Source organism: Streptomyces sp. NBC_00005, from assembly GCF_045160215.1.
Lineage (GTDB): Bacteria > Actinomycetota > Actinomycetes > Streptomycetales > Streptomycetaceae > Streptomyces.
Window position 1 is genome coordinate 225,761 of record NZ_CP108316.1, and the last position, 225,194, is coordinate 450,954.

208 protein-coding genes and 22 pseudogenes (1 of these 230 cut by a window edge) are annotated in these 225,194 nt (G+C 68.4%); 110 read left to right on the forward strand and 120 right to left on the reverse strand.

Annotated features, from left to right (window positions below; translation table 11 throughout):
* The first annotated feature begins 6 nt into the window (after positions 1-6).
* Positions 7-177, forward strand: a complete 171-nt coding sequence (locus tag OG303_RS01145; protein ID WP_405863784.1) for a hypothetical protein — start codon at positions 7-9, stop codon at positions 175-177.
* Positions 178-272: 95 nt separating this feature from the next.
* On the opposite strand, the gene OG303_RS01150 is transcribed toward OG303_RS01145, so the two are convergent.
* Positions 273-611, reverse strand: a complete 339-nt coding sequence (locus OG303_RS01150) for a thioredoxin family protein (RefSeq protein WP_405863786.1) — start codon at positions 609-611, stop codon at positions 273-275.
* 388 nt (positions 612-999) lie between these two features.
* The gene (locus OG303_RS01155; protein ID WP_405863788.1) at positions 1,000-2,139 is read right to left on the reverse strand and encodes a PucR family transcriptional regulator; all 1,140 of its coding nucleotides are present in this window, start codon (positions 2,137-2,139) and stop codon (positions 1,000-1,002) included.
* Positions 2,140-2,226: 87 nt separating this feature from the next.
* On the opposite strand from OG303_RS01155, the gene OG303_RS01160 reads away from it, so the two are divergent.
* On the forward strand, positions 2,227-3,282 hold the full coding sequence (locus tag OG303_RS01160; RefSeq protein WP_405863790.1) for a ferredoxin reductase: 1,056 nt from the start codon (positions 2,227-2,229) through the stop codon (positions 3,280-3,282).
* Between the two features lie 7 nt (positions 3,283-3,289).
* The gene (locus OG303_RS01165) at positions 3,290-4,408 is read left to right on the forward strand and encodes a fatty acid desaturase family protein (protein WP_405863792.1); all 1,119 of its coding nucleotides are present in this window, start codon (positions 3,290-3,292) and stop codon (positions 4,406-4,408) included.
* A gap of 364 nt (positions 4,409-4,772) precedes the next feature.
* Here the strand turns inward: OG303_RS01165 and OG303_RS01170 are convergent, their stop codons facing one another.
* On the reverse strand, positions 4,773-5,981 hold the full coding sequence (locus tag OG303_RS01170; RefSeq protein ID WP_405863794.1) for an ROK family protein: 1,209 nt from the start codon (positions 5,979-5,981) through the stop codon (positions 4,773-4,775).
* 96 nt (positions 5,982-6,077) lie between these two features.
* On the opposite strand from OG303_RS01170, the gene OG303_RS01175 reads away from it, so the two are divergent.
* Genes OG303_RS01175 through OG303_RS01190 form a run of 4 tightly spaced genes read left to right on the forward strand, consistent with a single transcriptional unit; the run spans position 6,078 to position 10,529 of the window.
* On the forward strand, positions 6,078-7,370 hold the full coding sequence (locus OG303_RS01175) for an ABC transporter substrate-binding protein (RefSeq protein WP_405863796.1): 1,293 nt from the start codon (positions 6,078-6,080) through the stop codon (positions 7,368-7,370).
* Between the two features lies 1 nt (position 7,371).
* On the forward strand, positions 7,372-8,319 hold the full coding sequence (locus OG303_RS01180; RefSeq protein WP_405863797.1) for a carbohydrate ABC transporter permease: 948 nt from the start codon (positions 7,372-7,374) through the stop codon (positions 8,317-8,319).
* Entirely contained in the window at positions 8,309-9,220 is a 912-nt protein-coding gene (locus OG303_RS01185) for a carbohydrate ABC transporter permease (RefSeq protein WP_405863799.1), read from the forward strand. Before OG303_RS01180 ends, OG303_RS01185 begins: the two co-directional genes overlap by 11 nt.
* A 22-nt stretch (positions 9,221-9,242) precedes the next feature.
* Positions 9,243-10,529 carry an alpha-L-fucosidase gene (locus OG303_RS01190; RefSeq protein WP_405863801.1) on the forward strand — a complete coding sequence of 429 codons (1,287 nt, stop codon included), beginning with the start codon at positions 9,243-9,245 and terminating at the stop codon, positions 10,527-10,529.
* 96 nt (positions 10,530-10,625) lie between these two features.
* Here the strand turns inward: OG303_RS01190 and OG303_RS01195 are convergent, their stop codons facing one another.
* Positions 10,626-11,795: an RNA-guided endonuclease InsQ/TnpB family protein gene (locus OG303_RS01195; RefSeq protein ID WP_405863803.1), complete on the reverse strand. Its 1,170-nt coding sequence runs from the start codon at positions 11,793-11,795 to the stop codon at positions 10,626-10,628.
* An 11-nt stretch (positions 11,796-11,806) separates the two neighbouring features.
* On the opposite strand from OG303_RS01195, the gene tnpA reads away from it, so the two are divergent.
* On the forward strand, positions 11,807-12,235 hold the full coding sequence (gene tnpA / locus OG303_RS01200) for an IS200/IS605 family transposase (protein ID WP_405863805.1): 429 nt from the start codon (positions 11,807-11,809) through the stop codon (positions 12,233-12,235).
* A 104-nt stretch (positions 12,236-12,339) separates the two neighbouring features.
* Here the strand turns inward: tnpA and OG303_RS01205 are convergent.
* A pseudogene (locus OG303_RS01205) lies at positions 12,340-12,492 on the reverse strand (IS630 family transposase); the annotation flags it as partial.
* A 341-nt stretch (positions 12,493-12,833) separates the two neighbouring features.
* Positions 12,834-13,394: pseudogene (locus OG303_RS01210) on the reverse strand (transposase); the annotation flags it as partial.
* Between OG303_RS01210 and OG303_RS01215 the strand changes: the two are divergent.
* Positions 13,394-13,669 (forward strand): annotated as a pseudogene (locus OG303_RS01215) (RHS repeat-associated core domain-containing protein); the annotation flags it as partial. The pseudogenes OG303_RS01210 and OG303_RS01215 overlap by 1 nt on opposite strands.
* 57 nt (positions 13,670-13,726) lie before the next feature.
* Here the strand turns inward: OG303_RS01215 and OG303_RS01220 are convergent.
* Positions 13,727-14,536: a transposase family protein gene (locus tag OG303_RS01220; protein ID WP_405863807.1), complete on the reverse strand. Its 810-nt coding sequence runs from the start codon at positions 14,534-14,536 to the stop codon at positions 13,727-13,729.
* A 386-nt stretch (positions 14,537-14,922) separates the two neighbouring features.
* Here OG303_RS01220 and OG303_RS01225 point away from each other — a divergent pair, with 386 nt between their 5' ends.
* Together OG303_RS01225 and OG303_RS01230 are read left to right on the forward strand one after the other, a co-directional pair.
* A complete protein-coding gene (locus OG303_RS01225; RefSeq protein ID WP_405863809.1) occupies positions 14,923-16,191 on the forward strand; it encodes an MFS transporter in 1,269 nt (422 codons plus the stop codon).
* A gap of 54 nt (positions 16,192-16,245) precedes the next feature.
* On the forward strand, positions 16,246-16,704 hold the full coding sequence (locus tag OG303_RS01230) for a hypothetical protein (RefSeq protein ID WP_405863811.1): 459 nt from the start codon (positions 16,246-16,248) through the stop codon (positions 16,702-16,704).
* Positions 16,705-16,845: 141 nt separating this feature from the next.
* On the opposite strand, the gene OG303_RS01235 is transcribed toward OG303_RS01230, so the two are convergent.
* Positions 16,846-16,998, reverse strand: coding sequence for a hypothetical protein (locus tag OG303_RS01235; protein ID WP_405863813.1), 153 nt, complete (start codon positions 16,996-16,998; stop codon positions 16,846-16,848).
* A 303-nt stretch (positions 16,999-17,301) separates the two neighbouring features.
* Here OG303_RS01235 and OG303_RS01240 point away from each other — a divergent pair, with 303 nt between their 5' ends.
* The 6 genes and pseudogenes from OG303_RS01240 (at position 17,302) to OG303_RS01265 (ending at position 21,127) form a co-directional block, all read left to right on the forward strand.
* Positions 17,302-17,772 carry a DUF4291 family protein gene (locus OG303_RS01240; protein ID WP_405877036.1) on the forward strand — a complete coding sequence of 157 codons (471 nt, stop codon included), beginning with the start codon at positions 17,302-17,304 and terminating at the stop codon, positions 17,770-17,772.
* A gap of 14 nt (positions 17,773-17,786) precedes the next feature.
* Entirely contained in the window at positions 17,787-18,521 is a 735-nt protein-coding gene (locus OG303_RS01245; RefSeq protein ID WP_405863815.1) for an NAD(P)-dependent oxidoreductase, read from the forward strand.
* The gene (locus tag OG303_RS01250; protein ID WP_405863817.1) at positions 18,514-18,843 is read left to right on the forward strand and encodes a hypothetical protein; all 330 of its coding nucleotides are present in this window, start codon (positions 18,514-18,516) and stop codon (positions 18,841-18,843) included. Before OG303_RS01245 ends, OG303_RS01250 begins: the two co-directional genes overlap by 8 nt.
* 296 nt (positions 18,844-19,139) lie before the next feature.
* Positions 19,140-19,751 (forward strand): hypothetical protein, encoded by a 612-nt coding sequence (locus OG303_RS01255; protein WP_405863819.1) that lies wholly within the window; start codon positions 19,140-19,142, stop codon positions 19,749-19,751.
* A 76-nt stretch (positions 19,752-19,827) separates the two neighbouring features.
* Positions 19,828-20,645 (forward strand): annotated as a pseudogene (locus tag OG303_RS01260) (IS5 family transposase).
* Positions 20,646-20,896: 251 nt separating this feature from the next.
* A complete protein-coding gene (locus OG303_RS01265) occupies positions 20,897-21,127 on the forward strand; it encodes a hypothetical protein (protein WP_405863821.1) in 231 nt (76 codons plus the stop codon).
* Positions 21,128-21,364: 237 nt separating this feature from the next.
* Here OG303_RS01265 and OG303_RS01270 read toward each other — a convergent pair whose 3' ends face one another.
* Entirely contained in the window at positions 21,365-21,745 is a 381-nt protein-coding gene (locus tag OG303_RS01270) for an antibiotic biosynthesis monooxygenase family protein (protein WP_405877038.1), read from the reverse strand.
* Positions 21,746-21,784: 39 nt separating this feature from the next.
* Positions 21,785-22,147: pseudogene (locus OG303_RS01275) on the reverse strand (RidA family protein); the annotation flags it as partial.
* A gap of 72 nt (positions 22,148-22,219) precedes the next feature.
* Here OG303_RS01275 and OG303_RS01280 point away from each other — a divergent pair.
* From OG303_RS01280 to OG303_RS01290, 3 genes and pseudogenes are all read left to right on the forward strand, one after another.
* Positions 22,220-23,128: a LysR family transcriptional regulator gene (locus OG303_RS01280; RefSeq protein WP_405863823.1), complete on the forward strand. Its 909-nt coding sequence runs from the start codon at positions 22,220-22,222 to the stop codon at positions 23,126-23,128.
* Between the two features lie 219 nt (positions 23,129-23,347).
* Positions 23,348-23,763 (forward strand): annotated as a pseudogene (locus tag OG303_RS01285) (transposase); the annotation flags it as partial.
* Between the two features lie 75 nt (positions 23,764-23,838).
* Positions 23,839-24,150 carry a putative quinol monooxygenase gene (locus OG303_RS01290; RefSeq protein WP_405863824.1) on the forward strand — a complete coding sequence of 104 codons (312 nt, stop codon included), beginning with the start codon at positions 23,839-23,841 and terminating at the stop codon, positions 24,148-24,150.
* A 414-nt stretch (positions 24,151-24,564) separates the two neighbouring features.
* Here the strand turns inward: OG303_RS01290 and OG303_RS01295 are convergent, their stop codons facing one another.
* Genes OG303_RS01295 through OG303_RS01305 form a run of 3 tightly spaced genes read right to left on the reverse strand, consistent with a single transcriptional unit; the run spans position 24,565 to position 29,227 of the window.
* Positions 24,565-26,580: an acetoacetate--CoA ligase gene (locus OG303_RS01295; RefSeq protein ID WP_405863826.1), complete on the reverse strand. Its 2,016-nt coding sequence runs from the start codon at positions 26,578-26,580 to the stop codon at positions 24,565-24,567.
* Positions 26,577-27,869, reverse strand: a complete 1,293-nt coding sequence (locus tag OG303_RS01300) for an aspartate aminotransferase family protein (RefSeq protein WP_405863828.1) — start codon at positions 27,867-27,869, stop codon at positions 26,577-26,579. The genes OG303_RS01295 and OG303_RS01300 overlap by 4 nt, the downstream gene beginning before the upstream one ends.
* Positions 27,866-29,227, reverse strand: coding sequence for an aminotransferase class III-fold pyridoxal phosphate-dependent enzyme (locus OG303_RS01305; RefSeq protein ID WP_405863829.1), 1,362 nt, complete (start codon positions 29,225-29,227; stop codon positions 27,866-27,868). The genes OG303_RS01300 and OG303_RS01305 overlap by 4 nt, the downstream gene beginning before the upstream one ends.
* A gap of 282 nt (positions 29,228-29,509) precedes the next feature.
* Here OG303_RS01305 and OG303_RS01310 point away from each other — a divergent pair, with 282 nt between their 5' ends.
* From OG303_RS01310 to OG303_RS01325, 4 genes are read left to right on the forward strand one after another with little or no spacing between them, the layout of a single operon-like run.
* Positions 29,510-30,826 (forward strand): MFS transporter, encoded by a 1,317-nt coding sequence (locus tag OG303_RS01310; protein ID WP_405863831.1) that lies wholly within the window; start codon positions 29,510-29,512, stop codon positions 30,824-30,826.
* A complete protein-coding gene (locus OG303_RS01315) occupies positions 30,823-31,869 on the forward strand; it encodes a phosphotriesterase (RefSeq protein WP_405863833.1) in 1,047 nt (348 codons plus the stop codon). The genes OG303_RS01310 and OG303_RS01315 overlap by 4 nt, the downstream gene beginning before the upstream one ends.
* Positions 31,866-32,843: a phosphotriesterase gene (locus tag OG303_RS01320; RefSeq protein WP_405863835.1), complete on the forward strand. Its 978-nt coding sequence runs from the start codon at positions 31,866-31,868 to the stop codon at positions 32,841-32,843. The genes OG303_RS01315 and OG303_RS01320 overlap by 4 nt, the downstream gene beginning before the upstream one ends.
* 59 nt (positions 32,844-32,902) lie before the next feature.
* Positions 32,903-33,619 carry a TetR/AcrR family transcriptional regulator C-terminal domain-containing protein gene (locus OG303_RS01325; protein ID WP_405863837.1) on the forward strand — a complete coding sequence of 239 codons (717 nt, stop codon included), beginning with the start codon at positions 32,903-32,905 and terminating at the stop codon, positions 33,617-33,619.
* A 117-nt stretch (positions 33,620-33,736) separates the two neighbouring features.
* Here OG303_RS01325 and OG303_RS01330 read toward each other — a convergent pair.
* From OG303_RS01330 to OG303_RS01340, 3 genes and pseudogenes are all read right to left on the reverse strand, one after another.
* A pseudogene (locus tag OG303_RS01330) lies at positions 33,737-33,871 on the reverse strand (RICIN domain-containing protein); the annotation flags it as partial.
* A 58-nt stretch (positions 33,872-33,929) separates the two neighbouring features.
* Positions 33,930-34,183: pseudogene (locus OG303_RS01335) on the reverse strand (IS5/IS1182 family transposase); the annotation flags it as partial.
* 341 nt (positions 34,184-34,524) lie between these two features.
* Positions 34,525-35,121, reverse strand: a complete 597-nt coding sequence (locus OG303_RS01340; RefSeq protein ID WP_405863839.1) for a DUF308 domain-containing protein — start codon at positions 35,119-35,121, stop codon at positions 34,525-34,527.
* A 194-nt stretch (positions 35,122-35,315) separates the two neighbouring features.
* Between OG303_RS01340 and OG303_RS01345 the strand changes: the two genes are divergently transcribed.
* Complete coding sequence (locus OG303_RS01345) at positions 35,316-36,518, forward strand: sensor histidine kinase (protein WP_405863841.1); 1,203 nt, start codon at positions 35,316-35,318, stop codon at positions 36,516-36,518.
* Positions 36,515-37,174, forward strand: a complete 660-nt coding sequence (locus tag OG303_RS01350; RefSeq protein ID WP_405863843.1) for a response regulator — start codon at positions 36,515-36,517, stop codon at positions 37,172-37,174. Before OG303_RS01345 ends, OG303_RS01350 begins: the two co-directional genes overlap by 4 nt.
* Positions 37,175-37,515: 341 nt before the next feature.
* On the opposite strand, the gene OG303_RS01355 is transcribed toward OG303_RS01350, so the two are convergent.
* On the reverse strand, positions 37,516-38,385 hold the full coding sequence (locus tag OG303_RS01355; protein ID WP_405863845.1) for a helix-turn-helix domain-containing protein: 870 nt from the start codon (positions 38,383-38,385) through the stop codon (positions 37,516-37,518).
* 225 nt (positions 38,386-38,610) lie between these two features.
* Here OG303_RS01355 and OG303_RS01360 point away from each other — a divergent pair, with 225 nt between their 5' ends.
* Complete coding sequence (locus OG303_RS01360; protein ID WP_405863847.1) at positions 38,611-39,528, forward strand: alpha/beta hydrolase; 918 nt, start codon at positions 38,611-38,613, stop codon at positions 39,526-39,528.
* Positions 39,529-39,637: 109 nt separating this feature from the next.
* On the opposite strand, the gene OG303_RS01365 is transcribed toward OG303_RS01360, so the two are convergent.
* From OG303_RS01365 to OG303_RS01375, 3 genes are read right to left on the reverse strand one after another with little or no spacing between them, the layout of a single operon-like run.
* Positions 39,638-39,760 (reverse strand): hypothetical protein, encoded by a 123-nt coding sequence (locus tag OG303_RS01365; RefSeq protein ID WP_405877889.1) that lies wholly within the window; start codon positions 39,758-39,760, stop codon positions 39,638-39,640.
* A gap of 7 nt (positions 39,761-39,767) precedes the next feature.
* Positions 39,768-40,235: an ArsI/CadI family heavy metal resistance metalloenzyme gene (locus tag OG303_RS01370; protein WP_405863849.1), complete on the reverse strand. Its 468-nt coding sequence runs from the start codon at positions 40,233-40,235 to the stop codon at positions 39,768-39,770.
* 28 nt (positions 40,236-40,263) lie between these two features.
* The gene (locus tag OG303_RS01375; RefSeq protein WP_405863851.1) at positions 40,264-41,628 is read right to left on the reverse strand and encodes an NAD(P)-binding domain-containing protein; all 1,365 of its coding nucleotides are present in this window, start codon (positions 41,626-41,628) and stop codon (positions 40,264-40,266) included.
* Positions 41,629-41,733: 105 nt separating this feature from the next.
* On the opposite strand from OG303_RS01375, the gene OG303_RS01380 reads away from it, so the two are divergent.
* Entirely contained in the window at positions 41,734-41,967 is a 234-nt protein-coding gene (locus tag OG303_RS01380) for an FAD-dependent oxidoreductase (RefSeq protein WP_405863853.1), read from the forward strand.
* Positions 41,919-42,809, forward strand: coding sequence for a flavin-containing monooxygenase (locus OG303_RS01385; RefSeq protein WP_405863855.1), 891 nt, complete (start codon positions 41,919-41,921; stop codon positions 42,807-42,809). Before OG303_RS01380 ends, OG303_RS01385 begins: the two co-directional genes overlap by 49 nt.
* Positions 42,810-42,868: 59 nt before the next feature.
* Here the strand turns inward: OG303_RS01385 and OG303_RS01390 are convergent, their stop codons facing one another.
* Both OG303_RS01390 and OG303_RS01395 read right to left on the reverse strand, forming a co-directional pair.
* Positions 42,869-44,002 carry an MFS transporter gene (locus OG303_RS01390; RefSeq protein ID WP_405863857.1) on the reverse strand — a complete coding sequence of 378 codons (1,134 nt, stop codon included), beginning with the start codon at positions 44,000-44,002 and terminating at the stop codon, positions 42,869-42,871.
* A complete protein-coding gene (locus OG303_RS01395; RefSeq protein WP_405863859.1) occupies positions 43,999-44,355 on the reverse strand; it encodes an ArsR/SmtB family transcription factor in 357 nt (118 codons plus the stop codon). The genes OG303_RS01390 and OG303_RS01395 overlap by 4 nt, the downstream gene beginning before the upstream one ends.
* Before the next feature lie 86 nt (positions 44,356-44,441).
* Between OG303_RS01395 and OG303_RS01400 the strand changes: the two genes are divergently transcribed.
* Positions 44,442-44,810, forward strand: coding sequence for an ArsR/SmtB family transcription factor (locus OG303_RS01400; protein ID WP_405863861.1), 369 nt, complete (start codon positions 44,442-44,444; stop codon positions 44,808-44,810).
* A 29-nt stretch (positions 44,811-44,839) separates the two neighbouring features.
* A complete protein-coding gene (locus OG303_RS01405) occupies positions 44,840-45,388 on the forward strand; it encodes a DinB family protein (protein WP_405863863.1) in 549 nt (182 codons plus the stop codon).
* Here the strand turns inward: OG303_RS01405 and OG303_RS01410 are convergent.
* From OG303_RS01410 to OG303_RS01420, 3 genes are read right to left on the reverse strand one after another with little or no spacing between them, the layout of a single operon-like run.
* Positions 45,354-46,424 (reverse strand): ArsO family NAD(P)H-dependent flavin-containing monooxygenase, encoded by a 1,071-nt coding sequence (locus OG303_RS01410; protein ID WP_405863864.1) that lies wholly within the window; start codon positions 46,422-46,424, stop codon positions 45,354-45,356. The genes OG303_RS01405 and OG303_RS01410 overlap by 35 nt on opposite strands.
* Positions 46,421-47,212, reverse strand: a complete 792-nt coding sequence (locus OG303_RS01415; protein ID WP_405863866.1) for an aquaporin — start codon at positions 47,210-47,212, stop codon at positions 46,421-46,423. Before OG303_RS01415 ends, OG303_RS01410 begins: the two co-directional genes overlap by 4 nt.
* 36 nt (positions 47,213-47,248) lie before the next feature.
* Positions 47,249-47,563, reverse strand: coding sequence for an ArsR/SmtB family transcription factor (locus tag OG303_RS01420; protein ID WP_405863868.1), 315 nt, complete (start codon positions 47,561-47,563; stop codon positions 47,249-47,251).
* A 102-nt stretch (positions 47,564-47,665) separates the two neighbouring features.
* On the opposite strand from OG303_RS01420, the gene OG303_RS01425 reads away from it, so the two are divergent.
* From OG303_RS01425 to OG303_RS01435, 3 genes and pseudogenes are all read left to right on the forward strand, one after another.
* Positions 47,666-47,983 carry a hypothetical protein gene (locus OG303_RS01425; RefSeq protein WP_405863870.1) on the forward strand — a complete coding sequence of 106 codons (318 nt, stop codon included), beginning with the start codon at positions 47,666-47,668 and terminating at the stop codon, positions 47,981-47,983.
* A 40-nt stretch (positions 47,984-48,023) separates the two neighbouring features.
* Positions 48,024-48,443: an arsenate reductase ArsC gene (locus OG303_RS01430; RefSeq protein WP_405863872.1), complete on the forward strand. Its 420-nt coding sequence runs from the start codon at positions 48,024-48,026 to the stop codon at positions 48,441-48,443.
* A pseudogene (locus OG303_RS01435) lies at positions 48,440-48,574 on the forward strand (FAD-binding protein); the annotation flags it as partial. The gene OG303_RS01430 and the pseudogene OG303_RS01435, both read left to right, overlap by 4 nt.
* A gap of 284 nt (positions 48,575-48,858) precedes the next feature.
* Here the strand turns inward: OG303_RS01435 and OG303_RS01440 are convergent.
* Together OG303_RS01440 and OG303_RS01445 are read right to left on the reverse strand one after the other, a co-directional pair.
* Positions 48,859-49,479: a hypothetical protein gene (locus OG303_RS01440; protein WP_405863874.1), complete on the reverse strand. Its 621-nt coding sequence runs from the start codon at positions 49,477-49,479 to the stop codon at positions 48,859-48,861.
* Between the two features lie 152 nt (positions 49,480-49,631).
* Positions 49,632-50,075, reverse strand: a complete 444-nt coding sequence (locus tag OG303_RS01445) for a nuclear transport factor 2 family protein (protein WP_405863876.1) — start codon at positions 50,073-50,075, stop codon at positions 49,632-49,634.
* Between the two features lie 363 nt (positions 50,076-50,438).
* On the opposite strand from OG303_RS01445, the gene OG303_RS01450 reads away from it, so the two are divergent.
* Positions 50,439-50,873, forward strand: a complete 435-nt coding sequence (locus tag OG303_RS01450; RefSeq protein WP_405863878.1) for a hypothetical protein — start codon at positions 50,439-50,441, stop codon at positions 50,871-50,873.
* A gap of 168 nt (positions 50,874-51,041) precedes the next feature.
* On the opposite strand, the gene OG303_RS01455 is transcribed toward OG303_RS01450, so the two are convergent.
* From OG303_RS01455 to OG303_RS01490, 8 genes and pseudogenes are all read right to left on the reverse strand, one after another.
* Entirely contained in the window at positions 51,042-51,557 is a 516-nt protein-coding gene (locus OG303_RS01455) for a hypothetical protein (RefSeq protein ID WP_405863880.1), read from the reverse strand.
* Between the two features lie 109 nt (positions 51,558-51,666).
* On the reverse strand, positions 51,667-52,548 hold the full coding sequence (locus tag OG303_RS01460; protein WP_405863882.1) for a transposase: 882 nt from the start codon (positions 52,546-52,548) through the stop codon (positions 51,667-51,669).
* A 62-nt stretch (positions 52,549-52,610) separates the two neighbouring features.
* On the reverse strand, positions 52,611-53,054 hold the full coding sequence (locus tag OG303_RS01465; protein ID WP_405863884.1) for an HIT family protein: 444 nt from the start codon (positions 53,052-53,054) through the stop codon (positions 52,611-52,613).
* 74 nt (positions 53,055-53,128) lie between these two features.
* A pseudogene (locus OG303_RS01470) lies at positions 53,129-53,332 on the reverse strand (ATP-binding protein); the annotation flags it as partial.
* A gap of 194 nt (positions 53,333-53,526) precedes the next feature.
* Positions 53,527-53,901 (reverse strand): fic family toxin-antitoxin system, toxin component, encoded by a 375-nt coding sequence (locus OG303_RS01475; RefSeq protein ID WP_405863886.1) that lies wholly within the window; start codon positions 53,899-53,901, stop codon positions 53,527-53,529.
* A 4-nt stretch (positions 53,902-53,905) separates the two neighbouring features.
* Positions 53,906-54,130 carry a hypothetical protein gene (locus OG303_RS01480; RefSeq protein WP_405863888.1) on the reverse strand — a complete coding sequence of 75 codons (225 nt, stop codon included), beginning with the start codon at positions 54,128-54,130 and terminating at the stop codon, positions 53,906-53,908.
* A gap of 114 nt (positions 54,131-54,244) precedes the next feature.
* On the reverse strand, positions 54,245-55,144 hold the full coding sequence (locus tag OG303_RS01485; RefSeq protein WP_405863890.1) for an aminoglycoside phosphotransferase family protein: 900 nt from the start codon (positions 55,142-55,144) through the stop codon (positions 54,245-54,247).
* 181 nt (positions 55,145-55,325) lie between these two features.
* On the reverse strand, positions 55,326-55,661 hold the full coding sequence (locus tag OG303_RS01490) for a suppressor of fused domain protein (protein WP_405863892.1): 336 nt from the start codon (positions 55,659-55,661) through the stop codon (positions 55,326-55,328).
* Between the two features lie 22 nt (positions 55,662-55,683).
* Between OG303_RS01490 and OG303_RS01495 the strand changes: the two genes are divergently transcribed.
* On the forward strand, positions 55,684-56,067 hold the full coding sequence (locus OG303_RS01495) for an integrase core domain-containing protein (protein ID WP_405863893.1): 384 nt from the start codon (positions 55,684-55,686) through the stop codon (positions 56,065-56,067).
* A gap of 150 nt (positions 56,068-56,217) precedes the next feature.
* A complete protein-coding gene (locus OG303_RS01500; protein ID WP_405863895.1) occupies positions 56,218-56,364 on the forward strand; it encodes a hypothetical protein in 147 nt (48 codons plus the stop codon).
* A gap of 30 nt (positions 56,365-56,394) precedes the next feature.
* Here OG303_RS01500 and OG303_RS01505 read toward each other — a convergent pair whose 3' ends face one another.
* A complete protein-coding gene (locus OG303_RS01505) occupies positions 56,395-58,653 on the reverse strand; it encodes a hypothetical protein (RefSeq protein ID WP_405863897.1) in 2,259 nt (752 codons plus the stop codon).
* 494 nt (positions 58,654-59,147) lie between these two features.
* Here OG303_RS01505 and OG303_RS01510 point away from each other — a divergent pair, with 494 nt between their 5' ends.
* From OG303_RS01510 to OG303_RS01520, 3 genes and pseudogenes are all read left to right on the forward strand, one after another.
* A complete protein-coding gene (locus OG303_RS01510; RefSeq protein ID WP_405877040.1) occupies positions 59,148-59,852 on the forward strand; it encodes a transposase in 705 nt (234 codons plus the stop codon).
* A gap of 310 nt (positions 59,853-60,162) precedes the next feature.
* Complete coding sequence (locus tag OG303_RS01515) at positions 60,163-60,825, forward strand: response regulator transcription factor (RefSeq protein ID WP_405863899.1); 663 nt, start codon at positions 60,163-60,165, stop codon at positions 60,823-60,825.
* A pseudogene (locus tag OG303_RS01520) lies at positions 60,822-62,201 on the forward strand (sensor histidine kinase). The gene OG303_RS01515 and the pseudogene OG303_RS01520 overlap by 4 nt, the downstream one beginning before the upstream one ends.
* Before the next feature lie 6 nt (positions 62,202-62,207).
* Here OG303_RS01520 and OG303_RS01525 read toward each other — a convergent pair.
* On the reverse strand, positions 62,208-63,098 hold the full coding sequence (locus OG303_RS01525; RefSeq protein ID WP_405863901.1) for a hypothetical protein: 891 nt from the start codon (positions 63,096-63,098) through the stop codon (positions 62,208-62,210).
* A 153-nt stretch (positions 63,099-63,251) separates the two neighbouring features.
* A complete protein-coding gene (locus OG303_RS01530) occupies positions 63,252-64,091 on the reverse strand; it encodes a hypothetical protein (protein ID WP_405863902.1) in 840 nt (279 codons plus the stop codon).
* A 169-nt stretch (positions 64,092-64,260) separates the two neighbouring features.
* On the opposite strand from OG303_RS01530, the pseudogene OG303_RS01535 reads away from it, so the two are divergent.
* Positions 64,261-65,312: pseudogene (locus tag OG303_RS01535) on the forward strand (sodium-dependent transporter).
* Between the two features lie 4 nt (positions 65,313-65,316).
* Here OG303_RS01535 and OG303_RS01540 read toward each other — a convergent pair.
* From OG303_RS01540 to OG303_RS01550, 3 genes are all read right to left on the reverse strand, one after another.
* Positions 65,317-66,099 carry an ABC transporter permease gene (locus tag OG303_RS01540; RefSeq protein ID WP_405863904.1) on the reverse strand — a complete coding sequence of 261 codons (783 nt, stop codon included), beginning with the start codon at positions 66,097-66,099 and terminating at the stop codon, positions 65,317-65,319.
* 232 nt (positions 66,100-66,331) lie between these two features.
* Positions 66,332-67,021 (reverse strand): response regulator, encoded by a 690-nt coding sequence (locus OG303_RS01545; RefSeq protein ID WP_405863906.1) that lies wholly within the window; start codon positions 67,019-67,021, stop codon positions 66,332-66,334.
* On the reverse strand, positions 67,018-68,682 hold the full coding sequence (locus OG303_RS01550; RefSeq protein WP_405863908.1) for an ATP-binding protein: 1,665 nt from the start codon (positions 68,680-68,682) through the stop codon (positions 67,018-67,020). The genes OG303_RS01545 and OG303_RS01550 overlap by 4 nt, the downstream gene beginning before the upstream one ends.
* A 236-nt stretch (positions 68,683-68,918) precedes the next feature.
* Between OG303_RS01550 and OG303_RS01555 the strand changes: the two genes are divergently transcribed.
* Genes OG303_RS01555 through OG303_RS01565 form a run of 3 tightly spaced genes read left to right on the forward strand, consistent with a single transcriptional unit; the run spans position 68,919 to position 71,804 of the window.
* Positions 68,919-69,779, forward strand: a complete 861-nt coding sequence (locus OG303_RS01555; protein WP_266531865.1) for an ABC transporter ATP-binding protein — start codon at positions 68,919-68,921, stop codon at positions 69,777-69,779.
* Complete coding sequence (locus tag OG303_RS01560) at positions 69,776-70,657, forward strand: ABC transporter permease (protein WP_405863910.1); 882 nt, start codon at positions 69,776-69,778, stop codon at positions 70,655-70,657. Before OG303_RS01555 ends, OG303_RS01560 begins: the two co-directional genes overlap by 4 nt.
* Before the next feature lie 58 nt (positions 70,658-70,715).
* Positions 70,716-71,804 carry an ABC transporter substrate-binding protein gene (locus OG303_RS01565; protein WP_405863912.1) on the forward strand — a complete coding sequence of 363 codons (1,089 nt, stop codon included), beginning with the start codon at positions 70,716-70,718 and terminating at the stop codon, positions 71,802-71,804.
* 320 nt (positions 71,805-72,124) lie between these two features.
* Here the strand turns inward: OG303_RS01565 and OG303_RS01570 are convergent, their stop codons facing one another.
* Positions 72,125-73,714, reverse strand: a complete 1,590-nt coding sequence (locus OG303_RS01570) for an alkaline phosphatase family protein (RefSeq protein WP_405863914.1) — start codon at positions 73,712-73,714, stop codon at positions 72,125-72,127.
* Between the two features lie 307 nt (positions 73,715-74,021).
* Between OG303_RS01570 and OG303_RS01575 the strand changes: the two are divergent.
* A pseudogene (locus OG303_RS01575) lies at positions 74,022-74,135 on the forward strand (sodium-dependent transporter); the annotation flags it as partial.
* Between the two features lie 59 nt (positions 74,136-74,194).
* Here OG303_RS01575 and rfbC read toward each other — a convergent pair.
* On the reverse strand, positions 74,195-74,791 hold the full coding sequence (rfbC, locus tag OG303_RS01580; RefSeq protein ID WP_405863916.1) for a dTDP-4-dehydrorhamnose 3,5-epimerase: 597 nt from the start codon (positions 74,789-74,791) through the stop codon (positions 74,195-74,197).
* 164 nt (positions 74,792-74,955) lie between these two features.
* Positions 74,956-75,246: a hypothetical protein gene (locus OG303_RS01585; RefSeq protein ID WP_405863918.1), complete on the reverse strand. Its 291-nt coding sequence runs from the start codon at positions 75,244-75,246 to the stop codon at positions 74,956-74,958.
* Positions 75,247-75,636: 390 nt separating this feature from the next.
* On the opposite strand from OG303_RS01585, the gene OG303_RS01590 reads away from it, so the two are divergent.
* Complete coding sequence (locus tag OG303_RS01590; protein ID WP_405863920.1) at positions 75,637-76,095, forward strand: transposase; 459 nt, start codon at positions 75,637-75,639, stop codon at positions 76,093-76,095.
* Positions 76,096-76,219: 124 nt separating this feature from the next.
* Here OG303_RS01590 and OG303_RS01595 read toward each other — a convergent pair whose 3' ends face one another.
* Positions 76,220-77,059, reverse strand: coding sequence for an alpha/beta fold hydrolase (locus tag OG303_RS01595; protein ID WP_405863922.1), 840 nt, complete (start codon positions 77,057-77,059; stop codon positions 76,220-76,222).
* Between the two features lie 69 nt (positions 77,060-77,128).
* On the opposite strand from OG303_RS01595, the gene OG303_RS01600 reads away from it, so the two are divergent.
* Positions 77,129-77,812, forward strand: coding sequence for a TetR/AcrR family transcriptional regulator (locus tag OG303_RS01600; protein WP_405863924.1), 684 nt, complete (start codon positions 77,129-77,131; stop codon positions 77,810-77,812).
* Between the two features lie 7 nt (positions 77,813-77,819).
* On the opposite strand, the pseudogene OG303_RS01605 reads toward OG303_RS01600, so the two are convergent.
* The 4 genes and pseudogenes from OG303_RS01605 to OG303_RS01620 all read right to left on the reverse strand — a co-directional run.
* Positions 77,820-77,894 (reverse strand): annotated as a pseudogene (locus OG303_RS01605) (short-chain dehydrogenase); the annotation flags it as partial.
* Between the two features lies 1 nt (position 77,895).
* Positions 77,896-78,621 carry an alpha/beta fold hydrolase gene (locus OG303_RS01610; protein WP_405863926.1) on the reverse strand — a complete coding sequence of 242 codons (726 nt, stop codon included), beginning with the start codon at positions 78,619-78,621 and terminating at the stop codon, positions 77,896-77,898.
* 405 nt (positions 78,622-79,026) lie between these two features.
* Positions 79,027-79,746: an SDR family oxidoreductase gene (locus OG303_RS01615; protein ID WP_405863928.1), complete on the reverse strand. Its 720-nt coding sequence runs from the start codon at positions 79,744-79,746 to the stop codon at positions 79,027-79,029.
* Positions 79,747-79,927: 181 nt separating this feature from the next.
* Complete coding sequence (locus OG303_RS01620; RefSeq protein ID WP_405863930.1) at positions 79,928-80,113, reverse strand: hypothetical protein; 186 nt, start codon at positions 80,111-80,113, stop codon at positions 79,928-79,930.
* A 147-nt stretch (positions 80,114-80,260) separates the two neighbouring features.
* Here OG303_RS01620 and OG303_RS01625 point away from each other — a divergent pair, with 147 nt between their 5' ends.
* On the forward strand, positions 80,261-80,527 hold the full coding sequence (locus OG303_RS01625; protein WP_405877042.1) for a winged helix-turn-helix domain-containing protein: 267 nt from the start codon (positions 80,261-80,263) through the stop codon (positions 80,525-80,527).
* Positions 80,528-80,635: 108 nt separating this feature from the next.
* Here OG303_RS01625 and OG303_RS01630 read toward each other — a convergent pair whose 3' ends face one another.
* On the reverse strand, positions 80,636-81,244 hold the full coding sequence (locus OG303_RS01630; protein ID WP_405863932.1) for a TetR/AcrR family transcriptional regulator: 609 nt from the start codon (positions 81,242-81,244) through the stop codon (positions 80,636-80,638).
* Positions 81,245-81,489: 245 nt separating this feature from the next.
* Between OG303_RS01630 and OG303_RS01635 the strand changes: the two genes are divergently transcribed.
* Together OG303_RS01635 and OG303_RS01640 are read left to right on the forward strand one after the other, a co-directional pair.
* A complete protein-coding gene (locus tag OG303_RS01635; RefSeq protein WP_405863934.1) occupies positions 81,490-82,545 on the forward strand; it encodes an aldo/keto reductase in 1,056 nt (351 codons plus the stop codon).
* A gap of 235 nt (positions 82,546-82,780) precedes the next feature.
* On the forward strand, positions 82,781-83,155 hold the full coding sequence (locus tag OG303_RS01640) for a winged helix-turn-helix transcriptional regulator (RefSeq protein ID WP_405863936.1): 375 nt from the start codon (positions 82,781-82,783) through the stop codon (positions 83,153-83,155).
* Positions 83,156-83,348: 193 nt separating this feature from the next.
* Here the strand turns inward: OG303_RS01640 and OG303_RS01645 are convergent, their stop codons facing one another.
* From OG303_RS01645 to OG303_RS01660, 4 genes are all read right to left on the reverse strand, one after another.
* Entirely contained in the window at positions 83,349-84,164 is an 816-nt protein-coding gene (locus OG303_RS01645; protein ID WP_405863938.1) for an oxidoreductase, read from the reverse strand.
* A 293-nt stretch (positions 84,165-84,457) separates the two neighbouring features.
* Positions 84,458-85,240, reverse strand: a complete 783-nt coding sequence (locus tag OG303_RS01650; RefSeq protein ID WP_405863940.1) for an oxidoreductase — start codon at positions 85,238-85,240, stop codon at positions 84,458-84,460.
* A gap of 77 nt (positions 85,241-85,317) precedes the next feature.
* Positions 85,318-85,896 carry a TetR/AcrR family transcriptional regulator gene (locus OG303_RS01655; RefSeq protein ID WP_405863942.1) on the reverse strand — a complete coding sequence of 193 codons (579 nt, stop codon included), beginning with the start codon at positions 85,894-85,896 and terminating at the stop codon, positions 85,318-85,320.
* A 96-nt stretch (positions 85,897-85,992) separates the two neighbouring features.
* A complete protein-coding gene (locus OG303_RS01660; RefSeq protein WP_405863944.1) occupies positions 85,993-86,265 on the reverse strand; it encodes a hypothetical protein in 273 nt (90 codons plus the stop codon).
* A 132-nt stretch (positions 86,266-86,397) separates the two neighbouring features.
* Between OG303_RS01660 and OG303_RS01665 the strand changes: the two are divergent.
* A pseudogene (locus OG303_RS01665) lies at positions 86,398-87,170 on the forward strand (NAD(P)-dependent oxidoreductase).
* 286 nt (positions 87,171-87,456) lie between these two features.
* Positions 87,457-88,035, forward strand: a complete 579-nt coding sequence (locus tag OG303_RS01670) for a TetR/AcrR family transcriptional regulator (RefSeq protein ID WP_405863946.1) — start codon at positions 87,457-87,459, stop codon at positions 88,033-88,035.
* Between the two features lie 78 nt (positions 88,036-88,113).
* Here the strand turns inward: OG303_RS01670 and lpdA are convergent, their stop codons facing one another.
* Complete coding sequence (lpdA, locus tag OG303_RS01675; protein WP_405863948.1) at positions 88,114-89,526, reverse strand: dihydrolipoyl dehydrogenase; 1,413 nt, start codon at positions 89,524-89,526, stop codon at positions 88,114-88,116.
* Positions 89,527-89,710: 184 nt separating this feature from the next.
* Entirely contained in the window at positions 89,711-90,922 is a 1,212-nt protein-coding gene (locus tag OG303_RS01680; protein ID WP_405863950.1) for a saccharopine dehydrogenase NADP-binding domain-containing protein, read from the reverse strand.
* Positions 90,923-90,986: 64 nt separating this feature from the next.
* Here OG303_RS01680 and OG303_RS01685 point away from each other — a divergent pair, with 64 nt between their 5' ends.
* Entirely contained in the window at positions 90,987-91,616 is a 630-nt protein-coding gene (locus OG303_RS01685; protein ID WP_405863952.1) for a TetR/AcrR family transcriptional regulator, read from the forward strand.
* 68 nt (positions 91,617-91,684) lie between these two features.
* Here OG303_RS01685 and OG303_RS01690 read toward each other — a convergent pair whose 3' ends face one another.
* The 3 genes from OG303_RS01690 to OG303_RS01700 all read right to left on the reverse strand — a co-directional run bounded on the left by OG303_RS01690 (position 91,685) and on the right by OG303_RS01700 (position 93,891).
* The gene (locus OG303_RS01690; protein ID WP_405863954.1) at positions 91,685-92,746 is read right to left on the reverse strand and encodes an LLM class flavin-dependent oxidoreductase; all 1,062 of its coding nucleotides are present in this window, start codon (positions 92,744-92,746) and stop codon (positions 91,685-91,687) included.
* A complete protein-coding gene (locus OG303_RS01695; RefSeq protein ID WP_405863956.1) occupies positions 92,746-93,279 on the reverse strand; it encodes an SRPBCC family protein in 534 nt (177 codons plus the stop codon). Before OG303_RS01695 ends, OG303_RS01690 begins: the two co-directional genes overlap by 1 nt.
* A gap of 114 nt (positions 93,280-93,393) precedes the next feature.
* The gene (locus OG303_RS01700) at positions 93,394-93,891 is read right to left on the reverse strand and encodes a winged helix-turn-helix transcriptional regulator (protein WP_405863958.1); all 498 of its coding nucleotides are present in this window, start codon (positions 93,889-93,891) and stop codon (positions 93,394-93,396) included.
* 107 nt (positions 93,892-93,998) lie between these two features.
* Here OG303_RS01700 and OG303_RS01705 point away from each other — a divergent pair, with 107 nt between their 5' ends.
* The gene (locus OG303_RS01705) at positions 93,999-94,895 is read left to right on the forward strand and encodes an SDR family oxidoreductase (RefSeq protein WP_405863959.1); all 897 of its coding nucleotides are present in this window, start codon (positions 93,999-94,001) and stop codon (positions 94,893-94,895) included.
* A gap of 34 nt (positions 94,896-94,929) precedes the next feature.
* Here OG303_RS01705 and OG303_RS01710 read toward each other — a convergent pair whose 3' ends face one another.
* Positions 94,930-95,613, reverse strand: a complete 684-nt coding sequence (locus tag OG303_RS01710; protein WP_405863961.1) for a TetR/AcrR family transcriptional regulator — start codon at positions 95,611-95,613, stop codon at positions 94,930-94,932.
* A 210-nt stretch (positions 95,614-95,823) separates the two neighbouring features.
* On the opposite strand from OG303_RS01710, the gene OG303_RS01715 reads away from it, so the two are divergent.
* Genes OG303_RS01715 through OG303_RS01725 form a run of 3 tightly spaced genes read left to right on the forward strand, consistent with a single transcriptional unit; the run spans position 95,824 to position 99,225 of the window.
* Entirely contained in the window at positions 95,824-96,792 is a 969-nt protein-coding gene (locus OG303_RS01715; RefSeq protein WP_405863963.1) for an enoyl-CoA hydratase/isomerase family protein, read from the forward strand.
* Positions 96,793-96,799: 7 nt separating this feature from the next.
* Complete coding sequence (locus tag OG303_RS01720) at positions 96,800-97,723, forward strand: alpha/beta hydrolase (RefSeq protein ID WP_405863965.1); 924 nt, start codon at positions 96,800-96,802, stop codon at positions 97,721-97,723.
* 35 nt (positions 97,724-97,758) lie between these two features.
* Positions 97,759-99,225 carry a class I adenylate-forming enzyme family protein gene (locus OG303_RS01725; protein WP_405863967.1) on the forward strand — a complete coding sequence of 489 codons (1,467 nt, stop codon included), beginning with the start codon at positions 97,759-97,761 and terminating at the stop codon, positions 99,223-99,225.
* A 39-nt stretch (positions 99,226-99,264) separates the two neighbouring features.
* On the opposite strand, the gene OG303_RS01730 is transcribed toward OG303_RS01725, so the two are convergent.
* The 4 genes from OG303_RS01730 to OG303_RS01745 all read right to left on the reverse strand — a co-directional run bounded on the left by OG303_RS01730 (position 99,265) and on the right by OG303_RS01745 (position 104,504).
* Positions 99,265-101,427 (reverse strand): SpoIIE family protein phosphatase, encoded by a 2,163-nt coding sequence (locus OG303_RS01730; RefSeq protein WP_405863969.1) that lies wholly within the window; start codon positions 101,425-101,427, stop codon positions 99,265-99,267.
* A 135-nt stretch (positions 101,428-101,562) separates the two neighbouring features.
* Complete coding sequence (locus OG303_RS01735; RefSeq protein ID WP_405863971.1) at positions 101,563-102,624, reverse strand: alpha/beta fold hydrolase; 1,062 nt, start codon at positions 102,622-102,624, stop codon at positions 101,563-101,565.
* 134 nt (positions 102,625-102,758) lie between these two features.
* Entirely contained in the window at positions 102,759-103,316 is a 558-nt protein-coding gene (locus tag OG303_RS01740) for a 2,4'-dihydroxyacetophenone dioxygenase family protein (protein ID WP_405863973.1), read from the reverse strand.
* Positions 103,317-103,421: 105 nt separating this feature from the next.
* On the reverse strand, positions 103,422-104,504 hold the full coding sequence (locus OG303_RS01745; RefSeq protein WP_405863975.1) for a zinc-binding dehydrogenase: 1,083 nt from the start codon (positions 104,502-104,504) through the stop codon (positions 103,422-103,424).
* A gap of 199 nt (positions 104,505-104,703) precedes the next feature.
* On the opposite strand from OG303_RS01745, the gene OG303_RS01750 reads away from it, so the two are divergent.
* The 7 genes from OG303_RS01750 (at position 104,704) to OG303_RS01780 (ending at position 112,957) form a co-directional block, all read left to right on the forward strand.
* The gene (locus OG303_RS01750) at positions 104,704-105,780 is read left to right on the forward strand and encodes an AraC family transcriptional regulator (protein ID WP_405863977.1); all 1,077 of its coding nucleotides are present in this window, start codon (positions 104,704-104,706) and stop codon (positions 105,778-105,780) included.
* A 104-nt stretch (positions 105,781-105,884) separates the two neighbouring features.
* Positions 105,885-106,379: a winged helix-turn-helix transcriptional regulator gene (locus OG303_RS01755; RefSeq protein WP_405863979.1), complete on the forward strand. Its 495-nt coding sequence runs from the start codon at positions 105,885-105,887 to the stop codon at positions 106,377-106,379.
* Between the two features lie 678 nt (positions 106,380-107,057).
* Entirely contained in the window at positions 107,058-107,786 is a 729-nt protein-coding gene (locus tag OG303_RS01760) for an alpha/beta fold hydrolase (protein WP_405863981.1), read from the forward strand.
* Between the two features lie 105 nt (positions 107,787-107,891).
* Positions 107,892-108,839 (forward strand): 3-hydroxyacyl-CoA dehydrogenase, encoded by a 948-nt coding sequence (locus OG303_RS01765; RefSeq protein WP_405863983.1) that lies wholly within the window; start codon positions 107,892-107,894, stop codon positions 108,837-108,839.
* Between the two features lie 54 nt (positions 108,840-108,893).
* Complete coding sequence (locus OG303_RS01770; RefSeq protein ID WP_405863985.1) at positions 108,894-110,414, forward strand: flavin-containing monooxygenase; 1,521 nt, start codon at positions 108,894-108,896, stop codon at positions 110,412-110,414.
* Positions 110,411-111,298 (forward strand): alpha/beta fold hydrolase, encoded by an 888-nt coding sequence (locus OG303_RS01775; RefSeq protein WP_405863987.1) that lies wholly within the window; start codon positions 110,411-110,413, stop codon positions 111,296-111,298. The genes OG303_RS01770 and OG303_RS01775 overlap by 4 nt, the downstream gene beginning before the upstream one ends.
* A gap of 45 nt (positions 111,299-111,343) precedes the next feature.
* Positions 111,344-112,957, forward strand: a complete 1,614-nt coding sequence (locus tag OG303_RS01780; RefSeq protein ID WP_405863989.1) for a 4-coumarate--CoA ligase family protein — start codon at positions 111,344-111,346, stop codon at positions 112,955-112,957.
* A gap of 167 nt (positions 112,958-113,124) precedes the next feature.
* Here OG303_RS01780 and OG303_RS01785 read toward each other — a convergent pair whose 3' ends face one another.
* Entirely contained in the window at positions 113,125-114,021 is an 897-nt protein-coding gene (locus OG303_RS01785; RefSeq protein ID WP_405863991.1) for a TIGR03620 family F420-dependent LLM class oxidoreductase, read from the reverse strand.
* 89 nt (positions 114,022-114,110) lie between these two features.
* On the opposite strand from OG303_RS01785, the gene OG303_RS01790 reads away from it, so the two are divergent.
* The 5 genes from OG303_RS01790 (at position 114,111) to OG303_RS01810 (ending at position 120,143) form a co-directional block, all read left to right on the forward strand.
* Positions 114,111-114,692, forward strand: coding sequence for a TetR/AcrR family transcriptional regulator (locus tag OG303_RS01790; RefSeq protein WP_405863992.1), 582 nt, complete (start codon positions 114,111-114,113; stop codon positions 114,690-114,692).
* Positions 114,693-114,821: 129 nt separating this feature from the next.
* Entirely contained in the window at positions 114,822-115,838 is a 1,017-nt protein-coding gene (locus OG303_RS01795; protein WP_405863994.1) for an NADP-dependent oxidoreductase, read from the forward strand.
* Between the two features lie 612 nt (positions 115,839-116,450).
* Positions 116,451-117,617, forward strand: coding sequence for an epoxide hydrolase family protein (locus OG303_RS01800; protein WP_405863995.1), 1,167 nt, complete (start codon positions 116,451-116,453; stop codon positions 117,615-117,617).
* Between the two features lie 251 nt (positions 117,618-117,868).
* Positions 117,869-118,567: an SDR family oxidoreductase gene (locus OG303_RS01805; protein WP_405863997.1), complete on the forward strand. Its 699-nt coding sequence runs from the start codon at positions 117,869-117,871 to the stop codon at positions 118,565-118,567.
* 130 nt (positions 118,568-118,697) lie between these two features.
* Positions 118,698-120,143 carry a DHA2 family efflux MFS transporter permease subunit gene (locus OG303_RS01810; RefSeq protein WP_405863999.1) on the forward strand — a complete coding sequence of 482 codons (1,446 nt, stop codon included), beginning with the start codon at positions 118,698-118,700 and terminating at the stop codon, positions 120,141-120,143.
* Between the two features lie 166 nt (positions 120,144-120,309).
* Here the strand turns inward: OG303_RS01810 and OG303_RS01815 are convergent, their stop codons facing one another.
* Positions 120,310-121,185 carry an alpha/beta fold hydrolase gene (locus OG303_RS01815; RefSeq protein ID WP_405864001.1) on the reverse strand — a complete coding sequence of 292 codons (876 nt, stop codon included), beginning with the start codon at positions 121,183-121,185 and terminating at the stop codon, positions 120,310-120,312.
* Between the two features lie 65 nt (positions 121,186-121,250).
* On the opposite strand from OG303_RS01815, the gene OG303_RS01820 reads away from it, so the two are divergent.
* Positions 121,251-121,856: a CGNR zinc finger domain-containing protein gene (locus OG303_RS01820; RefSeq protein WP_405864003.1), complete on the forward strand. Its 606-nt coding sequence runs from the start codon at positions 121,251-121,253 to the stop codon at positions 121,854-121,856.
* 33 nt (positions 121,857-121,889) lie between these two features.
* Here OG303_RS01820 and OG303_RS01825 read toward each other — a convergent pair whose 3' ends face one another.
* The gene (locus OG303_RS01825; RefSeq protein WP_405864005.1) at positions 121,890-122,399 is read right to left on the reverse strand and encodes a winged helix-turn-helix transcriptional regulator; all 510 of its coding nucleotides are present in this window, start codon (positions 122,397-122,399) and stop codon (positions 121,890-121,892) included.
* A gap of 123 nt (positions 122,400-122,522) precedes the next feature.
* Here OG303_RS01825 and OG303_RS01830 point away from each other — a divergent pair, with 123 nt between their 5' ends.
* Complete coding sequence (locus tag OG303_RS01830; RefSeq protein ID WP_405864007.1) at positions 122,523-123,536, forward strand: NADP-dependent oxidoreductase; 1,014 nt, start codon at positions 122,523-122,525, stop codon at positions 123,534-123,536.
* Positions 123,537-124,016: 480 nt separating this feature from the next.
* On the opposite strand, the gene OG303_RS01835 is transcribed toward OG303_RS01830, so the two are convergent.
* Both OG303_RS01835 and OG303_RS01840 read right to left on the reverse strand, forming a co-directional pair.
* Positions 124,017-125,027, reverse strand: a complete 1,011-nt coding sequence (locus tag OG303_RS01835; protein ID WP_405864009.1) for an enoyl-CoA hydratase/isomerase family protein — start codon at positions 125,025-125,027, stop codon at positions 124,017-124,019.
* 68 nt (positions 125,028-125,095) lie between these two features.
* Positions 125,096-126,256, reverse strand: a complete 1,161-nt coding sequence (locus OG303_RS01840; protein WP_405864010.1) for an iron-containing alcohol dehydrogenase — start codon at positions 126,254-126,256, stop codon at positions 125,096-125,098.
* A 127-nt stretch (positions 126,257-126,383) separates the two neighbouring features.
* Between OG303_RS01840 and OG303_RS01845 the strand changes: the two genes are divergently transcribed.
* From OG303_RS01845 to OG303_RS01870, 6 genes are all read left to right on the forward strand, one after another.
* On the forward strand, positions 126,384-127,346 hold the full coding sequence (locus OG303_RS01845; protein ID WP_405864012.1) for a LysR family transcriptional regulator: 963 nt from the start codon (positions 126,384-126,386) through the stop codon (positions 127,344-127,346).
* 493 nt (positions 127,347-127,839) lie between these two features.
* The gene (locus OG303_RS01850) at positions 127,840-128,157 is read left to right on the forward strand and encodes a DUF485 domain-containing protein (RefSeq protein ID WP_405864014.1); all 318 of its coding nucleotides are present in this window, start codon (positions 127,840-127,842) and stop codon (positions 128,155-128,157) included.
* 67 nt (positions 128,158-128,224) lie between these two features.
* Positions 128,225-129,805, forward strand: a complete 1,581-nt coding sequence (locus tag OG303_RS01855; RefSeq protein WP_405864016.1) for a sodium:solute symporter family transporter — start codon at positions 128,225-128,227, stop codon at positions 129,803-129,805.
* Positions 129,806-130,057: 252 nt separating this feature from the next.
* On the forward strand, positions 130,058-130,969 hold the full coding sequence (locus OG303_RS01860) for an alpha/beta hydrolase fold domain-containing protein (protein WP_405864018.1): 912 nt from the start codon (positions 130,058-130,060) through the stop codon (positions 130,967-130,969).
* Positions 130,970-131,146: 177 nt separating this feature from the next.
* A complete protein-coding gene (locus tag OG303_RS01865; RefSeq protein WP_405864020.1) occupies positions 131,147-133,036 on the forward strand; it encodes a propionyl-CoA synthetase in 1,890 nt (629 codons plus the stop codon).
* Between the two features lie 663 nt (positions 133,037-133,699).
* The gene (locus tag OG303_RS01870) at positions 133,700-134,767 is read left to right on the forward strand and encodes an alkene reductase (protein WP_405864021.1); all 1,068 of its coding nucleotides are present in this window, start codon (positions 133,700-133,702) and stop codon (positions 134,765-134,767) included.
* 214 nt (positions 134,768-134,981) lie between these two features.
* Here OG303_RS01870 and OG303_RS01875 read toward each other — a convergent pair whose 3' ends face one another.
* Positions 134,982-135,482 (reverse strand): PaaI family thioesterase, encoded by a 501-nt coding sequence (locus OG303_RS01875; RefSeq protein ID WP_405864023.1) that lies wholly within the window; start codon positions 135,480-135,482, stop codon positions 134,982-134,984.
* Positions 135,483-135,575: 93 nt separating this feature from the next.
* On the opposite strand from OG303_RS01875, the gene OG303_RS01880 reads away from it, so the two are divergent.
* A complete protein-coding gene (locus tag OG303_RS01880; RefSeq protein WP_405864025.1) occupies positions 135,576-136,043 on the forward strand; it encodes a winged helix-turn-helix transcriptional regulator in 468 nt (155 codons plus the stop codon).
* Positions 136,044-136,363: 320 nt separating this feature from the next.
* Here the strand turns inward: OG303_RS01880 and OG303_RS01885 are convergent, their stop codons facing one another.
* A complete protein-coding gene (locus tag OG303_RS01885; protein WP_405864027.1) occupies positions 136,364-137,830 on the reverse strand; it encodes an amidase in 1,467 nt (488 codons plus the stop codon).
* Positions 137,831-137,962: 132 nt separating this feature from the next.
* Here OG303_RS01885 and OG303_RS01890 point away from each other — a divergent pair, with 132 nt between their 5' ends.
* Positions 137,963-138,535, forward strand: a complete 573-nt coding sequence (locus OG303_RS01890; protein WP_405864028.1) for a TetR/AcrR family transcriptional regulator — start codon at positions 137,963-137,965, stop codon at positions 138,533-138,535.
* Between the two features lie 670 nt (positions 138,536-139,205).
* On the opposite strand, the gene OG303_RS01895 is transcribed toward OG303_RS01890, so the two are convergent.
* Positions 139,206-140,075 carry an alpha/beta fold hydrolase gene (locus OG303_RS01895; RefSeq protein WP_405864030.1) on the reverse strand — a complete coding sequence of 290 codons (870 nt, stop codon included), beginning with the start codon at positions 140,073-140,075 and terminating at the stop codon, positions 139,206-139,208.
* An 853-nt stretch (positions 140,076-140,928) separates the two neighbouring features.
* On the reverse strand, positions 140,929-141,780 hold the full coding sequence (locus OG303_RS01900) for an alpha/beta fold hydrolase (RefSeq protein WP_405864032.1): 852 nt from the start codon (positions 141,778-141,780) through the stop codon (positions 140,929-140,931).
* 482 nt (positions 141,781-142,262) lie between these two features.
* Here OG303_RS01900 and OG303_RS01905 point away from each other — a divergent pair, with 482 nt between their 5' ends.
* From OG303_RS01905 to OG303_RS01915, 3 genes are all read left to right on the forward strand, one after another.
* On the forward strand, positions 142,263-142,865 hold the full coding sequence (locus OG303_RS01905; protein ID WP_405864034.1) for a TetR family transcriptional regulator: 603 nt from the start codon (positions 142,263-142,265) through the stop codon (positions 142,863-142,865).
* Between the two features lie 341 nt (positions 142,866-143,206).
* Positions 143,207-144,211, forward strand: coding sequence for an NADP-dependent oxidoreductase (locus OG303_RS01910; protein WP_405864036.1), 1,005 nt, complete (start codon positions 143,207-143,209; stop codon positions 144,209-144,211).
* 104 nt (positions 144,212-144,315) lie between these two features.
* Positions 144,316-145,185 (forward strand): alpha/beta fold hydrolase, encoded by an 870-nt coding sequence (locus OG303_RS01915; protein ID WP_405864038.1) that lies wholly within the window; start codon positions 144,316-144,318, stop codon positions 145,183-145,185.
* A gap of 1,354 nt (positions 145,186-146,539) precedes the next feature.
* Here the strand turns inward: OG303_RS01915 and OG303_RS01920 are convergent.
* The 5 genes from OG303_RS01920 to OG303_RS01940 all read right to left on the reverse strand — a co-directional run bounded on the left by OG303_RS01920 (position 146,540) and on the right by OG303_RS01940 (position 153,494).
* Positions 146,540-149,170, reverse strand: a complete 2,631-nt coding sequence (locus tag OG303_RS01920; RefSeq protein WP_405864040.1) for a family 78 glycoside hydrolase catalytic domain — start codon at positions 149,168-149,170, stop codon at positions 146,540-146,542.
* Complete coding sequence (locus tag OG303_RS01925; RefSeq protein WP_405864042.1) at positions 149,167-150,063, reverse strand: carbohydrate ABC transporter permease; 897 nt, start codon at positions 150,061-150,063, stop codon at positions 149,167-149,169. The genes OG303_RS01920 and OG303_RS01925 overlap by 4 nt, the downstream gene beginning before the upstream one ends.
* 6 nt (positions 150,064-150,069) lie before the next feature.
* Positions 150,070-150,954: a carbohydrate ABC transporter permease gene (locus OG303_RS01930; protein WP_405864044.1), complete on the reverse strand. Its 885-nt coding sequence runs from the start codon at positions 150,952-150,954 to the stop codon at positions 150,070-150,072.
* A 53-nt stretch (positions 150,955-151,007) separates the two neighbouring features.
* On the reverse strand, positions 151,008-152,306 hold the full coding sequence (locus tag OG303_RS01935) for an ABC transporter substrate-binding protein (protein ID WP_405864046.1): 1,299 nt from the start codon (positions 152,304-152,306) through the stop codon (positions 151,008-151,010).
* A gap of 189 nt (positions 152,307-152,495) precedes the next feature.
* Positions 152,496-153,494: a LacI family DNA-binding transcriptional regulator gene (locus tag OG303_RS01940; protein ID WP_405864048.1), complete on the reverse strand. Its 999-nt coding sequence runs from the start codon at positions 153,492-153,494 to the stop codon at positions 152,496-152,498.
* A 765-nt stretch (positions 153,495-154,259) separates the two neighbouring features.
* Here OG303_RS01940 and OG303_RS01945 point away from each other — a divergent pair.
* The 3 genes from OG303_RS01945 to OG303_RS01955 all read left to right on the forward strand — a co-directional run bounded on the left by OG303_RS01945 (position 154,260) and on the right by OG303_RS01955 (position 157,481).
* Positions 154,260-155,690, forward strand: a complete 1,431-nt coding sequence (locus OG303_RS01945; protein ID WP_405864050.1) for a family 43 glycosylhydrolase — start codon at positions 154,260-154,262, stop codon at positions 155,688-155,690.
* 288 nt (positions 155,691-155,978) lie between these two features.
* The gene (locus OG303_RS01950; protein ID WP_405864052.1) at positions 155,979-156,728 is read left to right on the forward strand and encodes a transposase family protein; all 750 of its coding nucleotides are present in this window, start codon (positions 155,979-155,981) and stop codon (positions 156,726-156,728) included.
* Between the two features lie 144 nt (positions 156,729-156,872).
* Positions 156,873-157,481, forward strand: a complete 609-nt coding sequence (locus OG303_RS01955; RefSeq protein WP_405864054.1) for a hypothetical protein — start codon at positions 156,873-156,875, stop codon at positions 157,479-157,481.
* On the opposite strand, the pseudogene OG303_RS01960 reads toward OG303_RS01955, so the two are convergent.
* Positions 157,481-157,591 (reverse strand): annotated as a pseudogene (locus OG303_RS01960) (SMP-30/gluconolactonase/LRE family protein); the annotation flags it as partial. The gene OG303_RS01955 and the pseudogene OG303_RS01960 sit on opposite strands and share 1 nt — an antisense overlap.
* On the reverse strand, positions 157,588-158,100 hold the full coding sequence (locus OG303_RS01965) for a transposase (RefSeq protein WP_405864056.1): 513 nt from the start codon (positions 158,098-158,100) through the stop codon (positions 157,588-157,590). The gene OG303_RS01965 and the pseudogene OG303_RS01960, both read right to left, overlap by 4 nt.
* A gap of 1,119 nt (positions 158,101-159,219) precedes the next feature.
* On the opposite strand from OG303_RS01965, the gene OG303_RS01970 reads away from it, so the two are divergent.
* The gene (locus OG303_RS01970) at positions 159,220-161,058 is read left to right on the forward strand and encodes a P-loop NTPase fold protein (protein ID WP_405864058.1); all 1,839 of its coding nucleotides are present in this window, start codon (positions 159,220-159,222) and stop codon (positions 161,056-161,058) included.
* A 643-nt stretch (positions 161,059-161,701) separates the two neighbouring features.
* On the opposite strand, the gene OG303_RS01975 is transcribed toward OG303_RS01970, so the two are convergent.
* From OG303_RS01975 to OG303_RS02035, 13 genes are all read right to left on the reverse strand, one after another.
* Positions 161,702-162,400, reverse strand: a complete 699-nt coding sequence (locus OG303_RS01975; RefSeq protein ID WP_405864060.1) for a hypothetical protein — start codon at positions 162,398-162,400, stop codon at positions 161,702-161,704.
* A gap of 163 nt (positions 162,401-162,563) precedes the next feature.
* Positions 162,564-163,577, reverse strand: coding sequence for a hypothetical protein (locus OG303_RS01980; RefSeq protein ID WP_405864062.1), 1,014 nt, complete (start codon positions 163,575-163,577; stop codon positions 162,564-162,566).
* Between the two features lie 10 nt (positions 163,578-163,587).
* The gene (locus OG303_RS01985) at positions 163,588-164,361 is read right to left on the reverse strand and encodes a hypothetical protein (RefSeq protein WP_405864064.1); all 774 of its coding nucleotides are present in this window, start codon (positions 164,359-164,361) and stop codon (positions 163,588-163,590) included.
* Entirely contained in the window at positions 164,358-166,448 is a 2,091-nt protein-coding gene (locus OG303_RS01990) for a phage tail protein (protein ID WP_405864066.1), read from the reverse strand. Before OG303_RS01990 ends, OG303_RS01985 begins: the two co-directional genes overlap by 4 nt.
* A 3-nt stretch (positions 166,449-166,451) precedes the next feature.
* Positions 166,452-167,411, reverse strand: coding sequence for a hypothetical protein (locus OG303_RS01995; protein ID WP_405864068.1), 960 nt, complete (start codon positions 167,409-167,411; stop codon positions 166,452-166,454).
* A 3-nt stretch (positions 167,412-167,414) separates the two neighbouring features.
* On the reverse strand, positions 167,415-168,287 hold the full coding sequence (locus tag OG303_RS02000) for a hypothetical protein (protein WP_405864070.1): 873 nt from the start codon (positions 168,285-168,287) through the stop codon (positions 167,415-167,417).
* Positions 168,284-170,344 (reverse strand): putative baseplate assembly protein, encoded by a 2,061-nt coding sequence (locus OG303_RS02005; protein WP_405864072.1) that lies wholly within the window; start codon positions 170,342-170,344, stop codon positions 168,284-168,286. Before OG303_RS02005 ends, OG303_RS02000 begins: the two co-directional genes overlap by 4 nt.
* Positions 170,345-170,347: 3 nt before the next feature.
* Positions 170,348-173,650, reverse strand: coding sequence for a putative baseplate assembly protein (locus OG303_RS02010; protein ID WP_405864074.1), 3,303 nt, complete (start codon positions 173,648-173,650; stop codon positions 170,348-170,350).
* The gene (locus OG303_RS02015; RefSeq protein ID WP_405864076.1) at positions 173,647-174,069 is read right to left on the reverse strand and encodes a GPW/gp25 family protein; all 423 of its coding nucleotides are present in this window, start codon (positions 174,067-174,069) and stop codon (positions 173,647-173,649) included. Before OG303_RS02015 ends, OG303_RS02010 begins: the two co-directional genes overlap by 4 nt.
* Before the next feature lie 5 nt (positions 174,070-174,074).
* Positions 174,075-174,380, reverse strand: a complete 306-nt coding sequence (locus OG303_RS02020) for a PAAR domain-containing protein (protein ID WP_405864077.1) — start codon at positions 174,378-174,380, stop codon at positions 174,075-174,077.
* Positions 174,381-174,391: 11 nt separating this feature from the next.
* Positions 174,392-175,054, reverse strand: a complete 663-nt coding sequence (locus tag OG303_RS02025; RefSeq protein ID WP_405864079.1) for a phage baseplate assembly protein V — start codon at positions 175,052-175,054, stop codon at positions 174,392-174,394.
* Between the two features lie 15 nt (positions 175,055-175,069).
* Entirely contained in the window at positions 175,070-176,284 is a 1,215-nt protein-coding gene (locus OG303_RS02030) for a phage late control D family protein (protein ID WP_405864081.1), read from the reverse strand.
* Entirely contained in the window at positions 176,281-176,964 is a 684-nt protein-coding gene (locus OG303_RS02035; RefSeq protein ID WP_405864082.1) for a LysM peptidoglycan-binding domain-containing protein, read from the reverse strand. Before OG303_RS02035 ends, OG303_RS02030 begins: the two co-directional genes overlap by 4 nt.
* 370 nt (positions 176,965-177,334) lie before the next feature.
* Here OG303_RS02035 and OG303_RS02040 point away from each other — a divergent pair, with 370 nt between their 5' ends.
* Positions 177,335-177,502, forward strand: coding sequence for a hypothetical protein (locus tag OG303_RS02040; RefSeq protein ID WP_405864084.1), 168 nt, complete (start codon positions 177,335-177,337; stop codon positions 177,500-177,502).
* A 383-nt stretch (positions 177,503-177,885) separates the two neighbouring features.
* Here the strand turns inward: OG303_RS02040 and OG303_RS02045 are convergent, their stop codons facing one another.
* The 9 genes from OG303_RS02045 to OG303_RS02085 form a co-directional block, all read right to left on the reverse strand.
* Positions 177,886-178,020 carry a DUF6760 family protein gene (locus OG303_RS02045; protein WP_405864086.1) on the reverse strand — a complete coding sequence of 45 codons (135 nt, stop codon included), beginning with the start codon at positions 178,018-178,020 and terminating at the stop codon, positions 177,886-177,888.
* 29 nt (positions 178,021-178,049) lie between these two features.
* Entirely contained in the window at positions 178,050-178,415 is a 366-nt protein-coding gene (locus OG303_RS02050; protein ID WP_405864088.1) for a hypothetical protein, read from the reverse strand.
* A gap of 6 nt (positions 178,416-178,421) precedes the next feature.
* Positions 178,422-178,850, reverse strand: coding sequence for a phage tail protein (locus OG303_RS02055; RefSeq protein WP_405864090.1), 429 nt, complete (start codon positions 178,848-178,850; stop codon positions 178,422-178,424).
* Between the two features lie 29 nt (positions 178,851-178,879).
* Positions 178,880-180,859 (reverse strand): phage tail sheath family protein, encoded by a 1,980-nt coding sequence (locus OG303_RS02060; protein ID WP_405864092.1) that lies wholly within the window; start codon positions 180,857-180,859, stop codon positions 178,880-178,882.
* 27 nt (positions 180,860-180,886) lie between these two features.
* On the reverse strand, positions 180,887-181,735 hold the full coding sequence (locus OG303_RS02065) for a Pvc16 family protein (protein WP_405864094.1): 849 nt from the start codon (positions 181,733-181,735) through the stop codon (positions 180,887-180,889).
* A gap of 36 nt (positions 181,736-181,771) precedes the next feature.
* On the reverse strand, positions 181,772-183,910 hold the full coding sequence (locus OG303_RS02070; RefSeq protein ID WP_405864096.1) for a DUF4157 domain-containing protein: 2,139 nt from the start codon (positions 183,908-183,910) through the stop codon (positions 181,772-181,774).
* A gap of 59 nt (positions 183,911-183,969) precedes the next feature.
* The gene (locus tag OG303_RS02075) at positions 183,970-186,102 is read right to left on the reverse strand and encodes an ATP-binding protein (protein ID WP_405864098.1); all 2,133 of its coding nucleotides are present in this window, start codon (positions 186,100-186,102) and stop codon (positions 183,970-183,972) included.
* A gap of 72 nt (positions 186,103-186,174) precedes the next feature.
* Positions 186,175-186,378, reverse strand: coding sequence for a hypothetical protein (locus OG303_RS02080; RefSeq protein WP_405864100.1), 204 nt, complete (start codon positions 186,376-186,378; stop codon positions 186,175-186,177).
* Positions 186,379-186,485: 107 nt separating this feature from the next.
* On the reverse strand, positions 186,486-187,238 hold the full coding sequence (locus OG303_RS02085) for a BTAD domain-containing putative transcriptional regulator (RefSeq protein ID WP_405864102.1): 753 nt from the start codon (positions 187,236-187,238) through the stop codon (positions 186,486-186,488).
* A gap of 501 nt (positions 187,239-187,739) precedes the next feature.
* Between OG303_RS02085 and OG303_RS02090 the strand changes: the two genes are divergently transcribed.
* Positions 187,740-190,544, forward strand: coding sequence for an AAA family ATPase (locus tag OG303_RS02090; RefSeq protein ID WP_405864104.1), 2,805 nt, complete (start codon positions 187,740-187,742; stop codon positions 190,542-190,544).
* Positions 190,545-190,639: 95 nt separating this feature from the next.
* Positions 190,640-191,695 (forward strand): 2-phospho-L-lactate transferase CofD family protein, encoded by a 1,056-nt coding sequence (locus tag OG303_RS02095; RefSeq protein ID WP_405864106.1) that lies wholly within the window; start codon positions 190,640-190,642, stop codon positions 191,693-191,695.
* Here the strand turns inward: OG303_RS02095 and OG303_RS02100 are convergent.
* From OG303_RS02100 to OG303_RS02120, 5 genes and pseudogenes are all read right to left on the reverse strand, one after another.
* Positions 191,646-191,840 (reverse strand): hypothetical protein, encoded by a 195-nt coding sequence (locus OG303_RS02100; RefSeq protein WP_405864108.1) that lies wholly within the window; start codon positions 191,838-191,840, stop codon positions 191,646-191,648. The two genes, OG303_RS02095 and OG303_RS02100, sit on opposite strands and share 50 nt — an antisense overlap.
* A 124-nt stretch (positions 191,841-191,964) precedes the next feature.
* Positions 191,965-192,492 carry an ATP-binding cassette domain-containing protein gene (locus OG303_RS02105; protein WP_405864110.1) on the reverse strand — a complete coding sequence of 176 codons (528 nt, stop codon included), beginning with the start codon at positions 192,490-192,492 and terminating at the stop codon, positions 191,965-191,967.
* A gap of 50 nt (positions 192,493-192,542) precedes the next feature.
* Entirely contained in the window at positions 192,543-193,220 is a 678-nt protein-coding gene (locus tag OG303_RS02110) for an MOSC domain-containing protein (RefSeq protein WP_405864112.1), read from the reverse strand.
* A gap of 92 nt (positions 193,221-193,312) precedes the next feature.
* A pseudogene (locus tag OG303_RS02115) lies at positions 193,313-193,387 on the reverse strand (hypothetical protein); the annotation flags it as partial.
* A gap of 170 nt (positions 193,388-193,557) precedes the next feature.
* Positions 193,558-193,785: pseudogene (locus OG303_RS02120) on the reverse strand (NAD-dependent formate dehydrogenase); the annotation flags it as partial.
* Between the two features lie 304 nt (positions 193,786-194,089).
* Between OG303_RS02120 and OG303_RS02125 the strand changes: the two are divergent.
* On the forward strand, positions 194,090-194,449 hold the full coding sequence (locus OG303_RS02125) for a hypothetical protein (RefSeq protein ID WP_405864114.1): 360 nt from the start codon (positions 194,090-194,092) through the stop codon (positions 194,447-194,449).
* Here the strand turns inward: OG303_RS02125 and OG303_RS02130 are convergent.
* Positions 194,433-195,131: an alpha/beta hydrolase gene (locus tag OG303_RS02130; RefSeq protein ID WP_405864116.1), complete on the reverse strand. Its 699-nt coding sequence runs from the start codon at positions 195,129-195,131 to the stop codon at positions 194,433-194,435. The two genes, OG303_RS02125 and OG303_RS02130, sit on opposite strands and share 17 nt — an antisense overlap.
* 540 nt (positions 195,132-195,671) lie before the next feature.
* Between OG303_RS02130 and OG303_RS02135 the strand changes: the two genes are divergently transcribed.
* The 3 genes and pseudogenes from OG303_RS02135 to OG303_RS02145 form a co-directional block, all read left to right on the forward strand.
* The gene (locus tag OG303_RS02135; RefSeq protein ID WP_405864118.1) at positions 195,672-195,911 is read left to right on the forward strand and encodes a hypothetical protein; all 240 of its coding nucleotides are present in this window, start codon (positions 195,672-195,674) and stop codon (positions 195,909-195,911) included.
* Positions 195,911-196,288: a fic family toxin-antitoxin system, toxin component gene (locus tag OG303_RS02140; protein WP_405864120.1), complete on the forward strand. Its 378-nt coding sequence runs from the start codon at positions 195,911-195,913 to the stop codon at positions 196,286-196,288. The genes OG303_RS02135 and OG303_RS02140 overlap by 1 nt, the downstream gene beginning before the upstream one ends.
* Positions 196,289-196,436: 148 nt before the next feature.
* Positions 196,437-196,745 (forward strand): annotated as a pseudogene (locus OG303_RS02145) (DnaB-like helicase C-terminal domain-containing protein); the annotation flags it as partial.
* Positions 196,746-196,955: 210 nt separating this feature from the next.
* On the opposite strand, the gene OG303_RS02150 reads toward OG303_RS02145, so the two are convergent.
* Complete coding sequence (locus OG303_RS02150; protein WP_405864122.1) at positions 196,956-197,519, reverse strand: dihydrofolate reductase family protein; 564 nt, start codon at positions 197,517-197,519, stop codon at positions 196,956-196,958.
* A 931-nt stretch (positions 197,520-198,450) separates the two neighbouring features.
* Here OG303_RS02150 and OG303_RS02155 point away from each other — a divergent pair.
* The 6 genes and pseudogenes from OG303_RS02155 to OG303_RS02180 all read left to right on the forward strand — a co-directional run.
* Positions 198,451-198,747 (forward strand): annotated as a pseudogene (locus OG303_RS02155) (urease subunit gamma); the annotation flags it as partial.
* A gap of 150 nt (positions 198,748-198,897) precedes the next feature.
* Positions 198,898-199,227, forward strand: a complete 330-nt coding sequence (locus OG303_RS02160; RefSeq protein WP_405877044.1) for an urease subunit beta — start codon at positions 198,898-198,900, stop codon at positions 199,225-199,227.
* On the forward strand, positions 199,224-201,221 hold the full coding sequence (gene ureC, locus OG303_RS02165; RefSeq protein WP_405864124.1) for an urease subunit alpha: 1,998 nt from the start codon (positions 199,224-199,226) through the stop codon (positions 201,219-201,221). The genes OG303_RS02160 and ureC overlap by 4 nt, the downstream gene beginning before the upstream one ends.
* A gap of 104 nt (positions 201,222-201,325) precedes the next feature.
* Positions 201,326-202,000, forward strand: a complete 675-nt coding sequence (locus OG303_RS02170) for an urease accessory protein UreF (protein ID WP_405864126.1) — start codon at positions 201,326-201,328, stop codon at positions 201,998-202,000.
* A gap of 38 nt (positions 202,001-202,038) precedes the next feature.
* On the forward strand, positions 202,039-202,728 hold the full coding sequence (gene ureG / locus OG303_RS02175) for an urease accessory protein UreG (protein WP_405864128.1): 690 nt from the start codon (positions 202,039-202,041) through the stop codon (positions 202,726-202,728).
* Entirely contained in the window at positions 202,725-203,579 is an 855-nt protein-coding gene (locus tag OG303_RS02180) for an urease accessory protein UreD (protein ID WP_405864130.1), read from the forward strand. Before ureG ends, OG303_RS02180 begins: the two co-directional genes overlap by 4 nt.
* Positions 203,580-204,077: 498 nt before the next feature.
* On the opposite strand, the gene OG303_RS02185 is transcribed toward OG303_RS02180, so the two are convergent.
* Entirely contained in the window at positions 204,078-205,229 is a 1,152-nt protein-coding gene (locus OG303_RS02185; protein WP_405864132.1) for an ISAs1 family transposase, read from the reverse strand.
* A 204-nt stretch (positions 205,230-205,433) separates the two neighbouring features.
* On the opposite strand from OG303_RS02185, the gene OG303_RS02190 reads away from it, so the two are divergent.
* Positions 205,434-206,693 carry an MFS transporter gene (locus tag OG303_RS02190; RefSeq protein ID WP_405864134.1) on the forward strand — a complete coding sequence of 420 codons (1,260 nt, stop codon included), beginning with the start codon at positions 205,434-205,436 and terminating at the stop codon, positions 206,691-206,693.
* A 155-nt stretch (positions 206,694-206,848) separates the two neighbouring features.
* Here the strand turns inward: OG303_RS02190 and OG303_RS02195 are convergent, their stop codons facing one another.
* On the reverse strand, positions 206,849-207,766 hold the full coding sequence (locus tag OG303_RS02195) for an IS982 family transposase (RefSeq protein WP_405864136.1): 918 nt from the start codon (positions 207,764-207,766) through the stop codon (positions 206,849-206,851).
* A gap of 70 nt (positions 207,767-207,836) precedes the next feature.
* Between OG303_RS02195 and OG303_RS02200 the strand changes: the two genes are divergently transcribed.
* Entirely contained in the window at positions 207,837-208,226 is a 390-nt protein-coding gene (locus OG303_RS02200) for a hypothetical protein (RefSeq protein WP_405864138.1), read from the forward strand.
* Positions 208,227-208,360: 134 nt separating this feature from the next.
* Here OG303_RS02200 and OG303_RS02205 read toward each other — a convergent pair whose 3' ends face one another.
* Positions 208,361-208,840: a transposase gene (locus OG303_RS02205; protein WP_405864140.1), complete on the reverse strand. Its 480-nt coding sequence runs from the start codon at positions 208,838-208,840 to the stop codon at positions 208,361-208,363.
* A gap of 117 nt (positions 208,841-208,957) precedes the next feature.
* Positions 208,958-209,731: a maleylpyruvate isomerase N-terminal domain-containing protein gene (locus OG303_RS02210; RefSeq protein WP_405864142.1), complete on the reverse strand. Its 774-nt coding sequence runs from the start codon at positions 209,729-209,731 to the stop codon at positions 208,958-208,960.
* A gap of 550 nt (positions 209,732-210,281) precedes the next feature.
* On the opposite strand from OG303_RS02210, the gene OG303_RS02215 reads away from it, so the two are divergent.
* Positions 210,282-210,806: a hypothetical protein gene (locus OG303_RS02215; protein WP_405864144.1), complete on the forward strand. Its 525-nt coding sequence runs from the start codon at positions 210,282-210,284 to the stop codon at positions 210,804-210,806.
* Between the two features lie 541 nt (positions 210,807-211,347).
* Here OG303_RS02215 and OG303_RS02220 read toward each other — a convergent pair.
* Positions 211,348-212,448: a hypothetical protein gene (locus OG303_RS02220; RefSeq protein ID WP_405864146.1), complete on the reverse strand. Its 1,101-nt coding sequence runs from the start codon at positions 212,446-212,448 to the stop codon at positions 211,348-211,350.
* A 436-nt stretch (positions 212,449-212,884) separates the two neighbouring features.
* Here OG303_RS02220 and ligA point away from each other — a divergent pair, with 436 nt between their 5' ends.
* From ligA to OG303_RS02240, 4 genes are all read left to right on the forward strand, one after another.
* Positions 212,885-214,972, forward strand: coding sequence for an NAD-dependent DNA ligase LigA (gene ligA, locus OG303_RS02225; RefSeq protein WP_405864147.1), 2,088 nt, complete (start codon positions 212,885-212,887; stop codon positions 214,970-214,972).
* 351 nt (positions 214,973-215,323) lie between these two features.
* A complete protein-coding gene (locus tag OG303_RS02230; protein ID WP_405864149.1) occupies positions 215,324-216,319 on the forward strand; it encodes a helix-turn-helix domain-containing protein in 996 nt (331 codons plus the stop codon).
* Between the two features lie 259 nt (positions 216,320-216,578).
* Positions 216,579-216,908 (forward strand): hypothetical protein, encoded by a 330-nt coding sequence (locus tag OG303_RS02235; RefSeq protein WP_405864151.1) that lies wholly within the window; start codon positions 216,579-216,581, stop codon positions 216,906-216,908.
* 466 nt (positions 216,909-217,374) lie between these two features.
* Positions 217,375-218,220: an ArsR/SmtB family transcription factor gene (locus OG303_RS02240; protein WP_405864153.1), complete on the forward strand. Its 846-nt coding sequence runs from the start codon at positions 217,375-217,377 to the stop codon at positions 218,218-218,220.
* A gap of 201 nt (positions 218,221-218,421) precedes the next feature.
* On the opposite strand, the gene OG303_RS02245 is transcribed toward OG303_RS02240, so the two are convergent.
* Positions 218,422-219,201 carry an NAD(P)H-dependent oxidoreductase gene (locus OG303_RS02245; RefSeq protein ID WP_405864155.1) on the reverse strand — a complete coding sequence of 260 codons (780 nt, stop codon included), beginning with the start codon at positions 219,199-219,201 and terminating at the stop codon, positions 218,422-218,424.
* 138 nt (positions 219,202-219,339) lie between these two features.
* Between OG303_RS02245 and OG303_RS02250 the strand changes: the two genes are divergently transcribed.
* Entirely contained in the window at positions 219,340-220,188 is an 849-nt protein-coding gene (locus tag OG303_RS02250; RefSeq protein ID WP_405864157.1) for a helix-turn-helix transcriptional regulator, read from the forward strand.
* Positions 220,189-220,549: 361 nt separating this feature from the next.
* Complete coding sequence (locus tag OG303_RS02255) at positions 220,550-220,918, forward strand: VOC family protein (RefSeq protein WP_405864159.1); 369 nt, start codon at positions 220,550-220,552, stop codon at positions 220,916-220,918.
* Here OG303_RS02255 and OG303_RS02260 read toward each other — a convergent pair.
* Together OG303_RS02260 and OG303_RS02265 are read right to left on the reverse strand one after the other, a co-directional pair.
* A pseudogene (locus OG303_RS02260) lies at positions 220,907-221,911 on the reverse strand (IS481 family transposase). The gene OG303_RS02255 and the pseudogene OG303_RS02260 sit on opposite strands and share 12 nt — an antisense overlap.
* A gap of 71 nt (positions 221,912-221,982) precedes the next feature.
* Positions 221,983-222,348, reverse strand: coding sequence for a VOC family protein (locus tag OG303_RS02265; RefSeq protein ID WP_405864161.1), 366 nt, complete (start codon positions 222,346-222,348; stop codon positions 221,983-221,985).
* A gap of 100 nt (positions 222,349-222,448) precedes the next feature.
* On the opposite strand from OG303_RS02265, the gene OG303_RS02270 reads away from it, so the two are divergent.
* On the forward strand, positions 222,449-223,414 hold the full coding sequence (locus OG303_RS02270; RefSeq protein ID WP_405864163.1) for a helix-turn-helix transcriptional regulator: 966 nt from the start codon (positions 222,449-222,451) through the stop codon (positions 223,412-223,414).
* 10 nt (positions 223,415-223,424) lie between these two features.
* On the opposite strand, the gene OG303_RS02275 is transcribed toward OG303_RS02270, so the two are convergent.
* The 3 genes and pseudogenes from OG303_RS02275 to OG303_RS02285 all read right to left on the reverse strand — a co-directional run.
* Positions 223,425-223,700, reverse strand: a complete 276-nt coding sequence (locus OG303_RS02275) for an ATP-binding protein (RefSeq protein WP_405864165.1) — start codon at positions 223,698-223,700, stop codon at positions 223,425-223,427.
* The gene (locus OG303_RS02280; RefSeq protein ID WP_405877891.1) at positions 223,625-223,789 is read right to left on the reverse strand and encodes a hypothetical protein; all 165 of its coding nucleotides are present in this window, start codon (positions 223,787-223,789) and stop codon (positions 223,625-223,627) included. Before OG303_RS02280 ends, OG303_RS02275 begins: the two co-directional genes overlap by 76 nt.
* Positions 223,790-223,806: 17 nt before the next feature.
* Positions 223,807-224,097, reverse strand: a pseudogene (locus tag OG303_RS02285) (IS21 family transposase); the annotation flags it as partial.
* A 904-nt stretch (positions 224,098-225,001) separates the two neighbouring features.
* Here OG303_RS02285 and OG303_RS02290 point away from each other — a divergent pair.
* On the forward strand, positions 225,002-225,194 hold the start of the coding sequence (locus OG303_RS02290) for an AAA family ATPase (RefSeq protein ID WP_405864167.1). It continues 332 nt past the right edge of the window; 193 of the gene's 525 nt are visible here — the first part of the coding sequence; the start codon lies at positions 225,002-225,004; the stop codon falls past the right edge of the window.

The window sequence follows — 225,194 nt, forward strand, 5'->3', positions numbered from 1 at the left end:
CCCGGCGTGCTGCAGTTCGAGCCCAAGCCGGACGGGTTCAGGGCCATCGTCTTCGCGCGCACCGACCTGATCCGGGCTCAATCCCGCCAGGGCTCGGACCTGACTCCCGCCTTCCCCGACATCGTCCAGGCCGCGGCACAGGTCGGCGAGGACCTCGTCCTGGACGGAGTTATGTGACCTGTGGGGGTGTCTCAGCCTCAAGGTGTCTCAGGCGGCGCAGCTCTCGTAGACCAGACGTGACGGGCGTCCCGGCCACGTGCCGCAGCGGCCACTCAGAGGTGGCCGTCCAGGAACTTCCGTACCTCGGCGGTGGTCATAGGCCCCGTGGCGTGCGCCACCGCCTCTCCCTCCTTCAGCAGGACGTAGGACGGGGCTCCGGTGATCCCGTATCGCTCGGTCGCGGCCGGACAACGCGTGATGTCGGTGCGGACGGCCGTCAGGCGGCCCGTGTAGTCGTCAGCGATGCCACCCACGACGAGGTCCATCACCCGGCAGGGCTCGATTGCCTTGGGCCATGTCCCGGTGAAGTAGGCGAGGACCGGAACTTTGCTCATCCCGAGGATGAAATTGAACTCCGCGTCCTCACGGGGTCGGTGAACCCGCTTCGCCATGCAAGCTCCTGACCTCACGTTCCGTCATTCCATCCCCATCATCCCTCGCGCGGTGTGCCAGGCCGGCCCGGTCGGTCGTCCGGCTGACCTGTCGGAAGGGAGGCACGGGGCCGTCGCAGAACCACGGTGGCCCCCGGCGCGAGCGGCCCGGCCCCCTCTCCTGGTGACCCGGCCTGGCCGCTCCGCCGGTCACCCAGCTGCAGCCCGCCGCGCGCCCGTGGGTCAGCTCGTGCCAGGACAGCGCCCTCCACGACGACATGAAAGCCGTTTCCCAGGGCATAGCTAATACCGCTCTTTCCCAGGCCGCATGAGCCAGCTGATGGCACCGAGAACGAGGCACGATTCCTGGACCGCTCGCGGACGTGGTCGTGGACGGTCGAAGTACGCGTCAGCTGACCCGAAGACCGACCGCCAGCGTCAGTTCAAGGACCCGGTGTGGCGATGCGAGATCCGGAAACAGCTCCCGCAGCTGCGACATCCGGTACCGGACTGTCTGGGGATGGACGAACAACGCCGCCGCCACCTCCTCCCGCCTGCCCTGGTGCAGCAGCCACGCCCGCAACGTCTCCTCCAGCCGCCGTGCGGTCGCGACAGGCAAGGTCCGCAACGGTGCGAGGGCTCGGGCACGCAGGTCTGCGAACGCGTCCACGTCGGCGCTCAGCACCAGCTCGGGCAGGTGGTCCTCGGTGTCGCGAATATCAGAGGAGAGGGAGCGCGCGCGTACGGCTCGTGCGTACGAGGCGGACGCACGAGTCCATGGCCGGGCCGGGCCGACCACGGCGGTGCGGTCGGTCAGCTGCCGCAGGAGATGTGATCGGTCGGCATCGGGGACGAGCAGCACACCGGTGGCGTCCGGCAGGTCGTCGAGGACGAGGGTGCTCGCGTCGAGCGCGCGGTAGGCAGGCCGGGCCTGGGCGGCGGGCAGCAGGACCGCGGTCAGCGAAACCGGAGGCTGCCACCCGGCCCGTTGAACAGAGGCCAGCAGCACGTCCGGGCTCGCGCCGGCGAGGAGGTCGCGGGCCAGGTGTTCCAGGTGGCGCTCGTGGTCCCTGCCCCGGGCGGCCAGTTCGTCGGCGTGGCCCGCGGCGCTCGCGGCGGAGAGCTCGTCGATGTAGGCGAAGGTCAGCTCGGCGAACTTGGCGACCTCGGCTGCGGGCAGACCTGCGGGTACGGCACCCGCTGCCAGGCATCGCCAGGCCACGCGGGCGCCGACGCGGTAGGCGCTGAGCAGGGCGTCCATCGAACGGCCGTCGCGCACCTCGCCGCGGCCCAGCTCGTAGGCGGCGTCACCGGCGTCGCCGCCTGTGGCGTTCTGGCTCGCGAGGTCCAGGTAGTGCCCCAGGGCGGTGCGGACGGCTCGGCGGATGGTGGCGCCCATGTGGCCCGAGAGGGCGTTGGCGTAGGGAGGGACCTCGTCGATGATCGCCTGGACGACCTCGTCGGCGGTGCTCTTCAGCGCGGCCCGAAGTGCCGTGACCGTCGTCTCATCCAGGGCCAGTTCGCTGGCCCTCCGGATTGCATGGCTCATGTTTTTGTTCCCTGCGAACAATTCAGCCGACCAGATTTACGTCCTGCGGTCAGGACTTTACGCCTTGAGGCGCAGCAAGCTGGAGTCATGACGAGTGCAGCCCTCCGCAGCAGGGCGTGGAAAATGCTGGAGATGGTCACGACACCGCTGCTGCCGTCGGACTACCTCGACCTGGTCAGCCCGCTGCGTGCGGGCGCTGACCTGCGTGGGCGCATCGAGGCCGTGCACCCCGAGACGGGTGACGCCGCGACCATCGTGATCAGACCGGGGCGGGGCTGGCGCGGCCACACAGCCGGTCAGTACGTGCGGATCGGGGTCGACGTCGACGGGGTGCGCCTGTGGCGTGCCTACTCCCTCACCTCGCCGACAAACCGCCAGGACGGCCGCGTCACGATCACCGTGAAGGCGATCCCGGACGGCAAGGTCAGCAACCACCTGGTCCGCAGGGCCAAACCGGGCACGCTGATCCAGCTCGACCAGCCGACCGGTGACTTCGTGCTGCCGCAGGCCAAGCCCGCCAAGGTGCTCTACCTGACGGCCGGCAGCGGCATCACGCCCGTGATGGGCATGCTGCGCGACACCGAGTTCGACGACGTCGCCATGGTCCACTGCGCGCCACAGCCGCAAGACGTGATCTTCCGCAACGAACTGCACGACCTGGTCGCCAACAAGAAGCTGCGGCTCACCGAGGTGCACACCGACACGGACGGCATGCTCGACATCGCCCGTCTCGACGCACTCGTGCCCGACTGGACCGAGCGCGAGACCTGGGCCTGCGGGCCCGCGGGCCTGCTCGACGCAGCCGAAAAGCACTGGAGCGAGCACGGCGTCCACGAGCGCCTGCACACCGAACGCTTCCGCCCCAGCATCGTCGTCGCCGGCGACGGCGGCGAGGTCACGTTCAGCACCACCGGCAAGACCGTCGACGCGGACGGCGCCACGCCGTTGCTGGACATCGGCGAGGAGGCCGGCGTGCTCATGCCCTCCGGGTGCCGCATGGGCATCTGCTTCGGCTGCGTCACGCCGCTCAAGGCGGGCGCCGTTCGCGACCTGCGCACCGGCGAGATCACCGAGGCCGAGCCGGGCGTCCTCATCCAGACCTGCGTGTCCGCCGCGGCGGGCCCCTGCGACATCGAACGGTAGGAGCACCTTGACCGCCATCGACCCCACCGCCCACCTGACCGCGGAGCAGATCGAGGAGCTTGGCCGCGAGCTGGACGCGATCCGCGACGAGGTGATCGCCGACCGCGGCGAGAAAGACGCCGCCTACATCCGTAAGGTCATCTCGGCGCAGCGCAAGCTCGAGCTGGTCAGCAGGGGCGTGCTGCTGTTCTCGATCTTCCCGCCCGCGTGGCTGATCGGCACCGCCGGTCTGTCCGTGGCGAAGATCATGGACAACATGGAGATCGGCCACAACATCCTGCACGGCCAGTGGGACTGGATGCGAGACCCGAAGATTCACTCCACCACCTGGGAGTGGGATCACGTCTCGCCGTCCGAGCAGTGGAAGCACTCGCACAACGAGCTGCACCACACGTACACCAACGTGATCGGCAAGGACAACGACCTCGGCTACGGCATCATGCGCGTCGACGAGGACCAGAAGTGGCACCCGTTCCACCTCGGCCAGCCGCTGTGGAACTTCCTCAACGCCTGCTTCTTCGAGTACGGCATCGCAGCGTACGACCTGGAGCTCGGCAAGAACCTGCACAAGCGCCGCCGCAACAACCCGGAGTTCCGCGCGCGGGCCAAGGCCGTGGGCCGCAAGATCCGCAAGCAGGTACTCAAGGACTACGTGATCCACCCGCTGCTGTCGGGCCCGTCGTTCCTCACCACGCTCGCCGCCACGTTCACCGCGAACCTGGTCCGCAACATCTGGACCCACTCGGTGATCATGTGCGGGCACTTCCCCGAGGGCGTGCAGGTCTTCGAGCGCCGGTCGATCAAGGGCGAGACGCGCGGCCAGTGGTACCTGCGCCAGATGATGGGCTCGGCGAACATCAGCGGCAGCAGGGCCATGCACTTCATGACCGGCAACCTGTCGCACCAGATCGAGCACCACCTCTTCCCGGACCTGCCGAGCAACCGGTACGCCGAGGTCGCGGTGAAGGTGCGCGCGCTGTTCGAGAAGTACGAGCTGGAGTACGTCACCGGCCCGCTGCCCAAGCAGGTGTTCTCCGCGTGGCACAAGGTCTTCCGGCTCTCGCTGCCGAACAAGAAGCCCAAGGTCAAGACGCCGGACCGCGAGCAGGAGCTCGTCGCGGCCTGATTCCCGGTACTGGCTCAGATCTTTCGGCCGTACCGGCGCCACCGCCGGGTTCGGTGAGATCCGTTGCGGACGGTGGGCGGCCGCGACATCAGACCGTACGACACGGGATCCGCCACCACTGGGCGATCAGATGAGGTCGGGCGGCACAGAGTGTGTGGTGGCTCCGCTGTAAGACTGTGTCGGCAAGATCCGGACCACGCCAGTGCCGTCGGCCAGTTGGTGCCGCAGCAGATGGTTCTCCGCCTTCCGCTCGTGCACGGGCGCGAGGCCAAGGTCGTCCCGCCAGACGTGTCCTTGGCCATGGCCAACCTGCTTCCCGAGGCCAACCTGTAAGTACTTGCCCTGACTGTCCCCGCCGTTGTCCTCATTCCCGCGTGAGTGTTCCGGGTGCGCCGAGGGCCAACGTCGCTGCACCGCGGGCGTGTTGGCTGTCGCGCCAGGGGCGTACGACCACCTTCACGCGGTGCGCCGCGGTGATGGGACTCGTGCGCATGGCGTCGAGGAAACCGGGTTCCAGGCCGGGCCACAGGGCGTGGTTCTCGCCGATGACGGCGATGGTGGGCGTGCCGAGGAGATTGACGACGCCGGCCAGGGCCCGGCCGAGGATCACTCCGATGTCGGTGAGGAGGGACAGGAGGTCCTGGTCCCCGGCGATCGCCCGGGTGCGGATTTCCTGGATGTCCGTGTCCTCGGTGGCGAGCCCTCGTCGGCGGGCCTCACGCAGGATGCCCTGGTCGTTGGTGAAGGTCTCCAGACATCCGCGGGCGCCGCAACCGCAGAGCACTCCCGTATCGCGGACCGGGCTGTGGCCGAACTCGCTGGACAGTCCGCCGGGGCCCCGGTGTACCCGGCGGTCCAGTACCGCTCCGAGGCCCACTCCGTCGCCGAGTGCGAGGACGAGGAAGTCGTCGTGCTCGCGGCCGGCGCCGTAGAGGAGTTCTGCGGTGGTGCTGGCGATGAGGTCGTTGTCGACGAGGACAGGGACCGGGAGCTGGTCGCGCAGGAGTTGGCCGAGGGGGAAGTCGGTCCAGCCGAAGCGGGGGGCGAAGTGGAGATAGCCGGTGTCCGGGTCGACGGTGTCGGGGGTGGCCACGCCGACGGCTTTGAGGCGCGGGCGCAGCGCGGGGTCGTCGAGGTAGCCGCGGATGACCTGGAGGAGCTGGGCGATCGGGTTCGCGGCGGGGGCGGGATCGAAGGGGTGGACGTCGGATGCCTCCATCCGGCCGTCCAGGCCGACCACCACGGCGACGACATGGTCGGTGGCGATGCGGATGCCAAGGGTGGCGGCGGCTTCGGGCACGATCCGCAGGGGGATGCGGGGGCGGCCGACGGTGCCGGACTGCGGTTCGAGGGCCTGGAGGTAACCGGCTTCCAGGAGTCGTCGGGTGTGCTCGTGCACCGTTCCCACGCCCAGCTGCAGCCACTTGGCGATCTGCTGGCGGTCCAGCGGTCCGGCAGTGGAGAGCAGCGCCAGGATCTCCACGCGGGTGATGTCGCCACGTTCGGCGGATCTGCTGGTGGTGCGGCGGGGTGGGCGGGCAGGGGGTTGCTCGGCGGTCCGGCGCGGATTCATCGGGTGTCTTTCGGTCCAATCCCTTGACAGTGCCACACGGCAAGCCTACGTTTCGCGCTAATTAACTCGGCCCTGAGCTTATTGACTGGAGCAGCGATGGGCAAGACCCCCAGAAGTAGCAGGACAGGCACGAAGCAGACGACAAGAGCCCTGGTCATGGGGCTCGCCACGGTGGTCATCGCGGCGGGCTGCGTCGCATGCGGCGGCAGCGATCAGAGCTCGGGCGGCAGCCAGAAAGCCAATGGCGACGTCACCCTCACCTGGTCGATGTGGGCCTCCGGCACCGCCGACCGCAACGCCTGGCAGAAGGTGGCCGACGAGGTCACCGCGGACAACCCGAAGATCAAGGTCAAGCTCGACACCTCCCCCTTCGCCGACTACTTCACCAAGCTCGGCACCCGGCTCGCCGGGGGCAGCGCACCCTGCATCGTCTCCATGCAGAGCCTGCGGGTCGGCGGCTACACCGACGGGATGCTCCCACTCGGGGATCTCATCACCAAGAACAAGCTAGACATCGGATCTTTCAACAAGTCGATCATCGATGGGCTGGCATCCGGCGGGAAGCAGTACGCACTCCCCTACGACTTCGGCTCACTGGTGGTCACGTACAACAAGGACATGTTCAAGGCCGCCGGTGTGCCCGCGCCGAAGGTCGGGTGGACCATGGCCGAGTTCGAGGCGGCGGCCAAGAAGCTGACCCGTGGCGGCAAGTACGGGTTCGCGGCCTATCCGGTGGATCTGTACATGTTCCCGATGCTGCTCTCCCGGACCGGGGCCGAGCCGGTCAGCGGGGGCGGCAAGCTCGCGCTCACCGGCAAGACCATGGTCAGCGGCTTCGACTGGTACACCGGGCTGTCCGCCAAGGACCACGTGGCGCCGAAGGTACCGGGCGTGGACAACGCCTTCCCCGACACACAGTTCCTCAACGGGAACGTGGCGATGTCGGTCAACGGACCGTGGTCGGTGCTCTCGCTCAAGACGCAGGCCAAGTTCGACGTGGGTCTGGCGACCATTCCTGCGGGGCCGGACGGGACGAAGACGTACTCGGCCGGGTCCGGGTTCGGGATCTCCAAGTCCTGCAAGTACCCGGACCAGGCGTTCCAGGCGATCAAGACCATGACCAGTGCCAAGGTGCTGGGCGAACTGGGTGCGCTGGGGCGGGCCTTCCCGGCGCGGACGGCCGTCCAGGACCAGTGGTACAAGAACGCGTTCCCCGGGGCGCAGGAGGTCATCGACGCGGCCAACAAGTCAGCCACACCGTTCAAGACCACCAAGAACTGGGATCAGGTGACCAAGCTGCTCTCCCAGTACGGGGTTCAGGCATTCAACGGTCAGGAGTCCGGTGCCAGTGTCCTCCAGCAGGTCCAGCAGCAGGCGGGGACGGGCTGACGTGCCGTCCGGCACCCTGCTCCGGCCGCGTCAGCCGCACAGGGCGGTGCGCCCCACCGGGTCCGGGGCTCCCCGCCGGCGGCGGGGTGACGGCCGGGCCGCCGCCTTCTTCGCCTCGCCGAGTCTGATCGGGCTGACGCTGTTCACGTTGTTCCCCATCGCGATGTCGCTGACGATCGCATTCTTCAAGTGGCCCGCGGCCGGAGCCCACGAGTTCACCGGGCTCAGCAACTTCACGACCCTCTTCCACGACCCGGTCTTCCGGCGGGCGCTGTTCAACACCGTGCTGTTCGTCATGCTCTACGTACCGCTGAATCTGGTGGTGTCGGTAGGGCTCGCGGTGTGGCTGACGCCGCGGATCAGGGGGCAGCGGCTGCTGCGGGTGCTGTTCTTCCTGCCGGTGGTGACGCCGATGGTCGCCAACGCCATCGTCTGGCGGCTGATCTACCAGCCGGACGGGCTGATCGACGGCACCATGAAGGCGGTCACCGGCAGCCATGCGCCCAACTTCCTCGGTGAGCACGGCTGGGCGATGGCCGCGGTCGTGGCGATGAGCGTCTGGCAGGGCTTCGGCTACAACATGCTGGTCTTCTCCGCCGCCCTCGACGCGATCCCGCAGCAGATCGTGGACGCGGCGCAGATCGACGGGGCCGGGCCCTGGCGGATGTTCCTGCGGATCAGACTGCCGCTGATCTCGCCGGCGCTGTTCTTCGCCACGACGATGACGCTCATCACCTCGTTCCAGGTCTTCACCCAGCCGTTCCTGCTGACCGGCGGCGGGCCGGGGATCGACACGGAGACGCTGATGATGTTCGTCTACAACGAGGGGTTCTCCGTCTTCCAGTTCGGGCTCGCCTCCGCCGCAGCCTGGATCCTGTTCGTATTGATCCTCGGGGTCACCGCGGTGCAGTTCGCGGGGCAGCGCAGGTGGGTGAGTTATGACCTCTGAACCGATGCGGGCCCCCATGACGCCGACCGCCCAGTCGGCGCGGGCCGCTGCCCGTGGAAGCTCAGGACGCCAACGAGGCGCGCGGACCAGGCTCGTTGTCTCGCACGTGTTCGTCTACCTGGTCGCCGCGGCCTTCGTCTCGCCGCTCGTCTATATGGTCGCGACCTCGCTCAAGCCGGCGGACGAGGTGTTCGGCTCGCCGCCGAAGCTGTGGGGTTCGGTGCTTCGGTGGGCGAACTACAAGGAGGCGTTCACGTTTCTACCGCTGGGACGGTTCGTACTCAACGGCTTCCTTGTCGCGCTCTGCGGCACGCTCGTGGTCCTCGTGGCGTCGAGCATGTCGGCATACGCCTTCGCCAAGCTGCGCTGGCGAGGACGGGACGGAGTGTTCCTCACCTTTCTGGCGACGCTGATGATCCCTCAAGAGGTCCTGGTCGTACCGATGTTCCTGCTGATGCGCTGGTTCGGCTGGGTCGACTCGTACCAGGCGCTGATCTTCCCCTGGGCGTTCACGGCCTTCGGCACGTTCCTACTGCGCCAGTTCTTCCTGACCATACCGACGGAGATCGCGGAGAGCGCACGGATCGACGGCGCGGGTGAGGTGCGGATCTTCGCCCAGATCATGCTTCCGCTGGTGCGCCCGGCGCTCGCGGTGCTGGCGGTGTTCACCTTCATCAACTACTGGAACAGCTTCCTGTGGCCGCTGATCATCACCAACTCGGTCAACCAGAAAGCGACCATCCCGCTCGGGCTCCAGCTGTTCTTCGGGCAGCAGGGCACCCAGTGGAATCTCGTCATGGCCGCCTCTGTGATCTCCATGGCGCCCACGACACTGCTGCTCATCATCCTGCAAAAACACCTCGTCCGAGGGATCGCGACCAGCGGCCTCGGCGGCCGGTAACGAAGTTACGGAAGGGACCACCATGTCCAACCCCTCTCCCACAGGCGAGCACACCTGGTTCGCCGAGTCCCGTTTCGGGATGTTCGTCCACTGGGGGCTGTACTCGCTCGCCGCCCGCCACGAGTGGGTGAAGAACCGCGAGCGCCTCACCGACGAGGCCTACCAGCCCTACTTCGACCACTTCGACCCCGATCTCCACGACCCCGACGAGTGGGCGCGGCTCGCCCAGGCGGCCGGGATGCGCTACCTCGTGATCACGACCAAACACCACGACGGCTTCTGTCTGTGGGACTCCGCGCACACCGACTACAAGGTGACCAACACCCCGTACGGGAGGGACCTGATCGCGCCGCTGGTGAAGGCCGTACGGGACCGGGGCATGCAGATCGGCTTCTACCACTCGCTGCTCGACTGGCACCATCCGCAGTTCCCCCTCGACGGGCACCATCCGCAGCGCGACGACGAGGAGTTCAAGGCTGCCAACGCGGACCGCGACATGACCAAATACACCGACTATCTCCATGCGCAGGTACGGGAGTTGCTCACCGGGTACGGCCGGATCGATTACCTCTTCTTCGACTTCTCCTACGAGGGCAGGCCCGACACCTGGAACGGGAAGGGCCCTGCTGACTGGCGCTCGGAGGAACTGCTCGCCATGGTGCGGCAGTTGCAACCGGGGATCCTCGTCAACGATCGGCTCGACATCCCCGGCGACTTCGTCACCCCCGAGCAGTACCAGCCCGACGCGCCCATGCGCGCCGCCGACGGTTCGCGGGTGGCGTGGGAGGTCTGCCAGACACTCAACGGGAGTTGGGGCTATGACCGCGACAACCTCGACGACAAGTCCCCCGACCTCCTCGTACGTATGCTCGTCGACACCGTCGCCAAGGACGGCAATCTGCTGCTGAACGTCGGACCGACCGGACGGGGGCTGATCGATCCGCGCGCCGAGCGGACCTTCCGGGCCATCGGTGAGTGGATGCGGCTGCACGCGCGGGCGGTGTACGGCTGCGGGCCGAGCGAGTTCGCGGCTCCGCCCGACTGCCGCTACACACAGCGCGGTGACCGGCTCTATGTGCATCTGTTCGCGTGGCCGTTCGGGCATCTGCAGCTGCCGGGGCTGGCCGGGCGGGTGCGGTACGCGCAGTTCCTGCACGATGCCTCGGAGATCGCCGTGCAGAGCATCGCCGAGGGTCAGGCGCCGGACACCACACGGATGTCCGCGCCGCCCGCGGGGACGCTGACACTTCGGCTGCCGGTGCAGCGGCCGGAGGTGGCGGTGCCGGTCATCGAGCTGTTCCTGACCTGATGGACGGCCAGACGTCAACGTGACCTGGCCCTAAAGGACCGGGCTTGGAAGTAGAGCCCAACTGGCTGCTGGGTGGTCTCCTCCGTCCAGACACCCCTATGGGGTGGCAGGGACGCGTGACTCACGCCCCGCATTCCACACGCTCTTGCCACGGGTGGAGATGTTGTGGGAAGCATTCCGGTCGGCGTGGGCAACGACCCCACACCCTCGGCAGATGAAAAGCGCCTGGTCGACACGGTTCCGCTTGTCGACGTGGCCGCACTCGGCGCACGTTTGAGATGTGTACGCGGGATCAACGAAGACCACGGGCACACCGGCCCGCTTGGCCTTGTAGACGATGAAGTCTGCGAGCTGGGCGAAGGCCCAGGAGTGGAATGCGACCCGTTGCGGCTTGCGGAGCCGTACCCTCTGCCGGATTCCCTTGAGTTCTTCCAGGGAGAGTCCGGCCGAGGTGCGTTCAGCCTCGGTCACGATCGTCTTGGCGATGATGTGGTTGGTGTTCTTGACGTGCCGCTGTTCGCGGCGGGAACGCTCCTTGAGCCGGCGCTTGGCGCTCTTGGTGCGTTTCTTCTGGAGCTTGGCCCGCAAGGCAAGCTGCCGCTTGCGGTACCGGTTCAGACCGCGCCCGGCAGCCTGGTAGCCGGTGGACGTGGTGGCGATGTTGACGATCCCGAGGTCCACGCCGACGAACGAGTCCGGCTCGTACTCGGCGCCCTCGGGCACGTCACAGGTGGCCATCAGGTAGAAGCTGCCGTCCCGCTCAATCAGGTCGGACTCACCCTTGCGGTAGTGCTGGAGCGTCTTCAGCCCGTCCTGCGAGCACGCGAAGCGCACGCCCTTGATGCGGCCTGCGGTAGTCCAGATGGAGACCGTTTGCTGGTCGTACTGCCAGCTCAAACAGCGGTCGTCGTACGGCTGGGCGGCATCGGGCCGGAACATGATCGGCTTGGACTCGGACTTCCGGCGGCGCCTGCTGCCGGGCTTGCCGTAGTTCCCGGCCTTGAGGTTGGCGTGCAGCGTGGTGTACGCGTCGCGCACCTTCTTGATCACGTGCTGGGCCGCCTGCGCCCCCAGCCCGGAGGCCTTGAGATGCGCGTACGTGTGCTTACGCAGCTCGTACTCACGCGGCACGTCATTGACAAATGCCACCTCGGACACCCAGCACGCCAGGTCGTTGACCGTTCGCAGGGTCACCGACAACGCGGCGGCCTGGTCGGCCTCCGGTACCAGCTTCACCTGCGTCACGATCTTCACAAGCATGACCATAACAGTGGTCTATGTCACCACGCTGGGAGCCAAACCCCGATATCCGCAGGGGCCGTACGGTCGTCTGCACCCTGCACGCGCACTTGGTCTTCACCCCGAAATACCGGCGCGGACCGTTCACCGACGACATCCTCAAACGCTGCGAAGAGGTCATGCGCAACGTGTGTATCGACTTCGGCGCGGAACTGCGGGAGTTCAACGGCGAACGCGACCACGTACATCTCCTCGTGCACTACCCGCCGAAGATCGCCCTGTCCCGGCTTGTCGGCAGCCTCAAAGGCGTCTCCGCCCGCAGACTCCGCCAGGAGTTTCCCGACCACGTCCGCACGTACCTGTGGGGCGAGCACTTCTGGTCCCCGTCCTACTTCGCCGCATCATGCGCAGGCGCACCGCTCACCGTGGTGAAGGAGTACATCGCAAGCCAGAAGCGCCCCGATTGAGGTCAACAGCGCAGACCCATACGACCGCGCAGGTCACCCCTATCTTGAGAAGCGATTCCTCCCGGACCCGAAGGCCCGGGGTTCCTCGCTAGATCCCGCTGAGGAGCGATCACCGGAACACGGTTCCCGCCGGCGGACGCCAGCAGCATCATCGCCCGCTGGTGGCGCACCGTGCTAGTGCTGCCCCGGCGCACGATCTGCTGCAGCTTCTGCCCCTCCTGGTCGGTCAGTCTGCGCACACGGACAGGCTCAGCCACCGCGCCTCCAGCAGTCGGATCGGGTGCCACCGCACATCCAACCGCCACGACCACCAACCCGGCGAACCTGGAGGTGGCTGGCTGTGCGGTGCCTTGTCGGCGTGAGTGGATAATGCTTGTCGTGACTTCAGGGATAGAGCGGTCCAGGTGGTGGTTCGCGCTCCGAAACGGTGTCTTCTTCCTCGTGGGCGGCGGTCTCGGGGTTTTCACGTACGGGTTGGTCTCACACGGGACGGCTGGGGCGCTGCCATGGGGTGGGCTGCTGTTTGGAGCAGCCGTAGCAGCGACTCTGGGCGCGCTGTTTCCGCGGCGGCGGCAGCGTCGGCGTTAAGCCTGTGCAGTCAAGCGGCGCGACTGAGAGGGCGTCCGCCCCAGCGAATGCCTTTCTCACTGCGGATTCGGGCGCGTTCCTTGCGTTCAGCGGCCAGGACGTCGCGGTGGCGGGTGTTGGCGTTGCGCCACCGGAGGTAGGCGTGCAGGGCCCGGGTCTGCACGGTGTGGTTGGGGTAGTTCGAGTTGGCGATGGTGAACTGCCGCAGCGGCCCGAAGTGGGCCTCGATCGGGTTCGCCCACGAGGCGTACGTCGGGGTGAAACACAACTCGACCTTGTTTCTCTTCGCCCAGCGGCGGATGCCGGCGCCCTTGTTGGCGGACAGGTTGTCCAGAATCACGTAGATCGGGGCGCCGTCGGGCCGGGCGGCGCGGATCGACTTCAGCACGGCCAGGGTGTTCCCAGCGCCCTTCCTGCGGTGGTTTACGCCCCACAGGGTGTCGTCGCCGACCGAGTAGCAGCCGTGGAAGTAGCGCACCCCGTGAGTGCGGTGGTAGGTGGCAGGCAGCCGCTCGGACCTGGTCTGGTCAGCCCAGCAGCTGCCGCCGGTGGGCCGGATCCCGAGCGGGCCAAGGGGACATCGCCTGGCGCGCCCGCAGCACCCTCTGGGGCGCCACCACCTGGACCAGCGATGCCACCACCTACACTCCCATCCGCTTCCCCGGGCAGTACAACGATCCCAAAACCGGCCTCCACTACAACTACTTCCGCCACTACGACCCCGAAACCGCCCGCTACCTCACCCCTGACCCCCTCGGTCTCACACCCGCCCCCAACCCCAACATCTACGTCCACAACCCGTACACCAGGACCGATCCACTCGGTCTCGAAGAGTGCGGCGAGGACCTGATCTCGGTCTACCGCAAACAGACCGACCACCCACTGAGGTTTTCTCAGTGAAGATCACTTCCAGTGGCGGTTGAGGGCAAGGGCGGCGCGGGCCATGTCGCCGATACGGCTGGGACTGAGGGTGACGCGCTTGAGCGTGCGCCAGCGTTCTTTGAGTTCGGCAGCGGTGCGCTCACCGAGGGCGGGGAGGTCTTTGACCAGGCTGTTCGTGGTGCGGGTGTCGGTGTCGAGGGCTTGTTGCGACTTCCCCTTCGGGCGGCGGACCGGGACGCGGATGCCGATGCCGGCGCCGATGTATCCCTTGTCGGCCAGGGTGGGCAGGCCGTCTGCGGCTGCCTTGTACAACGCGGGCAGGACGTGCAGCCGGGCGGCGGTGATGTCCGGGGTGGAGCCCGGCTCGACATCGGAGACCCACAGCGGGGTGCCGTCCGGGGCGGACAGGAACTGGACGTTGGCGCCGAAGCTCTTGTGTTTCTGGCTGAACCACAGGTCGTTGCCGTTGTCCCGAGTGCCGGCCAGGCGGTCGCTCTCGATGAGCATGCCGTCGAGGATCACGTGACTCATCTCCTCCTCGCGGCAGCGGTCCAACACCTCGTGCAGATCGGGTGCTTGGGCGGCGAGGAAGTCGATGCCCTGGTGCAGGTAGCGATAGCTGGTGGCCTGGGAGATGCCGGCGTCCCTGGCCAGGCAGTGCACGCAGCCCCGCTCACGGAACCAGCGCAGCACGAGGACCGCCTGCCGGACCGTGCCCAGTGCGCGCGAGCCCCGCAGGGTGCCCAGACGACGGCGATGCGCGGCAAGCAGCCGGGAGAGGTGCACCACGATGTAGCGCGGGACATCGAGCGTGGCAGCATAGGTGGCCAACCTGAAGCCTCTGGTTCAGCGGACGATCTTGTGGTGAGAACCGTCCTACCAGGGGCTTCACGTCTCTCGACGATCGGGGCCCACCTGCCCCACCCGTCCCGAATCGAGCGGTTCACATAGCTTCGCGAAGATCATTACTCAGTGACGAGGTCTGGGATTTCCCTGACTTCATGCCCGCGCTGGCTCCAAGATGTACGCAACCGTTTCCAGAAGATGCACGCTACTACTCCCAGCATTTGACACCTCCACCGAGGATGGCCGCGGCGCTGGCAACGGTTCCCGGATGGCCGGCCCAATATCCTGCGCGAAGTATCGACTGGAGGTTCCGGTCGGCGGCGGAGACCCAACACTAATGATCACCGGAGTCACCAGGGGGAGCCCGCAGCATGACCGGCACCACGGAGGCCCTTGGCGGGTCGGCTGCAGTCGACGATGCAGCACGAAGTGTCACGCGCCCGTTCTACGTCTACGCCGTGCTCGCCAACACGCTGTTCCAGCGCGGCGTATTCGTCCTCTTCCTTTATCAGCGCGGCTTCTCCGTCGGGCAAGTGGCCCTACTGCAGACACTGCTCTACCTGGTCAGTGGACTTGCGGAGTTGCCGACGGGAGTCATCGCCGACCGAATCGGCAGGCGTGCCAGCATCGTGATCGGCCAGATGCTGATAGCTGGATGTCTGCTCGGTCAGGTGGCGTTCTCCAACTACTGGGTGTTCCTGGCGCTGTTCATCGGGCAGGGCGTGGGCATGGCATGTGTGTCCGGTTCGGACACCGCCCTGCTGTACGACCTGCTCGTGCGTCGTGGTGCAACGGCCAGCTACGTCAAGATCAAGTCCCGGTTCACCATGCTCGGGACGGTCACCTCGGGAGCCGCCATCGTCCTCGGCGGCCAACTGCAGCAGATTTCCTGGGGAGTCGTCTACGTCGGTTCGGCGGCGTGCCTCGTCCTGGCCGTGGTGGTGCTGATGTCAGGGGTGCCCGAGATCCGCGGCGCGGACGCGGTGGACGAGCAGGACGGAGCCGAGGAGCACGGCGACGCCACAGCATGGCGGGCGATGCTTCGGGTCGCCACGCCCGCGCTCGTGGCGCTTGTCGTGGTGTCCGGATTGATGCATGCGACTTTGACGCCGTACATCATTTTTACGCAGAAGACCCTCTCCGATCAGGGAGCGGGCACCGCATTGGTCAGCGTGGTCATAGCGGCGGGATTCTTCGCCGGCGGGCTCACTCCCTTGCTGTCGGACCACGCGGACCGGCGCATCGGGTATCGGGTCATCGTCCCGGTATCTCTCCTGACGCTCGCCGTGGCGCTCGGCCTGAGCGGCCTCGGCCTTGTCTGGGTCACCATCGCCGCGTTCCTGGTCCTGGCCGGGATTCCCGAGATCACCGCCGTGATCGTGGACAACGTGTTCAACGAGGCAGTGCCGTCGCGCCACCGGGCGAGCCTGCTGTCGATGATCGCATTCGTGGAGTCGGCGCTCATCGGCATCGGCTATCTCGTCCTCGGCGCGCTCATGGACGGGTTGGGCTCCAGTGCGGGCATGGCCACCTACGCCGCGATCCCCCTGCTGGCATGTCTCCTGTGGCTCCCGGTGCTCTTCCGAGGGGCACGGGTGACCACCGAGATCGAGAAACCCGCCAACCAAAAGGCATCCTGAAACAGACCATCTCGCGCAACGTCCTCCCCGATCGCAGGGGCGCTACTCGTTGACATGTCGCTCCCAGTCAGCGACGCAGCTGTCATCGCGACAATCAGCGCCAAACGGGATGGGAAGAATCTCGCCACTGAGAAAACCTCACTGAGTCAGCGGATTCACATCGGTGAGAACGGCGAGGTGACGATCACCGCTAAAGGCAAGCTCTATCTGAACATGAGCGGCAATATCAAGCACACGTTGGAATACCGGGGCGACGGCGGCCAGATCGCCTCCTTCAAGATCTCCGAAGACTACCTGGTCAAGGTCCGTGAATCCGCTCGGCCGCAGAACAAGGATGATCATCCTGACGGTGACGCCTCCACCCGCACGGAATGGAAAGGCCTGCTCCAGGAGTACCCGGAAATTTCCGATCCGACCAAGGGGAAGGACCTCTACGGAATCCCGGCCAAGCTCCTCAACGAACTCCGCGACAACATCATCAAGGGCTCCGGACGTGTCGAACAGGAAGGATAGGATCCCGCGATGATTCACAGCGAGGAGAGTGTCGCTGCCGAACTGGACCGTGTTCGGCAGCGTCCCGCGATCGAGTCGGCTCCGCCGGTTCTGGCCGCTTTCACTGTCGATGTATTCGAGGGGACCCCCGAGGCGTACGCGCTACGCGTACGTCGCGTCCTGTCGGCCGCCCTCCACCTGGCCTGCACGGCGGAGTTCGACGATGCAGATCTGCCGACGGACGAGTTCCCTGACTGGTTCACGACTGCCTCCGTCCGGGACGGCCATGTGCCGCCACAGGAATGCGTCCGACACGGCCGCACCGCGTACGTGGACCGTAGCGGTGGAGGCCCTTGGTCCTTGCAGAACTGGATCTATCGGTTCGACCCGGACGAGGATTCTCGCGGCTGGGAGTTCTGGGACATCGTCCGGGTGGGGCCGTCGCGGCTCCGCGTCTGGGTCGACAGCGGGGGGGGAATCCTTCTACGGCTCCCTTGAGCTGCAGTGGCTGCTGTACGCGGCCGGTGCCGCACATGTCGAAGGACCGGAAGTCCACAAGGCGGGTACGTGGGCGTCCGAGGTGCGCGGCCGGTGACGGAGGCAGAGCAGGGGCGGATCGTGCGGGCGGAATACGCCGACTCCACGATCGCGGTGTATCAGGCATACCCGCAGGAGATCGCGGAACCGGCTTTGCGCGCTCGGACGTTCGTAGCGCCATTCAAGCGCGAACGCATGACGTGGGTCATCAAGCCGCGTTCACAACCTCTTTCCGTGGCTGGAGACGAGGGGAACGGGCAGGTGGCACACAGGTACCGCGAGTTGCTGTGGCGCGATCGGCAAGGCCCAGGCGCCCGGGGAGTTCCTGGACGCCACGGTGCTCGTGCTGCTGGGGGGGCCGGCGGTCGTGCTGCTGTGTCTGCCGGAGGCCAACGAATGGTTCTGGCGGGCGAAGTGAGCAGCCCTGGCGAGCGGTTGGCCCGGTCACGTGAGTGTGACTTCCCTTCGGAAAGTGTCGTCCATGTCTCACCGGCCCTCTCCGGCGTCACACTCCGAGCCGTCTCGGCCCTCTTGTCGGCAGAACCGACTTGAAGAGGGGAAAACCAGTGAACATCGTCATCTTCGGGGCGAACGGAACGACCGGGCGGCTGGCCGCCGAACAGGCGAGTGCCGAGGGGCACACGGTCACCGCCGTCACGCGCCATCCCGAGACCTTTCCGGTAAGTGGTCCGCGGCTGCGGGTGATTGAGGCGGATGTGCTCGATTCCGCCGCGGTCGAACGAGCGGTGGCCGGGCAGGACGCCGTGATCTCGGCACTCGGCGTCCCCTACGGCCGAAGCCCCGTCAGCGTGTATTCCGTCGGCATCCGTCACATCATGCAGGCCATGACCAGGCACGGCGTCCGACGCGTCGTCGGCGTGACCTCGACCGTGCTCTTCGGGACGGCGGCGCCCGGCGAGGGCTTTCTGTTCCGAAAGGTGCTGGAGCCGTCCGTCGTACGTTTCATGGGGCGCACCGTGTACGACGACATGCGGCGCATGGAGGAGATCGTCCGCGAGACCGATCTCGACTGGACGGTCATTCGCCCCGGCGGCCTGTTCGACAGGAACGCGGTCAGCGACTACCAGGTCGGTAGGGAGCGCCTCCCCGGCCGGTACACCGCGCGGGCCGACCTCGCGCACGAGTTGCTGCGGCAGGCCGTCGACGACCGGCATGTGCGCGCCTTCATCGACGTACGCACCACGCAGGACACCCCGAGCTTCCTCGACCTCATCCGCAACGAGGCGTTCAGCGGCAAGGGCGAGAAGAACGGGAGCACGAAGGGGCGCGTTCGTGGCTGACGACCGGTTCATCCTGCTGGCGCCGGGTGCCGCCCGGCCGGGGCGGATCCCGTTGCCGCCCGCGTTCTGCGTGAAGGCGATGACCGGTGACACCGACGGACGGTTCTCGCTGCTGGAGGTGACCCTGGAAAGGGACATCCCGCGCCCACTGCAGGGCGAGGCCATGGCCAAGTACACCCTCACCACAGGAGGCGGTGCCGCTTCGGCAGGAGCGGCGCTGCCAGCCGAGGAACTTCGAGAGCTCCCTCACCGAGGGCGCACCGGTGAAGCGCGAGCCGGCCTCGCCGCGACCGGCGCAGCCGCACCACCCACGCACCGATGACGCCAACGTGTCCCTGACCAGCCCGCGGTAGCTCCTCACCGCATCCGTCACGTATACGTCAGCACCACCGGCGGCGTCGGAACGCCTGCGCACTGGCCCACAAGCAAGTTCTGCCTGCAGGTGTCTCAGCCATGCAGCAGAGAACGGCGCAGGTGACTTCCGTGGTATCACTACGACACAACTGTGCGGCAGTAACTGTTACTGCTCACATGGCACCAGGCGGAAAAGCACACACGTTAGATTTCGCATACGCCGCGGGCTCGCTGGCCGTGGCGCCCAGGAAAGGTGTGAGTACCATGTCCGAAACCACCGAGTTGACCTCGCAGTACAGCGCGCAGGTGGCCGGTGACCTTGAACGTAACCTCAAGGATCAGGAACACCTCAGCGGTGAAATCGAAGGGCTGCAGGCGCAGTTGGCTGCCCTGCGGCACGACCACACCGTCCTGGTGAACATCCAGCAGGCCCTCGGCATTCCCGCGCCTGCAGCGCCGGCAGCCGAACCCGCCGCGACGGTGCCTGCTGCCCGCAAGAAGGCAGCGAAGGCATCAGGCGCGACCAAGCAGACGAAGGACAAGAAGCCCGCCGCAGCGGACCGGAAACAGACCGGTAAGAAGAGCACCGCCAAGGCACCGGCCACGGCGTCACTCTCACCCACGCTCGTCGACCTCGTCCGCGAACACCTTGCAGGCCAAAGCGAACCCCGCTCCGCTGCCGAAATCACCACCGCACTGGGACAGCAGCACCCCGAGCGCACCATCAAAACAACCGTGGTACGCACGACGATCGAAGGGCTCGTGGCCAAGAGTCAGGCCCAGCGCACCAAGCAGGGCGCGTCCGTCTTCTACACCGCCCCCGACGCAGCCAAGACGGCTGCGCCCGACGAGCACCCCCCGCAGCAGCCCGCCTGACAACACCCCCGTTAACTGGCTCTAACAAAAGCCGTTGATCATGTGACTGTTGGCTTGTCCGTTCGTTGGTCCGGTCATGGGGAAGCGCCAGTCGCGGCCGTGGATCGTGTCGGATGAACTGTGGTCGCTCATCGAGCCGTTGCTGCCCGAGCCAGCGCCGAAGCTGGTCGAGGGCAGACCTCGAGTACCAGACCGGCAGGCACTGTGCGGGATCCTGTTCGTGCTGCATACCGGCATCCAGTGGGAGTACCTGCCCCAGGAGCTGGGCTTCGGTTCGGGCGTGACCTGCTGGCGGCGGCTGGCCGCCTGGAACGAAGCCGGCGTCTGGGACCAACTCCATGTGGTGCTGCTGGAGAAGCTGCGATCGAAGAACCAGCTGGACTGGTCGCGGGCGGTGATCGACTCCTCGCACGTGCGGGCGGCCCGTAGGGGCCCAAAAGCGGGCCCAGCCCGGTCGACCGTGGACGGCCGGGCAGCAAGCACCACCTCATCGTCGACGGGCAGGGCATCCCGCTCGCGGTGTCGCTGACCGGCGGAAACCGTAACGACGTCACGCAACTTCTGCCCCTGCTCGACAAGATCCCGGCGGTGGCGGGCCTGGTTGGCAGGCCGCGTCGGCGGCCGGACGCCCTCTTGGCCGACCGCGGTTACGATCACGACAAGTACCGGCGTCTGCTCTGGCAGCGCGGGATCCGCCCTGTGATCGCGCAGCGGGGCCAGCCACACGGCTCCGGCCTGGGCATCTTCCGGTATGTCGTCGAGCGTACGATCTCCTGGCTCCACGGCTTCCGCCGTCTACGCGTCCGCTGGGAACGACGGGACGACATCCACGAAGCCTTCCTCGGCCTCGCCGTCTGCCTGATCACCAACAGGCACGTACAGCGGCTTTGTTAGGGCCTGTAAGCCCCACCCATTGAGATCCTGCAGCATGGCTCTGTCGGCGACTCGCGGCTCTGGTCCACTTCTTGGATGCTGTTGGTGATCTCTATGCCGTCAGCCTTTGGCAGAGCCGTTGGAATTGGCTGGGTGGTCGGGTTCGAGGAGCCGGTGTAGTGCCGGGTGGGAAGCACTCGCTGAGGCGGATGATGTTGGTTCCTGCGGCGGTCGTCACCGGTGGACAGCAGACAGACTGCACACAGTTCCAGATGGTGCTGGAGAAGATCCGCATCCCGCGTCAGGGCCCGGGCCGACCACGCACGAAACCCGACAGCCTCGCCGCTTACAAGGCTTACAGCAACGGACCTTGCCGCCAGTACCTGCGGCGCCGGGGGATCCGGCACGCCATCCCGGAGAAGAGCGACAGCCGGGCCGCCCGCCTGCGCAAAGGCTCACGCGGCGGACGGCCATCCAACTGTGACGAGGAGCGCTACAAGTAACGCAACACCGTCGAGCGGGCGATCAACAAGCTCAAGCAGTCCCGAGCCGTGGCCCCTCGCTACGCCAAACGCGGCTACGTCTTCCTCGGTACTGCCATCGCAGCCACCCTGGTCATCTGGCTGCGCACATGACCGCCCGGACAGGTCCGGACAGTCCTTGGATCGGGCTTGGGAGGGCACGCCGATTCGTTCGAAGCGAGCTTGTGGCAGGACGGTCGCTGAGGTGCCTTTGGTTGGTCAGCCTGCTTTCGGGCTCTGCTGGACATCTGCGCGCACGAATCCGTGGCTTCGTTCCACTTTCGCCACATGCAGCGTATAGGTCTGGTACCACTGGGCTCGCCCGCGCTTTTGCGCCGCGCGGTGCTCGGCGTTGGTCCGCCACTCCGTGAGGGCGTCGGCATCGCGGAAGTAGCTGACGGTGATGCCCAGCCCGCCAGGAGTCTGCGCGTGGTCCATCCCCAGATACCCGGGGACGTCCTTCACCAGGTTTTCCAAGTGTGCGCTGGTCTCGCTGTAGTCGCTCTGGTCGTGCGCTCGTACCGTTGTGAAGACGGCCGCGTAGTAGGGGGGTTCATAGGCCTCGACGGGCACGACAGGCGCTTCCGAGTGATTGCTTATGGTGCCACTGTGAGGCGGGATGCGCCGCCGCGCGTACACCTCTATTTCGATCTTCATCCGCGGGTCGGCGAGACCGCACATGAGCATCGTGGCGGCGGGCTGAACGTCGCCGAAGTAGCGGCGCAGGACCGGCCAGCAGGGTTCGAAGTCTTCGCGGTGGGGCAGTAGGTAGCGCACGCGCACCACGTCGGCGAAGGTGCACTTCGCCTCGGCCAGTGCGGCCTCAATGTTGTGGAGGCACTGCTCGGCCTGCTCCACCACGTCGTCGGAGATCGTCATGGTGGCGTAGTCGAACCCGGTCGTCCCGGACACATGCACCCAGTCGCCGTCGACCACAGCACGGGCGTAGCCGATCTGCTCCTCAAAGGCCGAGCCGCTGAGGATCGCGCGTCGCTCTGTCATGCGCCGAACGCTAAATGACCGGCACTGATACGTCTATTACGGCCACATGCATGGTCTGATATCTCTGGGCGTATGGAGCGCCCCGAACTCCCCCTACCGCAGCTGCGCGCCTTCGTCGTGCTCGCAGAGGAACTCCACTTCGGCCACGCGGCCGCCCGCCTGGGCATCGCCCAGCCGCCGCTGAGCCAGCAGATCCGCCGCCTGGAGGACAAGGTCGGCCACGAGCTGTTCACCCGCGCCCCAGGGCATGTCACCCTGACCCCAGCCGGCAGCGAACTGCTACCCGCCGCCCGGCGGGCACTCACCGACCTCGCGGACGGCCTGGCCGCAGCCCGGGCCGTCGGCAATGGCCAGGCCGGCCGCCTACGGATCGGCTTCGCCGCCTCCCTCGCCCTGACGATCCTGCCCGGCCTGCTGCGCACCTTCCGTGACCAGTTCCCTGGTGTGCACCTGGACATCCACGAGATGACCACCGCTCCACAGATCGCCGCCCTGCACGACAAGACCATCGACATCGGTCTACTGCGTGAGCCCCCCACCGACGAGACAGAGCTCGGCTTCAGTACGGTACTCAGCGAGCCTTTCGTGGCCGTGCTGCCGTCCACCCACCCTCTGGCCACCCAACGGACCGTGCGGCTTGCACAGTTGGCGGACTCGCCCTTCGTGCTGCTGCCCCGTACGGTCGGCCCGACACTGCATGATCAGATCATCGGCCTGTGCACCGCAGCAGGGTTCGAACCGCAGATAGTCCAGCACGCGGTGGAGTGGCAAACCGTGTGCGCCCTCGTGGAAACCGGTCTGGGCGTCTCCTTGGCCCCGGCGAGCATCCGACGCATCCGCCTCAAAGGTGTCGCCTTCCGCAGGATCGAACCAGGCACCGCCCGCACACGAGTGGCCGTCGCCTGGCGCAAAAACGACCATAATCCCCTGGTCACACGCCTACTGGCGATCATGAGCCAAGATCCGCCGGACAGGTCCTAGCCGCGATCATCTCGCCACACGACGCTGTGCGTGTGCGCGTCCTCGCCCGGGTAGAGGCCCAGGACGGCGGTGTTCGGTGGCCGCTGGCCTACGAACTCACGCTCAAAGCAGCAATGCTTGAGACCTGTGGATCGGCCGGTGAAGGGCGTGCCTTCCTGGTGATCGAGTAACTGGTCTCAAGCGAGCCGACGTTGGCGCGTCGGTTGGGCAGACGCGCCCATGCTCACCGTAGTCACTGACCCCGAATCCGGTGACAACGACCAGCCGGCCACCGGCGAGTTGATCGACCAGATCGTGCGCGAAGGCGCCCGCCGGATGCTGGCCGAAGGCCTGCGCGCCGAGGTCGACGCCTACGTCGCCGCGTTCACCGACCAGCGCGACGAGCACGGCCACCGCCTGGTCGTGCGCAACGGCTACCCCCAGCCACGGGAGGTGCTCACCGCGGCGGGGTCGGTGGAAGTCATCGCACCGTGGGTCAACGACAGACGCGTCGACCCCGAAACCGGCGAACGGCAGCGGTTCGCCTCGGCCATCCTGCCCGCCCGGGCCCGCAAGACCCCGAAGATCACCGAGGTGCTGCCCACGCTGTACCTGCATGGCCTGTCCTCCGGGACTTCGTGCCGGCACTTCGCCGTTGCGGAGCCCGCGGGCGGCTAGGCTCGCACGCGGATCGATCCGGCGAGGGGTGAACGCGCGTGTCCAGTGGGAATATGTTCAGCGTCTATGGACGAATGACGGCACTGCCTGGTCGGCGTGACGAGCTGATCACCTTGCTCCTTGATGGATTCCGCGCAGGCGGCGAGGACAGCGGCCTACTTACCTATAGCATCAACACGGCTTTTGACGAGCCGGACACGGTTTGGCTGACGCAGCTGTGGATTGATAAGGAAGCACACGACGCGGTCACCCGTTCCGAGCCGGTCGCGGCGGTGACTCGCCGGGTGTTTCCACTCCTGGCTCAGCAACCCGAGGGCTTCTACGGCCACGCCGTCCATGTGCACGGCCGAATCACCGAGTCTTGATCATTACTCCGCGCTTGTGGCACGACCGGTCGACTCGTCACTGGCGAAAGAAGCCGCTAGAACCAAGCTACCCACAGGTCTTGACAATACCTCCGCTCAAAGCCCGCTGTGGCACTCGGTGGCGCACACCTATAGACATCCGATCTCTGGCCCACAGAGCCGAACCCGCGCACTCGCCCAGTGTCGCCCGTCACCTGCGACGGGGCTGTGACGCGTCTTCCCCACCTGCCACGGCCCAAGAGCGCACGGCAGTCGGCGTTGTGACGGACCGACACACGTGATCGGGCCGGTATCGGAACGGTCGTACGTTTGAGGAGCGCATCGGCGGTGGCGTACGCGCACGACTCGGGCGCGAGGGAAGCCGGCTTGGAAGCAGGACGCCGAGGCGACCGTGAGCTCACCGTCGAGTGAGTATCAGCCGTGGGCGTCCGGTTCGACGTGAACGTGGACATCGATGGCGGCCGGCGTGGGACGTTGGGCGGCCAGGGCGGCGAAGGTGTCCAGTCCTGTCGGGTCGGCCAGGGTGTCCCGGTCCACGACGTCGGCCGGAGCGGCTCCCAACAGGATTCTCTTCGCGGGCAGTTCGAGTTTCTTGCCGGTGCGGTTCCTCGGGACGACCGGCACGGCGGTGATGCTGTCGGGCACATGACGTGGGGAGAGGGCACCTCGCAGCGCGATGGTGATCCGTCGTCGCAGGACGTCGTCGAGTGCGTCGCCGGCGCGCGGTACGACGAACAGCAGCAGTTCACCGGGGCCACCGGCCTGGTCCTCCAAGTGAACGACCAGGCTGTCGTCGACTTCGGGCAGTTCCTCGACGACGCGGTAGAACTCCGCGGTGCCCAGGCGCACTCCACCGCGGTTGAGGGTGGCGTCGGAGCGTCCGGCCACCGTGCAACCGCCGGTCGCCGCGCTGAAGCGCACCCAGTCCCCGTGGCGCCACACACCGGGGTAGGTGTCGAAGTAGGCGGCCCGATAGCGGGAGTTGTCCGTGTCGCCCCAGAAGCCGACGGGCATCGAGGGCATGGGTCGGGTGATCACCAACTCGCCGAGCGCGTCGGTGACTTCGTTGCCCTCATCGTCGTACGCGGTGGCGGCGACGCCCAGACAGGGGCCGGAGATCTCGCCGGCCCAGACCGGCTGGAGCGGGCCGCCCTGCAGGATTCCGGTGCAGACGTCGGTGCCGCCGCTGCCCACGTTGAGCAGCACGTCGGGGCCGAACTGCTCGCGCACCCAGTGGAATCCCTCGGCCGGCAGGGGGCTTCCCGCGGCGCCGATCTGGCGGAGCCGGGCAAGGCCATGGTCCTTGGCCGGGGTCAGGCCCTCCTTGCGGCAGGCCATCAGGAAGCCGGGGCTGGCGCCCATGAGCGTGGCGCCGGTCTCCTCCGCGAGCTGCCACTGCCAGTCCAGGCCGGGGTGCAGGGGGTTGCCGTCGATCAACACGAGGGAGGCGCCCACGAGCAGCCCGGAGACCAGGGAGTTCCACATCATCCACGCGGTGGTGGTGAACCACAGGATGCGGTCGCCGGTGCGCAGGTCCCAGCTCAGGGAGTGGTTCTTGAGGTGCTCCAGCAGGATCCCCCCGTGGCCGTGCACGATCGGCTTGGGCTTGCCCGTCGTACCGGAGGAGAACAGCACGCACAGCGGGTGCGTGAACGGGACGGGGTCGAAGCCGGGGTCGGCGGGTGCGGCGAGGAGGTCCGCCCAGGCGACCGTGTCGTCGGCGAGTTCGCCTGACCCGTACGGGACGTCGACGACCCCCCGCAGGGTGGGCAGGCCGGCGCGGATCGCGGCGACCTCCTCCCGGCGGTCGATGTCCTTCACGCCGTAGCGGTATCCGGCGGTGGCGAACAGGACGGTGGGCTCGATCTGGGCGAACCGGTCGATGACGCCGCGGGCGCCGAACTCCGGTGCGCAGCTTGCCCAGACGGCGCCCAGGCTCGCGGTCGCCAGGAACGCCACGAGGGTTTCGGGGATGTTCGGCAGGTAGGCGACGACCCGGTCGCCGCGGCGGACACCGAGGCGGCGCAGACCGGCCCGGGCGCGGGCGACCTGGTCGGCCAGTTCGCCCCAGGTCAGCTCCATGGGCCCGCGGGTCTGCGAACGTGCCAGCACGGCCACGTCGTCGGACGCGGATTCGGCCCATCGCAGGGCGTGTTCGGCGTAGTTGAGGGTCGCGCCGGTGAACCATTCGGCGCCGGGCATGTCCGGTCGGCCCAGCACCCGGTCGTAGGGGGTGTGCGTTCGGACGTCGAAGTGGTCCCAGATGGAGGACCAGAAGCCTTCGAGGTCGGTGACCGACCAGTGGTGCAGGTCCTGGTAGTCGGCGAAGGTGAGGTCCCGGGTGCGCTCCAGCCAGGTGAGGTAGTCGCCGATCGCGGTGGTGCGGAGCACGTCGGGGGCCGGTTCGCGCAGCAACTCCGGCTCGTTCATGGGGTGACCTCCATCTCCGCCATGCGCTGGAAGGCGTTCGCGTACGCCTGCGCGGCACGGTCCAGGCTGTCCGTGTCGAGGGCGGTCGAGAGGTTGATCATTCCTCGCGGGGTGGTGTAGACGCCGTCGAGAAGCAGTGCCAGGTGCAGGGCACCGAGCAGCGGGGTGCTGGCGGTGGCGCGGGCCTGTTCGGCGTCGACCGGCGCGGTCGGGGTGAAGTGCACGTTGAGGATGGATCCGGCGCGGGTCACCGTGGCGGGGATCCCCACACGGACCGCCGCCGCGGTGATGGCATCGGCCAGGCGATGCGCGGCCCGATCGAGACGGTCGATCGCGGGGGCGTCGAGATGCCGGAGCGTGACGGTGCCGGCCGCTGCTGCGGTGAGGTGACCGTTGAACGTGCCGGAGTGCGCGAGACCGCCGTCGGTGGTCGCCGCGGTCAGCCGCAGCAACTCCTCGCTTCCGCCGATCGCACCGATCGGCATGCCCCCGCCGATGACCTTGCCCATGACGGTCAGGTCGGGGTGCAGACCGAGCCGGGTCTGCTCGCCGCCGACGGAGTTGCGCAGGGACTGCACTTCGTCCAGGACGAACAACGCCCCGCGTTCACGGGCCAGTTCGGCGACGGCCCGCAGGAACTCCGGCCGTCCCGGGATCACACCCCCGGCGCCGAGGAAGGGTTCGGCGAACACGGCGGCGATGTCCTCGGTGAGCGCTTCCCGTACGGCGTCGATGTCGTTGTAGGGGACGGTGACGACCTCGGGGCCGTCGGCCAGCAGCGGAGGTGCGCTGCCGTGGTAGGCGCCGTCGAACAGCAGCAATCGCCCGCGCCCGGTGGCCCGTTGGGCGAGGCGCGCGGCCAGCACCGACGCTTCCGTCCCGGAGTTGGTGAACCGCACCCGCTGCACCGAGGGGATGCGGGCGGCGAGCAACTCCGCCAGTTCCAGCTGGAGTTCGTGCGGGCTGGGGAAGACCGCGCCCGATGTCAGTACGGCTGCGGCGGCCGCCATGGCCGGCGGGTAGGCGTTGCCGTGGACGAGCGAGGTGTAGTTGTTGACCAGGTCGAGGTACTCGGTGCCGTCGACGTCGAGCAGTCGCGAGCCGTGGCCCTCGGCGAGGATGACCGGGTACGGCGGGTAGTAGGTGACGTTCCGGGTCTCGCCTCCGGGCAGCACCGCGGCGGATCGCCGGAAGGCGGTCGCGGATCCGGTGGTGCGGGCGCGGTACTCGGCGAGCAGTGTCTCCAGTACGGCGGGGTGCTGGGGCGGGTGGGCGGCGAGCATCGTCATGCGGCGGACCCCGCGTTCCGGTCCAGCGCGGTCAGCGCGGCGTCGAGGAGTTCGAGCAGCAGGTCGATCTCCTCGGGGGTGGTCGTGAGCGGCGGGGCGATCAGGACGGCGTCGTTGATGCCGCCGGTCGCCGGGTAGACGAGCAGTCCCTGGTCGCGGGCGGCGAGCACGACCGCGCGGGTGAGGGAGCCGACGGGGTCGCCGGGGCTCCTGGTCGCACGGTCGGCGACCAGTTCGAGGCCCTGGAGCAGACCGAGCCCGCGGACCTCGCCGATGACCTCTTGCCGTTCCGCCAACTCCTCCAGTCCTGCGCGCAGTTGCTTGCCGCGTGCCGCCGCGTTCGTCACCAGGTCCCGGGACTCGACGGCCTCCAGGACGGCCAGGGCGACGGCGCTGCCGAGCGGGTTGCCGCCGTAGGTGTGCCCGTTGGTGACGGCCGCGGTCCCGGCGGCGATGGTGTCGACGAAGTGCTCGCCGACCAGCACCGCCGACACGGGCGCGTATCCGGCGCCCATTCCCTTGCCGAGGACCACCATGTCGGGGTGTACGTCCCAGTGCTGCGCGGCCAGCATGGTGCCGGTGCGGCCCATGCCGGTCATGATCTCGTCGGCTATCAGCGGTACCCCGCGCTCACGGCACAGCGCCGCCAAGGCGGGCAGGTAGCCGTCGGGCGGTGTGATGGCGCCGCCGGCCGCGCCGCCGACGGGCTCGACCACCACACCGGCCAGGGTGGGGCCGTGGGCGTCCAGCACCCGGGCCGCCCGCTCGATGAGGAACGCGGTGAACTCGTCGTCGTCGCGGCCCTCGGCGAACCGGTAGGCGTAGGGCGGGGTGAGTTCATTGAAGCCGTGCAGCAGCGCTTCGGCGACCCAGCGGCGCTGCGGATGGCCGGACAACGACAGGCCGCCGAGGGTGGCGCCGTGGTAGCTGACCGCGTGGGAGACGAATCGCGACCGCTCGGGCTCGCCCCGCTCCCGCCAGTACTGCAGGGTCAGCCGCAGCGCGGTCTCAACGGCCTCCGACCCGCTGTTGCACAGGAAGACGTACGGGTAACCCGTCATCCCGCCGAGCCGGTCGGCCAGGCGCTCCGACTGCTCACTGTGGAAGGAGCCGCGGTGCGCGAAGGTGATCCGTTCCGCCTGCTCGCTCATGGTCCGCAGGATCTGCGGGTCGGCATGCCCCAGGTTCGCGGTCACCGCCCCGGAACACCCGTCGAGGTATCTGCGCCCGTCGGTGTCGTAAACGAACACGCCGCGTCCGTGGCTGACGAACGGCAGCTCCTCGCCGAAGTAGAACTTGATCAGTCGGCTGCCGTCGGGCCGCATGGCCGTACGGGGCGGTGAGGTGGCTGGGCGCATTCTGGACTCCTGGATCGGGTGGGGGCGAGGAAAGGAGCGACCTCGATCATGTACATCGGCCAGTATGCATTGTACGTGGGACAAGAGCCAGAGCGCCGAGGCGCCGAGGCGTTGCGCGAGCGTTACGTGGCGTTACGGCGGGCGTCGACCTCTTGACCGTTGTACGTCGGACAAGTAACCCTGTCCAACGTACAGCGCTGCCGCGACGGCTGTGCCCGCTCCTTCGACGTCCCCGGAGTCACGATGACGGCAACCTCCCCCTCCCCGAAAAGAACCTCTCCTGTGTCCCCCGAGAACGAGATCCCGCCCACCGGCTCACGCCGGGTGCTGGTCTCGGCGTACCTCGGCAGCGTCATGGAGTGGTACGACTTCCTGCTGTACGGCACGGCCTCCGCGCTCGTGTTCAACAAGCTCTTCTTCCCCGAACTCAGCCCGGCCGCCGGCACGCTCGCCTCGTTCGGCACACTGGCCGTCGGCTACGGGGCCCGCCCGCTCGGCGGCATCCTCTTCGGACACTTCGGCGACCGTCTGGGCCGCAAGAGCATGCTGGTGACGAGCATCCTGCTGATGGGCGCGGCGAGCACCCTGATCGGCCTGCTGCCCACGCACGCCACCATCGGCATCTGGGCCCCCGCGCTCCTGGTGCTGCTGCGCCTCGTACAGGGAGTCGCCGTCGGCGGCGAGTGGGGCGGCGCGGTCCTGATGACCGTCGAGCACTCCGGCAAGGGACGGCGCGGGCTGTGGAGCAGCGTGGCGCAGATGGGAGCGCCCACCGGCCTGCTGCTGTCGACCTTCGTCTTCTCGCTCGCCAACAGGCTGCCCGAGTCGGACTTCATGGCCTGGGGCTGGCGCGTGCCGTTCCTGATGACCGTCGTCCTGGCCACCGTGGGACTGTGGATCCGCATCGGCGTCTCCGAGACACCGGCCTTCACCGCCGCGCAGGCCGAGCAGGCCAGGAAGCGCGAACAGGGCGAGCGGCAACGCCCGCCCATCGTCGAACTGCTGCGCACCCAGCCCAAGGAACTGCTGCTGGCCGCGCTCATCGGGTTCGGCCCGTTCGCGGCCAACTCGGTGCTGATCACCTTCGTGATCTCGTACGCCACCCAGGTCGGACACAGCCGTGACACCGCCCTGAACGGCCTCATGATCGCCTCGGCCGTCTCACTGGTCTGTCTGCCGCTGGCCGCCGCGCTGTCCGACCGGGTGGGCCGCCGCCCGGTCTACTTCACCGGCGCGGTGCTCCTCGGCCTCAACTCCTTCCTCCTCTTCCCCCTGGTGAACGAGCACTCCACCGGCCTGTTCCTGCTGGGCTACGCGCTGGCGCTGGGCCTGCACTCCCTGATGTACGGGCCGATGGGCGCCTTCCTGGCCGAGCTGTTCGGTACCGGGACGCGCTACACCGGGGCCTCGCTCGGCTACCAGATCGCCTCCGTGGCGGGCGGCGCACTGGCCCCGATCGCCGCGACCAGCCTGCTGGCAGCGGGCGGCGGAGCGCCCAACGCCCTGTACGTGTCCTGGTTCATGGCGGGCACCTGCGCCGTCACCGCGCTGGCCGTCCTGCTGACCCGGGAGACCCACAAGAAGGAACTGGGCGCATGAACGGCATCGTCCACACCGTGCTCGGGCCGGTCGATCCCGACCGGCTCGGCCACGTCCAGCCGCACGAACACCTCCTCGCCGACCTCGGCCGCTACGCACCGCACGACGCCGTCGACGAACCCCTCACCCCCACCAACTACTTCACCTCGCGCGTGGACCGGAACAACCGACGGGACCTGGTGCTGGACGAGGTGGACACCGCCGTCGACGAACTGGCGCTCTACCGCGAGGCCGGCGGCGGCACCGTCGTGGACGCCACTCCGGTGGGCCTGGGCCGCGACCCGGCCGGCCTGCGCGAGATCTCCCGCCGCAGCGGTGTCCACGTGGTGATGGGCAGCGGCTACTACGTCGCCGCGTTCCACCCGCCCGAGGTCACCGCACTCCCCCGCGACGCCATCACCCGGCAGATCACCGGCGACATCGAGCACGGCGCCGACGACACCGGCATCCGCGCCGGCATCATCGGCGAGATCGGCATGTCGTGGCCCCCGCACCCGGACGAAGTGAAGGTCCTCCAGGCCGCCGCCCAGGCACAGGCGGCTACCGGCGCCGCTCTCCTGATCCACCCCGGACGGCACCACAAGGCCCCGCTGCTGCACCTGCGCCAGGCCGTCGAAGCGGGCGCGGACCCCGCGCGGACCGTCCTGTGCCATGTGGACCGCACGCTCTTCGAGTTCGACGAGATGCTCGCGCTCACCGACACCGGCTGCGTCCTCGAATTCGACCTCTTCGGGACCGAGTCCAGCTACTACCCGCCCGATCCCACCGTCGATCTACCGAACGACGGCATGCGGGTCCGCCACATCGCCGCGCTCGTCGCCGCCGGGCACGGAGAACGGATCACCATCGCCGAGGACGTCTGCCGCCGCACCCAGCTCACCCGCTACGGCGGCGAGGGCTACGCCCACATCCTGCGGCGCGTGCTGCCGTTGATGCTGGCGCGTGGCATCAGTCCCGAGGACGTCAACAGGATCACCCGGACCACCCCGGCCCGCCTGCTGACCCTCCCCGCCGTCCCTGATCTCCCCGGAAGGACCGTATGACCAACACGGTGTCCACCGCCCGCGGCCCGGTTGCCCGTCAGGAACTGGGCACGGTGCTGCCCCACGAGCACCTGTTCATCAACCTGATGCGGGAGCGGCGCGGCGACGGGCTCATCGCCGACGAGGCCGCCGTCACCGAGGAGTTGAGCGTCTTCACCGGCCTGGGCGGCACCACTGTCGTCGACCTGACGACCGCCGAGCTGACCCCCGGCGCCGCCCCGGACGCCGGGGCCGCTCCTCCCCCGCCCGGTGCGAGCCGGGACCCGGCGAACGTCCTCGCCGTACAGAGGGTCGCCGAGGCCACCGGACTGCACGTGGTCCTCGGCACCGGGCACTACCGCGACCCGTTCCTGGACCGGGACTGGTTCGACCGGCACGGAGCCGACGCCGTCGCCGAGGAGATCGTCCGCGACCTCACCGAGGGCTTCCCCGGCACCGGCGGGATCCGGGCCGGGATCATCGGCGAGGTGGGCTGCGACAAGTGGTACATCTCCGCGGCCGAGGAACGCTCGCTGCGCGCCGCCGCCCGCGCCCAGCAGGCGACCGGAGCGGCCATCCACACCCACGCGGCCCGCTGGCCGGTCGGCCTGCCGCAGTTGGACCTGCTCACCTCCGAGGGAGCCGACCCGGCACATATCGCCATCGGCCACTGCGACACAGTGACCGCCCCCGGCTACGCCGAACGGATCGCCCGCCGCGGCGCCTACGTCGGCGTCGACACCATCAACACCGACCACCCCCGCGAAGTCGACCACCGGGTACGGATGGTGCTGGATCTGGTGCGAGCCGGGTACATCGACAACATCCTGCTCTCCCACGACGTATGCCTGCTCTCCCAGCTCCGCGCCCACGGAGGGGGCGGGTACGGGTTCGTCCACACCGGATTCCGCGAACGACTGCTGGCGGCCGGACTCGGCGCGGGCGAGTTCGACCACATCACGACGGCCAACCCGGCCCGCCTGCTGTGCTCCTGACCCGAGCCGTCGGGCTAACGTGTGTCCGTTCACACCAACCATGCAGAGAGGGACACCGAATGGGCGAGAGCAGCGGCCGGCGCGGGGGAAGGCAGACGGCCCGCAGTCCGCTGTCGCGCACGGAGGTGATCGACGCGGCTCTGCGCTATGTGGACCTGCACGGCCTGGACGCGCTCACCATGCGGGCGCTCGCCAGGGAGATGGGGGTCTACCCCACCGCGCTGTACTGGCACACCGGCAGCAAGGCCCAGCTCGTGGCGGCCGTCTCGGCACGGGTGCTGGAGGACATCGAACTCCCCGCCGACCACGGCATGGCCTGGGACGAGTGGCTGATCGACGTCGCCCGGCTGTGCCGACGGGCGATGCACCGACACCCCAACCTCGCCCCGATCCTGGGCTCCCAGTTGGTGGTGAGCACCACCGCGGTCCCGTTCACGGAGCGGGTGGTGAGCGTGCTGGAACAAGCCGGCTTCTCGGGGCGGGATCTGGTCGAGGTGTACAACGCGGTGGTCGGATTCGTGCTCGGCTGGGTCACCCTCGAACTCTCCAGCGTGCCGGCGGATGTGGAGGAGGGCTGGCAGAAGGAGTACGCGGCCCAGCTGCGGACGGTGAACCCGAACACCTTCCCTGCCCTGACCCGCAATCTCGGTCTTCTGGAGAACAACGCGTTCCTGGTCCGATGGGACTCCGGCCGGGACCGGCCCATGGACCGCAGCTTCGAGACCACGCTGGAACTGCTGATCCTGGGGTTGCGCGCCAAGCTCACCGCACAGTGACCGAGCGGGTGTCCAGGGCGAGGCAGCACACCCTGACGCCGTACCGGTCGCCACCCGGGCATGAGGGCGCTCCCGCGCTCGCCGTGGACGACCAGCGCGGGACCCTTGACGGTTGCCTCAGCCAGAGGTGAGCTTCCACAGGTGGTCGGCCGTGCCGCTGTCGGACCACTGCAGGACCTGGGCACCGGAGCTTGTGCTCATCTGGTCGACGCCGAGCAGGAGCCCGCTGTTGTAGTTGGCGATCTTGTCGTACCACCAGTTCGGTGGCTGCTTGGTGGTGGATTTTGGTGGTCAGGCCTCCTCGGGATCAGCCGAGGGCGTGATCGTCCGGTTCGTCCTGCCGCCGGCGCCCCCTTTTCGGCCGGTGGCGGCGGCGTGCTGGTGGGCGCGGACGATGGTGGAGTCGATCTGGACGAGCCAGTCGATGTCGCCGGCCGCGTCCGCACCAGCTTGGATCTGCTGCAGGGCCCGGGTGAATACGCCGTCCAGGGCATAAGGGCGGAAGCGGGTGTAGACGGTCTGCCATGGGCCGTAGCGTTCCGGCATGTCGTGGTTGGTGACGCCCGCGCGCCGATGGTCTTGCCGCGCTTGCGACCGGACTCGTGGCCTTCCAGGGTGCGGTCGACAGCATCCGGTCACTCCAGCCCTCCCAGAGGTCCTCGCTGCTCAGGGTTTCCGGGCCCGGCCGGGATTCGAGAGCAGGGACAACCGGCCAACCGCTCGCCACGGCTGCGGGGTTGAGCCCGTACGCGGCTTGCACTGCCGCGATCGCCTGTTCGTACGTGTCGGCCCGGGTATCGATGGTCAGCTGCACGCCCTCCCCCTCCGTGATCTGCGTCCCCATCCTGGACCCGGCCACGCTGTCTTGCAGTCATACGGAGAGGCGGTGGCTCCGACGGCGGTGGTCAACGCTTCTCGCGTCGGCCGCGGATGCTCAGGGCGATGACGGAGACAAGGAACCAGAAGGCACCGAAGGCCGAGTATCCGGCGACGGTGGACAGGCTGCTCGTCGCCGAGGCGGACGTGGCAGCGACAGTGGCACCGGCGAGGACGGACTGTCCGCCGCTGATGACCATGGGCCACTGGGCACCGACGGTGCGGCGGCGCCGGATCGCCACGACGAGCTGGATTGCTCCGGAAAGGAGGGCCCAGATGCCGAACACAAGCAGGGCCGTCCCGATGGTGGAGAGGACGGCGATGATCATCCCGGCGGTGGTGGCGAGGCCGAGAGCCATGTTGGTGCTACCGACGCGGTCCGTGGAGCCGGTGCCGGCCATGCGACGCTCGAGGAGCGTGGCGATGACATCCCACAGGGGGTAGATGACGAGCAGCAGGGCTGCCATCGCTGTGGGCCTGTCCGTCGACACGAGCGAGGCGGAGGTCGTGATGACGAGTGCCACCCAGATCAGGGAGAAGGCGACTCGGATCAGGTAGAGCGATCGGAGCCCGGAGGGCGTCGTCGTGGTCGTGGTCGTGCTCGAAGGCACGGTGGTCTGAGTCATCGGGTGTCCCGTTTTGTGATCGTGATGGTGTGAGACGGTCGCCTCGATGAGGAGTCTCAGCGGCTTCGGGAGGGGCCGTGTACTTCGAACGAAGTAGTTCTGCCATCCACTTCGAATCGAATGGGTTCTGCCGTCCTCATCGCCCGGACCGGGCCCGCCGTCTACATCATTCGAAGTACACGGCCGCAGCAGACGTGGACGAGAATCAGGTCATGGTCAAGGCGCAGAACAATCAGGACGGGCCCGTGGCACCCCTGTGGGTCCGCCGCCCCGAGGCGCTGCACCTCGTCGCCTATTCGGTGGCCGCGCTGGTGTTCACCGGCCAGATCGCGGCTGTGATCCTGCGAGGGTCGGATTGGCCGACGGTCCTCTCCGTGCTCCTCGCCGGTGGCGGTGTCGCCCTCTCATGGTGGAGGCCGTGGGCAGGACTGGTCGTGACGAGCGCGGCGTCCTTCGCCGTCACAGCGGTGGGCCACGACCCCCTGTCGGTGTGGATGATGGCGGTGCTCGTGCTGTTCTCGGTCACCCTCATGGGGAAGCAGCCGCTGGCCGGAACGGGCATCGTGGCGGCGTTCTTCCTGGGGGCGTTCATGACGCTGGGAGGATTCCGTGGTGGCGCGATCGTGGGAGCCGCCGCACTCTTCTCAGCCGTAGCAGGAGGTTCGACAGGGGCCGCGCTGCGCATCCATCGAGAGCATTGGCGCACCCTGGAGGAACGGGCCGAAAGCGCCCTCGCCACCCGCGAGATCGAAGCGACCCGACGGGTGACCGAGGAACGTCTCCGCATCGCCCGGGACCTCCACGACGTCATCGGCCACCAGGTCGCGATGCTGAGCATGCATCTCGGTGCCGCGGAGATCGGGCTGCCCGAAGACGCCGAGTCCTCCCGGCAGTCCCTCGTCTCGGCCAGGTCCAGCGCCCGCACCGTCGTCGTCGAAACGCAACGGATTCTCGCGCTCCTCCGCCTCGGAGACGACATCTCCGACGACGAGGCACTCCGGCCGACCCCGGCGCTCAGCGGCCTGGGAGGCCTTATTGCCTCTTTCGAGAGCATCGGCCTCGATGTCCATCCCTCCCTCGACATCCCCGCCGGTTTCGTGGAGCCCAGCGTCGGCGTGACGGTCTACCGGGTCGTTCAGGAAGCACTCACGAATGCCTACCGGCATGGAGAGGGGGCGGCAACGGTGGATGTGCGCGAGCGCGACGGCAGGATCTCCGTCACCGTGGAGAACCGCGTCGGTCACTCACTGGGCGGCTCCGGCTCGGGCAGCGGACTCGGACTCGTGGGGATGCGCGAACGCGTCGAGTCCTCCAGCGGGCGGCTGACGATCGACAGTGACGACGGGCGATTCCGGGTCCATGCGGAGTTCAGCCCCCTGGGAGCCGTCGTCCGATGACGCGGATTCTGATCGTCGACGACCAGGACGAGATCAGGACCGGCATCAAGGTGATGCTCCGGCTCGACCCAAGTCTCGTTGTTGCGGGTGATCTCTCCGATGGACTCCAGGTCGTCCCCTTCCTCCGGGACCACCCCGTCGACCTGGTCCTGATGGACATCCGGATGCCCGGCATCGACGGTGTCGAAGCCACCCGCCGGATCCGCAAAGAGCACCCACCCGAAAAGACGCGGGTAATCGTGCTGACCACTTTCGACCAGGACGACATCGTTCTCGCCGCCCTGCGCGCGGGCGCCAACGGTTTCCTGAGCAAGACCGTGAGTCCCGCTGAACTCGTCGCCGGAATCACCGAGGTCGTTGGCGGTGGCGGTGCGCTGTCGGCCGCCGCGACGGCCGCGCTCATCGGCCATATGACCGACAGTCCGCCCCCGGTGATCGACCAGGAACTGCTGCGACGCTTCGACGCTCTGACGCCCAGGGAGCGGGACGTGGTCGTTCTCGTCGCGAGCGGTCTCGGCAACGACGAGATCGCGGCCCAGATGTCCGTGTCACCGTTCACCGTGAAGACGCATGCGGTGCGGGCCATGACGAAGGTCGGCGCACGTGATCGAGCGCAACTCGTCTCGTTCGCCTTCCGGGCCGGCCTCTACCGCTGAGCCTGCCGAGCAGAACCCCGAAACAGGTGACCGCCGTGGCGATGCCGAGCAGTTCGGCGGGTGGGACGGCATGGGCACGTACCTGGAAGACCTCGCCGTCGCGCTGCGCGAGCGGCGTGCCTGGACCTGTACCTGCAGAGCAGGGCTTGCGCCACGGCAAGGCAGACGAGCTCGGAGTCGGTCAGCAGCGGCGGCCGTCCCATCCACCGGGTCCCTCCGATCTCGCCGTCGATCTTCACGTACAGCACGGTCAAGAGGGTGTTCAGGTCTTGCGTCACAACATGATCTTGAGCGCCCTCTCTTCAAGCTCGCGCACCGGCCCTGACACCGGACTCATTCGTCTAGCGGTCTGCCACGGAGTGGCCGGCGGATTGCGCGGCCCATGAAGCGAGGATGCGCAGACGATCGTGGCTGGGTGAGCCGGTCTCGGCGGTCAGGGCGATGAGCTGCTGGTCGGGATCGGCGGTGCAGGTGAGGAAGGACCAGTCGAGGGTGAGCTGTCCTGCGATCGGATGCTGCAGGACCTTCGTGCCCGTGCCCTGGACGGCGACGTGATGGGCGCCCCACCACCGTCGGAAGTCGGGGTCCTGAAGTGACAGCTCGCCCACCAGTTCGGCCAGCCGTGGATCTTTCGGGTCCCGGGCGGCCTCCATACGCAGCTGCGCCAGGCTCGTCCGTGCCACCCAGTCCCAGTCCGGGTACAGCGCTCTGATGGCCGGTTCGCAGAAGACCAGCCGTACGAAGTTGCGCTTCTTCTCCGGGATCTGCGCGAAGTCGATGAACAGGGCGGCGGCCATGGGGTTCCAGGCGAGGATGTCCGTGCGCCGGCCCAGGACGACGGCCGGCGTGGTGGCCAGGTCGTCCAGCAGCCGCTGCAGCTGCGGCTGGACCTTCTGCGTGGTGCGCCGACGGGGCCGGGCAGCGTCCTTGCCGGACAGTTCGAACATGTAGGCACGCTCGCCGTCGTCGAGCCGGAGAACACGCGCGAGGGTGTCCAGCACCGGTTCGGAAGCCTGGCGGCGGCCCTGCTCCAGGCGCGTGTAGTAGTCGGGGCTGATCGACGCCAGCAAGGCCACTTCCTCCCGGCGCAGACCCTGGACCCTGCGCCTGCCGCCCGAATCGGACAGCCCGACCTGGGCCGGGCTCAGCTCCATACGCCGCGCCTTGAGGAAGGCACCCAGTTCACTGTGGTGGGCGTTGCTGCTGCTCATGGGGACAAGTCTTGCACCGCGCCATGCCCGTGACAGGGGGCCTGTCGTGTCCCAGGACAGCGTTGTCCGGGGACACAAGACGACCCTTACCCACCCGCGTACCGCGTGCGAGTGTCGGTGACGTGACCGGCCGACGGGGCCGCCCGAAGGTGGAAGGCCTGGCCGGAGGAATCCGTCTTGTCCGCGGTCGCAGCACTTTCTCACTGCACCCAGGAGACACAGAACATGAGGACCAGCGTCACCTGCCCCAGCAACCATCTCGCCCTCGCCGGGATTCTCTTCACCCCCGATGACCACGTTGACGGCCGGTTGCCGGCCGTCGTCATCTCCCATCCGGGAGGCGGTGTGAAGGAGCAGAGCCCGAGCATCTACGCCGAGCGTCTGGCGGGTGCCGGGTTCGCCGCGCTCGTCTTCGACGCCGCCTACCAGGGCAAGAGCGAGGGCGAGCCGCGAGGCCTGGAGAACCCGTTCCAGCGGGCCGAGGACATCAAGTCCGCGGTGAGCTACCTGACCACCCGTGACGACATCGACCCGGAGCGCATCGGGGCGCTGGGTATCTGCGCGTCCGGCGGTTACCTCCCGTACGCCGCGCAGACCGACCACCGCATCAAGAGCGTCGCCACGGTCAGCGCCGTGGACCTCGGGTCGGTGTTCCGTGAGGGACTGGGCCGCACACAGGACCCGGCGATTCTCAACGCCATGCTCGACCAGGCCGGTGCACTGCGCACCGCGGAAGCACGCGGCGCGGCCCCGCAGCCGGCCGCGTGGATTCCCGACAACGCCGAGGAACTGCTGGAGGCCGCCACCATGCAGTTCCGGGAGACGTTCGAGTTCTACTGCACCCCGCGCGGCTACCACCCCCGCGCGAACCAGGGATGGGTGCTGCGCAGTATCGACCTGATCGCCCAGTACGACTCGTACGCGATGATCCGACTCATCTCACCCCGTCCCCTGCTGATGATGGCCGGTTCGGAGGCAGAGACCGCCTACTTCAGCCGGGAAGCGATCGAGAAGGCGGTCGAGCCCAAGGAATTGGTCATCATCGACGGCGCCACCCACATCGACCTGTACGACAAGGACGAATACGTCACCCCCGCCGTCGCCAGGCTCACCGAGTTCTTCGGCAAGCACCTGGCTGGCTAACCGCCTAACGTGCCCATTCCTGCCCGTATCGACTCCTTCAGTGACGGCATCAACCGCATCAGGTGCGTCAGGTCACTACGGGCGATGCGGACCTCTTCGCCGCGCCGCATCACCTTGTGTAGACGATGCCCCAGCTGGTGATCTGGGTAGCGCGCAGGGCGGGCAGGGCGGCGCGAGGCCGCGACCGGTCCCCCGTTCCGGTCGCGGCCTCGCTGGTGTGAAGGTCGGTCATCGGCGGATCAGCAGCAGCCCACAGCGACGGGTTCCTTCGCGCCGCCGGTGTCGGCCGCTGTCGGGTCGGCGCAACAGGTGCTGTCCTGCTGCTTGGCCAGGGAGTAGGCGTCGGCCTTGACGTCGTACACCTCCCAGGGCTCCTGGCCGGGCCCGTGGACCCAGACCTTGTCCCGCAGGGCGTAGCAGCAGGTGGTGTCCTCCTCGACGTCGGTGGCCAGGCCGGCCTGGCTGAGGCGGGCGGTGGCTGCGTGGACCGCGTCAGTGCTCTCCACCTCGACGCCGAGGTGGTCCATGCGGGTCGCCTCGTCCTCCGCTCCCTCGATCAGGACGAGCTTGAGCGAGGGCTCGGCGATGGCGAAGTTGGCGTAGCCGTCGCGGAGTTTGGCGGGTTCGGTGCCGAAGAGCTTGCTGTAGAAGGCGACGGACGCGTCGAGATCCGGGACGCGGAGGGCGAGCTGTACGCGGGATGTCATGGCCAACCTCCTTGTGTGGGTGCGGGGTTCAGCAGCCGCCGGACGTGGAGGCCGGGGCGCCGATGCCGATCTGGAGCGTGGTGGGGGCGGCGCAGCATCCGCCGCCGGACTGCTCGGCGTTCTCCGGCTCGTCGAACAGGCCCGCGCCGCCACACACCCCGGACTCCGGGAGGGTGAGCTCGACGCGCTCGGCGGCCTCTTGGTCGCCGGCGATCGCGGCGGTGACGGAGCGGACCTGCTCGTAGCCGGTCATGGCGAGGAAGGTCGGGGCGCGGCCGTAGGACTTCATGCCGACCAGGTAGACGTCCTGCTCGGGGTGGGAGAGCTCGTTCACGCCGTGCGGGTAGACCGTGCCGCAGGAGTGCACGTTCGGGTCGATCAACGGGGCGAGGTCGGTCGGCGCCTGAAGGCGTTCGTCGAGGCCGAGGCGGACCTCGGAGAGGAAGGAGAGGTCCGGGCGGAAGCCGGTCAGGACGATGACCTCGTCGATGAGGTCCGTGCGGTGGCCGTCTTCGGACTCGAGGACCAGTCGGTCACCGTCGTGCGAGACGGCTTGGGTGCGGAAGCCGGTGATCGCGCTGGCGTGGCCGGCCTCTACGGCGGCCTTGGCGCGCAGGCCGAGGGCGCCACGGGCGGGGAGCTGGTCGGCTTCGCCGCCGCCGTAGGTGTCGGCGCCGATGCCGCGGCGCAGGACCCACACCGCGTGGGTTCCCTCTTCCTCCTTCGCCAGGTCGGCGAGAAGCGCGAGAGCGGTGAAGGCGGAGGCTCCGGAGCCGACGACCGCGGTGCGCCTGCCCGCGTAACGGGCCCGCACGGCCGGGTCGTTGAGGTCCGGGACACGGTAGGCGATGCGAGCGACGGCTGCCTTCTCGCCCAGCGCGGGGAGGCCGTCGGCGCCCATCGGAGAAGGAGTGGTCCACGTGCCGGAGGCATCGATGACGGCGCGGGCGGTGATCCGCTCCTCGCGGCCGTCGGCGGTCTGGATGTGCACGGTGAAGGGCTGCTCGTCCCGGCCGGAGTCGACGATGCGGTCGCGCCCCGCGCGGGCCACGCCAGTCACGGTCACGCGGTAGCGGACCTTGTCGCCGAGGACGTCGGCGAGCGGCTGGAGGTACTGCTTCGCCCAGTCGCCGCCGGTCGGATAGACGGAGGTGTCGGGGCGGACCCAGCCGGTCGGGGCGAGGAGCTTCTCGGCGGCCGGGTCGATGACCTCGCCCCAAGGCGAGAACAGCCGGACGTGCGACCAGTCGCGAACGGCGCTGCCAGCAGACGGTCCGGCCTCCAGGACCAAGGGTTCGATGCCGCGCTCGACGAGGTGAGAGGCGGCGGCCAGGCCGATCGGGCCTGCTCCGATGACCACGACGGGCAGCTGGTCGGTGGTGAGCGCGTTCACGAGATTCCCCTTTGTTTCGACATCCGTCGATCTCTTGCGCTGCCAGCATGACACCTGTATCGATAAGCGTCAACATAGACATTCATCTAATCTGGAGGATGGATCATGGAGCGAGTGGACGTAGCGGTGATCGGGGGCGGTCAGTCCGGACTGGCCGCGGCGCATGCCCTGCGCCGACAGCGGCTGGAGCCGGTGGTTCTGGAGGCGTCCGCCCGGCCCGCCGGATCGTGGTCGCGCTACTACGACAGCCTTACGCTCTCTCTCCCGCCGGATACAGCTCGCTGCCGGGGATGTCTTTCGGCGGGGACCCGGATCGCTACCCGCACCGGGACGAGGTGATCGCCTACCTGCTGCGGTACGCCGACCGGCTGGACGCCGAGATCCGCACCCGGACGCGAGTGCTCGAAGTCGGCTACGGCGAGGACGTGTTCAGGCTGAGCCTGGAGGGCGGCAGCCGGTTGGAGGCACGCACCGTGGTCGCGGCCACCGGCGCCTTCGGGCGTCCCCACCTCCCTGACCTTGCGGGCCTGGAGAGCTACGCCGGGACGGTGCTGCACGCCGCCGACTACCGCGTACCCGAGCCGTTCACCGGGCAGCGCGTCGTGGTCGTCGGTGCAGGGAACTCCGCGGTGCAGATCGCCGCCGAGATCGCCGAGCGGGCCCAGGTGACGCTGGCGGCGCGGCATCCCGTCAGGTTCGCCCGCCAGCGCATGCTGGGGCGGGACCTGCACTGGTGGTTGACCCGCACGGGCCTCGACACGCTGCCCATCGGCCGGTTCCTGCGCACCCCGCCGACCCAGCTGTTCATCGACGACGGCCGATACAGCGCCGCTGTCGCCGCCGGACGACCGGACAGGCGCCCGCTGTTCACCGGCATCAGCGACTCCAAGGTCATCTGGTCCGACGGCAGCTCTGAGGAGGTCGACACGATCCTGCTGGCCACCGGCTACCGACCCGACCTGGACTACCTCGCCCCGCTCGGCGCCCTCGACGCATCCGGGCGCCCTCGCCACCGCGAGGGCATGTGGCTCACACGCCCGGGACTGGCCTACGTCGGCCTGGAGTGGCAGCGCAGCCTGTCCTCGAACTCCCTGCGCGGAGTGGGCCGGGACGCCGTCCGGACAGCGCGGTGCGTCGCGGCCCACCTGGCCCGCTTCGGTGAGGAGGGACGAGCCGGCTGAGGTCTGGGCACCTCCAGAAGGCGCCCTCAAGGCAGAAGTGGCGGTGCGGAGCCGGCGGTTCATGACCGGTTGGACCGGGCGAGCGTCGCGGCTGCTCCCATGGCCATCAACGCGACAACGGCGGCGACCGCCCCGTAGCCGAAGGCATCGGCTACGGGGCCGCCGATCAGGGGAGCCGCCAGGTAGCCCAGGATGCCGATCTGGGACCACAGAACCATGGCCGTCAGGATGCGCTGCGGGGGTACGGCGTCGAGGAGCACACCGGTCGCTCCGGTGTTGGCCAGCCCGATGCCGACCCCTGCGACGGCGAGTGCCGCGATCCATACGGGTACGTCCGTACTGGCTCCGGCGAGCGCGAAGCCGCCGACCACCAGCACGGTGGAGACCAGCAGCATCGCCCGAGGCGGCCACCGTCCCGCCACCACTCCCGCGACCGCCACTACGACCGACGTCGCCGCATACAGCACCCCGATCTGGGACTGACCCAACTTCGTGCCGAAGTGGAGCGGCAGCACCCCTTCGAGCGTGCCGAGCGCCAGCACGGCGAAGGCGATGGCTACAGCTGCCGCCCGGAATCCAGGTGAGCGCAGAGCGCGACGGTCAGGGGCGAAGGCGACCGCCGTCGCAGGCAGCCGGAGCGTCAGCACGGGTACGAGCGCGAGGAGGACGAGGGCGAGGTAGGCAAGGAAGGGGCCGCGCATCCCGTGGATCGCCCCGAGCAGCGGGCCCAGCAGGCCGCCGGCGGAGTAGGCGGCGTAGATGCGGCTCATGCACAGGTACTCCTGCCCCGGCCAGGCAGCCAGGGTGGCGAAGGTGATCCCCAGCCACAGACACCCGGAGCCCAGTCCCATCACCAGCCGGGAGACGGCGAAGCCGGCCAGGTCCGCACCGAAGACGAACCCGAGGCCGCCCGCCGCGACCAGCGCCAGCCCCACCGTCAGCAGTCGTGCCGGGCTACTGCGCTGGATGACGATCCCGCCCAGCGCGAAGCCCGCGACCATCCCCAGCGGGAACGCCGCAACCAGCATCCCCAGCACGGTGGCACTGGCCCCGGTCTGCGCGGCCAGGCCAGGGAGCACCGGCGCGATCACGCTGTACCCGGCCGCGTCCAGCGCCCCCAGCCCCAGCAGCAGGACATAGACCTCCCCCGAACGCATCGGCGCCCGCTCCGCCTGCCCGATGCCGGTGGTCATGGCTCGCTACGCCGGCGCCCTCGCGCCCCACTGCTTGCGTTTCGGGCCGGCGCGGGGCGGCCCATGACGACATCGGCCGCCGAGGGGAAAGCGTGGACGCACTCCTCGTTCAGCCGGTACCAACTGGACGCACCCTTCCGCTCGACCAGCACGAAGCCCACTTCCGCCAGCCCCTTGAGGTGATGCGAGACCGTCGACTGCCCCACCTCCACGGCCTCGACGATCTGCCCCACGGCCATGGGCTCACCGCTGCGCGCCAGCAGTGTCACGATCTGAATGCGCGTGGCGTCGGCCAGCGCCTTGAACCAGTGCGCGTACCGCTCGGCCTCGGGACGTTCCACATAATCGCTCATCGATAATCGACGATAATCGATTACCTCGGGATGCGATATCGCCGCGGCCCCTCGCTCACTGGTTCGACATGTGTCAACATAGACGCATGTCGAATACGAAGGTGCTGCCGCTGCTGGAACCCGAGGTCCCTGAGGCCGTGGTGCCGTGCTGCCCTCCGCTCACGGAGCGCCCGCTGACCGCCGACGAGGCCGAGAAGACAGCCCGGATGTTCAAGGCGCTCGGCGACCCGGTGCGGCTGCGGTTGTTCTCGGCCGTGGCCTCACATGACGGCGGCGAGGCGTGCGTGTGCGACATCTCCGACGTCGGCGTCTCCCAGCCGACCGTCTCCCACCACCTGAAGAAGCTCAAGGAAGCCGGCCTGCTCAGCTCCGAGCGGCGAGGCACCTGGGTGTACTACCGGGTGGAACCGTCGGTGGTCGCCGCGATGGGACGAATGCTCAGCGCTCTGGGCTGAGCCCACCGCACGGGAAGCGGGTGAGAGCGATGGATGAACCGTCGCTGGACCGGCAGGCAGTCCACGACGAACTGGAACAGGCCCGTACGGCATTCCACGAACTCCTCGACGAGGCCACCGACGCCGACCTGCGCCGGCCCACCGACGGCACCCGGTGGACCAACGAGCAGCTGCTGTTCCACATGCTCTTCGGCTACATCCTGATACGGCCGCTGCTGGTCCTGATGCGGACCTTCGGACAGCTGCCGCGCGGTGCGAGCCGGGCCTTCGCCCGTGTCCTAGACGCAGGTACTCGGCCCTTCGACGTCGTGAACTACCTCGGCCCGCTCGGTGGCGCGAGGGTGCTCGGACGTCGCGGCATGGGCTCGGCCTTCGACCGCGTGATCGCCGGGCTGCACCGGCGGCTCGACGCCGAGCGGGAAGCCCAACTCTCACTGGGCATGCACTACCCGACGCGCTGGGACCCGTTCTTCCCGGACGTCATGACGATCGCGGACCTGTACCGGTATCCGACCCAGCACTTCGAGTTCCACCGTCGCCAACTCACCCTGCCTGCAGGTCCGCAAGCAGCGTGCTGATCTCACGGGCCGCCTCGCGGGCTGGGCGGCCGACGCCGATGAGCGTGGCCGAGGCAGGTCCGGTCCAGTCGCCGTAGCCGAGCAGGTGGAGGCGCGGCTCGCCGGCCGCTCGGGTGCCCTCGGTGGCGATGCGCCCGCGCCGGCCCCGGAGTTGGAGTGGGGCCAGGTGGGACAGAACCGGTCGGAAGCCCGTGCACCAGATGATCGCGTCGGCCTCGGCACGGGTGCCGTCGGCCCACTCGACGCCGCCGGCGAGGAGCCTGGCGAACATCGCGCTCGCCTTGAGCAGGCCCCGATCCCGAGCCTCGCGCACAGGCGGTACGGCGACGATGTCGCCCAGCGACGCCACGCCGCCAGTGTCCGTACGCTCCTCGTCAAGGGCGCGGCGGCGGGCGGTGGCCGCGTCGAACAGGGCACGGCCGTCGATGTCGTCGGCCAGATAGCGGGGCGAGCGCTGGGTGACCCAGGTCAGCTCGGTGTCGTACGCCAGGTCGGCGGCGATCTGAGCACCGGAATTGCCGCCCCCGACCACCACGACGCGCTCCCCGGCGAAGTCACGCGGGCTGCGGTACTCCACCGTGTGCAGCTGACGCCCCTCGAAGAGACCCCTTCCCGGAACCGCGGGGAGAAAAGGCCGCCACCACGTGCCCGTCGCGCTGATCGCTGCGTGGGCATGCCACATCCCGGAGTCGGTCTCCACGCGCAGGAGTTCACCATCCCGGTGCACGCCGAGCGCCCGCACCGGTCGCTCGATCGGCAGCTCGTAACGCTTCTCGTAGTCCCGCAGATACGCCACCACGTGCTCGGCATCCGGGTACTCCTCTTCCGCCTGGGGCGGCATGAGCCGTCCCGGCAGAGAGGAGAAGGCCGCAGGCGAGAAGAGGTGGAGCGAGTCCCACGTGTGCTGCCAGGCACCGCCCGCCGCCGCCTGGGCGTCGAGGATGACGAAGTCGATGCCGCGGCGGCGCAGGTGGTAACCGGCAGCGAGGCCGGACTGGCCGCCGCCGATCACCACCACCTGCGTACTAGGGGTCATTCAGCGGACCGGCCATGCACGAAGATGAGCGCCACCAGAGCCAGACCGACGACCCCGCCCACGAGTTGGGCGCCGATGAAGCCCAGCAGCGAGCCCGGCGCGATGCCCGCGAACGTGTCGCTGAAGGTACGGCCGATCGTCACCGCCGGGTTGGCGAAGGACGTGGAGGACGTGAACCAGTAGGCGGCGCCGATGTACGAGGCGACGGCCACGGGCGCGAACCGCAGCTGGTCGGTGCGGGCCAGGCCGAAGATGAGCAGGACGAGCCCGGCGGTGGCCACCACCTCGCCCAGCAGCAGGTGGCCGGCCGAGCGGTCGTGCGTGGACCACTCCACCAAGGGCTTGCCGAACATCGCGTCCGCCAGGATCGCGCCCGCGATGGCACCGACGACCTGTGCGGGGACGTACACCGCGACCTCGCGAGCGGTGACGCCGTCGCCGCCGCGTCGGACCGTCCACCACTCGGCCAGCGTGACCACCGGGTTGAAGTGCGCCCCGGACACCGGGCCGAGCAGCAGGATCAGGATGCCGAGCCCGAAGACGGTGGCGATCGAGTTGGCCAGCAACTGCACCCCGACGTCCTGCGTCAGCTCGGTCGCCTGGATGCCGGAGCCGACTACGACGGCGACCAGGAGGGCGGTGCCGAGCAGTTCGGCTACGGCCCGGGAAGTCAGCGGGGTACGGGGCGGGGTGGCACCCGGCGCGGGCTGGGGCTCACGCCCGGGAGCGGCGGAGGCTATGGCGGCCTCCCCGGCTCTGTTGTGCTCGGCGGCCTCGGTGGCGGTCAACAGGACTCCTTCATTGCAGTCGCCGTAGGGCGGTGATCAGGGGCAGGACCGCTTGACATTGTTCTCAGTGGTGGCGCGCGCGGTCTCCGCCAGGTCGGCGAACTGGCCCGCGAGGGAGGCGATGACGTCGGGCTTGAGCCGGAAGTAGGTGAACCGGCCGCAGGGCTCGGTCTCCACGACCCCAGCCTCGCGCAGCACCTTCAGATGGTTGGAGAGGTTGGTCTGCTTGGCCCCCGTCTCCTCGATCAGGTGCGTGCTGCACAGCGTCTCCCTGGCCAGCAAGGTGACGATCTGGAGGCGGAGCGGGTCCGCGAGAACCCGCATCAGATCAGTATCGACTGACGTCATCATGGACTGATACTCTCACATCACTCCGAGCTGATACCAGCCTGAGCTGAACCCTGGGCCCCGCATCCCCACACCCGTGAGGCCCACGCCCCGAAGGGGTTTCCCATGACCGCATCCACGCCCCCCGTCCTGCTCGACGAACGCCTGGCCTCCGGCATCGCGAGCCTCGCCCTGCGCTACCGCGGGCGCGGCGTGGATCTCACGGACGCGTTCCCCAAGCCTCTGACCGACGAGGTCGTGCAAGCCGCCGACATCGTCATCACGATGGGCTGTGGGGACGCCTGCCCGATCGTGCCCGGCCGCGGCTACCTGGACTGGCCGGTCACCGACCCCGAGGGCGCCCCGATCGCCGTCGTCCGGGGCATCCGCGACGAGATCGACGCCCACATCACCGAACTGCTCGACTCGCTGCCGAGCTCCTGAGCCCCGTACACCTCGCACTCCTCGTACTAAGGAAGAACCCGTGTCCTCCAGCCCGCTCGCCTCCGTGCTGTTCGTCTGCGTCCACAACGCCGGGCGCTCCCAGATGGCCGCCGGTTTCCTGACCCACCTCGCGGGCGACCGGATCGAGGTCCGCTCCGCCGGCTCCATCCCCGGGGACCAGGTCAACCCGTCCGCGGTCGAGGCCATGAAGGAGGTCGGCGTCGACATCTCCGCGGCCGAGCCGAAGATCCTCACCACCGAGGCCGTTCAGGCGTCCGACTACGTCATCACCATGGGCTGCGGCGACGCCTGCCCCATCTTCCCGGGCAAGAAGTACCTCGACTGGGCCCTTGAGGACCCGGCCGGCAAGGGCGTCGAGGCCGTCCGCCCCATCCGCGACGAGATCAAGACGCGCATCGAGGCCCTGATCGCCGAGATCGACGCGAAGCAGGAGGCATGACCCCAGTGACCGACAGCACCGGCAGAGACGGCATACGCGAGGTCATCGTCATCGGCTCCGGCCCCGCCGGATACACCGCCGCCCTCAACACCGCCCGCGCCGAACTCAAGCCCCTCGTCTTCGGCGGTTCGCCGGGACACGGCCGTCGGCAAGGGACACCCACACGTACGGCAACACCAATTCCACCAGCTGGTCCGGCTTCGCGTGCTCCAGCATCCTCGCCGTCTGCTCCAGGCTCCCCCGCAGCGGCAACCCGCCGCCCGGCAGCACCGGAGACGCCGCACGCGGTCGCGGTACCGAGGGAAGGCGTGGGGCCCGCTTTTGTGGCGTTCGGTGCTTCCTGCCCCGCTTCTGCTTCGACGTGAGCAGAGCCTAGAGATCTCAACTGGCTCCGCGACAGACCGCGTTCACGACGTCACCGGAAGGTCGGCAACCATGCGGCCGTGCTCGACCGTCCTTCGGACATGCCGTCCCGCCAGGCCAGGGTGCGCCTGAACTGGCTGGTGCCCAGGATCCACTGGCGTCCGCTGACCGGCGGGATGGCGTCGCTGCGGCCGTGGTCGGTGCAGTACGTGTTGATCCACCGGACGAAGTCCCACAGATCGGTGTTGGTACAGGTGGCCGCCTTGGCCCGCCGGGCGGAGCGGCTGAAGTGCCGGGAGGTGCGCGGGATGGCGAACAGACGCTTCTGCCTCGGGCCTTGGAGCTGTTCCAGCACCTCGATGGCCTTGGCGACCGGCGCTCCGACGACCCACGTTGCTTCGACTCCCCACGGCGTGCCTTCGCCCTTGAACGCCTGGCTGGTCACGCGATAGCGGCTGATGCGGCCGCTGGTGTCGGTTTCCTTGAACAGGCAGCCACGGCGCAGGTGCTTGACCTCGCTGTCGCGCATGCCGGACAGGTAGGCGATGACGATGTAGGCGACCGAGTGCAGCAACCGGACCAGGTTCTCCGTGTCCCGCACGTCGACGCGGTCCTGCCAGGAGCGGCCGTCGAGTTGACTGTCGGACGCGGGCCGCGGACTTCGAGATCCCAAACAGCGGGGCCAGCTGGCGCTACTGAGGAGTGCAGCTTTCTTGACGACGACCAGGACCCTCGACATGTCCCATCGTCCCAAGGCAGAGGCCCTCCTCACCTTTTTGATCACGCTGCGGACAGGCTCGTTGGTGAAAATGCGAGGCTAGGACGCTAGGAAACACCCTTCCGCAACGACGCGACGAGGCGGTCAAGGTCCCCGCGTGCCGTGTACGTACGGATCGGGTCAATGTAGTCGCGTGACTCGATGATCTGACCGTCCCGGACACGCATGACGAAGACGCAGGGCACCTTGGCCATGGAGTCGTCCGGCAACGTGAACTCATAGGCGAACTCGGCGACAATCACTTCAGGATCGGCGGTCTCGTGAACGACGACATCGACGACCCGCCTCTTCGGCAAGGACTCCCGAACTTCCGGCGGCACCGTGAAGTGCCCCTGGAGCGCACGCCGACTCGTCAACGGCTCGGACTCCGGCGTCGCCATCGGATGGCGGACATCGGTGACCTCGCCATACAGGTCAGGCAACTCGTCGAAATTCCCACCGGCGACCCCATGAACAAGCCGGAGAAACACCTCACGCGGACTCAGACTCACAAGACCTCCCCAAGTAACACGCACAGGCGACTAGTGATCATTATCGCCTGATCCGGGCCGGTCTCGCGGACTGTCTCGACCAGCAGCACCCCACCCGCCCGACTGACGGCCCCCACGGCCGTCGCCCCCGGACCCGGACATGCGTATACAGGCCAGTACGCTTCACCTGAGAAGTGCTCCTTCGACACCAACGGTCAGGCCCCTCGACAAGTCCGATCGTTGGAGGTCAGGAGCGCTTCTCGCGCTTCTGATCAAGTGGTGGACGGCATTACTCGTGAAAGCCCGAGGCCAACGGGCTTTGCCTGTTGGCGGGGGCCTATGGCTGGTTACATGGGAATCTCAGGCAGTGAAGGGTGAGGGCGCGTGGACCAGAGTGAGGACGAGATCCTGGCTGAAGAGCTCGCTGCTCTGGGTGCCGTTGGCGGGGGCAGCGGTGGCTTGACCCGGCTTGTGGCCAAGCTGATGAGGAAGAACGTCCATGAGATCGACCTTGTCCTCCCCTTGCCGTTTGACGATGCCGTCAAGCGTGTCGTCAAAGTGCTCGGACAAGCCGGGCGAGCAGTGGAGCCCATGCATGTCGAGCCTGGCAGGGACCGGGAGACGATCCGTGTCGTTGCCAGCGGTGGCGCCGGCGGCATGAATCCTGTAGTGGTCACTGCGTTGGTGACAAAGGGCGGGGAGAGCACCTCGAAAGTCACGCTTCGCGCAGCAGCCAAGGAAGGCCTGATAAAGCAGCGAGCGGGCGAGAAGACCGCCGCCCGTCTTGCGGCGTCGCTGAGCAGTACAGCAGATCAGTAACCTTCCGCGACCGCTCCCCAAGATCTGTGCCAGAGCCCTTCAAGGATCTGGCAGCGATCACGGGGAGCCGTCACGGTCGGTGAACGGCGTGTTCGATTCCTTGATGAGCACCGGGATGCACCGTGCGAGCGTGGGCGATGGATGGGCTTTCCGGCCGTGCCGCGTCTATCAGGTGTCGTTGGAACTGCCCGCGAGCGATCCGCCTATCCAGAAGGGCAGCGCCTTTTGATCTTTGCTCAGTGAGTGTCGTATGGCGTTGACCAACTGCACCTGTGCCTGGGCGGGTGCTCTGTTGGCCTGGGCGAACTCCTCCTGGCTCAACGGGTCACGCGACGGGTCGCGTGCCGGGTCGCGCGCCACTTGGTCCAGGAATGCGTTGATGGCCTTGCCGAAGTTGTCGATCTCCGCTGCGACGGCCACAGGGGCAACCAGGCTGGCACGGGTCAGGGTCGCGCTCCACTCGCTCCAGTCGTAGTCCCATCCCTGTTGATCGGCATGGGCGCGGCTGATGATCATCGTGAACTTGGCGTAGTGGCTGATCAGTTCCTCGTAGGCGATCAACTGCTTGTCCCGAAGCCACTGACGGTCCTGGGCCCGGTGCGTGACAATGCCCCCGACCAGGACCCCGATCGTGGCGGACAGCGCCCCGGCTGCCGTTGTCACCAGCGTGTCCAGCAGTGCCACCCCGGGCCCCGTATTCCCCGTCGCTCGAACATCGGCGGCTCGAACCTACTAGTGACCAGCCTCCGGTGACAATGCTCAACTGCCATGGCGCAGGAGCCGGAGCGGGGGGTCACGCGAGCAGGATCATCTTCCGTAACAGGTCGAATTCGGCCCGGCCGTACAGCTGCCTCTTGATCTTCTTGATGCGGTTCACGGCGCCCTCGGTGCCACCGGAGCTCCAGCGGAGCGTCAGCCCGGCGGTGACGGCATCGAGATCATTGGTGAGCCCGCGGGCGAATCCGGTCAGGCCGGGCAGGTCCGCCGTGAGGGCCTCGTCGATCCAGGCGGGCAGGAGGACGCCGGTCTGCTGGGTGAGCATGTCACCGAAGTCACGTACTAGTTGGTGCGCGGTGGCCAGCTCTGGGCAGGCGTCCAGAACCGCTTTGAGCTGCCGGTGTTCGTCCTCGGAGAGCGAGCTCGGCCGGCGGGCGAGCCAGCCGGTGACCTGCCGTGCGGTCGGCGGTGCTGGGGGCGGCTGTGGGGTCCGGCGGGGCTGGTGAAGGCAGTGCCGCGCCCAGTCGCGCAACGTGGAGTAGCTGCCCTGCCAGCCGCGTTCGGCGAGTTCGTGGTGCAGGGCGGTGAGCGAGATGCGGCCACGGGTTTCGGTGATGCGTTGGGAGAGGTAGGTGTGGTGGACGTCGAGGCTGCTGCCGCGCCGGTGGCGTCCCGGGGAGACCTGGTACCAGTGCTCGGCGCGGGCGTACCGCTGCACGGTGTGCCGGCCCCAGCCCAGGTGGCGGGCGATGGCCCGGACCCCCATGCCCTGCTCCAACAGGCCGTGGACCAGGGCGTGATGGGCTTGCAGCCGTGCGGCGAGGCGGCCATTGCCGTGCGCCGTTGCGGGACGGGGCGGTGGCTGCGCGGACGGTGGCGGGGTCGGCGCCGACGGCGGTGCGCTGAGACAGGAGCGGTGCGCGGCGACGCATTTCTCGACGGCCTGGCCCAGATTCATCCACAAATGAACTTCCTTGGCCTCATGCTGAAGACCGTGTCCGGCCCGGAGAGCGATCGCCGTCAGCGTTGCCTGGTGTCGAGGGCAGCGAGGCCGCCACGAACGGCATCAGCCGTCTTGTCGAGCTGGTCTCGCTCCTGCACGCGCCAGTCAGCATCGATGCGAAATGGATCACCTGTGAAGCGAGGGAAGACATGCAGGTGAACGTGGAAAACTTCCTGGAAGGCTGCTTCGCCGTCCGCAAGGAACAAGTTGACGCCCTCACACCGCAAGCCTGATCGGCGCAGTGCGCGTCCGAGCTGATGCGCAACCTTCCAGACCTGGACGCCGACGTCCTCCTGAAGATCCTCCAGCCCCACCGCGTGCACCTTGGGAATGACCAGCAAGTGGCCCGGGGTGACGGGCTGGAGATCCATGAAAGCGATCACCGATTCGTCTTCGTGAACGATGCTGGCGTCCGCCTGACCTCTCGCTATTGCACAAAAGACGCATCCGCCGTCCGTCACAGCCCGTCCCCTCAAGACCCGAGTACCTCGTGCGGCTCACACCATCAGAAGCGGCAGCCAGGCGCGAGCGACTTTCACCCGGCACCGTTCCGTCGGGCCTTGGTCCGAGCCAGGCAGTACGACTCGGTGCCGGTCTCGATGAGGGTCGCGTTGAAAGTGAGCCGATCCACGATCGCCGCGCAAAGCCGCGGGTCCGTGAAGGTCCGGCTCCAGCCGGTGAAAACCTCATTGGAGGCGATCGCGTTACTGCTCTTCTCCTCACGCTCCGTGAGAACTTGCCTTCAGGATCGCTCTGGCATTCCTCGCCATAGGCAACGTCGTCGGCGCGCTCATGCTGCCGGCGCGGCCTGGACGCCGGGCGCGCTGCTGCGCCGGTAGCACCACACAGATGCGGTCGAGAGCCGACACCTCGTGCTCGACATGATCAGGAGTCCCGGGGCTGAGCAGCCCAGGGACTTCCTCTTCGTGTCGGTCAGCCCCAGTTCTTCAGGGCCTCGGCCACCTGGCGCACGTCCCGGCGCCCCGCGACAACGTCGCCGACCAGGCCGATCGCTTCCTGGCTGCCGATCTTGACCTGGATGCCGCTGGCGTTCAGGTAGGCGTAAGCGACCTGGGCAGCGAACAACTCGTTGGAGTGATCGAGTGCCGGGACCCGGGCGAGGGAATGCAGGAGCGAGGCAGCCCGGTGGTGTGCGGCCTCGTACACCAGAGTCCCCATGACCGAGTGCTTGTGGCGGGCAACGGCGGCCGCGAGCGCGCCGTAGTCGGTGACGTCCGGGTCGCCGGGCACCAGCGTCTGTGCGACTTCGAGCAGCCACCGCTCGTCGATGAACAAAACGAGGGGCATGAGGTCAGGCGGCGTGGCTGCTGCTGGGGCCGGTCCCGAAACGCTCGGCGAATGCCTGCCCGTGCTCGTCGGCGAATGCCTTCGCGCCCTCGAGGAACCGGACGCGCGCCAGGTCTGCGGTCAGCCGCTGGCTGGCGTACTGCGCGGGCTCCACATGGCCGTCAGCGGCGAGACGCTGCAGTTCCTCGAACGTCTCGTCATCGACCGTGATACGGATTTCCTTCGCCATGGCACCACGGTAGCCGGATCCGAGGCCTGGTGGGGAGGGAGGGGCTGAACCCACGAAGGTGGGCTGCCGCATGGCCCTCAACCAAGATCGAGAACAAGTTCAAAGAAGCGTGCATCAAACACCCTTCAGAACACGATCAAGTGCCGCCCGACCTGCAGGTCCCCAGTTCGGCTTGCCGCCGGGAAGGCCCCGATCTCCGTTCTGCCCCATGAGCATCAGGAAGAGGCTCTTCATAGCGGCCAGCCCGCGGGCGCGCCGGATCGCCGCCTCGTCTGCACGCGCGTACGTGTCGAAGAACCGTGAGGCCGTGCCCGCGGGTAGCAACACCCATGCGGCGGCGAGGTCCAATGCCGGATCGCCGACGAACATGTCACCGAAGTCGACGATGCCCGAGAGCGTTCCGTCCGAGACCACGACGTTCGCAGGATGGAGGTCGCCATGCACCCAGAGCGGTGGCCCCTCCCACTCGGGCGCTGCGACGGCGTCGTCCCAGACGGCCCGGACGTCGGCAGCGATATCGTCGTCGGGGGCAACGGCGTGGAAGAAGTGGTCGAAGCCGTCCGTGCAGTTCCTGGGATGGGCACCGCGGTCCGTAGCGATCGGCGCCTCGGCGGGCGCCTCCACATGGAGCGCCCGGAGGAAACCCGCCAGCGTGTCGGCCGCGTGGGCGCCGCGGCTGATCGAGCCGTGGTCCAGCGGCTCGCCGGGAACCCACGTCATCACGGTCCAGTGCTTGGGGAAGCGCTCGGACGGTTCGCCGAACCGCACCGGGGTCGGCACCGGGAGCGGCAGGCGCGGGGCCAGCAGGGGTAGCCACCGCCGCTCCTTGAGCTGGAGTTCCGGGGTGGGGTCCATGCGCTGCATGCGCACGGCCAACTCGTCCCCGAGGCGCCACATTTGGTTGCCCCAGCCGCCCGCCACCTCGCGGATGGCCAGCCCTGCAAGGTCTGGATGTTGCTCCTGCAGCAGGTCGCGGACCAGGTCTGCGGTGATCTCGATCTCGGTGTCGGTCATGCGAAGTCACAGTACTGAGGCGGCAGGCGGAGCGGCTCTCGCACTCAGGAACATCCCCTTCAGGTCCTGCTAGCGTCGGCCGGGACAGGTGATCGACTACGGACGGATTTCCGGATGTTCCCGAACCTGGAGCCGATACGCCCCTGGCGACCACCATCGGTGACCGCCGGAGGACGGATGCTCAGGCAACCGACGCCTTGAAAGGATCGGTGGGGATGATCTCTACCTCGTCGAAGAGCTGCTCCGACGCCTCGTGTCCGTGACGCCTGCGGAACTCGATCTCGGCTGTCGTTACGGGCAGGGTCCACAGGATGCGGGCGTGGCCCTCGGGAACGGGACAGTGTTCAAGGTCTGGTCCGTGGAGATAGGGCAGGCTGATCAGCAGGTGATCGCAGGTTGACCCCGGCACCCACGGTTCACCGATCGCCAGGTGCTCCAGGTCGAACTGATGTCCTCCGCAGTGGTAGTAGGCCCGGACATTCGTGGGCTGGCCCGCCGCCACCAGCAAGCGGGCCAAACTCGTCCTCGACGCCCTCGACATGGCGCTCTGGCGCCGAGACCGCGCCGGAACTCCCGCTGGACCGGGGCTGGTTCATCATTCGGACGCGGGCAGTCCATACACGTCATTCGCCTTCACCGCGCACCTCCTCGACGCCGGCATCGACGCCTCGATCGCCACCGTCGGCAACGCCCTGGACAGCGCGCTCATGGAATCCCATACCGGCCTCTACAAAACGGAGTTGATCAAGCTCCGCAAGCCCTGGCACGGCCTCTCTGACGTCGAACTCGCCACTGCGGAATGGGTCGACTGGTTCAACAACCAGCGTCTCCACACAGCGATCGGAGACATCCCGCCTCACGAGCACGAGACCAACTACTACGCTCAACACCAGCCCCAACCGGCGGCTGGAGTCAACACATAGAGCCTCCACCGATCCCGGAGCGCTTCAGTCAGCTTCGGGGCACTGGGACCATCCTTCTAAACGGGCTTGGTCTCACAGAAGCCACTGACGTGCGCGATCTCCTGACAGAGTTGGCCGCCTTCGACGAACCCCCACCCGTGGGACGACGTGGTGGAACTCCTCCAGGAGTCCCATCCCGCGCCGCACGAGGTCCTTGAACGCCTGCGCATGCTCGACGTCCTCGTTCAAGACGACGAGCAGCTCTTTCTACTCGACCCGATCGTCCGGCGGGCCTGGTCACAGCGCAACAATGTGTAGGACCCGTCGTCCAAGGCACGCCGACGCGGCTCAGTCCCTCTTGAATACCCGTCCAAGACCGGCTGCGAACGCGATGCCGAGCACCCAGCCGAGGAGGATGCACAGCCATGTCCAGATCATCAGCGTGCTGCCCAGGGGTGAGTCAGCCCGAGGGAGCCAGTTGCCGACCTGCCTGAAATTGACCACGGGCAGCAGTGTTTCGAATGAGTACGCCGCTGCGCTGAAGCAGGGATAGTTGGCTGGGCACTTGCCGGTCACCTGGCCGCGTCCGACTGCTTCCATGACCCCCTGGCTCTGGGCCCAGTTGTAGAGGAAGGCGTTGACCGTGCCGAGTACGATCATCGCGATGAGCGGCCGGTGCAGGCTGTACCCGTAGCCCACCGAGTGTTCAAGGAACCAGTTCCAGGTGCGGGACCAGCGCGACAGCCGGCCGCGTTTACGTTTCGCGCGCTCCGCGGCGATCGCTACGTTCCGGGCCGCACCCACTTGGCCGCCGGACCGAAAGGCGTCGGCGAGCTGCTGATAGCTCTGCGGCGAGTATTCCTCGGTGTTGGCGAGCCAGTCGAGGCGCTGATCGACGGTCATCGCCGCCTGAATCGTGCGATAGGTGAACCCTGTCAGCCGGACGCCCCTCTCCGGCCAGCTGTCCGGGCGGTCGGTGAGCCGTCCGACACTGGCGTACGAGAGGTCGACGCCTCCTGTCGGGGTGTCGGCGGGCAGCCAGACCATGCGCCCGCCCACGCGCATGCCAGAAGCGTCCAAGGCGCGTGCTGTACCGTGCAGTTCGCCTCCGTCGAAGGTGAGGTTCTTGCCGATCGCCGTGCCGAGCAGCCGCACCTGGCCTACTGACCGGAACCCATTGTCCAGGAGGACGTCACCCCGTACTGTCCCGCCGCTGATGTCCAATGCCCGTCCGCCGGGATGGTCGAACGCGCTGCCGCTGCACATGAGTTGTTCGTCGATGGTGCAGCGCAGCAGCCGGACCTCGCCGCTCGCGCGGAATTCGTTGTCGAGGTACATGGTGCCGTGAACGGTCAGCCCGTCACCTGCGAAGGCCGTGCCGTTCGGGTTCTCGAACGTTCCACGGGTGCAGTTGAGTTCGCGATGGACAGTGGCACCAATCAGCCGTACCTCCCCGAGTGCCTGGAATCCGTCGTTGAGGAAGACGTCACCGCCGCAGATCAGGCCGTCGGCATCCAGCGCGAAGCCGCCGTTGTTCTCGAAGCGGCCCTTCGTACAGCACAGTTGGCGCTCCAGTTTGCCGCCGGCCAGGCGCACCTCTCCGTGGGCCACGAAGCCCCGGTCGAGGTAAGCGTCATCGGCGTGGAAACGCGTCGCGTCAAGGGCTCGGCCCGCGGGGTTGTCGAAGGTGCCCTGGGTGCAACACAGTTCGCCCTTGATGACAGCGCCGACGAGCCTGATCTCGCCTCGGGAGTGGAAACCCCGGTCCAGGTAGAGGCCCGCCCCACAACGCACGGCGTCCGCCCGGATCGCCAGACCCTCGGTATGGGAGAACGATGCGCCGCTGGCACGGAAAGTGCGCATCTGAGCCCACTGGACGCACACCTCGCCCTCGGTCCGGAAGCCCTCTTCACACAGCAGGTCACCACCCAGAACCAGACGGCGGGCCTGCAGGCTGCATCCGGGCGGGTTGTGCAGGGTGGCACCGCGCAGGTCGAGATTCCCATGCACTGCGGCGGAGGCGAAGGTGACCTCACCCTCGGCGCGGAATCCCCCGTCCAGGAAGACCGTTCCCTGGACCAGCATGTTGGAGCCGTTGATGGCCACTCCGGAGGCCGGCCGGATGTCGGTGCCGGTGCACCGCAGGTCCCGTGACAACTCCGCCCCGCACAGCGACAGCATGCCGCGCAGACGCACATTCTTGATAACCACATCGCCCTTGGCGTCCATGCGGTCTCCGACCAACGAGGCCATCTCGCAGTCCACGAACTCGATCGACTGGTCAAGACGTGAGTCCGACAGATCGACGGTGTCCGAGAATGTGCACCGGGAAAAGCGAACCGGCCGCGCAATATGACCGCCCGACAGATTGAAGCTCCCATTGACGTGCGCGCCGCTGATGTGGATGCGCCGGCCAGCCTCCCAATCCGCCCATGTTCCGCCGCAGACCGCCCGCAGAACGTCGGCCCGCACCGCCACAGAATCGGGCACGCCGTCAGGCGATGCAGTGCCCAGATCTACTTCGGCCGCATCCTTGACGAGATCGATCACCCGCTGTTCGACGGCCGTGGGGTCCACGACGGCGTCCCGGTTGAAAGGCATGGCCATGATCCGCTCCGGAGGCTTCTCCGGGGTCGAGCCGTGCCGCCGGGTGTGGATCACAGACAGGCGCCGGCTCGTCCGGCGTTGAGGTGCCCCCTCAGAGTCGGCGCTACCGCCTCATCGCGCCAGGGGCCGAACGTCCGTATATTCAGACCGACTTCGCGAACACACCGGAATGTTGCGTACCGGCGCCCAGCCCAATCAGCAAGCCGGACGGCCTGCGGGCGTCACCCCGAGGACGGGAAAAATGGGGCCGTGGTCGTCCGGCCGACGTCGTGGCCGCTTGGCGCTTTCGAGCCCGTCAATCAACAGGATGCCGGGGACCTGTTCGACAGGCACCCAGAAGTATTGCTTCGAGCACGCGTATCAGACTCTTTCGCCTGCCGGGTCCCCGCCGGACGCCCGCGCCGTTTCGGCCGAGGACGAGCGGAAGGAGCCGGCGGTGGACGTGGTCTACGACCGGTGCGCCGGGAATCGACATCAGCAAGGCGGACGTGAAGGTGTGTATCCGGGTTCCCGGCGGGGGGAAGGGCACCCGGCGTCGCGGCGAGGTCCGTACGTTCTCTGCCTTGACCTCCGGGTTACTGGCGATGCGGGACTGGTTGCTGGCCCAGCGCATCACGGTGGTGGGAATGGAGGCGACCGGGTCGTACTGGAAGCCCGTGTTCTACCTGCTGGAACACGACATGGAGTGCTGGCTGCTCAACGTCCGCCGCATCAAGGCGGTCCCAGGCCGCAAGACGGATGTGAAGGACGCCGAGTGGATCGCCAAGCTGGTCGAACACGGCCTGGTGCGGCCCTCGTTCGTGCCGCCGGAGCCGATCCGGCAGCTGCGGGACCTGACCCGGTATCGCACCGATGTGGTGCGCGAACGCGCCCGAGAGGCCCAGCGGCTGCAGAACCTGCTGGAAGACTGCGGGATCAAGCTGTCGTCCCGCAGGTTCGCGTCCCATGTATGTCGCGAATCGCGAAGACTTCGCTACCCGTTACCACTGCGCGGGATTCTCGGGCTTCCACCGTCCGGCAAGTCCAGCCGGGAGGGCGGGCTGTCTGTAAGCACGTGTAGGCGTATCAGCCTCCATTCCCGCTCGGCTCGTCCGCGACCGGAGCGACGTCCGTATAGAACCGCGGCCTCCAAACGAGGCACACCATCGCCCGGCCAATCGCCGTATGCGGTTTGTACGCCGTCCGGCAGCAGCTCGTAATCACTGTGCTGCTACGAGCAGTTGGCGAGATCGCAATTGGGCTGCCCGACCACACCGCGGACACTTTCGCCGCCTGGCTCTGAGACCACCGGCACGTCCAGATGATCGGCCGGGACCGCAGCGGCGCATTCGCCGACGGCGCCGACCGCGCGCTGAACGGGATCCCGTAAGTGGCGGACCACCGATGTCATCGGGGGCTGGCTGTTCGCCACCGGATGGCTCGGAGTGTGCCTGTATGCGATGGCCCGGTGGCTGCCCGCATCGTTCATCTCGGCCACCACCCCCACGGCCGAAGATCCGACGGAGGACCATGCGCCAGAAAATCCTGGTCGTCGAGGACGATCACGCCCTGCGTGACGTGCTACGCCGCGGCCTGTCGGACGAGAACTTCGAGCCCGTGCCCGCCGCCGACGGCGCCACCGCACTGCGGCTGGCCACCGACGACATCGCGGCGGTCGTCCTGGACGTCGGGCTGCCCGACGCGGACGGACGGGACGTCTGCCAGGCGCTGCGCGCCAACGGCTTCGCCGCCCCGATCATCTTCCTGACAGCCCGCCATCACCTCACCGACCGCCTGTCCGGGTTCTCCGCCGGCGCCGACGACTACCTGCCCAAACCGTTTCATCTCGCCGAGCTCGTCGCCCGGCTGCGGGCCGCACTCAAACGTGCCGCACCACCGGCCGTGGCCACAGCCGGGGATCTCGTCCTGGACGCGACCCGGCACAGTGCGCAAGTCGGCGTGGTCCATGTCGACCTGTCCCCTACGGAGTTCCGCCTGCTGGCCACGCTCGCGGCCGCGGGAGGCACGCTGGTGCCCCGCCGCGAGCTGGTCCGGACCGCCTGGCCGGACGGCGCACAGGTCAGCGACAACACCCTCGACCAGTACCTGAGCCGGCTGCGCCGCAAGCTGCGTGAAGCCGGCAGCGGCCTTGGTCTCACGACGGTGCGCGGGATGGGGCACCGGCTGTCATGAGCCGGCTCCTTCGCCGCCTGGCACCCCGCACCCTGCGCGGTCGGCTCTCGCTCGTGGCGCTGACCACCGCCGCGCTCCTGATGACCGTCCTGACCGTCGTGTTCAACACCGCGATGGACCGACACCTGCAGCACCAGGCGGACGACGAGCTACGCGCCCGTGCGGCCGCCGTCGCCACCACTATTGACACCAGCGGCCCCCGGGTGCGGGTCCTGGAGACCGTCAACGACAGCCTCCTCGACGCGAACGTGTGGATCTACGCAGGACCACGGCTGCTGGAGAAGCCCCCGTCCACCACCACCGACAGCACGCTGACCCGAGCTGCCGACCGGCTCGCCGCGCAGGGAAGAAACGGGTCTGCACCACCGTGCACTCCGACAGTCCCCGCTTCGTCCGCCTGTGCTCCCGGCCCGTAACCGGCCACCGCAGCACCGCCACCGTGGTGACGGCCCTGGACCTCGCCCCGTACCGCAACTCGGCGGACACCCTACTGCTGGGTTCGCTGATCCTGGACGCTGTCATGCTCGCGTGCACCTACGCGCTGACACGTCTGGCCGTCGGACGGGCACTGCGCCCCGTACGCACCATGACCGACCAGGCCACCCAGTGGAGCGCAATCGGCTCCGACCAACGTTTCGGCGCCGCGGAACATCCGGCCGAACTCGCCCGCCTGGGCTCGTTCATTGGACGCGCTGCTGGACCGCATCCGCACCGTGCTGCGCCACGAGCAGCAGCTGACCGGCGAGCTGTCCCACGAACTGCGCACCCCGCTCGCCCGGATCATCATCGAGCTCGACTGGTGGCGGGCCCGCCCACGCTCGGCCGCCGAGACCCACGCCACCCACGAGGTGATAGCGGAGGCCGCCCAGTCCATGCGCACCATCTGCGACACGCTGTTGAACGACGCCCGCGACAGCGCGCAGAACAACACCACGGCCGTCGGCGCCACCGCCGTCGCTCCCGTCCTGCGTCAGCTGGTCGAGCACCTCGACGCACGGGAGCAGGTGAAGACCGTCGTCGACGCACGGGGCTCGCACCTTGAGGCGGGCGTCGCGCCCGCTCTCCTCGAACGCATCGTCAGCCCGCTGCTGGCCAATGCCGTTCGCTGCGCCCGCTCCACGGTGACCGTGTCCGCAAGGCAGCCACCGGGCGGCGTCCGCATCAACGTCATCGACGACGGTCCGGGCGTACCCGAGGAATTCCTCGACGATCTCTTCCAGCCCGGCCGCCGAGCCGACCCGGGCGACGGGCACGATGGCGCGGGCCTGGGGCTGCCGCTCGCGCGGCGCCTGGCCCGCACCGTCGGCGGCGAGGTCTCCCACGACCCCGGGTACAACTGCGGAGCGCGCTTCCTGGTCGACCTGCCGACGGGCTGACCGGACTCAGTCAGCCTGCTGGGCGACTGCCTCCCGCTCCGATGTGACCGGGGTGACGGTCCGGCGCTCCTGGAGCTGCGCGTAGGCCATCAGACCGACCAGAACGGCCAGCAGCACGGCCGAGGAACCCGCGGTGCCGAGGTTCAGACCGCCCTTGGCGACCGGCTTGGTCAGGAAGTCACCCGCCGTGGCACCCAGGGGGCGGGTGAGGACGAAGGCGATCCAGAACAGCAGCACGTTCGGCACCACCGGCACCTTCATCAGGACGACGAGCACAGCGAGCGCGCCCGTGACGAGCAGCGCGCCACCGGCGTAACCGAGGCCGGAGCTGTCGGAGAGGAAGTCACCCATGGAGGTGCCGAGGGTGTTGGAGACGAGGATCGCCGACCAGAACAGGGCCTCGCCGCGGAAGGTGACGATGTCGCGGATCTGGAAGGTCATCCCGGTCGCCTTCCAGACGGCGAAGATGACCAGCAGGATCGAGATGAGGATCGCGGCGCCGGTCGGATAGCCCACACCAAGGCCCTGCGGGCCCCAGCCCAGCGAAGTGGCGCCGCCCGAGAGGTACTTGGCGCTCGCGTCACGGTTCATGAAGTCGGACATCGTGGTGCCGGCCATGCTGGTCGACAGGATGACGGTCCAGTAGAAGAACGGGTTGTAGTGGCTGGACCTGAGCTGGACGACCAGGGTCACCACGAAGATGAGGAACAGGGCGATGGTGGTGAGGAAGTAGCCGAGCTTGAGGGTCTGCGCGAAGAGGTCGCCGGCTGTCTCGCCGAGGGTGGTGGCGGCGATCTTCATGATCCAGAACGCCAGCGTCACTTCTGGGAGTTTCTTCATCACCGACTTGGTCGTGTTCGCGACGTCCAAGTCGGTGAGGACTTCCGGTTGCTCCAAGGTGGGGGGCTCCTGTTCGGGAGTACTGCAGGGCGCCCGCCCCGCGATGGGGGACGAGCGCCCTGTGAGACGAGACGACCGTGAGGGCAGTCGCCAGAGTCGACCTTGACAGCGTCAGCCTGAACGCATCCTGAACGCCCGCAACTTGCCTGCTCAGGCCGCGTGCCGAGCGGTGTGCTGCGACTGCGCCACGTCCTTGCGGGTCACCGACAGATACACGACGAGGCCAAGGATGACCGTGAGGAACAGGACGCTGGTGACGACGGTGCCCAGGCCCAGGCCGCCGTCTCCGCTGGGCTGAGAGAGGTAGTCGCCGATGGACGCGCCGAGCGGACGGGTGAGGACGTAGGCGATCCAGAAGCTCCACACCGCGTCCAGACCGAGCTTGAAGTGGGCGAGGGCAACCGCGGCGATGGCCAGGCCGAACAGGACCGCGGAGAGCCAGTAACCGAGGGCCATGCGCTCGGAGACCAGGTCACCGGCCGCGGTGCCGAGGGCGAAGGTGAACAGAACGGCGAGCCAGTAGTAGGACTCGCGGCTGGTGGTGTCGATGTGGTGGATGGACAGGGTCCGCTCGCGCCGGTACCAGACCACGAAGACGATCGCGAGGATGACCGCGAAGACGGTGGTGCTGGTCTCCAGCGGTACGCCCATGTTGTCGGTGAGGTTGTCGCTGATCAGCGTGCCCACGACGCTGATCAGGGCGACCGCGAGCCAGTACACACCCGCGCGATAGGCGGTGGTGCGGAACTGCACGACCAGGACGACCGCCAGCAGGGCGCTCATCAGGACCGACACACCGGTCAGGCCGAGACCGGCCTTCTCGTTGAGCAGGTCTGCCGCGGTCTCGCCGACCGTCGTGCACAGCACCTTGATGATCCAGAAGTAGGCGGTGACTTCGGGCACCTTGTTCCAGCCGAGTCGCCGACCGGAGGGTGCCACCTGGGCGTCGCCCGCCGAGGGAGCGGGGCTCTGTGAGGTCTCGTATGTCATGAGGCCCGACCGTGCCACGGGTTACCTGAACGCATCCTGACTGCCGTGCGGCATCGGCTGCCCCATCCGCCTCACCCGAGCACTATGAGTGCCATGACGACTCATGAACACGGCTCCTGCATAGCGGCGTTCCGCCCCGTCCCGTCCGCCGCCATGGAAGAAGGCCGCCTTGAGCCGTCCGACTGTCTCCCCACCGCCCTCTGACCGGGTGACGGCCTGGCTGCGCCGTCGGCTCGGCCGGGCCGTCGTGCTGTCCTACGTCGCCGCTCTCCTCCTGCCCGGCCCCGGTCTGTGGCTGCGCCGCAACCACACCGTGCCGCTGGGCACCGTCACCGGCCTGCCCCTGAGCACCGCCCCGCTGTTGCTGTCCCTGGTGCTCTTCTCCGCCGGACTTCAGGTACCCGTCCGCGAACTGGGCCGCCTGCTCCGCAAGCCGACCGCCCTGCTGGCCGGGCTGGTCCTGCACCTGGTGATCCCGCTCCTGGTCATCCCCGTCGTCGCGTTCGGACTGCACCGCACCCCCGACAGCGACGGTGGCAGCGGGCTGACCACCGCGATGATCCTGATCGTGGCGATGCCCGTCGCCGCCGGAGCCACCGTCTGGACCGGCAAGGGCGACGGCGACCAACCCACCATGGTGGGACTCGTCCTCGCCTCCACACTCCTCAGCCCACTCACCATCCCGCTGGTCATCACCACCTTGGGGCCGCTCCTCGACGGCGGCTACGCGGACACACTGGCAACGACCGGCCATACAGCCCACGGCGCCTTCGCTCTCGTCACCGTGGTCCTCCCCTGTGCAGTCGGCATCCTGTTCCGACTCACGCTGCCGACGGCGTGGCTCAGCCGGGCCCTGCACGTGATCGTGCCCGTCGCACTGCTCGGATCGCTCGTCCTGACCTACGTCAACGCCAGTGGCGCCCTGGGCTCCTTCCTCACGCATCCGCGCCCACTGCTGTTCGGTGCGGCACTGGTCGTGGCGGCGCTCGTCTGCCTGCTGTCCTTCGTGCTGGGCCGGACCGCCGCTCGGCTCCTGCGCCTGGACGCCCCCGCCTCCTCCTCGCTGACGCTCGCCTGCGGGATGAACAACAGCAGCGCGAGCGCGGTCCTGATCACCACCACGCTGCCCGACAACCGCATCTGCTGCTGCCGGTCCTCGCCTATGGGCTGCTGCAGAAGACGGCGGCGAGCCGGGTCGTCGCCGCGGCCTCGCGTGCATGAACGGTCAGACGGTGGCGGCCGCAGGCCGGAACAGGCGGTGCCGAGCGACCAGTTCGAGCGTCACGGCGACGGCAATGGACTGTACGGCCATGAGCGCGATCAGTACGAAGAGTTGAACGGCTCCGGCCATCACTGGACTCGCCCCACTGAGGAGCATGCCCACGAACGCCCCTGGGAGCGTGACCAGTCCGACGGTTCGTGTCTGGTCCAGGCCGGGCAGGAGCGCGTCGGACGCCGCGGGTCGCGCGATCTCCATCCGTGCGTCCCGGTCCAGGAACCCCAGAGCCATCGCAGCCTCGACCTCGCCGCGGCGCTGCTCCAACTCGTCCAGTGCCCGGCGTCCGGCGAGCACCGTCACCGTCAGTGTGCCGCCGATGAGGATCCCGGTGATCGGAACGAGCGCGATGCCCTTCAGCGGCACCAGCCCCGTCAGCAGCAGCGCAGCAACCGTGGGCACGACACCGGCGGCGATCGGTGCCGCCGTCAGCCACCAGGTCCGGTTACTGGTCAACCGCCGCCCCGCCGTGCGCACGGCGACGGCGAACATCACCACCAGGAACGCCAACAGGCCCGCCACCGTGGTGACCGCCCAGGTAATGACCGACGACACCACGGCGAGCTGAACTGCCGCACGCACACCCGCCACGACAATCTCCCGTGGCCGACTGGTCGAGGAGTCCGGCGACAGATGGAACCAGTGGGCGACCCCTGCAGCCACCGCGAGCAGCACCATGAGCAGCACGCCGAGGGTGATGTTGACCGGCAGCAGGGATCTCGCGCTCAGCATCACACCACCCCACCCTAGATCCCCGCCATCGACAGACGACGGCCGCCTCACACCTCCACTGCCTACACAGACGACGATCAGCGGGAGGCCCGCCATGAGTGAGCTGGGCCCACTGGATGCCTTCTGCGCCGCTTCAACCAGGGCGTCAGCGGCCAACGCAGTGTGTCGGTCCCTGCCAAGGCGTGACGTCGAGAACCAACAGCTCACGGGATCTGTCGGAGGGGCGCCCGGCTCAATGAACGATCCGGTAGCGGTGTTCGGGACGGCCGGTGGCTCCGTAGCGAAGTTCGAGCCGGACCATGCCCTCCCGTACGAGGTACGAGAGGTACCGCTGGGCCGTGGCGCGGGAGACGCCGGTGAGTTCGGCGGCCTGGGCCGCGGACAGGGCGTCGTGGGTGGTGCGGAGGACCTGGTGCAGGAGGGCGAGGGTCGGGGCGGAGTGCCCCTTGGCCGGAATCCGGGGGACGGCTGGTGGCCGGGCGGCGCTGAAGAGGGCGTCCACGTCGGCCTGGTCGGTTCGGGGAGCCTGGCCGAGGGCGTCCACGCGGTGCTGGAGTTCGCGGTAGGCGGTGAGCCGCTCGGCCAGGTCGGCGGAGCCGAACGGCTTGACCACGTAGCCCACGGCGCCGAGCTTCATGGCGGTGCGCACCGAGGTGATGTCCCGGTCGGCGGTGATCATGATCGCGTCGGGGCGGGCGCCTCCCTCGTCTCCGCTGAGCTGCCGCAGCACGTCGAGTCCGCTGCCGTCCGGCAGGAAGACATCGAGCAGCAGCAGATCGGGGTGGAGGGTGCGCACCGCGTCCAGCGTCTCGGCCACGGTCGCCACCTGGCCGACGACCTCGAAGCCCTCGACGCGGGACGCGTAGTCGCAGTGGATGTGGCTGACGCGGAAGTCGTCTTCCACCACCAGGGTCCGGATCATCCGCAATCACCTCTTGTCGGCGAGGCCGTCGTGAACTGTGCCTCTCGTGGTTCGGGGGTGGCGTCCGGCAGCGGCAGTACGACGGTGAAGACCGCGCCCGGCCCCTCGCTGACCGTGATCGTCCCGCCGTGCCGCTGGGTCAGCCGGTGGACGAGGGCCAGCCCCAGCCCGCGCCGGGCGGTGCCCCGGTCGGGCCGGGTCGACCAGCCGTCCTCGAAGATCGACTCGGCGGCGTCCGGCGGAATCCCCGGGCCGCTGTCCGCGACCCGCACCATCACCAGGTCGACGGCCTCGACCAGCGAAAGCTCCACCTCGCGGCCACCCGCCGGGGGCGGTCCGCCGGCCGCCGCGTCGATCGCGTTGTCCAGCAGGTTGCCGACGATGGTCAGCAGCCGGCGCAGATGCGGCGGGTCCTCGCCGAGCGCGGAGTCGTCACTGAGCACCATCCGTACCCCGCGTTCCGCGGCCACCGTGGTCTTGGCGACGATCAGCCCCACGAGCAGCGCGTTGCCGATCCGTTCGCGTACGGACTCGGTCAGCGCCTGGTCGGCGCCGGCCGAATCGACGGCGTACTCGTAGGCGGCGTCGTGGTCGCCGATGTCCAGCAGCCCGGCCACGGTGTGCATGCGGTTGGTGAACTCGTGCTGCTGGGCGCGCAGGGCGTTGGTCAGCCCGCGCACCGAGTCCAGTTCGCGCAGCAGCCCGATCAGCTCGGTGCGGTCGCGGACGGTGACCACCGCGCCCAGTTCACGGCCGTGCAGGGTCACCGGCATGCGGTTGACCACCAGGCAGTGGTCGTCGGTCAGCACGTTGAGATCGGTACCGGTCAGAGTGCCGTCCAGGGCGCGGCGCAGCCGCCCGTCGGGCAGCACCTCCTCGAGTCTGCTGCCGAGCGCCGTGCCGAGGCCGAGCAGGTGGCGGGCCTCGTCGTTGACCACGGTGATCCGGCCGTCGGGGTCGAAGGCGATCACGCCCTCCCGGATGCCGTGGAGCATGGCCTCGCGGTCCTGGAGCAGTCCGGCGATCTCCTCCAGCTCCAGCCCGAAGGTCGACCGCTTCAGCCGCCTGGCCAGCAGGAACGCCGCCGCCGAGCCGAGCGCGACGGCGATCGCGGCATACAGGCCGAAGGTGGGCAGCTCCCGCCACAGCTCGCCGAGCACATCGCGTTCCGGTATGCCGGCCGACACCTCGCCGACCAGCTTGCCCGTGGGCCCGTACAGCGGAGCCTTGCCGTTGGCGGACCGCCCGGTCGCGCCCTGGTCGGAGCCCACGTGGGGGCGGCCGTCCAGCACCGGGATCGGATCGCCCACGGGCTCGCCGATCAGCGCCGGGTCGGGATGCGAATGGCGGATGCCATGCAGGTCGATCACGACCACGTACGAGGCTCCCGACGCCTTCCGGATCCGTTCGGCGACGGTCTGCACGACATCGCCGCCACCGCCGTACTCCACGGCCTGCTGGATCTGTGGTTCGGCGGCCGTGGTCTGCGCGATGTCCAGTGCCCGCTGCTCGTAGGCACGGTCGATCTCGCCCCGCTGGGCGAACGCGAACAGTACGAAGCCGATGACTCCGGTGAGGGCCAGGATGGCCAGTTGGTTGGCCAGGATCCGCGCGGAGAGCCTCCCGTTCCCGCCGCGGCCGATCCGGATACGGATGGGCATCACAGGTGCCTTCGCCCTTGTCGTGCTGCCGGGCCCGGCCCCTTCGCCGTACCCGTGGTGGCGTGATTGTGTCCCACCGTGGCCACTCTGCCCACCCCCCGGCCGGCTGAGCAGAACGCGCAGAACCCGTGTTAACACGACTAACGCGGGATACGTCTGAAACAGCGACGTAACTCTCGGCGGCCTTTAGCGTCTGCCTTCCTCGACCTCCGAGGTCAGGAAGGAGACAGCCTCAGATGGCTTCGCGAAACGATGTTGCGACGAGCCCCGCCGCCGAGAAGATCGGCCGGGACAGCGCGCGAGTCGAGATTTCAGGACTCACCAAACGGTTTCTGACTCCCGCGGGTGAGGTGTTCACGGCACTGCAGGACGTTTCGTTCACGGTGGAGCCGGGTCAGTTCTGCGCGGTGGTGGGCCCGACCGGCTGCGGCAAGTCGACGACGCTGAGCATGGTGTCCGGGCTCGACCGGCCCAGCGAGGGCTCGGTCAAGGTCGGCGGCCGTGAGGTGGACGGCGTCACCGACGGCGTCAGCTTCATGTTCCAGACCGACGCGCTGCTGCCGTGGAAGACGGTCCTCGGCAACGTCCTGATGGGCCCGGTCTTCCGCAAGGTGCCCAAGCAGCAGGCCCAGGCATCGGCACGCGACTGGCTGCGCCGGGTGGGCCTGACGGGGTTCGAGGACCGCTACCCGCACCAGCTCTCCGGCGGCATGCGCAAGCGCGTGGCGATGGCCGCGGCGCTGATCAACGAACCCAAGATCCTGATCATGGACGAGCCGTTCGGCGCCCTGGACGTGCAGACCAAGGCGATCATGTCGACCGAACTGCTCGGCCTGTGGGAGCAGATACGTCCGTCGGTCATCTTCATCACCCACGACCTCGACGAGGCGGTGGCGCTCGCCGACCGGGTGGTCGTCATGACGTCCAGCCCCGGCTCGGTCAAGGCGGTCTTCGACATCGACCTGCCACGCCCGCGCGGCTCGGTCCAGGAGATCCGCTTCCAGCCCCGCTTCATCGAACTTCAGCACCAGATCTGGGACTCGCTGCGCGAGGAGGTGGAGCGCGCCTACGCACGCACCGCAGGAGGTACGGCATGAGTACGACGTCCACCGTTTCCACCGCCCCGGTCGAGGACGGCTCACCGATCTCGGCCGCGGCCGCCGCCAAGAGCGCCGTCCGGCGGCGCACCGCGCTGGTGTGGGCGGGTCGCATCGGCCTCGCGGTCTTCGTCCTCGGTGGCTGGCAGGCATTCACCACCTGGGGGATCGTCGACAAGTTCTTCTTCGGGCAGCCGTCCGGCATCGCCCAACGGCTGGTCGACCTCTTCCGGCAGGGCACCGAGTTCGGGTCCTTCTACGCCAACATCTGGACCACTCTCCAGGAGGCGCTGGCCGGCTTCGCGCTCGGGTCCGTCACCGGAGTGATCTTCGGTGTGGCGCTCGGCCAGAGCCGCTATCTGTCCGACGTGCTCGGCCCCTACATCAAGATGGTCAACGCGATCCCGCGCATCGTCCTCGGCTCGATCTTCATCGTCGCGTTCGGCATCGGCGTGCTGCCGAAGATCCTGCTCGCCGCGGTGCTGGTGTTCTTCATCGTCTTCTTCAACGCCTTCCAGGGCGTCCGCGAGGTCGACCCCAACATCCTCGCCAACACCAAGGTGCTGGGCGCCTCGCAGATGCAGATCACCCGGCATGTCATCGTGCCCTCCGCACTCACCTGGATCATCGCCAGCCTGCACAGCGCCTTCGGCTTCGCCATCGTCGGCGCTCTGGTCGGCGAGGTGCTCGGCGCGCAGAGCGGCCTCGGCCTGGTCATCAAGACCGCCCAGAACAACTTCGACCCCAACGGCGTGTTCGCCACGATGCTCGTCATCTCGGTCATCGTGCTCGGCGCCGAGTGGCTGATCGGCAAGCTCGAGCACCGGCTGCTGTCCTGGCGCCCGCCGGCCCCGTCCGAGGCCGCCAACACCATCTGACACCCCCGCACTTCCCCCTTCTTCACTCAACACCCTCAGCAAAGGAATGTGATCAGCCATGTCCAGACGACCCGTCGCCGTCGCCGCGTCCGTCCTCACCGTTCTCGCTCTCGGCGCCACCAGCGCCTGTTCCGGCAACTCCTCGGCCTCGACGGGCGGTTCGGGGTCCACGCCGACCGTGAAGCTCATGGCCGGCGGCCTCGACAAGCAGATCTACCTGCCGTACCAACTCGCCCAGCAGCTCGGCTACTACAAGAAGTACGGCGTCAACGTCCAGCTGAGCACCGAGCAGGACGGCGGCGTCGGCGCCGAGGAAGCCATGGCCTCGGGCCAGGTGGACATGGCGGGCGCCTGGTACAACCACACGATCGAGTTCCAGGCGAAGGGCAAGGCGGTCGAGGACGTCGTCCAGCTCTCCGGCGCGCCGGGCGAGCGCGAGATGTGCACCAAGAAGTCGGGCGTCCACTCGGCCGCCGACTTCAAGGGAAAGACCCTCGGCGTCACCGACCTGGGCTCGGGCACCGACACCCTCACCCAGTTCCTGGCCGCCAAGAAGGGCGTCAAGACCAGCCAGTACCACCGGATCGGGGTCGGCGCGGGCTCCACCGCCATCGCCGCGCTGCAGAACGGCAAGGTCGCCTGCGTCATGACGACGCAGCCGACAGTGGCCGCGATCCAGAAGAAGGGAGTCGGTACCTCCGCGGTCGACCTGGCCACCACGAACGGCGCCACAGCGGCCATGGGCGGCGCCTATCCCGCCGCCAGCGTGCTCGCCCGCACCGACTGGGTGAACTCGCACAAGGACACGGTGCAGAAGGTCGTCGACGCACTCGTCGCCACCATGCACTGGATCAACACCCACAGCGCGGCCGACATCGCGAACAAGCTGCCGGCGTCGTTCGTGTCGAACCAGTTGGTGACCAAGGCCGACTACATCTCGGCCCTCACCGAGGACAAGGGTCAGTTCCTCCCGGACGGCCTCATGCCGTCCGGCGGCCCGAAGACCTCCTTGGCGACGGAGAAGCTGGTCGGCAACGTGAAGTCGTCGGTGAACCTCAGCAAGACGTTCACCAATGACTTCGCCATCCAGGCCAACAAGACCGAGGGCTTCAAGACCACCACGACCCCGGCAGGACCGAACGGCTGAGCCGTCACCACCCACGGGGCCGCCCAAGTGCAGTCGACTGGGCGGCTCCAGGCCGTGAGAACGGCCCCCTTGGGCACGGTCACCCGGACCGGCCGCCTGCCCCGTGTCACCGACGGCGTGCCCCCAGCAGTCCGAAGAGGGCGGCGGCAGACAGGCCGACGAGCCAGTCCTTGCGACGTATGGGCGAGACCGACCGAACCCGGGTTCAAGGGGTGTTGTGCGGGCTCACCGATTGCGCCTGTCATCACCTGGTGTGGCAGCCGGTCGCTGACTGCGGCCCGTGCGCCCCGCCCGCGTCAGGCCGGGGCGCACCGGACTGGTCAGCGGACCGGCAGCACCGTGGTGTGTTCCTCGCGCACGGCCTGCAGGGAGCGGGGGTTGAGACCGAGCAGGCTCAGGATCGTCGGTGCGATCTGCTTGGTCTGCACGCTCGCGGAGTCGCGTACGCCGTCCGCAACCGCGGCGCCGGACACCACCAACGGGACGTCGAGGTCGTCGGAGTGGGCGCCGCCGTGCTCGGCGATCTTCTTTGTGCCGCCGGTGTAGACGACGCCGTACTGTGCGAGGCCGAAGATGTCCGGGACACGGGCGTCGCCGGCTTCGACGTGGAAGTAGCGGGCCGCGGCCTTCCCGGCGTAGACCTTGCTGAGCCCGCTGCGCGTGAAGGTCTTGGGCGCGGCGTTGATGTCGGTGCCGGTGCCGCTCTGCGCGAGCAGGTACGTCTTGGCGAACTCGGTGGCGGCCTGCGAGCGGTCGGTCAGCCACAGCAGCATCGCGTCGTCGTCCACCGAGTGCGCGACCAGGTCGCCGGCGGTGGGATGGAGCTTCTTCCAGGCGGCGTTGAGGCCGTCCAGCAGCGGGCCGTCGTCGATCCGGGTGAGCGCGGTGGGGTCGGTGGGCGACTGGCCGTGCTTGGCGGACAGGATGATCGTGGTGCTGTCGGCCAGGTGCCGCTTGGCGAGCTCAGAAGTCAGGGCACCGATCTGCGCGTTGACGAAGTCCAGGTTCTTCGTCAGCAGCGGTCCGGGCACGTTCTTGGCGGTGTAGCCGCCCTGGAGGCCGTCGGAGGCGGGCAGCTTCTGCGCGGTGGAGACCGACTGGAAGTTGAGACCGAAGACCGCCGGGGTGCCGACCTTGTGGGCGCGGCTGTGGTCGTAGCCGTCGATCTCGTTGAGGACGGCCTTCACCTTGTAGCCGTCGTACTGCTCGGTGGCCTGGTTGTCCTTGGTCCAGTCGTTGCCGGCGGGGTAGCCGAGGGCGTCGCTGTTGATCTCGGGCGTGAACAGGTCCTGGATGCCGGTGCCCGAGGGCCCGTTGAGGATTTCGTACGCCGCGTGCTTGTCCGACCACGCGGTGCGCAGACCCGCGCTGCGGGCCACCTCGAAGACGGTGTTCACCTTGAGGTAGGAGTGCGGGTAGACCGGCTTGCAGGTCTTGGGGTCGACCGGCAGCTTGGAGGCGTTGATCAGGCTCGCCGGGTTGCCGGTCATCGACAGGATGCTGTCCGGCAGGCCGGTGAGTCCCTGACCGGCGTCGATGGAGGCCTGGTTCTTGTCCAGGTCTTCCGTGAGGTCCACCTCGACACCGGGCTTGACGGCCTTGCAGCTGGTGGTCCCGGCGGGCAGGAGCGCCGCGTTGTAGGTGTCGTCGTAGTAGACGCCGGTGGTGCCAGGGCCGCCACCGGTCGCCTGGGCGACCATGCCGGGGAAGGAGTCGGACGGCGTGGTGGTCTTGGCGTGGGTGTACTCCACGCCGCCGCCGACCAGCCGGGCCAGCGCGGAGTTCGGGTGCCGGGAGACGTACCAGGCCAGGTCCGACTGGTGCAGCCCGTCGACCGAGATCAGCAGGACGTGCCTGGCGGGGGCCTGGTGGTGGGAGGCGGCGAACGCTGAGGGTTGGGCGCCGGTCACGCCGGTCAGGACTCCGGTGGCTGCGCTAACGGCTGCGAGTCTGACGTAACGTCTGGACATCTGGGCATCTCCCGGGTGTTTGGGGCGAGTTGCGAGGGCCGGGCCCATCAGAGTCGCGCCTTGCGTACCTGAAACGGCGCATGTGTGAACGCACACGGAAGGAGCGGTCGTGTCTTCATCAAGCAGGTCTGTTTTTGGCCAAGAAGGAGGGAGTCCACACACCCGGCGAGCAGCCCGGTCCGTTCGCCGCCCGTGCGGACGCCGTGAACTGGACAAGGCCGTCGACTGTCGCCGACCATCCCAGCGGCCCGACAAACCGCACCTGCTCCTGCCGGTGCTCGCCTACGGGCTGCTACAGAAGACAGCCGCGAGCCGGGTCGTGCGGACTGCGGATCGTCGGCACCCGCCCTGCCCTGCGTAGCGAACTCCGCGGACTCCCGCCCTGATGTCACGAAAGGGCCCATGACACGGCTGGGCGAATCAGCCGTTGCGGAGTGTCCTGCGGAAGGCCACGCAATCCTCGTATGACGGAAGCAGACCCATCGCCTCCGCCTCGGCCAGGGTCGGCGCCTGCGCGTCCTTGGGGGACAGCAGCGGCTCGATACCGGCCGGCCACTCGATGGCGAGGTCAGGGTCCAGCGGGTGGATGCCGTGCTCGCGCTCGGGGGCATAACCCTCGGAGCAGAGGTACACCACAGTGGCATCGTCGGTCAGCGCGAAGAACGCGTGACCAAGGCCCTCCGACAGGTAGACGGCGTGGTGGGTGTCATCGTCGAGCCGGACGGCCTCCCACTGCTTGTACGTGGGTGAGCCGACTCGGATGTCAACGATGATGTCGATTACCGCACCGCGCACGCACTGGACGTACTTGGCCTGGCTGGGCGGCACATCGGCGAAGTGGATGCCCCGCAGGGTGCCCCATTTCGAGACGGAGCAGTTGGCCTGGGCCAGGTTGAGGTCCTGGCCGGTCGCCGTGCGGAACTCGTTGCCCCGGAACCACTCGTGGAAGCTGCCCCGGTCGTCGGGGAAGACCTTCGGCTCCAGCACCCACGCGCCTTCGATACCCAGGGGTCGCATTCTGTCCGTGTTCCTTTACTTCTTGAGGGCGCGGCGGAGCTTGCCGGCCAGGCGACGCAGCGTCGGCTTGCGCGCAATGACCGGCTTGACGACGAGCGTGCCGCCATCGGCCCGCAGGGCCAGGGCCAGCGCGGCGGACTTCTCCTTGCCGGCGGCGGGCAGGGTCAGCCGGGCACGGTCAAGGTGCGGCTCGCGCCGCGGCCGGTCAGCTTGAGCGTGACGTCGGCCCTGCCCGGGACGTGCAGCGGCAGGGCGGCGGTGAGGCGGGCGGTGTCGCCGGTGACCGTGACCTCGGGCGGGGTCAGGGCGGCGAGGTCGTACGAGAGGCGGTCGGTCTTCTGGCCGATGTCCAGCGAGAGGTTGCCGTGGGGGTCGGTCCAGTACGGGAACACCAGGCGTTCCGCGGAGCCGAGCAGAGCGCCGATGCGCCCCTGACGGGCGTCGTCGCAGCGCACGGAACCCACACTCCACGCCTGGTTCGCTTCAGGCACCATCCACCCGTGAAATACATACCAAGCCAGACCAGTTACGCATCTTGGACTCCGGGACGTGCAGCGCAGACCCGCTGCTGCCAGTGCGCGCATTCGCCCTTGTGTCGCGGGTGAACAGCCGCACGCCAGCTCCGGGTGTGCGCACCGTTGCTGCGCTGGAGAGTAAGTAGACGCTCCATCTACGCTGCGCGAGGAGTTGGAGCCGCTCTCAACTTGGCTCCTGGTCAGCCGTTGCGCGGAGCTGGTCGACCCCCGCGGTGACGATCCGGCCGCTGACAGGGCGGTCTTCACGCTCCGGCTGGCTCGCACAGCCTCTTGCGGCTTCGGCAGGAAGTCACCGAGCTCGGGCGGCGAATGACCACAGCGGTCAAGCCCACCGCGCCCAACCTGCTGGCACGGATTGGGATCGGGCCGGACAGCGCGGCGGCCCTGTTGATCGCAGTCGGCGACAACCCTGAGCGGCTGGGCAGCGAGGCGTCCTTCGCCGCGCTCTGCGGCGTCAGTCCCGTCGAACAGTCCTCGGGCAAGAGCCGGCGTCGCCGGCTCAACCGGGGCGGAGACAGACGGGCCAACGACGCCTTGCACCGCATCGTGGTCACCCGCATACGCCAGGACGAACGCACCCGCGTCTATCTTGGAGCGTCGCACTGCCGAGGAAAAGGGGAAGCGCATGAGCTTGTACGCGGACAGCGCGAGGTAATGCGCTGCCTGAAACGCTACGCAGCCCGCGAGATTTATGCCCTGATACGCGCCGACATGGTGACATGCCACCAGCGGCCTGATGATCCAGCGACCCTCACGACCGCAGCTTGACGAACATAGGGGCATCAAGCACGGCTGCGCTGCCCTCCCGAAGGGCCGCGTAGGTCTTGGCCGCTTGCTCCGGCGCCGGGTCGGTGGCGCCGTCAGGTAAGGCCGGGATCAGGGCGACGGTGTGTTACTCGTCGAGGAACTGAAGGGCGTGCTTCAGGAACCGCTCGGGGTACTGGAACTGCGCTCCGTGCCCAGCGTCGGGGTAGATCAGCAGCTGGGCGTTGGGGATGTTCTGGGCAAGGTGCCATGAGTTGATCGAGGCGATCATCACGTCGTTCTCGCCGTTGAGGACCAGCGTCGGCTGGGTGATCGCGTTCAGGAAGGCATAGGGGTTCTCGCCCGGCAGCGGTTCCGCGTAGGCGATGGCTGCTTCGAACTGCGCCTGTGCGACCGCGGGCGAGCTCGGCGTGTCCTGGTCGGCCCGCTGGTGACGTCGCTCCCAGAACGCCTTGCCCGCTTCCTTCGCGACCTCCGAGCGACCGAAGAACAGGAAGAGGAAATCGTCCAGGGTGGGGACCGGATTCAGCGCGTAGGCAGGCACCTCGGGGTCACTCGTCGGGTCGCCGCCTCGCAGACCGGTACCGAGCAGGAGGAGCTTGCGCACCAGCTGGGGGTGGCGCAGCGTGACCTCCTGCGCCTGGTAACCGCCGATCGAGAAGCCGAGCAGGTCGACCTGCTCCAGCCCCAGCGCCTGGATGACCGCGGCGATGTCGTCGGCCATGTCCTCCATCCGGTTGCGCGGCGTGCCGGATGACGAGGCGATGCCGCGCCCGTTGTACAGAATGACCTCGCGGCCCTCGGCCAGGCCGTCGGTGAGCAGCGGGTCCCAGTTGTCCATTCCGCCGCGGAAGTGCTGGATCAGGAAGATCGGGACACCGGAGGGCTTGCCCCAGCGGCGGTAGGCGAACCGGTCGCCGTCGACCTCGATGAACTGGGTCTGTGCGGTTACGTGCGTGTCAGTCATGGCCTTGAGCCTTTCTGGAGGGCGTGAGCAATACGATGACGGTCATAATCTAAAAAGTCAATCACTTTGATGTCGATCGACATCTATGTACACTCGACAGCGAGCGCAGAGCGTCGGCGGAGGAAGGGACGACTGGACATGCGGGTCACCAAGGCACAGGCCGAGCAGAACCGCGCCCACATAGTCGCGACAGCCTCCAGGCTGTTCCGTGAGCGTGGCTACGACGGCGTCGGCGTGGCAGAACTGATGGCAGCCGCCGGGTTCACCCATGGCGGGTTCTACAAGCACTTCAGCTCCAAGGCCGACCTGATGGCCGAAGCGTCCGCGAGCGGGCTCGCACAGACCGCGGCACGGACAGAGGATCTGGACGCCGCCGAGTTCGTCGAACACTACGTCTCGCGGGAGCACCGCGAGGGGCGCGGTGACGGCTGCACCATCGCGGCCCTCGGCGGTGACGCCGCACGTCAGCCGACGGACATCAAAAAGGAGTTCGCGGCAGGGATCGAGAGCCTGCTGACGGCCCTTCAGGCCCAGGCCCCGACTGATACGCCGGGGGATGCGGATCAGCGCGCGGTCCGTGCCACAGTGATCGACATGCTCGCCCACTCGGTCGGCGCGGTCATGTTGTCGCGGGCGTGCCCGGACGGTTCTCCGCTGGCTGACGAAATCCTCGATGTCTGCCGCGGGGAAATCCTCGCGTCTCTGGCACCCGGCAACAGCGACCAGCCGGCGGCAGGCAGCCCGGAAGTCTGACCACAGCGTTCAGCCGCAGCGGGATGACGCCCGGCAGGTCCACCGTCTCGGGACGGCGGGCCGCCGCGTAGGCCTTCGCGCCGTCAGCTGCCGAGGAAGGCGTTCACCTCGGTGCCGAACTCGACGGGGTACTGAAAGAGGAATCCGTGGCCGGCGTCGGGATAGATGCTCAGCTTCGCGTTGGGCAGGTGCTCGGCCAGTAGATAGGTGTTCTCGGTGGGGACCATCTCGTCGTTGTCACCGTTGGCGACCAGGACGGACTGCTGGATGGACGCCAGACGCTGAAGGCGGGTCTCGTCGCGGACACCCCAGGCGGAGATCGCGATCAACTGGGCGTCGCGGACGGCGAGGGTGGACGAGGTGTCCCGCTCGGCGGTGCGCATGTCCAGGCGCTTGAGGAAGTCGACGCCCTTGGCCTGGCTGGAGGCGCTCTTCTCGAAGAACAGGGTGAGCAGACCCTCAGCCGTGGGGGCGTCACGGAAGGCGGTGTCACGGATGGCGCCCGCGGTGTACAGGGGGGCGGTGCCCGCCAGGACCAGGCGGCGCACCTGCCAGGCGTGGAAGAGTGCCATCTCCTGGGCGATGAAGCCGCCGATGGAGAGGCCGAGCAGGTCGTAGCAGTCCAGCTTGATCGCGTCGAGGAACGCGAAGGCGTTGTAGGCCGTCCCCTCGATGGTGTTGGGGGTGGTGCCGGTGAAGCCGCCGACGCCGGCGAGATCCACCAGGATCACCTCCCATTCGGCGGCGAAGGTGTGGACGAGTTCGGGGTCCCAGTTGTCGAGCGTGGCGCGGAGGTGCACCAGGCACACCAGCGGCAGGTTGTCTCGTTGGGCTTACCGAAGCGGCGGTAGCGGTAGGTGACGCCGTCCGCAGCCTCGACCTGTACCAGGTGGGAGACGAGGCGTACGACATGCTGCCCTTCCCCGTGCCACGGCGCCTTCAGCCAGTACGCCCTCGCGCCGACCCGAACCTTCGCGCACAAGCCGCTGAACCTGGACCACGTGCAGGAAGCGGCCACGCCGCTGGCCAGGCTTGGGCTCCTGGCAGGCCCTCGGTGACTGCCTGTATCGGCGAGGGCAGCGGCGCCCCGGCCGAGGTCACCGCTGAAAGCGTGGCCACGATGATGACGTGGGAGGACCTCGCGGAGATCCCGCTCGGCGAACCCGAGACGGAGGCCCCCGAAGAGCTCCGACACACGACAGCCGGTAGAGCGTTCAGACTTGGCCGTTCAACGTGCGCAGCTCCGGGTACAGCGCCTCGACCGGGCCGCTGAGAGCTGCCTTGACCTGTGTGGTCAACTCGTCGGCCAGGACCTCGTATTCGCCGGCCTCGACGGCGTTGAAGACCGACGCCACGAGCTCTGCCGGCAGCATCTTGGGGCCGTCGGCGTGAGCCGCCATGCGGGTGTCGACGTAGCTCATGTGCACACCCGACACGTGGACACCCCTGGATGCGAGCTCGAGGCGCAGCGAATTGGTGGCCGACCACAGTGCGGCCTTGGACGCGCTGTAGATACCACCGTAGGCGTACCAACTGCCAACGGAGTGCACGTCGACGAGGATCGACTCCGGCTGGGCGGCGAGGATCGGCGCGAAGGCACGGGCGAGGAAAACGGGTCCGAAGAAGTTCGTCTCCATGTTCGCCCGAATGTCCGCCTCGGCCACGTCCAGGAGACTCGCACTCGGCGGGTTCGCGCCCGCGTTGTTGATGAGCGCGGTGACATCCGGTGCAGTGGCAACGGCCGCCTCGATCGACGTGGGGTCGGTGACATCGAGGGTGAGGGGGACGATGCGCTCATCGTCCCAGGTACGGGGGGTGCGGGCGGTGGCGTAGACCTTGGCCGCGCCGCGGGCGAGGGCCTCGTGGACAAAGTGAGTTCCGATACCGCCGTTCGCTCCGGTGACGAGGACGACTGTTCCGTTGAGGGAGGGCATGTTCGCGTTCTTTCTGGTGTGGTGAGGCCGCACCGGTCGGTGCGGCGGATGAGGAGCGGAGGGTGAGCCGCCCGTCCTGGGTGGGGAAGCAACCCGCCGGCACATGATCAAGCGCGTGCCAGGACCGGGTAATCGGTGTGTCCGGCCCCGCCGCCGTACAGGGTGGTCAGGCCCACCTCGTTCAGGGTCCCCGAGCTGCAGGCGTTCCACCGGAGATGAGCAGCCTCAGCGAAGCGCTCTGCCTGTAGTACATCCGCGCGCCAGGGGTTCCCTCGGGATTGGTGCGGTTGCGGCGGACGGTAACGAACTTGAGGACCTCGGGACGGCCGAGCTCGTCCCGGCTGATGGCCTGCATGGTGTCGTTCATACGCTCCACGCTGCGGTTTGCGAACTAAAGGGACAACGGCAGAAATGCCAGTGGTAGCCAGAGCCGTGCCACAGCACACGCCACAAGCGAGCACAGCGAGTGGGTCGCAGTGACACGACGCTGGAGGCGGAGTTGGCGAAGGGGCCGATGGCGCACGGCTGGCCGGACCAGCGCTGGACACTGTCACGGGTGAAGACCGTGATCGGCCGGCGTTTCCATAAGAGCTACATCCTGCAAGGGGTGCGCAGGCTGCTGATCAGGCATGGCTTCTCCTGCCACGTGCCGGCCAGACGGGCCGTCGGACGCGACGAGGAGGCCATATGCGGCTGGGTGAAGGTGACCTGGCCGCACGTGGAAACACCGCGGCGGCGCTCGACGCATAGTTCGTCTTCGCGGAACTGGCGTGGAACCTGACCCGGAACCAAACACCAAGCAACGGACCAAACGCTCGGTTAGGCGGTCGGCCCACCTCGCCGTCCGTCACGGATGGTGGCGATTCCGCAAGGAAGGTTGCGGGCCTCATCACGGAGATGCCGGGCCAACGTCGACAAGGGCCGCATCGATCAACGACTCTGCGATGGATCGCGCGTACGCGAAGGCGTGGCTGCTGTTGAGCGCGGTGCCGCGTGCGGCCGCGCCGTCGAAGAGCAGAGCCAGTTGCTCACCGAGGGTTTCCGGGTCGGCGACCCCAGCCTGCCGCGCGATGTCCGTCAGACGGCGGGCGAACCCCCTCTTGTGCGCCGCGGCCAGTTGATGGGCAGGATGCGCGGGGTCGGGTACCTCGACGCTGACGTTCAGGAACGGGCAGCCCCGGAACGGTGCGGTGGTTTCCGGCGACTTCTGGTCGAAGACGGCCAGGAGCTGCTCACGCGGGCTCAGTGCCGTTTGGGCGGGCACCTCGGTGACTGGTGGGCGAACGTCGACCAGGGACTTCAGGTAGGCCTGGACGAGCTCATCCTTGCTGGGAAAGTGCACGTAGAGAGTGCGTTTCGACACTTCGGCGACGGTCGACAGCTGAGCCATCCCGGTCGCGTTGATCCCCTGCGCCGTGAACAGTTCTCTCGCCGCTTCCAGGATCCGCTCCCGGGCGCCACGTCCCCGACGTCGGCGTACGGGGTGAGATTCGGTCATAGCTCTGAGGATACCGATCGTTTTACAAACGCCGGTGGGCCAGCTACGGTGAAGCCTTAAAGGTAGACCGATCACCTTACTTAGCCGCCCGGCATCGCGTGGTGCGCGGGCAGGTGGTTCGCGGCGCCACATCCATCCATGGCCCGCCCGGTGCCCCTCTGGTCGCCCCGCGGGGCCTTCGTGCTGACCCGCGCGTGACCCGCCACCCCCACCCCACCTATCGATGCCACCACCTAGGAGACCTGATGCGTTACACGACCTTCGGACGACGGACAGGACTGCGCGTTTCCGAGTACGCGCTCGGCACAGGGAACTTCGGCACCGGCTGGGGTGCCGGTGCGGAGCCGGACGAAGCGCGTCGGATGTTCGACAGGTTCGCCGAGGCCGGCGGGACGTTCCTCGACACCGCGGACGGCTACCAGTTCGGCGAGTCGGAAGAGCTGGTGGGCAAGTTCGTCGCCGCCGACCGGGACCACTTCGTCCTGGCGACCAAGTTCACCAACGGGGCGAGCCCGCAGCCCGGCATCTCCAGGACGGGCAACAGCCGCAAGAACATGGTCGCTTCTCTGGAGGCGAGTCTGAAGCGACTCGGTACCGACTACATCGACCTGTACTGGGTCCACTTCCCCGACGACCTCACGCCCATGGAGGAGATCCTGCGCGGACTGGACGACCTGGTCAGCTCCGGCAAGATCCTCCACGCCGCCCTGTCCAACTTCCCGGCATGGCGTGTCTCCCGGGCCGCGACCCTCGCGGACCTCAAGAACTGGGCACCGGTCGCGGGCATCCAGATCGAGTACAGCCTCGTCGAGAGGACCGCCGACCGCGAGCTGCTGCCGATGGCCGAGAGCCTGGGACTGGGCGCCGCGCTGTGGTCCCCGCTCGGCGGCGGACTGCTCACCGGCAAGTACCGCCGCAGCGACGAGGGGCGGCTGACCGATCTCAAGGCGGTCATCCACACCGAGAACACCGAACAGAAGACCGCCGTCATCGACACCGTCCTGGCCATCGCCGAGGAAACGGGCGCGACGCCCGCCCAGGTGGCGGTGGCCTGGGTTCGTGAGCGTGCCGCTCAGGCCTCCACCCCGTTCGTCCCGATCATCGGCCCGCGCAACCTCAGCCAGCTCGACGACTACCTGGGCGCCCTGGACGTCCAACTCAGCCCCAAGCAGTTCGCACGCCTGTCCGACGTCAGCGCCATCCCTCTGGGAGTGCCCCACGAGGCGACCGCCAAGGCCCGAGACGCCGTCCAGGGCGGTGACGCCTCCCGCGTCACCCAACCCGCCGTGCCCGCGGCCTGAGCCGCGGATCCTGCCGCGGCGACTCATCGCCCACCGGTTCGGCGGTCCTCCGCCGAACCGCCCTCGCGTCTTGGGGCCCCGCGCGCCCGCAGACGCCCCATCCGACCCATACAGACGGCGACCGTGGCACCGGCCTGTCGGTTACTCACCAGGCGAAGAAGTGAGGCCACCATGCCGCATTCCCCATCAGTGTCGGGGGCACCCAGGACCGCAGGGCCGGGGCGAGAGAGAAGCCATGAAAGGGCGTGACAGCTCGGGCGAACTGCGCGGAGAAGTCAGGAGCCGCCGTGTGGACGCGGTGACGACACGTGTCTTCGACTTGCTGGGCAAGCGCTGGAGCGGTCCACTCATCGCCGTACTCCTCGGCGGCCCCGCGCACTTCACCGATTTGCGCCGTGCTGTTCCCGGCATCAGCGAGCGAATGCTCTCCGACCGGCTGACCCAACTGGTGACGGCGGGCCTGGTCGTGCGCGACGTGAGCCAAGGGCCACCACTGCGCGTGCGCTACCACTTGACGCAGGCCGGGGTGGCGATCGGCCCGGCCATGGATGAACTCCGAGACTGGGCACGGGCCCACCTCGGCGATCCCGCCGGGGACGATCCTCCGTGACCACTGAGGGTCCGCCCCTCGACTGCTTCCCAAGCTCGAAGAACGAGTGTGCTCGAGGTGGATCGAGGAACACCAGTGGGTCGCCCGGCCAACTGTCCGGCCGACCGGGCGCCGCTCTCAGCCACTTCCGACTCGCCACAAAGTCCAGCCGAACCCGTAGGCCCGTTGTCGCGTTGCGGTCCCGGCCCGCGGCTCAACCGTTCATTCGGTTGAGTTTGCGCACGCTCTTGTCGAACGTCCGGGCAGGGACGATGCGGCGCAGCACACTGACCCGTGCGGCGGTCGCCCCCGCGGGATAACTCAGCTTCGGTTTCGGGTCGGTCGCTGCCGCAACGACCGCCTTGGCGATGACGGCGGGGGCGTCGCCGCTCCTCATCTGCTCCTCGACCACCTCGTCGAAGACGGCTCGTTGCCGCGCGTACAGCGACATAGGGGTGTCGGCCTCCACCATGTTCGCGTCGAACGGGGTGTTGACGGGGCCGGGCTGGACGCGCAGGACCCGAACGCCCTGCTCGCGGACCTCGTGGTCCAGGGACTCGGAGTAGCCCTCGACCGCATGCTTGGTCGCGACATAGACGGCCATGAAGGGGTTGGGGACGAACCCGCCCACGGAGGAAATGTTGATGATGCGTCCGCGTCCCCGGTCGCGCATGTGCGGCAGGACGGCCTTGGTCATGCGCATGAGACCGAAGACGTTCACATCGAAGACGCGCTGCGCCAGCGAGACGGAGACTTCCTCGGCGGCGCCATTGGCGCCGATCCCGGCGTTGTTGACCAGGACGTCGAGGCGCCCGAACCGCTCAATCACCTGCTTTACGACGCTGTTGACCGAGTCGTCGCTGGTCACGTCGAGGGCGAGGAACGTCACCCCACCGCGAGAAGCGCCCCCCGAGGCCTTCCGGCTGGTCCCGACCACGTCGAACCCCGCCTCGGCGAGCGCGTGAGCTGTCGCCTTGCCGATACCCGAGGACGCACCCGTCACCAGCGCCACTGGCCGTTCTGCTGTCATGGCTAACTCCTGAGTCTTTTGAATTACGACCACACTGTCAAAGGTCGGTGTTCCGCCCCCATCCACAGGGAGGCGGGAGAGAGCCGCAGCAGCGGCTGTGACATCACAGAAGCGGCCGGAGCCTTGACCTGGCGCGCGGGCCGCCGGTGCTGCACGACACGGCCTGGGCGCAACGTCCCGACCGACGCGCCACTTGCCGAATGCGGCGGGGCGGACCCGCCGAGCTGGAGTCGCGGCTACACCCGGAACGAATACCGTCCCGCCAAGTGCCCGTACTGCCGCGGCCCGCGCAGTCAGACGGCCTTGAGCTGCCCGCCGTCGATCAGATAGTCCGCGCCCGTGACGCTGGCGGTGGCGTCGGAAAGGAGGAAGGTGATCAGGGCCGCGACTTCCTTCGGCTCGACCAGGCGACCGGTGGTGATGCCGAGAGCTCCGGGTGCCTGCTGGACGAAGGAGGCGATGTCCATACCGAAGGCCGCTGCCACCTGCCCGCCGAACTTCTCCGGGCTGTCGTAGATGGAACTGTGCACCAATCCGGGAGAGACGGTGTTGACGCGCACGCCCTGGGGGCCGAACTCCTCGGCCAGGACCTTGCCGAGGGCGGTGAGCGCCGCCTTGGCGGTGGAGTAGGCGACGGGGCCGAGACCCGGCAGGTGCGCGACGACCGAGGAAACGTTGACGATCACGCCCTTGCGCTCGATGAGGCTGGGCAGGGCGGCCCGGCTGACCCGGACGGTGCTGAGCAGGTTGATGTCGAGAAGGGACGCCCACTGCTCGTCGTCGGTGTCGAGGAAGCCCTTGACGGCGAGGTCGTCGCCGCCGCCGACGTTGTTGACCAGCAGGTCGATTCCGCCCAGTTCCGCGAGGGCCGCGTCGATCAGGGTGCGCGCACCCTCGGCGGTGCTGAGGTCGGCGCTCACGGTGCGGGCACCGGTCTCCTTGAGTTCGCTGGTGATCGTACGGGCGGCGCCGAGGACGCGGACCCCTTCCGCCGTCAGCGCCTGGACGGTGGCCAGTCCGATGCCCCGGCTCGCTCCGGTCACGACAGCGGTCTTGTTGGCGAGGTCGAGATTCATGGTCATCCTTTTCTTGAACTCTAGGTACAAAATTTGGGCACAGCGCGGTCAATACGAATACACGCCCGCGACAGGGGTCAGAGAAGGTCGATGGTTGCGTCGATCACTCTGCGGAGGCGGTCGGGCCCGGAGTCGACACGGGCCGCGAGCCGCATGCCGTTGACGGTGTTCAGCAGCAGGCTGGCCAGGGCCTTCGCGTCACGCCCCGGGTCGATCTCCCCGGCGCGCTGCCCCTCCTCCACCAACGCACGGAAGGCGCCTTCGATTCGATCGAACATGCCCCGCACCTGCGCCGTCACGGATTCATCCCCGCGACCGAACTCGATCGCGGTGTTCAGTGCCAGGCAGCCACGGCGATCAGGGTCGGCGAGGTCCGCCTGAGCGACGAAGAGCAATGCGCTGCGCAGCCGGTCCTTCACTGGCCCGGGACCCTCCAGCAGCTCCGCCACCGCGGAGTTCTGTAGGTCCAGATAGCGGCGCAACGCCAGGTCGAACAACTGACGCTTGCCACCGAAGGCGTTGTAGAGGCTCCCCTTGCCGATACCCAGGGTGTCGACAAGGCATTGAGGTGTGGTGGCGCCGTAACCCTGACGCCAGAACACCTGCATCGCCTGCTCGACCGCCACGTCCGGGTCGAACTGTTTGGGCCTTCCCATGAGCGAGATCCTAACAGTATTCTTGACCTACAGGTAAAATACTCCTCCATGGCTGGCCGTCGGGCCAACACCTCGGGGCGGTACACGGGGGCGGTACTACTGAGCCGAGTTGCCGGACAGCAGGCTCTGGGCTCCGGACAACAGCACGCCCGGGTGGATGCGCTGGAGGTGGAGACTCGTCATTCCCTGGAAGAACTCCATCGGCGTGGTGGAGCTCCTCAAATGCCGGTCCACGTCGTCGAGGTAGCGCCGTGCGCGGCCGATGTTGACCGGGCCGTCCGGGTCGGGTGGTGTCTTCGTGACCGGCCACCACGAACTCCGCTCCGGGTGCCCCCACTTGGCCGAGAGTGGAGCGCCACGCGTCGCCACCTCTCGCTCGCGGATTCCGCGAGCGAGAGGTGCACGCCGTTGTAGACCACGTCACCGGGCCCTGCCGGCTTCGGGCTCGGCACCCGGAGCACGGTCGTGTCGTCGCTGTCGCTGTGAACGACCTCGACGGGGATGAGCGCGTGCCCCCCAGGCCCGGTCCCCCCTCCCCGACGACCCGCGCGTCGACGGAAGCCGTCGGTATCCGGCCGGGAACAGCGCGTGACAGAACTCCGCACAGGACTCCGCGGTGGTCTGGACGGCCATGTGGGCCTTGGTCCCGGCCGCCGCACGGACCACTGCGTCGGGGAACGGTTCGAGCAGGACGTCGATCCTCCCTTCACCACCGACACCGCTCGAAAGGTGCGCGAGCGGCTTGCCCGGTTCGACGCCGACGTCGTCGTGTGGGACCCGTTCGTGGACGACGCCGACGTCGTCGTGTGGGACCCGTTCGTGGACGACGCCGACCTCGCGGCGGCCGGAGTGCGGCGCGCGGCGGACCTGGAAGAGATCTTCACCGAGAGCGCCATCGTGAGTGTCCACACACCGCTCATTGCCGGGGTGACCGATCAGCTGATCACGGCAGACCTGTTGGCTCGATTGCGCCCCGGAGCGGTGTCCTCAACACCTCGCGCGGTGCGGTCGTCGATGAAGCGGCTCTGGTCTCGGTGCCCGGACAGCGTCCCGATGTGCTGGCCGTCCTGGACGTGACCTGGCCCGAACCACCAGAGTCCGAATCTCCGCTGTTCGATCTGGCGAACGTGATGCTCACCGGGCACTCGGCCGGCTCGGTGGGCACGGAGAACCAACGCATGGGCGACCTTGTCCGAGACGAGATCCTCGCGTTCGCCGGCGCACAGCCCCTGGGGCACACCGTCACCCGCGAGCAGGCAAGCCTGCGAGCCTAGGCGCGACTCGGGCTGCTCACGCGGTGCCGCCCCCTCCCTGACGCCCAGACCGCCGACGCGGCCCGCGAGCGGAGGAGCGTACGGCGCTGGAGGCACGACTGCTCCTCTGACTCTCTACGGCGGGTCCCGCTTGCGGCCGAGACCGCTTTATATTACGATCATAAGTTAATGGCTTTGGAGGCCGGATGAGACCCGGACGGCGGCAACTCCGTCGACTCCTTCCATCAATCCAGTAAGGCGGAAGCACCTCCGCTTCTCGCCGCAGAGCAGCCGAAGGTCCCTTCGAATGATGTCGAGCCGTGACACGCCCAAACCTGTCCGTGCGGACGCGGCACGCAACCGCTCCCGTCTGCTCGACGCCGCACGCATCGCGTTCGCATCCGAGGCGCCGGTATCCCTGAAGCAGATCGCGCGGGACACCGGTGTAGGGATCGCCACTCTCTACCGGCACTTCCCCACCCGAGAGGCACTGATAGAAGCGATCTACCAGCAGGAGCTGGCCCAGTTGTGCGCCGACGCCGAGGCCCTCCTCGACGCGAAGGAGCCGGCCCAGGCACTGCGCAGCTGGATGGACCGCTTCGCCGACTATGCGAGTACGAAACGAGAGACGGCGGACGCGCTACGTGCGGTTCTCGCGTCCGACATCGCGACCGCATCGCAGGCACGCGAACAGCTCTGCGCTGCGGTGCAAGGCATCCTCAATGCCGGGACAACCGCCGGGACGCTGCGCGACGATGTCCGCGCCGACGACATAGTCGTCACCCTCGTCGGTATGTTCACCACGACCTCACTGGCAGGCGGACGCGAACAGTTGTGCCGCATGCTCGACCTGCTGATGGACGCCGTCCGGCGCCCGGTCCCATGACGTACGGGGGCAGGACCCCCATAGCAGCTTGAGGTTGCGCAACCGATCCGAGTGCCAGGGGGTCTTCCTGTCGCCTCACTACATGTTGATCATGTGGCCTGCGAGGCCGTGGACGGCTTCCTTGACTGCCTCGCCGAGGGTGGGGTGGGCGTGAACGTTGCGGGCGACTTCATGCACGGTGAGGTCCCACTGCTGCGCCAGGGTCAGCTCCGGGAGCAGCTCCGTGACGTCCGGGCCGATCAGGTGGCCGCCGAGGAGCTCGCCGTACTTGGCGTCGCTGATCAGCTTCACGAAGCCGGTCGCATCACCGAGGCCGTGAGCCTTGGCGTTCGCCGTGAACGGGAACTTGGCGACCTGGACGTCGTAGCCCTTCTCCCTCGCCTGCGCCTCGGTATAGCCGAAGCTGGCGATCTGGGGCTGGCAGTAGGTGGCGCGCGGAATCATCGCGTAGTCCAGCTCCATCGTCTCCGCGTCCGCGAGGGTTTCGGCGGCGATCACGCCCATCGCCTCGGCGGCGTGCGCGAGCATCAGCTTCGCGGTGACGTCACCGATGGCATAGATGTGCGGGACGGAGGTGCGGCAGCGGCCGTCCACGTCGATCGCGCCGCGCTCGGTGAGGGTCACGCCGGTGTTCTCCAGGCCGTAGCCGGTGACGTTCGGTGCGAACCCGATCGCCTGGAGGACCTTGTCGGCCTCCAGGACCTGCTGGGCGCCGTCCTTTCCTGTGACCGTGACCCGTACCTGCGGGCCGGACTCGTCGATCGACTCGACCCGTGTGGAGGTGAGGACGTCGATGCCCAACTTGCGGTACTGCTTGGCAAGTTCGGCGGAGACCTCGGCATCCTCCAGCGGTGCCACGCGGTCCAGGAACTCCACGACGGTGACCTTCACACCGTAGTTGTTCAGGACGTAGGCGAATTCGATGCCGATCGCGCCGGCGCCCGCGATCACGATGGACTGCGGCAGGTCCTCGGCGAGGATCTGCTCCTCGAACGTCACCACCCGCGAGGTACGGCGGGTGCCCGGCAGCAGCTTGGGGGTGGCGCCGGTGGCGATGATGCAGTCGTCGAAGCCGATGGTGCGGATGTTGCCGTCGTAGTCGGCGACCTGGAGCGTGTGCGGGTCCAGGAACGTGCCGCGGCCGCTGATCTCCGTGATCTTGTTCTTCTTCATCAGGTAGTGGACGCCCTTGACCCGGCCGTCCGCGACCTTCCGACTGCGGCGGAAGGCCTCCCCGTAGTCGAAGGAGACCTGCCCGTCGACCTTGATGCCGAAGGTCTTCGCCTCACGCGTGAAGATGTGCGCCAGCTCGGCGTTGCGCAACAGGGCCTTGGTGGGGATACAGCCCACGTTCAGACAGACGCCGCCCCAGTACTTCTCCTCGACGACCGCCACGCGCTTGCCCAGTTGAGCGGCCCGGATGGCGGCGACATAGCCGCCGGGGCCTGCGCCGAGTACGACGACGTCGAAGCGCTCGCCCTGTTCATCCATGGAAGGTTCCTTTCCGCTGGGGCGGCCGGTTCCCCGCGAGGGACCGGCCGGCTCCCGATCGAACAACCTGTTCTTCAACCCGACAGCGGTGGTTTCCGCCACTGCCGGCCTCAGGGAAACCGCAGGCAGTCCGCTGGACGTCTGCTTCAGCGCCCCGATGTCATGATCTATGCCCGCGCGGCAATCAGCGACGGCGCGCCGACACCTCGTCGACTTCCTGCACGCCGGCCTCGGTGACACCGCGCCTGAGGGTGTCGAGCCCGAAGGCCGCGACCGGTCCGTGCACGCCAGGTTGGAGCACGGCATCCGGGGCCGCCGCGTACATGGCGCCCCATGCCAGAAGAGATCCCGTCATCTCGTACGGGTCCGGCCCGGTCAGGGCTGTCGTGGCCAGGAGACGACCGTGCCCGTCACGCGCCACGGCGATCACCAGGGAACGGCCGTCGAGATCCGGTTCGCGGTGGGCTCCCGGGAGCCGCTCGGACCATCGCGCCAGCGCGGCCCGCACCTTCGCCGACCGCAGCAAGGGCGCCTGGAGCGTTGCGGCGATCTGTATCGGACGGGTCCACCGCCCGAGCCAGCCCAGACCCACCTCGACACTCTCCAACCGGGGAAAGACCGCCGGGAGTCCGAGATGCTCGGTGCCCGGGACGGTCATGACCGAACGCTTCACACCGGCGTAGCGACTTGTGCGCACACGCTTGGCAGCACGTTCGCCGATCAGTCGGGAAGGCTGCCCGGGACGTGCGGGACGGTAGGCGAAGCCCTCTTCGGCCGCCGCGGCGACCAGCGTCTGCCGCGTGCCTGCCGTGGTCAGGGTGTAGGAGTCCCGCAGGGTGCTCCGGTAGAGCAGTTCGTCCCCGTGTCCCGAGCGGGTGATGAAGTAGCCGATCTCGACATGGCGTGCGCGCTCGCCCGCCTGGTCCAGAGCCAGCGCGCCGGCGAGATTGCCCGGCACGTAGTCATAGCCGAACGCCGGCACAAGGGTCGCTCCCCGGGCGGCAGCGACGGAGTCCAGCTCATCAAGGACGCGACGGGCGAAGGGCCCCTCTCCCGTGGAGTCGAAGTAGTGGGCTCCTGCCCGCGCGGCAGCCGTGACGGTGGCCATACCGAGCTGCATGAACGGCCCGACGGTGGACAGGACCACGTCGCTGGGCTCCAGGAGGCGCGTGAGGTCGGACGCCGACGTGACGTCCACCTCTGCCACCGGCAGCTCTGCCTCGAACTGGTCGGCCAGAGCCAGCATCCTGGTTCGGCTTCGCCCGACCAAGGTCGGCTTCTCGCCTCGTGCGAGCAGTTCCCGAAGCACTCGCTGTCCGGTGTATCCCGTCGCGCCGAGCAACACGATCCTGCGCTTCTCCACGGCTCCGCCTGCCTTCCCGGAGGGCCTTGTCATGACGACCATCGATTGACCACGAGTCATTCATTGACTTCGGGTCATTGAATATACAATGGCACACATGAGAGGGCCAAACCGACGCCAGATGTACGCGGAGCAGACGCGGACGGACCTGGTGGCGACCGCGCGCAAACTGTTCGTCGACAACGGGTTCGCGGACACGTCGGTCGAGGCCATCACCGGGGCGGCGCTGGTGAGCAAGGGCACCTTCTATCACCACTTCCCGGACAAGAAGGCGATGTTCGCCGAGCTCTACACGGAGCTCATTCAGCAGGTCGGGGTTCTGGGCGACGCGACGTCCGAGGCGATCCGGGCCACGCCGGACGAGCCCGCCATGACCGCGGTGGTCGGCCTCACGCACGCCTTCCTGCGCCGGACCATCGACGACCCACTGCACCGTGAGCTGATGGCCCAGGCACCCTCGGTCCTGGGCGAGCAGTACCGGCACATCAACGAAACCGTCGCCCAACCGCCGATCGAACGGCTCCTGGCCGTTCTGGCCGAACGCGGCGACCTGCAACCGGATGTCCCTGTCGCCACTGTCGCCCGACTGCTCTTGGCAGCCCTGTGCGAGGGCAACCAGATCATCGCCGCCGCGGCGGACCGGGAGGACGCACTGACCAGGACGTTCCGCGCGATCACCCTGCTGATGTCAGGCCTGGCGGCAGAAGGCGTCGGCGCCCACGGTTGACCTGAAATGGGACCGCACGGAGAGCGTCGCCGCGTAGCGCCCCGCCTCCTGTCGGCGAGGCCGCGTCGTTATCGTGCCGCCTCGGCCTCGATACCGCGGACCAGGTCGATGGCCCGGCCCAGGGTGTTGAGTCGATCGTCGAGGGTCTCGCCTGCCGGATAGAAACGAACGGTGTCGACGCCGGCGTCGCGCCACACGCGCAGCCGCTCGCGCACCATGTCCTCGGTTCCGATCAAGGTGGTCGCCAGCACCATCTCGTCGGTGACCAGAGCGGTCGCACCGTCCCGGTCGCCGGCCTGCCAACGCGTGCGGACTTCGGCCGCCACCTTGGCCCAACCCTGGCGGCTGTAGGCGTTGTTGTAGAAGTTCGTGGTCGCGGAGCCCATTCCGCCGAGGCTGAAGGCCAGCTCCTTCTTGCGTCCGGCCACCATCGCGCTCAGTGCGTCCTCGTCGTCGGCGAAGGCGACCTCGGCGCCCTGGCAGATGTCGAGGTCGGCGCGCGTGCGACCGGCGTTGGCCAGGCCCCGGTCGAGGTGGTCGAAGTACGCCTCCTTGGCGCCCTCGGGAACGAAACTGGTGCCCAGCCAGCCGTCGGCGATCTCACCGGTCAGGTGCAGCATCTTCGGCGAGAGAGTGGCCAGGTAGACGGGGATGTCGTACTCGGCGCGCATGGACAGGCGCATGGGCTTGCCGTCCCCGCCCGGCAGCGGGATGTGGAATTCGCGCCCGGAGTGGGAGACCTTCACCCCCGAGGCCGCCTGGCGCACGATCTCGACGGTCTCGCACATCCGTGACAGCGGACGGTCGAACGGCACTCCGTGCAGCCCTTCGATCACCTGCGGCCCGGAGGGACCAAGCCCGAGAAGGAACCGCCCCTGGGAGATCTGAGACAGCGTGATCGCGGCGCGGGCGATGGCCATCGGCGTGCGGGTGCCGAGCTGCATGATTCCGGATCCGAGGAGCATGCGCTCGGTCTTCGCCGCAAGGTAGCCCAACGGCGAGGGCGCCTCCGAGCCCCACGCCTCCGCCACCCAGCAGATGTCCAGACCGAGCTTCTCCGCCTCGGTGACATAGGCGACGATCTCCCGCCAGTCGCCACCGGAGGCTTCGATCGTGGTGGAGGTGCGCATCACAGACTCGCCTCGCCCGCGGTCGAGGCTTCCTCGGCCAGCTTCTTGATCTCTTCGAGGGTGACGGTCATGTTGGCCTCGAACTCCCGCATGCGCACGAAGACGATCTTCTGCTCCTTCTCCGGCATGCTGTCGATGGCGAAGGAGAGGCCCGAGCGGGCCGGCCCCATCTGCATCCACTCCCGCAGCAGCGTGCCGCCGTCCTGCGGCTCCAGGGTGAACCGCCAGACGGCGGTGGGATGTTGCGGGTCCTCGACCGCCCAGGCAAGCACCTTCGACGGCTCGTACTCGACGATGGAAGAGGTGGTGGCCCACTCCCCCAGCGCCTCGTGCCTGCTCCGACCGACGAACCGGGCACCCAGCGCGGGGCAACTCCGGCCGTCCAGCCATGTCACCGACTGCAACTCGGAGCTCATACGCGGCATCAGCTCGATGTCGGACACCAGCGTCCAGACCTCGTCCGGCGGGGCGGCGATCCAGGTGTGGACCTCCACCGTCGGTTTGTCCGCATAGCGCGCGCCCGTCCACTCCATGATCCTGCGGCCTCCCTGCCTCATCCGAGAACTCTCTGGGACGTACTGACCAGTAAAGTTGCGTAGATAGACTCACATGTCAAGGGTGGAAACCATCCACGCGGAGCTACTGGGTCAGTCCGCGAAACGCTCCCGTACATCCGGCCGCTCGGCCAGGTGCGGCGGATAGCCGGGCCCTATCCGGGGGCGGGTGTTCTCCGCGGTCATCGGCTCGCCGCAGGAGGCACACACCACCTCGGCATGGGTCTCCTGCCCGCACACCTCGTGACGCATGGCCACCGGCGGGCCCGCTTCACCGGCCAGCCAGCGGTCCCCCCACCGGTTCATCACCAGCAGGACGCCGTAGAAGTCGCGGCCCTTCTCGGTGAGCACATAGTCGTACCGAACCGGCTCCGTCTGGTACGGCCGCTTCTCCAGCAGCCCCTCCTCAACCAGCCGGCGCAGCCGGTCCGTCAGCGTGTTGCGAGCGACCCCCAGCGATGCCTGGAACGCGTCGAACCGCCGGATCCCGTAGAACGCCTCACGCAGCACCAACGGCGTCCACCAGTCCCCGAGCAGGTCCATGGTCCGGGCGATCGAGCAGGGCCACTGCGCAAAGGATGTCCGCCTCATGGCCGCAAGCATAGGTTCGTCCAGTCATGAGACCCAGCAGGTGGATCGGCGGCAGTTCATGCGTGCGACATCTTGCGCTCCCTAAATAACGAAGTTATGTTGCCGCCATGAAACGTGACTTGCTGGGCAGAAGGCTGGTTGTCACCGGAGCCGCACGCGGCATCGGCGAGAAGGTGGCCCGCCTGGCCGCCGCCCGAGGCGCCGAGGTGACCCTGATCGGACTGGAGCCGGATCGCCTGCGTGACCTCGCCCGCGATCTGGGCCCCACCGCCTTCTGGCGTGAGGCCGATGTACGCGACGGCACCGCGCTCCGGTTGGCCATCGATCAGGCCGCGGAGGTCATGGGCGGCATCGATCTCGTCGTCGCCAACGCCGGTGTCGTGGCGTACGGGACGGTTCGGCAGACCGACGAGGCGTCGTTCGAACGGGTCCTGGACATCAATCTGAACGGCGTCTTCCGCACCCTCAAGTACGCGACACCCCACCTGGAGCGCAGCCGGGGCCATGTGCTGGTCGTGGCGTCCGCACTGTCGTTCATGCCGCTGGCCGCGATGGCCTCGTACGGAGCGAGCAAGGCCGCCGCCGAGCTGCTCGCCCTGACCTACCGCCAGGAGGTGGCACACCTCGGGGTCACGGTCGGCCTGGTGCACCCCTCCTGGATCGACACGGACCTCGTACGTGGCGCCGAGGCGGATCTCCCGTCCTTCCAGGGCCTGCGAAACCGGCTGCCCTATCCGGGCAACGTCACCACGAGCGCCGACCGGGCGGCGGCCGCGATCGTCGACGGGCTCGTGCGGCGACGCAGCCGCGTGTACGTCCCGCGCGCCGTCGTCGTGGCCAACTGGGCGAAGGCCGCGCTGAATTCACCACTGGCCTGGCCCTGGGCGAGGCGCTTCGCGGCCCGTGCGGTTCCGTCCCTCGAACGGGAGGTCGCGGCGCTGGGGAGGCATGACCAACTCACGCCAGGCACCGACGCGCCCGCTGCGGAGACCAAGTCGTCCTAGCCGCGGATGGGGCAGTCTTCCGACCGCCCGGCTTTCACCGGTCGTGAGCGATCGACTCGTAAAGGCGCGCGCCGGCCTCGTGCGAGGCCTCGGCACGTTCCCGCTCGTCCCCCAACCCGACAGAGAAGTTCACGCCCATCGGCAGCATGACCTCGACCACGGCGTCCTCGAACTCGACGAAGTGCTCGGCCAACTCGAGGGTGATGTATCCATGGACCAGACTCCACAACTGAGCGGCGATGACCTCGGGTTCCTGCCGCTCGACCCTGCCGGAGTCCACGAGCCGTTCGCACGCCGCGGTGACGAGGGTGTGGGCTTCTCGGAAGGCCGGGGAATGGCCGCTGAAACGAAGGTCCGCGTCCGACAGCGGCCGGTAGGTCGCACGAGTGGACAGCCCGAACATCAGGTCGTAGAGGTGCGGGTTCTCGCGCGCCACTCGGCGGCAGGTCAAGGCCAGGGCGAAGAGATCCGCAATCGGATCCTCGGTCACCGGCACTCGGGCGAACGCCGCGCTGAGCTCCTTGAACCCATGGTCGGCGACGGCTCGCATCAGTTCGGGGATCCCACCGAAGTGGCTGTACACCACCATCGTCGAGAGTCCGCTCGCGGACGCCACCGTGCGCGCCTTGACGGCCGACGGACCCTGTTCGGCCAGCAGACCGATGGCGGCCTGTACAAGCCGCTCCGGTGCGTCGTCGAGTCTCGCCCGCCCTGCCATGTTTCTCCCGCCTCTACCGTTGACACGCCTGAAATAACTTGGTTATCTAACTCGGCACGGCAATGGTACACATCACGAGTGATGTGCCGTTTCGCACACGGGCGCCCATCCCTGTACGCGCCTTCGCGCACTGTCCCAAATTCCTGGCGCCGGCACCCCCTCCCCCACGCGCTTTCCACTCCCCATGAACTCAGCCCGGGAGCAGAATCCATGCCATACCAAGACAAGGGTCATCTGGAGATCGAGGACCGCGGAGCCGTCCTGATCGTCCGGGTCGACGGCGGCCCGCACCAGCTGTTCGGCCTCGACATCGCCAACAAGCTGCACAAGCTGGTGACCCGGGTCGACCGTGATCCGAACGTCCGCGCGGTCGTGTTCACGGGAGCACATCCCGAGCGGTTCGTCAGCCATGCCGCGGTCCGGTGGCTTCAGGAAGAGGGCGACGCAGGTCCCAGGCTCGGCCGGCGCGGTGCCGCCGCCGCGGTCCGCGTGGCGAAGTACGTGGACCGGTCCCGTGTCCTGAGTGCCCTCATGAGCAGGACCCCCATGCGGGGAGCCCTCCAGCTTGAGCACATCCACAGGGCCTTCCTCCGGATGAACAGCAGCGGTGTCCTCTTCGTCGCAGCCCTCAACGGATCGGCTCTCGGCCTCGGCGCCGAGTTCGCCTGGGCCTGCGATCTGCGGGTCATGGCCGACGGGGACTTCTTCATCGGCCAGCCGGAAATCCTCCTCGGCATCATCCCGGGTGGCGGCGGCACCCAGCGGCTGACCCGCCTGATCGGCACCCACCGGTCCCTGGCCGCGATCCTCGAGGGCAAGCCGTTCACGCCCGAGGAGGCTCTCGCCAACGGGGCGGTCGACAAGATCGTTCCGCAGGACAAGGTCGTCGCGCAGGCGGTCGAACTCGCCGAACACTTCGGGAAGCGGTCGAAGGCGTCGGTCGCGGCCGCCAAGAGGTCGGTGTACTTCGGCGGCTCGATGTCGCTGGAGGAGGGCCTGCACGTCGAACGCGCCGAGTTCTTCGTCCAGGTCAAGACGCCGAACGGCCAGGACGGGATGCTCAGCTACATGAAGACGACGGACGTCAACGGCGAGCTCCCGCTGTACGAACCGGACACCTACGCGCAGGCGCTCGCCTCGGGCAGCGTCCACACACCCCGCTCAACGAAAGGACGGTGAGCCGACGATGAGCACCGCACACTCCTTCACCCGTCACGACATCACGTTCCCCTCCGGCGACAGCTCGTGCGCCGGCTGGCTCTACCTCCCCACGGGCGTCACGTCCCCGCCCGTCGTCGTTCTCGGGCACGGCCTGGGTGCCACCCGTGAGATGCGCCTGGACGCCTTCGCCGAGCGCTTCGCGCAGGCCGGCATCGCCGCCGTGGCCTTCACCTACCGGCACTTCGGCGACAGCGGCGGCCACCCGCGCCAGCTCCTGTCGATCAAGCGTCAACTCGCCGACTGGGACGCTGCCCTCGCCTACGTCAAGGCCCGCCGTGACGTCGACCGCACCCGTATCGCGGTGTGGGGCAGCTCCTTCGGCGGTGGCCACGCCATCACCGTCGCCGCATGCCATCCCGAACTGCGCGCGGCCGTGGCCCAGTGCCCGTTCACCGACGGCCTCGCCTCCGCGCTCGCGCTGGGCCCGGTCGCCTCACTCAGGATCACGCCCGTGCTCGCTCGCGATCTGGCGACCAGGGTGCTCGGCAAGGCCCCCGCGATGGTCCCCATCGCCGCGGCCCCCGGTTCGCCGGCCCTCATGAACGCTGCGGACGCGCTGCCCGGCTACGAGGCGCTGCAGCCGCCGGGGACGAAGTTCCGCAACGAGGTGGCGGCACGGGTCATTCCGACCATCGCCGCCTACCGGCCGGGGCGCGCGGCGAAGAAGGTCACAGTCCCGATCCTCTTCTGCGTCAGCAACACCGACTCCGTCACGCCTCCCGCCGAGACCCTCAAGTACGCGCGCACCGCGCCCAGGGGGGAGATCAAGAGGTACGACGCCGGCCACTTCGACTTCTACACCGGCGAGACCTTCGAGGAACTGGTCCGTGACCAGGTCGAGTTCCTCACCCGCCAGCTGCACCCGGCGCCCGCCGCTTCAACTCCTTGACCGGACCTCATCACACCGAGACAGGTACGCCCGACATGAACTTCGCTTCTCTGCCCGACCGTCGCGCCGCTCTCGACCCCGATGGGCCAGCGGTCTCGGACGGGCGCCAGTCGCTCACCAACACCCAGTTGCTGGATCGCGTCCGTGCGGCAGCGCGTCAGCTCCAGGACCTCGGGATCGGTCCCGGCGACGTCGTGGCACTCAAGCTGACGAACCGCCTCGAGTTCGTCCTGCTGCTGTTCGCCGCCTGGCGGATCGGCGCCACCATCACGCCGGTCAACCCGAGCATGACCGACGTCGAGGTGGACCGGCAGCTGACGGACTCGGGTGCGCGCCTGCTGGTGGTCGAGGACCGCGCGGCGCCCGTCACCGACGGTCCTGCCGTCCTCGCCATCGGCGCGCTGTACGAAGAAGCGGTGGGGGCGGATCACGCGCCGCATGCGGACTCGTCCGCGCTGGCCCTTCTCATCTACACCAGCGGCACCACCGGGGTGCCGAAGGGCGTGATGCTCGACCACGCCAACATCGACGCCATGGTCGAGATGGGGCGCCTGTCGTTGGAGCTCGGACCGGCGGACCGGTGCCTGCTGATCCTGCCGCTCTTCCACGTCAACGGCATCGTGGTCAGCATCCTGACTCCTCTGCTCGTGGGCGCGAGCGTCGTCATCGCGGGCCGCCGGTTCGATCCGCGCGGCTTCTTCGACCTCGTCGAGCAGGAGCGCCCGACCTTCTTCAGCGCGGTGCCGACGATCTACGGCATGCTCGCCGCGCTCCCGGACGACGTTCGGCCCGACACTTCCTCGCTGAGGTTCGGGGTCTGCGGCGCCGCCCCTGCCTCGGCCGAGCTGCTGACCCGTTTCGAGGCCCGGTACCGGTTCCCTCTGGTCGAGGGGTACGGCCTGTCCGAAGCAACCTGCGGCTCCACCATCAACCCCGTGGCCGGGCCGCGACGCGCCGGCACCGTGGGGCTTCCCTTCCCCGGCCAGGAGATCCGGATCGTCGACGCCGACGGTACCGAGGTGGCGCCGGGCGCGGACGGTGAGGTCCTCGTGAAGGGCCCCAACGTCATGCGCGGGTACCTCGGCCGTCCGGACGAAACGGCCAGGGTCATCGTCGACGGCTGGTTGCACACGGGCGATGTGGGTCACCTCGACGCCGAGGGCTATCTGACGCTGGTCGGGCGCTCGAAGGACATGATCATCCGTGGTGGGGAGAACATCTACCCCAAGGAGATCGAGGACGTACTCGTGGGCGACCCGTCGGTGCTGGAAGCCGCCGTGATCGGCGTGCCGGACGAGAAGTGGGGAGAGGTGGTCGTCGCCTACGTCCAGCCGCGCCCCGGGGTCACTGTCGATACGGCGACGCTCAAGGCGCTCTGCGCCCGCAGCCTCACCGGCTACAAGCGTCCGACCGCGTTCTTCGTGGTGGACGCCATCGCGAAGAACGCGGTCGGAAAGATCGACAAGGTCTCGCTGCGGTCTGCCCACGCGGCGGTTTCCTGACCTTCACCGCGTACCCTGCCTGCCGCCGACGTCATGAAGTCAGGCGGCATCGGCGGGCGTAATCAACTGTTCCGCCCAGATGACCTTGCCCTCGCGGTTGTGCCTCGTGCCCCAGTGCTCGCTGAGCTGAGCGACCAGGAACAGTCCACGGCCGCCCTCGTCGAAGGTCCGGGCACGGCGCAGGTGCGGGGCAGTGCCGCTCGCGTCGGACACCTCGCATGTCACGGTGGACTGGAAAATCATCCGCAGTTGGATGGGGCTCCTGCCATAACGGATGGCGTTCGTCACCAGCTCGCTGACCACGAGCTCCGTGGTGAAGGCCATGTCCTCCAGCCCCCAGGCGGCCAGCCGCTCGGATGCGAAGGCACGCGCCTCACACACCACGGCCGGATCGGAGGGAAGATCCAGTGTGGCGACGTGGTCGGCGTCCAGCGCTCGGGTTCGTGCCACGAGAAGAGCGACGTCATCGGCGGGGCGGCTGGGCAGCAGTGCCTCGAGCAGTCCGTCGCAGGTCTCCTCGAGCGAGGCGGGTGCCCGGGCGAGAACGTCGGACAGCACCGCGAGAGAGGCATCCACGTCGCGAGCGCGGCTTTCGATGAGGCCGTCGGTGTAGAGCACCAGAAGACTGCCCTGTGGCAGTTCGACCTGGGCGGTTTCGAAGGGGAGTCCGCCGAGGCCGAGTGGCGGACCGATCGGCAGATCCGGAAAGTCGACCGCTCGGCCGGCTCCCGCCTCGCCGGGAGTCACCATGGCCGGCAGAACGTGTCCGGCGCTGGCCAGGGAACACACCCGGGAGACCGGGTCGTAGACCGCGTACAGACACGTGGCGCTGATCTCGTCCATCTCCCGTTGCTCGGTGCGCTGCATCCGGATGACCACGTCATCGAGGTGTGTCAGCAGCTCGTCGGGGGTCAGGTCGATGTCCGCAAGCGTGCGGACGGCCGTGCGCAGACGGCCCATGGTGGCCGAAGCCTGGAGGCCGCGGCCCACCACATCGCCCACGACCAGCGCGACGCGGGCTCCCGAGAGGGGGATCACGTCGTACCAGTCACCGCCCACGCCCGCTCGGGATCCGCTGGGCAGGTACCGGGAGGCCGTCTCGACGGCGGGCTCCTCCGGCGCGTGCTGCGGCAGCAGGCTGCGCTGGAGAGTGAGCGCGGTGGAACGCTCCTGGGTGTAGCGACGGGCGTTGTCGATGTTTACCGCCGCTCTGGAGGAGATCTCCTGGGCGAGGAGCAGATCGTCGTCGTCGAACGGATCCGTCGTTCGACGGCGGCAGAACTGTGCCAGCCCGAGCGGATTTCCGCGGGCCCACAGCGGGACCAGGAGCACGGAGTGAAAGCCGTCCGCGCCCGAGGTGCCCGCAAGGTCCGCGTCCACCTTCAGCCATGTCGGCGCGTCGGAGGCCTTGATGCCGAGCCGGAGGGGTTGCCCGGTGGCCAGCACGAGCGCTGGCTCCGACCCGTCCTCGTACGCGTGCGTCGGCCCTGGGCCGACTAGGGAGACCGGGCCTCCGTCGGAGACGGATCGTGCGATCCGACGGAGTACCGGCGGATCGTCTGCTGGGTGCGTCTCTTCCCCATGGAGGGCGGCGGCGAGAAGATCGACGGTGACGAGGTCGGCGAAGTGGGTAGTGCCGACATCCGCCAGTTCCTGAGCGGTGCGGGCGGTGTCCAGGGTCGTCCCGATCCGTGTGCCGGCCTCATTGATCAGGGTCAGCCGCCGCTGCAACCATCGGTCGCGCGCCCTCTGGTACGCCGTGACCGCCTGTTGCGAGGTGCGATCGACATACTCGAAACCCATCGCACTGAGTGCGATCGTCACCGCGTTGATCAGCTCAGGGTCCTTGGTGAGACGGCCCGTCTCCTCATAGAGCAGCTGAAGCAGACCCGCGTGCACGAGCCGGTAGACGCGCAGGAGCTCACTGATCTGCACCCCGTGCTCAGCGAGTCGGCAAGCGAAGTCGATGGCCGCGGGCGGCGTCGTGACCTCGGACAGTTCACGGCCGCCCTCAAGAAAGTCCAGAACGGTGTCGACATGCTCGGACAGACCCGCCGGCGCCAGAGCGGCGATGTCCTCGTACTTCCACACCTCGGGAAGCTCGCTGCGCAAGCGCTGTAGCACCACTTGGGTCAGCTGGTCCGATCGGGGCCGGAGCCCTCGGGCGAGCTCTCGAAGGAAGACATGGGCGTCGGTTCCCATAACCCAAAATGTACGGGCAAAGGTGTGTGCGAGCACCTTCCCCGTTTTCCGCCCAGGGCGGTTGCGCGTCCGAGGGGCTGGGCGACGACGACCCTCACCGCCGCCACCCAGCCCGGCCAGGTGCCCCTTCCCGGATCAGAGACTGTCGAGGAAGCCGAGGATCTCCCTGTTGACCGCCTCAGGCTGTTCCTGCTGGATCCAGTGCCCGCAGTCGGCAAGGATCACCGATCCTCGCAGGTCGTGGACCTTCTCCCCGATCCGGGCGATCGCCTCCTGGCTCCAGATCGTCGTCACGTCGCGGTCTCCTCCGATGAAGAGCGCGGGCACGGTCACCGGCCTGTCCTGGTACTCGCCGAGGACCTCCCAGTTCAGATCGACGGTCCGGTAGTAGTTCAACGGGCCGGTGAGTCCGGTGTGCTCCAGCTCGGCCACGAGGAAGTCCACCTCGTCCTGGCCGATCCAGTGGGGCAGCTTCTCCGGCATCTCCAGCATCGCGCCGAACCCCTCCGTCCGCGGCACGCACATGGCCGCCCGCACGAACTCCCGGAGAAAGTCCGGCGGGAGCGACGTGAGGTCGACGCCGACGAGCTCGGGAGGCAGGGGACGGTCCGCAGACAGGCTGTAGAGGCCGCTGACGACCCACGACCGCACATCCGCTTCGATGACCTGCTCCGCAACGCCGCCAGGAAGCGAGAAGTACTCCTGGTAGAACAGCATGTCCGGGCCCGCCAGCTCGCGGGCGACCGCACTCGGGCGCCGCTCACCGAAGGCGTTGCCCGGCAGCGCCGACTGCGCCCGGCCACCGAACGGCACACCCAGCGCCACGACCCCGCGGAAGACGTCGGGCCGCGTCCATGCCGAGGCCCACGCCACCGGAGCCCCGTAGTCGTGGCCGACGATCACCGCGCTGGACTCGCCCAGCGCCTCGACGACACCGACGCAGTCCGCGACCGACTCGGTGATCCGGTACGCCGCTATGTCAGCGGGTTTGGACGACCGGCCGTATCCCCGCATGTCCATGGCCACCGCGCGGTAGCCGGCGCCGGACAGCACGTCCATCTGGTGCCGCCACGAGTGCCAGGACTCGGGGAAACCATGGACCATCAGGACGATCGGGCCGGACGTACCGGCGATCCGCAGGTGGATGCGCTGTCCGTTGACCCGGACGGTGCGTTCTTCCCATTCGGAGAGGGGCATTGGCGGCCTCCATGTCGCTCTTGTGAGCAGAAACGTTTTCTCGGGGTGGCACGGTCCCGTCGTGCCACCCCGAGCGGCAGCGGTGAGGGCATCGGTTCGCCGTCTCGTCCCGATGCCCGCACCGCCGGTCGCGGTTACGCGTCGCTGAACTTCGCCGTGCCACCGGTCAGGTACTTGACGGCACCCAGGCCCTGAGCCTGTGCGCACTGCTCGGTCAGCTTCTGGACGGTGACAGCGTCGAGGACCGAGTGGAACTGGCCCTCCTCGGTGAAGCTGACGTTGGCTCCGTAGATGATGAACAGCACGACCGTGGGCTCGGTGGTCGTCTCGGGCACCTTGAAGGTGTGGACCGAGGAGGCCGGCTCGTACAGGTACGACCCTGCGGTCTGGGGCTGGTCCGGGTACTCCTTGTAGATCCACTCCCCTTTCAGGGTGTAACCGTGCACCGGGCCGGTGTGGAGGTGGATGGGCAGTTCCACACCGGGAGCGAAGGTGCCGATGATCGCCCAGACCCCGATCTCGGGGTCGAGGAAGAGCGGCTGGAAGTCGATCCCGGGGCCCAGGGAGTCCTTCAGGACGGGGATGTCGTTCACGTTGACTGTGAGCAGTTCGGTCTGCGGGAGCGAGTTGACAGGGACCTTGTTGGCGGTCAGTTCGGCGGTGGTGGTCATGGTGGGTGCCTGCTTTCTCATGGTTGCCGCGGTCCACCGACGCGGGTCCCGACGCGGGTCTCTACTGTCCCTACGTGGGTCCTGACGTCGGCGGGCGACGGAAGGGCGGCTCGGATGCGGATCAGCTCACGGAATGACGATGATCTTGGCGTCCTTCTCGGGGTCGGCCAGCCTCGCGAAGGCCTCGGGCACGTCGTCGAGCGTGACGCGACTGGTGATGAACGCCTCGACCTGCAGCTCCCCGGCGGCGATGTGTCCCAGGGCCTGGGCGAACTCCTCGGGGGTGTAGGAGATGCAGAAGGCCAGGTCGATCTCCTTCATGATCGCGAAGCTCGGGTAGAAGGAGTCCTGCACCATGCACAGGCCCGCGACGACGACCTTCGAGCAGGCCGCGGCTCCGGCCAGGATCTGCTGGATGATTCCGGGGACGCCGACGCACTCGAAGATGACGGACGGACGGAACCCCGCCCCGGGGAACATCGGGGTCTGACGGCCCCACTTCGTCGCGTCGGACGAGGCGGCGACCTCCTGCCACGACTCGTAGGGCGACGTCTCACGCGGGTCGACCACGACGTCGGCGCCGAGGGCGGTGGCCATCGCCCTGCGCGACGGAGAGAAGTCCGACGCCACGATCGGACCGATGCCCCGCATCTTCAGGACCGCGATCACCGCGAGCCCGATCGGGCCGCAGCCGATCACGAGTGGCACGTCGTCGGGTCCCAGTCCGCCGCGGTTGACGGCGTGCAGGGCGACCGCGAGCGGTTCGGCCAGGGTGGCGAGGTCGTCGGGCACGTGGTCGGGCACCGGAACGAGAAGGTCCTCGGACAGGAGCATGTACTCGGCGTACGCACCGGGGGTACTGGGCCCCCCGAAGCCGATGGTCACGGGTTCCGGCCGGAGCAGGAAGGGCACCGAGACGACGCGGCTGCCGGGGGCGAGCGTCTCGCGGCAGCCGGGACCGTACTCGACGATCTCGGCGCAGAACTCGTGGCCGAGGACGACCGGCTCGTCCAGCTTGAAGAGCTCGACTCCGGCTGCCTCCTTGGCGCTGTCGAGCAGCTGGGCGCCATGGGTGACACAGTGCAGGTCACTGCCGCAGATTCCCGCCGCGAGAACCTTGACGAGGGCCTCGCCGGGGCCGGGCTGTGGGAGCGGCGCCTCGGCCACCTCAAGACCGCTGTTGATCATGACGACTGCTTTCATCGACATGAGATGCTCCTCGCACCGGTGTCGCAGCGACCGCTGGCGACGAGGGTTTGTGCTGCATGAACGTTGTTTCGCATAACTCTGTCTGCTTCCTCGAAGACGGAGATCGTCACGCTGGCGAGGTGACGCCGATTTGGATGCTGGCACCGACAGAGGCACTGAAACTTGTCCTGACGCGACTATTAGTTGACACTTGACGACTGTGACCAGTCTGATCCGTGGTCTCGCGCTCCTCGACGTCGCCGAGCTGGTGGCCGACCTCGGCGGCGACCCCGACGCGCTCATGCGCTCCCACGGCATCGACCCCGCGGCGGCTGGCGACTACAACACGTTTCTCCCCTACCCGTCCGTGGCCGCTGTGATCGGAGACGCGGCCGAGGAGCTCCACTGCCCCGATTTCGGGATGCGGCTGGCCCGCAGGCAGGGCATCCGGATGCTGGGTCCCGTCGCGGTCATCATCCGCAACGCGGAAACCGTGGAGGCGGCGATCGAGGGAGTCTCGCGGTGCCTGCACCACCTCGCGCCCCCCGACTCCACCGCGCTGATCCGGGAACCGCAGGCGGCGGTTTTCACGTACTCGACCAACCTGCGACGACTCGCTCATCACGACCAGATGATCGAGAAGGGCCTCGGCATCGCGATGGACGCTTTCCAGTTGATGCTCGGGGAGAACTTCGTTCCGCTCCGGGTCACGGTGCAGCACCGCCGCATCGCACCCATGCAGAACTATCGCGAGATGTTCGGGTGTCACGTCGAGTTCGAGCGGGAGGTCAACTCGGTGCACCTGCCCCTTCACTCGTTGAACCAGCCGATCCGCGGCCGGGACGCCGCCGCGCTGGCCCTGGCCGAGAACTACCTCGTCGGCATACGACCCGACCTGGCAGTCGCCGATCACGTACGAGACATGACCCGGCGGCTCCTGGTCGTCAACCACGCCAGCCTTGTCGCGGTCGCAAGGGCGATGTCCCTGCACCCGCGGGTACTTCAGCGCAGGCTCGCCGAGTCGGGCACGTCCTTCGAGGAGATCCTCGACGACGTGCGGCGCGACATGGCGTGGGACCTCTCCGCCACCGGCATGCAGATCTCTCAGATCGCGACCATGCTCGGCTACTCCGAGACCAGCAGCTACACACGAGCCTGCCGAAGGTGGTACGGAGAATCGCCCAGACAGCTGCGCGCGCGACGACGAGGCGCGCCGGAGTCCGCGTCGACCCGGCCGTCTCCAGCACGCGGCGCGGCCTGGCCAACGCCGCCCACAAGTCCATCGCCGCCATCCTGATCATCAACGGCGGCGGCCTGGAAGCCTCCCCGTCACCCAGCTGCCAGGACACAGGCCGACGTACGGACTGACTCACAGCGATGACTCATCCGTAGACTTCCATCATGGAACGGAAGAGCTTTCAGGGCATGGACTGCCCGGTCGCGCTGGCGCTGGAGCAGGTCGGTGAGTGGTGGAGCATCCTCATCCTGCGCGACGCGACACACGGCATCACCCGGTTCGACGGGTTCCAGAAGAGCCTGGGCATCTCGCCGAACTCGCTGACCCGCCGACTCGGCGCACTCGTTGAGGCCGGCCTCCTCGAGCGCCGCCGCTACAGCGAACGCCCTCCGCGCGACGAGTACGTGCTCACCGAGGCCGGACATGCTTTCCAACCGGTACTCATCGCCCTCTACGCCTTCGGCAGCAACCACTTCCCCCCGGCGGCGCCGAACGTCCGCCTGGTGGACAAGGAGTCCGGCACCGACATCGATCCGCTGTTCATCGACCGTGCGACCGGCCGCCCCATCGACGAGGAGCACACCATGTTCCTGCCGGGACCGTCCGCGGACGACCGGCTCCGAGCCGTACTCGAGCGGAGGAACGAGCACGCCTCGTGAACCCGCGGTGATCACCCTCACAACAACCAGTTACTTGCATGATGGTAGTGACTCTCCTAATGTGTGCCCTCAAGCCCGCAAGCGAGGATGAGCACGTGGGCCGTCGGCTCGGGTCAGATGGCCGAGCACCGCTCCACCGGCCACCGCCAAGGCGGGGCCAGTCACACAACGAGGTGTGCCATGAGCGCTTCAGCAAGCGGCCGAGCCGCCGATCAGGACCACGCAACGATCACGTCGAGCCGCCGAAGTGATCCGTTACGGCTCGACCGGGGTGAACAACCCACCATCACGCAGCAGTTCTTTCCGGCAGCCACCGGCAGGGCCGTCACCACGGATGCCGGATTCAGTGCCCCGCAGTGACCCGCACGGTGCCAGCCCTACTACCGGCGCACCGTACCTCTGGGCGATCAACCACTCGACACCGGACGCCCGTTGAGCACCTCCGTCGAGAACAGCGTCTCGCTGTCGCCGTCCCTCACACAGACCTGACGGACGAACACCGCCCGCGTCGGCGCCCACCCGGATCGCCAGTCGCGGAGTTGCCCGCGCTCTCGTGACCTTGCAGGTCGGCCCCGTGAACAGTCCTGCCCTGCAGCGGATCCCGTTGGCCTTGGCTTCCCCGGCGCCAAGTCCGAACCACAGCCCCCCTGGGCATCATCAGTCGACTGGAGAGATCCATTGCCTGCCGTATTCGTTCATGGCGTTCCAGACACCCACCACGTATGGGACGACGTCCTTGACCACCTGACGCGGACCGATGTCATCGCACTCGCCCTGCCCGGCTTCGCAAGCCCCGTGCCGAAAGGCTTCACCGCCACCAAGGACGAGTACGCCGACTGGATCATCGCCCAACTGGAGGAAATCGCCAGCCCGGTCGACCTCGTTGGCCATGACTGGGGCTGCGTCCTCACCTCCCGAGTCGCCTCGCTGCGTCCCGACCTGGTGAGGACCTGGGCCGGCGGCGACGCTTCGATCTCCGGTACGGACGAGTGGCACTCCATCGCGAAGATCTGGCAGACCCCCGAGGTCGGAGAGCAGTGGATGGCCGAGTTCGGCGCCTCGCAGTTGAGCGAGCTGCTGCAGGCCAACGGCGTGCCCGCCCGGCGTGCCGAGGAGAACGCGGGCCGTCTGGACGCCGTGATGAAGGACAGCATCCTTCGCCTCTACCGCTCGGCGGTCGATGTGTGGTCGGAGTGGGAGCCCGCTCTGGCCGACATCACCAGCCCCTCCCTCGTGTTCTGGGGCACCGACGACCAGTTCGAGCCGGTGGAGCGCGCCGACGCCGTCGCGAGGAGCGTCAGGGCGACGAGCCTTCTCAAGCTGGACAGCGGACACTGGACGCCGCTCCAGCAGCCGCGGGAAGTCGCCGCCGCACTGACACGGCACTGGAAAAGCGTCCAGGCCTAGCCATCGCCTACGGAGCGAGTGTGCCGGCGCGGTCGACTCGATCGGCGTGAACCGTGCCGGCTCCCGCCTCTTCCGAACTCCTGCCAGCAGAAGGATGCGAGAGCTATGTCCAGACTCGACCAAGTAACCGTCCTGGGCTCGGGTGTGCTGGGCGGACAGATCGCCTGGCACAGCGCGTTCAAGGGCAAGACCGTCACGGTGTACGACATCGCGCCGGACGCCATCGAGCACTGCCGGGCCGCGCACGACCAGTACGCCGCCATCTATCTGTCGGACGTCGGCGCCGACGCCGCGGACATCGCCGCCACTCAGGAGCGACTGACGTACAGCACCGACCTTGCTGCCGCGGTCGTACAGGCGGACCTGGTGATCGAGGCGGTGCCGGAGATCCCGGAGGTGAAGACGGCCGTGTACACGGAGATGGCCGAACTCCTGCCTGCGGACACCCTCGTCGCGACGAACTCCTCGACACTGCTCCCCAGGGACTTCGCCTCGGCCACCGGCCGTCCGGAGAAGTTCTGCGCCCTCCACTTCTCCAACCTGATCTGGGCGATGAACTTCGCCGAGATCATGGCTCACCCGGGTACGTCGACAGGGACTCTCACCGAGGTGACGGAGTTCGCCGTCGAGATCGGCATGCTGCCGATCCCCGTGCGCAAGGAACAGAACGGGTACGTCGTCAACACGTGGCTGGTTCCCTTCCTCAACGCCGCGCAGACCCTCGTGACCAACGGAGTCGCCACCCCCGAGGACGTGGACCGCACGTTCTTGTACACCGGCGCCAGATTCGGGCCGCTGGGCATGATGGACATGGTCGGCATGAAGACCGTGTACGACGTCCTTTCCCACTGGGGAAGGGAGAGCGGCGATGCGCAGATGAGCGCCAACGCCGACTACGTCAAGAAGAACTTCCTGGACCACGGACTGCTCGGAGTACAGACCGGCAAGGGCTACTACGACTACCCCGACCCCGCTTACCAGCGTCCCGGCTTCCTCGACGTCCCGGACATCTCCGTCGTCCCGGACATCGTGTCCTTGATCTCGTCCCAGTGACCACGCCCCTCTCTCGGCTTGTCACGAACACCCCACCGAACGAAGGAAACCGACATGAGCGCAGCCGCTGAGGTGACGCGGAGACTGGACCACGTCGACGTGCTGATCGTCGGCGCCGGCATCTCCGGCATCGACCTGGGTCACCACCTGAAGACGAAGCAGCCGGGCCGGACGTTCGCCATCGTCGACGGCCGCGACGCGATCGGCGGGACCTGGGACCTGTTCCGCTACCCGGGCATCCGGTCCGACGCCGACATGCAGAGCTTCGGCTTCGAGTTCAAGCCGTGGACCAAGGACAACGCCATCGCCGACGCCCACGAGATCCTCGACTACCTGCACGAGGCAATCACCGACGACGGCCTCGACCGGCACCTGCACCTCGGCCACAAGGTGCTCAGCGCGGACTTCTCGTCCGACGAGGCGCGCTGGACCGTCACACTCGAGCGCACCAGCGACGGCGAGCGGTTCGATGTCACGTGCGGCGTGCTGTTCTCCGCCGCCGGCTACTACGACTACGCCGGCGGATACACCCCGCACTTCGAGGGGCGCGAGGACTTCCGCGGCCCGGTCGTCCACCCGCAGCAGTGGCCGGAGGATCTTGACTACACCGGCAAGGAGGTCGTCGTCATCGGCAGCGGCGCCACCGCAGTGACGCTCCTGCCGTCGATGGCCGAGAAGGCGGGTCACGTCACGATGCTGCAGCGCTCACCGTCGTACGTGCTGCCGGTGCCGCGCCAGGACCCGATCGCCAACACGCTGCGCCGGCTGCTGCCGGAGACGGTCGCGTGGCGGGTCACACGTCGGTTCAACATCAACCGTCAGCGCCTGATCCTGGCCGCCAGCCGACGTTACCCGAAGCAGATGCGCCGTCTGATCCGCAAGTTCAACGCCGGCGCGCTTCCCGAGGGTTACGCGGTCGACACCCACTTCAACCCCCACTACAACCCGTGGGACCAGCGGCTGTGCGTGGTCCCGGACTCCGACCTGTTCAAGGCCATCTCCAGCGGTGCGGCATCCGTGGTCACCGATCGCATCGTGCGGTTCACCGAAGGCGGGATCCTGCTCGAGTCGGGTACCGAACTCGACGCCGACGTCATCGTCACCGCCACCGGGCTGAACATGCTGCCCTTCGGCGGGATCGCTCTGCACGTCGACGGGCAGGCCGTCAATCTCCACGACCACTTCATCTACAAGTCCATGATGGTCAGCGGCGTGCCCAACTTCGCGTTCGCGCTCGGCTACACCACCAACGCGTGGACGCTCAAGGTCGATCTGGTCTCCGATCACCTGTGCCGGCTGCTCGCCCACATGGACCGGCACGGCTACGCCACCGTCACCCCGGTCGCCGACGACTCGACGCTCACCGGAAAGCCGTTCCTCGACATGGACACGGCATACATCAACCGCGCCATGCATCTGTTCCCGCAGCAGGGCTCTTACGGCCCGTGGACGGTGAGCCAGGACTACGCGCTCGACCGAGCCCGGCTGGCCACCGGCCCGGTCGAGGACCCCGCGCTGAAGTTCACCGCCACCGTGGTGGGCTCGAATGCGGCACCCAGGGAAACAGCGGCATGAGCACCCCCGCTTTCCTGTCCGTCAACGGTCGGCGCACCCGCGTCCGTATCGCGGGTGACCCGGCCAACCCGCCCGTGCTGCTGTTGCACGGCATCGGCCGCAGTCTCGAGGACTGGGCTCCGCAGTACCCACGCCTTGTCCGGGGACATCGGTTGATCGCCCTCGACCTTCCGGGCTTCGGGTTCTCCGACCGCTCCCCCGAACCCACCACGCTGAAGGTGCTGGCACGCGGAGTGATCGACACGCTTGACGTCCTCGGTGAGCAGCGACCGCTGCACGTGGTCGGCAACTCTCTCGGCGGCGCGGTCGCACAGCAGTTGCTCGTCCTCGATCCGGCCCGGGTGGCCGCCCTGGTGCTGGTCAACAGCGCCGGCTTCGGGGCCGAGGTCGCGCTCCCGATGCGGCTGCTGGCCGTCCCCGTCCTCGGCCGTCTCGCCACCCGACGCCCCACCCGCGCCGGCACCCGGATGTCCGAACGACTGCCCTTCGCCGACCCGGCACTGGCCACCGGAGCACGCGTCGACCACGCCCTGGCCATCGCCCGACGGCCCGACGCGAACGCCGTGCTGCTGGAGACCGCCCGGGAACTCGCCACCGTGCGCGGTGTCAAGCCCGGCTGGCGGACCGAACTGACCGCCGGCGTCATGCAGCACCCCCGCCCCACACTGATCATCTGGGGCGACCGCGACCGAGTTCTGCCCGCCCGTCATCTCGACTCCGCCCGCAGACTGCTCCCGCATGCCGAATCCCATCTCCTCACCGGGATCGGCCATATGCCGCAGATCGAGTGCCCTGACGAGTTCGCCGCCCGCGTCCTGGCGTTCCTCACCGCTACGGAACGCCTCACACACGCCCTCCCTCGGGACACCGCGACCACCCCCTGATCACCCCGACCACCGACACCTGTTCATGAGCAATGGAGACCAGCCATGGGTTTCGCCAGCCCGTTCCCCGCCGTCCACATCCCCGAAGTAAGCGTGTTCGACCTGCTTTTCACAGACATCGACCAGACGGATCTGGACCGGATCGCGCTCATCGATACGGCCGGTGGCGCCCGGACCACCTACCGTGAGCTGATCGAGCAGGTGAACGCGATGGCGGGCGCGCTGGCCGCTCGCGGGATCGATGTCGGGGACGTGGTGGGCCTCCTGGCCCCCAACTCATCCCTGTTCGCCGTGGCCTTCCACGGCATTCTGCGGGCCGGCGCCACCGCGACCACCATCAACGCGTTGTTCACCGCCCCCGACATCGCCAAACAGCTCACCGACGCGAAAGCGACGACGCTGATCACCGTCAGCGCGTTGCTGCCGCAGGCACAGGAGGCGGCACGGAAGGTCGGGATCGCGCCGGATCGGCTGATCGTCCTGGACGGCGAGGGTGAGGCCGCCACCGGACACCCGAACGCCGACGACCTGCTGGCTTCGGGCGCCCCTGCACCGCAGGTCGACTTCGATCCCGCCACGCACCTGGCCGTCCTGCCCTACAGCTCCGGAACCACCGGCAACCCCAAGGGCGTCATGCTCACGCACCGGAACCTGGTGGCCAACATGGCGCAGATCCGGCAGCTGCTCGCGATGAATTCCGACGACAGGATTCTCGCGGTGCTGCCGTTCTTCCACATCTACGGCATGACGGTGCTGCTCAACGCCGCGTTGCAGGCGCGGGCGGCGCTCGTGGTCATGCCCCGGTTCGATCTGACCGCATTCCTGGACACCATCCAGGAACACCGGATCACCCATGGTTTCATCGCGCCTCCGGTCGCGGTGGCGCTGGCGAAGCATCCTCTGGTCGACCAGTACGACATGTCGGCACTGCGCATCGTCCTGTCCGGCGCCGCGCCGTTGGACGCCGAACTCGGCACCGCCGTGGCCGAGCGGCTGGACGTGCGGGTGCTCCAGGGCTTCGGCATGAGTGAACTGAGCCCGGTCAGCCACATCATGCCCGCGGACGGGGGCCAGGAACGCTTCGGTGAGGTCGCGCCGCTGAACTCCTGCGGATGGGCCGTCCCCAACACGATCAACATGATCGTCGATCCCGCCACGGGTAAGGAGGTCACCTATCCCACGGAGGGGCTGAGCGAGCCGGGCGAGTTGTGGGTCAAGGGACCGAACGTGATGACCGGCTACCTCGGCAACGAGGAGGCGACCGCCTCCACGATCGACTCCGACGGGTTCCTGCACACCGGCGACCTCGCCAGGGTCGACCACGTCGGCCGGGTGTTCATCGTCGACCGACTCAAGGAACTGATCAAGTACAAGGGCTACCAGGTGCCGCCCGCCGAACTGGAGGCCCTGCTGCTGACCCACGCGGCCGTCGCAGACGCCGCGGTCGTCGGCGTCACGGATGACGACGGTGAGGAGATCCCCAAGGCGTTCGTCGTCCGCCGGCCCGGCACCGACCTCACCGCGGACGAGGTCATCGAGTTCGTCGCGGGCCAGGTCGCCCCGTACAAGAAGGTCCGGCGGGTCGAGTTCATCGACGCCATCCCCAAGTCCGCGTCGGGCAAGATCCTTCGCAAGGACCTCCGTTCCCCGACCGGGTGACACACGGTCGGGGACGGGTGCGGGGCTCACTGCGCGGCTGTGCGGTGGGCCGCTCCGAAGCGTCGTCCGCCCGAGCGCGGCGATAGGCCGGGAATGCCTTGCCCGTGCTCGCCCGGTCACCGGCGCCGCGACTTGTCACGGGCCCGGCGCCCTGCTCAAACCGCAGATCAGGCGTTGCCGCGCCGGGGCAGAAGCGCCTCGCCGAGCATGCGCCAGTACGGCATGGCGGATGCGCCCGGCTCGATCCCGATCACTTGCACCGCGACATGATCGGCGCCGGCCGCGACATGGGCCTGGAGCTTCTCGGCGATGGTGTCCAGGTCGCCCCAGAACACGAGATCGTCGACGATGCGGTCGCTGCCACCGGCGATCTCCTCCTTCGAGTAGCCCAGCCGACGGAACTTCGCGATGTTGTAAGGGGAGTTCAGGTAGATGTGCAGGTGTTCGCGCGCGATCGCACGGGCCTTGTCAGGATCGGACTCGAACAGCACCGCGTGCTCGACGCCCAGGAACGCGTCGGGCCCAAGGATCTCGCGCGCCTGCACGGTATGCGCAACATTGACGTGATAGGTCTGCGCGCCAGCCGTGCGCTCGCTGGCCAGCTCAAGCATTTTGGGCCCGTACGCGGCCATGATGCGGCGCATCGGAGCCTTCGGCAGGGGGTTGGGCGACTGGGTCCGCAGCGCGTCCATCTCGTCGAGGTAGGCGGTCATGGCCGCCAGGGGCTTGGTCCCCGGGCCGCCTCCGCCGCCGAAACCCAGACCGAGCACGTGCCGGTCGGGGTAGGCGTCGGCCAGCAGGAGACCGGCGCCGTACGCCCACTGAGCTCCGCGTGACCAGATCTGTGCGATGCCGTTGACGATGCGCAGCCGCTCGGTGGAGGAGAGCAAAAACCCGGCGTGCGTGAACGCGTCGCGCCCGAGGAGCTCGGGAATCCACAACGCCCCCCAGCCCTGCTCCTCGAGTTCCCGGACCGACTCCCGGATCCGCGCTGCCGGCTGGACCTCGAAGTCGAAGGTGTAGATCCCGAACGTCCCGAGATCCAGTCCATCAATGCTGCCCATCGAACATCTCCTCGTGTACGTGGTCGAACACAATGCATAGCGCTGCCGACCGCTTGCCGTAGACAGACCTGTCTGTTAGCTTACTCCTCATGGACACCGCACCCAAGCGGCTCCCGGCCCGGGACCGCATTCTCGACACCGCCAGCACGCTGTTCTACGCCCACGGCATCCAGGCCGTGGGGGTGGACCGGCTGATCGCCGAGTCGGGAGTCGCCAAGGCCACCCTGTACAAGCATTTCCCCAGCAAGGACGACGTGGTCATCGCCTACCTGCGGCGGATGGACGACAACTGGCGGCGCCACCTGCGCTCAGCGGCACTCGCGGGCGGAGAGACCCCGCGCGAACAGCTCTTCGGCGTATTCGTCGCGCTGGAAAAGACTGCGCGAGAGGGCCGCCTGGGCTGTGCGTTCATAAACGCGGTGGCCGAGTACCTGCCCGGCAGCGCCGTACACGCCGTCGCAGCAGAGCACAAACACGCCGTACGAGCCTGGGTACGCGACCTGGCCACCTCGGCCGGGGCCCGGGATCCCGACACGCTCGCCTTCCAGCTGACGCTGCTCATCGACGGCACCCTGGCGGCAACGCGCGTCGAACACGCCGGCGCCGCCGCCGGGGCCGCAAAGCAAGCAGCACGCGAGCTACTGGACGTGGCCTGCCCGGTACCCGGCTGACCCGTCGGGGCCTGGCCGATCAGCGGATGCCTGAATCGCTTTCGCGAGGACAGGCTTTTTCCGTCAACAAGACAGACCTTTCTGTTCATTCATGAAAACACCAACCTCCCACGAAGGGACTTGATCCACATGTCCGAGCACACCCTGCCCACCACCGCACGCGCCTGGCACCTGGACTCCCGCCCGAAGGGCTGGCCGGAGGCGTCGGAGTTCTCGCTGCGCGAGGTGGACATCCCCGCGCTCGGCCCGGGGCAGCTCCTGGTCGCCAACGAGTACCTCTCGGTCGACCCCTACATGCGCGGCCGGATGAGCGACAAGAAGTCGTACATCGAGCCCTACGACGTGGACGCGCCGCTGGACGGTCCTGCGGTCGGCCGCGTCCTGGCCTCCAACGCCGAGGGCTTCGCGCCCGGCGACCACGTGGTGCACTTCCTGGGCTGGCGTGACTACGCGGTCCTCGACGCGGGGACCGCCCAGAAGGTGGACCCGAATCTCGCGCCGCTCAGCGCCTACCTGGGCGTGCTCGGCGTCACCGGCCTCACCGCGTACATCGGCCTTGAACGGTTCGCGAAGATCAAGGAGGGCGACACCGTCTTCCTCTCCGGCGCAGCGGGAGCCGTCGGCAGCATCGCCGGCCAGATCGCCAAGCTGAAGGGCGCCGGACGGGTCATCGGCAGCGCGGGCTCGGACGAGAAGGTCAAACTGCTGGCCGAGGAGTACGGCTACGACGCGGCGTTCAACTACAAGAACGGGCCGGTCGCCGAGCAACTGGCCCAGGCCGCGCCGGACGGCATCGATGTCTTCTTCGACAACGTCGGCGGCGAGCACCTCGAGGCGGCGATCGGCGCCCTCAAGCTGCACGCACGGATCGTGCTGTGCGGGATGGTCTCCCAGTACAACGACGAGAAGGTCGTCGGCCCGCGCAACCTGTGGAACCTGTCCGTGACCCGTTCGGACATCCTGTCCTTCATGGTGAGCGAAGAGCTGGACCTCCAGCCGGACTTCGTCCGCGAGGTCGGCGGCTGGCTCGCCACGGGCAAGCTCCACTACCGCGAAACGGTGCGGGAGGGTCTCGACGACACCCTGGACGCGTTCTTCGCCATGATGCAGGGTGAGAACGTCGGAAAGATGATCGTCAAGCTCTAAACCTGCCGCCCAGGCAAGTGGCCGAGGGGCCCACCGAGCACACGGCGGGCCCCTCCACGGCCACGAACTCCCGCTCGGGTCGGCACATCGTTCCGAAGTCCCGCTCGTCGTCCACCCGCGTCGCTTCCGACCCGACGAGTCCCGTCTGTCCCCCGCCTCGCCGGCCGCGCGTCGCCCTCGGCAGCGCGGATCGCGGCGGGTGTGGATGACGCCTCCAACCGGGCACGGGCCGCGCCGGCCGCGGGCATCGCGTCCGCGAGGTCGGCCGCGCTGTCGGCGTCACGACGCCGGCGGCCGTCTTCTCTCCCCCCCCCAGGGCCGCCACGGGTCCGCCGCTCTGGTCGTGAACGGGCTCATCCCCGCGCTCTGGGCCTGCGCCAGCGCAGCGGCCGCGGCGGCGGGGCCGTCGTTCCTGATGCCCCGCCGGCCCAAGGCCGACAGCCCGGCCAACGGCCCGCCTCGGGTGATGCTCCGACTTCCCGGTCCGCGGTCCCTCCTTTGCTCCCTGAGTGACCTACTAGCGGCCCGGCCCGGTTCTCGTACCGGCGCGACGCCCAGACGCGCGCGAATCACCTCCCACCCGCACTTCCCAGCACAGGAAGCAGTGAGGACATGACAGGCAGAACCGACAGCGACAACGCCATCCGCCCGTTCCGCATCGACGTAGCACAGGCCGACCTGGACGACCTCCGCGAACGTCTCAGCCGCGTCCGGCTGCCCGACGCGATCCCCGGCACGGGATGGGAGATGGGCGTCCCGGTCGAGTATCTGACCGAGCTGGCCGAGTACTGGCGCACCACCTACGACTGGCGCGTCTGGGAGCGGCGGCTGAACGAACTGCCGCAGTTCACCACCACGATCGACGGCCAGAACATCCACTTCCTGCACGTCCGCTCCCCCGAGGCCGACGCGACCCCGTTGGTCCTCACCCACGGCTGGCCCGGCTCGTTCCTCGAGTTCCTGGACGTCCTCGGCCCGCTCTCCGACCCGCGCGCGCACGGTGGCGACCCCGCCGACGCCTTCCACCTGGTCATCCCGTCCATCCCCGGCTTCGGGTTCTCCAACCCGGTCACCGAACGCGGCTGGGACCCCACCCGGGTGGCCGGCGCCTGGGCGCAGCTGATGGCCCGCCTCGGCTACGACCGCTACGGCGCCCAGGGCGGCGACTGGGGCTCGATCGTCTCCAGGGCAGTCGGCCTCGTCGACGCCGACCATGTCATCGGCGTGCACGTCAACTTCATGGAAACCGCGTCCTTCGGCACGCCCGAAGAGGTGGGCGGCCTCGGGCCGGACGACAAGGCCCGAGTCGAGCGCAACATGCAAGCCCAGACCGACGGCGGCGGTTACTTCACCCTTCAGGCGACCCGGCCGCAGACCATCGGGTTCGCGCTGGCCGACTCTCCGGCCGGGCAGCTCGCCTGGATCGCCGAGAAGTTCCATGAATGGACCGACAACCCCAAAGGCCTGCCCGGGGGCGCGGTCGACCGCGACCGGGTGCTCACCGACGTCACGCTGTACTGGCTGACTAACAGCGCCGCCTCATCGGCCCGCTTCTACTACGAGGTCACCCACTCCACGGCCTCCCCGGAGCGGTCACCCACCCCGCTGGGCGTCGCGGTCTTCCCGCACGACGTCGGACCCATCCGCTCCTTCGCGGAACGAGCCGCCCACGTCGTGCACTGGACCGAGTTCGACCGCGGTGGCCACTTCGCCGCGATGGAACAGCCCGAACTCCTCGTCGGCGACATCCGCGCTTTCTTCCGCGAACTGCCCCGCTGACTCGACTCGACGACGCCGCCCGCCCGCAGGCCCGCCGGAGGTCCGGATCGACCACAACGCGTGGGCCCGTGACGCGGGCCCACGCCGGTGCAGGTGGTGCTGGTCCGCTTGCGATCAACTACTCTCGACACTTAATCTTACGATCGTAATTTAAATCGCAGAGTCCTCCCAGACGACTGCTCGGCTCTCCTTTCCAGCCAGACCACCTGTCTTCGGCCGACTGGGAACACCCACTTCACCAGGAACTCTCCATGGATCTCTCCACAAGCACCGCCCTTGTCACCGGAGCCAACCGGGGCTTCGGCCGGGCACTCGCCGCCGAACTGCTCAGCCGCGGGGCCACCGTCTACGCCGGCGCCCGCAACCTCGACCAGGTCGACCTGCCCGGCGCCAAGCCGATCGCGCTGGACATCACCGACCCCGCCTCCGTGGCGGCCGCCGCCGCGGTCACCGGCGACGTGACGGTCCTGGTCAACAACGCGGGGTCGAACACCGGCGCCGACCTGCTCACAGCTGACCTGAACGACATCCGCCTGGAGATGGACACCCACTACTTCGGCACCCTGTCGGTGGCCCGCGCCTTCGCACCCCAGATCGCGGCCAACGGCGGCGGAACGATCCTGAACATCCTGTCCGGCCTGTCCTGGGTCAGCTTCCCGGAATTCGGCGCCTACTGCGCCGCCAAGTCCGCGGAGTGGTCGCTCACCAACGCCCTGCGCCTGCAGCTCGCCGACCAGGGCATCCGAGTGGCTGGCCTGCACGTCGGCTACATGGACACGGACATGGTCCGGGCAGTCGACGCGGCCAAGTCCGACCCGGCCGACATCGCCCGGATCGCCGTCGACGGCATCGCCGCCGGCGCCTACGAGATCCTCGCGGACAACGCCGCCCGCCAGGCGCAGGCCGCGCTGTCCGGGGGCGTGTCGGTGCTCTACCCACAGCTCCCCTGAGGGCCAGCGGCCCAGGAATCCTCCCCGAGCCGGCCGATGCCGGGCCGGTGCTCGGTATCGCACGCCGCGCCGTCGCGCCCCGGCATCCACCCATTGATCACTCGCCACGTACGTCTACCAAGGGAACGTCATGAACGAGCACCGCAAGCAATCGGCTCGGGGCGGCAGCGCCGTCTGGGCCGTGGCCATCACCAGCGTGGCGGGATTCATCACCGCGCTCGACAACCTGATCGTCACCACCGCTCTGCCCTCCATCCGCGAGGACCTCGGCGGCGGACTCGAAGACCTCGAATGGACGGTGAGCGCCTACACCCTCACCTTCGCGGTCCTGCTCATGTTCGGCGCCTCCCTCGGCGACCGCTTCGGCCGCCGAAGACTGTTCGCCGTCGGGCTCGCGATCTTCACGGCCGCCTCGGCCGCGGCCGCACTCGCCCCCGGGATGGGTGAACTCATCGCCGCCCGTGCGGCGCAGGGCGTGGGGGCCGCGATCGTGACGCCGCTAACGCTCACCCTGCTGTCGGCCGCCGTCCCGGCCGAGCGGCGCGGCGCGGCCTTCGGCATCTGGGGCGCGGCCAGCGGCATCGCCGTCGCCACCGGACCCCTCATCGGCGGCACACTCACCGAACACCTCTCCTGGCAGTGGATCTTCTGGGTCAACGTCCCCATCGGCCTGGCGCTGATCCCGCTCGCCCTGCTGCGGCTGGACGAGAGCCGCGGCCCGCACCCGAGCCTCGACCTCGTCGGCACGGTCCTGGCCAGCGGCGGTCTGTTCGGCATCGTCTACGCCCTGGTGCGCGGCAACGCCGACGGCTGGACCAGCACGCCGGTTCTGGGCGGCTTCTTCGCGGGTGCAGTCCTGCTCGTCGGCTTCGTCCTCTACGAACTGCGCGCCGAGCATCCGATGCTGCCGATGCGTCTCTTCCGCCACCGCTCCTTCAGCGCCATCAACGCCGCCAGTCTGCTGATGTTCCTGGGCATGTTCGGGGCGATCTTCCTGCTCAGCCAGTACCTGCAGACCGTCGGCGGCTACTCGCCGATGGAGGCCGGCGTGCGGATGCTGCCCTGGACCGCCATGCCCATGATCGCCGGGCCACTGGCCGGGGCGTTGTCCGACCGCATCGGCGGCGCTCCCGTCGTCACGGTGGGCATGGCCCTGAACGCGGTGGGCCTCGGGCTCTGGGCGCTGGCCGTCGAGCCGCAGGTGTCGTACACCGCTCTGCTGCCGGCGTTGATCGTATGCGGAATCGGCATGGGCATGTTCTTCGCCCCCAGCGCGAACCTCGTCATGAGCACGGTCCGCCCGGAGGAGCAGGGCATAGCCTCCGGCGCCAACAACGCGATACGCGAAGTCGGCGGCGCCATCGGCGTCGCGTCGCTGGCGGCGGTCTTCTCCGCACAGGGCGGCTACGGATCGGCGTCGCTGTTCGTGGACGGGCTGGTCCCGGCGCTCTGGGTCGGAGCCGGGGCGGTCGCCCTGGCGGCGGCCCTGGCGTTGCTCATGCCCCGGCAGCGCAAGGCAGACGGCCCGGATGCCGGCTTCTCCGCGGGGGATGTTCCGGCCCCGGTCGCGATCTGAGGCCCGGTACCGAGGGGGCGGCCCAGCCTGTTGTGGCTGGGCCGCCCCCTCGGGCCGTCCTGACTTCCGGGCCCGTTCGCCGTGCGGGGACATCGCAGCGGGGTCGAGGCCCTTCGGCCGGCTCACTCCGTGCCGGTACTCCCCGGCCGGAGTGGCGCCGCTCTCGTCACTCTGGTTTCGCGCCGTGCGTCAGGAAGGGCCGCAGATGCGCCAGCAGCGCCTCCGGTTGCTCCTCCGGGATGAAGTGGCCGCACTCCGGGATCTCGGCACCGGTCACCTCGTCCGCGTAGTCGCGCCAGATCTCCAGCGTCGGCAGGCGGGAGGGCAGCCCTGCGGAACCCCACAGTGCCAGTACCGGCATGGTGAGGCGGTGTCCTTCGGCGGCGTCGATGTCGTCGAGGGCGATGTCCTGCTCCATGGCGCGGTAGTCGTCGAAACTCGCACGCATCGCACCCGGGCGGGAGAACGCGCGGACGTAGCCATCGACGGCTTCCGGTGTCAGGCCGTGGCGGTTGTAGGTCCACCGTTCGAAGAAGTACTCGAGATACCCGCGGATGTCGGGCCCCACAAGCCGCTCGGGCAGATCGGGCTGCATCTGGAACAGCCAGTGCCAGTACCCGGAGGCGAGCGAGGCATCCAGCCGGCGGAACATCTCGCGGGTCGGCACGATGTCGAGCACGGCCAGCCGCTCCACCTGGTCCGGGCGGTCCAGCGCCCAGCGATGCCCCACACGGGCGCCGCGGTCGTGGCCCACGACCGCGGCCTTGTCGAAGCCGAGCGCTTCGACAAGGCCGGCCATGTCGGCGGCCATCCGCCGCTTGTCGTAACCGGTCGTGGGCTTGTCACTCAGGCCGTAGCCCCGCAGGTCGGGTGCCACGACGGTGTGGTCGGCGGCGAGATCCGCGAGCACCGGCCGCCAGCAGTCGGAGGTCTGCGGCCAGCCGTGGAGCAGGACGAGCAGAGGACCGGATCCCGCTCGGAGGTAGTGCAGGCGGATCCCGTCGACCTGCGTCACACCAGTGGTCACTGTGGGCTGTCCCATGGATGCGCCTCCTCGGCACGAGCTAACCCTCTTAAGGGGTTAAACCTAACGTGCACAATGAAGGCGTGGCAACGGACGACACATGGGTCTGGGACGGCGGGCGGATCTGCCTGGACTTCATCAACACCCGCCGCCACCGGTGGCGGCCCACTCCGACGGAGACGCTCAGGAACTCGGGCGACCTGGCCCTCTGGCTTCAGCAGGCCGGCCTGCTCGCACCGGATGCCCCGGACCTAGTCGATGCCGACGTCCTGGCGTCGGGCCGACGGCTGCGCGAGTCGGCCGACCGGGCCGTACTCGCGGTCTCCGACGGTCGGCTGCCCTCCGCCGGCGACGTCAAGCTGCTCAACGCCTCAGCGGCGGAGGCACCCCGGCCCGCGCGACAGATCACCATCAGGGGCGGCCGCCTGGAGCCCACCGACACCGCTAGCATCGCCATCGATCCCGCAGCCGCGCTGGCGCTGATCGCCCAGGACGCCGTGGATCTGCTCCTGTCCGCGGAGATCCGGCGCGTGCGTGTCTGCGGCGCGGATACCTGCGCCCTGCGTTTCCTGGACCGCTCCCCCGCCCACAACCGCCGCTGGTGCTCGATGACCCGCTGCGGCAACCGCACCAAGGTCCGCCTCCACCAGGCCCGGGCCAGACAGGGTGAGCACACCACGGCAGACTGACCCGCCACGGCCCCCGGCGCGACCGCGCTCAGGTCAGTCGGTGGACTTCATCCGGAACGCCGGGCCGGGGACGCTTTCTATGTCCTGCGCCTCCACGGCATGACCTCGGTCGCAGTAGATCTGGGCGTCGACGTGCGCCCCACAGCCGCGGTGTCGCGTCAGCATGGCCGGGCCCTCGGGGTCGGCGCGGTAGCGGTCACCCCATTGCAGCAGCCCCATCACGGCCGGAACCAGATCCATGCCCTTGGGCGTGATCACGTACTTCGGCCGGCTCCGCGAGCCCGGCACCTTGTAGGTCTCGGTGGCCAGGATCCCTTCCTCCACGAGCATCTTCAGCCGCGCCGCGAGGAGGTTGCGGGGACAGCCCAGGACGCGTTCGAAGTCGCCGAAGCGGGACGAGCCGTACCAGACCTCGCGCAGGATCAGGATCGTCCACTTCTCCCCCACGACCTCAAGGGTCCTTGCGATCGAGCAGTTCGACATGTCCCGGTCGAGACGGGGGTCCATGTCGGCGTCCTGAAGAGCTTCGGTCCTCGCATCCATGGAGTGATACTAACCTCTCCTGAGTTTACTTTCCTATACTCAGGAAGTAACGTCGTGACCGGCACATCAGCCGGGACGCACGCGAGAGACGGGTGCGGAAAGATCACGCAGAAGGTGACTGCCATGAAGGCATTCGTCGTTGAGAAGTACGGCAAGGACGGCGCGCGCGCCGCACAGGTAGCCGAGCCCGCCGTCGGGGACCGCGACGTCCTGATCAGAGTCAGCGCCGCCAGCATCAACCCGCTGGACAAGATGGTCCGCAACGGGGAGTTCAAGCAGCTCCTGAAGTACAAGCTCCCGTTCGTGCTCGGCCATGACCTGGCCGGTGTCGTGACGCGCGTCGGCTCCGCCGTGCGCAGCTTCAAGGTCGGCGACGAGGTCTACGCACGCCCGCGCGACCTGCGCATCGGAGGCTTCGCGGAGTTCATCGCGATCGATGTGGACGACGTCGCGCCCAAGCCGGCCTCGCTCACCCTCGAGGAGGCAGCCGCAGTGCCCCTGGTGGCCTTGGCCGCCTGGCAGATCCTCGTCGACCGTGCACACGTGAAGCCGGGTCAGAAGGTACTCGTCCACGCCGGTGCCGGTGGCCTCGGGTCGACGGTCATCCAGCTCGCCAAGCACCTCGGCGCCACAGTGGCGACGACGACGGACACCGACACCGAGAAGTTGGTCAGGAGCCTCGGCGCCGATGTCGTCGTCGACTACACCAAGGAAGACTTCTCGAAGGTGCTGTCCGACTACGACGTGGTGCTGGACTCCTTGGGTGGGGCAAACCTCGAGAAGTCGTTGACGGTGCTGAAGCCGGGCGGCATCGCCATCGGTGTCGTCGGCCCGCCGGACGCCGGGTTCGCCAAGCAGCTCGGGGCTCCGTCGTTCATGGGCCTGGTGATGAACACGCTCAGCCGCAAGGTGCGCAAGCAGGCCAAGGCGCTGGGTGTGCGCTACCAGTTCTTCTTCATGCAGGCCAACGGCTCCCAGCTGCGCAAGCTCGGCGCCCTCTATGACAGCGGGCAGCTGCGCCCGGTCATCGACAGGACGTTCCCGTTCGACCAGACACTTGAGGCGATGGCATACGTCGAGCAGGGCCGCACCAAGGCCGGCAAGGTCGTGGTCTCCATGGTGTCCAAGAGCGACTGAGATCAGACTGGCCACCTTCGCCCCGGCGAGGCCGCCGGGGACGACGACGCTGTCGGCTCTCCATCGGCGACCACTTCGAGGAGAGCCTCGTCGCTGTCGGCATCTCGGTGCAATTTCACGGCGGCATGCGCTCGCGGCGCAGCGCACCACGCCGCCTTGCCCTGACCCAGGCCGTGGTCAAGGCCTTGGTCGCGGGTCTCGACGCTCGTGACGGACGTGAGCCGACCGACGGCGCCTTCCGCTCCGGCTTCGGGACGACCTCGTCACCACCGCGGTCGCCGTCGGCAGCGACAGAAGGCGACCGTCGTCGCGCAGACGATTCCCGACCGCGCCGGACTCAAGCAGATCGTTCCCTGTCCCAAAGGATCCGCTCGCGGTACCCGCGAGTGCGCTCAGCACCCCTCCCTGCCCCCGTCGAACGTCTGCCGCAGCACGAACGGCCCCTTGTACAAGGCGGTGTCCCGCTCGCCACGGAAATGCTCAGGCCGGCCGCGTCCCTCCACCGCTCGACGCGCGTTGCCAGTTGGGACTGCGGTCCTTGTCGACCAGGGCCGCGCGGACGCCCTCCAGGAAGTCCGGCGTGCGGATGGTCGTGCGGGTGACGGCGAGTTCGATGGCGAGGCACTCGCGCAACGTGTACTGCCTGCCCCGGGCGAGCAAGGCGTGAGTGATCTCCAGGCTCTGCGGCGAGGCCGCCTCCAGGGCGGCCAGCGCGGCTGCGGCCCAGGGCGTGTCGAGGTGGTGCAGGCGTTTCTCGATCTCGCCGAGGGTCGGGGCACCGAACGCCCAGTCCACGTCCCCGCGTACCTCCGCCAGCCTGCTCTCCGCCACCGGGGAACGGCCGGCGAGGCGGTTCAGGACGACGTCCACCGGGTCGCCGGGGCTGTCGGCCACAGCGTCCGCGACCGCGTGGAGCCCGTCCCTGGGGACGAAGTGCGTGGCCAGCCCCGTGTACAGGGCGTCGGCCGCGTCGAGCCGGTGCCCGGTCAGTCCCAGGTACATGCCGATCGCGCCGGGCAGCCTCGGCAGAAAGTAGCTGGCCCCGATGTCCGGGAAGAACCCGATACCGGTCTCGGGCATCGCCAGCACCGCGCTCTCGGTGACGACACGGAAGCCGCCGTGGACGGACAGACCCAGACCACCGCCCATACACAGACCGTCGATGAGCGACACGACCGGGACGGGATACTCGGCGATCCGGGCGTTGAGCCGGTACTCGGAGGCGAAGAACCGTTCACTGGCCGCGACATCCCCGGCGAGGCTGTGATCGCGGATCGTGCGGATGTCTCCGCCGGCGCAGAACGCCTTCGTGCTGGTGCTGGCGAGCACCACAGCGGTCAGGTGGGTGTGCTCCCATGCGGCGAGCGCGCCGTCGATGGCACCGACCATGCTTGTCGTCAGGGCGTTGAGCGCCTTGGGCCGGTTCAGCAGGATCCGGCCGACGCCCCGATGGACGTCGGCGAGAATCTGGACCGCAGCGGTCTCAGTCATAGCTCGTCATCTCGCCATCCGCGTGGACCTGGCTGTCGTGGCCATCACGGTTCCTCACTCGCCAGGTGTCAGGCGTAGATCTGCGCGTAGAGATCCTGGATCTCGTCCGCGGTGGGTACGACGGGGTTGTTGGCCGGGGATCCGGACGCGAGCGCCTGTTCTGCCATGAGGGGCGACAGGCGGAACCACTCGTCCTTGTCGATGCCGTGGGCCCGGGGGGTGGGCACCTCAAGATCCTTGCACAGGTCGCGGAGCGCCTCCACGAACCTCTCGGCGGCCACGGCGTCACTGTCGCCGTCCCTGGCGGCTCCGAGTGCGCGGGCGCAGTCGGCGTACCGGCTCTCGGCGGCGGGTACGGAGAACGCGGTCACCGCGGGGAAGAGCATCGCGTTCGACAGGCCATGAGCGACGTGGAAGTGCGCGCCGATCGGGCGGCTCATGCCGTGCACGAGCGCCACGCTGGAGTTGGAGAAGGCGATGCCGGCCTGGGTCGCGGCGAGCATCATCGCCTCGCGGGCCTCGGCGTCTCCCCCGTCGGCGTAGACGCGGCGGAGGTGGCGGCCGATGGTCCGGATCGCGTTCAACGCGAGGCCGTCGGAGAACGGGTTGGCCTTGCGGCTCACGTACGCCTCGACGACGTGGGTGAGCGCGTCGACGCCGGTGTCGGCGGTCAGCCGGGGCGGCATCGACAGGGTGAGTTCGTAGTCGACGACGGCGGCGATCGGCAGGAACGCCGGCCCCGAACAGAGCATCTTCTCGTCCGTGGCGCTGTCGGTGATGATGGTGAACTGGGTGGCCTCCGAGCCGCTGCCCGCGGTCGTCGGGACCGCGATCACCGGAAGGGCCGGGCCGAGGTTGGTGCGCGGGGCCTTGTAGTCCCGCATCCGGCCGCCCTGGACACCCAGCAGGCCGAGGGCCTTGGCGGTGTCCAACGGGCTGCCGCCGCCGAACCCGATCACCGAGTCCGCCCCGTGTTCCCGCAGCAAGGTCAGGCCCGCGCCGAGCGAGTCGGTCGTCGGATCCGGGACGGTGCCGGCGAACAGGCGCGGCTGGAGTCCGGCATGCTCGAGCGTCGTCATCAGGCGTTCCGCCGCACCGGTCCCGGCGAGGAACGCGTCCGTGACCAGCAGGGGGCGGCTCAGTCCCAGCCCTGCGACGACGTCGCCCAGCTCGCCGACGGCACCGCCGCCGACGCGCAGAATCCGGGGGAGAGCGAGGCTGGCAACCATGGCGGCCCTTTCACAAGAACTGCGGGGCGTGTGCGCCCACTGCCCTGACTGTGTGGCCCCGCAGTGTGTGCGATCAACCGCCAATGGCGCACACCCGCCTGTGCGAAAACGCAGATACGGTCGAAGCGTGCACCCCCGTTCCTCGGACGAGGATCCTGCTCCGCAGCCGGCCGGCTCCCGTCACTCCGTCGATCCGCGCAGACTCCGCGCGGACGATCTGCGCTACCTGCTAGCGCTGTCCCGTACCGGGCGTCTGGTGACAGCCGCCGACGCGCTGGGCGTGGATCACACCACCGTGTCACGCCGTATCGCCGCACTGGAGAAGAGCGTCGGCCTGCGCCTCATCGAGCGCGGCAGAGACGGATGGACACTGACGGACATCGGACGAGCCGTCTCGGAGTATGCGCGCGCGATCGACGAGGCCGTCGACCGCGTCGCCGACACCGTGGCGGGCCAGGACGCGCCATCCCTGCACGGTACGGTGCGTGTCAGCGCGCCCGACGGCTTCGGCACCGCCGTCGCCACACCCGCCCTCGTGCGGGTGCGCCGCCAACACCCTCAGCTCCAGGTCGAACTCATCACCGCGACACGACAGCTCGCCCTGCGCCCGTCGGGCTTCGATCTCGCTCTCGTCATCGGCGTTCCCTCCAGCAGCCACCTGGTGACCGAACACCTCACCGACTACACACTGGGCCTCTACGCCTCCGACGACTACCTCACCCGGTACGGTCGACCGGAGACGGTGACCGAACTGCGCGAGCACGCCCTCATCTTCTACATCGAGTCGATGCTGCAAGTCGGCGACCTCGACATCGAACACCACCTTCCCGGCATGATCCCGGCGTTCTCCTCGACGAACGTCTTCGCCCAGCTCGAAGCCACCCAGCAGGGGGCCGGCATCGGCGTCCTGCCGGCTTTCCTGGCACAGCGGACGCAACTGCGCCGGCTGCTCGCCAACGAGATCGACATCCGGCTCCCCATCACCCTGGCCGTCCGCCGCGAGGCGGTGACACACCCCGCCGTACGCGCCGTATGGGCCGCTCTCCGGCATGAAGTCGCCGAACGGGCCGCCGACTTGCTGCCGGAATGAACGCTGCCCGGGCTCTCGGCGGCGGGAGTGGCGGCCTGGACCTGTGTGCCAGGTGACATGACACACACAGCTGACAGATCGTTGACAGGTCATCACACGATCCGTGATCCTCTGATCGCAATACGGCGCATCACGACAACAACGGCCTGAGCACGCGCACCCTTTCGCGAGGTCCTGCAGAGGCTTCGAGATCTGCGCCCGGCTCTTCGTCCGCGTTCATTCGCCAGGCACCCGACACAGCACCCTGTGCATCGAGTGACGACAGATGCGAGCAGCGCTTCCCATGCTGCATGCCGTACTTCCGCCAAGGCGCCCACACCTGTTGCCCCTTGCTCGTCATCGTCCACTCCGTCGCCGACGGGATCCCGCCCTGGCGCCGGAACGCTGCGCACTGCGCCGCTACCCACCCTCACCGCCTGGAGATTCCGTGCACCCGTACGTCCCCCCGACTCCCCCTGGTCGCCCACCGGCACCTCGCCCCCCGCTCGGTGCCATGCAACGGCAACGCCTGGATACCCTCCGCGAGACCGAACGTCGCACGCAGCGTGCCTTCCTGGTCGTCAACGCGGTTCCCTTCACCGTCGGGAGCGTGCTGTCCTGCTTCACCGACGTCCCCGCGGTGCGGGTGTACGGCGAGCTCACTCTGGGTCTGGTGTGGGGCATCCTGCAATGCGGACTCTTCGTCGCCACCGCCTGGCTGTACGAGAGCCGGAGCACGCGGTCGTCCGACCCCATCGAACAGTCCCTGACGTCCGACGTGCACCACGACGAGACGTCAGGTGTCGCCACCGTCAACGGGTTCTGGCGGTGAAGCGATGAGCATTTACATCCTGAGCTCGGGCGTACTCGACCCCATCGGGTCGGAAGCGAGACGCCCCGTGATCGTCGCCTTCCTGATCTTCATCGGGATCTCTCTGCTGTGGCTCTTCGCACTGGCCACAGCGGAGGAGGACAACCCGGAGAGGCTCTATGTCGCCGACCGGGCCCTCTCCCCCGTCTTCAACGGATTCGCCATGGCCGGCGAGCAGATCTCGATCGTCACCCTGTTGACGGTCTCCGGGGGCGTCGCCCTGTTCGGATACGACGGCTTCACGTACGCCCTCGACGGTCTGATCATGCTCGGTGTGCTGCTGCTCCTCGCGCAGAAGATACGCAACAGCGGCCGTTACACTCTCGGCGACCTTTTCTCGTTGCGGGCGTCAGGTTCGGGGCCCCGAATCGCTGGGACCGCGGTGACGCTGGCCATCACGATTCCCCTCCTCGTGATCCAACTGCGGGTCGCCGGCAGCAGTGCGGCCCTCCTGATCGGCGCATCGAGTGACGGGGCCCGGGCGGTGTGCACGATAGTGATGGGCTGCCTCGTCGCCTGCTTCGCCACGGTGGCGGGTCTGAGGGGCAACAGTTTCATGCACGTCGCCAAGGTACCGATCACCTTTGTCACGCTTGCGGTGATCACACTGCTGGCCCTCAGGAAATTCGACTGGGATCCCGGATCTCTGCTCTCGACCGCGGCGAAGAAGAGCCTCGCACCGGACGAATATCTGAGGCCGGGGTTCTGGCCGTACACGGCGAGCCTCGGGGCGCTCAACACATTCGGCAATCACCTGGTCTTCATCCTCGGTACGGCCGTGATGCCTCACCAGCTCCTCCGGATCGGCGCGTCCCGGACCGGGCGCGCGGCACGGCGGTCCATGAGTATCGCCACGGCACTGGTCGGCGCCTTCGTCCTTCTCCTGATCACCACAGGCTTCGCGTCAGCGGCCGTGGTGGGCGCGACCGGCATCGGCGCGGTCGATGCCACTGGGCAGTCGTCCCCGATCCAGCTGGCCTCGGACGTACTCCGTGACGGCTCGACAGGACGCGTCGTGCTCATCACGGTCATTGCGTGCGTCGTCTTCCTCACCGTGCTCACGACCGTGACCAGCGTGACTTTCGCTGCCGCCGTCTCCTTCGCCCATGACGTGTTCGCGCGAGGCAAGCGCCGCCGCACCGACACCGGGGAGGTGCGGGCGCTGCGCGTGGCCGCTGTCATCGTGTGCGCGGTGGGCCTTTCACTGGCCGCCGCCATCCACCGGTATCCGACTGATTTTCTGGTGGCTTTCTCCATCAGCGTCGCGGCGTCCTGCGTCTTCCCCGCGTTGATCTATTCGTTCTTCTGGCGCCGGTTCAACCGCCGAGGGTTGCTGTGGTCCGTTTACGGCGGACTCATGCTCTGCATCGTCCTCACGGTCTTCTCGCCCATCGTCTCGGGAACCGAGTTCGCGCTGTGGCCGGAAGCGAGTTTCGACTGGTATCCGTTCCAGACCCCTGGCCTGGTTTCCGTGCCCGCGGCCTTCGTCCTCGGGTGGCTCGGCAGCGTTGGCTCGCCCGAAGACTCCGAACTCGATTTTCGACACATGCAATTCAGGATCTCGACGGGGAAGGCCGTCGGACCTCAGATCACCGATCCGCGGCATTAGGCGGTTCTGCGTCGTCGCTCACAGACGACCCCGTCGACCACGTGGTCGGCGTAACGGCTTCGCCCCAGGTCAGACGCGGCCTCCGCAAGCACCTCCGTGGGACGAGCAGTACCGGACATGGCATCCATCCCTACGATTCCGACGATCTGAGTTTACTTTTCTATACTCAGCAAGTAGCGTCACGACCAGCACATCGACCTGGCTGCACATGCGCGAAGCAGGCGTGGCAGCAACCTCTGAAGGAGCACCACCATGGGCGTAAGTCCGGAGGCACAGCAGTTCGCACAGTTCCTCGAGAGCGTGAGCGCGAAGACCTCGACGCCAGGCCTCGACCTGGCCGTGATCCGCGACATCGTCGACTCCAACCACAAGGCGTCGACCGAACCCGAAGGCGTCACCTACGCCGAGGTCGACGCGGGCGGCGTCCCCGCCCTGTGGGCGATCCCCGAGGGCGCCGACCCCGACAAGGCGCTGCTCCACTTCCACTTCGGCGGATCCGTCACCGCCTCGATGCACTCGGACCGCAAGGCGGCCGGTCACATCGCGAAGGCGGCCGGCGCCCGCTCGCTGGTCGTGGACTTCCGCCTGGCGCCCGAACACCCCTACCCGGCGCAGCTCGACGACGCCGAGACCGCCTACCGCTGGCTGCTCTCGCAGGGCTACGAACCGCGCAATATCGGCAGCACGGGCCACTCGATCGGCGGCACCCTCGCGGTACTGCTGCCGCTGCGTCTGCTCGCGAACGGCGAGCCGACACCGGGCGCGATCGTCAGCGTCTCGCCGTGGACCGACCTCACCATGAAGAACGCGTCGGTCGACGAGAACGAGGACAACGACAAGATGCTCAGCAGGACCACGCTCGAGCTCTTCCGAGGGGCTTGGCTGCAGGAGCCCGGAGTGGACTTCGCCGACCCGAAGATCAGCCTCGTGAACGCCGATCTGACCGGCCTGCCGCCCACGGCTGTCCACTACGGCGAGTACGAGACCCTCGCCGACGACGGCGCCCAGCTCGGCCGCCGGCTCGCGGACTTCAAGGTCACCTCCGAGGTCCACCCGATGCCCGAGGGGCAGCACTCCTTCGTCCTGGGCGCGGGGCGGGTGCCCGAGGTGGACCAGGCGATCCAGCGGATGGGCCAGTGGCTCCGCAAGCACCTCGGCGCCTGAGCAGAACCTGAACCGACGGCGGGTCCGTTGACCGGACCTCACACCACCGCGATGCCGGTGACCGGGTCACCGGTCTCCGGCATCCTCGACAATGTCGGCCGGCATGCGGGACTCGTGTCCGACACCGTTCCGTAAGCCACCACACCCCGGACCCTCGATGCCACAAAGGAGTGCGCGATGGGAATGTACGAGGATGTCTTCCGCTCCAGCACCGAAGACCCGGAGAGCTTCTGGCTGAAGGCGGCAGAGGGCATCGACTGGGATGTCGCTCCGCGACGCGCCCTTGACTCTTCGGGCGCACCGTTCTACCGCTGGTTTCCCGACGGGCGGCTCAACGTCTGTTTCAACGCGCTGGACCGGCACGTAGCGGCAGGACGGGGCGAACAGCCCGCGCTCGTCTACGACTCACCCGTGACCGACACCCGGCGCACCTACACCTACGCACAGCTGCGGGACGAGGTGGCGGCCTTCGCCGGAGCGCTCACGCAGCTCGGGGTAGGAGTCGGCGACCGAGTGGTGATCTACATGCCGATGGTCCCCGAGGCCGCCGTCGCGATGCTGGCGTGCGCACGTATCGGCGCGGTGCACTCGGTCGTCTTCGGCGGGTTCGCGCCGCGCGAACTCGCCCTGCGCATCGACGACGCGGCCCCCAAGGTCGTCGTCTCCGCCTCCTGCGGCATCGAGGGCAAGCGCGTCATCCCGTACAAGCCCCTGCTCGACCGGGCGATCGAACTCGCCACCCACAAGCCGGAGAAGAGCGTGATCCTGCAACGCCCGCAGGAACCGGCCGAGTTGGGACCCGACGATCTCGACTGGAACGAGCTGGTCTCCACCGCGCCACCGGCCAACTGCGTTGCCGTCGCCGCGACCGATCCGCTCTACATCCTCTACACGTCCGGAACGACCGGGAAACCCAAGGGAGTCCTGCGGGACTGCGGCGGCTACGCGGTCGCCCTGCACTGGTCGATGGGTGCCGTCTACGACGTGGGCCCGGGCGAGACGATGTTCACCGGCTCCGACGTCGGCTGGGTCGTCGGGCACTCGTACATCGTCTACGCGCCCCTGCTGGCCGGCGCGACGACGGTCCTGTACGAGGGCAAGCCGGTCGGCACCCCGGACGCGGGCCAGTTCTGGCGGGTCGCCGCCGAGTACGGCGTGAAGACCATGTTCACGGCCCCCACCGCGTTCCGAGCCATCCGCAAGGAGGACCCGAAGGGCGCCCTCACCGCCGACTACGACCTCTCCGGCCTGCGCTACCTCTTCCTCGCCGGCGAGCGCCTCGACCCCGAGACCTACCACTGGGCGAGCGCCCTCCTGGACGTCCCGGTGATCGACCACTGGTGGCAGACCGAAACCGGCTGGCCCATCGTCGCCAACCCGGTCGGCCTCGAAGCCGCCCCCCTCAAGCCCGGCTCCCCCACCCGCCCGCTGCCCGGCTGGGACGTCCGCGTCCTCGACGCCTCGGGCAAGCCGGTGCCCGCGGGCGTCGACGGCGCGATCGTCGTGAAGCTCCCCCTGCCACCCGGCGCGCTCCCCACCCTCTGGAACGACGACGACCGCTACGTCGCCTCCTATCTCTCCGCCTACGACGGCTACTACCTCACCGGCGACAGCGGACACATCGACGACGACGGCTACGTCTTCGTCATGGGCCGCACCGACGACGTCATCAACGTCGCCGGACACCGCCTGTCCACCGGCAGCATGGAAGAGGCCCTGGCCGCCCACCCCGACGTCGCCGAATGCGCCGTCGTCGGCGTCGCCGACACCCTAAAGGGACAAGTGCCCCGCGGTTTCGTCGTCCTGAAGGCCGGGATCAGCCGCGACGCCACCGAGGTCGAGGCCGAACTCGTCCAACTCGTACGCGACCGGATCGGCGCCGTCGCCTCCCTCAGGGACGTCGCGGTCGTGGCCGCCCTGCCCAAGACCCGTTCGGGAAAGATCCTGCGCAAGACGATGCGCGGCATCGCCGACGGCCACGACGAACCCATCCCCTCCACGGTGGACGATCCCAACGTCATCGAGGTCCTGCGCCCGGTACTTCGCCGCGCCGATCACAGCACGTGAAGGTCGGCTGACGGCTTGATCGACGGTGGCGGAGCAACGCGTGCACCGGACTCGCGAGCCGGCCGCTCAGCCCGGGTGGGCAGAGCACGGCAACTCCGGGCACAGGTCGGTCGCCGTCGCTGAGCCACCACGCCGGGAGGGCTGGGTCCTCACCGAGGACACCGCCGACATGCGTTCACGCAGTCCAAGAGGTCCTTCGCCGAAGGCGGTTATACCCGGTGAGGGACCAGGCCGCGCCGCAGCCCATGAACGACACCTCCCGGAGTGCCACACCGTGGCAGGCATCACAGGCGCCGTGACGGCGGTGGTCCGAACCGGTCCCGTCGACGTGCCGTGGGCGCTCACCCGACGTACCGGCTCAACAGGGCAAACAGGAGTGGCTGACAGCGTCGAGCGCCGCGGCCATCGACTGGGCTAGCTGAACAACGGTTGCCTCCGTGATGGCCTCCGGCTCGACTCACCTCATGGGCAAGGACTTGCCGCCATCGACGTCACCGCATACGATTACGATCGTAATTCTATGGATCGCGCCGACGGCACTCGTCCGACGGGGTCATTCCGGGTTCGTCATCAGGCCCGGCAGCAAAAGCGCCCGATGACCTCGCCCACACGACTCCCGCCCCGCCCTTGGCGATCCGTCGCCCATCACCCGAGGAATCACCCATGCTGAACGCCCTGTGGAACCCGACCGTCGTCGGAGAGATCCCCGTGCCCCACCGGTTGGCGATGGCACCCTTGACACGGAGCCGGTCCACCCCGGAAGGGGTGCCGACCGAGCTGAACGCCGAGTACTACGCCCAGCGCGCCTCGCACGCCCTCATCATCACCGAGGGCACCCAGCCCTCCGCTGACGGCCAGGGCTACCCGGTGACCCCGGGCATCTACACCGAGGAACACATCGCCGGCTGGCGCAAGGTCACCGACGCCGTACACAAGGCCGACGGACGCATCGTCATCCAGCTGATGCACGCCGGGCGAATCTCCCACCCCGACAGCACGCCCCACCACCGGCAGCCGGTGGCTCCCTCCGCGATCAAGCCCGCGGGCCAGACGTTCACCCCGTCCGGGCTCCAGGAGATGCCGGAGCCGCGCGAGCTGTCCACCGAGGAGGTCGCCGCGACGGTCGACGACTTCCGGCGCGCCGCCGCGGCCGCCATCGAGGCCGGCGCCGACGGCGTCGAGATCCACGGGGCCAACGGATACCTGGTCAACCAGTTCCTCTTCCCCAGCGCCAACCAGCGCACCGACCAGTACGGCGGCTCCCTCGACAACCGCATCCGTTTCGCGGTGGAGGTCGCCACTGCCGTGGCCGACGAGATCGGCGCCGGCCGCACCGGCATCCGGATCTCCCCCGGCAACCCCTTCCAGCTCAACGACCTCGCGGAGGGCGACCCCCACGAGCTCTACCCGCACCTCCTGCGCGCTCTCGCCCCCCTCAACCTCGCCTACCTGCACATCGGCCACGGCGGCGACGAGGAACTGCTGCACACCCTCCGCAAGCTGTGGCCGACCGCGCTGCTCCTCAACCGGGCCGGCACCGACATAGCCACCCGCGCCAAGGACATCGAGGACGGCCTGGCGGACGTCATCACCGTTGGCTCGATGGCACTCGCCAATCCAGACCTCATCGAGCGTGTGCGCTCCGGCGCACCCCTGAACACCCCCGATCCGGCCACGTTCTACGGCGGTGGTGCGGCCGGCTACACCGACTACCCCACGCTCGCCGCCTGACGACGGCACGGCGCCCGAGGGAATCACCGACCTCGGGCGCCGCGATACAGCTGCGGCGCACAGCGGCCGACGCCCGAGGAGTCAAGGGTCGCCACCGCCATGCGCCGCAGCTGTATCACCTCGCACCCCGGCGTTCCGCGCCGAGGTCAAGGGAGTCCGGATGAGACACCAATGGGTAGGGAGCGGCGTCCGGCTCACCGGCCGCCGTCGAGGGTCACCCTTGCGAAGGGGGCACCGGGAAGAGCATGCAGCTACTGGTGGCGTGGGCGAGCAGACGGTCTTTCGCGTCCACCAACTGCGCTTGGGCGAGGGCGGTTTGACGTCCCTGGCTGACAACTGTGCCGATGGCGCGCACCGTGCCCGTTGCCACGGTGATCCGCCGCAGGAACTTCACCGTCAGGTCGAGCGAGGTGTAGGCCATGCCTTGCGGGAGGGTGGACTGGACGGCGCAGCCCGCCGCCGAGTCGAGCAGGGTGGCGAAGATGCCGCCGTGCACGCTGCCGATCGGGTTGTAGTGCTCCTCGCCCGGCGTCAGAGCGAAGACCGCCCTGCCGGGCTCCACCTCGGCCAGGGCGAAGTCCATGGCGTAGCTGATGGGCGGTCCCGGCAGTCGCCCCGCCTGGAGCTCGCGCAGAAAGTCGATGCCAGCCATGCGCCCGGCGGTTTCCGCCAGGATCGCGGGATCTTCCCATTGATACGTACGTGTTCGCCCCACGGCCGAGCGCCTTTCGATCTAACTTTTACAAGTGAAGCTAGCCTCTCGATTACCTGACTGTCAATGACGAAGCCAGGCCCCTACGATGGCTGCATGGAGTGGCTTGAGGCGAGCACCGAGAACTGCCCCGTCCAGCGCACGCTCGACGTGGTCGGAGAGAAATGGACGTTGCTGATCCTGCGTGACGCCGTCAACGGAGTCCGACGCTTCGACGACTTCCACCGGCACATCGGCCTGTCGGAAGCCGTCCTCAGCGACCGGCTCCGGAAGCTGGCCGCGGCCGGCATCCTGAAGACCGTCCCCTACCAGGAGCCGGGCACCCGTTCCCGCAACGAGTACCACCTGACCCGCAAGGGCTGGGACCTGTGGCCCGTGCTGATGGCTCTGAGTCAATGGGGCGAGACATACGCCCTCGGCCCGGAGGGACCGGTGCTGGACATTCGCCACACCGATTGCGACGCTCCGGTCCGCGTCGTCATCGAGTGCTCCACGGAACACTCCACCCTCACCCCTCGGGACGTCACCGCCCGACTGGGACCCGGCGCTCGCCTCCGCACGTGAGTCATCGGCCCCGGAGTCGCGCCGGACGGCGATGGAACGTCGGCTCCTCGCCACGCCGCACCTGGCGCAGCAACTCACGCGGCCGCTGGGTTCTTGCCTGTGGACGTCATGGGCAGCGGGTCGACGAACCGGAGGATGCGCGGGTATCGCTGCGGAGGCCGCCACGCGTGACGCCGGCGCTGCCGAAGACCGTCCCTGTGCGCCCGGTAGACGGATGCAGAATCCGTCAGCAGTCGTGACACTCGCGGCTCGGATTTTTGCGCATCGTCGCTTTCCTCGGTTCTCAAGGCAGGCGGTCGAGGTCCACGGACGGTCTGGGTCTAGACGAAGGCCGGAGGCGGCACGAAGCCGTCCATTTCCCGGCCCAGCAGCGCGGCGAACTCGACGGTGGTGAGATCGCCCCCGCTCGGCCCCATGGCCTGCAGACCGATGGGCAGTCCGCCCCGGCCCTTGCGCACCGGGATGGTCGTCGACGGCCCCCCGGAGACATTGGCGACGGCGTTCCACTTGACCTGGTCCCAGTAAGGACGCCGCACACCGTCGACTTCGAAGGGCCGCCCGAACGCGTCGATCAGCTTGCCGTGATGGACGGGGGCGGCCGTCGGGGTGACCGGCATGAGCACGATGTCGAAGTCCTGGAAGAACTCGAACCATCGCTGCCGGAGCTCGTTGCGCACCATGTGGGCCTGCAGCCAGCGGAAGTGGGACTGGAAGGTTCCGAGCAGAGCGGGACCGGCGTCGCCCCGCGGGTGCCGGACGAACCGGGCCAGCGCCGCGGCGCGGGAGGCAGGAGTGAGGCCGGTGCGGTCGCCCGCGCCATAGAGGAGGGGCAGGAAGACCTTCCGGTGATTCGTCGCGATGTCGACGGGGAGGCTCGCAGGCTGGACCGTGACTTTCGCGCCGGCCACCCGAAGCACAGTGACCGCGTCGTGCACAGCTGCCGCGACGTCGCTGTCGACCGGGCACGCGGGATCCTCGCCCCAGACGGCGACCCGGAAGTCGGCGAGCCTGGTCGCGCGCGGCGGCGCGAGCGTGTAGCTGAAACCGCCGTCGTAGTCGGCCGGCCCGACCGTTGCGCGCAGGATCGGCACGAGGTCATGGGCGTCGCGGACCTGTGCGCCGCCGCAGCCCATGTCGGCGTCCGCCCATCGGCCCGAGCCCGGGCCGTAGGGCACATGCCCGACGAGGGGTATCGACCGCCAGGTCGACTTGTGCCCGTACAGGCCGTTGAAGTGGGACGGGATCCTGGTCGATCCGCCGATCTCCGAGCCGAAGTCGAAGGCCGTGAGACCCGCGGCGGTGGCGACGGCGCCGCCTCCGGCGGACCCGCCCGAAGTGCGGGTGGTGTCCCACGGGTTGGACGAGGGACCGAACACCGGGTTGTCGGCCTGGACGTCCTGGTTGCCCGGCGGCATGTTGCTCTTCCCCATGATCACGGCACCGGCCGAGCGCAGCCGCTTGACCGCCTCGGCGTCCTGGTCGGGGACGTAGCCCTTGAGGTCCGTGCGCCCGCAGACGGTGCGCATCCCGCCTGTCTCGAAGCTGTCCTTGACCGTGATCGGCACTCCGTGCAGCGGACCGAGGTCCTGCCCCGCCGCCCGCGCGGCGTCCGCTTCCCCGGCCTCGCGACGGGCACGCTCGGGATCGAGGGTCACCACGGCGTTCAGTGCGGGGTTGTGGGTGGCGATCCGCTCGAGATAGAGCTCAACGAGGTCCCCGCTCGAGATCTCACCTGCGGCCAGCGCGCGTGACTGCTCCATGACGGATCGGAAGGGAACGTCACGCACGCATGCCTCATCTCTGACGGTGGCAGACCAGACGCAAAATCACCTGCCAACCATAATATTACGTACGTCAGACCATAGATTAGGATGGGGCTCAGGGGCAATGGCCCCGCGGAGTGAATGGAGGAAGCTCCCGTGGCGCGCTACACCAAGGAGCACAAGACGGTCACGCGGCAGCGGATCATCGCGACGGCCGGTCATCGGTTCAAGCAGGACGGCATCGACGGCTCGGGCATCTCCACGCTGATGTCGGATGCCGGGCTCACCAACGGAGCGTTCTACGCCCACTTCGCCTCCAAGGACGACCTCGTCGGCCATGTCGTGGCCCAAGAACTGCGCACGCAGGTCGAGAGGTACGCCACTCTGCGGCCCGGCCGCCCGGGACTCGAAGACTTCGTTCGCGAATACCTGTCACCCGAGCACCGGGACCACCCCGACCTCGGATGCCCCTCCGCCGCCCTGCTCGACGAGATCGGCCGATGCGGAGACGACACCAAGCAGGCATACACCGACGGCGCTCGGACCATCGTGGAAGAGATCGCCTCCCGCCTGGCGCCGGAGGACCCGGGGTCCGCCCGCGGTACGGCCATCGGGCTCTTCACCATGCTGGTGGGGACGTTGCAGCTGTCCCGCGCCCTCTCCGACGGGAAGTTCGCCGATGAGGTCCTTGAGCAGGGAGTCGAGAACGCCCTCAGGTTCATGCGCTGAGGGGAACGGTCGATCCATGCCGGGTGACCACGCGTTTCCAGCGCACCCTACGTGAGGCCACCGCACCCGAACCGGGACGGCTCGTGGCCGCCTGCGGTGTCACTGGGGACTTCTCCCTCTCGCACCGACCAGCCGGGGGGACGTACAACTGCGGGCAATCGCCGCAGGGCGTGATAGCTGTCCGATACCAAGGACTGCCGTCAGCGGAGGTGCCGTCTTCGCGGACGGCTGCCTCGGCAGGAACACCACCGCCCACACCCAAGGCCCGCTCGTGCGTCGAGGACGTCCTGGCCGGGCCAACGGGCTGGAAGGTCCTTCGAGGCTCCCACCGGCTCAATGACAGGGTGGCTTCACGGACGAGGTCCGGCGCCACTTTCGCGTGGGTTTTGGCCCTCTCGGCGGCCCTGATGGGACCGATCGGGACAGCATCGGCCCCACCCCGGAGGGGACTAGCCCGATCGGCGGGTGGAGCCAGAACGCTGGAACCGCCTCCCGCGAAACGGCGGCGGGGCCGGCGCTCGCCCGCAGGTGGGGCCGAGACTCGCTCCCGAGACCAACAGGGCGTCCACCACGCCAGGTTCAACGCCTTCGTCGTCCGCGACGACCACCTCGGCATCGCCGGGCGTCCCAGAACCACGCCCTTGGCCCACGCGACAACCGCACCTCACGCCTACTGCCGTGCCAAAAATTCGAGAGCCGTCTCCACGAACTGACGATGGAACTGGAAGATGCCGCCATGCCCGGCGTCCGGGTAGATCTCCAACTCGGCGTTCGGCAGCCGCCGGGCCAGGTCGTGCGAGTTCTTCGTCGGCACCATTCTGTCGCTCTCGCCGTTCGCGACGAGTACGGGCTGGTGGATGACGGAGAGATCCTGGGGCGGCTCCAGTCCCCAGCGGTGAATGGCCTTGAGCTGGTTGCTGTACGAGATGGGGGAGATCGCCTTGTCCCGGTCTTGGGTGCGCTCCTTGAGCCGGGCCAGGAACTCCTTCCCGGCCCGGCGCCCGCCCGCGGTGCGGGTGAAGAAGAGGAACTGCTTCGGGTCCTGAAGGGTGGACAGCGCTCGCACGGTGTCGAGATGGGACAACCAGGTCACGTTCTTGATGCCCTCACCTCCCGCGGGCCCGGTACCCGTGAGGATCAGCTTGCGGACGAGGTCCGGATCGGTCTGCGCGATCACCTGGGCGATCATGCCGCCCATCGAGAAGCCGTGGAGATCGACGTATTCGAGCCCGAGCGCCCGGATGAAGGTGACGGCATCGCTAGCCATCTTCTGGATGGTGCGCGGCGTCGAGCCGGTGGAAGCGCCGACACCTCGGTTGTCGAAGGTGATCACCCGATGCTTGGCTGCGATGCCGTCGACGACCCGGGGGTCCCAGTTGTCGAGGACCGCGGCGAGGTGCGTGATGAAGACGACCGGCGTACCGGACTCGGGGCCGAGCTCGCGATAGGCGAAGGTCACTCCTCCGGCGGTGACGGTGCGGGTCGGTGCGTTCTTGTACGACGTCACCACGTCGCCTCGTACTTCTTGTGAGTCATTCACGGTCGTGCCCTTCTCCGTGGGTGTTTCGAGACTGCGGCTGCGGTCTGCGGTGTCAGCGATCGAAGGCCGTGGGAGCGGAAGCGGGAATCCTGTGCGGTCGAGTCCCTCAGCATCACGTCGACCATTGAAGTATGACCGTAATTCTATTTGGGCGCAAGCGGGCGAGCCGAACAGGGTGGTGTCGATGCCGGGATCGCGCATCGGTAACGCCGGAAGCGCGACCGCTCTCCTCATGGAGCAGGGATCGCCGCCCCGGCTACCCTCAGGCCCACACCGCGGAGCCCGTCGTCAGGACCAGAAAGGCCGGCACGTCAGATCTCCATGGGCTCCCATGCCATGACAGACGAGCCAATGCCGCCGCCACCGAGGAACCATCGTCCGGCCGGACCGCGGCAACTCCCCGGGGTGCTCGAACCGCCTGACCGCTACGGCATTGCGCGGCACGGGAGCCGGCGCTGGCGAAGTGTGTGCCGGTGAACCGTCAGGGGTCGTCGCACTCCCGGGGAAGCCTTGCAGCGCGAAACGCAGGGAAGGCGTGACGCCGTACGGGGACAGCACAGCCCGACGACGGCCGCGGCAGATCACCGGCATGGCCAGCACGCGGCTCAGGGAAGGCAGCGTCTGCGGCTCGGCGCCCATGACGGACCCCGGCTGTGCAGAACAGCCGGACTACAGTAAGCATGAAGCCATCTCCGTGAGGGCACATCGTCGCAACGCACCGGCTGCCGGCGGGGCCGCGTGCTGGTGACGTTCGACCATCACGCAGGGGCCGCCTCACAGCTGCGTGAGGCGGCCCCTGCGCGATGGTCCACCGGCCGCCAGGGTTCGGGACAGGCGGCGCTGTCGGCGTTTATCAGGCGGCGAGGAAGTCTGCCACCTGCTTGGTGAAGGCCCTGGCGCACTGGAAGAGGAAGGCGTGGCCGGCACCGGTGTAGAGCACGAGAGTCGCGTCGGCGAGGTGCTGGACCGCGACATAGGAGTTATGGGCGGGGATCATCACATCGTTCAGGCCGTTGGCATAGAGGACCGGATGCTCGATGGCCTCCAGTTCCGCCACCACCTGATCAAAGGGAGCCGCGAGGAGCGCGGCCGCCGCGGTGAGCATGCCCTGCGCCGCCGCCTCGGAGACCGCGGGGCCGCCGGCGGCAAGCCGGGTCGAGACATGGTCGAAGTGCTCGCGCCCGGAGGCGCGGGCAGCTTCCGTCTCGGGGTAGAACAGGTACAGCATGTCCTCCAGGTCGGCATCGGGCTTGGCCATGATGCCGAGAACCTTCTCGCTGAAGTCCGGAGCGCCGGGCACCCAGCCGGCCGGGCCACTGCCCGCCACGACGAGCCTGCGCACCAGTTCTGGCCGACGCACGGCCACACGCTGGGCCACGATGCCACCCAGGGACCAGCCGAGCAGGTCTGCCTGCGCGAGGCCGAGTGCGTCGATGAACTCGACGGCACCCTCGGCGAATCCTTCGAGGGAGTCGCGCGGCTCGCCGTCGGTGTAGCCGACGCCGACATTGTCGAACACGATCACATCATGGTCGACGGCCAGGAGGTCCAGGAACTCCGGGTCCCACCAGTCGATGGTTCCGCGGAAGCGGTTCAACAGAACCAGCGGGACGTCGCTCCGCGGCCCCATCCGCCGGTAGGTGAACCGCGCGGAGGGACCTTCGACGGTGAGGTCCTCGGCCTTGTCTGCCAGATAGGTGCTCATGGGTGCCCTTCTCTCATTGGCGGGTGCACGTGACATCTCGCGGGCCGGCTCGCCCAGCACGCCGAAGACGTGCCGACGTTGCGGTACGGGGTTGCCCCCACCGGCGACCGGTGCGCCGAACCGGCGTTGCCGACCGGGGCATGGAGCCACGCGAATCAGTCGATCGCCCGCTCGACCATGTTGCTGACCTGCGCGACACTTCCGGGATGGCAAATTACATTACATTCATAATATTATACAGAGAAGGTGTGGGTGCGGGCGAGTTCTCGCGGTCGACGACAGCCTGCGCGGCACGACAGGGCAAGTCCGCACCGGGAACGAGACCGTCCGTCGCGAGTGCGAGCCCGCCCGGCATGCGACCCAGCCGTCGCCGCCGGACGGCCGCCGACGCCCTGAAAACTTTGAATTACGTTCGCAATACAATACAGCGAGGGAGCCGGTAGAGGGCAAGCGGCTCCCTCCGGTGAGCGAAGGAGTGGGCGGTGCGGTACGGGAAAGAGCACAAGGAGGCGACCAGGCAGCGGATCATCGAGGCCGCCGGGCGCAGGTTCAAGCGGGACGGCATCGACGGCTCGGGCATCTCAAGCCTCATGAGGGACGCGGGGCTGACCAACGGCGCCTTCTACACCCACTTCGCGTCGAAGGACGACCTCGTGGCGACCGCGGTCGCGGACCAGTTGCAGGCGCAGAACGCGAGCATCGTCGCGCAAGCGGCTCCCGGCCGCGCAGGGCTCGAGCAGATCGTGCGGTGGTACCTGTCCACCTGGCACCGCGACAGCTCCGACGACGGCTGCCCCTCCGCCGCCCTGCTCGACGAGATTCGACGCTGCGCGGACACGACCAAGCAGGCGTACACCGACGGCGTACTGGTAGTCATCGACGGCATCGCCGCCCGCCTGGCACCGGACGATCCGCTCTCGGTGCGCACCGAGGCGCTCGCCGCCTACGCCATGATGGCCGGGACGCTACAACTCTCCCGCGCCCTCTCCGACAGACAACTCGCCGATGAACTCCTCGAGCAGGGCATTCGCAACGCCCTCGCCCTGCTGGGCGTCAGGGATGAGCGCACCGAGACCGTCGGCTGACGCGCCTGTGGCACGCGTCTGCCCGCGCCACAGGCGGCCCGGTCACACCTGAGTACTCACCGCCTGGCCTGCACGGCCACGACGCCGACCGCACTCCCGAGGGCGTTGAACCCACTTGCGAGCTACCGACCCATCGCATAGCATTATGAACATAATTCAAAGGCCTGGCTCTTCATCCGCCACACGGGCCGTCATCAGCAGCCAGGGCCAGGCGCCCCGCCTCTCATGAAAACCCGTCGCACAAAAGACCGCATTCCCGAACGAATCATCCGCCTTCCGGGAAAGCTCGGGATGAACAGCACCCCCGTCCGTCCGCTTTCCGACGAGATATGGAGACGATGATGAGGGCCCTCACAGTGGAGCGCTACGGCGACAAGAACGGCGTGCGCGCCAGCGACGTGCCGGCCCCGGAGGTCGGCGCGAACGACGTGCTGGTCCTGATCCGTGCCGCGAGCGTCAACCCGCTCGACCGGATGATCCGGGACGGGGAGATGAAGACGATCCTGCCGTACCGGGTCCCGTTCGTCCTGGGCAACGACCTGGCCGGAGTGGTGGTCGAAGTGGGTACGGCCGTCACGCGATTCACCGCGGGCGACGAAGTCTTCGCACGACCCGACAAGGACCGGATCGGCACGTTCGCCGAACTCATCGCGGTGCACCAGGACGACGTGGCGATCAAACCGGCCACGCTGACCATGGAGGAGGCCGCGTCCCTTCCCCTGGTCGCCCTGACCTCATGGCAGGCGCTGGTCGAGCGGGCGCACGTTCAACCTGGTCAGAAGGTCCTCATCCACGCGGGTTCCGGCGGCCTGGGCACCATCGCCATCCAACTGGCGAAACAGCTGGGTGCACGCGTGGCGACCACCACGAGCACGGCCAACGTCGACTTGGTGAAGCGTCTGGGCGCGGACGTCGTCGTCGACTACAAGAAGCAGTCGTTCGAAACGGCGCTGCACGACTACGACGTCGTCCTGGACTCGCTCGGCGGCGAGACGCTCGAGAAGTCCCTGGACGTCCTCAAGCCCGGCGGGAAGGTCATCAGTGTCGCGGGCCCTCCCGACGCCGCTTTCGCCAGGGAACTGGGGGCGAATCCGATCATCCGGCTGGTGATGTCCGCGCTGAGCTTCCGGATCCGACGACGCGCCCGTCGCCGCGACGTGACGTACTCGTTCCTCTTCATGAAGGCCAGCGGGGACCAGCTGCGCGAACTCACCCCTCTCATCGAGGCCGGCAAGATCCGCCCCGTCGTCGACACCGTGTTCCCGTTCGAGTCCGCCCGAGAAGCGCTGGAGTACCTCGAAGCAGGGCGGGCCAAGGCCGGCAAGGTCGTCGTCAGGATGACCTGATGGAACTGTCCTGCCGTGCCGTCAGGGTCCTCCACGAGCGCCCGGAACGACACCACCCGCCGCAACGAGAAGTGCCCTGAGACCCTCTACACAAGGACCTGGACATGAACACACCTCCCAGTGACCCGTCCGCCTCGACGTCGTCGTACGAGAACGCACCGACCCGCTCCGTGTCCGTTCGCGGAGAGGACTTCGTCTATCGGGAGCTCGGCCCCGCGGACGGTGTGCCGCTGATCCTCCTCATCCACCTGGCTGGAGTCCTGGACAACTGGGATCCGCGCGTCGTCGACGGACTCGCCGCGAGCCGTCGGGTCATCGCCTTCGACAACCGCGGGGTCGGCGGATCGAGCGGCTCCACTCCGGACACGATCGAGGCGATGGCTCGCGACGCGGCGCTCTTCATCCGAGCCCTCGGGTTCGACCAGGTCGATCTGCTCGGACTGTCGATGGGCGGCTTCATCGCCCAGGTCATAGCGGAAGAAGAACCGCGCCTCGTGCGCAAGGTCATCCTCGCGGGCACGGGCCCCGCCGGGGGCCCCGGTATCGACAAGGTCCCGGCACTCACCATCCAGGCCACGCTCAAGGGCGCCCTGACCCGCCAGGACCCCAAGCTCTCCCTCTTCTTCACCGAAACCGCAGGCGGCAGACGCGCCGGACGTGCCTTCCTGGAACGGCTGAAGGAGCGCACGCACAACCGCGACAAGGACATCTCGCTGCCGTCGTTCCGCGCCCAGCTGAAGGCCATCAAGCAGTGGGGCCGCCAGACGCCGTCGAACCTGAGGGAGATTCGCCAGCCGGTCCTCGTGGCCAACGGTGAGAACGACCGGATGGTGCCCAGCCAGAACACACTCGACCTGGCCTCACGCCTCCCCCGCAGCGAGCTCGTCCCCCTCTACCCGGATGCCGGACACGGGGGAATCTTCCAGTACCACGATGAATTCGTGACCAGGGCGCTTGAATTCCTCGCGTCCTGAACCTGTGGGACTGCCATGGGCCAAGTCCTCACCGAGAGTCGGTCCCGGCGGCAGGAGACAGCTGCGCGTTACATCATCGGTCGTGCCACTCGCGGAACGACATTTCGCCGACCCGCGGATCGCGCATGCCTCCACGGGCAAACCGGGTCTCCATCTCGATGCCCCAGGCGCGTGCCCGGGCCTTGAGGGAAACGACTCGCTGAACCGGTCTCCCGTCCGGTCGCGGTCGGTCGCCTGCCACTTGCCGGACTTCAATGTGCGCAGGTACGCAGTACTACTCCCCTGTTCGGGGACGGAGCCGGACGCGCCGACGGCAAGACATGGTGGCGCCCCACCGAGTGGTGTAAGAGAGCGTGGTGGCGTCGCAGGCTGCGGGCCAAATTCGTCAGCTGCCGACCACACGGAACTGAAGATGCGTCAGTTAGTCACACTGCCGACGTTGCGCGGCCGGTGGTCGCCTAGGCAGGTCCATGAGCCAGCAGGCAATCACCATTCCGAATTGACGACGAGTCAGAGTAATGCTAGCCGCCGGGCGGAAGGGGCCGTGCGCGACCTGCATCTTCGCCGAGATCGCGGCTACACCACTCGCCGGACACCGTTGGCGAATTCGGTCGTGGTCGCTAAATGACCTTGCGGTGGCGGGATGATGGCCGGGAATGGCGTGGGGGCGCGAGCGTGAGGTGATCGAGGTATCGCTGCGTCCACGTCTGCCGGGTGAGGTTCCGGCCCAGACCGCCGAGGTGGCCCGGCTGGCGTTCCCGAAGGGCTGTCTGTGCATGCGGATCCGGGAAGCACTCGGGTCGCTCTTCGCCGACAAGGACTTCGTGGATCTGTTCCCGCAGCGTGGTCAACCCGCATGGCCACCGCATCAGTTGGCGGGCAGATCCGGCTCTGTGCCACGCGGAACTGAATGAACGGGCGGAGCGCGCCATGTGGGACGGCAGGAGCCACCGCCGCCGACCCCAAGGTGGTCATCATCTGAGCCGCATCGCCGCATCCCGCCATGCGATGCTCGAGCGCAGTCAAGGGGGCTGCGAGAACCCCCACTGTCCTGATCCCCGCTACCCGTCGGCACTCAGCCGCAATGGCTTCCTGCATGTTGTAAGTGGATCACATAGACGATCAGGCCAAGGGGGCGCGGACCTTCTCAAGGCCATGATCGCTCTGTGCCCGAACTGCCATGCCCTGAAGACCCGTGGGACGGTAACCGACGAGTTCCGTGCTCTCCTTCGCGCTACGGCCCTCGCCAAGCACCAGGAACTGCTCGCCGCGGCTCGATGAACCTGCCCAACCGCTTTCGAGCAGTGAACAATTACGCTGCCGCTCTCCCGGGTCCCACGGACGTAGACCCGGCTTAGTCATGGCGTGTGGGCGATGCCGGTCGTTCGGTGGGACGCTCCGGTCGCCACGTCGTAGTGGTGCCGGCGGCCAAGGTGGTCACGCCTCCGTCCGGCCATTCGATCCGTGCCGTTGCCCCTGTGGGCACCGTCGTGTGCACCTTGATGCCCGAGGCATGCAGCTCCCAGCGGATGGCCACGCGGCCGTACGGTGACTCGTGGGCGGCGTCGGCCCAGGTGATGCCGCCGCCCGGTCGGGGGCGGAAGGCGATGTCGCGGTAGCCGGGTGCGGCGGCGGTCAGGCCGGCGACCGTGGTGTGCAGCCATTGGGCGACCGCGCCGAGGGCGTAGTGGTTGAAGGAGGTCATCTCGCCCGGGTTGACGGTGCCGTCGGGGAGCATGCTGTCCCAGCGTTCCCAGATGGTGGTGGCGTCGTGCTTCAGGGCGTACAGCCAGGAGGGGCAGTCCTGTTGGAGGAGCAGGGTGTAGGCAGTGTCGACGTGGTGGGTGGTGCTGAGTGCGGGTGTCACGAGCGGTGTGCCGATGAAGCCGGTCTGGATGGTGTGGCCGCCTCCGGCGACCAGTTCGGCAAGGCGGTCTCCTGCCGTGGTGCGAGCTGCCGGGCCGGGAAGCAAGTCGAACTGGAGAGCGACGGCGTAGGCGGTCTGGGTGTCGCTGGTCATGAGCCCGGAAGGCAGCACGTAGGCGTCGATGAAGGCCTGGCGCACCCGGTGGGCGAGCTCCTCGTAGCGTTGACAGTCCTCTTCGAGCCCGAGGACGCCCGCGATCCACGCCGTGTGCCGCGCGGACCAGGCGTAGTAGGCGGTCGCGATGAGGTGGCGGTCGGTGCGGCCGGCGCCCGGGTCCTCCGGCGGCGCTGAGGGGTCGAGCCAGTCGCCGAGCTGGTAGCCGTGGTTCCACAGACCCGACGGGTCCGCGAGTTCGGTGAGGAGGCCGACCCAGCGGCGTGCGCTGTCGTACTGGGCGGCCAGCAGCCCGGTGTCGCCGGAGTCCTGGTACAGCGCCCACGGGGTCAACGCCACGACGTCCCCCCAGCCTGCGCCGGGTCTGGCCGGTGTCCACTGTGGGCCACCGGGGATGGCCGGCACGTACCAGGGCACGGTTCCGTCGTCGTGCTGCTCGACGGCGACGTCGCGCAGCCAGGAAGCGAGCATGCCGTGGCAGTCGTACAGGAAGGCGGCGGTGGGCGCAAAGACCTGGATGTCGCCGGTCCAGCCGAGGCGCTCGTCGCGCTGCGGGCAGTCGGTGGGCAGGTCGACGAAGTTGCCGCGCAGACTCCACACCACGTTCTCGTGGAGCCGGTTCACCTGGTCGTTGGAGCAGGCGAACCAGCCGGTCCTGGCCATGTCGGTGTGGTGGACGCGGGCCACGATGTCACGGCGGGGGTCGCCGCCGCGCCAGCCGGTGATCTCGGCGTAGCGGAACCCGTGGATGGTGAAGCGCGGCTCCCACGTCTCCCGGTCCCCGCCCTGCAGGACGTAGCGGTCGGTGGAGAGGGCGTCGCGCAGGGGGCGGACGCACAGCTCTCCGTCCTGGAGCACCTCGGCGTGACGGATGACGACCGTGTGTCCGGCCGGGCCGGTCACACTGATACGGATCCTGCCGACCAGGTTCTGTCCGAAGTCCACCAGGAGACGGTCGGCGTCGAGGACGGTCACCTGGGCCGGTGCGATCTCCTCCGTGCAGCGCACCGGTGGTCCGGTGGGGGCGACCAGCGTCTGCGGGTCGCGGGGGACGATGTCGACCGATGCCCAGTCGCTGTCGCCGAATCCGGGACTGGACCAGCCGGGCTGCTCGTCCCGGGCGTCGTACGTCTCGCCGTCGAGCAGTCCGGAGGACACGATCGGGCCGTGGGCCGCTCGCCAGGAGGTGTCGGTGTCGATGGTGGTGCGGGTTCCGTCGCGGTGGACGATCTCAAGTTGGGCGATGAGGGCGAGTCGGTCGCCGTAGAGATCGGAATAGCCGCCGCCAAAGCCCAGCCGTCCGCGGTACCAGCCGTCGGCCAGCCAGGCGCCGATGGTGTTGTCGCCGGCGCGCAGGTGTTCGGTGACGTCGTGGGTCTGGTAGCGCAGCCGGTGGTCGTAGCTGGTCCAGCCGGGGGCGAGCGTGTGGTCGCCGACCCGGCGGCCGTTGATCTCGATCTCGTACAGGCCGTGGGCGGTGACGTACAGCCGCGCGCGCTCCACCTCCTTGCCGGTCTGGAAGTCCTTGCGCAGCAGCGGTGGGCGCCGTTCGCCGTCGAGCCGCTCCAGTGGATGGCGTGGCGGGGAGATGGCGTGCGCGCTCCAGTCCGTCGGCTCCAGCAGTCCCGTCTCCAGGCGCAGGGCCGGGCTCCAGTCGCCGACGCCGGCGTCGCTGCCTCGTACCCGGACGCGTATCTCGGCGGGCTCCCGCGACGTCAGTGGCCGGTCCGGCCAGTCGACGAGGACGGAGTCCTCGGAGACGACCCAGTCGGTGAGGTGCGTGCCGTCGGCGCGGGCGATCTCGAGCTGGTAGGCCTGCTGGCTCCAACCGGTCGGCGCGATGGTCTTCCAGGAGATCCGTGGTTGTGACTCACCGATGCCGAACGGCTCCCGGTGATGTTCCGCTGTCGGCGTGGCGACCACTGGGGTCGACTCGTGGTTCATCCCTTCACCGCCCCGGCCGTCAGGCCCTTGATGATGCGCTGGTTGATGAGGAGGTACAGGAACAGGGCGCCGACCACGTTGATGCTGATCGCGGCGAACAGCGGTCCGTAGGCCGTCTCGCCGTACTGCCCGCTGAAGTTGAGCAGGCCCACCTGGATGGTGCGCAGGTCGTCGTCGGTGGTGAAGGTGAGTGAGATGAGCAGGTCGTTCCAGATGAAGAAGAACTGCACGAGTCCCACGGTGAAGACGGCGTTGCGGACCATGGGGAAGGCGATCTTCCAGAAGGCTTTGAGGATGCTCGCTCCGTCGAGGGTGGCGGCTTCGAAGACCTCGCGCGGGATAGAGCGGAAGTAGGTGGCCATCATGAAGACGGTCAGCGGGAGGCCTGCCGCGGTGTAGGTGATGATGAGCGGCCACAGTGTCCCGGACAGTCCGGTCTGGAAGTAGATCCGGAACAGCGGCAGCAGGATCATCTGGCTCGGCACCATGATGCCGAGGAGGAAGGCGAGCAGGACTCTGTGGCGTCCGCGCCAGACCATCACCTCCAGGGCGAAGCCGGCGGCGACGCCGAGCAGGATGATGAGGGCGAGCGAGGGCACGGTGGCCATGAGGCTGTTGCGGATGTAGAGGGCCACATGCCCGGTCGTCCAGGCCTCGGTGTAGTTGTGGAGGCCCCAGCTTTTCGGAAGCGACCAGGCGGGGTCGTTGACGAACTCGGACTGGGTCTTGAAGGAGCTCAGCAGCAGCCACAGCAGCGGTGCCACCTCGATCACCAGCAGCAGGGCCACGAGTGCGTTGCGCACCAGACGCCGGGCGTGCCGGCTCCTGGGCAGGGCGGTCTTCGGCGGGCGGGTGAGGCGTCCCCGCGGCGGCGCTGTCAGGGTGTCGGTCATGGGGGTTCAGCCCTTGGTCAGGTCGCGTCGCGAGAAGCGGAAGATGATGAGGGACACGCCCAGGCAGACGACGGTGAGCAGCGAGGCGATGGTGCTGCCGTAGCCGTAGTCGCCGTAGGAGAACGCGGTACGGAACATGTACAGAGTCAGGGGTGTCGTATCGCTGCCCGGTCCGCCGTTGGTCAGGGCCAGGACCGAGTCGAACACCTTGAGCGTGCCGTTGATGCTGAACACGGCCGACGCCAGCACCACCGGCCAGGACAGCGGCAGGACGATGTGCCGGATCAGCCGCCATCCCGTGGCGCCGTCCATCCGCGCCGACTCGAGGGTCTCCTCGGGGATGTCGAGCAGTCCCGCGTAGATGAGCACGCCGTAGAAGCCCATGGAGCGCCACACGTCCATGACGACCAGGACGAGGAAGGCCCCGCCGCCGGTGGCGAACCAGTCCCCGTGGTGGATGCCCAGCGCTTCGATGGCGGTGTTGGCCAGGCCGTTCTGCGGCGCGACGGCGAAGAGTTTCTGGAACATCAGGGCCACGGCGACCGTGGGAAGGATCACCGGGAAGAACACCAGGGTGCGGATGAGCGCGGACGACTTGCGCAGGACGAACACGTAGAGCAGGGCGAGCAGGTAGCCGCAGAGCACCTGCCCGACGCTGACGACGACCCCGTACTTGAAGGTGAACCACAGCGCCGAGTGCGCCTGCGGGTCGTTCCACAGCTTCTCGAAGTTGCCGAACCCGTCGAAGGTGAACCCCTCGATGACGTTCCCTTTGAAGAAGGTGTATCCCAGGGACCAGCCCATCGGCACCAGCATCACCAGTGTGTAGACGAGCAAGGCCGGTCCCAGCAGGATGGCGAGGGCGCGGCGATCTCCCAGAACTGAACGCATGACGGCTCTTTCGAAGGGGTCGGTACGGCTGAGGGTGGCGGTGGTCGGACGGGTCAGCCGTTGTCGAGGTCCGCCTGGACCTTGTTCATGAAGTCCTTCGCGGAGAGGGACCCGGTGACCAGTGGCGCAGCGTTCGTCTGGCTGGTCGCGGTCGCCTTCGTGTTGAACAGTGCCTCGAACCACAGGGTGCTGGTCGTGGTCTTCGTGATGGTGTCCTGGACCGTCTGCGTGAGCGCCGGCAGTGTGCCGGTGTCGCCGTTGGGCTTGAACCCGGAGACCGTGCCCTGCTCCTTGAGCGAGGCGGCGCCGTAGTTCTTGGCGGTGCAGGCGAGCCAGTCGCCGACCTCGGAGTTGTAGGCCTTGGCGGAGACGGCGACCGGGAGGCCGACGTTGGCCGGGATCTGGTCCGCGGAGCCCTTGCCACCGGACACGGTCGGGAACGGCATGAAGCCGACGTTGGCGGCGCCGACCTTGTTCTTGGTCTTGTCGTTGAGGTCGCCCAGCGCCCAGCTGCCCATGTAGAACATGGCGGCCTTGCCGGTCAGGAACTGCTGCGCCGCGGTGTCGTAGTCGATGGATCCGACGCCCTTGCCGAAGTAGCCCGCCTTACCGAGGTCGGCGATGGCCTGAGCGGCCTTGACGTACGCGGGATCGGTCAGCTTGGCCTTGCCGTCCGCGACCGCCTGCAGGGCGTCGGGGCCCAGTTCACGGTAGAGGTAGCTGCTGACCAGACGGGTCAGGGGCCACCCCTCCTTGCCGGCCGCGGAGAAGGGGATGACTTCTGCCTTCTTCAGCTTCGCCGCCGCCGCGACCAGTTCGTCGTACGTGGTCGGGACGGCGATGTCGTGGGCGGCGAGGAGCTTCTTGTTGTACCAGATGCCCTCGATGTTGAACTGGTACGGCATCACGTTGAACTTGCCGTACAGGTTCTCCACCGTCTTGACGGCGGCCGGCTGGATGTCGTCCCACGCCCCGAGATCCTTGAGCGTCTTCTCCAGGTCGAGGACCTGCCCGGCCTTGTCCAGGGTCTTGGTCAGCGCCGGAGTGCCGCCCGCCGCGAACTGCACCGGCAGCGCGTTCTGCCCGGCGAGAAGCTGCACCTTCTGGTCGACGTTGCTGATCGGCAGCGTCTGGATCTTCAGCGGCAGAGCCGTGTTCTGCGCCTTGCACGCGCCGGTGCTCAGGGACTTGAGCTGCTGCTGCACGATGTGGTTGTCGTCGTTGATGGTGAGCGAGTACTCCGAGGCGCCGCTGCTCGACGAGTTCGTGCCGCCGCAGGCGCTCAGCAGAAGACCGGCGGAGGTGGTGGTTGCCAGGACGGCAAGGGTGCGGGGCTTGAGGGTGTGGTGCACGGTGTTGCTCCTCGCGGTGCACAGCGCATTGAAGCGCTTCAATGTTGCCCCGGAACCTACGGCCCACTACGCGACCATGTCAAGGATGATTCGCCGGTATTTCCGAATCGCAATGTGTGCACAACGCCGGGAATCGGGCACGCCGGAAGGCGAGCCCGTCAGGGGTGGTGACGGCTGCGGACTACGGACTCAGTGCGGCGTGCTGGCGCGGACGACCAGTTCGGGTTCGAGTACGACGGTGGCATGCCGGTGCTGCGCGCCCGAGGCCACCTCGTCCATCAGCAACCGCATCGCTTCCCGCCCCATCGCCCGCCCCGGCAGATCCACCGCGGTCAGGGGCACGGCCGCGGAACCGGCCGTCCTGTTGTTCTCGCACCCGACGACAGCGACCTGGTCGGGTACGCCGATCCCCGCCACCGTGTGCAGTTCGTGGATGATGCCGTTGGCCAGTTCGTCGGCGACGACGACGAGGCCGTCCGGCAGGTCGCCGGGCTCCCGCCCGGCGAGAGCCTTCCCGACCAGGTGCCCGTGCGCCGTGGTCAGGCCGACGCTGTCGATCTCCTCCAGCGTCACGCGGGCACCGGCCTCCTCGACCGCCGCGCGCACCCCTCTGCGCCGGTCACGCACGGGCTGATAGTCGTCGTGCGCGACCACGTACGCCAGCCTGGTGCGTCCGGTGTCGATGAGGTGGCGTGCCGCGAGATATCCCACGTGCTCGTTGTTGACCAGCACCGAGCAGCAGGTGCCCGGTTTCGGCGAGAAGTTGAGGAGCACGATCTGGCGTCCGTGCGAGCGCATCCGGGCGATGCCGTCGGTGGAGTCCTCCATGGGGGCCAGCAGCACGCCGGTCACCCGGGCCTCGTCGAAAACGTCCAGGTACTCGTCCTGGAGCCCCATGTCGCACGTCGTGTTCGCGAGCAGCAGGTTGAGGCCGGCCGTGCGGGCGGCCTCCTGCGCTCCGTGCGCCATGTCGATGAACAGGGAGTTCTCGATGTCCGCGAGCACCATGCCGACACTGTCGTTCGACCCCGAGGCCAGCGACCGGGCCGCGTCGTTGCGCACGAATCCCAGCCGGCTTATGGCTTCGCGCACTCGCTGCGCCGTCACGGGGCTGACCTTGGCCGGATGGTTCAGGACGTTGGAAACCGTGCCTAGCGAGACGCCCGCCGCCTTCGCGACGTCCTGCATGCTCGGACCGGCGTGTCCATTTGCTCGCGGACCTGCGGCTGCCACGACGCTCCTCGGCTTCCGGTCTTGTTCGGCCCGGACGAGGGCCGGGCCGGTATGAACAGACGCAGGATACACGTTTGCGTTAAAGCGCTCCAACGTCGCTGTCCGGCGTGCCCTGAAACCCGGTGGACACCAGCACGTATATACAGGTCACGACACTTCGCCGCCGCACTCCACGAACCGCCGCACTCCTCACGCATGCCCGCTCGACGAGCTTCGCTCCAGGAGCGACGCCCGGCACAGAACCCGCTGCGGCCTGCGGGATGAGTGCGCGATCCCTTGACGTCCTGCCCGGGGAATGCCAGCCTCTCACCGCTGAAGTGATTGAAGCGTATCAATCCGCCTCTCAGCTCTTGAATGCCGGCCCACGCGGCGACACTCCCCGCAGCCGCACCGGCCATGCAGAGGCCTGACCATGTGCTCCGGTTCCGCGCCGGAGCACATGGTCGGCTCCCGCGCCACAGACCCCACCCGCCGTCCTTCTCTCACCGTCGAGGGAGTCGCGAAGTCATGACAGCCAGCCCCGGCCTCCCAGACCGGGACCGCTCACCGACGCCTCAGCCGCTCCTCTGGACAACCGCCGTCCGGGCGCCCCCAAGCCCGGGCGGCGGTGCAGGGACGGGGACGCACCGGGCCGCACAGGGCTGCGGGCCTGTGCGAGCCGACGGCCGGACACCGGCCGCCCGCTCGCACCCACGCATCAGCGAAACAAAGGAGTCTCGTATGGTCAGCCACCGCATCGGAGGCGCATACCCCGGAATCCGCAGACGGCGTATCTCTCCCACGCTTGCCGCGATCCTGGCCGCCCTCGTGACCGTCATAGCTCTGGTCACCGCCGGCCAGGCGAAGGCACTCAGCGGAGACATCCGTATGCACGACCCGAGCCTCATCAAGGTCGGCAGCTGCTACTACGGCTTCTCCACCGGGTTCGAGAACGACTCGCTCAATCCCAGCGGATCCATCACCATCCGCAAGACGTGCGCCGGCACCGCGGCAACCGGCTGGACGAAGGTGGGCAACGTCTGGGGGACGACCCCGTCGTGGATCACCAGCAAGCTCGGCTCGACCCCGCCGAACATCTGGGCCCCCGACATCAAGTACTTCAACGGCAAGTACCACCTGTACTACGCCGGCTCGCTCTGGGGCACGAACTACGCGGTGATGGGCCTGGCCACGGCCACGAACATCGAGGGCCCGTGGACCGACCAGGGCATGGTCACGGACGTCAACTACCCGATCGACCCCAACGTCGACTGGGGCCCCGACGGCCGGCTGTACATCTCCTGGGGCTCCTGGACCGGCAGCGGCACCTACATGCACGTCCTGGACACCACCACCGGCAAACTGTCCACCACCGACAACAACCTCTGGCACATCGCCATCGACATCGAGAACCCGACGATCATCCTCAACGGTGGCTACTACTACCTCTTCGGTTCCAAGGGACTGTGCTGCAGCGGGACCAACAGCACCTACTACACCGTGGTCGGACGGTCCACCAGCATCACCGGCCCCTACCTCGACCAAGGCGGCACGGACATGGCCTCCGGCGGCGGAACCACCATCCTCACCGGCGCCTACCCCAGGGTCGCCGCGGGCGGCGCCGACGCCTACGACGACGGCACGTCCAAGTTCCTCGCCTACCACTACTACGACGGCGACAACTCCGGACAGGAGACCCTCGACATCCGTCAGGTGACCTTCGCGGGCGGCTGGCCCGTCCTCGCGAGTCCGCTCGGAGCCGCCAACAACCACCTGCTCAACCGCAACAGCGGCAAGTGCGCGGACGTCTGGTCACTGAGCACGGCGGACGGCGCAGCGGTCAACTCCGGCAACTGCAATTCCGGCGCCAACCAGCAGTGGGTGCCCACCGCCGTCGGCTCCAACTACCAGCTGGTCAACGTCAACAGCGGCAAGTGCCTGCAGATCGCCGGCGCCTCCCTTGCCAACGGCGCGGTGGCCGTCCAGTCGACGTGCACCGGCGCCTCGCACCAGCTGTGGACGAAGACCCCGGTGATCGGCGGCTACGTCACCTTCACCAACGTCAACAGCGGCAAGTGCCTGGAGGTCGCCGGGGCGTCCACCGCCAACGGCGCGGCCCTGGACCAGTCGACGTGCGCCACCGGCGCGAACTACCAGTGGATGGTCGTCTGACGGTTCCAGCGGGCAGTGTCCGCATGGCGGAACAGCACCGTTGGAGCACATGCAAACCCGGGCTGCGGGGGCCAATCTCCGCTCGCCCGGGTGCTGCCGCCGCCAACTTGATCAGCGCTGTGGCCAGCCTGACAGGTCGGCGAAGCGGGTCCGATGGGGTCTTCGGCTCACTGAGCGTTTTCAGCTCCGCCACCGATCGGGTGACGTCGGCGGGGTGCGCAACGCACGAGGCTCCCATGCCGTTGGGGGAGGTGTTCGAAGTCTCAACCCACAGGCACAGGAGCCGCGTTGGTTCCGTATTCTGCCGCACTCGACCTGCCTCATGCCCTGGTCGAGTGGGTCACCATGCTCATTGTCACCCGCGAGGGTGACCGACGGTGCAAACTCCCGCCGCACCAGCGTGCGCTGGTCGGCCTGGTGTACCTGCGCAAGCACGACACCCTCACCCAGCTCGCTGCCGGCTTCGGCATCTCCGTCGGCACCGCCCACGCCTACACGGCAGCTGTCATCACCCTGCTCGCCGACCGTGCACCCGGGCTCCTGCGGAGCCTGCGCGAAGCCGACCCCGACTACGTCCTCCTGGACGGCACCCTCGCGGAGTGCGACCGGGTAGGCGACAGCCGGGCCGACTTCTCCCAAAAACACCGACGCCACGGCGTGAACGTGCAGGTGGTGACCGATCCAGCCGGACGACTGCTGTGGATCTCACCCGCACTGCCCGGCCGCGCGCACGACCTCACCGCGGCCCGCACCCACCGGATCATCCGAATCTGCGAACGCCAGGGCATCCCGATCCTCGCCGACCGCGCCTACATCGGAGCCGGCCCATGGGTGACAACACCACGCAGACGCCCACCAGGCCGCGACCTCACACCAACCCAGCAAACCGTCAACCGCGCGCTGTCGGCAGCACGCGCACCGGTCGAGCGCGGCGTCGCACGGCTCAAGTCGTGGCGGATCTTCCGCAAGGCCCGGTGCAGCCCGAACCGAATGTCGTCAATCGCAGCCGCCATCCTCACCCTGGAGCGGCAACGCTGAAAACGCTCACTGACCTGCGGCAAATTCTATGCTTCTGAGGCAGCGATCGAGTGGGAGAGCCTGCTCACCGGGCGGAGCTTCGAGGAGCTCGTCGCATCCGATGAGGCTTATACGGTTACCCACACCGGAGAGGAGGACAGCCCATTGCTGTTCGCCATCTCGGGTGCGCTTCAAGGGACGTTGGCCGGTGCTTCGGCGGCTCGCCTTGCCGAGGTCAGCGAGCTGTGGATCCAGAAGCGGGCCGCCAAGGGTGAAGTGTTCGACCCGGAGGTGATGGCGGAACTCCTGAGCGCTCTGGCGGACCCGGCCTGCTCCCTGGTACCGGCCGACGGCACCACAACGCACTACGCCCGGTTGCGCGAACCCCTCGAACGCGCCACCCAACTGCTGCGGGCACGCCACCCCGACATCCCCGTGACCTACTCTGTGGGTGAGCCCTGGCCCGACGAGCTCGACGACCTGCCCGAGCAGGCGCAGATCGCGCACTTCTACGTCTACGGCGTCCTCGGCGCCCTGTACGAGGCGGTCGGGCTCGGACACGGCACCGAGACGGCCGCCTGGCCCACCTCCGAACTGGCCGCCATGCTGCGCCCCGACGCACTGTGGCTCTACGAGAAGGCGGCCGTTCCTCCGACCGGTACGGGAACGCTCAGCACCGCACCGGACTCCGCGGTCGGGTTCGTCACCCCGTACCGGGCCGTGGTGACGAACAGCCGGTCGTCACCGGGGTGCAGACACACCGATGTGGGGTGAGGGGCGGGCACGGTCAGGGTGTGGAGCAGACGGCCGTCCGGGTGGTACCGGCGGACCGCGCCGGCGCCCCACATCGCCGCCCAGAGACAGCCCTCGTCGTCGACGGTCATTCCGTCGGGGCTGCCTTCGCCGTCCCGCAGTTGGGCGAAGGTCTCCGGGCCGCCGGAGAGGTCGCCCGAGAGCGGATCGATCCGCGGAATCTCTCGCCCCGCAGCAGCTCGCCCAGCCAGTCTGCGGAGATCTCCACCCCGCGCTCGACCCGCAGCCACTCACACAGGGCCGGGACACTCCAGGTGATCCCCTTGGCTGCGGAGTCGTCCAGCAGCTCGGCCAGTGCGGCCCGGTCGTCCGGCCCCAGGAGCCTCGTCGGCCGACCCGGACGTGGGGCATCCGGCAGCACCCCGATCCCACCGTCCGTGAAGCGGTGGACCGCGGCGCGGACCGTGACCGGGTTGCACTCCAGCAGGTCGGCGACCTCGGGCACGGGCTTGCCGCGGTCCAGGAAGCGGATGCACTCGGCACGCTGCCGGGTATAGGCGGTCAAGTCCCTGCGGGCCAACAGCGCGTGCAGGTCACAGCGCTGATCGTCGGTCAACTCGACGCGGAGGCTCTTCGGCATGACGTCTCTCCCCATGGGACACCTACCCAACGCAATCAACTTCACCAGATTCGCTTAGCGTGTCGGAGAGGCGGCCAATGGTCACCGCCGGAGTGAAGAAGGACGTGGACGAAGTACCGGCGCGCCGCTGTCCGCTGAGCGCGGCCGCAGGCAGATCCAAGCATCCAGTCCCCCGCCCGGTGGTGCAGTCGTCTCGATATGCCGCGCGAGCAATGTCATGTATCCCGGCCCCGGGCACGGCTCGCTGGAGGACGCTCCATCGGTGTTCAGGTTCAGGCAGAGAAGGCTGGCAAGGAGACACCTCGTACATGTACTTCCGAGTGCACGAGAATCCGAGATGTCTCCTCCAGAGCGGCACTGGGCCACTTTTGACACCCGAAATGACCGGATATTGCGCATGTGCGGCGGACAGAAACGACGAGACCTACGGCTCAGATTCGCCCCGGATTCGACCCCGAGGTTCATGTAGTCAGTAAACATGGACTCTGACCTGCTGAAATACGGAGCGGCAGACGAGTCGGGCTATACGCCGGGGTCAGTCCGAGACGTAGTCGAACAGGCGCGATGTGCCCGGAACAGGACCACCGGCACGACGAAGTTCGGGGCCAGGTCGGATAGGCCGGCCATGCGCGCCTCGGACGGGCGGAGTGCATCCGTCGGCTCCGGCCCCCGATCAAGATCCGGACCATTCCCGGGCCAGCAAGCCGCTCCCCGCTTCGATTGAGGCTATTTTCGCAGATCAACGGCCTACCAACCGTGTACCACCAGCAGACCAAGAACGTTCTTGTTTCATACAGTCCGAAGAAACTTGGGTTCTTCTAGAGTCTCAAGTCGGTTGCCTGGAGACTCCGTTCCACTCCAGGCAACCTCTGCATCTGCGCCACTCTCCGCGATCGCCTCAGCACCTTGCGCCACGATTGGATTCTCCCGGACCAGTAGCGGACCAAACGGCCCCGTCGACCCTTGCCCGGACGACACACACAAGCTAGACACCTGGCACTTCACCAGGCAGGCGCCTTTGGCCGCGATGGCGGAATCTACGCTCGCGCGACCGGATCCGCACGCATGGCGCCCTGCCAGACTGAACGCTGAATCAGCTCAGCGCACAGGGAGTTGGCCATGGAGCAGACCCATAGCTGTGCGCAGGAGTTCGTCCTCATGAACGACGAGCCGGCGACGTCCTTCGAGGATGATCTGCTCGGCGAAGGCCTTGCCGCGCAGGAACTGGCGGCCCTGTTGCTCGCCTCGCGCGGCTCGACTCCCCTCACCCTTGCCGTGGATGCCCGACGAGGCATGGGCAAGTCCACACTGATGCACCTGGTGGACGCAAAGTTGAAGAAGGCCGGCGTCTGCACCGTTTGGTACGACGCGTGGACCGCCGGGCACGAGGATTACCTCGAAGGGCTGATGAAGACGACGCTGGCCCAGCTGGACTCGAAGGTGTTGCGTCGCACCATGGCACGGCTTGCGGAAAACCGGGCACTTGTCGGCGCCGCACGCACGGGCCTGGTCATGGTGGCCGCGCCGCTCGGCGCCGGCCGGATGGCGGACGAGATCTGGCGGAGCCTGTCCATCGACGCCAGGACCCGCAACAAGATGCGGGACGACATCGAGACGTTGTTCGACCAGTGGATGGCGCAGGCGCCCGGCGCACCGAGCCGGTTCCTCGTTGTCTTCATCGACGATCTGGACCGCTGCTCCGAGGCGGCCGTCCGCGCGGTGTCCGAAGCACTCAAGATCTATCTGGGCATCCCCGGCATCGCCTTCGTCGTCGGCTGTGATCGCTCCGTACACAGCGCCACCCGCTTGCTGCAGAACTACTCTCCGGAAACCGCTGAGTTCATGGAGAAGATCTTCCAGACGTCCTATCGCATTCCGGGGCCCAAGGACGAGGAGATAGCCGCTTACATCCGGGGCTGCGCCGTACGCGCGGGCGTTGACCGGCTCCTGGACAACCGCCTCATAGAACTGCTCGCCGACAGCACCAGGCGCAACCCCCGCAACATCAAGCGACTGCTCAACGGATTCGTGCTGGAGTCCCGGCTCAACCCGATCTGGTCGGACTTCCCACCCGAGGTCGTCTTCCGCATCGTGCTGCTGCAGTATTCGTACGCCGATTTCTACCGCCTCCTGGTCGAAGACGAGGAAGGTGGCGACGACGCGGTGCGCGAGTTCGATGGATACCGCCACGTGCAGCACGTGCTGCGGCGCACGGCGGGGACCGATCCACCCGACGAGTCCTGGGCGCGAGTCACTCGCTTCTTCGCCGAGCACAAGGTGGCGCCGCCACTGCGGCCCGACCCGGACGACTGGGCACACTCCCTTGCGGAACTGGAGCAGCAAGTGCCGCTCAGGTTCGCCGAGTTGGATGAAGACCGGCAGTTCGTCTCGCTGATCTCCGGGCTGATGCAACTGTCCGAGGGAAAGGAACTCCTCGAGCGACTGAGGCGACAACCGCTGGTGATCTCCCCGGTCGCGCTGGACGTCCCCGATCCGCGCGAGGACACGGCCGACTCCCTGACCGGTCAGGGCCAGGCGTATTACCAAGGTCTGCGCGTCATCTGGGTGGATGACCACCCTCGTCACCGGCAGCGGCTCGTGGGCGAGCTGCGCGCGAGGGGCGCAGACGTGACGGAGGAACCTGACACGACGGCCGCCGAGCACCGCATGCGCGATGCCAAGGCCGGAGCAGGTGCCCCTTTCCATCTGCTGATCTCCGACTTCACGCGCGGCGGGGATCCCGAAGCGGGCCTCCTCACCGTGGAGCGCTGGCAGGAGGACGACACCCACACCGGCCGGGTGATCTTCTTCAGCCACCGCGTCACCCCGGCCCGTGAAGTACGTGGATCCAAGCTGGGGGCACTCGTCACCTCGACCGACGACCAATTGCTGCGCTGGGCGTTCAGGATCGCGCGTCAGATCCGCGAGGAAGCTCCCCCCATGGAGCGGTCCGGCTGACCGCGCAGGGCAGCCGCGATACGAAGCTGCTCATCCGGCTCCCTCGGCGGCGGACGCCCCGATGCCCGGATCCCCCTCCCCTGGAGGTTTCCTCTTCTCATTCAGAGTCTTTATGCACGCCTTCGCCTCCCTCGCAGCTTTTCGGTGACGTCTCGTCCGCTTAAGCGCCTCGATGATCGAGCGGGCACGCCGTGTTTCCAGGTCCTCGGTGAGCGTGGTTGCGTAGTGCGCTGGAAACTTCCATAATGCCTTCGTAGACATCGTCCGGAATCGGCTCTGAGGCGTCCGGATCGGCACCTTTGAGCCAAGCCTCGAGCGACTGCTGCAGCTCGCCGTAACGCGCGCGCGCCGTACGGGAGAGGTATAACCCGCCCGTCCCGTAGTACCAGTGCCGCATTTCCTTGTGGAATGCCACGAGTTCACCGGTCGTCAGCTTGTTCCGAGGCCATCGGGAGACAGCGGAGGTCGTCTTCCAGACGGACGGATAGGAACCCAGTCGGAGCTCACGCAAAGACTCGTTCACACTCGCCCGGCTCGCCAGAAATCCTTTGACGGCAGCGAGGGAAGCAGCTATGAGCCCACCCCCGGCCGCACTGATCAGTGCCGCTGTGTTCACGTCGGTCACGAGGCGCTCCCAACAGAGTCAGGGGATGTACTCGGGCACCTTGGAGGGCAGGGTGTGCTTCCGGAAGTAGAGTTCGATGGCGATGGGGTTGAAGATGAACTGTGTGTTCTTCCCCGCGGGAAGGACCTTCACGTAGACGCTCTCCACTTTCCCTTCCTCCTGGAGTCCCCAGTACGCGCGCGCCTTCTTCCAATAGGGATCCTTGTTGCTCCTGTTGTTGAAGTCGGCCAAGTTTCCCTGACCGGTCCAGTTCCCGTACGGGTTCTGTGCCGGGTTGGTGAACATCGCCTCCACCTGTGCGTAGAGGAGCTTGCCACGCGGTCTCGCGACCGTCCTGATCCATCCGTTCTTCTCACAGAAGTCCTTGATGGTCTGACCTTTGAAGTCCGAAAACTCTGCCCTCTTTCCGGGGAGCGGGTCCTTCCCGTAGGTCGCGTCGCCCAGTACATAGAGCCAGATTCGATACCAGATGCTCTCGCCCCTGTACGCGGACGATTTGGCCAGCCCTTTCTCGTCCTTCGCTGCGGTGACCAGATTGAAGTAGATCCACCTGATGTCGTCCTGCTGACTCTCGGCCGACTCCGCGAGCACGGTGGCGGCAAGGCGTCGCTTGAGCTCTGTCGTGGCGTAGGCCGGCGCACCGCTGGTGCTGCCGGCGCCTGTCGGAGGGTTCTGGAGCGTCGCAGCTCCCGCCGTGTTGCCGGCCCCCTCCACCATGCGGAGCAACCGTCGCAGCGGATCGGCGCCCCGTCCCGAGACCTTGGGTGCCGCCGGCTTTCGTTGTTCCTCCGGGGGTCGTACGGGAGCCTTGTCCCGAGGTGTTCGCCGCTTTCCGGGTCGTCCCATGACTGAAGACTCTCTGGGAACATTCCTGAACGGTTCAGATGACAGTCAGCGCCTTGGCGGCGATCGCTTCGGAGCCGTCCGGATTGGTGACCGTGAGAGTGCGGTCGCCCGATGAGGCCGAGGTGTTGACGCGGACCGTCATCGCGAGCGAGTTGCCGTCAGGGGCGGCCTTGAGGGCGCTGATGCGGATTCCTGGTCCGAGGCGCGCTTTGACGCCGGGCTTGAACCCCGAGCCCGCCACGGTGAGTCTGATGGCCGCGGTACCTGCCGCGTGAGGACCTGCCGGTGTGCTGGTGACCGAGGCGACGGTCGGCTTCACCGGAAAGCAGCGCCACCAGTGCGCGGCGAGGGAGGGGGCCATGCGTCGGCAGGTGCAGTTGTCGATGGAGGTGAGCGTGCCGTCCGCCGCGATGTCCAGGACGGCCAGGACGACCCAGGGGCCGGGGTCCTGCGGTGGACAGGAGGGTGCCGGACCCTGGCCCGTGGTGAGTTCGTCCGGCAGCGGCGGGTCCCCGCGGTGGGACGGTGGGCAGTCAGGGAGGAAGCCGACCCGGTAGCCGTCGTGCCAGCGCGAGTATTCGCACGCCGTGCCCGAACAGCCGCATCCCGAAGGCTCGATCCGGACGGGCCGGGTCAGTCCTTCCTCGTAGCGGACCGCCACCCATTGGGTGCCGGTACGGGATGAGGCCGGGGCATCGGCGCACCACGGGTCGTCGATCTCGCCGGCCGGGTCGTCCGGCATCACGGTGACGCCCTCCGTACGTACGTCGAGGACGCGGTGTTCGTCGATGGCGATCTCGTTGCCGAGCGGGTCGAGGACGTGTCCCGGACTGATCGAGATCTTCCACGGGTCGGGACCGCTGCCGTCCGCCGCGGCGGCCCGGCACACCAGGGCGCCGCAGACGACGCCCCAGCCGTGCAGCATGCGGTTGTGCCGCCGCATGCGCTCCATGAAGTACTGGTTGGCGAGGTTGAGTTCGGTCGGCGTGACGACCTGGCGCGGGAAGTAGCGCGGGCGTTGGGAGGCGGGACCGGGCGCAGCGTGCATGGCTGGCTCCTCAGGTGGCGGGCGGCTGGTAGTCGAGGAGCGCCACGACCAGCGCCATCAGGACGGTGTTCGTGGCCATGACGGGCCGTACGGCGATGTCCGCTCCGTCCCGTGGGCAGTGCAGCGAACCGTCCGCGTCGGCCGTCACCTTCAGGTCGGCCAGCGGGATGCACGGATCGGCGGGCGGTTTGCGGCACTCGCGGGAGACCCAGCGGGCCAGCACCTCGTGGTCGATGCGTCCGTCGCGCAGCAGCCCGGAAACGACCGGCCCGGGGGGTGGTTTGCCGGCCGGCTTGGCGCGGAACTCGATGCGGTACCGCTCCCTGATCGTGCTGGGCTCGCAGGACTGCGGATCGCCGCAGTCGTCGGCGTAGGCCGGGACCGGGTCGCTCAGGCATTCGTGGTAGCAGAGCACGACCTGGACTCGCGCGTCCTCCCGGCAGGCGCCCGCGCGTTCCACGGCGGCCTCCATGACCTCGGACGGAATGTCCAGCGGCTCCGTGCGCTCGGGGACGACGATCTGGCGCCCCCAGCGGTCGACGGCGAGGCCGGCCTTGACCCGGATGCTGTCGCCGTCACCGGCCACCGCGATGTCCAGTCCGCACACCACGCCGTATCCCATCGCCAGGCGGGTGAGCAGCCGACTGCGCCGCAGAAAGTACTCCGTCTCCAGTTCAAAGGTCGGCACGTTCATCAGCCGGCCGTGGAAGTAGTGGTTGCGCAGCGGAGCTTCGACGGCGGCGGGGCGGGTGCCTGCTGCGTCGTGTGCGTTCGTGGGTGTCATCGGGTGCCTCCTTCGTGGCCGGGCGGCGGGCCACCGCCCAGATGTGCGGTGCCCACGGCCGCCCCGGTGCCGATCCCGGCAGGCACCGGGCCACCCAGCCGGAGGGCAGAGCTGCCGTGGGAGTCCAGTGGTGTGGCGGGCCGTGGTCCGGCGACGACCGTGTCGATGCCGAGCCGGTCCTGGATGCCCAGGCGCATCCGCGGCTCGATCGTGCACAGGTGGTACGAGGTGTGCGCGGGCTTCTCCTCGTCGATGACGGCCCGCACGGCGTCCACCGTGTGCTCGCCGAAGCCGGGTCCCGGCCGGATCCGTACGGTGAAGCGGTGGGCGACATCGGCGAAGAGATGGGTGGCGTACGCGTCCTGCGGGGCCAGGACCGATCCTTCGAGCACCGCGGTCGATCCGACGACGGCGCCCTGTGCCTCGGCTGCCGCGAGTACGGTTCCTGAACCGAGCCGTGGGATGGGCGGGCCCGCGTCCGTGGGCGAATCACCGGGCAGCACCCACCAGTTGGTCTGCACGACGGGTTCCTCGATGACCGCCTCCACCCCGGCCCGGGCGTGGATCGCGGCCCGCAGCCCCGCCGGGGTGCCGCGCCGTGCGTCGGCGGTGGCCGCGCCGCTCAGGAGGCGGCGCCGCCGTGACTCGTCGGCGCCGGCCGGCAAGGTCACGCCCAGCCAGTCGGCCAGCCGGGCAAGATGCGCTGCCGGTGCCGCCGCCGGATCGAACAGGACCGGCAGCGTCTCGATGCCGCGGTGCGTGTCGTCGAAGGCACTCTGGAAGACAGTGAGCCAGCGTGCGAGGAAGTCGCCTTCCGCGACCGGTCGTTGGTAGAGCGCGGGCAGATGACGCAGATACGAGTCGTGGGCGAAGTCGACACGGATCTGCGAAAGGACCGGGGTGCTCCGGCCGTCGCCGCCGAACGACATCCCGACCCACACGTCGTCCCCCGGACTGCCCGCGAGCAGCGTGTACGGAGCGTCGGGCGCCACCGTCCGCCAGCCCGGATCAGTGAAGGGGCCCTCGGAGTCGTCCGGCTCCTGGCCGTCGGTGCGGGTGCAGACGTGGAGCTGGAAGCGCGCTCCCATACCGGAGTTGGCGATCCGTGCCCGCACGAGGTGGAAGGGGGCGCTGCGGGAGCTCGGATTGCGGTACGGGCCGCCGCGCAGCGCACCGCCGGTGCGGTGTGCGCCGTTTCGGGTGAGGCGGACCGGGGGCACCGGGCCTCCCGTATGAGCGAACAGGCCGCCGTGGTCGTCCGCGGTCATCGCCGCCACCGGACGGGTGTATCCGTACGCGGTTCCGATCCGGTGTCCGTCGGTACCGAAGGCATGCAGCCGCCGCTCGGTGTTGTCGCCCAGGTACACGACGGTGCCCGCGGCGGTCAGGCCCATGGGCTGTTCCAGGTCGGTGGCCCAGTCCCGCAGGGGGCGGCCGTCGGGGGCGAGGACATGGATGCGGCCGCCGACGTCCCGTACGAGGAGCCTGGGCCGGGCTTCCGAGTCCGTCACGGCGACCTCGACGGCCTCGGTGGGGACGGTGTGCCGGAAGCCGGCGAGCGGTCGGCCCCATTGGTCGCGGGCCCGGATGCGGCCGGCGTCGACGACGTACACCTTACCGGCCGGCCCGGCCGCGAGAGCGGTGGGTGAGGTGAACTCGCGCCAGATGTCGAGGAGTTGCAGGGTTCGGAGGTCCACGAGGAGGATCCGGGAGTTGCCGCTGTCGGCGATCAACAGGGCACGGCGGTGTGGATGGTGCAGCACTCCTCGGGGGGTGTGCAGTTGCGCGGGGCCCGAGCCGGGGCCGCCCAGACACACCGCCACTCGCCTGGTGGGGTCGCAGGCGCGGACGAGCAGGAGCCGGTGCGTTTCGGGGTGGGTGAAGAAGACGTCGCCGTCGGGCAGCACGGCGATACCGGCCGGCCCTTCGGGCGTCGCGTCGCCCGCCTCGGGCGGCAGCAGGTCGTCGACGGCGGGCAGCGACTCCAGCCGCAGGTCTCCGTCAGCTCCGATCTCGAGGCCGCTGCGGTCCATGCCGAGCCAGCGGCCCTCACGGTTCAGATAGCGGTATGCGACGGGCTCCGGCATGGCTCACTCCTCGATCGCGTACCAGGTGACTTGCCACTGGCGCCGGGCGTTGGGGATCAGCTCGTCCGGGAGACCGGCGAGAGCACCCGCGTACACAAGGAGCGGCACGTGGCACTGGAACTGTCCGGGGGTCGCGTCCTGCACATAGGCGGGCCCGTCGAGCAGCACAACGTCGGGCTCGTCCTTCTCGCCCGGAAATACCAGCGGGCGGCGCCCGTCGACGCGCGCCGTGTAGCAAGGGGTGGCACGGAATCCCCTGGCCCCCGTGCTGACCTCTGCCCGCAGGCCGAGCAGGGCTGAATCGTCGTCGCCCGCAACCGCGTGCCACTCCTTCCAGTCGACGGGCCCGGTCCCACAGACGATGCGGGGGCGCTCCGTCGGCCGTGCAGTGCGGCGCAGCGTGGCCGAAAGGTCCGCGCTGAGGCGGCAGTCGAGAATTCCGGCCCGGGCCAGCGCGATCACCCGGCCCTCTTCCAGCGCGAGGCGCTGCGCGTCGTCGACCGGGCGCAGGGCGCCGGAGGTGTCCGGCCGCAGCCGGGCCCAGCAGAGCACGGGCCGCTCGCGCAGCCGGACCGCACCGCGTGGCGCGCACACGCCGTCGCGGGTCTCGGTCTCCTCCAGGTCGTCGTCCGAGGGGTAGCAGAGCGTCAGGTCGAAGTAGGCCGGGCTGCCGTCCGGTTCGCCGGCGACCGGTGGTACCGGTTCGGTCAGCGGCTCACCGAGCAGGAGTTCGCGTCCTGCCGCGTCCAGCGCGTAGCCCGGCTGGATCCGTACCTCGCGCTCCCCCCGGCGGCCCGAAACGGCAAGGCCGTTGCCCACACCGGGCTGGTGGAGGCTCCGGTTGTGCAGCCAGCGCAGGGCCCGATGGTGGGCTTCGAGGCCCTGCAGGTCCTCGGCGTACAACTGCTGGCCGTCGAAGAAGAGCGGGCGCTCCAGAGTGCCTGGGTCGGACAGCGGTTGCATGGGTCAGGTCCCTTCTCGGTGGCCGATGCCGAGCCAGGCCACGGACAGGCGCTGCGCGCGGGCGAGGCGGAGCAGTGACGGCACGGTGGGGTCGCGGTCGGACAGCGGCTGACCCGCCGGCGGCCGCAGCCGCGGTGACAGGGCGACGCTGAACAGGAACCCGCCGGGCTTGGGTTCCTCCACATAGCTCTGCGCCGTACGGATCTCCGGCGCGTAGACGGCCGGTGCCTTGGGGTCGGGCCACTGGAGCCAGGCGAAGTAGCAGGGAGTGCGGTCGAACCCGGCCGCCGTGGTGTCGATCGGAACCCGGATTCCCAGCGGACCGGCCCTCAACAGCGACAACTCCGGCACTTCCCAGGGTTCCCACACGGTGCCGTCGACAGGGGTGGTGCCGAAACCCACGTACGGCGGTGCGTGGTCGCGTCCCCTGGGCACGGCAGTCAGCCGGAGCGAGCCCCCGCCGTCGTCGGCCAGTACGGCCAGGACGACCTCCGCACATCGATCGGCTGCTGCCTCGGCGTCGCTCCAGGCCACGGCCACGCGGCCGGATCCTGTCGGGCCGGGTGTCCGCAGGCGGGCGACGAGGGCGGCCGGCCGGCGGGGCAGGGCCAGGGTCACCGGTGCGGCCAGGACGAGTTCCCGGCCGCGGCGGTCGTACGCCGTCCCGGGCTCCACACGCGCCGAGAGCCCGTCGTCGGTGGCCGCGACGGCCATGCCTTCGACGACGCCCAGGCCCGTGTGCACGGCGCGCTGGTGCCACCAGCGCACCTCGGCGTCGTGGGCGAGCTGGTCGTGCAGATCGCGGATGCGCAGGAGTTGGCCGGGCGCGTGCCGTAACCGCTCCAGGTCGAGGGGGTGTTGCCGGTTCGCTGTCATACGGCCTCGATCTCGTGCGGGCCGGACGCCACCAGGCCGTTCGGCGGGATGCAGACATTGGCGCAGTGCGCGCCGTCATCGGTGACCAGCTCCACGGCGGTGGCATGGGCGACGCCGGGTACACCGTCGAGGACCTGGAGGATCTCCGCGCGGTAGACGTCCCGGCCCAGTGGCCAGCCGTCCCCGTCCTGGCCTCCGGTGAGCGGGTCGAAGAACGCGTCGAGGGCGGCCGCGACGCGCTGCCGTACGACAGCGGGGTCGGCCGGCTGCCGGGTGCGGACCCGGGACCGTACCGTGACCCGGTGGTAGGAGGGGCCGGTGACCTCGACGCGGGTGCCGATGACGTGATGGCCGTGCAGATGGGTGCGGACCGCCGCGAGGAGACCTGGTCCCGGCATGGGGCGTCCGACGGGCAAGTACGGCAGGACGGTGACCCACACGACACCGCGTGTCACGGCGCAAGGGAATGCGGGGTGGCTGTTCGCGCGGGCGGCGGCCCTGGCGAGCCGTACCCCGGGAGTGCTCAGCGCGAGGCGTTCGTAGTCGGCGAGGGTGACCGCGCGGGGGGTGAACTCCAAGCACTGCGCGGCGCGCGCCTCCGCCGCCGCGAGCGGCTCCACCGCCGAACCACCCTTCACAGGCTGCGAGTTGGTGACGTGGTGGACGGTATTCGGGTCGATTAGGGCAGCGGCGAGCAGGGCCCGGTTGTGGGACGAGCCGGACAGAGCGGTGACCCGACCGACGGCGAGGTTCCCCTCCTGCGCCTTCGTCGTACGGGCGACGGCGATGATGCGCGCCCCGGCCGGAGGCACCCGGCAGCGCTCGCCGTCGCCGAAGGTGATCCGGCCCGTCGAGGCGTCAAGCAGTGCGTGCGCGTCAGCCGGTCCGGAGGCGTCCAGGGTAGACCGCAACCGCCATTTCCGCCAGACGTGTCGGCTGCCGTCGGCTTCCAGTGTCCACAGCCCGGTGATCTCCACGGGTTCCCGGCCGAGGAGGTACGTCTGTTCGGGCGCGCCGGTTCCCTGCCCCAGGTCCGCGGCTTCGACGGTGACCTGTCGCGGACCCCGGTCGAGTACGAGAACGGCGGGTGCGGAGTCGACCCCGGTGTCCCATGCGATGACATCGCCCTTTGCGTCGAGGCGGATCCCCAACCTCACGGTGCGTCCGCGGGCCACCGATCCGGGGACGGCGGCCCCGGCGGCGATGCTCCACCGCACCTCACCGATGGGCACGGACTGCTCGGCCACGGCCGCGTTCACCGCCACGCCCGACAGCCGCGGCGCCTCGTCGTAACCGGCCCGCACCAGTCGGCAGCGCAGCAGAGAGAAGGCGGTCCGTGCCCTGACCGCGACCGTGCCGGTGCGTGTGAGGCACCTGGTGGTGTCGGTGACTTCGGCCGCCGACAGGGGCCGCCAGCTGCCCGACGCGGCCTTGATCTCCCATTCCGTACGGGCGCCGTGGTGTGTCAATGACCCTTCTGTTTCTGGGAGTTCGGGCGTCGCCACGATGCTGACGGGCGCCTTCGCAGGCACGGCGGCAGTGAACCGCAGCTGCAGGCAGTCCCCCGGGCGCGGATCGTGCCCGAACGGCGCCACGGTCACGCCGCGCCGCAGCTCGTCCGTCAGGTCGACCGTGCCTTCATGGTTCTCGCGGTGCAGCGCGGCCAGTCGGGCGGTCGTGGCATGCAGGCGACTCGACGTCCGCAGCCGCACCAGGCCGTCGGACGGATCCCGGCCGTCGAACTCCACCGAAGCCGGGAGCGTCACCGGGGCCGATCCGGGCCGCAGCGTCACCTCCACCACCGTGCGGGCGGGCCGCGGGCGCCTCTCGGTGATACCGACGAGGGCGAGGAACGCGCGCCGGTGCCGCTCAGGTATCTGATCGAGCTGGAAGATCTCCATCTCGGCGATCCAGGCGAGGAGTTCCAAGAAGGTGATCCCCGGATCCGAGGCGTTGTGGTCGGTCCACTCCGGCGCGTACACGGGAATCAGTGCACGCGCCTCCTCGACGAGGTCCGCCCAGCGCCGGTCGTCGAGCTGGGGCAGCGACAGCACCATGGCTCACTCTCCCGTCAGCCGCAGCCGCAGCGCGCCCGCGGCAGCCAGTCGTCCCGTGGGCATCCGCACCACATCGCCCTGCGGCTTCGCACCGAGCAGCAGCGCCAGTTCCTCGACACGGTCGACGCCCGCCGCTCCCTCCAGGACGGCGGCCAGATCGGAGGCGTACAGCTCGCCGCCCGGCTCGAGCCCGGCACCGTCCGGACCACCGCGTATCGGGTCGAAGAAGGCCAACAGGGCGTGGCGCGCGGCCTGTTCGACCCCGCCCGACCGCGTCGGGTCGCGGGGCACGAGAGTGGCGTCGACGCCCACGTCCAGATAGGCGGGGCCGATCACGGTGACGGCCTCGGCCAGCCCCGCGGGTGCGAGCGCCGCCACGGAGCGCCGCACCGCCTCGCACAGCCCGAACGAGGGGCTCGGCCGCTGCTGCCCGCTGAAGGGCACGACGACCAACGTCACCTGTCCCGGTGTCGGACGGCCGTCGGCGCCACGGCCGGGGAACGCCCGCACCCGGGCCACCGAAGGCGATGCGGCACGCGCCAGTGCCTCGTAGTCCCCGGCCGTGACCGCCCGGCCCCGGGCCCGCAGGGTTGCCGGCGCGCGGCCCAGCAACTGCGCGAACGTCTCGACGTCGGCCCCGCCTTCGGCCGGCACGGGATTGCCGGCCTCTTCGATGCCGGCGGCCGCCCCGAGCACCTGGCTGACGGTGTGCGCCCCGACGTTGCCGGCGCTGCCGCCGCCCGTGCGGCACAGGTCGGCGACGATCGCGGCGCCCACCGGCGGCACCCGGCCATGGGTCCCGTCTCCGAACAGCACCCGGCCGCGCAGTGGATCGACGGCCAGGTGTCGGTCCGTGGGCCCCGATGCGTCGAGGTCCTCGCGCTCCTCCCAGAGCACCCACGCCTCGCTGACCCGCCCGAGCCGGTCACGGCGCAGCCGCAGCGGCCCGAGCCGCACCTCCTCGGGTCCCGCGTCGGCGGCGAGGTCCCGCTCCAGCGCCCGGACGGCCCGCTCGTCCGCGCCGAACAGCTCGGCCGCCACGAGCCGCCACTCCACCGCGGCCCGCGGCCCCGACAGCTCACGCACCTCGATGCGGCGCTCAGGCAGCAGCGGGACCTGGCGGAACGCGTAGACCTGGGAAGGGGTGCCGGTGCTCGTGCCGAGCGGCTCCGCCCGCAGGGTCTGCCGCTGCACCGCCCACACCGCGTTCGGCTGTACGGAGTCGAGCCGAGGCTCTGCGGGCGGGCCGTCCTGCGCCAAGCGGGCCCGCAGCCAGTGGCGCGGGGTCCCGAACCGGGCCAGCGGCGCGCTGTCCTGGGGGCCGACCAGTGTGAGGACACCGGGTACCCGCAGGTCACGGGTTCCGTCGAGGACGCTCAGCCGGGCCCAGGCCGAACCGTTGAAGTACTCCCAGACCAGCCTGGGCGGCGCCGGCCCACCGGCTTGCGCCACCAGGTCGAAGAAGATCCCGACGCTGTCCACCGGGAGCCCGCCGTCGAAGCCGAGGTACAGCGCGGGCAGGGACTCGGCGGCCGGCTTGTAGGGCTGGAACGTGCCGCCCGGCCAGGCGGCGTCCTGAGTGCGGTCCTCGAAGCGGAAGTCGTTGTACGTCCGCACGTGTTCGGGCGCGAACGGGCCTTGCTGCCAGGTGTAGCCGAGCCGGAAATCGGCCAGCACGGGCGGGCGGCTGTCGAAGAGGGAGAGTTTCGTGGCGGGCGTACCCACCATGACCGTACGCGTGACTCCATAGCCGCCGCCGACAAGGCGGACCCGCATCCAGCGGGCCGTCACGCCCCCCACCTCGACGGCCGCCATGTCGTCGGCCACCGGCGGGAGGTCGACGAAGCCGTGCTTCGTGAAGTCGCCCGCCGACTGTGTGACGTCCGTTCGTACCGAGGTCCACTGCCGTCCGTTGAAGTACTCCCAGCTCACCACGTGCGGCAACGCGGTGCCGCCGCCGGGCTGCAGAGCGGCGGGACGCACATAGACACGCAGCCGGGCCCCGGGTTTGCCCAGCGCTTCCTCGCAGGAGAAATGGAAGACCGCGCCGGGCCCCGGCTGTGCCCCGAAGGGGAGGAAAGGCTTGCTGAGATCCACCTCGGCGTCGGCGGCGAACGCCTGGTCCACGGACGGCATGTCGAGCGTGAAGTCCAGCGACCGCACCCCCTTGGTGATCCGCTCCTCCTGCTCGAACGACCCCAGCGTGACCACGAGCGTGTCCCCCACCGCGGCGTCGATGTCCGCACGGCCACGGCGGTTCGTCCGCTTCGACGCCCCACCCTGCACCCCGACGACCACGTTCTCCAGCGGCACACCGGTCGCGTCCCGCACCAGCACCGCCACGCTGCCCTCCTGCGGCACGGCACTCCCCGCGCTGACCCGCCACACCTGCGCATAGCCGAGCGAGGTGCGGCTGCTCAGCCGGATCCCGTCGACCTCCGGCAGCACCCGGGCCGGATCGGGAGGCAGCGGTTCCATCTCCGCGAGCCGCCCGCGGACCCAGAACGTCTCGACACCGTCGATCGACGTCCTGGCCGTCTCGGCGCAATCCGTCTCCAGCCGACAGGTGCCGCTGCGCCGCATCCCGTCCGTGCCGTCCAGTTGCTCCGCGGCCCCTTCGCCGCAGGACGGCCGCATCCCGGCGAAGCCGCGCCAGCCGGTGCCGTCCCAGTACTCCCAGCGGATGTCCAGATGTTCGCTGCCGGGGGTGGTCAGGTCGAAGGACACGGCGGTACTGCTGCGCCCAGACAGATTGAGCAACAGGTCATGACCCAGGTACAGCTCGTGCGGGACCTTGCGCAGCGCCGGCCGGTCGAACGGCCGCAGCGGCAGCCGCTGTTCATGCTGCGGGCTGTGGTCGAGGTACTGGTCCCGGCCGGGCCACAGGCTCACGATCTCGCGCAGGTCCGCCGCGGCGAGCCCGGCGGACTGCTCCGTCTCGTAGACGAGCTGGGGGGAAGCACCGGGCGGCGGGGGCGCGGCCACCCGCGTCCCCGCCGGGAGCCGTACGTCCGCGGCTCCCTCGGCCACCCGGAACACCACCGGCACCCGGGCGGATTGCGGCGGGGTCTGCCGCAGTCCGAGCATCCCGTAGAACGCCGCCCGGTTCTTGTCCGGTGCCTGGGCCAGTCGCTGCGCGACGGTGTGCAGGAGGCGGGCCGCGATCCGCAGCAGCGCGGCATCGGCACCCCGCTCGCCCGGAGTCCACTCGGGTACGAACCCGGGGATCAGTGCCCGCAGCCGGCGCAGTGGATCCTCGGATTCGGCCCCTGGGTCCGTGCCCGGTGCCGGGCTGTCGGTGTTCATGTGCCGGCCCCCTCGCGCAGGTAGAAGGGGTACACCAGGTTCTGCAGGGTGTTGGTCGCCCGTACCCGGTACGAGATGTCGATCAGCAGGGCGCCCGTTGCCCGCTGCCGTGACGTGACGTCGACGAAGACGACGTCGATACGGGGCTCCCAGTCGGTCAGCGCGTTCCGCACCTGTTCGGCGATGCGGGCTGCCAGGGCGGCCGTCATGGGCTCGAAGACGAAGGTGTTCAGGCCGGCCCCGAAGCGCGGTCGCATCACGCGTTCACCCGGGTCGGTACCCAGAACGATCATGATCGCCTGGCGGACGTCGTCCTCGTACGCCGCCTCGGCGATGCGGCCGTCCGGTTCGAGGCGCGGAGGGAAGGTCAAGCCGGTACCGAGGAAGGCCCGCGCGGGGTCGAGGTAGGGGGTGCCCATGCGGCTCAGCCTCCGATCACTACGGTGGGGCAGCCCGCGGCGATCGCGTTGGGCGGTCCCGTCTCGATGATCTGGTCGCCGCTGCGGGCCGCGGGCAGACCGTTGATGAAGACGGTCTTGCTGCCCAGGGCCACCACACCGCCGGTATGCGGCACTGCGCCCGAGGCGAGCGGGCAGACGTGAGTGTCGCTGCCGGCGCACCAGGCCGGACTGCCTCCGATGAGGACGTCGAGGCTGCCGCCGGGCGGACCCGACGGGGTGAGGGGGGTGCCGTGGCTGGTGGTGTCGCCGACACGGGCCGCCAAGGGCATGCCGTCACCTCCTAGTTGAGCTTGATCGGCCGACCGCTGATGACGGCGGCCCCCTGCGCGTTGATGGTGACGGGCCCGGTGGTCGCGGTGATGTCGACCTTCGGGGCCTTGAGGGTGAGCGACGTCGTGCCCTCGAGCTCGATGTCCGCGCCCTTGACCGTGATGCGCTTGCTCTTGTCGGTGAGCGTGATGCTCACCGTCCCCGCCTCGTTGGACAGGGTGATCTCGTCGGGGGTGAGGACGACCTTCTGCCCGGTCGTACTGGTGATGGAGAGCGACCGGCTGCCGTCGTCGAGTTCGATGCGGTGCCCGACGACCTGCCCCTTGAGGCCGCTGCGGATGACACGTTTGGTCTGCGCGTCCGCGGCGGTGTCCACCGGCGGTCCGGCCCGCGGGCTGAACATCCCGCCCATCACGAACGCGTCGTTGCCGCTCAGTCCGACCAGGACTTCGTCACCGATCCTCGGCTGGAAGTAGATCCCGGCGCCCTCGCCCCCGCCGGCCACCACGAGGCGAGCCCAGAGCTCTTCGCCGAGCGCCGGGACACGGACGAGCACATTGCCCTTGGCCGCGCCCTCGCAGTCGTTGACGACGGTGCCGCTGACCAGGCGGGTGACGGACTCCGGCCCGTCCTTCTCGGGCTGCGGATCGGACTCGTACAACTTGTAGATCATCTCGAACTCCCCTCCTCACAAGACCCGTTGGCCCTGGAGCCGGAGCCCCCGGGGTATGGGCAAGGGCGGGAACCACACTTCGCGGCGCACGTCGAACGCGGTCCGATAACCGCCGCTGTCGATGGTGTGGGTCGCCGAGGTCACCCGGTACAGGCCGCTGAACCGCTCGCCGACGCCCGTCACCGCGATGACCTTTCCAGCCTTGATCCGTGGGTCACCGATCGCCGAACCACTCGCCGTCAGCCTGCTGTTGAGCCGGGGCAGCAGCTCGCCGAGGATGCGCCGGGGCACGGTCGCCGGACCGTCGGCCGTGACCGTGAGAGTGCTGCGGGCCTGCTCGCCGCCGAGCAGCGCGTCCAGATCGCCGAGACCGGGATACACCTGGAGGTCGAAGCCGGACCGGTCGTGGTCCCAACCGAGCACGACGACGAACTCGGCCTTGAGGGCCGACACCCAGACCCTCGCCGACACCGCCGCCACCTGCCCGACCTCGCTGATCCGGGGCGTGAAGTCCAGCAGCGTGCCGCCGCGGGCCAGCACGGCCGCGGGCGGGAACTCCGGCAGGGGGAAGAGGAAGCGCAGCACGTACCCGTGCGGCAGCGCGGTGTGGTCGATGAACATGTCCCAGCCGTTCTGCCGGGCAAGACCGCTCAGGAAGTCGAAGTCGCTCTGACCTTGCTGGATGCGTATCGACCGCTTCGCGTCCGCCGGATCGATCGCGTACGTCGCGAGCAGCGCGAGGAAGGACAGCGCGGCGCCCACCGGATCGATCGCCGGGACAAGAAGGTTGGTCGCCGCGACGGTCGCGGCGACGACCGGGTCGGGCAGCGGGAACTTCCCGAGGCACGGCCGGCTCAGGGCGAAGGCCCGGTCCTTGGCCCCCTTGGTGAGCCGCTGCAGGAAGTCATGGGCGACGACGGTGACCGTCGGCGTACCGGAGGGGGGGAACGCGGCATCGATGCCGGTCACCTCGCCGGTGAAGACCTTCTCCAGGGGCTGGGGGGCATAGCCGATGGACAGTTCGAAGGGTACGTCGAGGGCGAGTTGGGGATGGTCGAGCCACTGCGTCCGGTCGTCCGCGAGGGTCAGCTCGACCCGGTCGGCGCCGTCCAGGCCGTCCTGGTGGCGCAGGCTCGTCACCGAGGCCCGCATCCCGGCCGGCAGCGGAGCGCCACCGACGGTGAGGGTAAACGCGGGCGCGTAGGAGGTGCGCGGCGCAGGCGTCGTCATGCCAGTACCTCCATGGTGCGCGGATCGGTGAAGGGCAGCGCGGGCACGAGGAGCGTCTGGCCCGACTGGAGGGCCCGCGGGTCGGCGATGCCGTTGGCGAGGGCGAGGGGGCGCCACAGGGCGGGGTCGTCGTAGCGGGCGGCGGCGATCGAGCTGAGCGTCTCGCCCGGCAGGACGGAGTGGACCTTGCTGTAGTCGGCGGTCTGCAGGTTGGCTTCGGCGGCGGCGCGCGCCGGCTCCTTGTACTCGATGAAGGTGCAGTTCACCCGGGCCCGTACGGGAGTCCCGTCGGGCATCAGCAGGAGGAACCGCTGCTGGGCGCGGGAGAGCACACCGGTGAACCGGAAGCCGGCCATGGCGACGGCGAGTACGGGCGGGGCGTGCAACTCGGGGTCGAGGTCCATCAGATCGGTGACCTGGCCGGTCAGCTCGCGGACGTCCTGCTTCCCGGGACTGTTGGTGTCGTACGTGTCGAAGAACAGCTCGACGTCCAGGGTGCGCTGGTTGCCGTTGACGAACTGGACGAGCGGCGAGCCGAGACCGGGGATGCCCTGGACGGCGAAGTTGTTGTCCTTGCTGACGCTGAACTCCTCGGGGTTGTAGGCCACGGTGACGGTCCGGCCGGCGCGGGACCGTCCGCTGCCGTCCAGCGGGGTGATCGTCAGCTGCTTCATCGGCATGGTGTCCGGGTCCTCCCCTCGGTGCTGTGCGGGACGTACTCCGTGTCAGATCCGTCCGAGCCGTTCTCGGTGCGCGGTGATGCGGCGGTCGATGCGGCGCACCACGTCGTCCGTCAACTGGTCGAGGTTGATGGATGGTTGACGGGGATTCGGCGCCTGCGGGGCCGGGGGTGAGGACGGCGCTCCGGGTGGGTGCGGATCCTGGGCGGATGCCGTTGCACGCGCTTGCCGCGCCGGTACGAAAACCAGGGGCGGCCGCACGGGGGCGGGCCCCGGACCGCTGTGCTCGGAGCTGGGAAACTGCGCCTGGGCCCAGCGATGTGGCGGCTCTTCGACGCGCAGCCGGGGCGATACCACGGGTGGCCGGGAGGTGCGCAGGGGGGCGGGCGGCGGTGCCGGCGTCGCGCGTACACCAGGTATCAGCATCACGATCGAAGTCGGGGTCGGGGTCGAATCCGGAGTCGAGGTCGAGGTCGGCACGATCGTCGTTCGTGCCCTGCTGACGTGGCTCCTGAGCGGCACCGGCAGCGCGGCCTGAGGCGGGAGACCTGTGGGTCCGCCGGGGAAGCGCGGCGCAGGCTCCCGGTCCGTCCCGTTCATCTGGTTCACCCGGTGGTTCCGGTAGATCTGGTGCGTGCGGTTCAACGGGGCGGCCGGCGCACGGACGTCGACGCTCCCCGCTACTCGCTGAACCGTCGCACCACAGAAGGCCGTTCGGACCGGGCGGATCGGCATGCCGGGCCCCGCGGGCGTATGCACCACCGTGCGCCGCACCGGTCGCAGCACGCGGATGAGCCGCATCCCGCCGCGGCGGACGAAGCTGAACCCCGGATGACGCCCGTACAGGGTGCGTCGCCGGTAGCGACCCGCCAACGACCCGGCCCAGGCACGCCATCGCAGCGCGTTCAGTTCCACTCCCCGTCACCTCCCTTCCGATTCCTCGGAGATCCGCCGGTTGATCGACGAGATCTGCTCGATCCACTGCCGCCGCTCGGCATGCTCCATGGCGAGGATTTCCCCCTGCGGCCAGTGGAAGTGGTAGGCGAGAAAGGCCACCTCCTCGTACAGCGAAACGAGGCGGTAGCCTACGATCCCCCCACCCCGCTCAACTCCATGTCGAATTCGTGCTCGCAGCGCGGGCAAGAGGCATGGAGCCGGGTGTTCCCGGTCCGGTTGACCTGGTTGTAGAAGTCCTGCAGGAACGCCAGGTCTCCGGCATATAGGTTCTCGACCACCTTCGGGTTGATGCTCGAGACCGTCCCCAGATGCGTAATGACGCGGGACAGCAGAATGACGATGAGATAGGCCTCGTTGGCCTGTACGCGATGGTCCTTGAGCGGCAGGATCTCGTCGCCCGCGGTGGCCATGCGCATCACGCCCTCGCGGTGGAGCGTGCCCTCTTCGTCCAAGTAGCCGATGGGCAGTGTGAAGGGGTGCTCGGTGGCGATCATCTCGGATCAGGCCCTCTCCATGCGTTCGACGGCGAGTTCGAGGGTCTCGATGGCGACGGCGTTGGCGGTGGCGTTGAAGTCGGGCCCGTCCCACTTGGTGGCCCAGGCCTCGTAGAAGTTCCACCGGGTCTTCTCCGTGACCCCGTCGATGTCGACCTGCACGATGCTGCCGGACTTGCGGTCGATGACCCCCTTGGTGAATCCGATGAACCAGTCGAAGAGGACGCGGGAATCGGTGAGACCCCATTTGAGCGTGATGTTGGTGTACTTGGTCATCCCGGGGAGCTTTCGCACTGTCGGCGCTTCGGTCCCCTCGCGGTACTCGATGGGGTCGACGCTCGCACCGAACCCGGTGCATTCCGTGAATCCCCCGACGATCAGGGAATCGATCTCGATGAAGAAGTTGTAGTTCCGGTAGGGGTCCACGCGCGGCATGGGATCTCCTCCTTCTGGTCCGCTGGGGGTCAGCCTTCGGTGACTTCTGCTCCGCCGTCCCAGATGCCGATGCGCACGACGATGAACTCGGCGGGGTAGGCGGGCTGCACGCCGATCTCGATGTTCAGTCGGCCGAGCTGCCGCTCACTGAACGGGTTCAGGCCCTCGTCGATGCGTACGTAGAAGGCCTGCTCGGCGGTGTCGCCGAAGAGGGCTCCGTCCCGCCACTGTTGGAACAGGAACGCACTCAGTGAGCGCTTGAGCTTCTGCCACAAGGCCTGGTTGTTCGGCTCGAAGACCGCCCATCGGATGCCCTCCTGGATGGACTCCTCCAGGAAGAGGAAAAGCCGACGTGTGCTGATGTACTGCCAGTTGGTGTCGGTGGCCGTGGTTCGCGCACCCCAGATCCTGGGACGCCCCCCGCGCTGGAACACGCGGATGACGTTGATGCCCCGCAGGTTCAGATCGCCCTGCTCCTCGTTGGTCATAGCCCCGCTGGGCTGGATGTCGCTGCATCCCCTGATGAGGACATTGGCGGGAGACTTGAACACTCCTACAGTGGAGTCGACTTCGGCGATCGCCCCGCAGATGTGCCCGGATGGCGGGACCAGCAGCGAATCTCCGCCCGTGGCATCCGGCACCACGAGCCAGGGATAGTAGAGGGCCGCGTACCCCTTGTCGGAGTCCACGCTGTTGCGCTGGCTCGCGAGCCCGCCGGCGCCCGGAGCCAGGTCCGGTTCGGCGTCCAGGATGCCGAACCGGTCGCGCAGCTTCTCGCACTGTTCTATTACTGCGCCCTGCACGTCTTCGTGAGTACTGTCCGGGACGGCGATGAGGTTGACATCGTCGAAGGTCCGCAGGGACTCAACGGCGGCGATATAGCGGCCCTTGTCGAGCGGCCCCGCCGTCTCGTCAATGCCGCCGGCCAACGGAGTCGGGCCGATCGCCGCGGGCAGGCTGTCCGGGAGAAGGTCCGCCGGCGGCGGGTCTTTGAGTTCGATTCCGGCGGGGAGATCAGCCGCGTTGATGACCCGAACGAAGTACTTGGGATGCGCCGGGTCCGCCGACAGCCCTTCGTACAGGGGACGGTCCGCCGGGCTGATGGTGATGTCGAACTCTTCGGACCGGACTGCGGCAGGGCCGGGCGGATTGCCCGCATCGAGTTGGAACGCGGCGGTGAGGCCCGCACGGAAGGTGATGCGGTACGTGAATGTGTCCACGCCTGCAGCCGTCTCGGCGACACCCTCGGGCTGCATGGACTGGATGATCTGCGTCTCGCGGACCTGCGCCGCGGCCGCGCCCTGCACGATGGTCAGTGCGGTACCGGCGGCCAGATGGCGGAGGTCGATCTTCGCGGTGGAAGCGATCCGTACGGTTCGGGTACCGGCGACGGTGTCCGCCAGACGCATCGTGCCGACGGTGGCGACCTGTGTGGCGAGGTCGGTGGTCGTACGGATGGCTGTGCCGGAGATCGAGGAGATCTGTATCCGTGGATCTGGACCACCGAGGTCTACCCAGTCTCCGGGACGGAAGCGCTGTGCATCGCTTGCCGAGCCCGCGGTGAGCTCGCGCAGCGCGGCCACCGTGAAGGTTCCGGACGGACGGTAGAGCTCCGCGGTGGTCACGAGCGGTTTGGAGACAATCTGTACGGTGACGGCCGGCTGCGGTAGGCCCGGCTTCCGGGCCCTGACGTAGAACATGTCGTTCCCGGCCCTGTTCTTGAAGACCGCCTGTGCGGTTGCGGCGTCGCTGGCCCGGACGATGTAGCAGTTCTGGCCGCCGTTCTGAAAGAAGCCGCGTACGGCGTACCAGAGGTACGTACCAGGCGGGGGCGCCATGCCGTACAGGGCCTGGAACTGCTCCCAACGGGTGACCTTCACCGGCGACGCGACGGGGCCGAGAGTGGCACGGCCGACGAACGCGGCGGTCGAAGTGCCAACCCCCTGGATCGGCGGGGCCGGGGCGAACTCGTCGATGTACACCCCGGGGTAATTCGTCTGTACAGCCATGAGGTTGCTCCTCTTGTGACGGCCGGCTCAGGTGAACTGGAGGTCGTACTCACCGCTCTGCTGCGGGACGTCGACGCCCCGGCTGGTGTCACCGAGCCCCAACGCACGGGCCCGGAGGGTGAAACCGGACGCCTGGACGACCCGGGTGAACGTGAAGCGGCCGTCGGCGTCGCTCGTCGCGGTCCACCCGATCGGGTCCAGCCGCACCCACGCCCCTGCCACCGGATCGCCGACAGCGGTGCGCACCGTGCCGCCGAAGTCGACGAGCGTCTCGCGCGTGCCGGCCTCCGCGTCCTGCTGATAGTTGACGACCGCAGCCGTCACGAGCGGCCCCTCGACGGGGAAGCCCACCGGCAGTTCGGTCGTGACGGTGAGATAGAAGGCGGGCCGTGGCGCGATCCCCATCGCCGCCCAGAAGTCACCGGCGTGCTGGTTCGGATCGAGCTGGGCGATCATCGTGGGCAGCGGGTACACGCGCCGCGCACTCAGGAGCGCCCCCTGCAGATACGTCTCCGGAATCCGCGGAAACCGACTGACCCACCCCAACGCCTGTCCAAGGAGCCGGTGTTCGGCGGCGACCCGGGCGGCGCCGACGCCCCCGGACGCCCAGGTGGTGACGATGTACGAGCAGTCGGCCCGCAGCGGCGGACGACTCCTCACGAAGGTGTTCCCGACCCGCTCGACCACGGGCACGGGATCCCGTATCTCGTGGTTCTCCCGCACCTCGTACAGAAACAGATCCACGGTCGCATTCCCGGGTGCGAAGGCCCGGTCCGGCGTCTCGAAACTCACGTCGGCGGCCTGCAGTTCGGGGAGTTCGGCTACGGGGGCGGCGTGGAGCAGGCGGGTCAGGGTGCCGTCGAGGTCATGAAACATGGAGTTGGCTCATCTCCCTACGCCGATTCCCACACATCAGTCTCGCGAAATGAACGAAAAGAACTGGACAACCTTGCCCTTGTCTATGGTCGCGAGATACTGGACCCCACCAACATTTCCGTATACTCGACCAACGAACCCAGGGGCGCTGAGCCGTTTCGTGTTCTGCCGGAGTACGGATTCCACGGCGTCCTCAATATCTTCCACGGACATTCCCTTGTCGAAGTAGGTCTGCGATCCCTTCACCTTTGTGGCGAAATACCTTGGGTGATGGCGCACAAGGAAATGAAGCATGCGCTCTTTGGTGAGCAGGATCTTGTTCACCCCAAAGGAATAAGTCCTGCTCCGCCACCTCTTGAGCACACCGAGAGCCCGATTCCAGCGCTTCGGGAATTCGCATACCAGCTTGCTCTCGTGACAACTCTTCAGCAGGCGGGCAAACAATGCACGCAGCTCATTCAGCAGACGGGCAAGGTGCTCGCCGACCTTGGCCAACCACCCCTTGGCTGCGCTGAATGCTTGCCGGATCCAAGTGGCAACCGAACCGAGCAGGTTGTGAAGCCTGCCGAATATGGCCATGAATCCGTGGGCGATCACTCCGCCCAGCTTGCCCAGCACACCGATCGCGGCCTTCAGCCCCGCCTTCGCGCCAGTGACCGCCGCGCCGCCCCCCGCTGTCGCGATCGCGAAGACCACTTCCCAGAGAACTTGCCCGACGGCTTTCCCGGCCTCGTCCCCGAGCGCCTCCTCGCTGCCCGGCGCGTTGAACGCTCGAACCAGGGCCTCCGCCAGCTGCCCGCCAAGATCACGTGCAAAGCCCCTACCGACCCCAACCAGTCGGGACAGCACGGCAAGCAAGGCACTGGGATCCCTCGCCAGCGAAGCCACCTGGTCCACCCACGACGCCGGGTTCAAAGCCAGGAAGAACGCCTTGAGGCCCTCCACGACACGCTCGACCTCGGCCGGGAACCCTCCGATCGCGTGAGCAGCCTGCCGCAGAACCTCGAACGCGCGGGGAAGCAACCTCCACAGGTCACGGATCAGGATGAAGATGCCGAGCATTCCGTCGAGGAAGAAGCCCATGGCGAGGCCTTTGAGGAACGCCAGGTTGAAGCTCATGCTGCGGCCGGCGATGATGCCCGCGATCTTGTCCATCGCCCGGATCTTCTCCGCCGTACTGACCTTCGGTGATCGCAGGCGGGCGACGAACCCCTCGAGTCCGGCCTGGAACAGAGACCACAGAACCCCGAAGGCCGGGTCAGCGGGCAGCAAGGCAACTGCGGTGGCCGCACCGTCCAACGCCATGTCGACGAACCACTCTTTGTGCTTCCGGTCCAGATGGAGCCACACCTCGCCGGCCAGCCCCACCACGTTGCCGGTGGCCGCGTACATGACCGCGCGGGCCCCCCACATGCCGTCCGAAGCTGCTTCCGAGCCCCGCTCCGCGCCGTTGTCCGCACCCTTTTCCGGGCTTGTCTCCGGGCCCTCCTCAGCGTCCCGTTGCACACGATGAGTGCCTCCGCCGTCCGCCCCCTGCTGCACGACGTGTGTGAGTTCGTGGGCAAGCAGCCGTCGGCCGGCCGGTGTTCCCGGCGCGTACTCCCCTGAGCGGAAGCTCACGTCGTTGCCCACCGTGAAAGCACGTGCCCGCAGGGCCTGGGCGGTGGCGGAGGACTCCGCTCCCGTGTGGACCCGCACCGTGCTGAGGTCGCGGCCCAGCCGCTTCTCGAAGAACGAGCGGTCATGTGCCGTCAGAGGCGCCCCGTCGGCAGGCGGCGACATGACGCGCCGGTGGAGTTCGTCCCCGCCCGCAGGCGGTCCGGCGGAGTCCGCCTGCCGCTGGACCTGCTCGCCGCAGTCGTGGCAGCCCTGCCCACCCTCGTCGGGCCGCGCCGCACTCCCGCCCGGCGGCGGCATCGTGCCCGCACAGCGCTGGCACATGCCTTGCACGGCACCGGACTGAATGGGCGTGACAGGCAAGGGCTCATCGGCTCCGGCCCCGGACGACCGGTCGTCGGGCATCTGCATGATCGACTCGGCGACGCGCTCGGCCTCCTGCTCTCGCTCGTCACCAGGCCCGCTCACCTTGAGTTTCGCCTGCAGGAGCGTGCCGGCAGCGTTGTTTCCGCCCGCTCGGCAGAGTTGCAGCAGGGCATCCGGTCCGGTCGCTCCCATCGTCTCCCTGGGAACCCGAGCGGCAGCAGGCCGTGCGGCTGACCGCTGGACTGCTGTCCTCACTTCGCTCCCGCCCCCTCGAACACCGCAATGTCCTCCGCCACCAACACCCGCCCCGCCTTCGCATGCTCACGAGCCGTGGCATGCAGCAGATCCCCCATGCCGATGGGGCGATCCTCAGCGGCCGCGAGATACGCCGCCGCCAGCACCGCGTTCTTGATGGAGCCGCCCGTCATGCGGAACTGCCGGGCCAGCAGCGGGAAGTCGAGAGCGTCGTCGCGCGGGGCTTCGCGCGGGAAGTGGAGGCGCCAGATGTCGGCGCGCTGCTGTTCATCCGGGAAGGGGAAGTCGACGACGAACTGCAGGCGGCGTACGAACGCGTCGTCCATGTTCTGGCGGAGGTTGGTGGCGAGGATGGCCACGCCCTCGTAACTCTCCATCCGCTGCAGGAGATAGGCGATCTCGATGTTGGCGTAACGGTCGTGGGAGTCGCGGACCTCGGAGCGCCTGCCGAACAAGGCGTCCGCCTCGTCGAAGAAGAGGACGGCGTTGGCGTTCTCCGCTGCGGCGAAGATCCGCTGCAGGTTCTTCTCGGTCTCGCCGATGTACTTGCTGACCACACCGGCCAGGTCGATCTTGTACAGGCCGAGCCCCAGCTCGGCCGCGATGATTTCGGCCGCGGTCGTCTTGCCCGTCCCCGAGGGCCCGGCGAACAGCGCCGCCGTACCGCGCCCGAGCGAGAGCCGACGGCCGAATCCCCAGTCGTGGAGGACTCGTTGGCGGCAGTCCACCTGTCGGCACAGCTCGCCGAGCAGGCGGATCGTGTCCTCTGGCAGGACCAGGTCCGCCCAGCCGTGCACGGGCTCGATCGCGTGGGCGAGCTCCCCCAGCGCCGGGTCGGACTGTGCGCGGGCGGCGCTCGACAGGTCGGTGAGCGAGGGCGACGCGTCGGGGGCGTCCAGCCAGTGGGCCCGAGTGGTGGCCAGCGAGACCGCGGATTCGATCTGGTCGAAGGTGAGGCGGTAGCGGCCCGAGAGGACGTCCAGTCCAGGTGCGGGCAGGCACACGCCGGCCCGTTCCAGGCAACGCTGCCAGTACGCACGCCGGTCGGGCGCCGCGGGGAGAGGGAAGTCCACGGAGACGGTCCGCATGGCATCGAGGCCCGGCGGCAGCGACCTGGAGGTGCCTGAGGTGATCGAAGCCCCCACATGCGCCGCCAACGCCCTGTTCCACCGCAGCCGTTGCGCCGTACGTTCCTCGCCGAGCAGGGCGTCGTACGGCTCCGCGTACAGGACCGCCTCCCTGAGCGACGCCTCCTGCAGTACGGCCCGGGGCCAGTCCGCGTCGCCGCGCGTCGCCGCCTCCAGATCCACGGCTACGAGGGACCGGCCGGCGTCCTCGGCCAACGCCAGCGCCGTCCGCCTCTTGACCGCGCCGGGCGGACCGGAGAAGTACAGACGCAGTGGCTCGGTCCCGCCCTCGTCGGCCTCCGGGACGAGCCGGGGCAGCAGCCGGATCGCGTGCGGTATCACCTCGGCGGGCAGGGCCTCGGCCTCTTCGCCCCGCAGCAGCTCGGTGAAGTCCCTTGTCTCCGCGATGAGTTCGTCCCGTCCGAGCAGATGGTGCACCACGGCACGGTCGAGGACCAGCGAGCAGGCGGGCAGCGGGCACCTGATGCTCTGCGCCTCGGCGGGCAGTCCGATCAGGCCGTGCCGTACGAGCGGAGCGTCGCCGGTGAGGCGCGCCTGGCGGGCGAGCTTCTCGGCCGGATCGGCGGACAGCAGGGTGAGCGCCAGGTCGACGCTGGGGCGCCGCCGGGAGACATCGTCCTGGAGGAAGGCGTACAGACGCTCGTAGCGCAGATCGACTTCGGGCGCGAGCGCGATGACGACCAGCCACAGGTCCGCCTCGCACAGGCCGTAGGCGCGGGCGAGGCGGCGCAGCCGCGAGTCCTGGCCGAGTCCGTCGAGCAGGGCGGGTACCCCGGAGCCCTCCGCGGCGGCGAAGACCGGGTGCGCGTCCCAGTCGTCGAGCAGCCTGCTGATGTCGCCCCGGCTGATGTACAGGCCGCGGAAGGGGTCGTCGGCCGTCGCGGAGCCATAGGCGGCGAGCACCCGCGCCACCGTCTCGCGCAGCAGACCGTCGAGCCGCCCCAAGGCGTGGCCCAGGCCGTCCGGATACGCAGTCTCCATCGCTCCCCCTAGTGCGGAACGGGCTACCGCGGACGCTAGGGCGAACGCCGTCACCGGCCCATCACGCCACCGTCAACGGTGCGACTGCTCCCAGGAGTTCAGCCACTCCTCGACCACGGCCATGACCTCCTGCCGGCCGGCCAGGAGCAGGATCTCGCCGCCCGGCTCACGCGCGTCCAGGGTCCGCACGACGCGGGCCCGCAGCCCGGACGGAGCGGGTTCCCACCACACGGAGATCAGGAGGATCGCGCCGGGCGGTGCCTGGATCTCGTCCATGGCGGTCCGTTCATCGGGGCCCGGTGGGCTCTCAGTACGGCCAGGTGATTGCGCCTTGGGGATGGTTCACTCTCCCGCGGCCGCATCACCGCAGCGTCAGCGACCGGTCAAGGGGAAAGCCCTGGAATGCGGGGGAAACCCGACACCATCGCGGCGAATCGGGCGGACGGCCGGACGCCCAGCTCCTTGTGGACCAGTCGCCGGAACTCCTCGAAATGCCGGACCGCCTCCGCCGCGTTCCGCTCCGCGAGGTGGACGGAGACGACCGCCCGGTGTGCGCTCTCGCGCAGCGGCTCGATCCGTATGCTCTCCAGCGCCGCCTCCAGGGCGAGCGCGTGCCGGCCCTGCGCGACCAGGCGTGCGGCCAACGTGTCCAGCGCGTGCAGCCGCAGCTGGCGCAGCCGTTCACGTTCGAACATCACCCAGTCCTCGTCCCAGCCCGGCAGTAGTTCGCCGCCGCGCAGCCGGCCGAGGGCCAGGTCCTCGCCGCCCGCCGCGGGTGAGGACACCAACGCCAATGCGATCGTGGTCAGACGGTCCACGTCGATGCTGACGCGGTCCGTGATCGTGAGGGTGTCGTGACTGCATTCGACAAGCTGTCGGGGCCCGCGGCGCAACCGCCACAAGGCCGTACGGAGACTCCCTTGAGCGTGCTCCTCGGTGACGTCCGGCCACAGGGTCCCGGCGAGGACGGTGCGGGTGGCATGGTTCCGCAGTCCGAGGAAGGCCAGCACCCGCTGCCCGCCCACCGCGACATCGGCCGCTTCGGCCCCGTACAGGAGCTGGAACCGGCCGAGGAGATTCAGCCGAGTGGATCCAAGGGCGGCGGCTGCCGGCCCACCGGCGCGGGAGGCGCTCATCGATGCTCCCCCTCCCCCGCGATGTCGCTGGCCGCTCCCAGGGCAGCACGCCATCGCGGGGGCCACATCGGGGAACGCCCTACGGTGCGGGGCTCGGGCGGTTCAAGTGCGTGGCAGACACAGGGAGTTGACTCCGGTTCCGGAAGGTGTGCAGCCAGACGGTGCGGCGGGCCGCCACAGGAGGAGCACTCGACCCGCATCTGTTTCCGGCGGGCGGCGATCATGCCGGCGGTGAACACCCGCCGCTCCCCCACCCTTTCCACACACCGGCGTCGAACCGGGAACGGCCCCGGCACAGTGTGCCGACCGCGGGCCGCACTCCTCCCGGGAGTTCAGCGCATGGCGGTCCGTGACGCAACAGGGAACTCCCTATACACCTACAGAATCTGACAGACCGTCCGAAAAGTGCGATGACGGGGGCGGGGCCCTCGGGGATCATTGGCGGAAAGCACCCTGGTGCAGCGGGGTACCGCTGCACTGGTCGGGGGCTCGGGGGGCATCATGGACGAGCCGCTGTTACCGGACCGGGTGGCGCCGATCGGCCGCAGCCATGAATGCGAGCTGCTGGACGGGGTGTTGGACGCGTTGTCCGGACGGGGAGCGGCGCTGCTGCTGCGCGGCGATCCGGGGATCGGCAAGAGCATGCTGCTCGACTATGTTGCCGGGCGCGCCAGTGCCCGCGTGCTGCGAGCCCGCGGGATCGAGTCGGAAGCGGACCTTCCGTACGCGGTCCTGGCCGAACTGCTGCTCCCCCTGCGCGAGTACCTCTCCGCGATACCGGCGGCGCAGTGCGGCGCGCTGGAGGGATGCCTCGCCCTGACGGACGTCGGCGACCAGAATCCGTACGCTGTCTGCGCCGGCGCGCTGGGCGTGCTCGCAGCAGCAGCGGCGGCCGGCCCCCTGGTGGTACTCGTCGACGATCTGCACTGGGCGGATTCCCCGTCCCGGCGTGTCCTGCAGTTCGTCGCGCGGCGGTTGAAGACCGAGCCGGTCGCTCTGGTGATGGCCGAACGCACGGAGTCCGGCGAGGACAACACCTGGGAAGGCATACCTCAGTGGGTACTTGCCCCGCTGGACGGCAACGGATGCCGTCAGTTGCTGGGCCGACGCGGCCTGGACCCGGCGGAAGCCGCGGCCGCCCGGCTGGTGCCACTGAGCCAGGGGAACCCGCTGGTCCTGGTGGAGTACGCGGACGCGCTGGCGCAGGCCCGGGCGCGGGGCGACCGTCCTGCGGAGCAGGGGTGGGAGAGCCCCGGGCTGCTGGTGGAGCGGGCCTGGTGGGGCCGGCTGCGGCTGCTGGCCCAGGCCACCCGGGACGCGCTGGTGTACGTCGCGCTGTGCCGCTCCCCCGAGTTCGCCGTGCTGGAACGGGCGCTGGATGCCGTGGGCCTGTCACTGAGCTCGCTGACGGCCGCCGAGGAGGCGGGCCTGGTCCGCGCCGGGCGAGAGGGCTACGAACTGCGGCATCCCGTCCTTCGGCCGCTGGTGCTGGCGCACTGCCCCGTCGCGCAACGGCTTCGCGCGTACCGGGTGCTGGCCGATCTGTCGTCCGGAGCGTCGCGTACCTGGTATCTCGCCGGTGCGGCGCCTGGACCGGACGAGACGGTGGCCGCAGCACTCGCAGAGGAGGCCGGGCAGGCGCGGCGGCGTGGGGCACTCGATGTCTCGGCCCGGGCCTGGCTTCGGGCGGCGGAACTGTCCCCGGCACCGTCGGACCAGGCCGTGCGCCTGCTGGGAGCCGCCCAGGACGCCTTCCACGGAGGCGCCACGGCCGATGCTGTCGTGTGGTGTGAACAAGCACTGCGGCACAGTTCCGAGCACGGGCTGACCGCCCGAATCGAACTGCTCCTGGGGCAGGCACGCAGCTGGGCCGGCGACCCGGCGGGGGCACACAGACAGCTGGTCGCTGCGGCCTCCGCAATCGAACCGGCGGACCCGGCGTGGGCCTGCACACTGTATGGCGCGGCCGTCCTGCCTGCGGTGATGGGCGGTCGCATCGACTCGGCGGCCGACAGTGCGGCCCGCTGCGAGGACCTGGCCGACGCGCTGGGCACCGGGCCGGAGCTGCGACTGGCCGGGGTGGTTCGAGCCAACGCGCTGGCGCTGACCGGGCGGGTGCACGAGAGTCGTCGGCCGTTGCTCGACAGCCGGGCGAGCCTATGTGCTGACCGAGCGCTGGATGAACCGCAGTTGGCGGTGCTGGTCGGCCAGGCGCTCTCATGGGTGGACGAGGAGGACGCGGCGCGCGAGGTGCTCGGCACGGTGATCGACCGGGCCCGGCATCAAGGCATCCCCGCGCTGCTGCCGTTCGCCCTGGCGGGGCGCTGCGAGGTGGAGTCGTGGGCCCGGTGGGCGGCGGCACGAGCGGATGCGGCCGAGGCCCTGTGCCGGGGGCAGGAGTTCGGTCACCGGGCGACGGCCGGGTACGCGCTCACGGCGCTGGCACGGCTGGAGGGACTGCGCGGTGAACGGTCCGTCTGCGAGGAGCGCATCGCGCAATACGAGGAACTGTGCGGTGAAAGCATCCCCGGCCTGGAGATCTTCGCCCAGTCCGCGCTGGGATCGGCCGCCCTGGCCGCCAGCGACCCCTGGCGCTGCCGGTCGCATCTGGAGCGGGCGTTCACGGTGGCGGCGGAGATGGGTCTTGGCAACCCCAACTTGATGCCGTTCATCGCGGATCTGGCGGAGGCGCACAGCCGCACCGGGAACCGGGACCGGGCCATGGAGATCACCCTCTGGCTGAGTGAACGCGCACGATCCACTCGGCTGGCCTGGCCCACCGCCGCGTACGCCCGGTGCCGGGCCATGCTCGCCGAGTCCCCCGACGCGGCGCAGCAGTGGCTGGCCGAGGCCGAACGGGCGCACACCAGGCGCGCGATGCCCTATGAACTGGCCCGCACCCGGCTGGTGTGCGGAGAGAGCCTGCGCCGCTTGCGCCGTCCCGCGGCGGCCCGCGTACCCCTTCAGGCTGCTCAGCGAGCCTTCACGGCACTGGGCGCCGTCACCTTCGCAGCCAGGGCCGCAGGGGAACTCGCCGCGGCTGGCTGGCGCTCCGCACCCGACCGGACCCGACCCCCGCACGTGGACCGCCTGACAGCACAAGAACTCCAAGTGGCCCGCGCCATAGGGGAAGGCCTCACCAATATCGAGGCGGCGACGACCCTGTTCGTGTCCCGCAAAACGGTGGAGGCGCATCTCACCCGGGTCTACCGGAAGCTCGGCATCCGATCACGCTCCGAACTCGCCCGCTATCTGGCGCGGGCCGACCTCGTCGGACAACGCGATACGCGCAGTGCTCGGACCTGACGGTCGGGGTCACTCCCGCCGCCCCAGGGCGCCGGTCGTGCAGACTCCGGACCGGGGACGGACCAAGTCAGCTTCGCGTCAGGCGATTCCACCCGTTGACGCAGGTCAGGCAAGCTGAGGAGCTGTACGGCCAGCAGGGGAGTGGGCTACAGCTTGGAAGTTCCGGCATGAAAACCCTGAAGGTCGTCGGCTTGGGCGGCGGCATCGGCGCGTCCAGACTCTGGAAGGCGCTTCTCGCCCGGGGCGGCGAAATCGACCTGACCCTCGCCGTCAACACCGGCGAGGACCTCTGGATCCATGGCCTGAGAGTCTGCCCCGACCTCGACACGGTGCTGTACGCGCTCTCCGGACGCCAGGACTCCGAGCGCGGATGGGGCGTCAGGAACGAGACCTGGCACTGCATGGAGACGCTCAACGGTATCGAGGGCCCCCAGTGGTTCAACCTCGGCGACCGTGATCTGGCAGTACACCTCCACCGAACCGGGCGGCTCCGGGCCGGCCACCTCCTCAGCGAGATCACCTCGGACCTGGCCCGCGGCCTCGGTATCGGCTGCCGGATACTTCCCGCGACCGACGCCGAGATCACAACCCGCGTGATGACGGCCGACGGGAGAGACCTGCATTACCAGGAATTTCTCGTACGTGAGCAGGCGACCGCCGACGTCAAAGGAACGTACATCCGAGGACCCGCCCTCGCCGCGCCAACGGCCGGACTCCTCGCGCACGTTGCCTCGGCCGATCTCGTCATCATCGGTCCGAGCAACCCGGTCGCCAGCCTGGGGCCGATCCTCCACCTCACCGGAATGCGTGAGACGCTCAAGGCCAGCCGCGACAGAACGGTGGCCGTCACCCCTATCGTCGAGTCGGTGCCGATCACAGACACCGGCGAGAACACCAGGGCGCGCAGCCGCGCCCGTCTGCTGTCCGCGGCCGGCTTCGCCTCGAACCCCGTCGGCGTCGCGGCCTACTACGCGGACGTGGCCGCTACTTTCATCCTGGACCGGGCAGATCTGTCGCAGCTGCCCGCCGTGGAGAAGCAGGGCTTGCGGGTCATCGCCGCTGACACACTCCTCCAACAGGGCCCGGACGCCACGCCCTTGATCACAGCGTTCCTCTCGTCTGCGGGCGTAGGAGGCTCGCCCACGCCCTGACCACCAACCAGAGATCCGGGTGGTCCTTGTTGTAGGCGTCGACGGACTCCTTGAGGATCGACTGGTCGTTGAGCGCCCACATCGTCAGGCCCTTCGACGACGAGGCCGTGGACGGACCCGAAGTCCCGCACGCGGCAAGGCTCATGGCCACCGCAAGGGTGACCGCGGACGCGACGACACGTCGAATTCTCGGGCTTCCGGAATTTCCGGACACCAGCGAACCAGCCCGTCGGCTGAATCGCCGGCGCCGGCGGGCCTCGCCCCTGGCATCAGGTCACCGGGGCGCCGGGGACCTTGGCCGAAGCCACGCTGCCGAGTTTCGGCGGCGGGGACGTCAGGCACCCCGCCGGCAGGCAGTCAGCTACCAGTGGGTCCGGCCGCCTCGCGGGCTGCGCGGCGGGCGGCCTGAGCGGCCGGGTCGGGCAGGGGGCGGCGTCGACCAGGGCGCGGGTGTACGGGTGTTGGGGAGCCGTGGCGATCTGCTCCGCGATGCCGTGCTCGACGATCCTGCTGCGGTGCATGACCGCGGTGCGGTCCGCCATGTAGCGGACCACGTCCAGGTTGTGGGCGATGAAGAGGTAGCTGATGTGGAAGCGAGCCTGAAGGTCTCTCAGCAGCGTCAGGATCGTGGCCTGGATGGAGACGTCCAGTGCGCTGGTGGGCTCGTCGCAGATGATCAGGTCGGGTGAGACCACCAGCGCGCGGGCGATCGCGATGCGCTGACGCTGGCCGCCGGAGAACGCGCCCGGGTAGCGTTCGGCGGCGTCACCGGTCAGCTGCACTCGTGCGGAACGCACACCTCGTTATCGAGAACTGCGCCAATGTGGGAGTGGATGCTCTTCCGCGGTCAGGAAGCCTCCAGCAAAGTGATCAGGTCGCCCACTCGAACGGTCCCTGCTTCAAGAACGTCCAGGTACACGCCGAGGCATGACAACCTGCCCAGGTCGAACACCGGCATGCGGTGGTCGCGGGCGACCGCGCGCATGATGCCGGGGTCCGGCGGCAGTTCGCCATGGCCGAGGGTGGGTATCACGCAGCGAGGCGTGGGCACCACGACGCGGAACAGGGCCTCCCCCACGCGCAGTCGTGAGCCCAGCCAGGCGTCCTCCGGGAACCCTGGCCCTCCCGGGATGTCCACGACCAGGTTCGGGCGGAAGCGGCGTGCGTCGAAGTCCCCGGTGGGATATACGGTGCGCATCCGGTCCAGGGACGCCGTGGTGACGAGATGGACCTGGCCGAAGTCGAAGAACGTCCCCGGGGCGACGCTGCCCGTCGTGATGCTCTCGCCGGTGGCGTCGACGGACGCTGTCTCCCGCACAGCGTCCGGGACGCCGCCTTCGTACTCGGGTACGGCGCGTTCCAGTCTGTTGTGCTCCGGTACGGCGGCCGAGACGAACACCTGGCGGCCCAGCAGCGTGGACAGATGCACGTCCAGTTCGGGGTCTTCGACCGCCAGAGCGGTCCCGTCCGGCAGTACGACCTGCACCACGCCGGAGTCGTCCAGCCGGCTCCGGCAGCGCAGCAACGCGCCCCACTTCCGGGGGTGTTGGCGCTGCCTACCGCGCCCGTCTCATCGAGCACGGCGTACGCCCGGTCTCCGGAAAGACCCCTTTCCGTGACCCCCACGGCGATCACGGCCTCGCCCAGCATCGACTTGACCGGGTACCGGTACAACGCTGTCACTGTCCCCATAGATCGATTATGGCGCTCGACTTCCCCGCGCTTCCCTGGATTTCAGGGTGTGGTGACGGCGCCATCGCCGTCTGTGCTGCGGGCTCCGGCGCGGTCCCTGGGATCGGCTCCCAGGGACCGCGCGTCACGTGGCGTGAGACCGTCGTCTCACGGACGGCGGCCTCCCAGGATCACTTGTTGACGGAGTACGAGTGGGCGCCGGTTCCGGCCAGGCCGCCGCCGTCGGCGATCAGGTACTCGTCGCGGATCGGACGGCCCGCGAACCAGCACTCCATGATCTCCCGGGTGCCTGCCGCGTAACGGGCCTGCGCTGACAGACAGGAGCCTGAGATGTGCGGGGTGATGCCGTGGTGCGGCATGGTCCGCCAGGGGTGGTCGGCGGGGGTCGGCTGCGGGTACATGAGCAGGGCCAAGGTGGCCTCTCCATGCCAGGCGCGGATCATCTTCTCCTGAACGGCTGGACCGAAGCCGTCCTCCACCTGCCGGTCGGTGCTGACGCGAATATACGCGACGAGGTTTATGAGCGCATGATGCCGCGTGGGACTGACAGGCCGAGCGGCATGACTGTGACACCGGAGAGTACATCCGCAGCTCTGGACGCCACCTCTGAGGACCCGTCACGTCGGCTCTGGACTCCGGGGACGGGGAGCTTATTCGGAGTCCATAGCCGAAGGCTGCCAACAGACTGCGGACCCGGTGAGGATGTCGGCGCTGCGCCCCGAGGCGTGGTCGGCAACTGCGGGCCGCACGAGGTCGTTTTTCGGGTGGGGTCCATCCGAACCCTGCACCGTCCCCGAATACGCCCAGCTGGCCGCACTGCGGCCGCGGCCGCACCCCGGTGGACCCGGTCGGCTGCCGCGGCATCCCCGCAACCGCAAGAACCTCGGCTCCCACGGCGGCCGTCCGCCACAGTTCGACAAGACCGACTACATGGAGCGCCACGCGGTTGAGTGCGGGATCAACCGCCTCAAGCGCCACCGTGCGGTCGCCACCCGATACGAGAAACTCGCCGTCCGCTACGAGGCGACCGTCCTCTTCGCAGCCATCAACGAGTGGTTGTGACTTCTTCATCCCGCCTGCGCGGGGTGTTGGTGGCGAGCAGTTCCTGCAGGAGTTCAACGATGAGATCGGGCTGTCCTATGAACGGGGAGTGGCCCGTCTGCCACTCGCGCACGTCGGTGCAGCGCGAGGCCATCTTCCGCTGCAGGCCCGGGTCGATGGCCCGGTCCTGTCCACAGACGACGTAGGTGGAGGGAGTGTGCTTCCAGCTGTGGTGCTCTGGGACTCCTCGCCCGCAGCCGGGTGCTTGGGCACGCAGGAGGCCAACCGCCCAGGCGGCGAGAGGTTCGGGACAGTCGCCGTAGAGGACGTCGACAGCCCGGTCGGGGTGCAGGCTGGTCGAGCCGTCGGGCTTAGGGCTGATCGCATCCAGGAGCTGCGGGGACGCCCCACCCAGACTGGCCGCGCTCTCGCCGGCGTCCAGCACGAAAGCCGCCAGATAGACCAAGTGTCCCGCTCCGCGCAGCCCGGTGATCACTGACCCTCCGTAGGAGTGACCAAGCACAATCGGAGGCTCGTGCAGCGAGTCGATGGCTGCCTGAACCGCTGCTGTGTCGTTGGGCAATGAGCCCCGGTGGAGCTCGGGAACGACAACGTGGGTTCCCGCAGTCCGCAAGCGTTCTGCCACCACGGCGAAGTGCTCGGGACAGTGATACAGGCCGTGAACGAGCACCACGGCGGCCAATTCGCCCGCCTCCTCATGTCGGCGTGGGCAGAGCGGGCCGAGTAGGCCGTAGCAAGGTATCCCCGTTTCTTGAGCGGTTTCGGCGACCGCTCTGCGCAGCGCGCACGAGACGATCACCGTGCCACGCTATCGACACGCACCGAGGCGGCAACTCCCGCCCCATCCGGAACCAGACCGCAGCGTTCCGAACGGGGGTGGCAACAGGCCCTTGGCGTCCACCGGCCCTGAGCGTTGGACGTACACCTCGCCTGACGATGCATCGATTCCGGAGGCGGTCCGTGAACAGTCGCAGTGACAGTTCCGCGAACGCCTTCGCAAAGCACACTTTGCGGCAACCGTGGCGCCAGCCCCGCTCATTCGGGGTTCAGGAAAAGGGTCAGCGCGCGAGGGTGACCTCGACGGGGCTGTCCGGGCACGCGCCGGGGATCTTGGTGAGCTCGGCAGGCCAGAGTCTGCCGATCGCACTCCGGGGTCGTGCTGGTCGAACAGGCAGTGCATGGGGCAACGACCACTCTTGGTACCAGCTGGTACCATCCGGGCATGGCAAAGACACAGAGGGGCTGGCGGGTCGACGACGAGATCGCCGACCTGGCAGCGGCCCGGGCCAAGGACCGCGGTATGAGCGTCAGCGACTACATCGCTGCCCTCGTGCGCGAGGACGTGAATGGGCTGCGGCAGCGAGGCCTTGACGCTGCGAGGCGCTTCCTCGACGAGCACCAGGCGGTCTTCGACGAGGTTGAAGACGCCGATCGCCGCTCGTCGGGAGCGCACGCGGCGTAATGGACCTGTACATCGACGTTCCCTGGATCCTGCAGGTCGCGGAGGTCGCGGGTGCGGCTGATCCTGCCCCCAACGACTACGGTGTGCCCGTGGCCGCGGTCGCCTGCCACCGCGCCGAACTTCTGGAGACCCCTGTCTACGACGGTCCGTACGCCCGCGCCGCGGCGCTGGTGCACATCCTCGGGCGCTGCCGCTGGCTGGAGCGCTCCAACATGGCCGTGGCCGCCGCGACAGGCGTGATGTACCTGGAGGCCTCTGGGATCCCGGTCAAGCCCACGCGCGAGGATGCTGTCGCCCTCCGAGATCTGCTGCGCGATCCCGCCTGCACTGCTGTCAAGATCGCCGCCTTGCTGCGGACCTGGCCTCAGCCCACCTGATCCGCGTCGCACGGCTCGGTTGCTTCGGGGGTGGCTCCGGGTGGCCTGCCGCAGAGCGGGTCTCCTCTGCCAGCCGGGCTGAGCTTGCACCTGCTCACCTACGGCACCAGGCCGCTCGGCTCCCGCTACGAAAAAAATCTCCGAGATCGCCCGCTGCCTGAAACTCCTCGCCAAGGAACTCGGGCTGCCCATCGTCGCCATCTCCACCCTCAACCGCGGCCCGGAACAGCGCACCGACAAGAAGCCGATGCTCAACGACCTGCGCGACTCCGGGGCCCTCGAGGACAAGGCCGACGTCGTCATCCTCATCCACCGCGAGGACTCCTACGAGAAGGACTCCCCGCGCGCCGGCGAGGCCGACTTCATCGTCGCCGAGCACCGTCATGGGCCCACCGCGACCATCACGGTGGCCTTCCAGGGCCACTACTCCCGCTTCGTCGACATGGGGCAGACCTGACGCATCGTTGTTGTAGGGTCTCAAAAGCCTTCGCAGAATTTCACGGCAGTTGGCAGATGGATGGCAGAAATGCCACTGCCATGAGACTTGCAGTTCAGGGGCTTCACTCGTTTGGGTGGCTCGGGCGGTAGTCCGGGTCACCCAGGGCGGGAAGCCAGCTCCTCCGGTGTCACCCGCGGAGCATGTGGCCCGTGACTCCCGGACGGGCGCTCAGCGCCTCGTCTCGTACCTGGTCAGGATCACGCCGCAGGGAAGCGTCCGCGTCTCCACCAGGTTCAGGTTCACCCAGTTGTCCAGCGCGGTGAAGAACGGCGTGCCGCCGCCCACCAGGACCGGCGCGGTGGCCAGCACGTACTCGTCAATCAGCCCGGCCCGCATGGCCGCCCCGGCGAGCGTCGCGCCGCCGATGTCCATCGGGCCGCCGTCCTCGGCCTTGAGCCGGGTGATCTCGGCGACCGCGTCGCCGGTGACCAGGCGGGTGTTCCAGTCGACCTTGTCGATCGTCGAGGAGAACACCATCTTCGACATGTCCCGCCAGCGGCGCGCGAACTCGATCTCCGCCGGGGTGGCGCCCGGCTGCTGGTCGCCGGTCGGCCAGTGGGAGCTCATCGTCTGCCACAGCTTGCGCCCGTACAGCGACAGGTCGGTCGCCTGCAACTGGTCGGACCAAAACTGGAACAGCTCGTCGCTCGGCACGCCCCAGCCGATGTCGTCGCCGGGCGCGGCGATGTAGCCGTCCAGGGTCAGGTTCATGCCGTAGATCAGTTTCCGCATGGCGCCAGCCTTCCGTGAGTCGGTCTCACGCGTACAGACCGGCGCGGCGCGGGAAACTCATCGGTGCGCGATCTGAGCTCACATGTAGTCCTCGTGCTCGGTGGCTCAGCCGCAGACTCATCGTTCCGCCGAGGAAATGGCATCGCTCTGAGACTGATCTTGGGTGACATCGCGATGAGACAACAGAGAACCAGCAGGTCACAGAAGATCGACATGACATCGGCGGCGAGACCCTACAGTTGTGGGCTCGCTTTTCGCGTGTCCTTTTCTGATTACCGATGGCCTTTGTCCGACCCAAGGGACAGCGGGGTGAGACGCACTCCTGTCTGATCGTTCAGTTGTCGTAATGCTGATCCCGGTCTTGTTCTGTCCGGTGGTCCTCTCCAGCCCGATTGTGGAGACATCGCAGCTGGTCGAGACCGGGAGCTCTGCCGCCTGTCTTTGCTGCTCGGGCGTGGGGTATGCCGCGTGTGGTTGGCGGAGTCTCGATGAGTCTGTGTCATGCGGACGAGGAGAGGCGGTGGTCTCGTGGCCGTAGCTCTTCCTGCCGAGCAGGTATACCTCGGACTTCTCGGCGACGCCTGAACCGTGCCCCTCTGATGTTGGGCCGATGAGTAAAGCGATCGCGACGGGAGCCCCATACCCGCTCGTCCAGGTGAGGCGTAGTTCGATTGGGTGGGGGCGGTCGTACGGCAGCCGGTGAGAACGATGACTCATCGACGGAGTCCCACGAGCAGGGCTTCTTCTCTCCGGCGGGATGAAACGTCGCACTCCACGGATTCGTCAGATGGTGTAGATCATCCGCCGTTCGGCCGTCTCACCGCTCTTGCCCGCTGATGCTCGGAGAGCGTCCGTGTCGTCCAGGGACCGTTGTCCGTGACCTTGGTATGCCCGGCCGCACGCACCATCCGACCAACAGAATTGGCTCATCGTGCATTTGACTCCGCATGAGCAGGAGCGCTTGCTGATCCACGTCGCGGCCGACGTAGCGGGGAAGCGCCGCGACCGGGGGCTGCTTCTCAACTACCCCGAGACCATGGCCCTGCTGACCGTTCACGTCTTCGAGGCAGCGCGCGATGGCAAGACGGTCAGCGACGTGATGGACTCGGGGCGACGGGTGCTCACCCGTGACGACGTGATGGACGGCGTCCCGGAGATGATTAAGAACGTCCAGGTGGAGGCCACCTTCCCGGACGGCACCAAGCTGGTCACGATCCACGACCCCATCCCGGAGGCCGCGGAGGAGCCCGAGGTCTACCCGGGCAAGGTCGAGCACCCCCAGCCGGCGCGCAGGCCGCAGTGCCCGGTCGACTGCGACGACACCGACTCCTCTGCCTGTTGCGATGAGTGCCAGGACGCCGCGTCCTGGCACGAGGCGATCGCGTTCAACGAGCACCTGCAGGGCGACAAGAAGACGCTCAAAGTGAGGAACACGTCCGACCGTCCCGTCCAGGTCGGCTCCCACTACCACTTTGCCGAGGTCAACCCCGGCCTCGAGGTGGTCGAGAACCCTGTCGGCACGTCCGTGAACAACGAACCGCTCAAGGACTGCGCTGAGGCGAAGGGGCGACGGCTCAACATCGCCGCGGGCACGTCCGTGAGGTTCGAACCAGGAGATGTGTGCTGCGTTGAGCTGGTGAAGATCGAGGGCGATGCCAAGAACGACACCCGCAAGATTCAGGGACTGCGCAAGGGGATCGTCCGATGAGTAGCCAGCCGGGGCAGACGGGCCAGCAGAGGCAGAGCAACTTGCTGAAGCGGGCGGACTACGCCGCTCTGTACGGGCCCACCACCAAAGACCGGGTCCGTCTTGCCGACACCGATCTCACCATCGAGATCGAAGCCGACTGGAGCGGCGGACCGAAATACAGCGGCAACGAGATGATCTTCGGTGGCGGGAAGGTGATCCGGGAGTCGATGGGCATGTCCCATATCCCCAGGGACGGGGGCGGCAAAAAGGATCGACTTCCGATGGACACGGTCATCACGGGGGCGCTGATCCTCGACTGGTGGGGTGTGGTCAAGGCCGACGTCGGCATCCGAGACGGCAAGGTTCATGCCATCGGCAAGGCGTACAACCCCGAGACGATGGACCCGATTTCGGCGTTCGAGAAGTCCGCTCGTGAACAGGCGGGCGAGCGGCTACCGGTGACGGCGACGAACTTTGTGGTCGGGCCGAGCACCGAGGTCATTTCCGGCAACGGCCGGATCCTCACCGCGGGAGGTGTGGACACCCACGTCCACTTCATCTGCCCCGAGGAGATCCACGAGGCCCTGGCCTCGGGCGTCACCACTCTCATCGGCGGCGGCACCGGCCCCGCTGAGGGCAGCACGGCCACTACCGTGACCCCGGGCGAGTGGCATGTCACCCGAGTCTTCGAGGCCCTGGACGAGTACCCGGTCAACATCGGTCTGCTCGGCAAGGGCAGCACGATGAACGCCCAGGCTCTGAACGAGCAGGTGGACGCCGGCGTCATCGGCTTCAAGGTTCACGAGGACTGGGGTGCCACGCCCGCGGTGATCGACAAGGCGCTGGCAGTCTGCGAGGACCGCAAGGTCCAGCTCGCCCTGCACGCCGACTCGCTCAACGAGTCCGGTTTCCTGGAGAGCACCAAGGCTGCTTTCAAGAAGCGTTCGATCCATATCTTCCATGTCGAGGGCGCCGGAGGGGGCCACGCCCCGGACATGATCGAGCTGGTCAAGGAGGGGAACGTCCTGCCCGCCTCGACCAACCCCACCCGGCCCTTGACGGTGAACACCGTCAAGGAGCACGTCGACATGATGGTCGTGTGCCACCACCTCAACCCGGATATTCCGGCGGACATGGCCTTCGCGGATTCCCGCATCCGACCGTCCACCATGGCGGCAGAGGACCTCCTTCACGACATGGGCGCCATCTCGATGATGTCCTCGGATGCCCAGGCGATGGGGCGCATCGGCGAGATGATCATGCGCACCTGGCAGACCGCGCACGTCATGAAGTCCCGCTACGGCGCGCTGCCCGAAGACCTGCAGAGCGCGAAAGTCCGAACGATCCGCGAGGACAACAAGGACAAGAAGCACTCCTTCAATGAGGACAGGCTGACCCCGAACGACAACTACCGAGCGCGCCGGTACGTCGCCAAGTACACGGTCAACCCGTCGATCACGCACGGCATCGCTGGTTACGTCGGTTCGGTGGAGCCGGGGAGGCTGGCAGACCTGGTGCTGTGGGAGCCGAAGTTCTTCGGCGTCAAGACGCACATGGTCCTCAAGGGCGGCCAGCTCGCCTACGCACAGGTCGGCGACGCCAATGCTTCGATCACGACGCCGCAGCCCTACCTGCCGCGGGCGGTCTGGGGGTCCACCGGCCGTGCCCCGGGGAGCAACTCGGTGAACTTCGCTGCCCCGGGCGTGGCTGACAGGTTGAACACCCGACTCGTCATCACCCAGGCCAGCAGCAACAAGGTCACGGAGGCGAAGACGGAGGGGCTGGGACTCAGCAAGAGGTTCGTCGAGATCTCGGACACTCGGGGAGTCAAGAAGGCCGACATGAAGCTGAACGACACGGTGCCGGACAGCCTGGAAGTCGACCACAACAGCTTCGAGGTCACCATCGGCGGTGCGACGACGAGCGACGCCCGCACCGAACTCAATGGTGCGACCGTACCGCGCTCCTACGTCACCGAAGTCCCCCTGGCCCAGCGGTACTTCCTCTTCTGATCCGACACCGGGCCCGGCCGTGGCGCCGCCGCAACGGCCGGACCCGGTGTGTCCGTCCGGGCCATCGCATCACTGTCTACCCTGTGAAAGGCAGCTGCTCCCCCATGAGCCGCGCAGCCCTGCTCCTCCTGGCCGACGGCCGCTTCCCCGCCGGCGGGCACGCCCACTCCGGCGGCGTCGAGGCCGCGGTCGCCCACAAAGCCGTACACGACACCGACAGCCTGGAGGCGTTCTGCCGCGGGCGTCTGCACACCACCGGGCTGACGATGGCAGGGCTGGCCGCGGCAGCCGCCGGCGGACATGACCCTCTGCTGCTCGACGAGGCCGCCGACGCGCGCACCCCCGCCCCCGCACTCCGTGTCGCCGCCCGCAGGCTCGGCCGGCAGATGATGCGCGCGGCTCGTGCCACCTTTCCCTCGGCCGAACTCGAGCACCTGGCCGCCGCGCGTCCCCAGGGCGCCCACCAGCCCATCGTCCTGGGACTGGCCGCCCGCGCCGCCGGGCTCGCCCCGCTGGACGCCGCCTATGCCGCCGCGTACGAAAACATCGGTGGGCCGGCCACCGCAGCGGTGCGCCTGCTGAGCCTCGACCCGCTCGATGCGTCGGGGCTGCTGGCCCGCCTCGGCCCCGAAGCGGACGAGGTCGCAGCAGCCGCGGCCGACGCCGCGATCCGTGCCATGACCGAGGGCATCGACGCCCTGCCGTCGGCCTCCTCACCCCTGCTGGACATCACCGCGGAGCAGCACGCCTCCTGGACCGTCCGGCTCTTCGCCTCCTGACCACCAGCTGAACGCTCGGATTTCCCAACGGAGTTGCCATGCACCTCGACCACTCGCTGCCTCACCAGCACATCCCCAGCGCTTCCGTGACCCGGCCCGACGGCAGCCGCCGTGCCCTGCGCGTCGGCCTGGGCGGCCCCGTCGGCTCCGGCAAGACCGCGACCGTCGCCGCGCTCTGCCGCACCCTGCGCGACCGCTGGTGCATCGCCGCTGTCACCAACGACATCTACACCCGCGAGGACGCCGAGTACCTGCTGCGCGAAGCCGTCCTGCCGCCCGAGCGGATCACGGCCGTCGAGACCGGCGCCTGCCCGCACACCGCGATCCGCGACGACATCTCCGCCAACCTGGAAGCCGTCGAGCACCTGGAAGAGACCCTCCACCCCCTGGACCTGGTGCTCGTCGAGTCCGGTGGTGACAACCTGACCGCCACCTTCTCCAAGGGCCTCGTCGATGTGCAGATCTTCGTCATCGACGTGGCCAGCGGCGACGACATCCCCCGCAAGGGCGGCCCCGGCATCACCACCGCCGACCTCCTCATCGTCAACAAGACCGACCTCGCCCCGCACGTCGGCGCCGACCTGGACACCATGGCCGTCGACGCGAAACGACAGCGCGGCGACCTTCCCGTCATCTTCACCAGCCTCACCTCCGACGACGGCGTCCGCGAAGTCGCCGACTGGGTAAGCGGCCACCTCGCCCAGTGGCGCGCCGGGGCAGCCGTATGAGCCCCTCCTCCCCGCTCGCCTCCACCCGGGCCACGTCCGACCTCAACAGCCCCCCACCCGGCGCGCAGGAGCCGGCCGGGCACCCCGACGGCGTACGTGCCACGGCCCGCATCCGCGCCGCGCACAACGGACGCGTCACCACTCTCCCGCAGTTGCGCAGCGACGGCCCCTTCCACCTGCGGCGCATGCGCACCGACGGCAACGCCGCCACGGTGGGAATCATCGGCGCGATGAGCGCCCCGCTCGGTGGCGACCGGCTCACCCTCGACATCACCGCCGAGGACCGGGCCGAGCTGGAAGTCACCACGGCTGCCGCCACGCTCGCCCTGCGCGGCCCCACCACCCAAGCGGCCACCTACGACGTGCGGCTCACCGCCGGAGAACACGCCCATCTGCGCTGGCTACCACAGCCACTGATCAGCGCCGCCGGCAGCAACCTGCGGCAGACATACACCGTCGAACTCGCCGCCACCGCACGGCTGGCACTGCGGGAGGAGCAGCTCCTGGGCCGGGCCGACGAGGAACCAGGCCACCTCGTCAGCCGCATCCTGGTCCACCGCGCCGGACGCCCGCTACTCGACCAGCACACGGCATACGGGGCACCAGAACGCGGTTGGGACGGCCCGGCCGTCCTGAACAGGCACCGCGCCGTCGGCCAGCTCCTGATCGTGGACCCGCGCCTCAACGTCCGACGAGACCCCCTACTCCTCGGCGAAGGCAGCAAGGACGGGTGTGCCCTCCTCGCACCGCTGGCAGGCGGCCCGGCACTGCTCGCCACCGCCATCGCACCAAACACTTCGACGCTGCGGGAACTGCTCGACGAGGCACGCGCACACGCCCTCACCCGCTAGCGCCGACGGGTCGGCGCCCCGGCGGGCGACGGCCCACAGCATCGGACCAGTCCCCACTGAGGTTTGTTCATCCGCGCCACCGCTACCTCCTCCGACGCCGCACGGTGGCAGCACGTTGCCCCACACGGCCACCACCATCCGCCCCATCCCGGAACCTGTTCAGCACACTGCACCTCGATGCCGAATGCCTCACGGCCCAGGGATTGGCGCCAGCATCCCTTTTCCGCAACGGGCGTCAAGGTCGAGTATGGACCGGGCCCGAAGGGCCAAGATCGTGAGAGGGAATACCGTGGCTCACGAATGAGACCAGGCGAAAACACGCAGGTCGCCTCAGTGGAACGGGACATTCCAATTGCGGGCCTACAGTCGTCCGGGGAAACCGCATCATGAGAGATCCGGTCAGGACGGAGCGGAGCCAGGTATGCGGCGCCGGTAACCCCACAGCGCGACGGAGCCCCAGATCCCGCAGAGACCTGTGAGGCCAGGCGTGATGCGTGCTCATCCGGTGAGACTGAGTTCGCGTAGGGCGTCGGCGGGATGGTTGCGGTAGTGGTCGTGGGCGGCGGCGTTGTTCCTCCACCCGGCGAGGTGAGCGAGGCTGATCGCCAGGCTGCGGAAGGTTGCCAGAGCCCAGGGCAGGCTGCCGGTGCGGGCGCGGCAGGCGTCCTCGCCGAAGGTCACGTCGCGGACGAAGCGCTGTGCCTCGATGGCCCACTGGCCGCGGACGCAGCGGGCGAAGGCGGCGGTGTCGGCAACGTCGAGTGGGGCAGTGGTGATGCCGAGTTCGGCATCCGTGTGGATCTTTCCGTCACCGCGTCCGGTGGTGTATCGCTCGACGAGCAGGGCTTGGATGGCGTGCGGGAAGTTCACCTGCCCCAGGGTGAGGGGCTGCACTCGTACGATGCGGATCTCGTGGCGGCCTGAGTTGGTCTCCTGTGTGCGGTGCACGGCGATGTGCGAGTTGGTGGTCTCGTCCCAGTCGAGGGTGCCCACCTGAGCGAACAGGGTGGAGCGGTTCTCCTTGACGGGGAAGAGGCCGAAGGCGCCGCGGCGGTGAAGGTAGTGGGCGTGGCCGGCGACGGTGTGCAAGGCATCGGCGATGACGATCGCGCCGGTGATGTCGGCGATCAGGTCGAGAGCGGCGGTGAAGTGCACCGTCTCGTGCGGTTTGTGGCGCATCTCCCGCTGGGCGAGCATCACACCCGGGTCGACCTGGTAGACGCCGAGCAGGTGCAGCTGCAGGCCCTCGCAATCGCGGGCGCCGCGCACGGTCTTGCCGTCCGCTGCCAGCTGCAGCACGGGGGGATCTCCGGCGATGCCGGCCAGCGGGGTCGGCGGTGTGGGCCTGCACGAACGCACCGACGGCGGCGTCCAACGCGTCGGCGTCCACCCGGGCCAGCGCGCGGGTGAGGGTGGTGGCCACCGGCAGTGTGTCCGGGGCATGTTGGGGACTTCGAGGGCAGCGAGGGTGCCCGCGCCCTGGCCGCTCGCCCAGCGGACCACGCCGCGGACCGAGCGCACCCCGCACAACAGGGCGCAGGCGACCAGGCCGAGCAGCATCGGCAAGGGGTGGGCGACCAGGTGCGCCGTGCGCGGATCGGGGAGGTACGGACCGCGTCCAGCAGCGAGGGAAGCGTCTCGGGCGTGCACAACTCCTCGGCAGCGAGGCCGTGTTGCTCGGCGAGTTGGCGGGACGTGGGCAGGGCCGGGCAGGATGGCATGCGGGCACGGCCTTCACGATCATGCTGAGTGGAATCAACGTGATCATGGACGGTCGCGCCTTTCGACGTTCACCCGGCTCCCTGTCCAAGATCCGACACCTGGGCGACGACCTCGGCGCCTATCGTGTTGAGGGTGAGCGACGCCAGCGGAATCGAGATAGCCACCGATGTGCCACGACAGGTTCCGCTCCGGCGCAACACGGGCTTCCGGATGCTGTGGATCGGCCAACTGCTGTCCGATACCGGCACGCAGATCAGCGGGATCGCCTACCCGCTGCTCATCTTGGCCCTGACCCACTCGGTGGTGCTCGCCGGGGTGGTGGGCACGGTGCGGGCCATTACCCTGCTATGCCTGCAGCTGCCCGCCGGGGCGCTGTCGGACCGGTTCGACCGGCGGCTGACGATGATCATCTGTGACGTCGTGCGCGCCGTCCTGCTGGCTCTGCTCGGCATCCTGATCGTGCTGGATCTCGCATCCTGGCCGGTGGTCCTGGCCGTGAGCCTGATCGAGGGGGCTGCTGGTGCCATCTTCGACCCGTCCGCCGCTGCCGCGCTGCCGGGAATCGTGCCGGACGCCCAGCTCGAGCAGGCGTGGGCGGCCACCGAAGCCCGGACGTACGGTGCCAGCCTGGCCGGCCCGGCGCTCGGCGGGGTGCTGTTCGGGGTGGGCCGGGCCGTCCCGTTCCTGGCCGACGCCGTCTCCTACGCGGTCTCGTTCGGCACGGTGAGCCGGATCCGCGGGCGGTTCCGCCCGGAGAGCGCGGCCGGGCGCAAGGCGTTGTGGCGCGAGGTGACCGATGGCCTGCAGGTCGTCTGGCAGGTGCCAATTCTGCGAGCGGCGGTGATCCAGACGCCCCTGCTGAACTTCGCCTTCAGCGGCGTGATCTTCAGCATCACCCTCGCGATGCGACAGGGCGGTACCTCCACCGCGGTGATCGGCCTGGTGCAAGCAGCCATCGCAGCCGGCGGGCTTCTCGGCGCGGTGGTCGCACCCCGGCTGCAACGGCGCATGCGCCTGGCAACCCTGGCCACCACGATCACCATGGCAGGGGCCCTGCTGTTCGGCGCTGCGGCCTTGCTCATCCCGTCACCACTGTTGGCGGCGCCGGTCGCCCTGGCGCTGCTGCTCGCGCCGGCCGCGAACGCCGCGCTGGTTGCCGTGGTGCTTCGCAGAGCGCCGGAGGAAATGCGCGGCCGAGTCATCAGCACCGTGATGATGGCGGCCACCGCGCTGGCAGCGCTGGCGCCGCTGATCGCCGGCCTGATTATCCAGCACGCGTCCGGCGCCTGGGCGGTCGGCGTCTTCGCCGCCACGACTGCCGTCGCGGCCGTGCTGAGCTTGATCCTGCCGGGTTTTCGGCAGGCGGAGTCCCCGGCGACCGCACCGGGCTGAGTGGCTAAACGAACAGACCGCCTGGGGCGGCGCCCAGCTTTCGGCAAGGACTGAACCCGCGTCCTCGCATTCGCACCGAGCACGCATCACACCTGCCTGTGAGGCCGAGGATCACGGAGCCCACCCAGATTGTCTAGATGATCTAGTCCAAGGGATCAGTGATCGTAGGCGATCAGTGAGCGTAGGACGGTTTGTCCGGTGGCGTCGTTGTGCCAGATCGCGGCGGTCAGCGCGCGGATGCGTTGCATGACGCGGGCTATGACACCTCCGGGGGTGTGCCCTCGGTGCCGTTCGAGGTCAAGCTGTCCCTTGAAGGTCTCGTTGATCGATTCGATGACCTGTCGCAGCGGCTTGAACAGGGCTGCGCCAGGCCGTTCCCGTTCACCTTTACGGGCAGGCCGCAGCAACTGGACTCCATGCTCTGACAGTTCGCGTTCGAAACCACGGCCGAAGTAGTTCTTGTCGCCGATGAGAGTCTGTCGGGGGCGCTCTCGCAGAAGCTCGCATTCGGCTGCCAGGAGGTCAAGGAGGGTCTCGCGTTCGTCGGCCTTGGCCCCGGTCAGGGCGAAGGCGATGGGCAGGCCCTGAAGGGTGCAGACCAGGTGCAGGCGCAGGCGCAGGCCCCAGAACAAGCGGCTGTGGCTGGCGCAGTAGCCGTATTCGGCCCAACCTGCCAGGTCGGAGGGTTTGACGGTCTCGCGGGAGCGGCCGCATTCCACCGGGGTGGAGTCCACGACCCATACGTCGTCGCTCCACACCGAGGTGGTGGCCAGGATCCGGTTGATGCTTCGCATCAGACCGGCGGCCTTGCCCAGCCGCTGGTTGTAGCCGGGCTGCTGGGGCAGGTAGGGGAAGAGGTGGCGCAGGTGGGCACGGGCATGGCGGAGCCATTTGGCCTCGGAGGTGTGGCCGAGTATGGCCTGCATCGTGGCGAGGGTGACCAGTTCGGCATCGCTCAGGCGGGGCGTAATGCCGACCGGCGGGCGCCACGGCGCCAGGTCGGGATGCTCCTTCAGCATGTCGTCGCTCGTCGCATAGCGTGCTGTCGCGAGGGTGTCCACGTCGTTCGTCACAAAACGATCTTGGACACCCTCGTTCTCGTCTCCGCAGGCACCCCTTGGACCACACCACCAGGAGGAACCAGTGTCATACCCGCAACTGCTCACCCCCGAGGAGAAGCTCGCCGACGCGAAGAAGCTGTTGAGCCTCCCGCGTATCGTCGTGATCTGCGGCTCCACCCGCTTCATGACCGAGATGAACGAGGTCGATCTGCGGGAGACCAAAGCCGGAAAGATTGTCGTCAAACCGGGCTGTGACATGAAGTCGCCGCACGAACTTTGGTCCGATCCTGTCGAGGCCGAGGCGCTGAAGGTTCGACTCGACGATCTGCACCGGGCGAAGATCCGGCTCGCTGATGAGGTGCTCGTAGTCGGCGACTACATCGGAGACAGCACCCGAGCCGAAATCGCCTACGCCCGGTCGCTGGGCAAGCCCGTGCGGTTCACGCACCCCGAAGTCGACCCTGACGCCTGACCGCCCGCTGCCACCTCGACAACCAGGGCCGGCAGCCCGCCGCCTGACCGTCTCGCCCTGGCTTCGGCCGCCGCCCACCCCACACCCTCCGCAGGCATCCCTTGGAATTGATCATCTAGGGGCTGTCCTGGCGATCATGAGTGGAGCCAGATGACGAGTGCTGCGGCGGTGACGGTGCCGAGGTAGACGTAGGCGCGTTTGTCGTATCTGGTCGCGACCGCGCGGAACTGCTTCAGCTTGTTGATCGCCCGCTCGACAGTGTTGCGCTTGGCGTACCGCTCCTTGTCGAAGCCGGGTGGCCGGCCACCGGTGCTCCCGCGCCGCAGACGGCCGGCCGCTTGGTCGGCTTTCTCCGGGATGACGTACCGGATCCCGCGTCCACGCAGGTAGGCGCGGGTGCGACGGTTGCTGTAGCCCTTGTCGGCGCTGACGCTGCCGGGTGTCGCGCGAGGCCGGCCGGTGGCCAGGCGGGGCACCCGGATCTGTTCACTGACAGCCTCGAACTGGGTGCAGTCGGCCCGCTGACCGGGCGTCAGGACGAGCGAGAGCCCTTCGCCCTTGAACAGCAGCACCGGCGCCGCGCAGTGTCCCCCAGTGCAGCGGCAGCCGCCCACAGGTGCGCCTTTCGCCCTTGAACAGCAGGCCCGCAGCCTGCCCGCAGCCGCGCGATGTCCGCAACCCCGGGCCCAGTGGCGCCCGCACCACCGACAGATGCGTCACAAGTGCGCGTTTTACGCGTTCGGGTCCCAGTCTGCGAGCTGCTCCATCGGCTCGGTGTCGCCGGTGGTCTCCAGGCCGTCGAGCGGGACGCGCTCGTAGAAGTAGAGGACCAGTTCGCTCGCCGCGCCTCGCATCGCCATGTCGCCCGGCTCCGCGTCGGCGGCGAGGTCGTCGCAGCGGACGCCGTCGGCGTTGAGGGTCAGGCGCCAGGAGCGGCCCTCGGTCGTGTGCAGGTCGATGGTTGCCGGCTTGAACGGCCAGGGGACGGTCGTCGCCGAGACGGTCGTCAGGAACTCGTCGACGCCCTCGACCGCGACGTCCGTCGGCAGCGGCTGTGCGGCGCCCTGGGTGAGCTGGGCGTCGTAGGTGTGGACGGCGATCTCCTGGATCTGGTGCCGGGCCACGGCTCCGCTGGTCTCCGGGGCCTGCGAGCGGCCCCACCAGGTCCAGCAGCCGCGGTCCGGGCCGGCCTCGCGCATCGCGTCGAGCATGAGCTCGGTCGACTCGGCGAGCCAGGCGTCCAGGGCTTCGTGGTCGCGGGGCGCGGTCGGGGCGCCCTTCGGATCCGTCCTCGCCGGGGGCTCAGCGCCCGGGCCCGCCGCGACGATGGCGGCCTGGCGGCGGCGGCCGTCACCGAGGTGCTGCGCCAGTTCGCGCAGCGTCCAGTCCGGGCAGGTCGAGACCTGGACGTCAAGGTCGGGGGCGGACGCGATCGCAGCGCGGAACGCGGCCGAGCGGTCTTCGATCAGCCGCAGGACCTCGGGGAACTCCAAGATGTTATGCACGGCGGTTGTGTATCACGGCGCTCCGGCCGCCGGGTAGCGAATTTGTCGGACGAACGCGTCGACGGCCGGGCGGAGCGCCGGCGCCGAAGCCGCCCTGAAAATCCGCGCACTGCTCGCCAACGGCGACTTCGACCGCTACTGGACCTACCATCTGGGCCAAGAGCACCAGCGCAACCACCAGGCCCGCTACCAACTCGCTGCTTGACCTACGAAGTCACTCCCAGCAATCCGCACCCCTGGCCGATGTCAGCGGCCTGAGTAGTGTGTGCGGCCCGGCGGCGCCAGCGCCAGCGGAATGGCGCCGGGATGCAGAAGCGTCAACGTGGTCATGGAGCTGACGTTACGAGGGGGCCGTCACCGGGCCCGGCGCGCGATGCCGACAACCAAGCGCGGGCCATGACTTGCCCTCCGTCAGTCCCGTCGTATTCAAACATTCAACAAAGGGATCTTCGCGACCGGCAAAGGGCTCTACCCGCATAGATGATCCCGATGCTGTCATGCTCACGACCGCCCGGAATTCCTGCCGGGCACCGCTCCGGGAGATCCCCCCATGCCCCAAATATCCCGCTCACTGGTCACCGCCCTCTCCTCCCTCGCGCTCGCTGCCGCCGGCCTCACGGTCGCAGCCGGCACCGCGCACGCGCAGAGCTGCAGCCAGGACTACCTCCCCCTCCCCGACTCCAGCTGCCAGCCCGGGGACTTCAACCCGGACGTCACTCAGTCCACCATCGACTCCACCATCTGCGTCTCCGGGTGGACCGCGACCGTCCGGCCATCCAGCTCCTACACCACCGCGCTGAAGAAGAAGCAGATCGTCGAGTACGGCTACACGGACACCAGCACCTCGGACTACGAGGAGGACCACTTCGTCCCCCTCGAACTCGGCGGTGCCCCCAAGAGTGAGCTCAACCTCTGGCCTGAGCCGGAGTACGGCACCAAGACCGCCGCCAACAAGGACACCGTCGAGAACAAGCTCAAGAAGGCCGTCTGTGCCGGCACCGTCACCCTCGCCGACGCCCAGGACGCGATCGTCACGGACTGGACGACCGCGCTGTCGAACCTCGGCCTGAGCTGATCCCGTCCGCTCGCCGTAGGGGTCGGTGTCTCCTCCTCCGGGAGTAGCCGACCCCTCTCGGCTCCCTCTCGGCTCCCTCTCGGGAGGCAGACCAAGTGCCTCCGCAGCAGATCGGGACTCGCCGCGGCGAGGTTGTCTTCCGCGAGGGCGTGCAGGGGCAGACTGTCGGGTGCGGTCATCGTGCTGATCTCCTTCGAGGCTTCGACACTTCGAAGATCAGCCGGTGGCCGTTCATCTATGCGGGCACCATCCCGATGCCGGAGCAAACCCCCGGATCAGGTCGAACCCGTACACCATCTCCATGGACGCAACCGCACTTCTGGGCGGCCGTCTCTGCCTGCTTGGCCTTGGGACCATCCCCGCGGGTGCGGGGAGCACCAGCTGACGTCCCACGCCCAGCAGTTGGGGCTGGGGCCATCCCCGCGCCCGCGGGGATGGCCCCCTGTTGCGTGACGGTGTCGGAGCCGAGCCCGGTGCTCCCCGCACCCTCGAGAATGGTCCCGGACAGCAGGCGTGTCACCAACCTCCCGGCCGAGTACACCTAGGACCGCGTTGCTCTCCCGCACTCGTCCCCAGAGAACTCGCCCCGCCCGACCGGCGCGCTGCGGTCGTACGGGTCGAGCTCCGGGCTGGTCTCGTCCGCTTGGTGGTCCGTGCCGAAGGGCGGGGTGAAGTAGCCCGTGGGGGCGCCGCAGCCGCCGTTGGTCATGTCGTATTTGTACGAGACGAGCGAGAACGTGCCCGGCTCGGTGATCACCTTGTCAGGGTCGTCCCAGCTCAGGACCAGCTCGCGCCGGACGATCGTGCGCACGATCTCGTCGTCGCCGCCCGCTTCCGCGCGGGTGACCGGGTAGACGAAGGTGACGTCGGCGGTCACCTGGAGCGCGCCGCGCTCGCCCTCCCGGTAGGTGAGCCGCCCCCGGGTCTTCACGACGTCGCCGACCAGGTGGGTTCGGGAGGGCTGGAAGCGGCTGAAGAGGAGGAGGGGGTCGTTCTTCTCGCTCGGGGTTCGGAAAGCGGTCTTCAGGAAGTCTTGGACATCCTTCTGGTGCGGGTTGATCAGTGCAATCGCCTTCTCGGGGCGCTCGCCCCGCAGCGCTCCGCGATCCAGGCCGGACGCGACGAGGAAGTCCCGACTGCGGGCGAGGGCCCGCTCGACCTCGGCCGCGCTCATCCAGCCGACCTCCCCGGCCTTCGGCACGGTGATCCCCGCCGCCCCGCTCGTCCAGCGCGCCGCCGGCGAACCGCGGAACGGCTCGTCCATGGTGGGGCGTTGGGCCGCCTCCGCCGAGGGTGCCTGGGTCGGGCTGGCGGTCTCGGCCGCCAGCGGCGGGGAGTCAGGGTCGTCGCCGGCGAACAGGTCCGCTATCCGCCCCGGCGCGAGCGCCACCACGAGCAGCACCAGCGAGGCCAGCAGTCCGACCACGTGCCAGCCCGTGCGCCGCTGGGGCCGCGCGGGCGTGTAGCTGCGCCAACCCTCCAGGCCGGGGCCGGGCTCCGCGCCCAGCCGCTTCCCCACGTCGCGGGCCCGCGCCGACGGCTCCTTGGGCGCGTCGGCGGCACCCGCCACCGACTCGCGAAGAAACCGCTCCCACTCCTCGTCGGACCTGGACGAGCCGTCCGGCTCCTTACCCGCACCCATCCCCACCCCCCTGGCAATCAGTAGACCGCGGCCCACTCCCCTGGGACGCGTCCGCATGATGACACAGAGCGCTGACAGCAAGGCCGGCTGAGCGGACGGTGTGGGCGCGCCACCCTTTCTCAAGTCGCCACATCGCAGCTGCATCAGAGATACGAAGCACACGCTGAGTGACTGAAAGGCCTCATCCTCATGGGACAGAAAGGGAAACAGGCCCTTCCCGGCGGCAAGCCGACATGGGGAAGCGGAAGACGGAGAAGGAACGGATGTCCACGCTGCCGCAGCTGGAGAAGGCGTCACGCATCCTCTCGCGGGCGGCGAAGGAAGCCTCGGTCCGCATGCGTTCGGGGTTGCCTCCTGCCGTGATCAGTGGTTGAGCCACGACCGCCGGAAGCCGCCACGAGTATCAATGTCAGTGGTGGCAGGCAGGATGACGGGCATGACCACACCAGCTGCAGTGATCGAGGATGCCGCCGCGTACGCGCAGGCGGTCGAGGACGCGGTGAAGGCGTCGGCCGCCTACTACGCGAGCGGGACTTCGGTGCTGGACGACGACGCCTACGACCGGCTGGTGCGCGGCATCGCCGCGTGGGAGACAGAGCATCCCGATCAGGTGCTGCCCGACTCGCCGACGGGGAAGGTCGCCGGCGGCGCTGTTCAGGGCGATGTCCCGCACACGGTGGCGATGCTGAGCCTGGACAACGTGTTCTCGCCGGAGGAGTTCAGCGCCTGGACCGCCTCGCTGGCCCGGAGGGTCGGCCACGAGGTGGAGCGGTTCAGTGTCGAGCCGAAGCTGGACGGGCTGGCGATCGCGGCCCGCTACACGGACGGCCGCCTGAGACAGCTGGTCACCCGCGGGGACGGGACGGCCGGCGAGGATGTCTCGCACGCGATCGGCACCATCGAGGGCCTGCCCACCGAGCTCGCCGAGCCGGTCACCGTCGAGGTGCGCGGCGAAGTCCTGATGACCACGGCCCAGTTCGAGCACGGCAACGAGGTGCGCACTGCGCACGGCGGTCAGCCGTTCGCCAACCCGCGCGGCGCCGCCGCGGGCACCCTGCGCGCCAAGGAGCGCGCCTACACCGTGCCGATGACGTTCTTCGGCTACGGCCTGCTGCCCCTGGCCGACACCGAGACGGAGCTTGCCGTCCGGCTGTCCGGGCTCGCGCACAGCGACTTGATGGTGCAGGCCGCCGCGTACGGGGTGAACACCACCGCCACCACCCTCGTACCCGGTACCACCGCCGACAGCGTCGAGCAGGTGCTGGCCCGGGTGCAGGAGATCGCCGCGCTGCGGGCGGAGTTGCCGTTCGGGATCGACGGGATCGTCATCAAGGCCGACCTGGCTGCCGACCAGCAGGCGGCAGGATCCGGGACGCGTGCTCCGCGCTGGGCGATCGCCTACAAGCTGCCCGCAGTCGAGAAGATCACCCGGCTGCTCGAGGTGGAGTGGAACGTGGGCCGTACCGGCATCATCGCCCCGCGCGCCGTCCTGGAGCCGGTCGAGATCGACGGCGCCACCATTACCTATGCCACGCTCCACAACCCGGCCGACATCACCCGCCGCGACCTGCGGCTGGGCGACCAGGTCATGGTGCACCGGGCCGGTGACGTCATCCCCCGCATCGAAGCCCCGGTCGCCCACCTGCGCACCGGGGACGAACAGCCCATCGTCTTCCCCGAGGTGTGCCCGCGCTGTGGGGCCGGCATCGACACCAGCGAGCAGCGGTGGCGCTGTACCAACGGCCGCAACTGCCACCTGGTGGCCGCCCTGTCCTACGCGGCCGGCCGCGACCAGCTCGACATCGAAGGCCTCGGTGCCACCCGTGTCGTCCAGCTCGTCGACGCCGGCCTCGTCGCCGATCTCGCCGACCTGTTCGTCCTCACCCGCGAGCAGCTTCTGGGGCTGGAGCGGATGGGTGAGACGAGCACCGACAACCTCCTCGCCGCCATCGCCGCGGCCAAGGAGCAGCCGCTGTCGCGGGTGCTGTGCGCGCTCGGGGTGCGTGGCACCGGCCGCTCCATGTCCCGCCGTATCGCCCGGCACTTCGCCACCATGGACCACATCCGCGCCGCGGACGCCGATGCGATGCAGCAGGTCGAGGGCATCGGCACCGAGAAGGCACCCTCGATCGTCGCCGAGCTCGCCGACCTCGCCCCGCTGATCGACAAACTCGCCGCCGCCGGGGTGAACATGACCGAGCCCGGCGCCACGCCACCCGCCCTCTCCGCCGGCGACACCGACAACAGCGCGGGGGGTGCGGAGGCGGCGGGCGGGCCGCTGGCTGGGATGACGGTGGTCGTGACCGGTGCGATGACCGGCGTGCTGGAGAAGCTCAGCCGCAACCAGATGAACGAGCTCATCGAGCGGGCCGGCGGCCGCTCCTCCTCCAGCGTCTCCAAGAAGACCACCCTGGTCGTCGCCGGAGAGGGCGCCGGATCCAAGCGGGCCAAGGCCGAAGACCTCGGTATCCGGCTGGCCACCCCGGACGAATTCGCCATCCTTATCGCAGACTTCCTCGAGTGACCCCACCCGTTGAGGCGGGTGCCCCACCTCACAGCGGCACCCGGACGGAGCGAGGAACAACCCGAGGCGGTTGACCGTTCATCAATATGTGGCTGCGGAGGGGATGGTGTCCCCGGGCCTCACCTATAGCCCATGGGGACGATCGTCCGGCTGAAGCCCCATGGAGCCTTCCGCCGAGAGGCGACCGCCCTCCGCACGTCACCGCGTTACGGCCCCGGCTGGTCTCCCCCCGTCCAGCCGGGGCTTCAGCGGTTCCCTGCCCAGGTCGCCGCGCTGCCGTTGGTGTTCAATCCTCTTGTGATGCCGCGCTCCGGACCATGCCAGGAGCAGCAAGGCAGGCGGAGGAATTCGATGCTTGAGACGGTGCTCCGGACCGAGGATCTGCCCGTGGCGGACCGGTTCGAGGCCTGGCGTGAATATCTCCTCAAGACCCATGTGCCCGTGGAGGTCTCGAGCGAGCATGCGTCCGACTTCCGCGTGACCGATCGCGTCCTGAGCCTCGGAAGCGTGGCAGTCAGGTCAATGCATGCCCCATCGGTGACCGTCCGGCGGACACCGAAGCTCATCCGGCAGTCCGATCCCGAGGCGTACCAGGTGTCGCTCCTTGGCCAGGGCAGCATTGACGTCGTGCAGCAACTGGGCCGCACCGATCGCCGCGATACGCACCACCCGTACGATCTCGTGCTCCTGGACACCTCGCGGCCCAACGAGTCGTGGGTCAAGACCGACGAGGGCAAGGGGAGCCTGACCGGGTTCTCGGTCCTCGTTCCCAAGGCCCTGCTGTCGGTGCCTGCAGACAGCGTCGACAGGCTCTTCGCACGACGTATGCCCGGCGGCGAGGGAATCATCGCCCTGCTCTTCGGGTTCATCGCCCAGCTGACCACGGACACCTCCTCATACGGACCCGCCGACGGCCCCAGGCTGGGGACCGTCGTGGTGGATCTGCTGTCGGCGGTCCTTGCCCAGGCGCTGGAGATGGAGGACAACCTCACTCCGGAGTCCCACCGGCGGACGCTGACACTGCGCATCGACGCCTTCATCCAGCAGAACCTGCGCGACCCCCGGCTCGCGCCGGAAGTGGTGGCGGCCGCCCACCACATATCCGTCAGCTATCTGCACCGGCTCTTCCAGGAGCGGGGCATCTCGGTGGCCGCATCGATCCGCCGCCGACGCCTTCAGCACGCCTGCGCCGACCTGGCCGACCCCAGGATGGCTACCGCGCCCATTCACACCATCGCCTCCCGGTGGGGTTTCACGGACGCCGCCCACTTCAGCCGGATATTCCGCACTGAATACGACATGTCGCCGCGGGAGTACCGCACCAAGGAATGCCCGGACATCGCGTAGACGCAAGGGCAAGACATGTATGCACGTGCTGGCGATGACTCGTCCCCAGGCAGTCCCGCATCCTGGCGAAGTCATACGTCCGCGAAGGAGCGAGACGACCAGGTCGCCTCGGTATCCCTGTCCCACTGACTCCGAGCTGTTGCTCCGGAGTGCCGGATGCCGGTGGCGGTGAACCGTGTCTCCGCTCCTTACGTCGATGAATTCACCGAATTCACCTTTGTCTTTCTGCAAGGAGAACGTGTTGCGTAACCGTCTGAGGATGATCGGGGTTGGCCTGGCGGCCGCCACCACGATGGTCCTGGTGCAGGCCCCCACCGCGTCAGCGGCGACCTGGACGACCTTCTACGCGCAGGAGTCCGTCAAGATACGCCAGAAGCCCACCAAGAGCAGTACGGCGCTGGGGTTGGTCCCGAAGAGTGCAGCCGCGAAGGCCCTCATGAGCGGCGGGAGCGTCAAGGTCTACCAGGGCGGCATGCACAACGCCTGCGGCAGCAAGGGCAACATCAAGTACAACCAGTGGGACAAGGTCCGGTACAAGGGCATCACCGGGTACGTCCCGCACCCCTGCATGCTCCCCTTCAAGCCCTGATCAAGGGCCAGGCAACACAACGGCCAGCAGAGAGAACGAGGGTCGTGCGCGCGGTCGAGAACTGAACCCTCGTCGGCCGTGCAGCCAGGTACAGCAGACCCCGACGTCGGGGTCTGCTTGCTGTTCGGGGCTCCGCTCCGCTGTGCAGGCGACGGACCTCACTGTCCGCCCCGGACCGCATCGGCGCCGGGAACGCCCCGATCGCGCGTCAGATGCTGTTCCATGCCTCCGCCGTTCGACGAGACGGGCGTTCTGTGCCTCCAGGTCGGCGTTACGCAAGGTCAGGACCTGGATCTGGTGGGCGTAGGCGGCCAAGGCATCCTCAGCTCGCGGACCTCGGACGCGTGTTCTCGACGAAGTTCGTGCTCCGCCTTCTTCAGCCGGGATACCTCCGCCGGCAGTTCCTCCGGTTCTGGTCGGCGGGTCTGCGGCGCCTCCAGAATCCGCAGCCGGACTGGCTCGGCCCGTGCGCACGGTGCTGTTCCCGCTGTATGCGCTCGGGCCGTACCTGCCCGACTTCCTGACGCCGCCGGAGTCCGAGGGCGGGATCACGGCGGCCCTCGGCGGCATCCTACGTATGCCTCGACGGGACGTCCGCGCCGAGTTACGGCTCCTCAACCGCGTCTCCCCGCTGCCTTCCTGGGCGCTGCGGCTGGAACAGGGGGCCGAACGGCGGGAGTTCACCGAGCTGATCCGCCGGTACCACGAGGTGGCCGTCGCTCCTTACACGGAGCGCGTGGCCAGCGGGATCGTCGGGCACCGCGCCCCCCTCGCCCGCGCGCTGTTGACCAGGGGCGTCGAGGGGCTCCTGTCGAGCCTGGGGCCTCGATTGCGCTGGCACCCGCCGGTCCTCGAAGTGGACTACCGGACGGACCGCGATCTTCATCTGCCCGGACGCGGGATGAGGATCGTGCCGACGTACTTCTCGTGGGGAACGCCTGTTGCCCTGGCCAACGCCGACCTGCCGCCCGTGCTCTCGTGCCCACTCAACCATCCGACGGTGCTCGAGGAAACGCTCCCCGCGGAACTGGTGCCGCTGGGCGCGCGGGTCCTGCGGTGCGTCGCGGACGGGCTGACCACGGGAGAGCTCACCCAGGTCGTGGGGGTCTCGCTGTCCGCCGCCAGTCGGCACGCCTCGGTGCTCCGCGACGCCGGGCTGACGACCAGCCGGCAGACCGGCCCGACGGTCCTGCACACGCTGAACCCGCTCGGGGCTGCGCTGCTTCGGCAGGCGCGTGGCGTGGGGCGCGAGAACGGTGATGCCCCTCCGGCCCTGCCTGTGCGTGAGGGGCATCGAACAGTACGACCGTGACTGCCGCCGCTACTGCACCGGCTCCGGCGTAGGAACCCCTCCGGGCGACCGACTGCCGTCGGGGCGTACGGCACCGCGCGCCCGAGGATTCCGCCCGCACACCCTCGCGGTGGCGCTCACCCTCACCGCCGCCACGGCCCTCGGGCTGCTCCTCGGGTTCGCGCCCCAGCTCATCCTGTCCATCGCCGGCGGTCAGCCGCGTCAGTCGCGCACGTGCAGCCCGAAACCCGTGCGGCCCACGGGCTCCAGTCCCTCCGTCAGGTGCAGCGAGGGGATCTCGTAGTCGCCGAAGTTCTGCCGCCGGAACGCGATCGGCTCGGTCGACTCCAGGGTGAGCAGGCGCTGCTCCCAGGCCTTGGCGACGTCCGGGTAGTCCTCGTCGGTCATCCGGTCGGTGCCGTACAGCACGAACGGGGGCAGCACCTCGAGGCCCGGGTAGTAGAGGATGCCGTGGTGGATCGGGAACAGCAGATCGTCGATGGGGCCGTTGATCCCGCGTGCGGCGTAGTGCGATTCCGGGCCGCCGGCGGTCACCGACAGCAGGGCCTTCCTGCCCGCGAGGGTGCCTTCGCCGAAGCGCTCGCCATATTTGGTGTCGCTGTGCTCGCCGACGCCGTACGCGAAGTGGAAGGTGAACACCCGGTCCACCCAGCCTTTGAGGATCGCGGGCATCGTGTACCACCACAGCGGGAACTGGAAGATGATCATGTCGGCCCACAGCAGCTTCTCCTGCTCGGCGAGGACGTCCGGGGTGAGCGTCCCGGCGTCGAAGGCCCGGCCCGAATCCAGTGCGACCTTCAGCGGACTTGAGGCGGTGGGGCCGTAGTCCGCGGCGTCCACGACCGCCTTCCAGTTCATCGCGTACAGATCGCTCACCCGTACCTCGTGCCCGGCGCTCTCCAATGTGGACACCGTGAGGTCCTTCAGCGAGCTGTTGAGCGACTTCGGCTCCGGGTGGGCGTAGACGATCAGCGTCTTCATGGGAACTCCTTGGGATCGGATGCCTTCGATCCTGGGCGTCGCGGCGCCCGGCGTTCAGGGGCTCCTCTTCCGTCGGACGGGACTTCCTGGTATTGGCAGGACCACCTTCACGGGCACCACCGAGGCGATACTGGGGGCATGGACGATCTTGCGGGCTTCCTGCGGACCCGGCGTTCCCGGGTCGACCCGGCGGCCGTCGGTATCCCCACCGACAGCCGCCGCCGGGTTGAAGGGCTACGCCGCGAAGAGGTCGCGCACCTGTCCGGAGTGAGCGTCGACTACTACGTGCGCCTGGAGCAGGGCCGCGCGACCCAGCCCTCCGAGCAGGTCCTCGACGCGCTCGCCCGCGTGCTCGGCCTCGACGAGACCGAACGCGGGCACCTCTACCGGCTCGCCCGGCAGCGCCGCCGCCGTGCGAAGGCGCCGGGCGGGCGGGTCCGGCCGGAGCTGCTGCGCGTCCTCGATCTGGTCGCCGACGCGCCCGCGCTGATCATGGACCACCGCCTGGACGTGCTCGCCGGGAACCGCCTCGCCGGGCTCCTCTTCGGCCGGCCGATGCCGGGCCTGAACACCGCCCGGCACATCTTCCTCGAGGAGGCCGAGCGCGGCCTTTACGCGGACTGGGAGAAATGCACCCTCGACGTGGTCGGGCACCTGCGCCTGGCCGCCGGCCAATACCCCGAGGACCCCCGTCTGGCCTCGCTCATCGGCGAGTTGGCGATGGGCAGTGAGCGCTTCCGCCGCCTCTGGGCCCGCGCGGACGTGCGCGCCCGCGCACATGGACGAAAGGCGTACCGGCATCCGCTGGTCGGACCGCTGGAACTGCACCAGGAGAACTTCGCACTACCGGATGAATCGGGCATGGAGCTGGTGGTGCTGTCCGCGGCCCCCGGCAGCCCTGCCGAGGACGGGCTTCGCCTGCTCGCGGGCCTGGGCGCGTACAGCAGTGACGCGCATCCCACAGTGAACGCTCAGGTCCGCGAGTAACTCAACGACGCCCACCCACCGCCGGGAACGCCTCAACACTGACGGCTTTCCGGCCCCCGGCCTACTTTGCGGCTGGTGACACGTTTCTTATCGACACCCCAACTCCGATCCCTCGCCAGCGAGTTCAGAGAGGGTTCGTGCACAGCTTCGTCGTCAGCTGCCCGCCGCAGCGCCCGAGTAACAGCCCGCACCGGTTGTCAACGGACACGCCCAAATCCCTGTGGGTGGACATTTCGGCTCCCTGTCGGCGGACAAGTGATCTCCCTGTCCGGTGTGACTTTTCATCCCTCGGGTGGCCGGGTAGGCCACTCGCACAGAGGTGGGTGACGGCCCCCGGGCGGGGTCTTCTACCGTTGACGGTATGAAGATCCTCAAGACCAGCGCCCGGTTGTATGTGGACGACCTTGACCGGGCACTGCCGCTCCTGACCGAGCTCACCGGGTGTGACCCGCGTCAGCGTTTTTCGTATGGCGAGTTGGAACTGGCGGCCATCGGTGACTTCCTCGTCGTTGCCGGGTCCCCGGAGGCGCTTGCCCCGTTCAGGAGCGTCCAGGCGACTGTTGTGGTCGACGACCTTGTGGAAGCCGAGCGGGTACTGAGTACACACGGTGCCGAGATCCTTTCCGGGCCGAAGGACGTGCCCACCGGCCGGAACCTGACCGCGCGACATGCGGACGGTGCGGTGATCGAGTACGTCGAGCTGCGGGAAGCGTCCGGTCTAGCTGTATGAGGGCTCGACGTTGGTGACGCTCTCGCGGAGGCGTGCTGCTGGCGGCTTTCCGGCGGCAGCACTATGCGGCCGGTGGTAGTTGTAGTGGATGTTCCACACTGTGATCGCGGCTGACCGGGCGTCCTCGCTGGTGAACTCGCGGGCGTAGAGGACTTCCTCGGCCATGATGCGCTGGTAGCGCTCCACCTTCCCGTTGTGCCGAGGTGTGTATGGCTCGGTTCTCTGATGCCGGGTGCCTTGCCCGACGATGCGGGCGAAGTCGCCGGAGCGGTAACAAGCGCCATTGTCGGTGACGACCCGGTGGATGTGGTTGATGCCGTGGGCGGCGAACCAGACCCTCGCCCGGGCGAGGAAAGCAGCAGCCGTCGCGCCCTTCTCATCGCCCAGCGGTTCTGTGTAGGCGAGCCGTGAGAAACCATCGACGACGGGGTGCAGGTAGACGTAGCCACGCTTCGCCCCGGCCGACTTCGCCCGACTGGCGACCTTGGCCTGATCGCTGTCCCGGCCGTGGATCCGCCACCCGCCGCCATCAGGGATCCGGCCGACCTTCTTCACATCCAGGTGCACCATGTGTCCGGGCCAGCGGGCGATGATCTTCCCCGGCTTCCGGTTGTTCTCACCGCCTGGGTCGATGAAGCGGCGTTCGCCGAGGCCGAGCCGGGTCAGGTGTCGGCTGACAGTTCGCCGGTTGATCACAAAACCGATACTCACAAGTGCGTCGGTGACCCGTTGCGCGGACCACTTGTGCTCGCGGCGCCAGGACTCGATCTACTCGATGACCCATGCTGGAGTCGCGTTCGGACTCCGGTGCGGACTCGACAGCCGGTCTTGCAATCCCCCATCACCGTGTAGCCGCCGGCGATTTACCCACTTGCCGGCGCATGCGCGAGAGATGCCCATCTCAGCGGCGACGTGGGCGATGGGACGTGTCCGGCACCGCTTCACTAGCCGCCCACGGCCCTCGACGCTCAGGGGCGCATTCGCGTGGGGCACTCGTCGTCCTCTCGAAGTCAGACGACGGCAGGCGCGACACCTATCGTGCGCGCCTGCCGCATTGCGGCCTTTCAGCCCCGCGGTGCGACGCGGATACGGTTCCCGTCAGGATCGGCTGCGAGGAAGGTCAGCCCGAACCCCGCATCATGAGGCTCGCGCAGGATCGTGACCCCCTTGGAATTCCACTGCTCAAAGGTCGCGTTGAGCTCGTCGGGTCCACCGTCGATGGCCAGGCACACCTCACTGGTGCGCGGGACGTCCGGTGACAGATCCTCGAACTGGCCAGACCACAGACCGAGGTCAGCGCCTGGCCCGAGGTCGAAGGTGATGTATCCCGAAGTCTCGAACGAGGGGCTCATGCCGAGGAGGTCGCCGTAGAAACGAGCTGCGGCGGGAGCGTCGTTCACGTAGACGATGGACACGACGGATGTGGTCATGGTTGTTCCTTCTCACAGGCTCGCAGGTGGTAGGTACGCATCCACCAGCCTGACCGGGATATGCGCCGCATCATGTCGCAATTCCTGAAAAAATTGCTGTGTGACCCCAGATCGCTTCTTCACCCTGATGCTGCTCCTCACATCGAGGGATGCCATGACCACACAGGAACTCGCCTCAGCGCTCGGAGTGTCCCTTCGAACCATCACCCGAGACCTGAACTGGCTCCGCGACGCCGGTCTGCCGGTGACCGCACACCGGGGCCGCCTCGGAGGCGTGACCATGCTGCCCGGATCCGGGCTCGACCTCACGCGACTCACACCGGACGAGCGTGATCATCTGTCGCTCACCGGGCTGGATGAGAAGCAACGTGCGGAGCTCAACGCATCGGCCGAAAGCCGGCGCGCGCTCTCCAAGATCGTCGCTACACAGCCACGTCGAGTTCATGAGCTCCTGCCACTCACCGACGTAGTGCACGTGGACAGCCGTCCCTGGCGTCAGGCACGAGCTTCCGGCACGACTCCGGCTTCGCTGATCGGCGCAGTGCGGCGAGGTCGCCGGCTACGGATCGAGTACGACAGCCCACGCGAGTCATGCCCACGCGACCTGGTCGTGGATCCCTACGGGCTGTTCGCCAAGGCCGGCATCTGGTACCTCGTCGCCGACTGTGCCCGAGTGCCACGGATGTACCGACTCGAACGGATCACGACGTGGAAAGAAGCCGACCAGCCACGACGGATCCGCGAGAGCCAGACCCTGGCCACCGTCGCTGCAGCGCTCATTGATCAGTGGGAGCACAACCACGCGATAGAGGTCAGCGCCACCATCGACCAGACCCAGATCGAGCGAGCGCAACGGATCTTTGGCCTACGACTCGTCCCGGACGACCATGAAGAATCCGCCACTGGCCGCAAGGTAACGATCCGCTTCCTGCATCTGGAGGACGTGCGAGCACTACTGCCGTTCGGGAGCGCCGTCACTGTGCACGGCCCCACCGAAGCCAAAGCTCACCTCCGCGACCTCGCCACCAATCTTGCCCACCACTATGCGCCGTCACCAACGTCCTGACCCGCAACAACTAGCTGAGGGGGACGACGCCCTGGCCGCTGGTGGCCTGGGTCAGCCTCGGGTAGGAGCCCTCGGTCAGCACGATGTGCGCGTGGTGCAGGAGCCGGTCGACGGCGGCAGTGGCGAGCATTTTTGGCATGATCGAATCAAATCCCGAGGGGTGAAGGTTCGAGGTCACGATCACCGAGCGGCGTTCGTAGGCGGCGTCGATCAGGCGGTAGACGCTTCGGCGGCGGCCTGTCCGCAGGGCAGCATGCCGATGTCGTCGACCACGATGAGATCGCATCGGGTGATCTTCGAGACCGCCTTGGCGACGGAGTTGTACGGTGGCCCGGCGGCGGTCAGCGATTCGAGGGTGAACCAGGCGAGTTGCATACCGGCATCGAGCGTTCCTTGGCCACCGCCACAGCCCGCCGTGTCGTGCGCTCGTCGCCGGTGAACCCCAACAAGACCAGGCGCTCGCGGAGCTTGTCGGCCCGCACCTTCCCCTGCGAGCGTTCCACCCACTCCTCGATCTTCGGCATGAACGGGTCGATCAGTGTCGGACGCCGCACTCGTTCGTCGACCGGACGACCCGCGTCCCTCATCCGTGCGTACCGGCGGGCGGTCTTCGGATCGACACCCGTCGGCACAGCCGCCGAATGCGGACACCCGGTGGCGTCCAGAGCCTCGAAGATTTCCATGATCTCCCTGTCAGACTTCTTCACGATCCCTCCGGACCGGTTGATTCGATGCCAGGCAGCACCGAGCCAACCGCCGGGGGGATCACCCGTTCGGAACCGACACGAATGGAGTCGCGGATAGGGAGATCAGCTGTCCGTGGACAGGGAGGTCTCGTGTCCGCCTACAAGGATCTTGAACTGTCCGCTGTCACCAGTACGTATCCCCGGCGTGCTGCTGCCGGAAGGCATCCGACTCCACCGGCGTCAGCAGCAGCATCAACGGCACATCGGCATTCGCGCTGCCCAGTCATCGCGGCGCGGATCAGCTTCATGACGGGCGCGTGCCGCGTCGGCGTCGGGGCACAGCCCGTACGCGTGCTGTGCCGGTCCAGGAACTGCCCGAAGGCCTCTTCGAAGTCGGGCGGTGACGACAGAGCGTCGACGATGGCCTGCCACCGGGCAGGGTCGTTCCCGCACAGCTCAAGCAGGGCGTCTGCAGCCGCGGACTGGTCCTTGGTGCCAAGCACGACATGGGCGGACAGCCGGCATAGCAGGGCATCGGTGCAGTGACGGGACTCGAGGATCGCGTACTGAACCTGGTTCAGAAGGCGCCCCGGTGGTCCTTGATGGTGTCCAGCCAGCCCTGCATGACTGATTGCGGGTCGTCGATGTCGTCGAGTTCCTCGTCCGTCAGCACACGCAGCGGCCCCTCATACGGGTGCGCCGCGGCATGGTCGGTTGCGGCCTGTCGCAGCCACGCCGGGACGTGCTGCCAGTTCCTACGCCGTCTGATCCACTGGAGAGAAATTGGGAGGCGTGCGCCACCGCCACTGGACGTCATCGCGCTGCCGGGCCGCGTCACGGCCCGGCAGCTCAGCAGAAAAAGCAGTCGTCCTCCACTTGGTCTTCCTGACACGATCTGGGTGTGACGACGTTGTTTCTGACGGTCGGCCTGCCGGGGGCCGGGAAGACCACGAGGGCTCGGCAGCTGGCCAAGGAGCACAGCGCGCTGCGGCTGACTCCGGATGAGTGGATGATTCCGCTGTTCGGCGACCCACAGCCGGATGGGAAGCGCGATGTCCTGGAAGGACGGCTGCTTTCGCTTGCTCTGGAGGCAC

What these genes read in the sequence shown, in the direction of transcription:
- OG303_RS01755 (WP_405863979.1), top strand. Translation starts at nt 105,885, where the DNA reads ATGGAACGGAAGAGCTTTCAGGGCATGGACTGCCCGGTCGCGCTGGCG.
- OG303_RS01645 (WP_405863938.1), bottom strand. Translation starts at nt 84,164, where the DNA reads ATGACAGCAGAACGGCCAGTGGCGCTGGTGACGGGTGCGTCCTCGGGT.
- OG303_RS01780 (WP_405863989.1), top strand. Translation starts at nt 111,344, where the DNA reads ATGGGTTTCGCCAGCCCGTTCCCCGCCGTCCACATCCCCGAAGTAAGC.
- OG303_RS01225 (WP_405863809.1), top strand. Translation starts at nt 14,923, where the DNA reads ATGACCGGCACCACGGAGGCCCTTGGCGGGTCGGCTGCAGTCGACGAT.
- OG303_RS01175 (WP_405863796.1), top strand. Translation starts at nt 6,078, where the DNA reads ATGGGCAAGACCCCCAGAAGTAGCAGGACAGGCACGAAGCAGACGACA.
- lpdA (WP_405863948.1), bottom strand. Translation starts at nt 89,526, where the DNA reads ATGGATGAACAGGGCGAGCGCTTCGACGTCGTCGTACTCGGCGCAGGC.
- OG303_RS02060 (WP_405864092.1), bottom strand. Translation starts at nt 180,859, where the DNA reads ATGGCTGTACAGACGAATTACCCCGGGGTGTACATCGACGAGTTCGCC.
- OG303_RS01980 (WP_405864062.1), bottom strand. Translation starts at nt 163,577, where the DNA reads ATGCACGCTGCGCCCGGTCCCGCCTCCCAACGCCCGCGCTACTTCCCG.
- OG303_RS01620 (WP_405863930.1), bottom strand. Translation starts at nt 80,113, where the DNA reads ATGAACGACACCATGCAGGCCATCAGCCGGGACGAGCTCGGCCGTCCC.
- OG303_RS02010 (WP_405864074.1), bottom strand. Translation starts at nt 173,650, where the DNA reads ATGAACACCGACAGCCCGGCACCGGGCACGGACCCAGGGGCCGAATCC.
- OG303_RS01615 (WP_405863928.1), bottom strand. Translation starts at nt 79,746, where the DNA reads ATGCCCTCCCTCAACGGAACAGTCGTCCTCGTCACCGGAGCGAACGGC.
- OG303_RS01495 (WP_405863893.1), top strand. Translation starts at nt 55,684, where the DNA reads ATGGCGCTCTGGCGCCGAGACCGCGCCGGAACTCCCGCTGGACCGGGG.
- OG303_RS01695 (WP_405863956.1), bottom strand. Translation starts at nt 93,279, where the DNA reads ATGGAGTGGACGGGCGCGCGCTATGCGGACAAACCGACGGTGGAGGTC.
- OG303_RS02030 (WP_405864081.1), bottom strand. Translation starts at nt 176,284, where the DNA reads ATGACGACGCCTGCGCCGCGCACCTCCTACGCGCCCGCGTTTACCCTC.
- OG303_RS01720 (WP_405863965.1), top strand. Translation starts at nt 96,800, where the DNA reads ATGAGCACCGCACACTCCTTCACCCGTCACGACATCACGTTCCCCTCC.
- OG303_RS01370 (WP_405863849.1), bottom strand. Translation starts at nt 40,235, where the DNA reads ATGACATCCCGCGTACAGCTCGCCCTCCGCGTCCCGGATCTCGACGCG.
- OG303_RS01990 (WP_405864066.1), bottom strand. Translation starts at nt 166,448, where the DNA reads ATGCCGGAGCCCGTCGCATACCGCTATCTGAACCGTGAGGGCCGCTGG.
- OG303_RS02235 (WP_405864151.1), top strand. Translation starts at nt 216,579, where the DNA reads ATGATCGGGGTTGGCCTGGCGGCCGCCACCACGATGGTCCTGGTGCAG.
- OG303_RS01745 (WP_405863975.1), bottom strand. Translation starts at nt 104,504, where the DNA reads ATGTCGATGAAAGCAGTCGTCATGATCAACAGCGGTCTTGAGGTGGCC.
- OG303_RS02170 (WP_405864126.1), top strand. Translation starts at nt 201,326, where the DNA reads ATGAGCCGCGCAGCCCTGCTCCTCCTGGCCGACGGCCGCTTCCCCGCC.
- OG303_RS01355 (WP_405863845.1), bottom strand. Translation starts at nt 38,385, where the DNA reads ATGAGCAGCAGCAACGCCCACCACAGTGAACTGGGTGCCTTCCTCAAG.
- OG303_RS01555 (WP_266531865.1), top strand. Translation starts at nt 68,919, where the DNA reads ATGGCTTCGCGAAACGATGTTGCGACGAGCCCCGCCGCCGAGAAGATC.
- OG303_RS01900 (WP_405864032.1), bottom strand. Translation starts at nt 141,780, where the DNA reads ATGAGCACCTATCTGGCAGACAAGGCCGAGGACCTCACCGTCGAAGGT.
- OG303_RS01505 (WP_405863897.1), bottom strand. Translation starts at nt 58,653, where the DNA reads ATGGCCATGCCTTTCAACCGGGACGCCGTCGTGGACCCCACGGCCGTC.
- OG303_RS01670 (WP_405863946.1), top strand. Translation starts at nt 87,457, where the DNA reads ATGATGTCGAGCCGTGACACGCCCAAACCTGTCCGTGCGGACGCGGCA.
- OG303_RS01160 (WP_405863790.1), top strand. Translation starts at nt 2,227, where the DNA reads ATGACGAGTGCAGCCCTCCGCAGCAGGGCGTGGAAAATGCTGGAGATG.
- OG303_RS02035 (WP_405864082.1), bottom strand. Translation starts at nt 176,964, where the DNA reads ATGCCGATGAAGCAGCTGACGATCACCCCGCTGGACGGCAGCGGACGG.
- OG303_RS01480 (WP_405863888.1), bottom strand. Translation starts at nt 54,130, where the DNA reads ATGGCGAAGGAAATCCGTATCACGGTCGATGACGAGACGTTCGAGGAA.
- OG303_RS01630 (WP_405863932.1), bottom strand. Translation starts at nt 81,244, where the DNA reads ATGACCGAATCTCACCCCGTACGCCGACGTCGGGGACGTGGCGCCCGG.
- OG303_RS01785 (WP_405863991.1), bottom strand. Translation starts at nt 114,021, where the DNA reads ATGGGCAGCATTGATGGACTGGATCTCGGGACGTTCGGGATCTACACC.
- OG303_RS02100 (WP_405864108.1), bottom strand. Translation starts at nt 191,840, where the DNA reads ATGAGCCTTGCCGCGTGCGGGACTTCGGGTCCGTCCACGGCCTCGTCG.
- OG303_RS02250 (WP_405864157.1), top strand. Translation starts at nt 219,340, where the DNA reads ATGGACGATCTTGCGGGCTTCCTGCGGACCCGGCGTTCCCGGGTCGAC.
- OG303_RS02255 (WP_405864159.1), top strand. Translation starts at nt 220,550, where the DNA reads ATGAAGATCCTCAAGACCAGCGCCCGGTTGTATGTGGACGACCTTGAC.
- OG303_RS02065 (WP_405864094.1), bottom strand. Translation starts at nt 181,735, where the DNA reads ATGTTTCATGACCTCGACGGCACCCTGACCCGCCTGCTCCACGCCGCC.
- OG303_RS01315 (WP_405863833.1), top strand. Translation starts at nt 30,823, where the DNA reads ATGAACGGCATCGTCCACACCGTGCTCGGGCCGGTCGATCCCGACCGG.
- OG303_RS01730 (WP_405863969.1), bottom strand. Translation starts at nt 101,427, where the DNA reads ATGGGAACCGACGCCCATGTCTTCCTTCGAGAGCTCGCCCGAGGGCTC.
- OG303_RS01690 (WP_405863954.1), bottom strand. Translation starts at nt 92,746, where the DNA reads ATGCGCACCTCCACCACGATCGAAGCCTCCGGTGGCGACTGGCGGGAG.
- OG303_RS01300 (WP_405863828.1), bottom strand. Translation starts at nt 27,869, where the DNA reads ATGACGATGCTCGCCGCCCACCCGCCCCAGCACCCCGCCGTACTGGAG.
- OG303_RS01640 (WP_405863936.1), top strand. Translation starts at nt 82,781, where the DNA reads ATGAAAGGGCGTGACAGCTCGGGCGAACTGCGCGGAGAAGTCAGGAGC.
- OG303_RS01380 (WP_405863853.1), top strand. Translation starts at nt 41,734, where the DNA reads ATGGAGCGAGTGGACGTAGCGGTGATCGGGGGCGGTCAGTCCGGACTG.
- OG303_RS02075 (WP_405864098.1), bottom strand. Translation starts at nt 186,102, where the DNA reads ATGGAGACTGCGTATCCGGACGGCCTGGGCCACGCCTTGGGGCGGCTC.
- OG303_RS01865 (WP_405864020.1), top strand. Translation starts at nt 131,147, where the DNA reads ATGGGAATGTACGAGGATGTCTTCCGCTCCAGCACCGAAGACCCGGAG.
- OG303_RS01545 (WP_405863906.1), bottom strand. Translation starts at nt 67,021, where the DNA reads ATGATCCGGACCCTGGTGGTGGAAGACGACTTCCGCGTCAGCCACATC.
- OG303_RS01915 (WP_405864038.1), top strand. Translation starts at nt 144,316, where the DNA reads ATGAACACACCTCCCAGTGACCCGTCCGCCTCGACGTCGTCGTACGAG.
- OG303_RS01340 (WP_405863839.1), bottom strand. Translation starts at nt 35,121, where the DNA reads ATGACTCAGACCACCGTGCCTTCGAGCACGACCACGACCACGACGACG.
- OG303_RS01650 (WP_405863940.1), bottom strand. Translation starts at nt 85,240, where the DNA reads ATGAATCTCGACCTCGCCAACAAGACCGCTGTCGTGACCGGAGCGAGC.
- OG303_RS02125 (WP_405864114.1), top strand. Translation starts at nt 194,090, where the DNA reads ATGTCGGCGCTGCGCCCCGAGGCGTGGTCGGCAACTGCGGGCCGCACG.
- OG303_RS01155 (WP_405863788.1), bottom strand. Translation starts at nt 2,139, where the DNA reads ATGAGCCATGCAATCCGGAGGGCCAGCGAACTGGCCCTGGATGAGACG.
- OG303_RS02265 (WP_405864161.1), bottom strand. Translation starts at nt 222,348, where the DNA reads ATGACCACATCCGTCGTGTCCATCGTCTACGTGAACGACGCTCCCGCC.
- OG303_RS02090 (WP_405864104.1), top strand. Translation starts at nt 187,740, where the DNA reads ATGGACGAGCCGCTGTTACCGGACCGGGTGGCGCCGATCGGCCGCAGC.
- OG303_RS01150 (WP_405863786.1), bottom strand. Translation starts at nt 611, where the DNA reads ATGGCGAAGCGGGTTCACCGACCCCGTGAGGACGCGGAGTTCAATTTC.
- OG303_RS01825 (WP_405864005.1), bottom strand. Translation starts at nt 122,399, where the DNA reads ATGGATGCGAGGACCGAAGCTCTTCAGGACGCCGACATGGACCCCCGT.
- OG303_RS01410 (WP_405863864.1), bottom strand. Translation starts at nt 46,424, where the DNA reads ATGACCCCTAGTACGCAGGTGGTGGTGATCGGCGGCGGCCAGTCCGGC.
- OG303_RS01790 (WP_405863992.1), top strand. Translation starts at nt 114,111, where the DNA reads ATGGACACCGCACCCAAGCGGCTCCCGGCCCGGGACCGCATTCTCGAC.
- OG303_RS02280 (WP_405877891.1), bottom strand. Translation starts at nt 223,789, where the DNA reads ATGCAACTCGCCTGGTTCACCCTCGAATCGCTGACCGCCGCCGGGCCA.
- OG303_RS01625 (WP_405877042.1), top strand. Translation starts at nt 80,261, where the DNA reads ATGGCGCACGGCTGGCCGGACCAGCGCTGGACACTGTCACGGGTGAAG.
- OG303_RS01925 (WP_405864042.1), bottom strand. Translation starts at nt 150,063, where the DNA reads ATGACCGACACCCTGACAGCGCCGCCGCGGGGACGCCTCACCCGCCCG.
- OG303_RS01775 (WP_405863987.1), top strand. Translation starts at nt 110,411, where the DNA reads ATGAGCACCCCCGCTTTCCTGTCCGTCAACGGTCGGCGCACCCGCGTC.
- OG303_RS01530 (WP_405863902.1), bottom strand. Translation starts at nt 64,091, where the DNA reads ATGACATACGAGACCTCACAGAGCCCCGCTCCCTCGGCGGGCGACGCC.
- OG303_RS01805 (WP_405863997.1), top strand. Translation starts at nt 117,869, where the DNA reads ATGGATCTCTCCACAAGCACCGCCCTTGTCACCGGAGCCAACCGGGGC.
- OG303_RS01840 (WP_405864010.1), bottom strand. Translation starts at nt 126,256, where the DNA reads ATGGTTGCCAGCCTCGCTCTCCCCCGGATTCTGCGCGTCGGCGGCGGT.
- OG303_RS01590 (WP_405863920.1), top strand. Translation starts at nt 75,637, where the DNA reads ATGACCACAGCGGTCAAGCCCACCGCGCCCAACCTGCTGGCACGGATT.
- OG303_RS02180 (WP_405864130.1), top strand. Translation starts at nt 202,725, where the DNA reads ATGAGCCCCTCCTCCCCGCTCGCCTCCACCCGGGCCACGTCCGACCTC.
- OG303_RS01970 (WP_405864058.1), top strand. Translation starts at nt 159,220, where the DNA reads ATGGAGCAGACCCATAGCTGTGCGCAGGAGTTCGTCCTCATGAACGAC.
- OG303_RS01870 (WP_405864021.1), top strand. Translation starts at nt 133,700, where the DNA reads ATGCTGAACGCCCTGTGGAACCCGACCGTCGTCGGAGAGATCCCCGTG.
- ligA (WP_405864147.1), top strand. Translation starts at nt 212,885, where the DNA reads ATGACCACACCAGCTGCAGTGATCGAGGATGCCGCCGCGTACGCGCAG.
- OG303_RS02215 (WP_405864144.1), top strand. Translation starts at nt 210,282, where the DNA reads ATGCCCCAAATATCCCGCTCACTGGTCACCGCCCTCTCCTCCCTCGCG.
- OG303_RS01540 (WP_405863904.1), bottom strand. Translation starts at nt 66,099, where the DNA reads ATGCTGAGCGCGAGATCCCTGCTGCCGGTCAACATCACCCTCGGCGTG.
- OG303_RS01680 (WP_405863950.1), bottom strand. Translation starts at nt 90,922, where the DNA reads ATGACAAGGCCCTCCGGGAAGGCAGGCGGAGCCGTGGAGAAGCGCAGG.
- OG303_RS01230 (WP_405863811.1), top strand. Translation starts at nt 16,246, where the DNA reads ATGTCGCTCCCAGTCAGCGACGCAGCTGTCATCGCGACAATCAGCGCC.
- OG303_RS01995 (WP_405864068.1), bottom strand. Translation starts at nt 167,411, where the DNA reads ATGCAACCGCTGTCCGACCCAGGCACTCTGGAGCGCCCGCTCTTCTTC.
- OG303_RS01350 (WP_405863843.1), top strand. Translation starts at nt 36,515, where the DNA reads ATGACGCGGATTCTGATCGTCGACGACCAGGACGAGATCAGGACCGGC.
- OG303_RS01965 (WP_405864056.1), bottom strand. Translation starts at nt 158,100, where the DNA reads ATGCCGAAGAGCCTCCGCGTCGAGTTGACCGACGATCAGCGCTGTGAC.
- OG303_RS01735 (WP_405863971.1), bottom strand. Translation starts at nt 102,624, where the DNA reads ATGCCCCTCTCCGAATGGGAAGAACGCACCGTCCGGGTCAACGGACAG.
- OG303_RS01725 (WP_405863967.1), top strand. Translation starts at nt 97,759, where the DNA reads ATGAACTTCGCTTCTCTGCCCGACCGTCGCGCCGCTCTCGACCCCGAT.
- OG303_RS01860 (WP_405864018.1), top strand. Translation starts at nt 130,058, where the DNA reads ATGGGCGTAAGTCCGGAGGCACAGCAGTTCGCACAGTTCCTCGAGAGC.
- OG303_RS02015 (WP_405864076.1), bottom strand. Translation starts at nt 174,069, where the DNA reads ATGGGCACCCCCTACCTCGACCCCGCGCGGGCCTTCCTCGGTACCGGC.
- OG303_RS01685 (WP_405863952.1), top strand. Translation starts at nt 90,987, where the DNA reads ATGAGAGGGCCAAACCGACGCCAGATGTACGCGGAGCAGACGCGGACG.
- OG303_RS01265 (WP_405863821.1), top strand. Translation starts at nt 20,897, where the DNA reads ATGGTGCTGGAGAAGATCCGCATCCCGCGTCAGGGCCCGGGCCGACCA.
- OG303_RS01390 (WP_405863857.1), bottom strand. Translation starts at nt 44,002, where the DNA reads ATGACCACCGGCATCGGGCAGGCGGAGCGGGCGCCGATGCGTTCGGGG.
- OG303_RS01290 (WP_405863824.1), top strand. Translation starts at nt 23,839, where the DNA reads ATGTTCAGCGTCTATGGACGAATGACGGCACTGCCTGGTCGGCGTGAC.
- OG303_RS02025 (WP_405864079.1), bottom strand. Translation starts at nt 175,054, where the DNA reads ATGATCTACAAGTTGTACGAGTCCGATCCGCAGCCCGAGAAGGACGGG.
- OG303_RS01325 (WP_405863837.1), top strand. Translation starts at nt 32,903, where the DNA reads ATGGGCGAGAGCAGCGGCCGGCGCGGGGGAAGGCAGACGGCCCGCAGT.
- OG303_RS02055 (WP_405864090.1), bottom strand. Translation starts at nt 178,850, where the DNA reads ATGCCGCGCGTGGACCCCTACCGGAACTACAACTTCTTCATCGAGATC.
- OG303_RS01255 (WP_405863819.1), top strand. Translation starts at nt 19,140, where the DNA reads ATGTCCGAAACCACCGAGTTGACCTCGCAGTACAGCGCGCAGGTGGCC.
- OG303_RS02150 (WP_405864122.1), bottom strand. Translation starts at nt 197,519, where the DNA reads ATGCGGAAACTGATCTACGGCATGAACCTGACCCTGGACGGCTACATC.
- OG303_RS01770 (WP_405863985.1), top strand. Translation starts at nt 108,894, where the DNA reads ATGAGCGCAGCCGCTGAGGTGACGCGGAGACTGGACCACGTCGACGTG.
- OG303_RS01910 (WP_405864036.1), top strand. Translation starts at nt 143,207, where the DNA reads ATGAGGGCCCTCACAGTGGAGCGCTACGGCGACAAGAACGGCGTGCGC.
- OG303_RS02140 (WP_405864120.1), top strand. Translation starts at nt 195,911, where the DNA reads ATGGACCTGTACATCGACGTTCCCTGGATCCTGCAGGTCGCGGAGGTC.
- OG303_RS01400 (WP_405863861.1), top strand. Translation starts at nt 44,442, where the DNA reads ATGTCGAATACGAAGGTGCTGCCGCTGCTGGAACCCGAGGTCCCTGAG.
- OG303_RS01975 (WP_405864060.1), bottom strand. Translation starts at nt 162,400, where the DNA reads ATGGTGGAGGGGGCCGGCAACACGGCGGGAGCTGCGACGCTCCAGAAC.
- OG303_RS01945 (WP_405864050.1), top strand. Translation starts at nt 154,260, where the DNA reads ATGGTCAGCCACCGCATCGGAGGCGCATACCCCGGAATCCGCAGACGG.
- OG303_RS02230 (WP_405864149.1), top strand. Translation starts at nt 215,324, where the DNA reads ATGCTTGAGACGGTGCTCCGGACCGAGGATCTGCCCGTGGCGGACCGG.
- OG303_RS01715 (WP_405863963.1), top strand. Translation starts at nt 95,824, where the DNA reads ATGCCATACCAAGACAAGGGTCATCTGGAGATCGAGGACCGCGGAGCC.
- OG303_RS01395 (WP_405863859.1), bottom strand. Translation starts at nt 44,355, where the DNA reads ATGAGCGATTATGTGGAACGTCCCGAGGCCGAGCGGTACGCGCACTGG.
- OG303_RS01850 (WP_405864014.1), top strand. Translation starts at nt 127,840, where the DNA reads ATGCAACGGCAACGCCTGGATACCCTCCGCGAGACCGAACGTCGCACG.
- OG303_RS01475 (WP_405863886.1), bottom strand. Translation starts at nt 53,901, where the DNA reads ATGCCCCTCGTTTTGTTCATCGACGAGCGGTGGCTGCTCGAAGTCGCA.
- OG303_RS01560 (WP_405863910.1), top strand. Translation starts at nt 69,776, where the DNA reads ATGAGTACGACGTCCACCGTTTCCACCGCCCCGGTCGAGGACGGCTCA.
- OG303_RS01600 (WP_405863924.1), top strand. Translation starts at nt 77,129, where the DNA reads ATGTCGATCGACATCTATGTACACTCGACAGCGAGCGCAGAGCGTCGG.
- OG303_RS01880 (WP_405864025.1), top strand. Translation starts at nt 135,576, where the DNA reads ATGGAGTGGCTTGAGGCGAGCACCGAGAACTGCCCCGTCCAGCGCACG.
- OG303_RS01515 (WP_405863899.1), top strand. Translation starts at nt 60,163, where the DNA reads ATGCGCCAGAAAATCCTGGTCGTCGAGGACGATCACGCCCTGCGTGAC.
- tnpA (WP_405863805.1), top strand. Translation starts at nt 11,807, where the DNA reads ATGTCACCACGCTGGGAGCCAAACCCCGATATCCGCAGGGGCCGTACG.
- OG303_RS01170 (WP_405863794.1), bottom strand. Translation starts at nt 5,981, where the DNA reads ATGAATCCGCGCCGGACCGCCGAGCAACCCCCTGCCCGCCCACCCCGC.
- OG303_RS01815 (WP_405864001.1), bottom strand. Translation starts at nt 121,185, where the DNA reads ATGGGACAGCCCACAGTGACCACTGGTGTGACGCAGGTCGACGGGATC.
- OG303_RS01295 (WP_405863826.1), bottom strand. Translation starts at nt 26,580, where the DNA reads ATGAACGAGCCGGAGTTGCTGCGCGAACCGGCCCCCGACGTGCTCCGC.
- OG303_RS01710 (WP_405863961.1), bottom strand. Translation starts at nt 95,613, where the DNA reads ATGGCAGGGCGGGCGAGACTCGACGACGCACCGGAGCGGCTTGTACAG.
- OG303_RS01595 (WP_405863922.1), bottom strand. Translation starts at nt 77,059, where the DNA reads ATGACTGACACGCACGTAACCGCACAGACCCAGTTCATCGAGGTCGAC.
- OG303_RS01655 (WP_405863942.1), bottom strand. Translation starts at nt 85,896, where the DNA reads ATGGGAAGGCCCAAACAGTTCGACCCGGACGTGGCGGTCGAGCAGGCG.
- OG303_RS01800 (WP_405863995.1), top strand. Translation starts at nt 116,451, where the DNA reads ATGACAGGCAGAACCGACAGCGACAACGCCATCCGCCCGTTCCGCATC.
- OG303_RS01320 (WP_405863835.1), top strand. Translation starts at nt 31,866, where the DNA reads ATGACCAACACGGTGTCCACCGCCCGCGGCCCGGTTGCCCGTCAGGAA.
- OG303_RS01705 (WP_405863959.1), top strand. Translation starts at nt 93,999, where the DNA reads ATGAAACGTGACTTGCTGGGCAGAAGGCTGGTTGTCACCGGAGCCGCA.
- ureC (WP_405864124.1), top strand. Translation starts at nt 199,224, where the DNA reads ATGAGTAGCCAGCCGGGGCAGACGGGCCAGCAGAGGCAGAGCAACTTG.
- rfbC (WP_405863916.1), bottom strand. Translation starts at nt 74,791, where the DNA reads ATGCGACCCCTGGGTATCGAAGGCGCGTGGGTGCTGGAGCCGAAGGTC.
- OG303_RS02020 (WP_405864077.1), bottom strand. Translation starts at nt 174,380, where the DNA reads ATGCCCTTGGCGGCCCGTGTCGGCGACACCACCAGCCACGGCACCCCC.
- OG303_RS01385 (WP_405863855.1), top strand. Translation starts at nt 41,919, where the DNA reads ATGTCTTTCGGCGGGGACCCGGATCGCTACCCGCACCGGGACGAGGTG.
- OG303_RS01460 (WP_405863882.1), bottom strand. Translation starts at nt 52,548, where the DNA reads ATGAATCTGGGCCAGGCCGTCGAGAAATGCGTCGCCGCGCACCGCTCC.
- OG303_RS01280 (WP_405863823.1), top strand. Translation starts at nt 22,220, where the DNA reads ATGGAGCGCCCCGAACTCCCCCTACCGCAGCTGCGCGCCTTCGTCGTG.
- OG303_RS01420 (WP_405863868.1), bottom strand. Translation starts at nt 47,563, where the DNA reads ATGATGACGTCAGTCGATACTGATCTGATGCGGGTTCTCGCGGACCCG.
- OG303_RS01365 (WP_405877889.1), bottom strand. Translation starts at nt 39,760, where the DNA reads ATGACCGACCTTCACACCAGCGAGGCCGCGACCGGAACGGGGGACCGG.
- OG303_RS01835 (WP_405864009.1), bottom strand. Translation starts at nt 125,027, where the DNA reads ATGACTGAGACCGCTGCGGTCCAGATTCTCGCCGACGTCCATCGGGGC.
- OG303_RS01425 (WP_405863870.1), top strand. Translation starts at nt 47,666, where the DNA reads ATGACCGCATCCACGCCCCCCGTCCTGCTCGACGAACGCCTGGCCTCC.
- OG303_RS02085 (WP_405864102.1), bottom strand. Translation starts at nt 187,238, where the DNA reads ATGAGCGCCTCCCGCGCCGGTGGGCCGGCAGCCGCCGCCCTTGGATCC.
- OG303_RS01940 (WP_405864048.1), bottom strand. Translation starts at nt 153,494, where the DNA reads ATGCAGGACGTCGCGAAGGCGGCGGGCGTCTCGCTAGGCACGGTTTCC.
- OG303_RS01550 (WP_405863908.1), bottom strand. Translation starts at nt 68,682, where the DNA reads ATGCCCATCCGTATCCGGATCGGCCGCGGCGGGAACGGGAGGCTCTCC.
- OG303_RS01985 (WP_405864064.1), bottom strand. Translation starts at nt 164,361, where the DNA reads ATGACACCCACGAACGCACACGACGCAGCAGGCACCCGCCCCGCCGCC.
- OG303_RS02275 (WP_405864165.1), bottom strand. Translation starts at nt 223,700, where the DNA reads ATGCGATCTCATCGTGGTCGACGACATCGGCATGCTGCCCTGCGGACA.
- OG303_RS01635 (WP_405863934.1), top strand. Translation starts at nt 81,490, where the DNA reads ATGCGTTACACGACCTTCGGACGACGGACAGGACTGCGCGTTTCCGAG.
- OG303_RS02005 (WP_405864072.1), bottom strand. Translation starts at nt 170,344, where the DNA reads ATGGTGCTGTCGCTGCCCCAGCTCGACGACCGGCGCTGGGCGGACCTC.
- OG303_RS02135 (WP_405864118.1), top strand. Translation starts at nt 195,672, where the DNA reads ATGGCAAAGACACAGAGGGGCTGGCGGGTCGACGACGAGATCGCCGAC.
- OG303_RS02080 (WP_405864100.1), bottom strand. Translation starts at nt 186,378, where the DNA reads ATGGACGAGATCCAGGCACCGCCCGGCGCGATCCTCCTGATCTCCGTG.
- OG303_RS01930 (WP_405864044.1), bottom strand. Translation starts at nt 150,954, where the DNA reads ATGCGTTCAGTTCTGGGAGATCGCCGCGCCCTCGCCATCCTGCTGGGA.
- OG303_RS01190 (WP_405863801.1), top strand. Translation starts at nt 9,243, where the DNA reads ATGTCCAACCCCTCTCCCACAGGCGAGCACACCTGGTTCGCCGAGTCC.
- OG303_RS01920 (WP_405864040.1), bottom strand. Translation starts at nt 149,170, where the DNA reads ATGAACCACGAGTCGACCCCAGTGGTCGCCACGCCGACAGCGGAACAT.
- OG303_RS02000 (WP_405864070.1), bottom strand. Translation starts at nt 168,287, where the DNA reads ATGACAGCGAACCGGCAACACCCCCTCGACCTGGAGCGGTTACGGCAC.
- OG303_RS01765 (WP_405863983.1), top strand. Translation starts at nt 107,892, where the DNA reads ATGTCCAGACTCGACCAAGTAACCGTCCTGGGCTCGGGTGTGCTGGGC.
- OG303_RS02050 (WP_405864088.1), bottom strand. Translation starts at nt 178,415, where the DNA reads ATGATCGCCACCGAGCACCCCTTCACACTGCCCATCGGCTACTTGGAC.
- OG303_RS01740 (WP_405863973.1), bottom strand. Translation starts at nt 103,316, where the DNA reads ATGAGAAAGCAGGCACCCACCATGACCACCACCGCCGAACTGACCGCC.
- OG303_RS01195 (WP_405863803.1), bottom strand. Translation starts at nt 11,795, where the DNA reads ATGGTCATGCTTGTGAAGATCGTGACGCAGGTGAAGCTGGTACCGGAG.
- OG303_RS01810 (WP_405863999.1), top strand. Translation starts at nt 118,698, where the DNA reads ATGAACGAGCACCGCAAGCAATCGGCTCGGGGCGGCAGCGCCGTCTGG.
- OG303_RS02220 (WP_405864146.1), bottom strand. Translation starts at nt 212,448, where the DNA reads ATGGGTGCGGGTAAGGAGCCGGACGGCTCGTCCAGGTCCGACGAGGAG.
- OG303_RS01700 (WP_405863958.1), bottom strand. Translation starts at nt 93,891, where the DNA reads ATGAGGCGGACATCCTTTGCGCAGTGGCCCTGCTCGATCGCCCGGACC.
- OG303_RS01185 (WP_405863799.1), top strand. Translation starts at nt 8,309, where the DNA reads ATGACCTCTGAACCGATGCGGGCCCCCATGACGCCGACCGCCCAGTCG.
- OG303_RS02070 (WP_405864096.1), bottom strand. Translation starts at nt 183,910, where the DNA reads ATGGGAGCGACCGGACCGGATGCCCTGCTGCAACTCTGCCGAGCGGGC.
- OG303_RS01485 (WP_405863890.1), bottom strand. Translation starts at nt 55,144, where the DNA reads ATGACCGACACCGAGATCGAGATCACCGCAGACCTGGTCCGCGACCTG.
- ureG (WP_405864128.1), top strand. Translation starts at nt 202,039, where the DNA reads ATGCACCTCGACCACTCGCTGCCTCACCAGCACATCCCCAGCGCTTCC.
- OG303_RS01405 (WP_405863863.1), top strand. Translation starts at nt 44,840, where the DNA reads ATGGATGAACCGTCGCTGGACCGGCAGGCAGTCCACGACGAACTGGAA.
- OG303_RS02245 (WP_405864155.1), bottom strand. Translation starts at nt 219,201, where the DNA reads ATGAAGACGCTGATCGTCTACGCCCACCCGGAGCCGAAGTCGCTCAAC.
- OG303_RS01565 (WP_405863912.1), top strand. Translation starts at nt 70,716, where the DNA reads ATGTCCAGACGACCCGTCGCCGTCGCCGCGTCCGTCCTCACCGTTCTC.
- OG303_RS01360 (WP_405863847.1), top strand. Translation starts at nt 38,611, where the DNA reads ATGAGGACCAGCGTCACCTGCCCCAGCAACCATCTCGCCCTCGCCGGG.
- OG303_RS01795 (WP_405863994.1), top strand. Translation starts at nt 114,822, where the DNA reads ATGTCCGAGCACACCCTGCCCACCACCGCACGCGCCTGGCACCTGGAC.
- OG303_RS01830 (WP_405864007.1), top strand. Translation starts at nt 122,523, where the DNA reads ATGAAGGCATTCGTCGTTGAGAAGTACGGCAAGGACGGCGCGCGCGCC.
- OG303_RS01305 (WP_405863829.1), bottom strand. Translation starts at nt 29,227, where the DNA reads ATGCGCCCAGCCACCTCACCGCCCCGTACGGCCATGCGGCCCGACGGC.